We start from the raw sequence: 230686 nt of genomic DNA on the forward strand, positions 1-230686 counted from the left end.
AAGCCCGGAAGCCCGGAAGCCCGGAAGCCCGGAAGCCCGGAAGCCCGGAAGCCCGGAAGCCCGGAAGCCCGGAAGCCCGGAAGCCCGGAAGCCGGTGGCGTCGTGGCTGAGCGGGCGGATCGCTGGTCCACGGTCCCGGTCCGCCGCCGGGTGCTGGGCGTCGTCCGCACCCTGACCGCGCTGGACCGCTTGCAGGACGTCTTCGCCGTGCTCGCCGACGACTTCCGGGTGGAGGCGCGGTTCGCGGTCGCCGAGGGCTCGGAGTTCGGTGGCGACCTGCGCGGTTTCCTGGACGCCGCGGGGATGCGCTCGCTGCCCTGGGCGTCGGCGACGAAGGAGCACGTCGACCTGGCGGTGTCCCCGAGCAGCAACGGCGCCCTGCACGAGCTGGACGTCCCGGTGGTGACGTTGCCGCACGGCGCGGGCTACCACAAGCTGCGCCCGACGGATTCCGGTGCGGCGGCGGACATCTCCGGCCTGTCCGCGGACCAGATCATCCACAGTGGACGTGTCGTGCCGTCGGTGCTGGCGCTGTCGCACCGGAACCAGCTGGAGCTGCTGCGCGAGTCGTGCCCGCGGGCGGCGGAGCGCGCCGAGGTGGTGGGCGATCCGTGCTTCGCCCGGTTGCGCGCGAGCCTGCCGATGCGGGAGGGGTACCGCGCCGAGCTGGGCGTGGGCGATCGCCGGTTGGTGCTGGTGAGTTCGACGTGGGGCCCGAACTCGCTGTTCGCGCGCCACCCGGAGCTGGCGGCCGAGCTGACGGCCGCGCACCCGGACGCGCAGGTGGCGCTGGTGCTGCACCCGAACATCTGGGCGCGGCACAGCGCGTGGCAGCTGACCCGGTGGACGCGTGCGGCGCGGCGCGCGGGCCTGCTGCTGGTGCCGCCGCACCGGGGCTGGCGGGCGGTGCTGGTGGCGGCGGACGTGGTGGTGGCGGACCACGGATCGCTGGCGCTGTACGCGGCGGCGCTGGGAAAACCCCTGCTGCTGGCGGGTTTCGGCGCCGACGAGCTGGCCCCGGGCACGCCGATCGCGGAGCTGGGCGCGCGGGCGCGGCACGTGACCTCGGTGTCGGAGGTGGCGGCCGCGGAGCCGGTGCCGGAGCACGAACTCCTGGCCGCGCAGGCGTTCCTGCCGCCGGTGGCGGCGGTGTCGCGGCTGCGCGCGGTGCTCTACGACCAGCTGGGCCTGCCGGAACCCGCGTTCCCGGCGAACCCGGAGCCGGTGGACCCGTTCGTCCCGCAGCCCTGGTCGGACTAGCCGAGCAGGGCGCGCAGCCGCGGGGCGTCCGGATGACCGGCGGTGTCGAGCAGGGCCACGGCTTCGGCGAGCGCTTCGCGCGCGGCGGCCTCGTTCCCGTCGTGCCGCAGGGATTCCGCCCGCAGTTCGAGCGCTTCGGCGAGGTCGTGCCCGCCGCCGCGGGCGCGGATGCCGTCCTCGGCCGCGCCGAGCGCGTCGAGCGCTTCCGCGTGCCGCCCGAGCGCTTGGTGCGCGCGGGCTTCGACGACGCGGATGCGGTCGGGGGTGCGCCGGTCGTTCGGGAAGTCCCGGAGCCGCTGCCGCGCGGAGTCCAGCACGTCCAGCGCCGCGACCGGTTCGCCGCCGCCGACCAGCGCGCGCCCCATCAGGTATTCCTGCAGCGCCGCGGCTCGGGGCTTGCCGAGTTCGAGGTTGATCTCCCTGGACCGCGCGAGGAGGTCCAGCGCCCCGGCCCAGTCGCCGCGCGCGGTCCGCACCTTGCCGAGGAATTCCAGCGCGGAGGCCAGCGCCCGCCGGTGCCCGGCCTGCTCGGCGAGCTCCCGGGCCCGCCGCCCGGATTCCTCGGCGGCGTCGAGGTCCCGCAGTTCCAGCAGCAGCTGGGTGCGCAGCGTCCGCAACCGCGATTCGGCGACCGGATCCGCGCAGCGCTGCGCCGCCTCGACCCCCAGGGCCAGCGCGGGCACCACGTCCGCGTAGTGCTTATGCTGCTGGTGCAACGTCCACAGCGGACCGTCGCAGAGCGAGATGACCTCGCGGTCCAGGCCGTGCTCATGCGCGGCGGCCAGCACGTGCACGAGGTTCACCCGCTCCCGGTCCAGCCAGTCCCGCGCGGTGGCATCGGTGAACGGGTTCGGCGCGGTGAGCAGCGCGTCGTCCTGCCCGATCCGCAGCCGCTGCGGCTCCAGCACCGCCCGGTCCGCGTAGGCGCCGTGCACCCGGTACCAGCCGACGAGCCGCCCGAGCGCGCCGTCGTCCGCGTCCCGCAGCCGTTCGGCGTGCAGCCGGACCAGGTCGTGGAACCGGTATTCGCCGTCGTGGTCGGTGCGTTCCAGCAGGTTCGCCGCGTGCAGCTCGTCGAGCAGCCGCTCCGCTTCGTCCTCGGGCAGGTCGGCGAGCGCCGCGACCGCGCCCGCGGAGAACGTCGGCCCGGGGACGTGCCCCAGCTGCCCGTGCAGCGCGCGCTCGTCGGCGGGCAGCGCGGCGAGCACCTCGTCGTAGTGCCGCAGCACCACCGGTACGCCGTCCTCGACGAACTTCTCCAGCCGCCCGTCCGCCGCCAGGTCGTCGGCCATCCGCGCCAGCGACCGGCCGGGCCGCTTCGCCAGCAACCCGGCGATGATCCGGATCGCCACCGGGAGCCCGCCGCACAGCTCCACGATGCGCCGCGCCTGCTCCGGTTCGGCCACCACCCGGTCACCGGCGCCGGCGCGCAGCAGCGCCACCCCGGAATCCGCGTCGAGCCGCCGCAACCCGAGCGGCACCACGTCCTCGACGGCGAGCTCGGGCCGCTGCCGCCACCCGATGAGCACCAGCAACCCGTCCGGCGACGACGGCAGCAACGGCAGGAACTCGCGCGGGTTCGCCACGTTGTCCAGCACCAGCGCCACGTCGTGCTCCCGGGTGAAGCTGCGGTACAGCCCCTCGGCGGCGTCCGCGGAGGCGGGCACGTCGAGCTCGAACGCGTGCAGGCAGTGCGAGACCACGTCCAGCTTCGTCGCGTCCCGGTCGCGGAGGTCGAGATAGATCCGGTGCCGGAACCCGTGCGCCGACTCGTGCATCCACTGCCGCACCAGAGCCGTCTTCCCCGCCCCGCGCGGGCCGCTGACCAGCACGCACGCCGGGTAGTCACCACTGCGCGCCACCGCGGCGTCCAGCTCCGCCCGCTCGGCCTCCCGGTCCACGAACCCGGCCTGCCCCGGCTGCAACTGCTCGGCGCGCAACGCCACCGGCACCCGCTGGTGGAAGTGCACCTGCCCGATCGACCCGGCCTGGACGAGCTGCTCGACGTCGCCGCGGTTCTCGTTGCCCATCCCACTCCCCCGGACCGCACCGGCCCAGACCGCACCGGCCGTGCCGGTGTCGCTTCCCAGTGACGATCACCTCACCATACGCGATCACCCCAGCGCGCAGATCCCGTTCGGGCCCGGCCCTGCTGTCCCCCGCCGCACCCCGGCCGGTACCCTTCGACCAGTCGACACGTCGACCACGCCCCCGTAGCTCAGGGGATAGAGCACGGCTCTCCTAAAGCCGGTGTCGCAGGTTCGAATCCTGCCGGGGGCGCTCTGATCAACTACCCGTTGACCTGCGCCGGAAATCCACAGCGATGATCTTTCCGTCCGATGAGGACGGTTCTGCGCAGGGCAGATATGGGGCGACTTCTTCCGGTGCTCGGCCGTTGAGCGCTTCGGCGACCGCCGTCCGCCGCCCGGTTGCGCCTCGGCGAGCAGCCGCTCGGCGACCCGGATCGCCTTCTCGAACAGCTCCGCGGACGCCTCGGCGGTCCCAGAACCTCCCGGACTGCGATGCTCAGCAGTGCCGCCACACCCCCCGTGACCGCACGACGGTGTCACCGCGCAGTCATACGGTTATTCACGTGCGGAACTGGGTCGTCAATCGATGGCGATGAGTCATCAACAAACGGAAGCATCATGTTGACGGCTGATCATCGTTCTCCGGTGGGCTTCGAGTGCGTTCGCATCCGCGCTGCGGAGACCTGATTCGGACCTGTGGATAGGGTTCGGTTCACGTGGATATCGGGGAATTCTCGGAGGGCATCGGAGGCACTTCGGGTGCCGTGGAGGTTTCCCCTTTGATCCCCTTCCCGGCTCGTCGGCGCTGCGCCGGGCGGCTCGGGGCGCACGTAGCTTGCGGTCGGGTGGTGTTCGCCGCTTTTGCGGTCGCCGACCGAGGGGGAATGGTTTCACGTGCTCGCGAGGACATGAGGACGTCGACGGTTCACGTCGGCAGCCGGTTCCGCATCGCGACGCGCTCATCGGCGCGCGTATTCCCGCGCCCGGATTCTTGCCCTCCGTCCGCCGATGAAGGCCCGTGAACTGCGGGAATTCAAGGCCGGGCACGAGCAGGACCGCGATCGGATCTTCGCCATCCGCTGCGCGATCGTGCGGACGCATCGGGTGAACACCGCTGTTCGTCCACTGCTACCGAGGCGCCATCGCGACCGGTGGATTCGGCATCGCCGAGGCCTCGGACGAGAAAGGAGCGGGTGTGCACAACGCCCCAACGGAGCGCATTCCGGTCGTCTCATCGGCGGCGGACCGCATCGTGTCCATCGATGTGATCCGCGGTGTTGCGATCGCCGGCATCCTCTTGATCAACATCACCTACTTCCTGAGGCTGGCGGGCTGGTCCGAGGTCCCCGGCGGCTCCGATGCGGCGCTCTGGAAGTTCGTCGACCTCGTCGCCTTGGGCAAGTTCCACTTCGTCTTCGCATTCCTCTTCGGCACGAGTGCGTTCCTCTTCCTGTCCCGGCTCCGGGCCAAGGAGAGATCGCTGTGGGCGTACTCCCGGCGGATGATCATCTTGGTTCTGGCCGGGGTGCTCAATTCGGCTCTCGGCGGCATCGACGTGCTCATGTCCTACGGCGTGCTCGCCTTCGTGCTCCTGCTCCTGACGTTCCTGCCGCGGACGGTCCTCGTGACCGTGGGGGTCGTGGCGTCGCTGGTTCCGGATTTCCTGCGGCTGACCGCCACGCTCGGTGCGGGCGATGCCGGGCTGCCACCCCAGTTGACGGTGCTGTTCGAATTCGCCCGGACGTTGGGCCACATGGCACTCGGCTTCTGGGCGGCCGAACGGGGACTGTTCGAGGTCGGCGCGCGGCTTCCGGTCAAGATCGCCTTCTGGGTCACCGCGGCCTGCTCCGTACCGATCTGGGTGTGGACGCTGCTGGCCGGGAGCGACCAGGCCCACGACATCGCCTTCCGCACGGCCGCGATCCCGGGGCTGATGTACGTCACCGGACTGGTCCTGGCGCTGCGCCACCCGGGAGCGGAGCGGGTGCTGTCGTTCCTGCGGTTCTACGGGCGGATGGCGTTCAGCAACTACCTGGGGCAGACGGTCGTCTGCACGACCGTCCTCCCGCTGCTCGTGACGTCCGGTCACCTGTCGGCCTTGGCGGCGCTGGGGTTCTGCCTGGCGGTGATCGTGCTCCAGAGCGCCTTCTCCGCGTGGTGGCTCCGGCGGTTCCGCCAGGGGCCGCTGGAGTGGGCGTGGCGGTGCGGCACCTACTGGGAGTTCACCCCGCTGCGGGCCGGAGCCTCCCGTCGCGCGTGAAGCCGGGCGCCCGGAGTTCGGGCGGCGGCCGATCGGCGGGAGGCGCCGACCGGCCGTCCCGGCCGTGCACTGCGGCCGGTCGTTTGCGGCCGGTCACCCAGCCGTGCACCGCAGCCCGTCGCCCCAGCCGTGCACCGCGGCCGGTCACCCGGCAGGGGATCACGGCGGTGACGGCTAGACTTCGCCGCGCCCACCGCACGGCTCCGGCTGAACCGCCCGTGCCGCAGGGGGCGCAGAACATCGCTGGTGAACGGCGTGCGCGGCATGGCGGCCGGGCTCGGCTCGCCGGCACGCCCAGGCCCGGGCCCGCCGGGCGCGGACCTCGAGGACGGCGCGCGTGAACTCCCAGGGAAGACGTCGGATCGACGAGATCGGCGACGAGAGCCGCCGCCGCATCCTCGACGCGGCGGAGGGGCTGTTCACCGAGCGCGGATTCGAGCGCACCTCGTTCGCCGAGATCGCGCAGCGCTCCGGCATCAGCCGTGGCTCGATCCCGTGGCACTTCAAGAACAAGCACGGCCTGTTCCTCGCCGTGATCGAACGCGCGATGGACCGCGTGATGACGCCGGAGCCCCGCACGGCTCCCCCGACGCTCACCGAGCTGGCCGAGGAGTTCGCGGCCTGGGTGCGGAACGGTGAATCGGCGCTGGTGTTCGTGGCGCTGACCGAGGCGATGGGCAGTTCGGGGGCGGTTCGCGGCCAGTACCAGGAGTACTTCGCCCGGCACCGGCGCGGTCTGGAGCGCCGGTTGCAGGCACGTCGGCCTGCGACCGCCGATCCGGAGACCGCACCGGAGCGGGAGCGGGCGTTCGCGGTGGCGTTCATCGGAGCGCTCTTCGGCATCCACCTGCAGGCCCTGATCGACCAGGACGACGTCGACTTCGACGCGGCGATGCGGCTGGTCGCGACCCAGTTCGAGGGGAACCTCCGGGACGTGTGGGGCGATCCGGCTCAGTGAGCCGGGAGCGAGTCGAGGAGGTCCGCCATCCGGCGTTCCAACATCGGGCGCACGAAGTCGTCGGTGTGGATCCACGTGGCGCGCGCCGCCATGCCCGCGAGCACGAGCTCGCCGACGGCGTCGATGTTCGCCCCGTACTTGAGGTAGTTCTCGGTGCGCCCGTGCCTCACCGCCACGTCCGCGTCGATCGCGCCGGTGTTGCCGAGGATGCCGGTGTCGACCGGTCCGGGGCACAGCACGCTCACGTCGATGCCGTACCCGCTCAATTCCCGTTGCAGTGACTCGGAAAGCCCCACCACCGCGAACTTCGCGGTCGTGTAGAGCACGCTCGAGTTGGCGATCAGGCCGGCACCGGACGCGGTGTTCACGACGTGCCCGCCCGCGCCACGCGCGATCATGCGGGGCAGGAACGCCTGCAGCCCGTTGATGACGCCGTGCAGGTTGATGCCCAGCGCGACGTCCCACTTCTCCCAGGTCCACTCGGTGACCGGTGCGTGCGGGGCGATCCCGGCGTTGTTGAACAGCAGGTCGACCGGGCCCAGCGACGCTTCGACGGTGTCGGCGACGGCGGTGAACGCCGCGCGGTCCCGGACGTCCAGCGGCGTGGTCACGACCTCGGTGACCTGCGCGAGCTCGTCGGCGCTGCGTGCCAGCGCTTCCTCGTCGATGTCGGCCAGCGCCAGCCGCACGCCGCGGGTGGCGAGCGCCCGGGCGATGCCGAGACCGATTCCGCGGCCGCCACCGGTGATGAAGGCGACCGATCCGTTCCACTCCCGCACTGCTCTGCCCTCCTCGTCGATCATCGGGTGCGCAGCCGCGCGGACACCTGCGCGGCACGGCGGCGGATCCGTCCCGGTGCTGCCCCGATCAGGTGCAGCACCGCGGACGCCGCGGCCGCTTCGAACAGGTACGACGGGAGCGCCAGCGCCTCGACGTCGGTTCCCGGCAGCAGCGCGTGCATGCCGATGACGACGCTCGTGGCGATCAGCCCGGCGACGATCCCGCGCAACGCCGCCGACCACCCGTACTTGTGCTCGCGCCCGGCGAAGACCGCACCGACCACTCCGAGGCCCTGCATCGTCCACCAGGCCACCACCGACCACTTGAGCGCGACCCCGGCGAGCACGCCGAACAGGATCGGCGCCACGACCAGCGCGATCACCTGCCGTCGCCGCGAGTGCCCGGCCGACGAGTCCCGCACGGCCTCGTGCGCCTCTGCTCCCACCACGTCCTGGACCTCCTCCACCTCGTTTCTATGTCATCAGCATAGAGATGGCCATCGGCATAACGCCATCCGTTTCGCGAGGTTCACGCCCGGGAATCGGAGCGCGACGGGTCACATCGGCCGGGGAACGTGGACCGGGACGGCTTCGCGCGGTTCACTGCGACTCCCGGGACCGCTCGCCCGCCATCCGGGCAGCGGTCCGCCGACGACCAGGCCCGCGAGGTGCGGCATGACCTCGGAACGCCCGTTCCGCCCCGGTTTCGCGCGTGCCGTCGGTTCGTGCTTCGTCCTGGTGGACCAGGTGCAGCCGGTCGCGATCTCGCTGTCGAGGTCGGGGGAAGTGCTCGACGTGGTCGGATGGGCGGACTCGGCGGAGCCCCTCGGCACGGGGACGCGCGTGGTGGCGAGCGGTGGCGAGCGGGCCTTCGTCTCCGACCGGCCACCGCACGCCGGCGCGTCCGACCGCCCCACCGCGCGCTCGACGATCGCCGTCGCCGCCGACCCGGGTGGCCGGCTGTCCACTTCGGCGGTGGAGCGTTCCGAGATCCCGCCGCAGCCGCGCCGGAATCGGCGGCTGAGCCACCGGCCGGACGGTCAGAGCATCGAGGAACGGTGGCAGGAGTGGACGTTCCGCAGCCACCTCGGGATCTGGGACTGGCACGCCGAAGTGCTGCACGGCGACGAACGGATCCACTTCCCCGCCCCGGCCCGCCTGCTCGCGCAGGCCTTCCTCGACGACACGGCGGTGGTCTGCGTGCAGCGGGAGAACAAGCGGCCGTGGCCGTTCCGCCCGCGCTGCGCAGCACTGGTGCTCACCGCGACCGGGCAGGGGGTGACGAGCACACCGGTGCCGGACCTCGACGTCGCCGACCGGTGCCTGCCGCGTCGCCGGGACGAGCGGGAGGTGCGCCGCGAACTCGATGAATACCTGGACTTCTCCCGGAGTCAGCTGCGGGCCGCCGTCGACGTGGGCGCGCGGGACGCGGAACTCGTCGTCCGGGGCAGCGGCCTGGACACCGAGCTCGAGCTGCGGTTCCGGCTCGACGGGTTCCCCGGCACGGTGTTCTGCCGGCGCGACGTCCCGTTCGACGAGAGCGGCACGATCGCCGGGCTGCGCGCGTGGAACATCGCGCTCGACGAGGACGTCGAGTGCGGGATTCGCCGGGGCGCGGTGGAACCCCGGGGTCCCGTCACCTGGATCTGAGGACTGCTAGTCGCGGCGGTGCGTCGCGGAAGCGGGACGGACGATGACCAGGTGGAGGAGGACGACTAGCGGGGTCAGCCACAGCTTGCCCAGGCCGTGGGACAGGCCGTCCGGGTGGAAGAGCCCGCTGATGAGCAGGGTGATCGCGGCGACGGCCAGCCCCAGGACGATCGAGGAGCGGACGGGATGCGCCGAGACCCAGCGGTCGACCTGCCGCATCCGCACCACCTCCGCCCCGCACCAGGTTCGCACGGTGCCGGTTCCGCGGGAACCGGTTCGGCGCACGCGGTCGGGCCGGTTGGTCGCGGAACGCACGGGCGGCCCCGCCCGGTGACCGCGGACCGGCGCGAGCCCGATCCGCGGCACCTGCGGATCGGGCTCGCCCACCACGCGCGCGAGCGTGGGGTTCGGCCGGGGAGGGGTGTTCGGCGGCGCTCCCACGTCGATGCCGAACGCCCCTCCCGCATTCGCCGGGCCGCGCTGCTCGGTGGCGCCGGCGGTGCCGGGCGGAACCTGCCGCGGCGGCACCGGGCAGCCGGGCACCGGCGCGGGCGGCCCGCCTCGGCGGAGGTGGCTCACGCAGCGGGCGGCGCCGTCGCACGGCCGCGGTCGGGTTCGGGTTCGGGTTCGGGCTCGGGCTCGGGCTCGGGCTCGGGCTCGGGCTCGGGCTCGGGCTCGGGCTCGGGGCCAACCAACCAGGATCGCGCCCGGTTCGGTGCGGCCGCGCGAGGGCGATCGGGGAAACCCTCGGCGAGCGGGCGGGACGCCGAGGGGCCGCCGCGGGTGGGCCCCGTGAGCAGGCCGCAGTGGGTGAGCCTCCCGCGGGCAGGCCGCGGCCACCGCCAGCGGGCCGGACGGCTCCGGCCAGCGGGAGCCACCGCTGCGATGCGGGTCACTTTTCTGCTTTTCTGGCCGCCCGGGCTTGACCATGCCGCAGCGGCACGGTTTGGACTACCGGTATCCGGCGCGGACGCGTCGGGACGATGCGGACGATGAGGTGTCGGAAGTGGCGTGGAGCACTCGGGAGATCGCCGAGCTGGCCGGGACGAGCCTGCGGGCGGTGCGGCACTACCACGACGTCGGCCTGCTGGCCGAGCCCGAACGGCGGTCGAACGGCTACAAGCAGTACGGCGTGGCACACCTGGTGCGGTTGCTGCGGATCAAGCGGCTCACCGATCTGGGGTTCTCGCTGTCGCAGATCGCGGAGATGGGCGAGGCCGACGACCACCCGGAGGAGGCGCTGCGCACCCTCGACGCGGAGCTCGCCACCACCATCGAACGCCTGCAGCGCGCCCGGGTGGAACTCGGCCTGATCCTGCGCCAGTCCATGCCGACCGATCTGCCCGCGGAGTTCGCGCCCGCCGCGAAGACGAAGCTGTCCGATGCGGACCGCTCGCTGGTGGTGGTGATGTCCCGGGTGCTCGGGCCGCAGGGCGTGCAGGCCTACTCGGACATGCTGCAGGACATGCCGCCGGATCCGATGAGCGCCGAGTTCGACGCGCTGCCCGCGGACGCCGACGACGCGGCCTGCCAGGACCTGGCGGAACGCACCGCGCCGTTCGTCCGCGAGCTGTACCGCGACTTCCCCGGGCTGCACGCGGCGAACGTCGATGCGCCGAGCGGCAAGCGCTTCGCGCAAGAGACCATGGGCAAGGCGATCATCGACCTCTACAACCCGGCGCAGATCAAGGTCCTGGTGCGGCTGGAGCAGCTGCTCGCCGAGAACCCGCTGCCGCTGCCCGAAGACGGGGAGACGCCGTGAACGAGTCGTTGGCACACCGGATGTTCCTGCTCTCCTACGACGTCGACAAGGGCAAGCTCGACGCGGCGAGCGTGCTGGTCCGCGGATCGCTGCTGCGCGCGGCCGCGGTCGTGGAACTGGTGCAGCGCGGCCTGCTGCGGGAATCCGGCGGCAAGGTCGAACGCGCCCCCGCCGCGGCGTTCCCGCCGGACGACGCGTTCCTCGCGGACGTGCTCGGCGCCGTCCGCGAGGACCGGCCGCGCCGCTGGACCACCCTCATCGACACCGGCTTCCAGCACGCGGAGGCCGCGGTGCGCGACCAGCTCGCCGCCGCCGGGGCGATCACCGCGGAGCGCCGGCGCGCGCTGGGCCTGTTCCCGGTGCACGACATCACCGCCGCCGACCCCGGGCGGGTCCGGGAACTGCAGGGCCGGGTGCGGGACGTGGTGCTGGGCGGTCGGCCGCCCGCCGCGCACGAACCGGACGACGTGGTGCTGGCCGCGTTCGCCCTCGAAGGCGACGTCCGCACCGCGTTCACCGGCAAGGAGCGGCGCGCGCACAAGGACGCGGCGAAAGCGGCCGCCGCGCACGTCGACGAGCGGCTCCCGCACGTGCGCAAAGCGTTGACCTTGTCCATCGCGGCCCGCCGGAGCGCGGCGACCGCGTGAGGCCGGGAACGGGGCTCTCGGTCTGCGGCAGGCGTTCGCCTGAGGGGTGCGAGCGCGGGCCGCCGCCGCGCCGGGCACCGCGGGGTGGGGGGGCCCGGCGCGGCGAACCCGCTCAGTTCCCGACGCCGAGCTCGGCCATGAACGCGGCCGGGTAGCGGTCGCCGCGGGCGGAACCGGCGGGCACCGCCGCCTCGATCCGCGCCAGGTCGTCGGCGGTGAGGTCCAGGTCCGCGGCGGGCAGCGCCTCCGCCAGCCGGTCGCGGGTACGGGCGCCGACCAGCGGCACCACGTCCTCGCCCTGCGCGGCGACCCACGCGATGGCCAGCTGGGCGACGGTGCAGCCCTTCTCGTCCGCGACCCGGCGCAGCTCCTCCACCAGCGCCAGGTTGTGCTCCACGTTGCCGCTGGAGAACCGCGGCGACGCCCCGCGCGCGTCCCCGGCGGCACCGCTGCGCTCCGCGCTCCAGTGCCCGGAGATGAGGCCGCGACCCAGCACGCCGTACGCGGTCAGGCCGATGCCGAGCTCGCGCAACGTCGGCAGCACCTCGGCCTCCACCGCGCGGGACAGCAGCGAGTACTCGATCTGCAGGTCCGCGATCGGGTGCACCGCGTGGGCCCGGCGGATCGTGTCCGCGTCCACCTCGGAGAGACCGATGTGGCGCACGTGCCCGGCCTCGACCATCTCGGCGATCGCCCCGATGGTGTCCTCGATGGGCACCGCCGGGTCGAGCCGCGCGGGCCGGTACACGTCGATGTGGTCGGTGCCCAGCCGCTGCAGCGAGTAGGCCAGGAAGTTCCGCACCGCCGCCGGCCGGTTGTCCTGCCCGCCGAAGCGCATGCCGGGGCCGCGGAGCGCGCCGAACTTGACGCTCAGCAGGTAGTCCTCCCGGTTCCGGTCGCGCAGCGCCTCGGCGAGCAGCAGTTCGTTGTGGCCCATCGCGTAGAAGTCGCCGGTGTCGATGAGCGTGACCCCCGCGTCCAGCGCGCGGTGCACGGTGGCGATGCTCTCCGCCCGGTCGGACGCGCCGTACGCCTCCCCGGACATGCCCATCGCGCCGAGCCCCAGCGCGGAGCTCACCGGTCCGGTCGTCCCCAGCTTTCGTTGCCGCATGGCGTGTTCTCCTTCGTAGGTCTCGCCGTCCACCTTGCGCCGGAACCGGGCGGTGCGGGAGCGAGCGTGCATCGTGGGAGAGCCGCTCCCTGGATGCGGTCGGCGGCCGGGAGCAAGATGGAACCGTGCAGCGTGATGCCCTGGCCGATTTCCTGCGCCGCCGCCGCGAAGCGGTCCGCCCCGCCCAGGTGGGGCTGCCCGCCGGGCCGCGGCGCCGCACCGCCGGACTCCGCCGGGAGGAGGTGGCGATGCTGGCGGGCATGTCGGTGGACTACGTGGTGCGCTTGGAGCAGGGCCGCAGCAGCCAGCCGTCGACGCAGCTGCTCGGTGCGCTCGCGCGGGCGCTGCGGCTGTCCGACGACGAGTGCGCGCACCTGTTCCACCTCGCCGGGCACCACCCGCCGCACGCGGCCGGGACGGCCCGCACGGCCCGCGCCGGGCTGGTGCGGATGCTCGACCTGCTCGGTGACACGCCCGCGCTGGTGCTGTCCGACCTGGGCGAGGTGCTGGCGCAGAACCCGGCGAGCCTGGCGCTGATGGGCGACCAGACCCGGTTCACCGGCGACGACCGCTACCTGGTGCACCGCTGGTTCACCGACCCCGACGTGCAGCTGCGGCACCTGCCGGAGGAGCACGACCGGCACTCCCACCAGCTGGTCGCGGACCTGCGGGCGACCGCGGGCCGCCGCGCGGACGACCCGGAGGTGGCCGCGCTGGTGGAACGGCTGCGGGCGGCGAGCGACGAGTTCCGGCGGCGCTGGGACGAGCACGAGGTGGCCGTCCGCCGCGCCGACCGCAAGACCCTGGTGCACCCGCGGGTGGGCCCGCTGCTGATGGACTGCGAAACGCTCGTCACCCCGGACCAGCGGCAAGAACTCCTCGTCCTCACCCCCGCCGACACCGACACCCGCGAACGCCTGGACCTGCTCCTGGTCCTCGGCACCGAGGAGTTCCCGGCAGACGCCCCACCCCGCTGACCGCCCGCGCGCCGGTTGCGGCGCCGAGCCGCGCGACGGACGTGCGGGCGGCCGTCGCCGACCGATGGTGGGCGGGTCGGGGGTGGCCCCGGCACCCGTCGGGGAAGGGTTCCGGGTACCGGGGCCGGGTTCCCCGCCGGAGCTCGCGGTCGGGGTAGCGAGCGGTTTCCGGCGAGGCGCGACCGACCGACGGGGGCGCGTCGGCGGCCGCGGTCCAGTTCAGGCCGCTGCGCTGAGGCTGCGGCCGAATCCCGGGACGGGCGGGAGCCACTGCGGTTCCGCGATCCGCCCCGGCGCGTCCGGGTCCTGCTCCGGCCAGGTGATCGGTGGCTCCGGTTCCGGTGGCACGGCGTGGAACGAGCGGCGTTCGGACATCACGACCAGCGCGACCTCGAACGGAGACCACAAGCCGGGGACGTCGTCCTGCCCTGCCGCGGCGACGCAGGACTGGCAGACCTCGCGCGCGTCCGGCGGTGGCGGTCCGCCGAGCACTCGGGACATGCGGCCGGTCAGCGGGTGCCCGCAGGTCGCGACGATCACCGCACCGGCCGCGTCGCGTCCCACCACGTGCCAGGTCGAGCACCACTCGGACGTCAGCCAAGCCCACCCGCTCACCGCGACGCCTCCGCATCGAGCTCGGCCGTTGCCCCACCCGACCCGAGCACCAGCGCGCGGACGCACACCAGGCACGGCATCCCGGCGGGCCCGTCGAGCAGTTCCGCTTCCGTCGCTTCGATCACCAGCTCGCACAGCGCGGCGCACGCTCCGTCCGGGCGGCGGATCGCTACGTGCACGACCCGCCGGGTCTCACCCACCACGCCCGGCGCGTAGCGGACCCGCACGACGTCATCGGCGTTCACGATCGCCTCCCGAGGTTCGAGGGACAGGTTCTCGATCCCTGTCCCGAAGTCCTCCGAGCTGTTCAGCCGTGGACTCACTGTTCTCGCTGTATCAAGAACAGCTTCCATGTACTCGAGCACATGATCAATGCCTCTTTCGAGTGCACGGGCTTCGCTTAGCCTGTGGTCATGCCAGAGACCACGCCGTCACCACGCGCGTACATCCTGGGCTCCGAGATCAGGGAGGCGCGGAAGCGCTGCGGACACTCGCTCCGCGCCATGGGCGAGAAACTGGACGTCGCGCACTCCGTGATCGCCCGTTGGGAACGTGGCGAACGCGTACCGGGACAAGATTCGATCGTCGCGTTGTGCGCCGTGCTCGACATCAACGGCGAGGCGCGTGAACGTGTGATCACGCTCGCCCGCGAGGCTGCCGCGGAATTGGCCAACTCCGTCTCCGTCGGGGCAGACGGTGAAGCGGATGTGTTGGCCGCGCTGATGGACTTCGAGCGAAACGCCCAGCGGATCACCAACGTGGCACCCGTCGTCATCCCGGGATTGCTGCAGACGTCGGACTACGCGCGAGCCATCGTCGACGGCAGCGCGTCGAACGCCGAGCGGGACCGAATGGTGTCGATGCGGATCGGCCGTCGCGACGTGCTGACTCGCCGCAGGAACCCGGTGCAGTACACGGCTTTCCTCCTCGAATGGTCATTGCTCCAACCGATCGGCGACGACGCGGCGATGCGCGATCAGCTGGAGTTCCTCATCGAGATGTCCGAGCGGGAGAACGTCACGATCCGAGTCGTGCCGCAGTCAGCGGGATGGACGCCGATCCACGCCGGTCAGTACGTGCTCCTGGAGTTCGCGAAGGCTTCGCCAGTGGTGCTCATGGAACACCTCCGTTCGTCGACGTTCCTCCGCGACGAAGGTGATGTCCGCGCGTTCGTGGAAGCGCGAGACGATATCGAGACAATGGCGATGAGTCCGGCGGACACGGTCGGGCTCATCGGCGAGGTTCTCGAACGGAGGGGATGAACGACGTGACTGTTTCGAACTCGTCGACACCGACCGGGTGGCGCAAGTCCACCCGCAGCCACCAGCACAGCGACTGCGTCGAGGTCGGCCGGGTCGGGGGAGGTGCCGCGGTGCGGGACAGCAAGGACCGGGGCGCGGGCCACTTCACCGCCACCGTCGCGCAGTGGGCCGCGTTCGTGCGGGCGGTCGGGAACGGCCGCTTCGAGGCGTGAGCAGGACCGGCCCCGGCGAACGTCCTCGCCGGGGCCGTCGCGCGCTACGGTGCCGCGACCGGATCGTCGCTGCGCTGCGGTTCGGGGGCCGGGCGGGGTGCGTTGTGGTGCGGGCGGGCCCGGTTGTGCACTCCGGACGCCAGCTCGTGCAGGCTGCGGTCCTTCGGGTGCAGCCGCACCACCAGGGCGTACAGCGCGACGAACACCATCGACAGCAGCCCGGCCGCCACCCCGGCCAAGGCCACCAGCAGCACGTTCTCGTGGAGCTCGCCGGAGCGGAACACCTCCAGCACCGCGCCCGGCGTGCCCCGGCCCCACAGCACCCCGGTCGCCACCACCAGGAGCAGCAGCGGCGGCAGGAACGGCACCGCCAGCACCACGGCGCGCAGCAGCAGCCGCCACGCCGCCGGACGAGCTCCCGACTCGTCGACGAGCTCCAGCAGCAGCAGGCGCTTGCCCGGGGTCGCCCCGATCCACGCGGGCAGTGCCACGAACCAGCCGCCGAGCACCACGGCCGGCCCCCACCACGCGGGCAGGCCGAGCACGAGCGCCACCAGCAGCGAGATCGCGCTCAGCACCGCGGCACCGGACAGGTCCAGCAGCAGCGCCACCGCCCGTCGTCCGAACGGGACCGGATGCCGCGCCAGCACCCGCTCGTCCAACGCGTTCAACGCGGGCACCGCACGCCCCACCTGCCCGCCGAGCCACCAGCCGAGCATCGCGCCGAGCGTGTTCACCAGCAGGTCGTCCACGTCGAACAGCCGGTACGGGCACGGGTAGAGGCCGAACACGCCGGTCCCCTGCGTCACCTCGAACGACAGCGCCACGCCCGCCGCCACCGCCAGCGACGTCCACGGCCCGCGCCGGAAGTGGTAGCGCAGGAACACGCCCAGCGGCAGCAGCAGGAGCAGGTTGAACCCGGTCTCGATCACCGCGGAGTTGTGCAGCACCAGGTCGCCGAAGGTCACCCGGTGCCCGGATTCCTTCCACACGTCCAGGAACGTGTTGCCCGGCGTCAGCTGCCACTGCCCCATCAGCGGGTACTCGCGGCACACGTCCACCGAGGCGCCGGGCAGCGGCATCAGCACCAGGCAGTACGCGGTGATCAGGTAGTACAGGAAGGCGTAGAACGACAGCGCCCACCAGCGCACCACGCCGTGCCTGCGGTAGAGCACCACGGCCACCGGGACGAGCAGGGCGAAGGCGAGCAGCGGGAACAGCACCGCGGCGGTGCGGATCGGCAAGAGGTACGCGTCGGCCACGCGGAGCAGCATCCCCGCAGGGCGGTCCCGGGCACCTCGGCCGATCGGCGCGTTCCCGTCGGCCATCAGGTCAGCGGTGCGCGGCCTCCCCGCCGGTGTGCGCGCGGAGTTCCACGGTGAGACCGGATTCCGCCGAGGTGGCGCGGACACCGGTGAAGTCGGAGATGCGGGGCAGGCCGTCCGCCGCGGGTCCGGTGCGGCAGCCGACGACGACCACCCGGCCGCCTGCGGCGCGGGCGGCCTCGATCCCGGCCTCGGCGTCCTCGAAGATCAGGGCCTCGGTGGCGGGAACGCCGAGCGCGGCCGCCGCCTGCAGGTAGCCCTCCGGGTCGGGTTTGCCGCGCCGCACGTCCTCGCCGGTGACGACCACGTCCGGCATCGGCAGCCCGACGGCCGCCATGCGGCGCGCGGCCAGCGCCGGTCCCGCGGAGGTCACCAGCGCCCAGCTCCCGCCGGGCAGCCCGGCCAGCAGTTCGGCGGCGCCGGGGATCGCCACGACCCCGTCCAGGTCGCACAGTTCTTGCTCGTCGATGCGGGCGGTCTCGGCGGCCACGTCGGCGCCCGCGGGCAGGTGGCGGGCGACGGTCTCGCCGCCGCGGCGGCCGTGCGAGTCGACGAGGATGTCGGCCACGTCCAGCCCGTGCCGCTCCGCGAAGTCGTGCCAGACCCGCTCCACCACCGCGGTGGAGTCGACGAGCGTGCCGTCCATGTCGAACAGCAGGGCGCGCGGGCGGAACCGTGCGGTCATGGTGGTCCTTCCTGGTGCTGCGGTCCGGTGCGCTCCCACCTTCGCGGTGGACGCCGTTCCGCGCCAGGTTCCCTGCTGAATCGTGACACCAGAACTTGAAAATGATTCAGGAAAGGCCTGGAATTCTTCGCGCCGAAGAATTCCGGACCCACCCGAGAACTACATCACCACTGGACCATCGAGGGGTTTCCCTCGCTGCCCTGGGCGCCGAGACCGATTCCGGAGCCCGCGTTGTAGGTGGACGCGCCCACGTGGAAAGTGGAACCGTCGGCGCGGATGCCCCAGACGTCGACCGGCGCGTTCGGGCCCGCCGAGGAGAAGTCGTGGTTCCAGCACTGGCCCGGGTTCTGGATGGTGCTGGCCATGCCCGGCGAGCTCATGCCGCCGCCCAGGTCGACGGAGTGGACCTCCACGTACGCCGCGTAGTCGCCCTGCGCGCAGAACTCGATCTTGCCCGGCACGGCGGCCGAGGCCGCGGTCGCGCCGACCGTCCCCGCCAGCAGCGCGCCACCCAGCAGCGCGACCGCGCCCGCGGAGATGCGCCGGACAGAATTGTTCATTCCCATGTGGGGATTCCCTTCGCGAAAGCAGAAACCGGCACCGCTCGGATGCCGCACTCACATTCAATCCCCGGTGTACGACGAGACCGCCGCCGACATCACTCCGGAACTCGGCCCTGCGGGGATTCCCCCCACGAAGGAGGAATCGTCGGCACATCGCGGCGGAACCCGATTCCGCCGTTCGAGGAAGTGCGATCCCGGTGGCCCACCGCCCGGGAACCCGCGGCCGAGCGAGCCGGACCTGCACGACCTGCTCAGACCACCGCCTGCACCGCCGTGTGCCCGAGCAGCGCCGCGCCCACCGACGCCAGCACGCTGATCGCGATGTTCAACCCCGCGTAGAAGTACGCGCGGTCCTCCGCGAGCCGCACGGTCTCGTAACCGAACGTGCTGTACGTCGTCAGCGCGCCGCAGAACCCGACACCGACCAGCTCCGAGACCAGCGGCGGTAACGCCCCGCCCGCCCCGGCGAGACCACCGAGCACCATCGAACCCAGCACGTTCACCGTCAGCGTCCCCCACGGGAAAAGCGTGTCGTGCCGGGACTGCACCGCGCGGTCCGTGAGGTAGCGCAGCGGGGCACCGATCATCGCCCCGAGGAACACCAGTGCCACCGTCACGCCCGCTCGCTCCCCCGGTAGACGATGGTCTCGACCTCGTCGAGCACCACCGCGCCATCGCCGATCAGCCCGTCCAGCTGCGGCAGGAAATCGCGCACCTTCTGCTCCGAGTCCACGATCACCACCAGCACCGGCAGGTCCTCCGCCAAGTCCAGCAACCGCGTCGTGTGCACCCGGGACGACAACCCGTAGCCCTCCACGCCGCGCAGCACGGTCGCCCCGGCCAGGCCCGCGTCCCGGGCCCGCTTGACGATCTCGTGGTAGAGCGGTTTGTGATGCCACCGGTCGTCGGCACCGAGGAATATGGACATCCGCAAGGCCATCTCAGCCCACCTCCCTGACCACGGCCCACCGGGTCAACGCCACGCCGAGCAGCACCGCGAACAGCGCGCACAGCAACGTTCCCGCCAGGTAGGCCCCCGCGACCAGCGCGCTCCCCGGAGCCAGCAGCGCGCCGAACTCCACCGCATAGGTGGAAAAAGTGGTGAACCCGCCGAGCACGCCGACGCCGAAGAACGGCCGCACCAGCGGATGCGCCGTCCACACCTCGGTGATCAGCACCATCAGCACGCCGATGAGCAGGCAACCCAGCACGTTGATCGAGAACGTCCCCCACGGGAACCGCCCCGGCTCGGTCGGCAGCAGCAGCCCCACGCCGTAGCGGGAGATCGCGCCCAGCCCGCCACCGAGGGCGATGACCAGCAGGACCGCACCTCTGGTGCGGGAGAGTTCGCGCCGTTGCGCGGGAATCCGGGTGTCCACGTCCGGATCGATGACGTCGTCGGGGTTCGCCATGCACGCCTCCTACCGGCATCGGACGCACGCGTCCGGTCCGATAGGGACCGTTGGCGGCGTCGTGCCGCGGTTCTCCGACCTTCGGAGCGGCGAGCCCCACCACCGCTGCGCACGATGGTACCTGCCCGCAGGCCCGGTCAGCTCCCGGTCGACGGCGGGACGAACCCCGATTCGAACGCTCGGATCACGGCCTGCGTGCGGTCCCGCGCGCCGAGCTTGGCCAGCACGTTCCCCACGTGCGTCTTCACCGTCTGCACCCCGACGAACAACCGCTGCGCGATCTCGCCGTTGGACAGGCCCGCCGCCATCAGCCGCAGCACCTCCGCCTCCCGCGCGCTCAGCCCGGCCCCGTCGAGCCCGCCCGAGCCGGTCGCACCGCGGTGCGCGGCGAGACGCCGGATCGCGGCCGGGAACAGCAGCGAATCGCCCGCGGCGACCGTGCGCACGGCGGCGACGATCTGCTCCGGCCCGGCCCGCTTGAGCAGGAAACCGCTGGCTCCGGCGCGCAGTGCGTCGTACACGTGGTCGTCGTTCTCGAACGTCGTCAGCACGACCACCTTCGGCGGCCCGTCCGCGGCGACCAGGTGTTCGGTGGCCCTGATGCCGTCCACCGCGGGCATCCGCACGTCCATCAGCACCACGTCGGGCTTCGCCCGGCGCACCTGGTCCGGCACGTCGGCGCCGTCGGCGGCCTCACCGACCACGGCGATGTCCGGTTCGGAGTCCAGGATCGCGCGCAGCCCCGAGCGGATCAGCGGCTCGTCGTCCACCAGCAGGACGCCGATGAGGCCTCCGGTCATGCGCCCTCCAGCGGAATCCGCACCGCTACCTCCCACTCGTCCCCGCTCGGCCCCGCCGCGAACTCCCCGCGCAGCAGTTCCACGCGCTCGGCGATGCCGACCAGGCCGCGCCCGCCGCGCGCGACGGCGCGCGAGCGGGATTCGCCGCGCGGGTTGCGCACCCGCACGCGCAGCGACCCGTCCGCCACCTCGACGCGCAGGACGACCGGCACCTTGCCCGCGTGGCGCAGCACGTTCGTCAAGCTCTCCTGCACGATCCGGAACGCGGCGGCGGACGGCTCCGCCCCGACGGCCCCCAGGTCACCGCGCAGTTCGGCGTCCACCTCGATCCCGGCGTGCTCGGTCGCGGCCAGCAGCGCGGGCAACCGGGCGAGGCCCGCCTCCTCGTGCGGCGCCTCGTCCCGCAGCAAGCCGAGCACGTGGTCGAGGTCCTCCAGCGCGGCGCGGGCCGAATCCTCGATCGCCAGCAACGCCGCCTCCGCACCGTCGCGATCGCGGTCCAGCACGCGGCGCGCGGCCCCCGCCTGCACCGAGACGACGCTGAGCGCGTGCCCGACCGAATCGTGCAGCTCGCGGGCCAGCAGGTCGCGCTCCACGAGCCGCTCGGCCCGCCGCTGCAACCGCGCGATCCGCTCCCCCGCGGGGACGCCGAGCAGCACCGCCGCGGCCCGCCCGAACAGCGCACCGGTGCCCGCGACCACGCACACCAGCGCCAGCAGCGCCGCCGACGCCGCGGCGGGCAGCCACGCGCCGGCCCACCCGGCGGGCACCGGCACCATCCCCCCGGGGCCCAGCCCGAACTCGCCGGTGAACGGGGCGGTCCACGCCAGCACGAACACCACCGGCAGCACCAGGCTCGCCGCGCTCACCAGCCCGCCGACGAGGGCGTGCGCCACGAACAGCGCGCTCATCCGCAGCCGCACCGCCGGTTCCGCCGCGTCCGCCTCCGGCGCCGGGTCGTCGAGCAGCACCCGCACCGCCGTCCCCTCCAGCACCCGCACCGCGGGCACGGCGGAGACGGCCACCGTCGCCGCGAGGGTCAGCGCGGTCCCGATGGCGAACGCCGTGCCGAGACCTGTCACGACCGGCACCGCGGCCGGGACGGCCACCGCCGCGAACACCAGCGGCGGCACCAGCATCGCCCCGCCGAACACCAGGTACGCCCAGCGCCGGTAGGTCGAACCGCGCAGCACCGGCCCGAGCGTCCACTGCCTCATCCGCTGATCCTCACCCGTGCGTCACCGGCCGCGCAGGCAGCCGAGGCCGGTGAGTCCGAACAGCAACCCACCGGTCAGGAACACCGGCTCGTAGACCACCGTGGCGAACCTGGCCATCGGGTCCAGGTCCGCCACGGCGAGCCGCCCGGACGCCAGTGCCAGCCAGTCGACGACCGAGGGCGCCGCGTGCACCACCAGCAGCGCCGCGGACCCCCAGACCGCGGCGTGCAGCAGCCACCTCGGCACCCGGCGCCCCCAGGGCCGCACCGGCGCCAGCGCCACCGCCACCGCGACCGCGCACAGCGGGATCGCCACGATGTCGATGACCAGCAGCGGGAGGTTCGAGGTCACGGACGTTCCCGGTGGCAGGCCGATCGTGCCGCCCGCCAGCCAGTGCACGTGCACGAGACCGAACAGCGCCGCCCAGGCCGCCGCTCCGTGCGCGGCGGCGGTGCCCCACCGCCGCTGCTCACCACGTTCCTCCGCCATGCCAAGAGAATCGTCCCGCGCGCCCGTCCTCCGACTCCCCCGCCAGAGGGAATCGGCTCCCGCCCGGGAGTGATCGCTACGCCGCGCTCCCGGCTGCCCGGTGACCGGCGGGCCGGGCCCGGGGGAGCCGCGCGCGAGGCCGCCGTGCCAGGCTTCGGGGACCGGACCGGACGACCCGACAGGAGCAGCGGCCGTGAGCAGCCAGCGCAAGACCCGTGCGTTCGAGAAGCGGATGTCGGAGGTGCTCGGCATCCGCCCGAACCAGGTCGAGTCCGTGTTCCGCGGCGCCCGGCCCACCTCGATCCGGGTGAACCGGCTGCTGGACGAGGAGCGCTACCGGGAGACGCTGGAGTTCGTGCGGGCCGAGGCGCCCGGGCTGATCCCGGTGGACTGGTGCGAGCACTCGTTCTTCTGGCCGGACAACGACGGTTTCGACGAGGTGCTGCCGCTCGCCCACGAAGGCCGGGTGTACCTGCAGAACGCGGCGAGCCTGATCCCGCCGGTGGCGCTGGACGCGCAGCCCGGGGACTCGGTGCTCGACGTCGCCGCCGCCCCCGGTGGGAAGGCGTTCCACATCGCGGCGCGCACCGGCAACGAGGGCGAGCTGTGGCTGAACGACTCGGCCCCGCCGCGGGCCGCGAAGCTCGCGGAGCTGGCCGAGCTCTACGGGGTGCGGTACGCGGAGCTGACCACGCACAACGCGCAGTACATCGACAAGTCGGTGCCCGCGGAGCGGTTCGACCGGATCCTGCTGGACGTGCAGTGCTCCGGGGAGGGCCGGGTGAACCTGCGCAAGTCCGACGCGCTGCGCTTCTGGTCGGAGGAGCGGATCGAGAAGTACAAGCACCTGCAGACGAAGATGTGCGACGCGGCGTACAAGCTGCTGAAGCCGGGCGGGACGCTGGTGTACTCGACGTGCACGTTGAGCCCGGAGGAGGACGAGTTCCCGGTGCACAAGGTGCTGCGCAGGCACTCCGACCTGTCGGTGGCGCCGCTCGGGTTCAGCGAGGAGGAGTTCCTGCCGGGCCTGGGTTCCTGGCGGGGCGAGAAGTTCGACCAGGGCCTGCGGCACGCGGTGCGGGTGCGGCCCTCGGACGTCTTCGAGGGGTTCTTCGTGGCGAAGCTGGTCAAGGACCCGTCCTGACGACGACCGATCGTGTAATGGCGAACGCCTGTTCGACCCCGTAATCATGGAAGAGGCCCGGAGTTCCGCAGCTCACAACGAGCCGCGGGAACCCCGCACCGGGCCGGACCGACTGTGTGCACGGGTGGCCTGATCGCGGCCACCGGAGTTCCGCGAGAGGGTGCCCGATGTCCCCGACGACGACCCAGCCGACCGGACCGCCCGCCGGATCGGCGCCGACCGCCCCGTCCCGGCAGGTCGAGCTGTCCGTGCGCGGCATGACCTGCGCCGCCTGCGCGACCCGGGTGGAGCGCAAGCTCAACAAGCTCGACGGCGTGCGGGCCGCCGTGAACTACGCGACGGCCGTCGCCACCGTCGAGCTCTCCGCCGGACGCGGGGCCGAGGACGAGGTCGAGCGGCTGATCGGCACCGTGCGCGGAGCCGGCTACGACGCGGAACCGGTGCCCCCACCGGACGCAGAGCCCGAACCCGCCGCGAACGGGTCCGCGCCGGACCGGGTGCGGGACCTGTGGCGGCGGATGCTGGTCGCGGTGGTGCTGTTCGTTCCGCTGTGCGACCTGTCGATCCTGTTCACGGTGGTGCCGCAGTCCCGCTTCCCCGGCTGGCAGTGGCTGCTGGTGGCGTTGACGCTGCCGGTCGCGGGCTGGGCCGCGTGGCCGTTCCACCGGGCCGCGCTGCGCGGCGCCCGGCGCGGCGCGTCCTCGATGGACACCCTGGTGTCGCTGGGCGTCACCGCCGCCGTCGGCTGGTCGCTGTACGCGATGTTCGCCCGGCCCGACCCGGTCGGCGAACCCGGCTGGTGGCTGCTGCTGAACCCGCAGGGCGCGCTGTACCTGGAGGTCGCGGCGGGCGTGACCGCGTTCGTGCTGGCCGGCCGCTACTTCGAGGCGCGGGCGCAGCGGCGGGCCGGGGACGCGCTGCATGCGCTGGCCGCGCTGCGGGCCAAGGACGTGACCGTGCTGCTCGACGACGGTTCCCAGCAGGAGGTCCCGGCGGCGGAACTCCGCACCGGGCAGCGGTTCCTGGTGCGGCCCGGCGGGACCGTCGCCACCGACGGGATCGTCGAGGACGGTCGCGGTGCGCTGGATCGCAGCGCCATGACCGGCGAATCCGCGCCGGTCGAGGTCGGTGCCGGGGACGACGTGCTCGGCGGCACGACGGTGCTCGACGGGCGGCTCGTGGTGCGGGCCACCCAGGTCGGGGCGGACACCCGGCTCGGGGCCATGCTGCGGCTGGTGTCCGAGGCCCAGTCCGGCAAGGCCGCCGTGCAGCGGCTGGCGGACCGGATCTCCGCGTACTTCGTGCCCGCCGTGCTGGCCGGATCGGCGCTGACCCTGCTGGCCTGGCTGCTGTGGACCGGCGACCCGGACCGCGCGTTCACGGCGGCGCTGGCGGTGCTGGTGATCGCCTGCCCGTGCGCGCTGGGCCTGGCCACGCCCACGGCGCTGATGGTCGCGTCCGGGCGCGGCGCCACGCTGGGCATCTTCATCAAGGGCTACCAGGCGCTGGAGTCGACCCGCGACGTGGACACCGTGGTGCTGGACAAGACCGGCACCGTCACCGAGGGCCGGATGTCGGTGGTGGAGCTGCACGTCCTGCCGGAGCACGACCGGGCCGGGGTGCTGCGCCGGGCGGGCGCGGTCGAGGACGCCTCGGAGCACGCGGTGGCCGCCGCGATCACCGCGTTCGCCCGCACCGAAGCGGATTCCCGCGCGGTGGGCGCCGACGGCGGAGGTGCCGGAGCGACCGATACCGGCGGGACCGATACCGGAGCACCGTCCGAAAAGGACAGTACGGCGGTCCGGTTCCCCGCGGTCCACTCGTTCGCGGCCCGGCCAGGACTCGGCGCGCACGGCGTCGTCGAGGACCGCGACGTCCTCATCGGCCGCCGCGCGCTGTTCGACGAACGGGATTGGGACGTGCCCGCCGGGCTCGACCGGCTCCGCGAGAGCTGGGAGGCGCAGGGCCGCACCGCGGTGCTCTGTGGCGAGGACGGCGCGGCCGTCGCCGTGTTCGCGCTGGCCGACGCGGTGAAACCCACCGCCGCGCGGGCTGTCGCCGAACTGCACCGGCTCGGGCTGCGCACCATCCTGCTCACCGGCGACAACGCCACGACCGGCCGGGCGGTGGCCGACGAGGTCGGCATCGAACGCGTCATCTCCGAAGTGCTGCCCGACGAGAAGGCCGGAGTGGTGCGCGGTCTCCGCACCGAAGGCCACGTCGTCGCGGTGATCGGCGACGGCGTGAACGACGCCCCCGCACTGGCCACCGCCGACCTCGGGCTGGCCGTCGCGACCGGCACCGACATCGCCATCGACGCCGCCGACCTGATCCTGGTCCGGGACGACCTGACGGTCGCACCGGACGCGATCCGGCTGGCGCGGGCCACGTTGCGCACGATCCGCGGGAACCTGCTGTGGGCCTTCGGCTACAACCTCGCCGCGCTGCCGCTGGCCGCGCTGGGGCTGCTCAACCCGCTCATCGCGGGCGCCACGATGGCGCTGTCCTCGTTCTTCGTGGTGTCCAACAGCCTGCGGCTGCGGCGCTTCACCGGGCTGCGCACCGACTAGCGGCGACGCGCGCGACCGGGCCGCACCAGCACCGGCCGACGGCCCGGTCGCGCGCCCACGCCCGAATCTCCGCGTCGAGCGTGGGACGCGCATCCGGTTCGTCCTCGTACCGGACCCGCCACTCCCGCATCGCCGCGAGCTCCAGGTCCGGGTGGAAGTGGCCGACACCCACGACGAACCCGACGGCCCGGGTACGGCGAGATCATCCCGTCCAGCAGGGCACCGGCCGCGTTCCGGCACGCCGTCGGGAACGACCGCTCGGCGCCGCCCGGACCGATCAGGACCTGCGGCGGGATCTCCACCAGCGGGGCCAGTGCGAGCCGCTCGTCGCGGGAGGCGTGCCGGTGCGGATCGGCCGCCACCTCCGCCAGCGGTTCCCGCAGCTGGTCGACGCAGCACAGCACGGCCCGCTCCCAGTGGCTGCCGGTGCGGTGCTGCGCCGGATCGTCCAGCAGGGCGAGCACTTCCCGGTAGAGCTCCACCACGCCGCTCGTCGCCACGTCCAGGTCGAGCAGCGCGCAGCCGTGCACGAACCAGGCCAATGCCCGGCCACGGGCCCGCTCCGGCTCCGCGCGGTCCCGCCGCGCGTCGAGACCGCGCAGCTCCTCGACGCGCAGCCGCACTCCACGTGGTCGCACGCCCGCCGAGGATAGGGGCTCGTCCAGGTCCGGTCCCCCGAATCCCGTTGCCGGTCGGGGCAGGTTCGCGGACCCTCCGTCAGCGGCGTTCCGCCAGCTTCGCCAACATCGCGTTGTAGGCCGCGAGCTCGTCGTCCCCGGACCGGTCGGCGCGGCGCGCCACCCGCGTGTCGTGCCGGTTCCACTGGGTCAGCAGCGCGATCAGCACCACCACCAGCGGCGCCTCCCCCGCCGCCCACGCGATGCCGCCGCCGAGCTTCTGGTCCGCGAGCAGGTCGTGCGCCCACGGCAGGTCGAGGGTCCGGTAGAAGTTCTGCGCGATCACGTCGTTCATGCCCATCACGATCACGCCGAAGAACGCGTGGAACGGCATCACCGCGAACACCATGCCCAGCCGCCCCAGGTGCGGCAGCGGCTTCGGCGCCGGATCGACCCCGATCACCGTCCAGTAGTACAGGTAGCCGATGAGGACGAAGTGGACGTTCATCAACTCGTGCGCCCAGTGCTCGGACATCGCGTTCTCGAACAACGGCGTGAAGTACAAGGCGTAGAACGAACCCACGAACAGCACCGTCGCGATCCCCGGATGCGCCACCGCTCGCGCCACCGGCGAGTGCACCACCGCCAGCAGCACCTCCCTGGCACCGTGCGGATTCCCCCGGCCCGCGGTCGGCAACGCCCGCAGCGCCAACGTGATCGGACCACCCAGCACGAGCAGCACCGGCGCCAGCATGTTCAGCACCATGTGCACCAGCATGTGCACGCTGAACACCCCGGACGAGTAGACGCCCAGCCCGGAGGACGTCGCGACCAGCACCGTCGCGCAGCCGAGCAGCCACGCCGCCGTGCGCCCGGCAGGCCACCGGTCCCCGCGCCGGCGCAACCGGCGCACCCCCGCCACGTACAGCGCCGCCAGCACCACCACGGCGAGGCCCAGGACCAGGTCGAAGCGCCAGGTGCCCAGGAATCCCCAGGCGCTCGGCGGGCCCGGCAGGTCGTAGCCGAGGATCACCTCCGAGGAGCTCGCCTCGCGGTCCAGCATGTTCGGCGGCGGCGTCTGCGCCATGCCCATCGACACCCCGACCGACACCAGCATGATCACCAGCTCGGCGGACAGCAGCGCCACCGGCGCCGCGAACCGGCGCCGCACCCAGCTCCCGCAAGCGCCGAGCAGCGCCAGCAGCACGATCTTCGCGAGCACCAGCGCACCGAACCCGGTCCGCCCCAGGTCGGACAGCGGCATCAGCACCAGCACGTCCACCAGGCCGGACGCCGCCAGCACCAGCCAGCTCACCCCGGCGAACCGGCGGTACCTGCGCAGCACCAGCTCGCGGTGCGCGCCACCGCGCCGCAGGTGCGCGATCACCGCCGCGAGCAGCCCCAGCCACAGCGCCGCCGCCAGCACGTGCAGCACGATCGCGTTGGTCCCGAAGTCGTGCCCCGCGTTCGACGCCGAATGGCCCACCACCGCGGGCGGCAGCAGCCCGAACGCGGCGAGCGCCACCAGACCCAGCGCGGGCCGCCAGCGCAAGGTCATCCGCGCGCTGATCGCCACCACCAGCGCGACGCCCGCGGTGATCGCCCACGCGGTCGGCTCGTACAGGGCGCTGAACAACCCGGTGAACGCATCCGGGGGCAGCACGCGGCGCAGCGGATGGCCGGTCCCGTCCGCCATCTCGAACGGCATCATCAGCACCGCCGCGACCGCCCACACCCACGCCGCCGCACCCGCCGCGCGCACCGCGGCGAACCCGTCCGGCGCGATGCCGCCGGACTCCCGCGGCGAGGTGAAGAACGCGGCGAACGCCAACGCCCCCAGCGTGATCGCGGCGGCCGAGTCCGCCACCAGCCGCACCAGCCCGATCCCGATCCGCACCACCACGCCCGGATCGGACAACCCGAGCAGCGCGTAGCCGGATTCGCCGAGGAACACGGCGACGAACGCGGACACCAGCGCCGCGACGCTCGCGCCCGCGATCCACGGCAGGCGGTGCGGGGGCTGCGAACCGGGTGGTGCCACTGCGTTCGTCCTCGTGCTCGGCGTCCGGCGGCGGACGGCGGCCCGCCCCGGGAACGGGCCGCTGCCCGTTCCCCGACTGGTCGCGCACCCCGCTGCCCGAGTTCCGCGCACCCGCTGTGACCTCACTCGCACCCGGCTCCGGCGGAGTGAACGGACCGTTCGTCCGATCCCGCTGGACGAACGGTCCGTTCACCCACCCCGGTTCCCGAGTGAACGGACCCTTCGCCCAATCCCGCTGGACCAACGGTCCGCTCACCCACCCCGGACCCGAGTGAACGGACCCTTCGCCCAATCCCGCTGGACCAACGGTCCGCTCACCCACCCCGAACCCGAGTGAACGGACCCCTCGCCCAATCCCACTGGACCAACGGTCCGCTCACCCGCGCCCGTCGGGTTCGGCGAACGGGGCAGCGGGCACCTCCGTCCGCTCCCACATCGTGGAGGGGGATGTCACAGCGGGAACCGAGCACGATGATCAGGCGACTAGTGGATCGACCGAAGCGGCTGAGGACAGGAGCGGCGATGGCCACGGATCCAGGTCTCGCGGAGCAGCAGGCGCCGGAATCACCCGGTGCGGAGGCGGCGCGGCCGGCGGACCCGCCCGCGTGGGCGGTGCTGCGGCCGCTGGTGCTGCGCCTGCACTTCTACGCGGGTGTGTTCATCGCACCGTTCCTGGTGGTGGCCGCGCTGACCGGCCTGGTGTACGTGTTCACACCGCAGCTGGAGGAGGCCGTCTACGCCCGGGAGCTGCACGTGCCCGCCGCGTCGGCGGTGCACCCGCTGTCGGAGCAGGTCGCGACGGCCCGCGGCGTGCGCCCGAGCGAGCGGGTGCAGGCGGTGCGCCCGGGCGCGACCGGCACCGACACCACCCAAGTGATCTTCGCGGCGCCGGACCTCCCGGAGAGCTACGTGCGCACCGTCTTCGTCGACCCGCACACGCTGGAGGTGCGCGGCGACCTGGTCACCTACGGTTCGGGCCAGGCGCTGCCGCTGCGCGCATGGATCGACAACCTGCACCGGGGCCTGCACCTGGGCGATGCGGGCCGGCTCTACAGCGAGCTGGCGGCGAGCTGGTTGTGGCTGGTGGTGCTGGGCGGGGTGGCGCTGTGGATCGGCCGCACCCGCCGCGAACGGCGCGCCCGGCTGCTGCTGGCGCCGGAGTTCCGCCCGGCCGGGCGCAGGCGAGTGCTGTCCTGGCACGGGGCGGTCGGGTTGTGGGCGGCGCTCGGGCTGCTGTTCCTGTCCGCGACCGGCCTGACCTGGTCGGTGCACGCGGGCGAAAACGTGACCGCGGTGCGCGAGCAGCTGTCCTGGGAGACCCCGGCGGTGTCGACCGCGCTGCCGTCGCACGCCGCGCGGGACGTGGGCATCGATCGGGTGCACGTCGCGGCTCTGGAGGCAGGCCTGGACGGGCCGGTGGAGATCACGGCGCCCGCCGACCCGGGTTCCGCCTACACCGTGCAGCAGGTGCAGCGCAGCTGGCCGACGAAGCAGGACCAGGTGGCGGTGGACCCGTCGACCGGATCGATCACCGAGACGATCCGGTTCGCCGACTACCCGCTGATGGCGAAGCTGTCCCGCTGGGGCATCGACGCGCACATGGGGCTGCTGTTCGGGCTGGCGAACCAGCTGGTGCTGGCGGCGCTGATGCTCGGCCTGCTCTCGATGATCTTCTGGGGCTACCGGATGTGGTGGCTGCGCAGGCCCACCCGCGGCGGCGGCCGGGTCGGCCGGGTGCCGGAGCGCGGGGCGTGGCGGCGCGTCCCCGGGCGGATCATGGCGCCGATCATCGTGGTGGCCGCGTTCGTCGCGTACGCGCTGCCGCTGCTGGGCGCTTCGCTGCTGCTGTTCCTCGTCGTCGACATGGTGCTGGGCGCGCGCGCCCGGCGGAGCCCGGGAGTCTGATCGTGGTCGAATCGCTGCTGCTGAGCTGGGTCCTGACGGTGGTGTTCGCGGTGACGGCGGTGTGGTGCGCGATCAGCGCCACCCGGCCGGGCCTGCGGCCGAGCGATCGGCTGAGTTCGGCGAGCCACTTGGCGATGAGCCTGCTGATGATCGCGATGGTGTGGCCGTGGGGCATGGGGGTGCCGGCCACCCCGCAGCTGGTGCTGTTCGCGGCGACCGCGGTGTGGTTCGCGGCGCTCGCGGTGCTGCGGGTCCCGTGCGCGCACGGGTACGGCTCGCCGCGGCTGGCGCACGGGCACCACGCGGTGATGTCGGCGGCGATGGTGTGGATGGTGGCGGCGATGCCGCTGCTCATGCTGGGCGCGCACGATTCCGGGGGCGGCGGGCACCATCACGCGGCGGGGGCTCCCGCGTCCGGGGTGCTGGCCGCGCCCGCGGCCGCCGCGGCGCCCCCGGCACCGGTGGTGCTGGTGTCGGCGGTGCTGGGCGCGTTCCTGGTGCTGTCCTCGGTGGCGTGGATCTCGACGGCGGTGGACGCGGCGCGGCACAACCTGAACACCGCCGACTCCACCGGAACCCCGCCCGACCCGCACGCGACCCGGCTGGCCTGGGACGCGGCCTGCCACGGCGCGATGAGCATCGGCATGGGAGCCATGCTCCTGGCGATGCTCTGAAACCGTCGGCTCGGATCGCCGAGGGGGTGGGGTGGCGGAACCGCACTGCCTGTTCTCGCTGCTGCTGCCGCGTAGTGCTCGGGTGGCGGAACCTCAGCGGCGGTGCCGGTGTCTCGGGTGGTCGTCGGCTCAGCGGCGTCGCCGCTGGCAGGAAACCGACAAGAGCCGTCGGGCAGGTTCAGCGACAGGCAGTCAGCGGTCTTCTCGGTGCGGGATCGATTTCACCGCTCCGCCACAGGAGAAATCGCTGTCCTCGCGAGGGGACCGCTGAGAACGCTGCGAACCCGCTGCGGTGCCGGTGGCGTGGGTGGCGTCAGCTCAGCGACTCCGCCGCTGACGGGGAAGGCACCGGCGGCGCGGTTCCCGTCGTCCGTCGCGGAGTGGGTAGCAGTCGCGCGGCCTCCCTCGGGGAGTCCTCGGTGCTTAGCGTGGGTTCATCGGCCCGGCACCGGGCCGTCCACTGTGGATCACCAACTGCGAGGGGGACCCCGTGTCCGTCTGGTTCATCACCGGAATCTCCCGCGGCCTCGGCCGGGAACTGGCCGAAGCCGCGCTGCGCCACGGCCACACCGTCGTCGGCACCACCCGCACCGGCGACTCCGATCTCGACGCGGCGGACGGCCGGCTGCACACCGTGCCGCTCGACGTCACCGACCCGGAGCAGGCCGCGACCGCCGTCGCCGCCGCGCACCGCATCACCGGGCACCTGGACGTCGTCGTGAACAACGCGGGCTACGGGCTGCTCGGCGCCGTCGAGGAGGCCTCGGCGGACGAGGCGCGGCACGTGTTCGAGGTGAACTTCTTCGGCGCGCTCCGCGTGATGCAGGCTGCGCTGCCGGTGCTGCGCGCGCAGCGGTCCGGGCACCTCGTCAACGTCTCGTCCATCGCCGGTCTCGCCCCGGGCGCCGGTTCGGGGCTGTACGCGGGCGCGAAGGCCGCGCTCGGCGCGACGTCCGAGGCGCTCGCGAAGGAGGTGGCGCCGCTCGGCGTCCGCGTGACCGTCGTCGAGCCCGGCCAGTTCCGCACCGACTTCCTCACCGAGCGCTCCCGGCGCGGCACCGCCACCGCGCTCGACGACTACGCCGACACCCGCGCCGCGGTCACCGCGATGCAGGGCACGGACGGAGCGCAGGCGGGGGACCCGGCGCGCGCGGCCGAGGTGATCCTCGATGCCGTCGCCGCCCCGGAGCCGCCGATGCACCTGGTGCTCGGTGCCGACGCCGTCGGCCGGACCCGCACCAACGTGGAACGCCTCCTCGGCGACGTGCGGCGGTGGGAGGAGGCCTCCGCCGCCACCGCATTCCCCTCCTGATCCGGCGTAGCGTCGGCCGGTGCCCCGCCGACCGGTGGGACACCGGCCGGACTCGGAGGATTCGCGTGGTCGTTCCGCTGCCCGACTCGTTCCGCCGCACCGCGGTGCAGGCGGGAGACGTCCGCATCAACACCGTCGTCGCGGGGGACGGCCCGCCGGTGCTGCTGCTGCACGGCTACCCGCAGACCCACCTCATCTGGCACCGGGTCGCGCCGCTGCTGGCCGCGCGGCACACGGTCGTGCTCACCGACCTGCGCGGCTACGGGGACAGCGGCAAACCCGCGGGCGGCCCGGGGCACGAGGCGTACGCGAAGCGGGCGATGGCCGCCGACCAGGTGCGGGTGATGCGGGAGCTCGGTTTCGACCGGTTCGCCGTCGCCGGGCACGACCGCGGCGGGCGGGTCGCGCACCGGCTGGCGCTGGACCACCCGGCGGCGGTGCGGGCGCTCGCCGTGCTCGACATCGTGCCGACGCGGCACGCCTTCCGGCACGTGGACAAGGCGTTCGCGGAGGGCTACTTCCACTGGTTCTTCCTCACCGCGGGCGGCGGCGTCCCCGAGCACCTCATCGGCGGCGATCCGGACTTCTGGGTCCGTACCAGGATGAACTCGCGGCACAGCGGCGGGGCGGCGTTCGACCCGGCCGCGGTCGACGAGTACGTGCGCTGCTTCGCGGATCCGGCGGCGATCCACGCGTCCTGCGAGGACTACCGGGCGGCGGCCACCGTGGACCTGGAGCACGACGAGGAGGACGCGCGGCGCGGCAACCGGATCGAGGTGCCGCTGCTGGCGATGTGGGGCGAGCACGGTTTCGTGGGACGCCACTACGACGTGCCCGCGGTGTGGCGGGAGTACGCCTCCGACGTGCGCGCGCTGCCGCTGCCCACCGACCACTACGTCCCGGAGGAGGCTCCGGAGCGGACGGCCGCGGCCCTGGACGAGTTCATCAGCGGCTGAGCCTCAGGGCGTCCGCCACGCCGCTTCGTCGAGGAGGCGGTCGGCGACCCGCTCTTCCGGCACGGCGACCCGGTTCTCCCGCAGCGCGGGGGCGAGCGCCGCGTCCCAGGGCGCCGCGGTGATCCGCCCGGCGTCGGGCCCGGCCGGATGTCGGTCCAGCGCGGCGAGGTAGTCGGCGGTGCTCATCCGCCACGGCACGGCCCCGGCCTTGGCCTGCACGTACGCGGCGATGCGGAGTCCGTCGCCGTCGAAGTCGCCGTGGTGGTGCAGCCGCGCCCCGGTCGCGCCGAGGGTGCGCAGCAGCAGCATCGCGGCACCGTTGGGCCAGCCGGAGGTGCACACCAGTGGCGGGCAGGTGCGGCCGAACCGGCGCAGCGCGCGGTCCAGCACCGCGGGTTTCTGCACGACCCACACGTCGGGCACGCCGAGCGAGATCCGTCCGGCGTCGCGCAGCTGGCCGAGGGTGATCGCGGCGGCGTGCCCGGAATCGGTGCAGGAGCGCATGATCTCGCCGCAGAGCCGTCCGCCGACGGGCTGCACCCCGGCGCTGAGAACCACAGTGGACAGTTCCTGTTCCCCGATTCCCGCGCAGCGCCACAGTTCGCGGCGCTGCCCGTCGCTCGCGGGCAGCGGGACGCCGTAGACCTCGGCGAGCGCGCGCAGCACGAGCCCGGACAGCGAGCCGCCCGGGTCGAGGGCCCGCGGATCGCCGAGCACCGCCTCGGCGAACGCGGGCAGCGGCGTGCCCGGGGCGGGCAGCGCGTGCAGCACGTGCAGCGCCGCGTCGAGGAGTTCGCCCGTGGCGGCGGGAGATCCGCCGAGCAGGCCGCCGCGGCGCACCTGCTCGGCCCACCCGGCCAGCGCGGGCTGGGCGCGCACCACCGGGTGCCCGGCGAGCCAGTCCCACAGGGCGGCGCGCTGCCGCTGCGCGCGTTCCCGCTGCGACGCCCGGTCCTGCACGGGTCCGATCAGCTCTTCGACGATGTCCCGGCAGCGCATCCCGCAGTGCGGTTCGAGCACCGCGTCCAGCCGCGCCACGGACACGGTGACGTGGTCGGCGGGCAGCCGGTCCGCGCCGAGCAGTCCCGCGAGCGCTTCCCGCTGCCGCGGGCCCAGCGGGCCCACGCGGACCCGGTCGACCGCCCGACCCGAGGAAAGCCGGTCGTGCACCGCCTGCCAGAGGGGTGCGAACTCGGCTCGCCGCAGACCGTCAGGGAGCACCGCGCTCCTCCACCAGCGCCCGCCCGTCCCACACGAACCGGGCGGTGGTGACCGCGTCGTCGCCGTCGCCGGTGATGAGCTGGTGGATCGCGATGCCGTCGAGCTCCCGGTAGGTGCACCACTCGTGGTCGCTGGTCAGCACCAGGTCCAGGTCCAGCGCGGTGAGCAGGTCGAACACCTGCCCGCGGTTGGTGGCGTCGACGCCGACGAACACCTCGTCGAGCAGGATGAACCGGGGCGCGGCGGGCACGGCCTGGTAGTGCGCGGCGACGGCGGCGAACAGGGGCAGGTGCAGCGCGATGGCCTTCTCCCCGCCGGAGAGCGCGCCGTGCAGCCGCTTGGTGAGCAGCTGCCAGCCCTCCCCGTCCGCCCGGTCGATCTGCACGCCGAAGCGGTGCCAGGACGTGTAGTCGAAGACCTGCGCGAGCTGGCCTTCCCACCCGGCGGCGGTGCCGTGGCGCTTGGCTTCGTCGACGCGGTTCCGGAAGAAGGCGTGCAGCACGTCCTTGTCGGCATCGCCGAGCCGGTCCGGATCGGTGAGCAGCAGTTCCCGCGCGGCTCCGGTGCCCGGCGGCAGGTTCGGGTCCACTTCCCACACCAGCCGCACGGCGACCTTCGACGCGGTGCGGACCCGTTTGAGCCGGGAGTTCATGGTGTCGACGAGTTCGCCGGCCTGGCGGATGCGGGCGGCGAGGTGCCTGCGGGTGTCGCCGGTGAGGGTCTGGTCGAACAGGTCCCGCTCGGCGGTGGTGATGCCGCTGCGCAGCTCGTCGCGTTCGGCGCGGAGCGCGTCGCGCAGGCCGGTGGCGCCGACGCGGACACCGTCGAGGGTGGCGGCGAACAGCTGCGCGTCCGCGCCGGGTTCGAGCCGCAGGTCGGCGCGTTCGGCGAGCACGTGGCGGCCGCCGTGCACGGCTTCGGCGAGCCTGCCGAGCGCGTCGGCGCGGTCCTTCGGGCCGTGCGGGAGCTCGTCCCACGCGGTGCTGATCTCGCGGGCCGTGGCGAGCACCGCGCCGATGTCGTCCGAAGTGGACGGTCCGGTCCCGGCGTCAGGAGCGATCCCGGCGGGCTGCGCGAATCCGGCGGCCGGTCCGATTCCGGTGTCCTGCCCGATCCCCGTGTCCTGCCCGATCCCCGTGTCCTGCCCGACCCCGGCGGCCTGCCCGATCCCCGTGTCCCGCGACATCCCGGCGTCCAGCGCGAATCCGGCGTGGGCGTGCGTCCGCAGCCGGTGCGCGGCGGCGTCCCGGGCGGTGCGGGCGGCCTCGTGCCGGGCGCCGTCCGCGGTGCGCCGGTGCTCCAGCGCGCCGAGGCGTCCGGCGAGATCCACGAGCCGGTCGGTCAGCCGCTCCCGCCGCTGTTCCACGTCGTGCAGCGCGGTGCGCAGCTCGGCGAGTTCGTCCAGCACCTGCCCGTGCCCGGTGCCGAGGGTGGCGCGCACGGCCTCGGCGCGCTCGGCGCACCGCAGCGCGGTCAGCCCGGCCTCGTCCGCTTCGGCGCGGCGTTCGGCGGCGACGTCCCGGGAGCGCCGCGCGGTGTCGGCGGCGGCGTCGGCGGCGCGGCGTTCGGCGTCCGCTTCGAACCGGGCGTCGAACCAGTCGGCGGCGGCATCGGTGCAGCCCGCCATCCGGCGGTCCAACTCGTCCAGCGCGGCCCGGTCGGCGGGCCGCCCGAGTTGGGCGGCGAGCTCGGCGCACCGGTCCCCCGCTCGCCGCGCCGCATCCGCGGCCGCGGCGACCTGCTGGGCGCGGTGGTGCACGATCCCGTCGCGGGCGGCGGCCTCGGCTTCGGCGACCTCGGCGGCCCGCCGGGCTTCCCGCACCGCGAGGTCGTCGGGCGCGGTGTCCCATTCGGCGCGCAGCGCGTCCCGGCGGGCGCGCAGCGCATCGGCGGCGGTGTCGAGTTCGGCGAGCTCCGCGGTGACCTTCTCGATCCGCTCGCCGAGTTCGGCGTCGCGGCGCCTGCGGTCCCGGTCGCGGGCGGTGCTGCCGATCCGCGCGACCTCGGGTTCCACGCCGTCTCCGGTGAGCCCGGCGAGGCGCCACCGGCCGTCCGGGGCGATCGCCGCTGCGGGGACGCCGTCCGCGCTGCGGTGCCTGCCCGCGCTCGCCGGGTCGTCGGCCGGGTCCACGTGCGCCGGGTCCACGTGCGCCGCGCCGTAGCCGATCCCGTGCAGCACGGCCCAGATCCGGTCCCGGTGCACCGGCGCGCCCGATTCGGGCCGCAGCACCTCCACCAAGGAGGTGCCGTCCACCGGGCGCAACCGGTCCGGGTCGAGCCGGGTGCCTGCGCCGTCCAGCGCGCCGTCCGGGCTCACCCACGCGTCGAGCAGACCGGCGGCGTGCAGCGCGGCCTCCACCTTCGCCTGCACGCCGGGGGTGCTGCCGCTGCGGAACGCCACCAACCGCCACAGCGGCGCACCGGGGTGTTCGGCCGCCTCGGTCGTTTCGGCCGCCTCGGTCGCCTCGGTCAACAGCTCCGCGGCGTCGCGCTGCCGGGTGAGCTCGGCGAGCCGGTCCCGCCGCTCGTCCCGGCGCGCGGTGGCGGCGGTGTGCGCGCGCACCAGCTCGGCCGCGGCGGCCAGGTAGTCGGGGTGCAGCCGTTCCAGCAGGTCGGCGCGGGTGTCGGCGTGCGCGGCGGCGTCGAGGTCGGCGACCGGCAGTTCCGCCAGGCCCGCCGCCCAGTCCCGCACCCGCCGCGCCTGCACGTCCAGCAGTTCGGCGTGCGCCCGGGTCGCGGCGGCGCTGCGCTCGGCGGCGGCGGACTGCTCGGCCCGCGCCTCCTCCAGGTCCTGCTCGGCGGCGGTGCGGGCCGCCACGGCCCGGTCGTGCCGATCGACGGCGGCGCGGACCTCCGCGATGCGGTCGTGCTCGCTGCGCGCGGCGGCGCGCAGCAGAAGCCGGGCCCGCCGCCGGTCCGCGGTGCCCGCGGCCTCGTGGAACGCCCCGGCGAGGCCGACCGGTTCGGCGTGCCTGCGCGCGTCCCGCTCGGCGCGCACGGCCCGCTCGGCGGCCGCGGCGGCGCGGGATTCGGCGGCGGCGCCGCGTTCCTCGTCCGCGTCGGCTTCGGCGGTGCGCCGGTCGGCCCGGTCGCGCACCGCGGCGGCGGTGCGCTCGGCGGCGGCGGTCTCGGCGCGCAGCCGGTCGAGCTCGGCGGCTTCGTGGTGGCCTTCGGCGAGCCCGGCGATGCGGGCCCGGGCGCGGGCGGCCTCCCGGTCCAGTTCACCGCGCTGTGCCAGGATCTCGTCCCGTTCGGCGGCGGCCTGCTCGTGGCGGCGCGCGCCGTCGGCCGCGGTGTCGGCGGCCCGGTCCAGTTCGGCGTTCGCCGCGAGCAGGTCGGTGGCGGCGGCCCGCAGCACCCGCTGCGCGTAGCCGCGCTGCCGGTCGGCGACGGTCTCCGCGGCCCGCACCTGCTCGTCGAGCCGCGCCAGCTGTTCGCGGCGCCGGTCGAGGCGTTCGAAACCCTCGGCCAGCTCGGAGATCTCGGCGGCGCCCAGCGGCGGCAGCGCCCGGGACAGCAGGGTGGACAGCAGGTTCGGGTCCAGCCGTTCGGACAGCTTCGGCGTGCGCAGCTGCAGCAGCGCGGTGATGAGGGCTTCGTAGCGCGGTTCGCTGAGCTCCGGGAACAGCGCCGCGCGCACCGCGTCCCGGTGCGCGGCGGGGGTGTCGTGCACGGTGCCGCGCTCGCCGAGCGCCTCCTCCAGCGCGGTCCTCGTCAGGGGCTGCCCGTTGCCGTTGACCAGCCGCAGGTCCGTACCGACGCGCCGGGAGGTGGTGAAGAAGTCCGCGCGCACCTCGGCGGTGTGCCTGCTGGCCTGCAACCGGGCGCCGCAGGTGAACCACCCGTCGCCGCAGCGGAATTCCAGCCACGCGTAGCCGACGCGGGTGACCCCGGACGCGCCCGCTCCCATCAGGTTCCAGTGCATGGTGCGTTCCGCGCTGCCGAACGTGGACAGCCGGTTCGCCCGCAGGTCGGCGTCGAACAGGAACGGCAGCAGCAGCTCCAGCGCCTTCGACTTCCCGGTCCCGTTCGGGCCGCGCAGCAGCAACCGTCCGTTGTGGAATTCGAAGACCTCGTCGTAGTAGCGCCACACGTTGAGGATTCCGGCGCGCGACGGGCGCCAGCGGGCCGCGGCGGGTTCGAGGGCCGTCACGACGGGTTTCCTCCAGCGGAGTCGGGGGAACCGGACACGATGGTGTAGCGGGCGGCGGCGGGCAGCGCGACGATCCGCTCCCCGCTGCGGCGGGCCAGGCCGAAGTCCACGAGCACCGACACCGCATCCGCGACCAGCCGCGCCGGGCCGTCGGAGTACCGGTAGGTGCGGGCCGATCCGGGCGAGCGGTCCAGCACCGATTCCGCGTCCTCCCGCAGCTGTTCGGCGGTGAGCCCCGCGCGGGAGGCGCCCAGCGAGTCCAGCAGGTGCAGCGCGGCGACCTTCGCGTTGTCCCCGTCGTCGGGGAACCTGCCGTCGGTGGCGAGGGATTCCGGGTCGACCAGCAGCATTCCCTCGGCGCGCTCCTCCAGCGCGAATCCGCCCTGTTCGGCGGCTTTCCGGATGATTCCGCGGCCGGTGCGGGAGGTCGCGTACCCGCGCTGCTCCGCGGTCAGGTCCGCCCAGTACACGACCGGGTCGTCGAACAGCTTGCGCAGCACCGAATGCCGCAGCCACAGCGCGCGCTGCACGTCGGTCCCGCCCGCACCGCCGTAGCGCGGTTCGGCGAGCAACCCGGCGAGCCGGTCCCCGTCCGGCGACCGCGAGGGCCCGTTCGGCGCGGCCAGCAGCCGCATCAGCAGCGCCGCGTCCACCCGGTACAGCACCTTCGCCCCGGCGGAGTCCGCGAAGTCCTCGGTGCTGCCGTCGACCGGTTCCAGCGCACCGAAGCCCTCCAACGCGCGCAGCACGTCCACGAACGCCATCCGCTCGGCGCGCAGCGCCGGATCGAACCCGGGCAGCACCGGATCGGCCGCGGTGGCCTGCGCGACCCGGTCCGCGAGCAGCCCGACGGTGGTGGCGGGACCGGCGAGCAGTTCCGCCGCGGCCACGCAGAACAGCGCGTAGCGCCGCCGGTCGAACGGTGCCCTGCTGCCGCGGTCCCGCCGCGCCGGGCGGGAGGAGTCCGGGTCGGAGCGCACCTTCGCGAGCCGCGCGTAGCCGCGCCGCGGCTCCACCACCAGCGACCAGCCGCAGTGGTAGTCGAACCAGCCGGCGAGGGTGTCGGCGCGCCGCCGCACCAGGTCGAACGCGTCCGGGTCGGTGGCAGCGCGGATCAGCGGGCTGCCCAGCAGCAGCCTGATGCCGCGGGCGAGGTCGGCGCGTTCCGCGATGACCAGCTGGTTGGCCAGGTTGCTCATCCGCCCGCCTCCACCGCGCGGTCGGCGACGAGCCGCACGTGCACCGCGAAGTCGGGGCCGCGCAGCGCTCCGCGCGAGGTGCGCAGTTCTGCGGTGCGCCCGTCGGCCGGGTCGGACAGCTCGATCTCCACCCGCCCGTCGCCGGTGCAGGCGCGGCGCACGCCCGCGTCGTCGGCGCGGCTCGCCAGCGCACGTCCCAGCAGGTCCAGCAGCCGGTCGAACACGCCGGGTTCGAGCTCGGCGAACGAGGAGAGCCGGACCGCACCGCCGGTGGCGACGCGCTGCCAGGCGGCGTCCAGCTCGGTGCGCTCCTGCCCGGCCCGGGCGGCGCGCAGCGCGGCGAGCTGCGCGACGTCCCGCACCTTCCCGGTGCTGCCGAACTTCTCGACGCGCCCGCCGCTGCGCAGCAGCGCCGAGACCCGCACCCGCGGGGCCTGCGCCCACGGCGTCGCGGGCGCCACCAGTTCGGGGTCCTCGTGCGCGAGGTGCGCGTGCCGCGCGGGGCCGAGGCCGAACGCGGCGGACCAGAGGCGGTGCAGGTCCTCGTCCCGGTCGGCGGTGGTGAACCAGCGGGCCAGTTCGCGGAAATCGGCTGCGGCGCTGGACGATCCGCTGCGGTGCTCGGTGATCCGCTCCAGGTCGCGCAGCAGCGCGACGACGGATTCGCGGGTGGTGGCGCGGAGGAGTTCGATGCGCGGTTCCGGCGGCCGGAACCACTCGTGCAGCGTCCGCCAGTGCGCCGCCCGCTGCTCCAGCCAGTGCCGATCGTCCGCGGTGGGCGGCAGGTCGGCGCCGCGCAGCGCACGCCGGCGCAGGTCGGCGGTGCCGTGCGCGTCGACCTCGGCGAGCGCGGCGGAGATCGCGGGCGCGCACCGGTCGAGGTCGGTGCTGAACTCCTGCAGGTGCGCGACGGTCGCGGCCCGCACCTCGTCGAAACCGCCGGTGCCGTCGGCGCACACCGTCTTCCGGAGTTCGGCGTGGAAGCGCGCGGTGCCGGTGCGCAACGATTCCAGGTGCCCTTCCAGTTCGCGGACCGCGGCGAACAGCCGCCGGTCCGCCGAGCCCGGATCGGCGAGCAGCGCGGCGATCTCGGCGAGCCGGTCGGCGATCCCGTCGAGCACCGCGGTCTGCAGCGCGCCGGTCTCGTCGAAGGCGGCCTGCGCGTGCCGCAGCCCCGCCCAGGCTGCCGCACCCGCCGTGGTCAACGCGTAGTGCAGGTTCCGCCGCTCGTACTCGGCGGCGGTGCGGTAGTCCTCCGCGTGCTGCTGGACGGCTTCGAGCAGCCCCCACTCGGCGAGCTTCTTGAGCCGTTCCGCCAGGTCTCCGTCACCGAGGGCGTCGAGCCCGCCGCTCGCGCGCACCCGCTCCCGCACGTCGTCGATGCCGAGCGAGCCCTCCCACCGCTCGGCCGCGTCGGCGAACGCGCGCAAGATCGCCGAGTACGACTCGGCCTGAGCGCCGACCGCGAAGCGGAACACGTCCGACGGGACCCGCTGCGTCGCCACTCGCGGCCTCCTCCCGGCGGGGAACCAACCACTCCACGGTAGTGGACCGCGGCCTCCGGGCGAACGGGTAGCCGGGTGCGGATTCGCCCCGGTCTCCCGGCTGCGGCCGGGAATTCCCGTCCGAGCACGGAAAATCCGGCCGGTGCCGCGCGGGCACCGGCCGGGTCGGTTCCATCACAGGACGTGCCGCGCCCCGGCGCCGAGACCGCGGCAGGACCAGCACTCCTCCGCGGAGTCGAGCGCCGGGCCGGCCGGGTCGGGTTCGGGCAGGCCCGTTCCCGAGCAGTCCGGGCACCAGGACCACTCGGCGGGCAGTTCCGCGGCGGGCGCGGGCGGCAGGACGTTCACCGCGCACCTCCTGTTCTGCCGGGTTCCGCGGGGGTTTCCGGCTCCGTGGGGGGGGCCGCCGGGTGGGGAGGCCCCGCCCACAGGTCTACCCCGCGCGCTCCGACCGGCGGGGTCGCGCGGGTAACGGCTCGCGAAATTCGGGAGCCGGCACCGCGCGGACCGCGTCCCTGGTGGCTCGCGCGCCCCGCGGGAACCACGGCCGGGCCGTCGGCGCGGGGATCGCGCTCGCGCGGGCGTCCGGCGCGTCCGCGCGGTCGGGACGTCGCGGCGGGATCGTGCGCCGCGGGAACTCCACCGCTCCCGGCCGGTCGAATGCGCGGCGCGCGTTCCGGGCGGGAATCGGCGGTTCGGAATTAATCGAATGGCACCCCGGCCGGGAATGCGCATTGCGACGAGCGGCGCATTCATCGCACTCCACGTCCCGCGTTGACCCTGATCCATTTGCGGGCCTGCACCCGCACGTCCTGGTCGTCTATCCAGTCGATGCCGACCTGCACGCAATCGACGAGGTTGTCGTCGCTGTGCGAACCGCGCGCGTCCCCCCGGTGCACGGTGATCATCCCGGAGCCGCGGCCCCAGCGGAACGTGTAGGACTCGCGCGCGGATATTCGTTCGAAGTGCCAGGTCATCGGCAGGCTCTTCTTCCCGTTCATCGGCCACCTCCGAGGTGGCGGGATCCGTGCGGGGCGCCCGGTCGCGGCCCGCAGCCACCGCAGCGGGGCTGCGGGATGCGGGAGAGCACGTCGACCGGCGCACCGCCCGGCATCCCCGGATCGGGCGGGCCGCCGCGCGGGCGCCGCCTGCGCGGAATGCCGAAGTGCACCGGGAATCCGCCGGACATGGGGGAACCGCGGGCCCCGTGCGCGGGGAGCGCGAGCAACGCCTGCACCACCTCGTCCACCGGTCCGTCCCGCCGCCACAACGCGGGAGGATCGGGAAGTTCCAGGTCGGAGACTCGATACCGGGCCGCGACGGCGTCGTCGGCCGCATAGGCGAGGAACGTGTCCATCACGCCGTTCTGCACCCGGAAGCCCTGCAGCACGAACTCGTCCTCGCGCCCGGTCGGCAGGTGCCGGAATCGGAACCCCTCGTGGACGCTGGCTCGAATCGCCGCCAAGTGCGAATGGAAGAGCGCGTCGAAGTCCACAGTGGCCACCTTTCATCAGATCGCCTTGCATGACTGGGAAAACCACCTGGCACGACGAATCCCGCCAACCAAGAAGATCTTGGTCGGACAGCCGAGCCCGTGCGTTTCAGGTGATCTTGAGAAGTGGAAGTAGTCGACCACTGGCCGCTATAAAAGAATGCTAGCCGCACGATAACGATCCGCGCACTCTTTCAATTGGGTGAATATCCGAAGCCCCGAACCGAACCGACTTCCGCTCTTTCGTCCACAGCGGACGGTATTCGACAAGTGCGCTAACCAGCCCGAATCGGCGTCGGACCACTTGAAAAGTCGCGCTATGGCAGCGAAAACGCGATCACACCGTTCGGCGGCACCCGCCGCCGGGTCGTGCCGAGGGCGGTGGCGCGCCGCCACCTCCGGCCGGACCGCGTCGAAGATCCACTAGTCAAGGTGGACAGTCCTGCCGCACCAGCGCACCGGACACCGGAAAACCCCGCCGCAGCGCGGGAATCCGCCCGACCCCGCGGCGCCACGACAGCGGATCGCAGGCCCGGACACCGCTCGTGCGCACCGGATGAGCTCCCAGCGGTCCGCGTGCCGGTCCGCACCTCCGCGCGGCCTGGACCGACCCGCGCTCCGGCGAACCCCGAGCGGGCCGCCCGCCGCCCCGTCCGTCGCCCCCTCCGGAACTCCCGCCCGACGCCCCGCCGGACCGAACCACGCCCAGATCCGGTCCCCGGGCTCCGCGCCACGTTCCCCGCCACCCCGAAAACCGGCTGAGATCCCCGCAGCCGCCCCAGCACGCCGCTTCCGCCGCGACTCCCCCGGCGCCGGAACTCGGCCCCGCCCCGCGGAACTCGGGCCCGAGAACGGAACCCGGGCCATCCCGCGGAACCCCGGCCCTCCGGCCGAACCCGGGCCATCCCGCGGAACCCGGGCCCTCCGGCGGAACTCGGCTCCCACCGACGGAGTCCGGACCCCTCCGGCGGAACTCAGACCCCGCTCGCAGGACCTGGCCTCGGCTCCCGGAACTCGGCCCCTCCCGCGAACTGGCCCCCTCCTCGCACAACTCGGCCCCAGCTCGCGGAACTCAGGCACCTCCCGCGGAACCAGACCACACCCCCAGACCCCGGTCTCAGCTCGCGGAACCAAGGCCCCGCGGAACCGGGCCTCCGCCCCCAGGACTTGGCCGCAGCTCGCCGAACTCGACCTCTCCCGCGGAACCCGAGCCCCGCGGAACTCGGGCCGCTCCCCGGAAAACCGCCGTCGACCGCACCCGCGCAGCAGTGAGCGCGCCGTGGAACGGACGTCCGTTCCGCCGGCGCGCTCGGCTGCACTGCTCCAGTTGTCGGACCACCACCCGCGATCGCCGAGGACAACCCGGTCCTCGACCTGCGGGCCGATCCGCCGCGGGGCTCACCGCGCGATCTGCTGACCGCCCTGCTGCCCCGGCTGGCCCTGCTGCTGCCAGTGCCGCATCGCGTGCTGCACCAAGGCGATCAGCGCCTGCTTGGTGGACTGCTGGTCCCGGGCGTCGCACGGTCCGATCGGCACGTGCGGTCCGATCGCCATCGCTTCCCGGATCTCCTCCATGCGGTGCTGCAGTTCGCCGTTGAAGCAGTTCACCGCGATCAGGTAGGGCAGCCCGCGGTCCTCGAAGAAGTCCACTGCGGAGAACGAATCCGCCAGCCTCCGGGTGTCGACCAGCACCACCGCGCCGATCGCGCCCTTGACCAGGTCATCCCACATGAACCAGAAGCGCTGCTGCCCGGGCGTGCCGAACAGGTACAGGATCAGGTCCGAATCCAGCGAGATGCGGCCGAAGTCCATCGCGACCGTGGTGCTTCTCTTGTCCGGTGTGGCCGCGAGGTCGTCCACGCCCGCGCTGGCCTCCGTCATCACCGCCTCGGTGGTCAGCGGGACGATCTCGGAGACGGAACCGACGAACGTCGTCTTCCCGACCCCGAAGCCGCCCGCGACGACGATCTTCGCCGAGGTGGTGGCACCGCGCTGGGGAGCAACCGGCCCCCGAGCGCCTCCTTGGGGAGCTCTATAGCCGACGGAGTCCACTCAATACCCTTTCCATCAACAACAGGTGTGGTGCGCTACCGCTTTCGGTCACCGTCTGGTGCACGGTGACCATCCCCAGTTCCGCCATGTCGGCCAGCAACACCCTAGCCACCCCGATCGGAACGGAGAGCAGCGCTCCGACTTCGGCCACCGACCTGGGATGCCGGCACATTTCAGCGATCGACTCGTGTTCCATCCGCCCCGCCGAGCCAGGCCGGTAGGCCTCGCTCGTGGACACGAGCGTCTCCAGTTGCAGCTCGTAGTTCGACCTGGTCCGGCCACCGGTCCAGGTGTACGAGCGAATGGCGGCGGGAACCTCGGCCTGCGGCTCCGGTTCACGCCCCGGTGCGCCGAACGCCCCCCTGGACTGCTCGGGCACCGGTTCACCACCCCCCGGTCGGCCCGCGGGCTGTCTCCCGACCGTCCACGGAGCCGATTCCGCCGTCCCCGAACCGGATTCCGAGGTCCCTCCCCAGGTCTCGTCCGGTTCGCGGTACGTCGGGCCTTGCGTTTCCCACTCCAGCGGAGTTTCGAACGGATCGCGCCGGTCGAACGGATCCGCTGGAGGCCGAGCGGTGGGTCGCCGGGAGTGCGGCTGCCCCGACTGGGGTTGCGGCGCACCCGCGTCTCCCGCGCCCTGATCGGCGGCCGAGCCCTCCGCCTGGTCCGCCTTCTTCCGGCGGCCGCGCCTGCCGCGGCCGCTGTCGAAGGTGAACCCGTTCATCACGTCGGCGAAGGTGTTCTCGTCCGGCTCGTCCCGTCTTCGGTCCTGCTCGCCGAACTCCGGCTCGCTCATCGCGTCACCTCACCGCGGCCGGGCGGGAGAACGGATTTCTCGCGCCCTGCAGCTGGTGCCGCAGCTCCGGGGTGAGCATCTGGCCGACGCGCTCCACCAGCATCGCCATCTCGTAGGCGATCAGGCCCATGTCGCACTGCGGTGCGGCCAGCGCGGTCAGGCAGGATCCGTCGCTGATGCCCATCTGGATCAGCGTGCCGTACTGCATCTCCACGATGGTCTCGGTGACCTCGCCCGCCTCGAAGCACTTCGCGGCGCCGTTGGTCAGGCTCAGCAGACCGGACGAGACCGCGGCGAGCTGTTCCGCGCGGTCCCTCGGCAGGTTCGCCGAACTGGTCAGCAGCAGTCCGTCCGCGGACACCACGATCGTGTGTGCCACACCGGCGACGCGCTGGGTGAAGTCCGTCACCAGCCACCCGAACCGCCGGGACATCGTCTCCTGGGGAGTCATGCAACCTCCTGGCTTGTGGTCGTGGAATCGCCGAGGGATGTCCGAACGACTCCATGTTGCCGAATCGGTGGAACCGGACGCGGGTGTTCCGCGCCCTCAGTGGCCTGGCTAGCGCTCCTTCTTCCGGTGGGGGCCATGAACAGCGTTCGAGTTCCGCACGCGCCCTCCCTACGACTCGTCCGGCGCCCGGTGCCTGCCGCGCTCGACACCGGATTGGAAGCTGGACAGCCTGCCGCGCAGCGCGTTCGCGTCGCGTTCGAACCGCTGGCCTTCCGGCCGGCTCGACGTGACCTGCGCGCTGCCCGGGGCCAGCTGCGCCTTCGGGGTGCGCCGGGGCAGACCGGAGTCGGTGAAGGACGTCGGGTTCATGCTCGTGACGGCTTCGGCCTGGCGCCACGACTCGTCGGTCGCGAAGCTCCAGCCGCCGTCGCCGTTCCCGTTCGACGCCGGGGCGGCCTCGCCGCCGGCCCAGCCGGAGTTCCCGCCCGCGGCGTCCTGCGCGGGCTCCTCGGCGGGACCGTCCTGCGACGACGAGGTCATGGCGCCGTTCCTCCCGAAGCGCAGGCCGCCTTGCAGGTCGGCCAGTCTGCGGCTCAGCTCCTGCGGGCTGCGCTCCGCCGAGGTGCTCGGAGCGGCGGCCGCGGTCGCGCCGGCCCCGTCCTGCTCGAGCTCGCCGATGCCGAGCGGGTCGTCCTCGTCGACGTGCACCGCCGATGCCCCGGCGGGACCGCTGCCGTTGCGCCGCGGCAGGCCGGACCCGGTCGAGCCGGACTCGCCGGAACCGGACTCGCGGAAACCGGTCTCCCCGAACCCGGAGTCGCCGACGCCGCCGTCGCCGTACCCGGAGTCGCTGCGGCCGTTGTCGCCGAACCCGGAGTCGCTGGGGCCGGACCGGCTGAAACCCGAGTCGTCGGGACCGGAGCCCGGGAATCCGGACGTGGCGAACTCCGACTCGGCGGCGGTGACCCCGCCAGTGGTGTCCGCCGCTTCGGCGCCGGCTTCGGCCTCCGCCGCGGAATCCGCGCTGAACGACCAGGAACCGGTGTCCATGATGGACGTCGCCTGCTCGTCATCGGGCCATTGCCCGCCCTGCTCCTGCGCGCGTTCCTGCTCCTGCTGGCGGGCGTACTCGTCGAGGTCCTCGTCCGTGATGGGCTGGAACCACTGGGTGGAGACCTCTTCGAAGATCGGCGACTGCGCGTCGGACGCGGCCGAGGTCTCCTCGGGTGCGGGCGGCCACGCCAGGTCCGAGGACGTCCAGTCCGCGGAGAAGTCGTGGGAATCGGCCTGCTCCGGGATGTCCACCGGGGTGAACAGGCTGCCGAGCTCGCCCGCCGGTTCCTGCTGCGAGGGGCCGACGAGACCGGCCGCCGGTTCCCGCTTGGGCAGCGGGGAGTTCGACTCGGCGGGCGTGAGGAAGCCGGTGTTGAACGTGTTCCGATCGGCGTCCGGTTCCGCGGTGCTGAACCCGGTCTCGGCCGGGTCCGCGCCGCCGAAGCCGAAGCTCGTCCCGGCGGGCTCGGATGCGGTGCCGAACCCGGTTTCGGCGGCGAAGCCGGTGCCGGTGCTGAACCCGGTCTCGCTCTCCGCCGTGCCGAAGCCGCCGTCCGCGGTGCTGAACCCGGTGTCGCCGCCCGCGCTCCACACGAACCCGGTGTCGTCGTGCTGCGACCCGGATTCGGTGCCGGAGGCGGTCGGCTGCGGCCCGGTCCCGAAGGTGCCGGAGGTCGGCAGGTCGTGGTGCGCCACGCCGTTGCGCTGCCCGCCGGTCGCGGGGCTGGTCTGCTGCGGGACGGCCGAACCCGCGACCACGTGCTCCGCGGGGATGTTCACTGTGGCCCGCACACCGTCCACATCGGGGCCGCCGTGCAGCCGCACGGTGACGCCGTGGCGCAGCGCGAGCCGGGAGACCACGAACAGGCCCATCCGGCGCGAGGTCGCCAGGTCGTTCTCGTCGACCCGGGACATCCGCTCGTTCGCGGCGGCCAGTTCCTGGTCGCCCATGCCGATGCCCTCGTCGAGCACGTCCACGGTGATCGACCCGTCGCCCGCCTGGTAGCTGGAGACGGTGACCGAGGTGTCCGGCGCGGAGAAGTTCGCCGCGTTGTCCATCAGCTCGGCCATCAGCCGCACCAGGTCGCTGGCCGCGTGGCCCAGCAGCCGCACCTGGGGCGGCGGCTGCACGACGACGCGCGGGTACTGCTCGATCTCGGAGACCGCGGCGCGCAGCATGTCGCCGAGTTCGGTGGGCCGGACGAACCGCCGCGCCAGGTCGCTGCCGGAGAGCACCATCAGGTTCTCGTTGTTGCGGCGCATCCGAGTCGCGAGGTGGTCCAGCTGGAACAACCGGGACAGCTGGTCCGGGTCCTCTTCGTCCTGCTCGAGCTGCTCGAACAGCCGCAGCTGGCGTTCCAGCAGGCCCTGGCTCCGCCGGGAGACGCCGACGAACGATTCGCTGTAGCCGTGCCGCAGCGAGGCCTGTTCGGCGGCGAGCCGCAGCGCCTGCTCCTGCACCTGGTCGAAGGCGCGGGCCACCTGGCCGACCTCTTCGGTGGTCTGCACCGGCAGCGGCCGCAGCTCTTGCGCCTCTTCACCGGACCGGATGCCGGCGACCGCGTCGGGGAGCCCGTGCTGGGCGGCGTCGAGCGCGCCCTGCCGGAGCAGGCGCAGCGAACCGATCAGCTGGCGGCTGATCATGGTGATGACGGCGGCGGCGATGATGAGCGCCGCCAGCAGCAGCGCCGAGTCCCACCCGGCCGCGTTGCCCGCGTCCTCGCGGAGCGTGTTCGCCCCGGCGCGGACCTCGTCGGCGAGGTCGTTGTGGCCGTCGTCGATGAGTTCGACCACCTGGTCGGAGACGCCGTTCCACTGCTCGGTGCTCACCGGGAGCTCGCCGCCGCTCATCCCGGCCATCAGGACCTGGGTGAGCATCGCGTTCCGCTGGATGATCTCCGGGCCCTGGGTGGTGGCGTCCAGCCGCTCCTGCCAGTGGCGGGCGACGGTGGCGCGCGCGTCGGCGATCTTGGAGACGAGGCGGGCGCGGGAGCCCTGCAGCGCGTCACCGGACTGCGGGGCCAGCTGGCCCTGGGACAGCCCGCTGAGCACCCAGGCCTGCTGCAGCCGGACCTCTTCCATCATGGCGAGCATGTCCTGCAGCGCCGAGGCGGTCGCGGCCAGCGACGGCTCGGACACGGTGCTGGTGAGCGCGCGGTCCAGCGACAGCACCGAGGTGATGGCGGCGCTGTAGGCGTTGATGGTGTCGGGGGTGGACAGCGATTCGCGGCGGACCGCTTCGCGCGCGGACCGGAGCTGATCGAGCGCGGCGTGCACCTCGTGGTGGCGGTCGTCGACGATCTGGCCGTAGTCGATCTCGCCGGGACCGGCCGATTGCTCGAACTCCTCGTCGACGGCTGCGAACGCGGCGTCCACTTCGGCGACCCGCAGGTCGAGCTCTTCGGCGTTGTTGGACAGGACCGCGGCGTTGCGCTCGTCCTGCAGGGCGGCGACGAGGGGCTCGACCTTCTGCGCGCCGTCCAGCACGTGCGCGACGCGCTCGTACTCGGTGGCCTGGGCGACCTGCCAGCGGATCTGGGAGATGCCCAGACCGACGGCGAAGACGACCGGGACCAGCACGACGGCGGCGAACTTGACCGGGAGGCTCCAGTTGCGCCACTGGCCTAACAGGGCCCGCTTGCGCGGGGTGGGCGCCGTCACGAGCACCACCCCGGCATCGGCCGGGCGGCCCGGCTCGGCAGGCGATCTCGTTCGAGTGAACTTGGCGTCGGGGAACGGCGCATGCGTGTGATCCCGCAATCGTCGTCTGGGTTGTCGGGGGGAAAGCGGTCCGGCGGCGGGCAGGCTCGCAGTCGGCGGGGCGAACTTCCAGCACAGAACCGTATCGGTGCGGCGGCGCCAGCGAGACCGAGCGTTACCGAACCGATCGCTACGGGCTGTGCCAGGACTGACGGCATTCCGGACACGGACACCTAACCGGGGCGAAGGAAGAGGAGGCGGTCTGCTTTCGGGTGCCTGCACTATAAACCCTGCCCCCAGGAAACAGCGGAGGGCGTTTTCGACTCAATCGACTCCGCGGAAGACCGCACGTCACGTGTTCCCGCGGCAGCTCCGCACGTACCGGAACGAGGAATTTTTCACTGCGCGGAAGCACGATCGGGCGCGTCCGATCGCTGCCGGGCCGCCTGGAAAACCTTCGCCGCGGCGTGCAGCCGCGTGGTCGAAGTTCAACCGGACGTGTCACGAGGCGCCTGAGACACCCCCGTTCGTCACGCTAAGTGATTGACTCGTCATCCTGTGTGGCGACATCTCTTCCCAATTGCGTCGGAGAGGTGGTTAACTTCGCCGCCGCTGAGCTTCGACATCGCATCCACCGGGTCCCCCGAGTTCCGACCGACCCGAACCAGAGAACTTCCGGGAAGGAAGCATGAGCGACGCCTCTCAAACCCTAATCCGCGTGTACCCCCAACACCGCGCCCGGCGACAAACCCCGAAACCCTTCGCCGGAATCGAGCGCACCACCGCCATCGCGCAGCGAACCGGCCCCGATTATCGGACTATCGCGGCGAGCGCCGAATTCCACGCCCTGCGCCGCAGGGTGGTCCGGTTCGTATTTCCGATGACCGCGTTATTCCTCCTCTGGTATCTCGGATACGTCCTGCTCGCGGCCTACCAGACCGAGCTGATGGCCACCCCCGTGCTCGGCTTGATCAACATCGGACTGCTGCTCGGAATCGGGCAATTCGTGTCCACAGTGCTCATCACCACCGCTTACGTCCGGTTCGCCGAGCGGTCCATCGACCCCCTCGTCGAGGAACTCCGCGCCGAAGTGGACGCCTCCCCCGCCGCCGCAACGGACGGTGACCGGCGATGAACCACGCCCTCGTCCTCGCCGCCCGCGACTCCTCCGACGACTCGCTGCTGCCCGCCGACGGCCCCGCCGTGAACACCGCGATCTTCGCCGGGTTCGTGCTGATCACGCTGTTCCTCGTCTACCGCGTCAGCAGCAGGCGCAGCACCACCGCCGACTACTTCGCCGCAGGTGGCTCGTTCACCGGCGCGCAGAACGGCATGGCGCTGTCCGGCGACTTCCTCTCCGCCGCCTCGTTCCTCGGCATCGCCGGCGCCATCGCGGTGCACGGCTACGACGGCTTCCTGTACTCGATCGGCTTCCTGGTCGCCTGGCTGATCAACCTGCTGCTCATCGCCGAGCGGATGCGCAACACCGGCCGGTTCACCATGGGCGACGTGCTCAGCTTCCGGATGCGCAAGCGCCCGGTGCGGGCCGCGGCCGCGGTCTCCACGCTGGCCATCACCTTCGTCTACATGATCGCGCAGATGGCCGGGGCCGGCGGCCTCGTCGCCCTGCTGCTCGACGTGCACAGCACCGGCGGCCAGGCGATCGTGATCGCCGTCGTCGGCGTCATCATGGTGCTGTACGTGCTGGTCGGCGGCATGAAGGGCACCACCTGGGTGCAGATCGTGAAGGCCGGGCTGCTGTTCCTCTGCGTCGGGATGATGACGATCTTCCTGATCGGGAAGTTCGGCTACAACCCGTCGAAGCTGCTGGTCTACGCCGCCGAGAACAACCCGAACGGGCGGGACATCTTCGCCCCGGGCGTGCAGTACGGGCTGTCCGCCATGACCAGGCTGGACTTCGTCTCGCTGTCGCTGGCCCTGGTGCTGGGCGTGGGCGGGCTGCCGCACGTGCTGATGCGCTTCTACACGGTCCCGAACGCGAAGGAGGCCCGCCGCTCGGTGGTGTGGGCGGTGTGGACGATGTCCGCGTTCTACCTGTGCACCCTGATCATCGGGTTCGGCGCCGCCGCGCTGGTCGGCACCCCGACCATCCTGGACGCCCCCGGCGGCGAGAACTCCGCGGCGCCGCTGCTGGCGTACGAGGTGGGCGGCACCTTCCTGCTCGGCATCGTGGCCGCCGTCGCGTTCGCGACCATCCTCGCCGTGGTCGCCGGGCTCACCCTGACCGCGTCGGCCTCGTTCGCGCACGACATCTACGCGAACCTGATCAAGGACGGCAACGCCGATTCCGACCGGGTCGTGCGGGTCGCGCGCTACACGGCGCTGGGCATCGGCGGGGTGTCCATCCTGGGCGGCATCGCCGTCAACGGGCAGAACATCGCGTTCCTGGTAGGGCTGGCCTTCGCGTTCGCGGCCTCGGCGAACCTGTCCACGCTGCTGTACTCGCTGTTCTGGCGGCGGTTCAACACCGCGGGAACGCTGTGGGGGATCTACAGCGGACTGGCGTCCTGCCTGGTGCTGGTCGTGCTGTCCCCGGTGGTCTCGGGAGCCCCGGACTCGATCTTCCCGGGGATGGACTTCGCGCTGTTCCCGCTGCGCAACCCCGGCATCGTGTCCATCCCGATCTCGTTCCTGTTCGCCGCGATCGGCACGCTGCTCAGCACCGAGAAACCGGACGCGGACAAGCAGGACGAGATGGAGGTCCGCGCGCTCACCGGGATCGGCGCGGACAAGGGCTGATGCGCTCGCGCGGACGCGTCCGGAGGTGCGGCTCCGGGAGCGTCCGCGCCGCTCGGAGCCCCGGGCTTTCCCCCGGAGCGGTCGTCAGGCGCCCGCGCGGGGTTCGAATCCGACGCATTCCGCGACCGGCAGCCCCGGATAGCGGGGAATCCGCTCATCCCATCCGGCGCGGGTGCACCGCATGTACGTGACACCGCGTCGCGTCCGGTTCAGCGACGGGTGCTCGCAGTACCGGCACAACCCCGCGGGAACGGCCAAACCGTCCCAGGGATCCGCATCCGCCATCGATTCCTCCGGTCCACTCCGATCCGGCGGCACCGGTTCCGCGCTGGCCCGCCGGAATGCCGCCGCTTTCGCGGGCAGCTTAACCGCCGGCCCGAGTTGGTGACTCAGCGGTGAACCGCGCGCTTCACTTCACCGGATCGTGGACACTGATGCAGCAATCGCGATCGCGCACCGATGTCCGGGCGCGAATTCTTTTCGGAATTCGGCGCACGGCCGGACCATTCCCCGAAGCACACGATCGGACACTCCCGGCACCCCCGCCGCGGCCGATAAGATGAACGGCGCGTTGATTGTTCGACCAAGGGGAAACGTCGGAACGATCTGTTCGCGAAACTCCCGCCCGGAGTTCGACCCGGCCGCGGGAGCCAGGGGGAAAATCATGCACACGATCCGGAACGCCGTGCTGGCGGGAATCGCCGCAATGGTGCTGCAAGTGCACGGACTGGGCGCGGGGGTCGCGCACTTCGTGTTCGAATTCGGCCACCGGCTGGCCGAGCTCAGCAGGGACGCCGGGACCGACCGCGCCGAGGACTTCCGAGTCCCCGGGGTGAACCTGCGGGCCGGTCCCGGCACTTCCTCGGTGGTGCTCGGCGTCGGCAACCCGGGCGACCGGCTGGTGCAGCGCCGCGAAGTCGACGGCGAGCGGGTGACCTGCCCGGACGGCGGCGCGCAGCACACGTGGTGGCAGGTGCTGGACCGGCGCACCCGGGTCACCGGGTACGTCAGCTCCTGCTTCCTGTGACGGCCGACCGGCTTCGGTCGCGCCGGCTGCCGCCCGATCCGGCGACCACCCGCGCAGAGCCCGGTCGGGCCGCCACCTGCGCGGAAGGTCCCGGGCTGGCTATCACCTGCACGAACGGTCCTGGCTGGGCTATCACCTGCGCGAACGGTCCTGGTCGGGCGACCACTCGTCCGGATGGCCCTGGGCGGGCTGTCACCTGCGCGAAAAGTCCTGGTCAGGCGACCACCGGCACGAACGGTCCGGTATCGGGCGGCCTACCCGCGGGACGGTCGTGGTCGGGCGGCCACCAGCACGGACGGTCCCGGTGCCGGGCGGCCCCATGCGGGGACGCTCCGGGTGTCGGGCGGCCTACCTGCGCGAACGGTCCTCGTCAGGCTGCCACCTGCGCGGCGAGCTCCAGCCGGGAGGGCACCCGCGGTGACCGGCTCGATCGGATCGCTCGCGCGGACCGGCCTGGTCGGGCGGCCCCACGTCGGCGCCCTGTCCAGGCCGATCGCGGGCGCGGACGGGCCACGTCGGACGTCCGCTCGCGCGGGCGCGGACGGGCCACCACTCGCAGGAGCGGCACCGGTCAGGCGGTCCACCGGTCGCCCGGTCAGGCGGCCCACCGGTCAAGCGGTCGCCCGGTCAGGCGGTCGCCCGGTCAGGCGGTACCCGGTCAAGCGGTCGCCCGCGCGGCCGCCCGTCCGGCGGCGCGCCCCGAGAACAGGCAGCCCCCGAGGAAGGTCCCCTCCAGCGAGCGGTACCCGTGCATGCCACCGCCGCCGAACCCGGCCACCTCACCGGCCGCGTACAGCCCCGGCAGCGGCGCACCGCCCGCGCCGAGCACCCGCGCGTCCAAGTCCGTCTCGACCCCGCCGAGGGTCTTGCGAGTCAGCAGCGACAGCCGCACCGCCACCAGCGGCCCGGCCGCCGGGTCCAGCAGCCGGTGCGGCGGGGCGACCCGGACCAGCCGGTCCACGCTGTAGTGCCGGGCGGCGCGGATCAGCGACACCTGCGCGTCCTTGCCCAGCCCGGAGGTGACCTGCCGGTCCCGGGCCACGATGTCGCGTTCCAGCTGCTCGGCGTCGATCAGGTCGGTACCGGTCAGCTCGTTCATGCCGCGCACCAGCTCGGGCAGCGTGCGGCGGGTGACGAAGTCGGCGCCGCGCTTGACGAACTCGGCGACCGGGCCCGGCGTCACCTCGCCGCCGCGGGCGAGCACCTCGCCGATGCTGCGCCCGGTGAGGTCGGGGTTCTGCTCCGAACCGGACAGCGCGAACTCGCGGCTGATGATGCGCCGGTTGAGCACGAACCAGGTGTGGTCGTGGCCGGTGGAACCGATGTGCGCCAAGGTCGCCAGCGTGTCCGCGCCGGGGAACAGCGGCGGCGGCAACCTGCGGCCGAGCGCGTCGATCCAGAACGACGACGGTCCCGGCAGGATGCGGATGCCGTGGTCGGTCCACACCGGACCGTAGTTGCGGATTCCTTCGGTGTAGTGCCACATCCGGTCGGAGTTGATGATGCGGCCACCGCTGTCCCCGACGACCTCCAGCATCCGCCCGTCCACGTGGTCGGGCACTCCGGCGATCATCTTCGCGGGGGCGGGGCCGAGCCGCGCGGGCCAGTTGCGCCGCACCAGGTCCAGGTTCGCGCCGATGCCGCCGGAGGTGACCACGACGGCCTGCGCGCGCAGGTCGAACTCGCCGATCGCGGTCCGGGAGCTGCGCTGGCCGCGGGAGACCCCGCTGGGTTCCAGCACCTCGCCGCGCACCCCGTCCACCGCACCTCCGGTGGTGGTCAGCCCGGTGACGCGGTGCCGGAAGCGCACTTCCACCCGGCCGCGCTCCTCGGCGGCGCGCACCCGGCGCAGGAACGGCTCCAGCACGCCGGGCCCGGTCCCCCAGGTGACGTGGAAACGCGGCACCGAGTTGCCGTGCCCGGTGGCCAGCGATCCGCCGCGCTCGGCCCACTGCACCAGCGGGAACAGCGACAACCCCTGCTCGCGCAGCCAGGACCGCTTCTCCCCGGCGGCGAAGTCCACGTACGCCTCGGCCCAGCGGCGCGGCCAGTGGTCGTCGTCGCGGTCGAACCCGGCGGTGCCCTGCCAGTCCTGCCAGGCCAGTTCGTGCGAGTCCCGCACGCCGAGCCTGCGCTGCTCCGGGGAGTCCACCAGGAACAGGCCGCCGAACGACCAGTGCGCCTGCCCGCCCAGCGAGGCCGCCGGCTCCTGGTCGAGCAGCAGCACGCGGCGACCTGCGTCGGCCAGCTCCGCGGTCGCGACCAGGCCGGCGAGCCCGGCCCCCACCACGATGACATCGGCGTCGAACGCCACCAGCGACTCCTTTGCTCACTCGGTCGGAAGCTCTGCGAACTATAGGCCGCCGGGCCGCCCCCGACGCCAGTCCGCGGAGGCCCGCTCTCGCATCCGGCGGCCGCGATTGCGCTGAACCGCTCAAGGACCTTCCCCCGCCGGGTCGGACGCATGCGGTTATCAGCATCTGACAACGGCTCTTCCACGCGGCGGGACGCTCCGGCAAGCCTGTGAACCAGGACACAGCTCAACGGAGAGGAGTCCGCGTTGCGAGCGGTCAGAGTGCACGCCTACGGCGAGAGACCCGTGGTCGAATCGGTTCCCGATCCGGCCGTGCGGGAACCGCTGGACGTGCTGGTCGAAGTCGGGGCGGCGGGTGTGTGCCGCACCGACCTGCACATCATCGAAGGGCAGTGGGCCGACAAGAGCGGCGTCGCGCTGCCCTACGTCATCGGGCACGAGAACGCGGGCACCGTCCGCGAGGTCGGCAGCGCGGTGAGCAACGTACGCCCCGGCGACAAGGTCATCCTGCACCCGCTGGTGACCTGCGGGCTGTGCCGCCCGTGCCGCGGCGGGGACGACGTGCACTGCGAGAACTCGCTGTTCCCCGGCATCGACACCGACGGGGGCATGGCGGAGCTGCTGCGCACGAACGCCCGCTCGGTGGTGAAGCTCGACGACGGGCTGGAACCCGCCGAGGTGGCGGCGCTCGCCGACGCCGGGCTCACCGCGTACCACGCGGTGCGCAAGGCGGTGCCGCTGCTGCACCCCGGTGCCCACGTGGTGGTGATCGGCGCGGGCGGGCTCGGCCACATCGGGCTGCAGTCCCTGGTGGCGCTGACCCCCGCCGAGATCACCGTGGTGGACCGCTCCCCGGAGGCGCTGCGGCTGGCCGAGCAGCTCGGCGCGCACCACGCGGTCCGGGCCGACGGCGGCCAGGTCGACGCGGTCCGCGACATCACCGGCGGGAAGGGCGCCGAGGTGGTGCTCGACTTCGTCGGCGAGAACGGCACCGAGGCGGACGGCATCGCGATGACCCGGGACGCCGGGTCGTACTTCGTCATCGGCTACGGCGGCAGGCTCGACGTGCCGACCATCGACGTCATCTCCCGCGAGATCAACGTGGTCGGCAACCTCGTCGGCTCGTACCTGGACCTCGACGAGCTGATGACGCTCACCGCGCAGGGCAAGGTCTCGCTGCGCACCCGCACCTACCCGCTGGACGCCGCGCTGGACGCGCTCGACGACCTCGATTCGGGCCGCATCCCCGGCGGCCGCGCCATCCTCGTCCCCTGACCCGCCCCACCACGGAGGTTCGCCATGTATGAGAAGGACGGAACGAAGTACTTCATCGTCGACAGCCACATCCACGCGTGGGACGGGACGCCGGCCAACCAGGCCAACCGCTACGGCGAGGGCTTCCTGAACTGCTTCTTCGACTACCACCGGAACCTGAGCCCGGAGTCGGAGATCTGGACGCACGAGCAGTTCCAGAAGCAGAGCGAGGAGAAGATCCTCCACGACCTGTTCGAGGTCGGGTACGTCGACAAGGCCATCTTCCAGCCGACCTACCTCACCGACTTCTTCGTCAACGGCTTCAACACCACCGAGCAGGACGGCGCGCTCGCGGAGAAGCACCCGGACAAGTTCATCGTGAACGGCGGCTGGGACCCGCGGGACGGCGAGGCCGGTCTGGGCGCGCTGGAACGGCTCGCGGAGCGCTGGCAGCTCAAGGGCACCAAGCTCTACACCGCGGAGTGGAAGGGCGAGTCCAAGGGCTGGAAGCTGACCGACCCGTGGGCCTACCGCTACCTGGAGAAGTGCCAGGAGCTGGGCATCCGCAACATCCACATCCACAAGGGACCGACGATCTACCCGCTGAACCGGGACGCGTTCGACGTGGCCGACGTCGACGACGTGGCCTCGGCGTTCCCGGAGCTGAACTTCATCGTGGAGCACGTGGGGCTGCCGCGGCTGGAGGACTTCTGCTGGATCGCCACCCAGGAGCCCAACGTCTACGGCGGACTCGCGGTGGCGATGGCGTTCATGCACCACCGGCCGCGCTACTTCGCGCAGATCATCGGTGAACTGCTGTTCTGGCTGGACGAGAACCGGATCACCTTCTCCAGCGACTACGCGATCTGGACGCCGAAGTGGCTGGTGGAGCAGTTCGTGGACTTCCAGATCCCGGAGGACATGCAGGACGAGTACGGGGTGCTGACCACCGACGCGAAGCGCAAGATCCTCGGCCTGAACGCGGCGCGGCTGTACGACATCGAGGTGCCCGCGGAGATGCGCGCCGCCGAGCCCCAGGTCCCGGCCGGCCGCGAACCGGTGGCCTCCGAGCTGAACCAGGAGGTGATGTCGTGATGACCGCGGCCGTGGACCTGGAGACCGAGGTGTGGCGGGCGCTGGACGCGGTGCTCGACCCGGAGCTGGACCAGCCGGTCACCGAGCTGGAGTTCGTGTCGCGGGTGGCGGTGGACCGCGCGGACGTGCAGGTCGACCTGCGGTTGCCGACCTACTTCTGCGCGCCGAACTTCGCCTATTTGATGGTCGCCGACGCGCACGACGCGGTGGCCGAGCTGCCCTGGGTGCGGCGGGTGCGGGTGCGGCTGCTGGACCACTTCGCGTCCGAAGAGATCAACGCGGGAGTGGCTGCCGGGGACGGTTTCGACGCCGCGTTCCCCGGGCTGGCCGCCGGTGAGCTGGAAGAGCTGCGCAGCACGTTCCTGCGCAAAGCGCACCTGGCCTACCAGGAGCAGGTTGCCCAGCAGCTGCTGCGTTCGGGCACCGAGCTGGAGCAGCTGGTGCGGGTCCGGATCGGCGAGCTGCCGCCGAGCCCCGCGCTGGACCGGTTGCGCAGGCGGCGGGGCCAGCTGGGCCTGCCGTCCGGACCGGAGGCTCCGCTGCTCGTCGACGACGAGGGTGCTCCGGTGCCCGTCGAGGGGTTGTCGGCGCGGCTGCGGTTCGCCCGCACCACGCGGGTCAGCATCGAGGGCAACGCCGGCTGGTGTCGTGGCCTGCTCGACACCCGGTACGGGCCAGGCGGGGAAACCGCCCGGCCTCGCCTACATTGAGGAGCATGGACGCGCTGCCCACCGGCGGGCGGAACCCGCGGCACAACGGCGCCAAGGCGCCGACGGGGACGTTGCAGTCGGTGGGCCGTGCGCTGCGGGTGCTGGAGGCGATCGCGGATTCCCCGTGCGGGGTGAGCGCGAAGTCCCTCGCCGCTCAGCTGGACCTGACCCTGCCGACGACGTACCACCTGCTGACGACGCTGGTGGAGGCCGGTCACGTGGTGCACCTGACCGAGCAGAAGGTGTTCGCGCTGGGCTACAAGGCGCGCTTCCTCGGGCAGGCGCTGTCCCGGCAGCTCGCGGTGCCGCCGGAGATCGCCGCGGCGATCCGCCGGTTGCACCAGCACGCGGACGCCGCCGCGTACTACGCGATCTACCGGGACACCGAGGTGGTCATCGCGCACGTGGAGGACTCGGACCGGCGTCCGCGGGTGCAGCCGCTGGACGTGGGGTTCCACCAGGCCTCGCACGCCACCGCCTTCGGCAAGATCATGCTGGCGGCGATGGAGCAGCAGCAGCGCGGGCGCTACCTGGACCAGGCCGGGATGACGCCGTGCACGCCGTCCACGATCCGCACCAGGGAGGCGCTGGAAGAGCACCTCGCGCACGTGCGGCAGTCGCAGATCGCCTTGGAGATCGCGGAGTTCCAGCCGGGCCTGGCGTGCATGGCCTCGCCGGTGTTCGACCCGGCGGGCTGCGTGACCGCGTCGGTGGCGATCTCGTTGCCGATCGCGGAGTTCCGCGCTCGGCGCTGGGCCGTCGAGCGCGCGGTGCGGCAGGGCGCGGTGCGGGTGACGCGTGCGCTGGTGAGCCGGCCGCGCGGGTGAGCGGGATCTTCCGGCCTGCCGTCCTTTCCGGGCGGCAGGCCGGAAATCCACTCGGTCGGGGTGTATCCAGCTGAAGTGCTGGCGCTCTGATCGCGGTTTCGGGAATCTGGGTTCAGTCCGGGCCACGTCTTGGGCCGACAGGACACCTCTTCCGATTTTCCCTTGCCGTGAAAGGAGATCCAGCATGTCCGCTGCCGCCACCACGATCTCGGAGCCGCGTCGCCGAAACCGTCCACTGTGGACCAGGGCACGTTCCGCGCTGACCCCGCTCCTCGCGCTCGGCATCGCGCTCGGCGGGCTCGGCGGAGCCGCGAACGCGGGGCCCGCGACACCGATCCCCTGCCAGGACGGCGCGTTCTGCGCCTACCCGCACGTCGAACTCCAGGGCGAACCACACCGCGCCGAGCTGCGTGCGACCGCCGTGGAGGAGTGCGTCGCGCTCCCGGCGGAACCGGAGGTGAAGTCCTTCGCCAACCAGACCGGGAAACCCGTCACGGTGTACCAGGACCCGGACTGCGACACGCACGCCGACTTCGCGACCTACCCGTCCGGTTCGCACGCGCCGCGGTCCGACTACGTGCCGCGGGCGATCAAGATCTGGTCACGCTGACCCGGTGTCGGCGGGCGCACCGCCCGCCGACCCGGCCGCCCCCGCCGCACCCGGCACCAGCACGCGCAGCAACCGCCGCGCCGACCGGTCCCAGGTGAACAGGTCGGCCTGCTCGCAGCCGCCGCGCACCAGCTCGGCGCGCTGCTCCGGATCGTCCACCTCGCGCACCGCCGCGGCGAAGGCCGCGACGTCCCCCACCGGGAAGAACCGCGCGTGACCACCGGTCACCTCGCGGAAGATCTCCAGATCGCTGCACACGACAGGAGTTCCGGCATGCATCGCCTCGATGATCGGCAACCCGAAGCCCTCGTCCCGCGAGGCCGTCACCAGCGCCGCCGCCCCGCGCAGCAGCGTCCGGTACGCGTCCTCGTCGATGCCGTTCCAGAACACCACGTCCGAACCGGCGGGTACCAGCGCGCGCAGCTCCGCCTCCCTGGCGGGCGCGATCCGGCTCAGCAGGTGCAGGCGGTACCCGGGCAGCGAACCCATCCCCGCGATCAGCGTCTCGACGTCCTTGTAGGGCATGAACGAGCCCATGTAGACGAGTTCGCGGACCTGGCCGGCCGGGACGTGCTCGGCATCGACGGGCTCCGGCAGGCCGGACGGCGCGTTCGGCACCACCGTCACCGGCCGCCGGGTGAGGCGGTGGCGGCGGATGAGCCGCGCGGTCGTCTCGCTGACCGTGACGACCGAGTCCGCCCGGTTCAGCAGCAGCCGCTGCGGCCAGTAGGCGCGGTGGTACAGCCGCCAGATCGCCCGCACCGGCAGCGGCAGGAAACCGGGCGGTTCCGGGTGCCGGTAGTAGATGAGGTCGTGCAGCGTGAGCACCAGCCGGTACCGGCGGCCGAACCCGCCGATCACCTGCATGGGGCTGAACACCACGTCCGCGCCCAGCGCGTGCAGCCTGCTCGCCAGGGACAGCTCGCGCACCGAGAACGGACTGTTGATCTTGACGTGCGGCACCTCCGCGGGCAGCAGCGCGAGCTGGCGCCGGTCGTGGATCAGCATCGTCACCGGGTGCAGGGCGTGCAGCGCGCGGATCAGCTCGGCGCCGAACCGGCTGATCCCGTCGTGCGCGTCGACGCGGGTCCACCGGGCGTCCACGAACACCCGCGCGGGCCGCCCGCCTGCGGGCTCCGCCGGTTCGCGGGACTCGTCGGAGCCGACGTGACCTAACGAACCGGTCGTCCCGGTGCCGGTGTCGGTCGTGCCGGATTCGGCAGTGCTGGGTTCGGCGGTGCTGGGTTCGGCGGTGCCGGGTTCGGCGGTCCCGGCCGGTTCGGCGGTCTCCGCCGGGCCGGTCGGCTCCGCCGGATCAGTAGGACGGGCGGTCATTGCTCTCCCAGGAAGCGATCGATCGCGGCCGCGGCGGCGGCAGGCGTCTCGTAGTGCACGAGGTGCCCGACCTCCGGGATCACCACCAGCTCCGCGTCCGGCAGGCCCGCGACGAGTTCGCGCTGCCCGGCCAGCGGGGCGATGTCGTCGGTCTCCCCCGCGATCAGCAGCGTCGGCATCGCCAGCGCTGCGCGGTAGTCGGCCACCGTGCCGGTCACCGAGGCCTCGTAGGTCTCGGCGAGCAGCGCCGGGCTGTGGAAGCGGGAGAAGTGGCGCCGGTGGCTGTCGTGCACGAACCGCCGCACCTCCGGGTCGCGGCTGCGCAGCATCACCAGCCCGGTGCCCCACACCACCAGCCGGTTCGCCAGCAGCGCTCGCCCCAGCCGCGACGGCAGCGCCGTGCCCAGGGCGTAGTACAGCGAGGTCAGCTTGGACAGCACCACCCGCGGCCCCCGCAGCGCGGGAGTCGAGATCGGGTTGACCAGCACCAACCGTTCCACCAGTTCCGGATCACGGGAGGCGACGTGCGCGGCCACCACCGAACCGAAGGAGTGCCCGAGCAGCACCACCGGCCGCTCGCGGCCACCGAGGTGCTCGATGAGCTCGATGATCGCGTCGGCGTAGCCGGGCACGTCGTGCGCGCGCCCGGTCATCGGCCCGGAGTCGCCGAACCCCGGCAGATCGGGGACGACGGCGGTGCCGCGGTGCAGCCGGGCCACGATCGGCTCCAGCCCGTGGTGGGTGCCGCGCAGGCCGTGCACCAGCACGACCAGCGGATCCGCTCCCGCATCCACCGAGCCCGCGGGCTGCTCGGAGCCCTCCTGCTGCTCAGAACCCTGCTGCTCCGGGCCTTCCGGCCGCCCCGGCACGTCGCCGGGAGTGCGCGATCGGTAGGTCCAGAAGTGCAGGTCGGAACCCTGGATCCGCGCCACCTGCGACTCGGACCGCGGTTCCGGTTCGGACGGCCCCGTTCTCGCCGGCGATGGTCTGCTGCTCACGGCGGCGCCTCAGCTGGCCAGCTCGGCGGGCAGCTCCACCGGAGTCGCCCCGTCGTCGTGCGCGAGCGCGTGCCGGTAGATCGATTCGAAGCGGGCCAGCACCGCGTCGATGTCGTGCTTGCCGCTGACCAGCCGCTCTCCCGCGGCGCCCATCCGGTCGATGGTGGCACGATCCGCGAGCACGTCGTCGATGGCGTGCGCCAAAGCGTGCACGTCCCGCGGCGGGTACAGCCAGCCGTTCTCGCCCGCCTCGACCAGGTGCGGCAGCGCCATCGCGTCGGCCAGCACCACCGGGGTGACCGCGGACATCGCCTCCATCGTGGCGAGGCTCTGCAGTTCGGCGATGCTCGGCATGCAGAACAGGTCCGCCCTGGCGTAGGCGTCGAGCAGCTCCTCCTCGTCGACCAGGCCGGCGAAGTGGACCCGGTCGGCGATGCCGAGCTCGGCCGCGAGTTCGGCCAGCGGCTCGCGGCAGCTGCCGTCCCCGACGATCTCCAGCCGGGTGGCGTGCTCGGTCTTGAGCAGCGCCATCGCCCGCAGCAGGTCGTCGATGTGCTTCTCCTCGTCGAGCCTGCCGACGAACAGCACGGTGCGGGTAGCGGGGTCCGGGTCCTGCTTGCGCAGCTCCTGCGCCCGGCGGCGGTACCGGCCCACGTCGATCCCGCAGGACACCGGCACCGCGGGGCGGGAGAACCCGTTGTCCTGCAGCAGCTGCACCGCGCGCGGCGTGGGCGCGGTGACCAGCTGCGCCTTGCCGTAGTGCTTGATCAGGTTGTGCCAGAGCAGCCACGCACCGGCCTTCTGCAGGGCCCGCGGGATGCGCACGTAGCCGAAGATGTTCTCCGGCATGAAGTGGTTGGTGGCGATCAGCCCGATGCCCTGGCGGCGCGCCGCGTTGATCAGGCCGCGCCCGATGAAGAAGTGCGACTGGACGTGCACGATGTCCGGCTGGATCTCGCGCAGCAACCGGTCGGCGACCGACGAGGCCTGCCACGGCGGGCAGGCCCGGAACGTCGGGTGCGCCGGCGTGCGGTAGGACGCGACCCGGTGCACCGTCACGCCGTCCTCGACGCAGGTGCTCTCGTTGCGGTCCACCGAGTGGCAGATCACGTGCACGTCGTGGCCGCGGCGGGCCAGCCCGGTCGCGAGCCGGTGGCCGAAGTTCGCCGCACCGTTCACCTCGGGCGGGTACATCACCGCGCCGATCACGATGCGCAGCCGATCTCCGCCGAACGGTTGCGAAGTCAAGTTGAACTCCCGTCAGAACGTATCCGCCGAACGTCGGCCTCGCCGTCGCCGGCCGCGGTTGCTTGCACTCGCCGATCTTGGGTGTCCGGGTGGTGCCGCGCGAGCGCGAACACGCCTGCGCAGGCGATCACGGCGCACAGCAGCTCACCGATCGCGGTCGCACCGTCCACGGCGTCGGCCTCACCCAGCAGCCCGATGCCCAGGCCCACCGCCACCAACGGGTCGATCACGGTCAGGCAGGCCACCACCAGATCGGGCGGGCCGCTCGCGTACCCGTGCTGCAGCAGCCAGCCGCCCACCACCATCGCCACCACGATCACGACCAGCGGCAGCGGGTTGATGTTCAGCAGCGGTTCGCTGCCGAACTGCTGGACCAGCGCCCGCACCAGCAGCGAGACCAACCCGTACGCGACGGCGCAGCCCGCGGCGTACGCCATGCAGCGAACCTTCGACCTGGTGAGCAGGCCGACCACTCCCAGCGCCAGCACCGCGCCCGCCACCAGCTGGGTGGCGAGCAGCTGGTCGTCCGGGAGTACCGGCGTGGAGGTCGCGCTGCCCGCAGCGAGGAACACGAACGCCGCGACGCCACCGGTCGCGGCCAGCACCGAGAGCACCACGTGCACGTTGAGGTCGCGCGTGCGGATGCCCTGCTGGCGCGCGTTGAGCAGCACGGTGATCGGCAGCGCCAGCACCCCGACCGGCTGCACCACGCTCAGCGGCGCCAGTCCCAGCGCGCAGGCGTGCAGCAGCGCTCCGCTGCCCAGCGCCAGCAGCCCCAGCAGCCATCGGTGGTTGCGCAGCAACCGCACCTGGCTGCGCACCTTCAGCCCGTCGTCGCCGATCGCGTCCTGCACCGCGCCGTGCTGCAGCCGGGCGCCGACGGCGTATCCGCACGCGCCCAGCGCGGCCAGCGCCACCGCGAGTGTGTTCACCGCGCACCCCGCTCCACGAAGCTCACCTGCCGGTCATCTCCCGCGCAGGCCCCCGGCGCGAACTCGGCGGGTCCATCGCGGTGCGCGACGAGGCGCGCACCACCGGTGACGCCGCCCGCGAGCGGACGGCCACCGGTTCCACCCCTGGTCGCTGCCGCCGCAGGCAGCCCGTGCTGTTCGTCCACGCCGCTCAATCTCGCGCATCGCGGGCTCGCCCCGCATCGGGGCACACCCTCAATTTCCCTGATCCGGTTCGCCCGGCGGACCGGGCCCGCTCGGCCCCGCCATTCCGGACCCGACCACCCCATGATGGCCCCGGCCCGCTCGTACCCGGGCGCACTTCCGCCGATTCGGCCGGTTCGTCCTGGACAGCGGGCCCCGATTCGTCCGAACGCCGCAACAACGGGCGCTCCACCCCGGCGCCACCCGTTCCGAGCAAGGGATCACCCGGAGCACCCCGGCCCACGACGCCCGGCCACTCGATAAGACTTCCAGCTCCCCGAGAACCCGCGGGGAAACAATCGGCGAATAGCCGCGAACGGCCCGCGCGCGGGAAACGCGCGGGCGCCCCGCGGAAGCCTCGAACCGGATATTGAGAATGCGTGCCGTGAACGGATGAACGCAGGCAGTGCACGTTCCGGCGCGCCGCCCCGTGCGCCTCCGGTGAATCCGCGGGCACGAGCAGCGGCGGGGTACGCGCCACATACCCCGCCCACTCATTACCGCCCGCTAGATCCACGTGCACGACTGTAGAACAAGACCCCTGAGACGCTTGTCAGCAACACAACGAACAGCGGTTTCCCCCGCGGCCGCCAGGGCGCGTCCGAACCGCGCAAATCGTTACGCCGTAGGAATAAACGCACGCCAGCGGGCGACGATCACGCATTCAAGATCAACTATTCCGGCGGGGAATCGTGATCGGACCAACACGCTGAACCGTTCCCGGCGAGCCTCGGACCGCACCGCGGACGCCACCGGGGGTGGGACGATGCTGCGATGCCCGCCGACACCGGAACCGACCCCGAACGCGATTCCACGGGTCGCGCGTCCGCACCGGCCCGCCGCGCGGGCACCGGCCTCCGCCGCTGGGCGAGCAGCACGCCGACGCTGCTCGTGGCCCCCGCGCTGGTGGCCGCGGCCGCCGCGTGGGCGGCGACGGTGCACATCGGCTCCGGCGAGGTCCCCGGACTGGTGGATCCCGCAGTGCGCTACGGCGCCCCGGTCGTCCGGGCGCTGCTGGACGTCGCCGCCGTCGCCACCGTCGGGCTGGTCCTGCTGCCCCGGCTGGTGCCGGATCGCGGCGCCCACGCGCGCAGGCTGTTCGCGCTGACCCGGCGGATCTCCGTGATCACCGCACTGAGCTGGCTGGCGTGCTCGCTGCTGCTGCTAGGGCTGTACACCGCCGAGCTCTCCGGGGGCACCCCGACCGCGGAGGACGTGGCCGGGTACGTCACCGGAGTTCCGGCCGGGGCCGCGCTGGCGTTGAGCGCCGCCTGCGCCGCGGGCTGCGCGGCGCTCGGCCTCACCGGAGTCGTCCGCGATGCCCGCGGGAGCGGTGCCGACCGGCTCACCGACGACCTGGGCGCGGTGCTCGCGCTGCTCGGCCTGCTGCCGATGCCGCTGACCGGGCACGCCGTCGACTGGGAGTACCACAACCTGAGCATGGTCTCGGTGCAGCTGCACGTGCTCGCCGCCGCCGTGTGGGCGGGCGGGCTGGCCGCGATCACCGCGTTCGTCGCCCCGCGCCGCGGTCTGCTGGCGAGCACGCTGCCGCGCTATTCGAAGCTGGCCACCGGCGCGATCGCGCTGGTCGCGGTGTCCGGGGTGTTCAACGGGATCACCGAGCTGACCGCGGCGGGCGCCGGGCTGGACGGCCTGACCGGCACCGGGTACGGCCGGATCGTGCTGCTCAAGGCGGTGCTGCTGGGGCTGCTGGCCGCGCTGGGCGGGCACGCCCGGTTCCGGCTGCTGCCGCTCGTCGAACGCCACCGGCGCACCGCGCTGATCACCTGGGCCGCGGTGGAGCTGGGCGTGATGGGCGTGGCCTACGGGCTGGGCGCGGTGCTGGCCCGCGCCCCCGTCCTCACCTGACCGTGCGCAGGAGAACGGCCCGCCCGACCAGCCACGCAGGTCGAACGGGCCGTGCACCCGAGGTGGATCAGCGCGGGATGCGCAGCACCTGGCCGACGTAGATCAGGTTCGGGTCGGTGATCCCGTTGGCCTGGGCGATCGACTGCCAGCCCACGCCGACCTTCGCGCCGATCCCGGACAGCGTGTCCCCCGGCTGCACCACGTAGGTCTCGGGCGCGGGCGGGGCGGGCGGAGCGGGCGGCGCCTCTGCGCCACCGGTCAGCACCGGCAGGTCCACCAGCGACACGTTCAGGTCGGTGTCCCCGGCGATGCCCGGCACCTTGCCGTCCGAGGCGTGCTGGTGGATCGCGACCCGGTCGGTGAGGAAGCCCGGCTGCCCGGCGGGACGGCCGTAGTGCGCGACCCACAGGAACACGCCGGGGTCGACCCACGAGTCGGTGGCCAGCTTGTCGCTGAACCACGTGGACGAGGCGTAGACGACGACCTCGTTGCGGCCGGTGTGCCCGCGCAGCGCGTCGACGAAGCCCTTGATCCACGCGCCGAGGTCGGCGGCCTCGGTCTCCATGTCCAGGCACGGCGGCAGGTTCCCCGGGCCCGCCGCGCCGGTGCGGGCCAGCTGACCCGCGAAGTCCGCGGCCTCGGCCTGCGGCGAGTTCGTGTCCGGCCGGGCGAAGTGGTACAGCCCGGTCACCAGGCCTGCCCCGCGGGCTCCGCCGAGTTGCGAATCCAGCGTCGGGCTCACATAGCCGACGCCTTCGGTCGCCTTGATGTAGGTGAAGGCGAATCCGGCGCCGCGCACCGCGGCCCAGTCCGGTTCTCCTTGATATCGCGCGACATCGATTCCTGGAATGCTCGCCATCCCCGAACCCCCTCACTTCACCGGATGCGGCCCGGTGCGCGAGTCGCGGCGCACGAACCGGATCGGCGGTCTCGTCTCGGTCTTCGGTCTGTTCCGCCGACCCCGGCGCCGGCATTTCTTCCGAAAGCGAGGAACGATCTTCGCTGCCGGCCGGGGACAGTTCTCACAGCCAACGTATCGAAGGTCAACGATCATCGAGTTCCGCCGTTCAGGTCAAGAGCTCCACCCGATCGGTCCTGTTTTCGCCAAAGCGATCATGTCGCCTGCGCACGGCCCCAGAATTCGATCATGCTCGGGCGCGCGGGTCGCGGACCCGACCGGGTGGCGGCAGAGTGGGAGCGGCTCGCACGGCGGCACCCTCCATCCGGGGGAACTCCGCCCGGACCGGGCAAGACGTGCAACCACCCGTGGCGCCGAACGTCTTCAGAACAGCGGACCGGATACGACGACGGGCCGTACGAGGCGGCCGATGGAGGTGGGCGACCATGTTCTCGCAACGACTGGACACCAGGAAGCCGGGCGTGGTGACCCGGGCGGGCCTGAAGATCGGGCCGCTGGCGGCCGTGGCCCTGGGCGCGGCGCTGCTCAGCGGTTGCGGTGCACCGGGCGGGCAGGTGGCGTCGACCGCGGACGCCCCGGCTTCGACCATCCCGCAGCCGACCCCGTCGGAGGCGCAGCCCGCCCCCGCGGAGACCACCGACGCCGACCCGTCGACCGCCGCCAACAGCCGGCCCGACTCCTCCGGCCAGGCCGCGGCGGAACCGCGCAGCCAGGTGGAGCGCTGCCACACCTCGCAGCTGTCCGGCGCGGTCGGCGACGGCGACGCCGGCGCGGGCCAGCGGTACGCGGAGCTGAAGCTGACCAACACCAGCGGCGAGACCTGCACGCTCTACGGCTACGGCGGCATGCAGCTGCTCGGCGCGGGCGGCGAGGAACTGCCGACGAAGCTGGAGCGCACCCCGAACCCCGGCCCGCAGGTGGTGCGGCTGGCTCCCGGCGAGTCGGCGAGCTCCACGCTGCACTGGACCGCGGTCCCGCACGAGGGCGAGTCCGAGCAGGGCCCGTGCCAGCCGGAACCGGCGCGCGCCCTGGTCACCCCGCCCGACGAGGAGGACCCGCTGACGATCAGCTGGGGCATGGGTTCCGTGTGCGGGTTCGGCTCGATCGGCAACAGCGCGTACCACGCCTGATCTCCCGTCCCCGAACTCGGGACGGACGGAGTGCCCGGTGCCGCAGGCGCCGGGCACTGTCGCGGAACGAGCAGGTGACAGGCTCATCGCGGGTGCTGGTCTTGCCGGAGCGGTTGTGCTGGGGTGGGAACCATGATCGAGGCTATTCAGCGGTCCGTCGGGGGTTCGCAGGGCGAGCTGTTCGTGCGCGAGTGGTCGGGGCGCGCCCCCGGCTGGATCGCGCTGCTGGTGCACGGCTACGGCGAGCATTCCGGCCGGTACCAGTGGCTCGCCGAGCAGCTGGTGGCGGCGCGGGCGCTGGTGGTGGCACCGGACCTGGTGGGGCACGGCGAATCCCCCGGTGAGCGGGTGCTGATCGGCGATGCCGACCAGGTGGTCGCCGACGTGGAGGCGGTGCGCCGCGAGGTCTCGGACCGGTACCCGGAGCTGCCGGTGGTGCTGGTCGGGCACTCGCTGGGCGGGTTGTTCGCGGTGCGGTTCGCGCAGGAGCACCAGGACGAGCTGGCCGCGGTGGTGCTGTCCAGCCCGGTGCTCGGCACGTGGCACGTGCTGGACCTGTTGGAGTGCGACGAGATCCCGCAGGCGCCGATCGACCCGTCGACGCTGTCCCGCGACCCGGAGGTGGGCCGGGCCTACGAGGCGGATCCGCTGGTGTGGCACGGCTCGTTCAAGCGCGGCACGTTGAACATGATCGACCGCTGCCTGGAGGCGGTGAACGACGGTCCGGTGCTGCGGGTGCCGACGCTGTGGGTGCACGGCGAGGAGGACGAGCTGGTGCCGGAGGCCGACACGCGCACCGGCATCGACCGGGTGCGCGGGCAGGACTTCCACGAGCACATCTACCCGGGCGCGCGGCACGAGCTGTTCAACGAGACCAATCGCGCCGAGGTCGTGGACGAGGTGCTGACCTTCGTGGGTCGCGAGCTCAACACCTGAACCGGCGATCACTCGTCAGCCTGACTGCTACTACTCCCTCGCACGCACCGCTACGACGAACCGCGCCATCACCCGGCCGAGCCTCACCCGATGCTCACCCACATGAGCGAAGTGGGCAGCGGCGCCGATTGCGGACGAATCGAGCAGGGCACCACGGGTGTACGCGGCACCGCACGAAGGCCGGGCTGCGCGACGTCCCGGCCGAAGCGACGAGCCCGGGCTGCGATCCCAGCAGACGAGTGAGGCGGTAGTCATGAAGGACGTCAAGCGTGCACAGGACCTCATCGGCAGCGAGGTGTACGACCGGGAAGGTGACCGGATCGGCCGGGTCGGCAACGTTTACGTCGACGACGCCGACCACCAGCCGGAGTGGGTGACGGTCCGCACCGGGCTGTTCGGCACGAAGGAGAGCTTCGTCCCGCTGTCCGGCGCCGAACGCGGCGAGAAGGGCATCAACGTCGGGGTGACCAAGGAGAAGGTGCGCGACGCTCCGCGCGTCGACGCCGAGCAGGGCCACCTGTCCGACAAGGAGGGGCACGACCTCTACGACTACTACGGGCTCGCCCGCGGGTCGGCCTCGCCGCAGCAGCGGGACGTGCCGCACCAGCAGAGCGGCACCACCGAGTCCGGCACGACCGAGACCGGCTCCGGCGGGTCCGGCTCGGCGGCGGGTGGCATGGCGGCCGGCGGCGCTGCCGCGGGCGGCGCGGCGATGGCCGGGGGCCGCACCGCGACCGGCGCCACCGAGCAGGACACCGCCAAGACCGGCACGACGACCTCCGGTTCCGGCAAGGGCGGCACGGCCACGACGGGTTCGAGCGGCCGGACCGCGTCCGGCTCGGCCACGGCGGGCGCGGCGGGGGATGCCGCGGGCATGACGTCGATGACCCGCTCCGAGGAGCGGCTGCGCGTCGACACCGAGCAGATCGAGACCGGCCGGGTCCGGGTCCGCAAGTACGTGGTGACCGAGCAGCAGACCGTCACGGTGCCGATCAGCCACGAGGAGGTGCGCATCGAGCGGGAGCCGATCGCCGAGTCGGATCGCGGCTCGATGGGCAAGTCCGGTTCGCTCGGTGAGGACGAGCAGGAGGTCGTGCTGCACGAGGACCGCCCGATGGTCAGCAAGGAGACGGTGCCGGTGGAGCGGCTGCGGCTGCGCACCGAGCTGGTCACCGAGGAGCGCACGGTGCAGGACGAGGTGCGCCGGGAGCGGTTCGACGTGCAGGACCGCACCGGCGGCGGCAAGCACGAGCGCTCCGACGAGAAGGGCGGTTCGGGCGACCGCTGACGCCCCACCGCACGCACCGGCCCCGCCGTCCTCCTCGGGCGGCGGGGCCGTCGTCCGTCCGGGCGGGTGCGAACGGACGCCCCGGCCACCCGTCCGGACGGTTCGGCGGCCGCCGTCCGGGTCGGCCGGGCCGCCACCGGTGAGCCGGACGGCGACGTGGTTCACCTGATCAACCCTTCGTCCCGGGGTGCCGGATGCGGGAGAATGCCCCGGCGATGGTTGAGAACTCCGGGCTAGAACTGCTCATCACCGTTGTCGTGGGCGCCGACGACGACCGTTCCGCACGCGACGCGTGCCGCGGGCTGCTGCGCCGGGTCGGTGGCCGGATCGTGGAATCCGGGGACTGCTCCGACGAGGAGCCGGGCTGCTGGTCGGTGACGATCGGGCGCTCCGCAGGGGAGCCGGGCGAGTCGCCCGGTCCGGCGGCGCTGGCGCGCGCGGTGCGGAACTTCCTGCGCGAGCTGGGGCCCGGCTACACCGGGCTGCGGGTGGCGTGCGAGCCGCCGACGGCGTGGACGGTGCTGGACGAGCCCGAGCTGCTCGCCGACCTGGTGGCCGGTGGCGAGCGGGTGCTGGTGGAGGCGTGGGCCGGTTCGGTGCTGCCCGGAGCCGGTTTCGGCCCGGCGGCGGACGATCCGGACGAACCCGCGCCGGAACCGGAACCGGTCCTGGACGCGCTGGACGAGCACGGCAGGCCGCGGCCGCGGCTGGAGCTGCTGGTGGACGTGGTCACCGAGCGGAAGTCGGGCGCGGAGTGGCCGGCCCGCGCGCTGGCGAGCCGGTTGTCCCGGACGTCGACGATCGTGGACTGGACGGAACGACCACCGATGGTGCGGATCGTGCTCGACCTCGGCCCGGCGCTGGGCGAGCCGGCCGACATCGTGCGGGACGCGGTGCGCGTGCTGGGCGGTGGCGGCTGGTCCAGGTTGCAGGTGCGTGAACGGTCGGCGAACTCCCGGTGGTCGGCGGCTCCGACCCCGCCGTCGGGGATCGCCGCGGTGGAGCTGAGCGCGGTCGTACCGGTTCCCGGTGCGGCGGAGCGGCAGCCCGCGGGATGACCGGGTGGAGATCGTCCGGGGAGGTCCGCCGCCGTCGCCGCGGCGCCGCGCGGAGGGTCTTCGGTGCGGTCGCCGCCTCTGATCAACATCGTCCGCCCTGCCCGCGAACGGGCTAGTGGCGGGCGCTAACTTGTGGATCGACGTACCCCGATCAGCTCCCTCCGGAGGTTGGCTGCAGATGGCGAGCGTGGACGATGTTCGCAGTGGAGTTGCTCATGCCAAGCAGAAGGCCGACGAGGCGATAGGCGCGCTCCAGCAGGCCCATTCCGCGTTGGACGAGGCGCAGAACATGCTGACCCAGGCCATCCAGGGCAGCGGGCAGGACGAGATCCTGATGGCCCGCAACATGCTGGTGGAGGCGACGGAGAACCTGCGGATGGTGGGCGGCACGATTCGCAGCAGCATCGACTCGGCCGAGAGCTGGGCTGGGCGGTTGTGACGTGTCGTCGCTGACCGAACTGCTCGCCGCGGTGCGCGCCACCGAGGCGAAGCTGGACGAGGCGCGGCGGCAGCTGTCCACGGGCAGGCGTTCGCTGTCGGAGACGCAGGCGGCGCTGGCCCGGCTGGATCCGGACAACCCGGAGACGGTGGTGCCCGCGGATCTGCGCCGCGCCGACGACGGGCTGGAACGCACGCTGGAGTCGATCACGCACGTGGTCGAGGCGTTGCGCGCGTTCGCGATGCGGCTGTGAGCCGGCTGCCGAGCGGGCCGCCCCCGGCCGGTCGCCGCGGGGGCGGGATGCGGTGTCCCGCGCCACCGCGCGCCGTTGACCACACATTCCGAGTGGTAGTTTCCTCACGGTCTGTAACACCAGGTGCCGAGGTGGGGTGTGCGCAAACGCAACGAGCGGCGTAGCAGCATCGAGACGGCTTTCGGGCACCTGCGCAGTACCGTCGCGACCGCTCTCGGCGCCGCCGAGAACGAACTCGAACGGGTCCGGGCCTCCTACGCCCAGCGGGAGTTCGCCCAGCGCATCGCCGCGGTCGGCCTGTCCCGGGTGGAGCGCGAGCCGTCCTTGGTCTGCGAGGCCCGCGACCTCGCGTTCGACGGCGCGATGCAGGAGGCCCGCTCCGAGCGCGAGCAGATCTTCACCGAGTGGAGCGGGTACGGCCCGGACCGGCTGGCGGCGCTGGTCGCCGAGGCCGCCCCGGGCACCGCCGGACGCCCCTGGCAGGACTGGCTCGGCGAGCCGGGCACCGCCGAGGCGAGCTCGCTGCCGCCGCAGCTGTGGCACATCGGCTCCGGCCACGTGCCCGGCTCCCCCGATCCGCGCCCGTTCCCGGTGGCGGTGCCGATGATCGACGAGGCGCACCTGCGGATCACCTCGAACCGGCAGAGCCTGGAAGCCCGCGAAGCGCTGGTGCAGAACCTGGTGCTGCGGATGCTCAGCCACTACAAGCCCGGCCTGGTCCGGGTGCACGTGTGGGACGTGGCGCAGCTGACCGGGACGCTGCCGGGCCTGTACCCGCTGACGAACGCGGGGCTGCTCACCGCGCACGATCCGACGCGGCTCGGCGAGATGCTGGAGGAGCTGTCCGACCACATCCGCCGGATCCACACCAGCGCGCTCAACGGCGGGCACATCTCGCTGCGCGCGCTGGCCGAGGACACCGGGCAGCGGGACGAGCCGTGGCGGATCGCGGTGCTGTTCGGCGACGGCGAACCGCTGCGCGAGGAACAGCAGCAGCAGTTGCAGCGGGTCGCGCGCAACGGCCTGGCCTGCGGCATCCAGCTGATCGTGGCGGACCTGCCGATGACGGTGAACAGCTCCGTCGAGTCGGTGACGCTGCACGCCGAGGACGCGCGCACCAGCATGACCGGCCCGGAAGCGGTGGTGCGGCTGGACGCCCCGCCGTCGCGGGAGCTGGTGACGAAGGCCTGCTCGGCGATCGCCACCGAGTTCGTGACGCGCCGCTCGCGGGTGCGCACCTTCGCGGACCTGGTGCCGGAGACGCTGTGGGTGCAGCGCTCCGCATCCGGGTTGCAGGCCCCGGCGGGGTTCCACGAGGGCGAGCCGGTGAAGGTGACGCTCGGTGACGCGAGCCCGCACACGCTGATCGGCGGCCCGAGCGGGTCCGGCAAGACGAACTTCCTGTACTCGATGCTCGGCGGCATGGTGGCCCGGTACTCGCCGGACGAGCTGGAGCTGTACCTCCTGGACTTCAAGGAGGGCGTGTCGTTCGCGCAGTTCACCCCGGGCCGCCGCGACCCGACCTGGCTGCCGCACGCGCAGCTGGTCGGCGTGAACGTGAACGAGGACCGCGAGTTCGGCTTGGCGCTGCTGCGGTTCCTGGCGACCGAGATGCGCCGCCGCGCGGACGCGGCGAAGCAGCACGAGGTCACCAAGCTGGAGGAGCTGCGGGCGGAGAACCCGTCCGGGCGCTGGCCGCGGATCGTGGCGGTGATCGACGAGTTCCAGTACCTGTTCGCCGAGCGGGACACGGTGTCCGCGCAGGCCACCTCGCTGCTGGAGGACGTGGCGCGGCGCGGCCGCTCGCAGGGCATCCACCTGGTGCTGGCCAGCCAGGACGTGTCGGGCATCGAGGCGTTCTGGGGCAAGCCGGCGATCTTCGAGCAGTTCATCCTGCGGATCGCGCTGCCGAAGGCGCGCCGGGTGCTGGCGGACCAGAACGAGGCGGCGCTCGCGCTGCCCCGCTGGCACGCGGTGATCAACCACGAGTCGGGCGTCAAGCACGGCAACGAGGTCGCGCGCATCCCGGACGCCACCGCGAAGGGCACCTTCGACGAGCTGCAGCGCCGGTTGTGGGAGCGGCGGCAGGAAGGTGCGGCGCCGCCGCGGTTGTTCGACGGGTCGCTGCTGCCCGCGCTGTCCGAGCTGCCGGACTTCACCGGGCTGACGACGGTCGAGGAGTCGCCGGTCGCGCTGCTCGGGCAGGTCATCGACGTGAACGGCACGGCGGCGGCGATGCGGATGGAACGCTCGCCGGGCCGGAACCTGGCGGTGATCGGATCGGTGCGGGTGGACGCGGTGAGCGTGCTGGGGGCGGCGGCGTTGTCGCTGGCGCGGCAGCACGAGCCCGGCAAGGTCCGGTTCACCCTGCTGGGGTTGGTCGAGGAGGTCGCTCCCGACGTCGCGGAGTTGGCCGAGGCGTTGAAGCAGCAGAACCACCACGTCGAGATCGAATACCGGGTGGAACAGGCGTCGAAGAACGTCGTGCCCGATCTCGCGGCGAAAGTGGAGGCCCGCGCGGCCGAGGCCGCGGACAGCGACTCGATTCCGGAGTACGTCCTCTTCTTCGGCGTCGACGCCGCGCACTCCGCGATGGAGAAGAAGAACACCGACTTCACCAGCGGCCTCGACCACCTGCGCAAGCTGCTCAAGCAGGGTCCGGAGCAGCGGGTGCACGTGCTGGGCTGGTGGCGCAGCGCGCAGCGGGTGAAGACGACGCTGATGGGTCCGGTGGACGAGATCGGCGCCTGGGTGGCGTTCGACGTGCACGGCCAGGAGTTGTCGAGCTTCGCCGCCGGGCAGCTGGTGCACTGGTCGCCGCGGGCGCGGCGCGGCCTGTTCTTCGACCGCTCGGTGCACTCCCAGCCTGAGGTGGTGCTGCCGTTCGACCTGGCGGGCGCGCTGGCCGCGGATGCCCCGGAGGAGGACGCGGAATGAGCGAGGTCCCGGCTTCGGCCCGCTACAAGGAGATCATCGCGACGGCGACCGGCGCGGCGGAGCGGATGCGCGAGCACGAGCGGGAGAAGTCGGCCCGGCTGGCGCAGGAGGTGGCGGTCGCCGGGCAGCGGATCGCGGCGGCGGAGGAGGCCCGCGAGGAGGTCGTGGCGGGCGTGGAGCTGCGCTGGAAGCACGCGATGGAGGCGCTGTGGGACGAGCGCTGGATGCGGGTGACGCCGATGCCGCACCCGGACCACCGGGTGGCGCCGGGCCGCGCGGCGGACTTGATCGCCTCGGTGCAGTCGGCGTACCTGGTGCTCCGGCGCTCGTTGGAGAAGTCCCGCTGGTCGCCGTCGCGGCGCCGCGGGACGCCGCCGGAATGATGTTGCCAAGATTCTTCGAACCTGGTTCGATTTCGTTAGCGATACCACTGCCGCGGCAGGAATAGGTCCACCTCGGAGCGGGGTTCCTCCCAGCGGGGCGTCGTCGGCGCGCACGCGCGGCACCGCCGTCCCACCATGAGTGCACCCTCAGTGCGCACTATTTCCGACACGAACCAGTTTCGTATATATGGAGGCCAGCGTGACGAACCAGGGACTTCCGGACACCGGCGTCGAGATCCGGCTCGCGAGCCGCCCGCAGGGCTTCCCCACCCACGAGAACTTCGAGACCGTCGAAGCCCCGGTCGCCGCGCCCGAAGAAGGCCGGATCCTGGTCCGCAACGTCGTGATGAGCGTCGACCCCTCGATGCGCGGCCGGATGAACGACACCAAGTCGTACGTGCCTCCGTTCCAGCTCGGCAAGGCCCTGGAAGGCGGCGCGGTCGGCGAGGTCATCGCCTCCGCATCGCCGCTGTTCCAGGTCGGCCAGCACGTGCTGCACTACGGCGGCTGGCGCGAGTACGCGTCGGTGAAGGCCGAGCGCGCCGTCCCGGTCGACCCCGACGCCGCGCCGCTGAACGCCTACCTCGGCGTGCTGGGCATGCCGGGCTGGACCGCCTACGTGGGCCTGTTCGAGATCGCGAAGTTCAAGGCGGGCGACACCGTGTTCGTCTCCGGCGCGGCGGGCGCGGTCGGCTCGCTGGCCGGTCAGCTGGCGAAGCTCAACGGCGCGGCGAAGGTGATCGGCAGCGCCGGTTCCGCGGAGAAGGTCCGGCACATCACCGAGGACCTCGGCTTCGACGCGGCGTTCAACTACAAGGACGGGTCGATCCGCGAGCAGCTCGCGCAGGCCGCGCCGGACGGCATCGACGTGTACTTCGACAACGTCGGCGGCGATCACCTGGAAGCGGCGATCGACCAGCTCAACGACTTCGGCCGGGTCGCCGCCTGCGGCGCCATCTCGGTCTACAACGACACCGAGCCCGCGCCGGGTCCGCGGAACCTGTTCAAGATCGTGAAGAAGCGGCTGAGCATCCGCGGGTTCATCGTGATCGACCACGAGGACCTGCGGGAGAAGTTCCAGGCCGACGTGGCGCCGCTGGTCCGCGACGGGAAGATCCACTACACCGAGACGGTGCTGGAGGGCCTGCGCAACGCGCCGGACGCGCTCATCGGCCAGCTGCGCGGCGAGAACACCGGGAAGATGCTCGTGACGATCTGATCGGCTCCGCCCGCGGACGGGTCGTGCCGCGGGACCTCGGCGGCCCCCTCGCCGCGGGATCGATGCCACCGGCGGCCCGCCGCCGGAGACGTCGCCGCCCTCGCGAGGGGACCGCCGAGAACCCGCCGGTGCTCCCGCCGGCGCTCCCGCCGCACGCATCGCCGCCGCGCAGCATCGCCGCCGCGCAGCGGCTTCGCCGCCGACGGGAAGAACGACCCGCCCGCCGTGCACGTCCAGGACAGGAGCAGGCGGTGCGCCGCTAGCCGTCGGGACGGACACCTCTTCTGCCACTGATAGCCTGATGCCACCCAGTGGCACATCAGTCGGTGGCACACCAGGAGGCGTCATGCTCGCGATCACCGTGCCGACGTTCGGCGGACCAGACGTGCTCCGGGCCGCGGAGCTCCCCGTCCCCGCACCAGGGCCGGGCCAGGTGCTCATCGCGGTCGAATCCGCCGGCGTCGGCTACGTCGACGTGATGGCCCGCGCGGGCGACTACGCGCCGCTCGCCGAACCCGGATTCGTCCCCGGCCTCGAAGCCGCGGGCACCGTCACCGCCACCGGCGACGACGTGGACCCGGCCTGGACCGGACGGCGCGTCTACGCCCTCACCTGGCGCGGTGCCTACGCCGAGCAGGTCGTCGCCGACCTGGCCGGTGTGGTCCCGCTGCCGACGGGCGTCGACGCGGAGACCGCCGTCGCGCTCGGGGTGAACGCGCTCGTCGCCCGCACCGGGCTGCGGCGAGCGGGCGTGCAGGCCGGGGAACGGGTGCTGGTCCGGGGCGCGGGCGGCGGTATCGGCGTGCACGCCGTGCAGCTCGCCGCCGCCGCGGGCGCCGAGGTCACCGCCGTCACGTCCTCCGCCGAACGCGGCGCGCGGCTCCGCGAACTCGGCGCCGCGCACGTCCAGGACCGCGCCACCGCTCGGGAGTCGGCGGACGCCTACGACGTCGTCGTCGACACCGTCGCCGGGCCCGAACTCGGCCACCACCTCGGCAGGCTGCGGGCCAACGGCCGGTACGTGCTGTGCGGTGGCGCCGGTGGCGCGCCGTCGGCGGACGCCTTCGACGCGATCATGACCGGGTTCCACCGCTCGCCGACGCTGATCGCGCTCAGCCTCAACTCGCTCGGCGCCGCGGAGCTGGCGGCCGCGGCGGCCGAGCTGTTCGCACCGGCCACCACCGGCGAGCTGCGCGGCATCGTCGACGAGCGGTTCCCCCTCGCCGATGCCCACCGCGCCCACGAACGCCTCGAAGCCACCCCGGTCTTCGGCAGGCTCACCCTGCACCCGTGACCCGGCGGCGGGCGGTCACCGGCCGACGAGCTTGCCGGGGTTCAGGATTCCGGTGGGGTCCACGGCCTGCTTGACCGCGGCGAGCACCGAGGTGCCGATGCCGCCGATCTCGTCCTCCAGCCACGGCAGGTGATCGGTGCCCACCGCGTGGTGGTGGGTGAGCGTGCCGCGCCCCAGCGCGTGGCCCGGCACCCGCTCGGTGATGGCACCGGTGGCGGCCTCCTTCGCGCGCCGCCACTGGTCGATCGGGTCCGCGCCGCGCGCCGCCAGCACCGTGAAGTACAGCGAGGCGCCCGTCTCGTAGGCGTGCGACAGGTGGCACATCACGATCGGCGGCTGCCCGTCCCGGTCCAGCTCGCGCACCAGTGCCGCCCGCACCGCGGACCGCAGCTCGCTCAGCCTCGACCAGCAGGTCGCCGTCTCCAGCGTCTCCACGCACACGCCCACGTCGAGCAGCGCGTCCCGCTGCCGCGGGCCCGCGAACCTGGCCGCGTGCCAGGCTTCCCCGCCGCGCGGCCCCAGCCGCAGCGAGCGGAACCCGTGCAGCGCCCGCAGCGTCGCCCCGCGGCGCTGCTTGAGCTCCGCCGCCGACGCCGCCTCCCAGCCCAGCACCAGCAGGCAAGGCTCGTCGATCCGGCTGCCCAGCAACAAGGTGCGCAGCGCCCGGGACTTCACGCCGCCGGAGAGCTCCAGCTGCACCGCCGTCTCGTCCACATCGGACAGCCGGGTGACGTCGGCGAGGACCCGCTGCTGCGCCAGCGAGCGCACCGCGTCCGCGGCCGCCTGCCAGCCGTCCAGCACCAGCGCCTCGTAGCGCATCTCGGTGGGCTTCGGACGCACCCGCACCGCCACCTCGGTGATCACGCCCAGCGCGCCCTCCCCGCCGATGGCGAGCTGGCGCAGATCCGGGCCCGCGGCCGAAGCGGGCGCGGCGCCGAGCCGCCACTCCCCCACCGGCGTCGCCACCCGCACGCCCTCGACCATGTCCGCGAACCGCCCGTACCCGGCGGAGGCCTGACCGGCGGAGCGGGTCGCCGCGAACCCGCCGATCGTGGCGCGCTCGAAGGACTGCGGGAAGTGGCCCAGGGTGAACCCGTGCGCGGCCAGCAGCGACTCCGCCTCCGGCGCCCGCACCCCGGCCTGCAGCACCGCGATCCGCGACACCGGGTCGACCGACACCAGCCGGTCCAGCCGGGCCAGGTCCAGCGCCACCACGGCCCGCTTCGCCCCGCGCAGCGCGGTCACCCCGCCGACCACCGAGGTCCCGCCGCCGAAGGGCACCACCGCCACGTCGTGGCGCACGCACAGCTCCAGCACCCGCTGCACCTGCTCCGGATCGGCGGGCAGCAGCACCGCGTCCGGCACGGCCAGGTCGACACCGTCGCGGCGGCGCAGCAGATCGCTGTAGGACAGGCCGCCCGCTCGTCCCAGCCGCGCGGTCGCGCCGGTCTGCACCTGGTGCTCGCCGAGCAGCTCCACGAGCTCCGCCCGGGCCTCCGCGGGCAGCGCGCCGTCCGGCACCTCCAGAAGCGAAGGGGGCGCGGCGGGCGTGCTGGCGCCGTCGAGGCCGAGGCGCCCGGACAGCCAGCGCAGCGCATGGGTGGGCAGCGGTGCGGCACCGGCCCCGGAGGGCGTCCAGCCACCGCGCAGGGTGTGGTCGATCAACTCGCTCACCAGTACAGTGTTACACATGGCGTCGCAACGTCACAGCGCCGCGGGCTGGCCGGGCCTTCCCACCCGGACCGCGGCGAACCGGGTCGAGGACACCGCGATCCTGCGCGCCGCGCGGGACAGCGTCCTCGCGCACGGGGTGCGGCGCACCACCCTCACCGACGTCGCCCGCCGCGCCCGGATCAGCCGGATGACGTTGTACCGGCGGTTCCCCGACGCCTCCGCACTGGTCGGGGCCCTGGTGGCCTGCGAGTTCTCCGCCGTGCTGCGTTGCGCCCGGGCGCAGGAGGGCGGCGGGAACGCCCGCGAGCGGCTCGTCGCCGTCGTGCTCGACGTCGTCGCGCGGCTGCAGGGCTCGGCGCTGCTGCGCCGCATCCTCGACACCGATCCCGACCTGCTGCTGCCGTACCTCGTGGACCGGCTCGGCAGCACCCAGCTCACCGCGGAGGCCTTTCTGCTCGGCTACCTCGACGAAGGACGCGCGGACGGTTCGGTGCGCCGCGCCGAACCCGCCGTGCAGGCCAGGGCGCTGCTGCTGCTCCTGCAATCCTTCGTGATCTCCGCCCGGCCGGGCACCACCGGCACCGACCCCGACGCGCTGCACCGCGAACTGGGCGCACTGCTCGACGCGGCGCTGCGGCCCGCACCCCGACCGACCGCACCGGAGGCCCCATGAGCACCACGCCGCTGCCCGCGGGCTCGCTGCGCGCCACCTCGCTGAACGCGGCGCGGCGCGCCACCGAGCTCACCGCGGCCGCCGAGGACGTGCTGGACCTGCTGGTGGTCGGCGGCGGCGTCACCGGCAGCGGCATCGCGCTGGACGCGGCCTCCCGCGGGTTGCGGGTCGCCCTGGTCGAAGCCGACGACCTCGGCCGCGGCGCCACCCGCTGGTGCGGCGAGGCCGTGCACGGCGGACCGCGCGGCCTCGCCCCCGGCGACCTGGCGCTGGCCCGGGAGAACGCGGTGGGGCGCGACGTGCTCATGACGCGCACGGCACCGCACCTGGTGCGCACCCTGCCGCAGCTCATCCCGCTGCACGACGGCACCACCCGCCGCGCCGAGGCCGTGCTGACCGCCGGGATGCACGCGGCCGACGCGCTGCGCCGCACCGCCCGCACCCCGTCCGCGCTGCTGCCCCCACCGCGCCGGGTGCCCGCGGCCGAAGCGGGTGCGCTGGTGCCGGGACTGCGCGGCGACGGGCTCCGCGGTGGGCTGCTGGGCTACGACGGGCAGCTCCTCGACGACGCGCGGCTCGTCGTCGCGCTCGCCCGCACCGCCGCCGGATTCGGCGCCCGCGTGCTCACCCGGGTGCGCGCCACCGCGCTGGACCGGCACGGCGCGGACGCCGTCGACGAGCGCACCGGGCAGCGGCTGCGGCTCTCCGCGCGGGCCGTGGTGAACGCGACCGGGGCGCGCGCCGCGGAACTCGACCCGGAGGTGCGGCTGCGCACCGTCCGCGCCGCGCACCTGGTGGTGGACGCCGACGCCGCCGGGATCACCGCCACCGGGCTCGTGCTGCCCACCGAATCCGGACGCTGCACCGCGCTGCTGCCGCAGGCCGACGGCACCGCGCTGCTCGGGCTGGCCGCCGAACCCGCCACCGGGCCGGTCGCCGCCGAGGTTCCCGAGTCCGATGTGGACGCACTGCTGGACGCGGTCCGCGACGCGCTGGACGTGCCGCTGCGCCGGGAGCACGTGCTCGGTTCGTTCGCCGCGCTGCGCCCGCGGTACGACGACTCGGCGGGCAACCGCCAGGACTCCGCCGACCTGTTCCGCAAGCACGCCATCCGCACCTCGCCGGACGGCGTCGTCACCGTCGTCGGCGGCCGCACCACCGGCTACCGGCGGCAGGCCGCCGAAGCCGTCGACACCGCCGTCCGCGCCGCCGGACTGCCCGCGGGCCCGTCCCGCACCGCCGCGGTGCCGCTGGTCGGCGCCGCCGAACGGGCGCGGCTGAACCAGATCGACGGGCCGCAACGGCTCGTCGCGCGCCACGGCACCGAAGCCGCGCGGGTCGCCGCGCTCGCCGAACTCGACCCCGAGCTCGCCGACCCCGTCGCATCCGGCACCGAGCTCACCGCCGCCGAAGTGCTGTGGGCGGTGCGGCACGAAGGCGCCCTCGACGCCGACGACGTGCTCGACCGCCGCAGCCGCCTCGGCATGCACCCCGCCCTGCGCGCTCGGGCCGCGCCCGCGGTGACCGCGCTGGTCGACAAGGCCCTGCACGGGCTGCTCGGCTGATCCGGCCGGAAAAATCCCACAGCCCGCCCGCTCCCCCACCCCCATCAGGCACGATGATCCGAGTCGGCACCCGACCGGAGGAGGCGTTTGCACGTGGCGGACAGCGGTCTGGAGATCGACCGCATCTCCAAGCGCTACGGCGAGACCACCGCCCTGCGCGACATGGCGTTCACCGTGGGAGCGGGCGAGCTGTTCGGCTTCGTCGGCAGCAACGGCGCGGGCAAGACGACCACCATGCGCATCGCGCTCGGTGTGCTCGCCGCCGACTCCGGTGAGGTCCGCTTCCGCGGCCGACCGCTCGACCTCGACGTGCGCAGGCGCTTCGGCTACATGCCGGAGGAACGCGGGCTCTACCCGAAGATGAAGGTCGCCGAACAGCTCGCCTACCTCGGCGAACTGCACGGGATGAGCCGCCCCGGCGCCCGCGCCGCCGCCGAGCGCTGGACCGACCGGCTCGGCCTGCGGGACCGCCGCGACCAGCAGGTGCAGCGGCTCAGCCTCGGCAACCAGCAGCGCGTGCAGCTGGCCGCGGCCCTGGTGCACGACCCCGAGGTGCTGGTGCTCGACGAACCGTTCTCCGGCCTCGACCCCGTCGCCGTCGAGGTGATGGGCGAAGTGCTGCGCGAAACCCGCGACCGCGGCGTGCCGGTGCTGTTCTCCAGCCACCAGCTCGACCTGGTGCAACGGCTCTGCGACCGGGTCGGCATCGTCCGCGGCGGCAGCATGATCGCCTGCGGCGGGGTGGACGAGCTGCGCGAGCAGGGCCCCGCCCGCCTCGTGGTGCACGCCCCGCGAGCCGCGCCCGGCTGGACCGACGGTCTCCCCGGAGTCCGCGTCCTCCGGCAGCAGGAGGGCCGCAGCACCCTCGAACTCGCCGACGGCACCGACGACCAGGTGGTGCTGCGCGCCGCGCTCGCCACCGGACCGGTGCACGAGTTCCACCGGGTCCGCCCCGACCTCACCGACCTGTTCCGCGCCGTCGTCACCGAGGAAGGTGCCGCGTGAGCCCCGCCCGCACCGTGTGGACCGTCGCCCGCCGCGAGGTCAACACGCGCATCCGCACCAGGTCGTTCCTGCTCAGCACGGTCGCGATCCTGGTGATCCTGGTCGGCTACGCGGGCCTGATGTTCTTCATCGGGCAGCAGAGCGGCAACGCGAAGATCGGGTTCACCGGGCAGGCCACCGCCGTCGCCGCCCCGCTGCGGAGCACCGCGGCCCGGCTCGGCACCACCGTGGACACCACCCGCATCCCCGACCAGGCCACCGGGGAACGGCTCGTCGCCGACGGCGAGCTGGACGGCCTGGTCACCGGTGCTCCGGACGCGTTGAACCTGGTGGTCCGCACCGAGCCGGACGCGGCGGTGCGCACCGCGCTCGACGAGGTGGTGCGCCAGCAGGCCCTCGACGCCCAGCTCGCGATGGCCGGGCTGGAACCCGCCGAGGTGCACGAGGTGCTGGCCGGCGCGCACGTGGACGTGCGGAGCCTGGAACCGGCCGATCCGCAGCGCGGCCAGCGGCTCGGCGTGGCCGTCGGCGCCGGGATGCTGCTGTACTTCTTCCTGATCATGTTCGGGCAGGCCGTGGCGCAAGGCGTCGTGGAGGAGAAGACCAGCCGGGTCGTGGAGATCCTGCTGTCCACCATCCGCCCCACCCAGCTGCTCGCCGGGAAGGTGCTGGGCATCGGCCTCGCCGGGCTGGCGCAGTTCGTGCTGATCGGCGGGATCGGGCTGGCCGCCGCCATCGGGTCCGGGGTGCTCGCGCTGCCGTCCGCGGCGCTGCTCGGGACGTTGCTGTGGACGCTGGTGTGGTTCCTGCTCGGCTTCTTCCTGTACGCCACGGTCCTCGCGGCCGCCGCCTCGCTGGTCTCGCGGCAGGAGGACCTGCAGAGCGTCGTCAGCCCGGTGATCATGGTGCTGGTGGTGCCGTTCCTGGTCGGCGTCACCGTGCTGCCGGACGATCCGAACAGCGGACTGGGCGCGGTGCTGTCCCTGGTGCCCGGGTTCTCGCCGGTGCTGATGCCGATGCGGACCGCGCTGGGCGTCGCCGAACCGTGGGAGTGCGTGGTGTCGGTGGTGCTGGGCGTCGCCGCGCTGCTCGTGCTGCTGCGGCTCGGCGGGCGGATCTACGCGAACGCGGTGCTGCGCACCGGGGCCCGGGTGAAGCTCACCGACGCGCTGCGCCGCACCTGACGCGGGAACGGCCCGCACGGAACCCCGATGGGCCGCGCAACAGCCCTGCTGCGCTGCGGTTCTCCCCTCAGCCGAGCGAGCGCAGCCCGCGCGTCCGCTCGGCCCGCACCGCCAGTTCCGCCGCCTCCGGGTAGTCCACGCCGAGCAGGGTGAGCCCGTGCGCGGGCGCCACCGCGCTGGTGCGCTCCCCGGCTCCGGCGAGCTCCGCGGGCCAGCCGCCGCCGCGCCGCCCGTCCCCGACGAGCAGCAACGCCCCCACCAGGCTGCGCACCATCGAGTGGCAGAACGCGTCCGCGCTCACCCGCGCCACGATCAGGTGCTCGGCGACCCGCTCCCACTCGAAGCGCTGCAGCTCCCGCACCGTCGTCGCGCCCTCCCGCGGCTTGCAGAACGCCGCGAAGTCCCGCAGCCCCAGCAGGTCCAGCGAGGCCGCGTTCAGCGCCGCCACGTCCACCGGGCGGTTCCAGGCCAGGGTGTCCCGCCGCCGCAGCGGGTCCACGCCCCACGACGCGTCCGAGACCTGGTAGCGGTAGTGCCGCCGCAACGCCGAGAACCGGGCGTCGAAACCGGCGGGCGCCACCTGCGCGTCCAGCACCCGCACGTCGCCCGGCAGGATCCGGTTCCACCGGTGCCGCATCCGCTCCAGGTCCGGGATCCCCGCGTCGTCCAACGGGATCCGCACGTTCGCGCCGCTCTCGAACGGCACCACGTCCACGTGCACCACCTGGCCGGTGGCGTGCACCCCGGCGTCGGTGCGCCCGGCCACCACCACCGAGCGCGGTACCTCGCGGCCCGGCGGCTGCTTGGCCAGCGCATCCTCCAGCAGGCCCTGCACGGTGCGCCTGCCGGGTTGCTTGGCCCAGCCGGAGAAGTCGGTGCCCTCGTAGGACACGTCCAGGCGGAGACGAACGAGCCCGCCGTCCCCGTGGGGAGCGGCGGGCTCGTTCGCGGCGTCGTCGACCCGAATCAGGACTCGTCCTTCTTCGCGGTCTCCTCGGCCCCTGCCTCTGCGGCGTCGTCGGCCTTGGCCTCGACGGCGTCGTCGGCCTTGGTCTCCTCGGCCTCGACCGCGGGAGTCTCCTCCGCAGCCGGAGTGGCCTCGGCGTCCTTGGCGAACTTGGTGCCGCGAGCGGCTTCCGCCTCGGAGGTGACGGTCTTCTCCGTCACCAGGGCGATCACGGCCATCTTGGCGCTGTCACCGCGGCGCGGCATCGCCTTGATGATCCGGGTGTAGCCGCCCGGACGCTCCGCGAAGTGCGGACCGATCTCGGCGAAGAGCTTGTGCACGACGTCCTTGTCGCGGATGGTCTTCATGACCTCGCGACGGTTGTGCAGGTCGCCCTTCTTGGCTTTGGTGATCAGGCGCTCGGCGAGCGGACGCAGCCGCTTCGCCTTCGCCTCGGTAGTCGTGATCTTGCCGTGCTCGAACAGCGACGTGGCCAGGTTGGCCAGCATCAGCCGCTCGTGCGCCGGCGACCCGCCGAGACGCGCTCCCTTGGTGGGGGTGGGCATCGCTTGCTCCTCTCAAGGCGCGGATCGGGTGGCCCTCCCGCGCAACACAGCTACAGCTGCTCTGTCTCCGCGTAGTCCTGACCGTCGTCGTAGCCGTTGTCCTCGGCCACCGACAAGGAGCCCAGCGGGGTGTCGTCGTCCGCCGACCAGCCCTCCGAGGCGTACTCGGCGGCAGCGGCCGACGGGTCGAACCCGGGCGGGCTGTCCTTGAGGGACAGGCCCAGGCCCACCAGCTTCAGCTTGACCTCGTCGATGGACTTCGCACCGAAGTTGCGAATGTCCAGCAGGTCGGCCTCGCTGCGCGACACCAGCTCACCGACGGTGTGAATCCCTTCCCGCTTGAGGCAGTTGTAGGAACGCACCGTCAGGTCCAGGTCCTCGATCGGCATCGCGTAGGCCGCGATGGTGTCGGCCTCCGCGGGCGACGGCCCGATCTCGATGCCCTCGGCGTCCACGTTGAGCTCGCGCGCCAACCCGAACAGCTCGACCAGGGTCCGACCGGCCGACGCGACCGCATCGCGCGGCGTGATCGACGGCTTGGTCTCGACGTCCAGGATCAGCTTGTCGAAGTCGGTGCGCTGCTCGACGCGGGTCGCCTCGACCTTGTACGTCACCTTCAGCACCGGCGAGTAGATCGAGTCGACCGGGATGCGGCCGATCTCGGCGCCGGTCTGCTTGTTCTGCACCGCCGGGACGTAGCCGCGACCGCGCTCGACGACGAGCTCGATCTCCAGCTTGCCCTTGCCGTTGAGCGTGGCGATGTGCAGATCCGGGTTGTGCACGGTGACCCCGGCCGGCGGCACGATGTCGGCCGCGGTGACCTCACCGGGGCCCTGCTTGCGCAGGTACATCGTGACCGGCTCGTCCTCCTCGGAGCTCGTGACGAGCTCCTTGAGGTTCAGGATGACGTCGGTGACGTCCTCCTTCACGCCCGGGATGGTGGTGAACTCGTGCAGCACACCGTCGATCCGCAGGCTGGTGACGGCCGCACCGGGAATCGAGGACAGCAGGGTGCGGCGCAGCGAGTTGCCGAGGGTGTAGCCGAAACCGGGCTCCAGCGGCTCGATGACGAACCGGGAGCGGGTCTCGGTCACGGCCTCTTCGGCCAGTGAGGGTCGCTGGGAGATGAGCATGTGAGTTTCCTTTGCCTACGACGCCCGCTATTTGACGTCGGTGGAATGGCTGCCCGCGGCGAACCGCGGGCGGACGGCGGAATCCGGCTCCGCCGCCCGGACGGCCACCGCCGGCGACCTGGTGGGGCCGCCGGCGGGAAGCATCACTTCGAGTAGTACTCGACGATGAGCTGCTCGGTGACCGGGGTGTCGATCTGCGCGCGCTCCGGGAGCTGGTGCACCAGGACGCGGAGGTTCGACGGGACGACCTGCAGCCATGCCGGCACCGGCCGCTCGCCCAAGGTCTCCTTGGCGATGATGAACGGCGTGGTGTTGATCGACTTCGGCTTCACGTCGATGATGTCGAACTTCGAGACCTGGAAGCTCGGAACGTTCACCTTGGTGCCGTTGACCACGAAGTGGCCGTGGCTGACCAGCTGCCGCGCCATCCGCCGGGTGCGGGCCAGGCCCGACCGGTAGATCACGTTGTCCAGGCGGGACTCCAGCAGCTGCAGGAGGTTCTCGCCGGTACGGCCGGTGCGGCGGTTGGCTTCCTCGTAGTACGAGCGGAACTGGCGCTCGAGGATGCCGTAGGTGAAACGAGCCTTCTGCTTCTCCTGGAGCTGCAGCAGGTACTCGGTTTCCTTGATGCGCGCGCGCCCGTGCTGCCCCGGCGGGTACGGACGACGCTCGAACGCCTGGTCCCCACCGATGAGGTCAACCTTCAGACGGCGGGACTTGCGGGTCGCGGGACCGGTGTAACGTGCCATCTTCTTCTACTCCTCTCCCGCGATCAGACCCGGCGCCGCTTGGGCGGCCGGCAGCCGTTGTGCGGCTGCGGGGTCACGTCCTGGATCGTGCCGACCTCGAGGCCGGCGGCCTGCAGCGAGCGGATCGCCGTCTCGCGGCCCGAACCCGGGCCCTTCACGAAGACGTCGACCTTCTTCATGCCGTGCTCGGCGGCCTTGCGGGCAGCGTTCTCAGCGGCCATCTGCGCGGCGTACGGGGTGGACTTGCGAGAGCCCTTGAACCCGACGTGGCCCGCGGAGGCCCAGCTGATCACAGCACCGGTCGGGTCCGTGATGGACACGATGGTGTTGTTGAAGGTGCTCTTGATGTGCGCCTGTCCGTGCGCGACATTCTTCTTTTCCTTGCGCCGCACCTTCTTGACGGCGCCGGTGCGAGACTTGGGTGGCATAGCTGTCGTGGTCTCCTAGCGACGCTTACTTCTTCCCGGCCTTCTTCTTGCCGGCGACCGTCTTCTTCGGCCCCTTGCGGGTACGGGCGTTGGTCTTCGTCCGCTGCCCGTTCAACGGGAGGTGGCGGCGGTGCCGCGTCCCCTCGTAGCAACCGATCTCGATCTTCCGGCGGATGTCGGCCGCGACCTCACGGCGCAGGTCACCCTCGACCCGAAAATTGTTCTCGATGTACTCGCGGAGCTTCGCGAGCTGCTCGTCGTCGAGATCCTTCGCGCGGGCGTCGAACGAGATGTCCGTCGCCTTCAGGATCTCCTGGGAACGGCTGCGGCCGATCCCGAAGATGTAGGTCAGCGCGACCTCCATGCGCTTGTCACGCGGGAGGTCGACACCGGTGATCCGTGCCATTGCGGCAGGTCTCCTTCGTGTCGTTCCAGGTCTGCAACCCCAGCCACCTCCGCACCTCGATCGGTGCGAAGCCCCGGCCTGGAACCGGGGGTGGACCGGCTCACCTCGCGAGCCGGCAGGTCAGGGGAGTTCCCTTGGATTGTCTGTACAGCTACCCGTCTGCGACGGAAGCGATCAGCCCTGGCGCTGCTTGTGGCGCTGGTTGTCGCAAATGACCAGGACCCGCCCGTGACGGCGGATGATCTGGCACTTGTCGCAGATCTTCTTCACACTCGGTTGGACCTTCACGGCCTGTGCTCTCCTGCTCGGACGCGTGCCCGGTCTCCCGGACACCGTGGAGGTCACTTGTAGCGGTAGACGATGCGCCCACGGGAAAGGTCGTAGGGCGAGAGCTCCACGACGACCCGGTCCTCGGGCAGGATGCGGATGTAGTGCTGACGCATCTTGCCACTGATGTGCGCGAGGACCTTGTGCCCGTTCTCCAACTCGACGCGGAACATCGCGTTGGGGAGCGGCTCGATCACGCGACCCTCGACCTCAATGGCCCCGTCTTTTTTGCCCATGTCCTCCGCGTTTCGTGACGGTGACGGTTGGTAAGGCTTGCGCCTTCGGCCACCTGACCAGGAGACTTCCCCCCTAGTGCCGGTGACAGGCGCGCTGCGGCCGGTCCGGACGCCCTGAGCCCTGCGGCGTGAACCGCGGGACACCCCTGGGGCGACTTGGCCAGCGGGTCGGAACCGACCCCCTGCACGTGCTCCCTGCGAGCAGGACGCACGACGAACCGGCGCGATGAGTGCGCCGTTGCTCCACTGTACGCGCACGCGGATCGCGCCTTCACCCGGGGCCCGGGCAACACCCCAGGTCGGCGGGCCCGAGCGGCTCGACGGCCCGACGTCCGGGCCTGCCGCGGCTCCGGACCGCCCACTCGGGCGGTTGCGGTGCCGCTCGCGGGCTGTCTACGTTCGATCTCACCTGGCAGTGCGACGACGACGTCGCCCGGCGCCACGGGCACTCCGGCCACCGGCTCGCCCGAGGCGCCCGGCCGGGACGTCGCGAGGCCGCCCGGTCCGCGCATCGGCGCCCACCGCAATCCCGCTCCGACCACCGAACTCGCTTCGAGGAGAGCAGTGACCGCCCAACAGGACCGCCCCGCAGGCACCCGCCCGTCCGGCCTGCCCGGCAAGCTCGGCGAATACCGCACCTTCCTCGCCGGGGCCGTGCGCCACCCGCACCGGGTCGGCGCGGCCACCCCCACCTCGACGGCGGTCGCCGCGGTCGTCGCCCAGGTGGTCCCCACCACCGGCAGCCCGGTGGTGCTGGAACTCGGCCCCGGCACCGGGTCGCTCAGCGGCGGCATCCGGGACCGGCTGCCCGCCGGGGCGCGGCACGTCGGCATCGAGCTGGTGGACGAGATGGTGCACCACCTCCAGGCGCACGCGCCGTGGATGGAGCTGGTGCACGGCGACGCGGGCGATCTGGTGCCGCTGCTGGCCGAGCGTGGCATCGACCAGGTCGACGCGGTGATCAGCAGCATCCCGTGGTCGCTGCTCCCCGCGTTCGATCAGGACCGGATACTCGGCGAGGTCACCAAGGTCCTCGCCCCGCACGGCGCGTTCACCGCGCTGACCTACCTGCCCGCCGAGCACAACTCCGGCGGCCGACGGTTCCGGCAGCTGCTCGGCGAGACCTTCGACGAGGTGCTCACGCACACCACGTGGCGCAACTTCCCGCCGATCCTGCACTACATCTGCCGCCGACCGCTGCACTGATCGGACGGACCGCCCAGCGATCGCAATTCCCCCGTGCGGCGGCGTCACCGCCCGGCGGCGGCTCCCCGGTCGCTACCGTTCGGCACGGACCGCCCGACCGATCCAGGAGCGCCGAGTGAGCAAGCAAGCCAAGCTGCACGAGTACCGCACCTTCGTCACCCGCGCCGTGCGGCAACCCGGAACGGTGGGCGCCGTGCTGCCCACCTCGGAGCACGTGGCCCGTGCCGTCGCCGAGGTCGTGCCGGTGCACGGCACGCCGACGGTCCTCGAACTGGGCCCCGGCACGGGGGCGCTGAGCGGCGCGCTGCACGAACGGCTGCCCGCGGGCGCCGACCACTTCGCGGTGGAGATCGACTCGGAGATGGTGCGCTACCTCGCCTCGACCAAGCCGTGGCTGGAGGTCATCGAAGGCAACGCCCGCCACCTCGGCGACCTGCTGCGCACCGCGAACCGCAGCCAGGTCGACGCGGTGATCAGCAGCATCCCGTGGACCCTGCTGCCCGCCGACGAGCAGCGCGCACTGCTCGCGGAGGTCTCGAAGGCACTGACCCCGGGCGGCGTGTTCACCACCGTCACCTACGTGACGACGCTGTGGCGGCGGAACACGATCGCCTTCACCGAACTGCTGCGGGAGACCTTCGAGGAGGTGCTGCCGCGCAGCACCGTGTGGCGCAACGTCCCACCCGCCCGCGTCTACGTCTGCCGCCGGCCGCGCTGACGGCTCGCGATGCCGGCCGCGACCCGGTGAGCGCAGCGGAACGCCCCGCCCACCAGGTCGGCGAGCGGGGCGTTCCGCGAACGTTCGTCCGGTCGGAGCCGGATCAGCTCTCCGGGGCGGTGAGCACCCAGGGGCCGTTCTCGGTGATCGCGACGGTGTGCTCCCAGTGGGCCGCGCGGGAACCGTCGACGGTCACCACGGTCCACTCGTCGTCGAGCTCCTCGGTCTCCGCGGATCCCAGCGTCAGCATCGGCTCCACCGCCAGCGCCATGCCGACCCGCAGCTTGGGGCCGCGTCCCGGCTTGCCGAGGTTCGGCAGGAACGGCTCCATGTGCATCTCGGTGCCGATGCCGTGGCCGCCGTACTCGGCGATGATCCCGTACTGGTTGCCGTCGGCCTTGGCCGCGGCCTGCGCGGCGCTCTGCACCGCGTGCGAGATGTCGGTGAGGTGCGCACCGGCCTGGGCGCGCTGCAGCCCGGCCCACATCGCCTTGCGGGTGGCGTCGGACAGCGCCCGGTCCCGGGCTCCGACGGTGCCGATGGACAGCGTGACCGCGGAGTCCCCGTGCCAGCCCTCCAGGATCGCGCCGCAGTCCACCGAGAGCAGGTCGCCGTCGGCGAGCACCTCGGACTTCGACGGGATGCCGTGCACGACCTTCTCGTTCAGCGACGCGCAGATCGACGCCGGGAAGCCGTGGTAGCCCTGGAAGGACGGGACGGCGCCCGCGTCCCGGATCACCTGCTCGGCGAGCTCGTCGAGCTCACCGGTGCTGACGCCCGGTTCCGCCTTCGCCGTCACCGCGGCGAGCGCGTCGGCGACGACCAGCCCAGCGGCCCGCATGGCCTCGATCTCGCCGGTCGATTTGAGCTCGATGCCCTTGCTTCGCCGAAACACCCGTACTCCCCGTCCGTTCCTCGGTGTCGTCCGTCAGGCCTTCTGGCCCAGCGCGTCCAGCGCGCGGTCGGTGATCTCCTCGACCGAGCCGAGCGCGTCGATCTTGACGACCTTGGGGCGGTAGTAGTCCAGCAGCGGCTCGGTCTCCGAGTGGTAGACGGCGAGCCTGCGCCGGATCACGTCTTCGGTGTCGTCCGAGCGGCCGCGGGCGAGCATGCGGCTCACCAGCTCCTCCTCCGGCACGTCGAACTGGAGGACCGCGGAGAGCTCCATGCCGTTCTCGGCCAGGATCTCGCCGAGCACGTCGGCCTGCGGCGTGGTGCGCGGGAACCCGTCGAGCAGGAAGCCGTTCTGCGCATCCGGCTCCGCGAGGCGCTGCCGCACCATCTCGTTGGTGACCTCGTCCGGCACCAGTTCACCGGCGTCCATGTAGGACTTGGCCTTCTGCCCGAGCGGCGTGGAGTTGCCGATGTTCGCCCGGAACAGGTCGCCGGTGGAGATGTGCGGAACGGCGAGCCGTTCGCCCAGCACGGCCGCTTGGGTGCCCTTGCCCGCACCCGGCGGGCCGACGAGAACCAATCGCACCAAGGGTCTGCCTCCGAATCAATCCGGTGGTCTGCCACCACCTTCGTCGAGCGCTCCGCACTCACCCCGTGGAGTGCGGATGCTGATCACCGCGCGCGTTGCCCGATGTTCCGGCGACCCCGCGGTGCGCCTGGAACCAGCCCAGGCGGGCACCGCGTCGGGCGTCGCCACGGACGGACACCCTAGTGCACGCGCTGCGCAGAACGCCGATGAGCTTCCGCGATGCGAAACGTCGTGTCCGGTATCCGTTAGCCGACGAGTTTACCGGAGGAAACCCTCGTAGTTCCGCTGCGTGAGCTGGCTCTCGATCTGCTTCACCGTGTCCAGGCCGACGTTGACCATGATCAACACGGCGGTGCCGCCGAACGGGAAGTTCTGGTTCCCGCCCTGGCCGGTCAGGCCCAGGAAGAAGTTCGGCAGGATCGCGATGATGCCCAGGTACAGCGAACCGGGCAGCGTGATCCGGGAGAGCACGAAGCTCAGGTATTCAGCGGTCGGCCTGCCGGGCCGGATGCCGGGGATGAACCCGCCGAACTTCTTCATCTCGTCCGCCCGCTCTTCCGGGTTGAACGTGATCGAGACGTAGAAGTAGGCGAAGAAGATGATCATCGCCATGTACAGCAGGATGTGCACCCAGCTGGACGGGTCGACGATGTAGGTCTGGATGAACCGCGCCCACCAGGAGTCCTGGTTGCCGGCGAGCTGCCCGAGCAGCTGCGGCAGGTACAGCAGCGAGGAACCGAAGATCACCGGGATGACACCGGCCTGGTTCACCTTCAGCGGCAGGTAGGTCGAGGTGCCGCCGTACATCCGGCGCCCGATCATGCGCTTCGCGTACTGCACCGGGATGCGGCGCTGCGCCTGCTCGATGAAGACCACCGTCGCGATGATCGCGACCGCGAACACCAGGATCACCGCGAACACCAGGCCGCCGTGCGTCTGCAGGATCTGGCCGCCCTCGGCGGGGATCCGAGCCGCGATCGAGGTGAAGATGAGCAGCGACATGCCGTTGCCGATACCGCGCTCGGTGATCAGCTCGCCCATCCACATCAGCAGCGAGGCGCCCGCCGTCATCACGACCACGATCGTGATGAGGTTCAGCACCGAGCTGTCCGGGATGACGTCCGCGCTGCAGTTCGGGAACAGCTGGCCGCGCTCGGCGAGCGCGACGATGCCCGTCGCCTGCAGGACCGCGAGCGCGATCGCCAGGTACCGGGTGTACTGCGTCAGCTTCGCCTGGCCGGACTGGCCTTCCTTCTTCAGCTGCTCGAAGCGTGGAATGACCACCTGGAGCAGCTGCACGATGATGCTCGCGGTGATGTAGGGCATGATGCCCAGCGACAACACCGACAACTGCAACAACGCGCCACCGCTGAACAGGTTCAACAGCGAGAAGACGCTCTGACTGCCCTGCAACTCCTGGTAGCACTGCTGGACGTTCGGGTACGAGACCCCCGGAGAGGGAATCGTGGCGCCGAGCCGGTACAGCACGACCATGCCCAGAGTGAACAGGATCTTGCGGCGCAGGTCCGGCGTCGCCAGAGCCGAGCGGAAGGCGCCGAGCACGCGAACCTCCTGGTGCGCAAGCCGGGGGTACCGGCCGAACGATGGCCGGCTTCCCAATTCCTCGTACACGGGGCCGGCACGGCTGGAAAATCCACAGCACCGTGCTCGGCACGGTGCTGCCTGGGCGACTCTAGCAGGTCGCCGAACGCGTCCCGCCGGTCGGCGGTGATCCGCCGCACCTCGAATCGTTCCCGTTCGGCGAACACGGCTGGGAACGACCCGATCCACGCGCGGTGACCACCCGCGCCGGAGCGCCCGCACAACACCGGAAATCCCCGCACAGCGCGAATTCGAACGCGCACAGCGAGTCGCGCCGGCTTCTCGTCGGCGGCGAAGCCGATGAGCAGCCGACCACCCGCGGGTTCTCAGCGGGATTCTCGCGAGGACGGCGTTTTCGCCTGTGCGGAGCCACCGGTGAAAACGGTCCCGCAGCGAGAATCCCGCTGCGGTTCCGCCACCTCATCCGCTCGCAATCCGAGCGGACACGATCACCCGCAATTCGCGGCGTGTTCTTCCTCCGTCATGGGGGTGGTGTCCTGGACGACGGTGCTCTGCTGGTCCTCGGCGGGACCGGTGACCTCCATCGGCACGTACCAGATGTAGTGGTCGTAGAACTTGTCCTCGAAGTGCAGCTCGTAAGTGCCGTGCACCTTCTGCATCTTCGGTCCGTAGTAGACGCGCCCGGCGTCGCCCGGGTTCACGTCGATGTTCGTCGTCTGGCTCTCGGTGTGGGATTCCTTCCACTCGTGGCCGTAGCTGGCCTTGAAGGTCACCTTGAACACCTCGCCGAACGAGGTCGACATGGACAGCCCGAGGCTGTTGCTCTCCGAGGTGGTGTCGGACCAGCTGACGCCCATCCGCTGCGGCAGCTCGGTGCAGTTGAACGTGGGGCTGCCGACCTGCTCGGAGGTGTTCTGGAAGTACTCGGGTTCGCCTTCGGGGTGGAACACGCAGCTGTCGGTGCCGTTGTCGCACTTCTCCAGCAGCTCGCGGGCGGTGGGCTCGTCCGCGGCGGAGGCGGGCGGGGCGATCAGGAGTCCGGCGGCGGCGGTCGCGGCCGCGGCGGTGGCGATGCGTCGGATCATCGGGAGGCCTCTTCTCGGTAGGGGCGCGAGCTCGGCGCGGGCCGGGATTTCGCTGCGGGCGCCGGGCGCGCCACGGGCGCTGACCGCGTCACCGGCACTGGGCGCATCACGGGCACCGGGCGCATCGCGGGCACTGCGCACGTCACGGGCACTGGGCACGTCACGGGCACTGGGCGCATCGCGGGCAGTGGGCACGTCACGGGCACTGCGCACGTCACGGGCACTGGGAGATCTCCTCCTCCGTCATGTCCCGCACGTGCTGGCTGACCGCGCTCGTCGGGTCCGGGGCCGGACCGGTGACCTCCATCGGCACGTACCAGATGTAGTGGTCGTGGAACTTGTCGCCGAAGTGCAGCTCGTAGGTGCCCCGCACCTTCTGCATCTGCGCGGCGCGCTCCACGGAACCCACCTGGTTCGGTTCGGTGTCCACGTAGGTCGTCTGGGATTCGGTGTGCGACTCCTCCCAGGTGTGCTCGTAGCTCTGCTCGTAGGCGACGGCGAAGACCTTCCCGAACCCGGCTTCGGTGGTCATGGACAGGCCGACGCTGTTGCTCTGCGAGGTGGTGTCCGACCACTCCACGGAGAACCGCTGCAGACCGTCGGTGCAGTTGTAGACCGGGTCGCCGACGACGTGCCGGTCCTCGGTGTAGTACTCCGGCTGCCCTTCCGGGTGGAACACGCAGCTGTCGGTGCCGTTGTCGCACTGCTCCATGAGCTCGCGGGTGGTCGGTTCGTCGGCGGCCGAGGCCGCGGGGGCGAAGGCCAGCGAGGCCAGCGAGAACGCGGAGACGAGCACCGCGCTGGTCCGGCGTGGGGACATGGCTTCTCCTCGTTGAGAGCGGGGCCCGCGGCGAAACTCGGTGCGGGGCGGCCGGATCGCGCCGCGGGGAGATCCGGCCGCCCGCTCGCTCAGCTCAGCCCGACCGACTGGGTGCGGTCGTTCATCAGGTCGCCGACGTAGGCGGTGTTCTCCTTGAACGGCCCGTCGCGGTCGCCGCCGAGGTCCGGCTCCGGGTACAGCCAGATCCAGCAGTTCCCCCACGGCTGCACCGAGGTGACCCGGTCCTTCCAGTCGTCAGGCAGGTCGATCTGGTAGTCGACCCAGCCGTCCTTCTCGCACAGCCCGGTGCCGTAGATGGTGAAGCTGTCGCCGCCGTAGTTCTCCTCGTCGAACAGCGTGCCCTGGACGACCTCGCCGTCCCGGGTGTCCGCGGCGGCCGCGCGGGCCCTGCCGGTGGCCTCGGCGAGGGTGCCGAAGCAGTGCTGCCGCCCGGTGTCGGCGTGGAAGGCGCAGTGCCGCGCGGGGGCGACGTCCGCGGTCCCGGCCGCGGTGGCGACTCCGGGGACGGTGGCCGCCAGCAGCGACATCGCCACCAGCGGGAGTCCGGCGCGCAGGGTTCGATGCCGCATGGTCCGCTCCTCAGGTCTTCGTTGATCGGAGGTGTGCTTCGGGGCACTTGTCCGATCAAGGTAGAGCGGCCCGCGATTGGTCTGCACCAGCAAATGGGAGGCACGCATTCGGCGGAACGGCGGCGCGCACTCACACTTTTCGCGGCGGCCGTTCGGCGCATCGCAATTGCTCCGGCAACGCTGCGTGCCCGCCCGATCACCGACCTCCGCGAGGCGTCACCGCAGCGCAGCAAGGCCCCCCGGCATCCGGACGGCGGTACGGGAGCCCGCGGCGCGGTCCGGCGGCGACCGCGGAGCGCGACGGCCGCGGACCGCTGCCGTTCACCGCGGCGGCACGGCTCGTTCACCGCGGGAGCGCGGTCCCCGCCGGGCACGATGCCTCTCGGCCGGACCGCGTGGCGTCACCGCAGGTCAGCGAATTGCGCCCGCTGGGCGGAGCAGCTGAGAACCAGGAAATCACCAGAACCTCGGTGTTCCGCCCCGGACATGCGAAAGGGCCGGCCGACCCGAAGGTCGACCGGCCCTCACGACCGGATCACCGCGTCGTTCAGCTGTCCAGCTTGGTCGCCGAACCGCCCGCGGCAGTGATCTTCTCCTGCGCGCTGCCGGTGAAGGCGTGCGCGGTGACGTCCAGCTTGACGCCCTCCAGCTCGCCGCCACCGAGGACCTTCACCAGTTCGCCCTTGTTGGCGAGACCGGCGGAGATCAGCTCGTCGAGACCGACGGTGCCGCCGTTCGGGAACGCAGCGGCCAGCCGGCCGAGGTTCACGCCCTGGTACTCCACGCGGTTGCGGTTCTTGAAGCCGCGAAGCTTCGGGAGCCGCATGTGGATCGGCATCTGCCCGCCCTCGAAGCGCGGGGAGACGGTCTTGCGAGCCTTGGTGCCCTTGGTACCGCGGCCCGCGGTCTTGCCCTTGGAACCCTCACCACGGCCGACCCGGATCTTGTCCCGGTTCGAACCCGGCGCGGGCCGCAGGTCATGGATCTTGATGACCATGATCAGTCGACCTCCTCAACCGTCACCAGGTGGTGCACGGCCTTGATCAGGCCACGCGTGTTCGCGTCGTCCGGGCGAACAACCGACTGGCGGATCTTGCGCAGCCCGAGGGTGCGCATGCTGTCCCGCTGGTTGCTCTTGGTGCCCACCAGACCACGCGTCTGAGTGATCTTCAGCTGTGCCACGTCACGCCCCCTGACCGGCACGGGCACGCAGCATGAACGCGGGAGCCACGTCTTCCAGCGGCAGACCGCGGCGGGCCGCGACCTCCTCCGGACGCTGCAGGCTCTTCAGCGCCGCCACGGTGGCGTGCACGATGTTGATCGGGTTGTCGCTGCCCAGCGACTTGCTCAGCACGTCGTGCACGCCGGCGCCTTCCAGCACCGCGCGCACCGGACCACCGGCGATGACACCGGTACCGGCGCTGGCCGGACGCAGCATGACGACGCCTGCGGCGTCCTCGCCCTGCACCGGGTGCGTGATCGTGCCGCCGAGGCGGGGGACGCGGAAGAAGTTCTTCTTCGCCTCCTCCACGCCCTTGGCGATCGCCGCGGGCACTTCCTTGGCCTTGCCGTAGCCGACACCGACCATGCCGTCGGTGTCACCGACGACCACGAGCGCGGTGAAGCTGAACCGCCGGCCGCCCTTGACGACCTTCGCGACGCGGTTGATCGTCACGACACGCTCGAACTGCATGCTCTTCTCTTGGGCCGCCCCGCCACGGCCACCGTCGCGGCGGTCCCGGCGGTCTTTGCCGCCGGACTCCGAACCGCCGTCACGCCGAGTGCGTCCAGGCATCAGGCGTCCCTCTCGATCGTTGTCATCTCAGTCGTACGCATGTCAGAACTCCAGGCCGCCCTCGCGAGCGGCATCGGCCAGCGCCGCGACGCGGCCGTGGTAGGCGTTGCCACCTCGGTCGAACACGACCTTCTCGACCCCGGCGTCCTTGGCGCGAGCCGCAACGAGCTCGCCCACCTTGGTCGCCTTGGCCTTCTTGTCGCCCTCGAGGGTGCGCAGGTCGGCTTCCATGCTGGAGGCCGACGCCAGCGTGTGACCCGCGACGTCGTCGATGACCTGCGCGACGATGTGCCGCGTGGACCGGGTCACGACCAGGCGCGGACGCGCAGGCGTGCCGCTGATCTTCTTGCGAAGCCGGAAGTGGCGGTTGGCGCGGGCGATCCGACGCACGGTCGAGATGTCCTTGCCCACGGGCTTGCGCTTCGTAGCAGTGGTTGTCTCGCTCATGGTCACTTACCCGTCTTCCCGACCTTGCGGCGGATGGTCTCGCCGGCGTACCGGACGCCCTTGCCCTTGTACGGGTCGGGGCGGCGCAGCTTGCGGATCCTGGCGGCGACCTCGCCGACCAGCTGCTTGTCGATGCCCTTGACCGACAGCTTGGTCGCGCCGTCAACGGCGAACTCGATGCCCTGCGGCGGCTCGATCACGATGGGGTGGCTGTAGCCCAGGGAGAACTCGAGGTTCGATCCCTTGAGCAGCACGCGGTAGCCCACGCCGTGGATCTCGAGGTTCTTCTGGTAGCCCTGGCTGACGCCGAGCACCATGTTGTTGACCAGGCTGCGCGACAGACCGTGCAGCGAGCGGCTCTCCCGCTCATCGTCCGGCCGCTTGACCAGGACCGACCCGTCGTCATCCTTCTCGACGATGATCGGCTCGGCGATGTTCTGCTCCAGGGTGCCCTTGGGCCCCTTGACCGTCACCGCCTGCCCGTCGATGGTGACCTCGACACCGGAGGGCACGGTGATCGGAAGCTTCCCGATGCGCGACATGCTCCTCCTCCCTTACCACACGTAGGCGAGGACTTCCCCGCCCACGCCTTGCTTGATGGCCTGCCGGTCGGTCACCAGACCACCCGACGTGGAAATGATCGCGATGCCCAGACCGCCGAGAACCTTCGGCAGGTTGGTGGACTTCGCGTAGACCCGCAGGCCGGGCTTCGAGACCCGTCGCAGGCCGGCGATGCTGCGCTCCCGGTTCGGGCCGTACTTGAGCTCGACGACCAGGTTCTGGCCCTTCTCGCCCTGCTCGGCGCGGGAACCCATCACGTAACCCTCGCGCTTGAGGATCTCGGCGATGTTCGCCTTGAGCTTCGAATGCGGCATCACGACCTCGTCGTGATAAGCCGAGCTTCCATTCCGCAGACGCGTCAGCATGTCTGCGATGGGATCGGTCATCGTCATGGTGACCTGGTCCACCTTTCTCACCCGGTTCCGACGGACCCGGACGCGCCCCGCGGTGCGGGAGGTCTGGATCCTGGCCTAGGCGAAGTCGGATCACACCTGCTCGATCGGCAGGTTCATGTCAGCGGCACGCACGCGCGCCAGCCCGCCGAAGCGGGCAAAAGACCTGGTGGTGCCCGCCGAGCGTACCCGTCACCGGGTGGCGCTCGACGGGCGGGCACTCACCAGGAAGACTTGCTCACGCCCGGCAGCTCGCCGGCGTGCGCCATCTCGCGGAAGCACACGCGGCACAGGCCGAACTTGCGGAAGACCGACCGCGGACGCCCGCAGCGCTGGCAGCGGGTGTAACCGCGCACCTTGAACTTGGGCTTGCGAGCGGCCTTGTTGATCAGCGCCTTCTTGGCCATCGGCTCAGTTCTCCTTGTTTCGACGCCCAGCGATACCCGACATCACTGCTCCTTGAACGGGAAGCCCAGGTGGCGCAGCAGCCGCCGGCCTTCCTCATTGGTGGTGGCCGTGGTCACCACGGTGATGTCCATACCGCGCGGACGGTCGATCGAGTCGGGGTCGATCTCGTGGAACATCGACTGCTCGTTGAGCCCGAAGGTGTAGTTGCCGTTGCCGTCGAACTGCTTCGGCGACAGGCCGCGGAAGTCACGGATGCGCGGCAGCGCGATGGTGACCAGGCGGTCGACGAACTCCCACATGCGGTCGCCGCGCAGCGTGACGCGCGCACCGATCGGCATGCCTTCGCGCAGCTTGAACTGAGCGATGGACTTGCGGGCCCGGCGGATCTCGGGGCGCTGACCGGTGATGATGGTCAGGTCGCGGACCGCGCCTTCGATGAGCTTGCTGTCCCGGGCGGCGTCGCCGACACCCATGTTGACGACGACCTTGACGACGCCGGGCACCAGCATGGGGTTCGCGTACTCGAACTCCTGCTGCAGGGCCGGGCGGATCTCGTCGCGGTACCGGGTCTTCAGCCGGGGGACGATCTTCTCTGCAGTAGTCATGCTCAGATGTCCTTCCCGTTGCGGCGAGAGACGCGGACCTTCTTGCCGTCCTCGCCGATCCGGTAGCCCACGCGAGTGGGGTTGCCGTCGGAGTCGACCACCATCACGTTGCTCACGTGGATGGCCGCTTCCTGGGTGACGATGCCGCCGGACTGCGCACCACGTTCGGTCCGGGAGACCTTGGTGTGCTTCTTGATCCGGTTGACGCCCTCGACGAGGACGCGCTCGCGCTGCGGGTAGGCCGCGATGACCTTGCCCCGGGCACCCTTGTCCTTGCCGGAGATCACGACGACCGTGTCGCCCTTCTTGATCTTCATCACAGCACCTCCGGCGCGAGCGAAATGATCTTCATGTACTTCTTGTCGCGCAGCTCGCGGCCGACGGGGCCGAAGATGCGGGTCCCACGGGGACCACCGTCCGGCTTGATCAGCACCGCGGCGTTCTCGTCGAACCGGATGTACGAGCCATCCGCGCGGCGCTTTTCCTTCTTCTGGCGGACGATGACGGCCTTGACCACATCGCCCTTCTTCACGCCGGCACCCGGAATGGCTTCCTTCACGGTGGCGACGATGACGTCACCGATACCCGCGTAGCGCCGACCGGAACCACCGAGGACGCGGATCGTGAGGATCTCCTTGGCCCCAGTGTTGTCGGCGACGCGAAGTCGCGACTCCTGCTGGATCACGTCTGACTCCTGACCCTAAGTGCCCGCACCCTGCGTGCGAACACACTCTGGCGCGCCAAATTTCCGACCTGACGCGCGCGGTCATCACCTGAAGAAGGCCGGACGCCGACATACCGGCGACCGGCCCGCTTCCGATGTCCTTACTTGGCCCGTTCCACGACCTCGACGAGGCGCCAGCGCTTCGTCGCGGACAGCGGCCGGGTCTCCATCAGGAGAACGCGGTCGCCGACACCGGCCGTGTTGGCCTCGTCGTGCGCCTTGACCTTGGTGGTCTGGCGCATGACCTTGCCGTAGAGGGCGTGCTTCTTGCGGTCCTCCAGCGACACCACGATCGTCTTGTCCATCTTGTCGGACACGACGTATCCCTCGCGGGTCTTGCGGTAGTTCCGCGCCACGCTCTGTTCTTCTGCCTGGCTGCTCATGCCGCGCCCTCCTCGGTCGCGTCAGGGGACACCGTCAGGCCGAGCTCGCGCTCGCGCATGATGGTGTAGATCCGGGCGATGTCCCTGCGGACCACGCGCAACCGGCGGTTGTTCTCCAACTGCCCGGTCGCCATCTGGAACCGAAGGTTGAACAGCTCTTCCTTCGACTCGCGGACGCGCGACAGCAGTTCCTCGTCGCCCAGCTCCCGGAGCTCACCAGCGGTGACACCAGCCGCCATCAGAAGTCACCACCCTCGCGGGACACGATCTTGCACTTCATCGGCAGCTTGTGCGCCGCACGGGTCAGCGCCTCCACAGCCGTCTTCTTGTTCGGGAAGTTCAGCTCGAACATGACGCGGCCGGGCTTGACGTTCGCGACCCAGGACTCGGGCGAACCCTTACCGGAACCCTGACGGGTTTCGGCCGGCTTCTTCGTCAGCGGGCGGTCCGGGAAGATGTTGATCCAGACCTTGCCGCCACGCTTGACGTGCCGGGTGATGGCGATACGGGCCGACTCGATCTGCCGGTTGGTCACGTAGCCGTGCTCGATCGCCTGGATGCCGTATTCGCCGAAGTTGATCCGGGTGCCGCCCTTGGCGAAGCCCTTGCGCTTCGGTGCGTGGCTCTTGCGCCACTTCACCCTGCGTGGGACCAGCACTGCTCAGCCCTCCGTCTTCTGATCGGCCTGCGGCTCGGCCACGGCCGGGGCGTTGGCGGTCGCCGCGTCGCCCGCGGTCTGCGCCTGCTCCGGGCTCTCCGCCGTACCGCCCTTGGCTGCGGCGCGGCCGGCCTCGGTGCCACCGGCACCAGTGGTGCCGGAAGCGCCGGAGCGACGGCGGCCACCGCGCTCGGAACGGCCACCGCGCTCATTGCGGCCGCCGCCCTCGCCACGAGGCGCGCGCACCTCGGACTGCTCCTGCTTCTGCTTCAGGCCGCCGACCAGCTCGCCCTTGTAGATCCACACCTTGACGCCGATGCGACCGAACGTGGTGCGGGCCTCGAAGAAGCCGTAGTCGATGTCCGCGCGCAGCGTGTGCAGCGGGACGCGACCCTCGCGGTAGAACTCGGAACGGGACATCTCGGCCCCGCCCAGCCGGCCACCGCACTGCACCCGGATGCCCTTGACCTGCGGCGAGCGCATGGCCGACTGGATGGCCTTGCGCATCGCGCGCCGGAAGGACACGCGGTTGGACAGCTGCTCGGCCACGCCCTGCGCGACGAGCTGCGCGTCGGCCTCGGAGTTCTTGACCTCGAGGATGTTGAGCTGGACCTGCTTGCCGGTCAGCTTCTCCAGCGAACCGCGGATGCGGTCCGCCTCGGCACCGCGACGGCCGATGACGATGCCCGGCCGGGCGGTGTGAATGTCCACCCGGACCCGCTCGCGGGTGCGCTCGATCTCCACCTTGGAGATCCCTGCGCGCTCCATACCGCGAGAGAGCCGACGGCGGATCTTGACGTCCTCCGCAACGTATTCCGCGTACTGCTTGTCGGCGTACCACCGGGACTTCCAGTCCGTGGTGATGCCGAGTCGGAAGCCGTGCGGGTTGATCTTCTGACCCACTACCGGGCACTCCCCTTCTGGCTCTTCGTCTTACCGGCCGCCTTCGGCCGCGACTCCACCTCGATGGTGATGTGCGCGGTCCGCTTGCGAATCCGGTACGCACGGCCCTGGGCACGGGGCTGGAACCGCTTCAGCGTCGGTCCCTCGTCCACGTACGCCCGGTGCACCCACAGGGTGTCGGGGTCGAGCGACTGGTTGTTCTCCGCGTTGGCGACGGCACTGGCGAGCACCTTCGACACCGGACCGCTGGCGGCCTGCGGCGCGAACTGGAGCACTGCCAGGGCTTCGCTGGCGCTACGGCCCTTGATGAGCTCGACCACGCGACGGGCCTTCATCGGCGTCACGCGGACGAAGCGGGCCCGCGCCACCGCGCGGGTGTCAGCCGCAGCGGTGTCGTCGGAACGGGCTGTCATCCTGCTACCCCTTGCTCTTGGTTCGCCCCCGCTCAGCGGCGGCGCGACTTCCGGTCATCCTTGACGTGGCCCTTGAAGGTCCTCGTCGGCGCGAACTCGCCCAGCTTGTGTCCGACCATCGACTCGGTGACGAACACCGGGATGTGCTTGCGACCGTCGTGCACCGCGAAGGTGTGGCCGAGCATGTCCGGGATGATCGTGGACCGGCGGGACCAGGTCTTGATCACGGTCTTCTTGCCCGACTCGTTCAGCGCGTCCACCTTTTTGAGCAGGTGGTCGTCCACGAACGGGCCCTTCTTAAGGCTGCGTGGCATGTGCTTCTACCTCCCTGCTCAGCGCTTCTTGCCGGTGCGACGGCGCCGGACGATGAGCTTGTCACTGGGCTTGTTGCGGCGGGTACGACCCTCGGGGCGGCCCTTGGGGTTGACCGGGTGGCGACCACCGGAGGTCTTGCCCTCACCACCACCGTGCGGGTGGTCCACCGGGTTCATGACGACACCGCGGACGGTCGGGCGCTTGCCCTTCCACCGCATGCGGCCCGCCTTGCCCCAGTTGATGTTCGAGTGCTCGGAGTTGCCGACCTCGCCGACGGTGGCCCGGCACCGCGCGTCCACGTTGCGGATCTCGCCCGAGGGCATCCGCAGCTGGGCGTACGGGCCGTCCTTGGCCACCAGCTGGACCCGGGCACCGGCGGAACGCGCGATCTTGGCGCCGCCACCGGGGCGGAGCTCGATCGCGTGGATCACGGTACCGGTCGGGATGTTGCGCAGCGGGAGGTTGTTGCCGGGCTTGATGTCAGCCCGCGGCCCGCTTTCGACCCGGTCGCCCTGCCCGATGCCGTTCGGCGCGATGATGTAGCGCTTCTCGCCATCCAGGTAGTGCAGCAGCGCGATGCGAGCGCTGCGGTTCGGGTCGTACTCGATGTGCGCGACCTTGGCCGGCACACCGTCCTTGTCGTTGCGGCGGAAGTCGATGATGCGGTAAGCCCGCTTGTGGCCACCGCCCTGGTGCCGCGTAGTGATCTTGCCGTGCGCGTTGCGGCCGCCGCGGCCGTGCAACGGACGCACCAGCGACTTCTCCGGCTCCGACCGGGTGATCTCGGCGAAGTCGGACACGCTGGAGCCGCGACGGCCCGGCGTCGTCGGCTTGTGCTTGCGAATGCCCATCTCTCTAGAAACCTCGTCCTAATCAGCGCCGGTCAGGCGGCCGGTCCGCCGAAGATCTCGATCGGCTTGCTCTCCGGGGACAGCGTCACGATCGCCCGCTTGGTGTCCTTGCGCTTGCCGTACCCGGTGCGGGTGCGCTTGCGCTTGCCGTTGCGGTTGATCGTGTTCACGTTGGTGACCTTGACATCGAAGATCTTCTCAACGGCGATCTTGATCTCGGTCTTGTTCGAGCCGGGGCGCACCACGAAGGTGTACTGGCCTTCCTCCAAGAGCCCGTAGCTCTTCTCGGAGACGACCGGCGCCAGGATGATGTCTCGCGGGTCGGGGATCACTGCTGTGCCTCCTCAGCGCTCGCGGCCGTGGCGACCTGCGCAGGCCCGGCGACGAACCGCTCGAACGCGGCCTTGGTGAACACCACGTCGTCGTTGACCAGCACGTCGTAGGTGTTGAGCTGACCCGGCGTGATCAGGTGCACGTTCGTCAGGTTCCGCAGGCTCAGCCAGGAGTTGGCCTCCTCCGCGTTGTTCAGCACGACCAGCACGCGCTTCGCCTGGGTCCAGGTGCGGACCGCGGCCTTGGCGGCCTTGGTCGACGGCGTCTCGCCACCGACCACGTGCGTCACGACGTGCAGCTGGCCGGCGCGAACGCGGTCGGACAGCGCACCGCGCAGCGCGGCGGCCTTCATCTTCTTGGGGGTGCGCTGGGTGTAGTCCCGCGGCTGCGGGCCGTGCACCGTGCCACCACCGGTGAACTGGGGAGCCCGGATCGAACCCTGGCGGGCGTTACCGGTGCCCTTCTGCCGGTACGGCTTCTTGCCGCCACCGGAGACCTGGCCGCGAGTCTTCGTCGCGTGCGTGCCCTGGCGAGCGGCGGCCAGCTGGGCCGTCACCACCTGGTGCATCAGGGCCAAGTTGGCCTGCACGTCGAAGATCTCGGCGGGCAGCGTCACGCTGCCGTCGGTCGCGCCGTCCGGGGTACGGACGTCCAGCGTCGCGCTCATCACGCACCACCCTTCGCGGGGCTCTTGACCAGAACCAGGCCGCCCTTGGGGCCGGGAACGGCACCCTTGATCAGCAACAGGCCGGAGTCACCTTCGACCCGGTGCACCTTGAGGTTCTGGGTGGTCACGCGGTTGGAGCCCATCCGGCCCGCCATCCGCATGCCCTTGAAGACACGACCCGGGGTGGCGCAGCCACCGATCGAGCCGGGCTTGCGGTGCACGGCCTGCGCACCGTGGCTCATCGGCTGCCGGTGGAACCCGTGCCGCTTGATCGTGCCGGCGAAGCCCTTGCCCTTGCTGGTGCCGACCACGTCGACGACCGCACCGGACTCGAACACCTCAGCGGTGATCTCCTGGCCGACTTCGTACTCACCGGCGTCGTTCGTGCGCAGCTCCACGAGGTGGCGGCGCGGCGTGACCCCGGCCTTGGTGAAGTGGCCGGTGCGCGGCCTGTTCACCTTGCGGGGGTCGATGGCGCCGAACGCCAGCTGCACGGCCGAATAGCCGTCCTTGTCGGGGGTACGGATCTGGGTGACCACGTTCGGCCCGGCCTGCACGACGGTCACCGGGACGATCCGGTTGTTCTCGTCGAAGACCTGGGTCATGCCGAGCTTGGTGCCCAGAATCCCCTTGATCTGCCTGTCAGACATCAGTCTCGTTCTCTCCGCACTACGGCCGGCCCGCGGACGGACCGTCTCAAGATGGGCCGACCCTTACTGGATGTTCACGTCGACGCTGGCCGGCAGATCGATGCGCATCAGCGCGTCCACCGTCTTCGGCGTCGGTTCGAGGATGTCGATGAGCCGCTTGTGCGTCCGCATCTCGAAGTGCTCCCGCGAGTCCTTGTACTTGTGCGGAGAGCGGATGACGCAGTAGACGTTCTTCTCCGTCGGCAGCGGCACCGGCCCGACGACCCGAGCGCCGGTGCGCGTCACGGTCTCGACGATCTTGCGCGCGGACGCGTCGATCGCCTCGTGGTCGTAGGCCTTGAGCCGGATGCGGATCTTCTGTCCCGCCATAGTGGCTTGCCGTTCCTCTAGTCTCGTGCCGCCAGTGGTCGGCGCTGTGGCGGTCCTCAGCTCGATGCTGACGACGGCGCCTGCGCCCATGGGCTTCGGGTGCCCGTCGCGGCCTGGGCCGTGAGCTCTCGGCGAGATGACTCCCGCTCGGAGGGCTCAACCCTCGGTCCGCCCCTGTTCAGGTTGCTGGTGCCCGGTACACGCGGTCGGGCGTGTCGCCCACTGCGCACAGACCGGTCCCACCGAACTTCGCCGTTGGGATGGATCCGAGAGCTTCTCGAAAGACACCCTCGAAGACCCGTACACCTAGTTCTTTGCACCCTGCCGGACGGCGACGCGGGAAGAATCCCGTCGCAGCGCCCAGGCCCGGCCGAAACCGGTCCTGCTCCGAAACTCCAGGGCGCGGGGCTTCTCGCGGCGGAGCGGCCGGGACTTCCACCGACAGGTGATGAACACCCGGGAAACCGGCCGCTCCGAACGAGCAACCCATACAGGATGACACACGCCGGATGCCAGCCCGAATCGGGGGGTGGTTTCCAGGCCCGAGCCGCGGCACGACCCCGGAAACCAGCGAGGGCCTGCTCCCTGGAAAGGAAGCAGGCCCTCGCGGTGGATCACTTGATGATCTTGGTGACGCGACCCGCGCCGACCGTACGACCACCCTCGCGGATCGCGAAGCGGAGGCCGTCCTCCATCGCGATCGGCTGGATCAGCTGCACCGACATCTCGACGTTGTCGCCCGGCATGACCATCTCGGTGCCCTCGGGGAGGGTCACGACGCCGGTCACGTCGGTGGTGCGGAAGTAGAACTGCGGCCGGTAGTTGTTGAAGAACGGGGTGTGACGGCCACCGTCCTCCTTCGACCGGATGTAGACCTGGCACTCGAACTCGGTGTGCGGGGTCGTGGTCTTCGGCTTGACGACCACCATGCCGCGCTCGACGTCCTCGCGCTTGATACCGCGCACGAGCAGACCGACGTTGTCACCGGCCTGGCCCTCGTCCAGCAGCTTGCGGAACATCTCGACGCCGGTGACCGTGGTCTTCAGCGCGGTGTCCTTGATGCCGACGAGCTCGACCTCTTCGTTGACCTTGACGATGCCGCGCTCGATGCGACCGGTCACCACGGTGCCGCGGCCGGTGATCGAGAAGACGTCCTCGACCGGCATCAGGAAGGGCTTGTCGGTCTCGCGCTCCGGGTCCGGAACGTTCTCGTCGACCGCGTCGAGCAGCTCGACGATCTTGTTCGCCCACTCCGGGTCGCCCTCGAGCGCCTTCAGCGCGGAGACGCGGATGACCGGGGCGTCGTCGCCGTCGTAGTCCTCGCCGGACAGCAGCTCGCGCACCTCCATCTCCACGAGCTCCATGATCTCCTCGTCGTCGACCATGTCGGCCTTGTTCAGCGCGACGAGGATGTAGGGCACGCCGACCTGGCGAGCCAGCAGCACGTGCTCACGCGTCTGCGGCATCGGACCGTCGGTGGCGGCGACGACCAGGATCGCCCCGTCCATCTGGGCGGCACCCGTGATCATGTTCTTCACGTAGTCGGCGTGACCGGGGGCGTCGACGTGCGCGTAGTGACGCTTCTCGGTCTGGTACTCGACGTGCGCGATCTGGATCGTGATGCCGCGCTGCTTTTCCTCGGGAGCCTTGTCGATCTCGTCGAACGGCGTGAAGGGGTTCAGCTCCGGGTACTTCTCGTGCAGCACCTTGGTGATGGCCGCGGTGAGCGTGGTCTTGCCGTGGTCAACGTGACCGATGGTCCCGATGTTGACGTGCGGCTTGTCCCTCTCGAACTTCGCCTTAGCCACTGGATTGTCCTCCTGGACTTGGTTCTCTTTCCGCCGTACGACTAGCCAGTCCCCGCGAAACCGCGAAGATTCAGTGCCAGGCGGAGTCCTGTCGGGTTTGGCAGCGGAGGGCTCCGGTCCTCCCGCGGAGGCCGGAGCCACCCGCCGCCGAACTACAGGGAATTACTCGCCCGTAGCCTTCGCGATGATCTCCTTCGCCACGTTCGCGGGAACCTCGGCGTAGGAGTCGAACACCATCGAGTAGTTCGCGCGGCCCTGCGTCTTGGAACGCAGGTCGCCGACATACCCGAACATCTCGGACAGCGGCACCTGCGCCTTGACGACGCGCGCACCGCTGCGCTCCTCCATGGCCTGGATCTGGCCACGGCGGGAGTTGAGGTCGCCGATGACATCGCCCATGTAGTCCTCGGGCGTGATCACCTCGACCGCCATCACCGGTTCGAGGATCGCCGGGGAAGCCTTCTGCGCGGCCTCCTTCAGAGCGATGGAACCGGCGACCTTGAACGCCATTTCCGACGAGTCGACCTCGTGGTACTGGCCGTCGAGCAGGGTCACCTTGACGCCCACCAGCGGGTAGCCGGCCAGCACGCCGTACTGCATGGCGTCCTGCGCGCCCTGGTCCACCGACGGGATGTACTCGCGCGGAACGCGCCCACCGGTGACCTTGTTCTCGAACTCGTACGTCGCACTGTCCGCAGTCTGCTCGATCGGCGCGAGCGCGATGATGACGCGGGCGAACTGCCCGGACCCACCGGTCTGCTTCTTGTGCGTGTACTCGTACTTCTCGACCGGCTTGCGAATGGTCTCCCGGTAGGCCACCTGCGGCTTACCGATGTTCGCCTCGACCTTGAAGTCCGACTTCATCCGGTTGACCAGGACTTCCAGGTGCAGCTCGCCCATGCCGGAGAGGACCGTCTGACCGGTCTCCTCGTCGTGGTGGACGCGGAAGGTCGGGTCCTCCTCGGCGAGCTTCTGGATCGCCGTGGACAGCTTCTCCTGGTCGGCCTTCGTCTTCGGCTCGACGGCCACGTCGATGACCGGCTCCGGGAACGTCATCGATTCCAGGACGATCGGGTTCTGCGGGTCGGACAGGGTGTCACCGGTGGTGGTGTCCTTCAGTCCGACGACCGCGTAGATGTGACCGGCCTGGGCCTCGTCGACCGGGTTCTCCTTGTTGGAGTGCATCTGGAAGAGCTTCCCGATGCGCTCCTTGCGCTCGCGGGTCGAGTTCATGACCTGCGAACCGGAGGCGAGCTTGCCGGAGTAGACGCGGATGTACGTCAGCTTCCCGTAGAACGGGTGCACCGCGATCTTGGAGACCAGCGCGGCGAACGGCTCCTGCGTGCTGGGCTTGCGCTCGGCGGCGGTCTCGCCGTCCAGCAGCAGGCCCTGCACCGGCGGCACGTCCAGCGGCGCGGGCAGGTAGTCGACGACCGCGTCGAGCATGGGCTGCACGCCCTTGTTCTTGAACGCGGTACCGCACAGGACCGGGAACGCGGTGCGCTCGACGGTCAGCTTGCGGATGCCGGCCTTGATCTGCTCGGTGGTCAGCTCCTCGCCGCCGAAGTAGGCCTCCATGAGGGCCTCATCGGTCTCGGCGACGGCCTCGATCAGCTGCTCGCGGTAGGACGCGGCGGCCTCGGCGAGGTCGGCCGGGATCTCCTCGATCTCGTACTGCTCGCCCTTCTTCACGTCACCGCGCCAGGTCAGCGCCTTCATGCTGACCAGGTCGACGATGCCCTCGAAGTCGGACTCGCTGCCGATCGGGAGCTGGATGACCAGCGGAGTGGCGTGCAGCCGCTCGCGGATGGTCTTCACGGTGAAGTAGAAGTCCGCGCCCAGCTTGTCCATCTTGTTGACGAAGCAGATGCGGGGGACGTCGTACTTGTCCGCCTGCCGCCAGACCTGCTCGGACTGCGGCTCGACACCTTCCTTGCCGTCGAAGACCGCGACGGCGCCGTCCAGGACGCGCAGCGAGCGCTCCACCTCGACCGTGAAGTCGACGTGCCCGGGGGTGTCGATGATGTTGATCTGGTAGTCGCCCCAGAAGGTCGTGGTGGCAGCCGAGGTGATCGTGATACCCCGCTTCTGCTCCTCTTCCATCCAGTCCATCGTCGAGGCGCCGTCGTGCGTCTCGCCGAGCTTGTGGTTGATCCCGGTGTAGTACAGGATCCGCTCGGTCGTGGTGGTCTTGCCCGCGTCGATGTGGGCCATGATGCCGATGTTGCGGACCTTCGTGAGGTCCGTCAGCACGTCGCGTGCCACGAGTTTCTTCCCCGTTCCTACAGCAGATGCAAGCCGTCGAATCGGTGTGCCGAGGCGGGCAGGAGCCGACCCGACGTCACCAGCGGTAGTGCGCGAAGGCCTTGTTGGACTCCGCCATCTTGTGCGTGTCTTCGCGCTTCTTGACGCTCGCGCCGAGGCCGTTGCTGGCGTCGAGCAGTTCGTTCATGAGGCGCTCGACCATGGTCTTCTCCCGGCGCTGCCGCGAGTAGGTGATCAGCCAGCGCATCGCCAGCGTGGTGGAGCGGCCGGCGCGGACCTCGATCGGCACCTGGTAGGTCGCGCCACCCACGCGGCGGCTGCGGACCTCCAGGGTCGGCTTCACGTTGTCCAGCGCACGCTTGAGCGTGACCACCGGGTCGGTGCCGTTCTTCTCCCGAGCGCCTTCGAGCGCCGCGTACACGATCTTCTCGGCCAGCGAGCGCTTGCCGTCGACGAGGACCTTGTTCACCAGCTGGGTGACCAGCGGGGACGCGTACACGGGATCGGCGTTGAGCGGCCGCTTCGGGGCCGGACCCTTGCGGGGCATCAGCTCTTCTCCTTCTTCGCGCCGTAGCGGCTGCGAGCCTGCTTGCGGTTCTTCACACCCTGCGTGTCGGCCGACCCGCGGATGATCTTGTACCGCACGCCGGGGAGGTCCTTCACACGGCCGCCGCGAACCAGCACGATCGAGTGCTCCTGGAGGTTGTGCCCCTCACCCGGGATGTAGGCCGTGACCTCGATGCCGCTGGTGAGCTTGACACGAGCGACCTTGCGCAGTGCCGAGTTGGGCTTCTTCGGGGTGGTGGTGTACACGCGGGTGCACACGCCACGCCGCTGCGGGCTCCCCTTGAGCGCCGCGGTCTTGGTCTTGGCGACCTTGTCCTGGCGGCCCTTACGGACCAGCTGCTGGATGGTGGGCATGGACCGGCTTTCTCTTGAGCGTTCGCGTCTTCGTGGTTGCTCTCGCCCGGCGGCGCTCGCACACGTCGGCGTCCGGGCACGTGCCCTGGCGCCGAGCACCTGGCAGGCACTGTTTACTTGGGACTCCCCCGCACCACGAGGTCGGGCGTGTCGCCCACTCCCCGGCCTTGCGGCGCTGGTGGTGCCCGCGGGAGCGCACCGACAGGAACGAACCCGATGGTTGTCAGGAGAGTTCCGCACGGCCCATGTCCGCGATCACGACCACCGGAGTGGTCACTGCTCACGCACGGGCATACGGACCGACCCGATAGCTTTCGGGTCCGATAAGCAAAGATACCCGCCCCGTTCTGAGGGGGTCAAAACGGGGTCCCCAAGACCTGCTCGATCTTCCCCGAAGCGCCGCGGATCGAGCTAGTGGTGTGGTGTTGCCCGCGACCTTACCGCCGCGGGCAAGAGCCGCCAGCGGGCGTGGCGCCCGTCCCACGACTCGGGCGCACCGGTGCCCGACCAGGCACGAGGCGTCGCTCACACCTCGGCCAGCCAGCCGCCCGCGACGAGCTCCCCCACCGGCTGCGGCAGCAGGTGGGCGGTGCCGCCGCCGACCTGCCCGTGGTCCGGAGCGGCCACCGCGGTGAGCACCTCGAAGCTCCGCACCACCCGGTACCGCCGGTACTCGCCCGGCTCCCGCCCCGGCGGCAGCGAGCGCTGCGGCAGCGTGGTGCCCGCGACGAAGACCGTGTTCCCGTCGGGCGTGCCGAACCGGTCCACTTCGGCCCCGTCCGGCAGCATCGCGTGCCGCCGCTCCCCGTACGCCGACAGCGGCAGGTCCGGGCCGAGCGGCACGATCCGGCACTCGTACTCGGCCAGCGGCTCGTCCGGTTCGCGCTGCATCGAGCTCCGGTTCAGCGCCACCGCGCCGATCAGGTGCGCGGCCGCGGCGTGCGCCTCCGGGAAGCGGGAGTGGTTGCGGACCTCCCCGCCGTCCACGCAGAACACCGACCACCAGCCGTCCGCCTCGCGCAGCATGCTCCAGCCGGCCTCGACCGGTTCGGCGAAGTTGTAGCGGCGGCGGCTCACGCCCAGCGCCGCGATGAAGCGGCGCGCCAAGTCGATCGCGCCCGCGGTCCGCTCCGCGTCGAACTCGTCCGCATCGGACCCCAGCACCAGCGCCTTGGCCTGCTCCACCGCGTGGTCCGCGACGAGCTCCGGCAGCCGGTGCGCCCGAGCCCGGACGTGGTCCAGGAAGTCGCGCGGCGGGGCGATGTCGTGCACGTCCAGGTAGTAGGCCATCGACAGCGGCCACACCCAGGAGCCGTCGGTGTGGAAGCGCTTCGGCACCTCCGCCGGACGGCTCGGGTCGACCTCGTCCGCCGACGTGCTGCGGGCGGCCAGCACCACCGCGCCACCCGACAGGTAGTCCACCAGCAGCCGCTTCTCCACCCACGGCAGCACCGGCCGGTACGCGAACGGGCGGCCCTCCGCGTCCGCGCCGTCGAAGAGCCGCGCCATCCGCACCGGGCCCGCCCCGCCCGCCGCGCGGTGCTGCTCGTAGTGCCGCCACGCCGGCCCCAGCAACCACTCCGGTGCCTGCGGGCGCGGGAAGTGGCGGAGCTCGTCGAACGCGTCCTGCGGAGCCACCTCCGCGGGCCGGTCGTGTCCGAACTCGACGACCGGTGCACCGCCGGGCGCCGCGGTGCAACGGGCCGTCGTCCACGCACCGGACTCCGGGCGGTACTCGACGACGCGGGCGCGGCGCAGCGCGTCCAGCACCTCCTGCGGCGGGATCCAGGCGTGCTCACCGCTATCGGTCGTGGCCGTCCCGGAGACCTCGACGCGGGTGCCGAGCGCCGTGCACTCGACGCCGACGCCCCGCGCCCCCGCTGGCACCGCAGCCCGCAGCGCCGCACCCAGCTCCGCGCGCGCGTCCGGGCGCAGCGCGGGCTCGGTCGGCGCGCCGTGCGCGGCCGGAGCCGGGAACGCCCGCCCCGGCTCGGGCGGCTCGCCCTGCACCACGACGACGGACCCGATCCGCTCCACCGGCACCGGCGCCTCGAATCCCGCCAGCACCGCGGACCCGTCCCGCGACTCCGACCACCCGTGCCACCGGCCGTCCACCAAGGCCAACGTCCCCGCCACCGGCGTCCCGACGATCACCTTGCACTCCCCCTCGTCACCGACCCGACTCCGATCATTCCGCCCCGACCAGCCCAACCCCTCACCAACCCGGGTAGCGCTGGAACCAGGTGGGGTCGGTGGGGGGTTCCGGGCCGAACTCCGCGAGGGCGTCCCGCGCCGAGGCTTCCACGACGTCCCGCAGTTCCAACGGCCCCAGCCACTCCGGCGGCAGTGCCCCGGACCCGTGCAGCGCGCCTGCGATGTTCCCGCACACCATCCCGGTCGAGGCCGAATCGCCGGAATGGTTCACCGACAGCAGCAGCGCCGAGCGGAGATCACCGGTCGCCAGCGCCGCGTACAAGCCGATCGACAACGCTTCCTCCGCCAACAGCCCGTGGCCGAGGACCGCGTTGAGCTCCTCCGGGCTCACCGGCCCCTTCGCCGCCAGCTGCACCGCGGTGTCCAGGCGCCACAACAGCTCCTCGTGCAGGGGCCAGCGCACCAGCAGCTCGCGCGCCGTGCGCACCGCGTCCAGCAGCGGCACCTCCCGGAGCAACTGGTGCACCACCACCGCCAACGCCCCGGCAGCGAGGAAACCGCTCGGATGGCCGTGGGTGAGCGCCGCGGTGCCCACTGCGACGCGGAACACCTCGGCGGGATCGTGCGACCACACCGCCACCGGCGCCGCCCGCACCACACCGCCGCAACCCTTCGAATCGTTGATCCGGTGCTGCGGAGTCGCGAAGCGGTGCGTCCGCGCGAAGTTCTCCACCGCCTGCAGGCAAGTGCCACCCGGCGACCGCTGCGCGAACAATCCGGGGTTCGTGATCAACCATCCGTCCGGCCGCTGCAGGTGGTGCGCGTAAGGCCCGCCCGCTTGCGCCCACGGGCGGCCCTGAGCGTGCAGCCAACGCTGATAAGCGTGCTGCACCTCGGGAATCGGATCGTCGTCCGCGGGCTGAGCCCGCCGTGCCACGTGCGCCCGGATCAGCCCCTCCACCGTGAACAGCATCAGCTGCGTGCCATCGGAGACCGGCGCGACACCGCCGTGCAGCACCGGGCCGGTGAGGCCGGCCGGACCGTGCTGCTGCCGGATGGCCGCGACGTCGTGGAACTCGAGCGCGTAACCGAGCGCATCACCGGCAGCGCCGCCGAGCAGAGATCCGGTGAAGCGCTCGTGCGGTTCCGGGGCCGTCCGCGCGGGACCCGCCCCAGCCTGCCCGACGGGTCGCGAGGTCAGCACCGCCGCGTCGAAGGGGAACAGCTCGTACCTGCCGCAGTAATCGCTGATCGCTCCGCCTTCGTCCAGCACGCTGGTCACGGTTCCCCAGCGCTTGTGGACGAAGTGCAGCTGCGCCGAGCCACCGGCCTCCCGCACGACGTAGGCCGGGCCGACGTCGGCGACATCGGCCGGGCCGGTCAACCCCGCGTCCGCGCGGACCCGCTCGATGGCGTCGTCGTCCGAAGTGACCGCCGGGGCAGGCCGCGGTGCCGGGCGGAACGAAGTCGGATCCGACGGGTCCGCCCCTGCCAGCTCGACGGCCTGGTTCCGCAGCGCTTCGGGCAGATCCCCCGCACAGGACAACAACGGGCCGGTCAGGTCCGCCCGCGAGACTGCACGCCGTTCGGGCGGCAGGAACGGCGACGTGAGGTCCGCGATCCGGTGCGCGAGCACGATCGCGCGCACCTGCCACGGCAGCTCGTGGAGGTGACCTGAGTAGTCCTGGAAAACCAGCTCCGGATCCACCCCCGCCGGTGCTTCCGGGCTCACCGCCGCCCGCAGCAGCATCGCCACCGGCAGCCCTTCGTCGGGCACCTTGGTCACCCGCTCGCGCAAGCCGTCGTACCGGGGCTCCACACCGCGGAACGCGGCTGCCGCCGACAGCACGTCCGGATCGGTGACACCGCCGGCCACCAACACCTCGACCGCAACGATCCCCAGCACAGCGGATCGAGCACCCTCGCGGTTGAGCGCACTTCCGAGCGTGCCCCAACGCGCCAAGGCCCGTTCCGCCGCGGCGAAGGTCTCCTCGCCCACCGCTTCGACCAACCGCGGGCCGTACTCCGCCCAGATCGGAGGTCCGACGCAGGTACCGCCCTCGGGGCCGTCCAACAGCATCTGCGCCGCGCGCATCGCCGCCACCAGGTCCGGGACCGGATACCTCGCCTGCACTCCGGCAGTTCCCGTCAGCACCACGGACGCCTCGGTGGGCAGCTTCGGCACGACCCGCGGGAGGTACATCCGCTCGATCCGCACGTCCTCGGGAACCGCCTTCGGCGTGCTGTACGCCATCAGGCAAGCACCGTCGTCGGCGTCGAGCAGGAGCGGGTTCCCCTGTTCCGACACGAGTACCGGCAGCACCGAGCCGGCCACGTAGCGCAGGAACTGCTCCTGGTCGAACCGGCCCGCCAGCGTCTCGCGCAAGCCGTGATCGACCAGACCCGCCGGCGGCTCCGCCTCCTCGACCCGCGACGGCCGGTAATTCGGGTTGGGGTGGAACTCCCCGATCTCCCCGTTCTCGTCGACGCCGAAGGCGCCCTTGATCCCGTGCGGGGGCACGTCGCCATCGGGGTCGTAAGCGGGATCCGTGACGTAGAGGTAGCCGCCCGCACGCATCCTCGCCGCCTCCCGCATCGACGCCGTGATCACCGCAGTCCCGGGAGTGTCGTTCGACGAGCTCATCAACCTGATTCCTTCCAAAAATGCGGGTTGTGGTGGTGGTTGATCACCTCACCTGTCCTCTTGTCCACCTAGATGCATTTTCGGAGGAACCTGAAAACAATGTTCTTCACGAACGCCACTTCCGAATCCCGACGATCACCCTGCACTCCCCCTCGTCACCGACCGGCCCCGATCATTCCGCCCCGCACCGACCCAGCCCTCACCAACCCGGGTAGCGCTGGAACCAGGTGGGGGTGGTGGGCGAGGCCGGGCTGAATTCCGCGAGGGCGTCGTTCGCCAGTTCTTCGAGCACCGGGTAGATGCTCGGCGCACGCCTGAGGTCCGGGGGAATGGTGTCCGCACCGCACTCCGCGCCGATGATGAGGCCGCTGATGGCAGCGACCGTCGACCGGTCCTGCGCGTAGTTCACGGCCAGCAGGAGCGCTTCGCGCACGTAATCGCTGACCACCGCGCAGTAGATCGCCATGCCGAGCGCCTCGGCTCCATCCCCTGTGCCGGCAGGGAACTTCGCCTCGAACTCGCTCGGAAGCGCAGGCGCCCAGACCTCCCTGCTCAACTCCAACGCCTGCCCGACCAGCCGAGCCGTCCGCTCATGACCCGGCCACCGCTCCAACTCCGCACCGGCGGACTCCAGACAGGCCGAGAACGGGGCATCGCGCACCTGCTGGTGGAGCAACGCCGCCAGGAAACCGGCGGGGAGGTGGTCATCGGGGTGCCCGTGCGTGATCTTCGCGATCGCGACGGCTGCGGCGAACGCGCCGGCCGCGTCGTTCGACCACACCGCAGCGAGCGCCGCGCGCGGCACCACCGAACCACCGCGCACGCCGGAAGTGCCGGCCACCTGACCCGTCCGGGCGAACTCCGCCAGAACCCCGACCGTGTCGGCGGACGGAGCCTCACCACCATCCGGCCAGGCATGCCCGACCAGCCATCCGTCCGGTTGCGCCGACCGGGTGGCGAACGGACCGCCGCACTGCGCCCACGGCAGGCGTCCGCCGCCAGGGCCGGTGCGGGTGTGCAGCCACCGCTGGTACGCGTGCCGCACCTCCTGCACGGGATCACCGTCCGCGGGATTCATCCGTCGGGCGACGTGGGCCCGGATCAAACCCTCCAACGTGAACGCGGACAGCTGGAACAACGCCGACGACGGGACCGGCGAAGCCCCGAACCGGTACTCGAAGAAGAACCTGTCCCTTCCCGTGCGCGGGCGTTCGCCCGGTGTCGTGACGAATTGCAGCGCGGGCTTCCAGGACACCTTGCGGACCGCATCGAGGTGGATGCCCTGCGCGAAAGCATCACCGGCACCGGCCGCCAAGACAGCACCTCGGAACCGAGCAGCCGGATCAGGTTCGGGGAGGACCCTGAGCGTCTCCGGGTTCCGCATCCCTTGGATCTCCACCGCCCGGTTTCCCTCTTCATCGAGCGCGCTGAACGAAGCCTCGATCTCGACCGAATGGAGGTTGTAGTCACTCCCCTCCTTGCGCCCCTCCGGGCGAAACGGGGTGGACTCCCGTTGCCGCTTCCTCCAATCTGAATGCCAGTCCCCCAGCTTGTTGCTGCGCCGGGACTGCTCATTCTTGGGCCACCCACGCGGTGCGACTTCTTCATCTCTCAAGATTTTTCACCCCATGCCAAGAAATTTCTTTACCAGGCTCCATGAATACTCTCTTCCCGGCCCACCACACGTCTTTGGACCCCTCCGGTCCGAACTCCTTAGGCCTGAAAAGATCAGCAATCTCCTGAGGCCTGGGGAAAGGACTAGCACCGTTGGAGCGAAAACGAGCTTGGAGCTGCTTCGCATAATCAAGCTCACCCTCGAAAGAGAAGTACTCGCGCTCAGCCTCCCGCCTCCGCGGACCAGGAGGCAGTTCCTCGTACTCGGCGAGTCGAGCGAGTTCGACCTCCGCCCGAACGATCTCTCTGTCCAGCCGAGGAGCGATCTCCTTCAAAGCTTGTTCATGGTTGGAGAATTCATAACCCTGCCTGGCCCAAGCGTAGCTACCCACATCGATATTCGCGCGCAGCTCGACAGACTGGACACCGGACGTGCGGTACCACTTCTCCATGGACTCATTGAAAGAATCAGCGAAGCCGGCCCCTTGAAGCCGCTCGTCAATGCGGAGCGAGAGATGGACGACTTTCAACTCTCCAGCGCCATCCATCCGGTAGACATCCCGAGTGACGGATCCGACTTCCGCTCCGGAAGAGTCCAGAATCTTGGCGTTGATGCAGATTCGATCCTCACTGAAGGACACGTCGTGAACATCCACGTGCAATCCGGCATAGGTGCCGTCGATGGACTTCTTCACCTTGTCGAAGAGTTCGGCTTCATCGAAGTCGACCTGGTGACGCGGGATGAGCTCATCCAAGGAGAGACGGTCTTTCGGGTCGACCGGAGGTGTGTCCGGCAGTCTGGGATCCGCTTCGGCGACCGCATCCCCATCCGGCTCGTCGTGCGGCCGCACCTGCGGATCCTCGTCCGCGACGTGCTCGGGCCGGTCCCCGTCCAGGCTGGGATCGTGCGCTGTCTCCTCGTCGGACAAGAAACGGCGCCGAGCCTCCTCGTAGCTCAGTTCCTCCAGCCCGGACGACTCGTCCCGCACGCGCGTCGTCGACGCGTCCGCGTTGTCGTGGTGCGGCGCGTCCTGTGCCCGCGGCTCGTCCGGCGAACGCTGCTCAGGGCCGTGCGGAGTCGAGCTCTGCTCCAGGTCGGGATCGATGGACCCGGGTCGCCGGACCGGCTCGAGTCGAGGAACCGTCGGTTCGTCGGCGGGGTCCGGTGCGGCGTCGCCGGACGGCGGAGCTCCCGCATCGTCCGGCCGTGCACGCACGTGCTCCGCCGTCGGATGCGGTCCGGACGGCGGCTGCACCTCTGAACTCCGGGCCGCCCCGGACTGGTGGCCGAGGCCGTGCTGCTGTTCCCCGTGGATCCGGTTCGGCACGGACGGCTGCTGCGGAGGTTGCCCGCTCGGGTCGCGCCGAGCAGACGGGTCCTGAACCCGGCCAGGTGGTGCCGATGCGCCCTGCGGCGACTCCGCCCGCGGCGCTCCATGCCCCTGCAGCGACCGTTGGCGGGGATTCCCCTGCAGGCCCTGGTCTTGCGGTGTGGCCTGCACCTGCTGTCGCTGGTTGACCGGCGCACCGTGGTGCTGCGGCGGCCCCTGCACTTCTGGCGGGGGCTGCTGGCGCTGAGCGCCCTGGTTCGGTCCGCCGGCGGGCCCGGGTTGCTGCACGCCGCTGTCCGCGCCCGGCTGTTGGGACGGACGCCCGCCCTGCGGCGGGGGTCCACCACCCTGCGGGTGGGGTGGCGGAGTGGGCCGGACGGGGGGCGGTGGGGGCTGTTGGCCGCGGGCCTGGCCGCCGGGCTGCTGTTCGATCGGGCCCTGCTGCACGCGGCCCTGCGCCGGGCCCGGTGCCGGCGGATTTCCCTGCTGCTGCGGTAATCCGGGCTGCTGCAGGTTGCCGGACTGCTGCGGGTTGCCGGGCCGCTGGACCGGGTCCTGCTGCACGGCCCGCTGCGGCTGCGCCGGACCCGGTGCGTGTGCGTTCCCCTGCTGCTGGGGCCCCGGTTGCTGGGGGTTATGGGGCTGCTGCGGGAACGCCTGCTGCACGCGTCCTGGCGGCTGCGCCGGTCCTGGTGCTTGCGGATTCCCGGGCTGCTGCGCGTCTCCGGTCGACTGCGGGCGACCGGGCTGCTGCGGATATCCGGGCTGCTGCGGGTGTCCCTGGGCTGGCGGGTAGCCCTGCGGGTATTCCTGTGGCAGCAGGTGCCCCTGGTGCTGCCACGGCGTCCTGGAGTCCGGCCACATCTGCTGATGCCCGGGTGGCGGGCTCGGATCTCGGGGCCGGAAGCCGAAGAACTCGGCCAGCTTGCGCAGCAGGGCCCGCTGCTCGGCGTCGTCGGCGAGTCTGCCGTTGCGGACCCACTCCGGTTCGTGGCCGGGCGGGTAGGGGCTGTCGTGGACGGCGGTGGTGCCGTCGGGGCGGAACGCGGTCCACCGGCCGGGCTCGTCGAAGCGGGGCTGCGGGGCTCCGGAGGCGTCGGGTTCGAAGGAGGCGCGGTCCCTGCTCGCGTAGACGTTGCCGTAGTTGTCGACCCAGGCGTCCGTGGACGGCGCCACGACCTCGGCGTCCAGTTCCTTCGCCAGCTGCTGCGCGAAGTTCAGGGTGCCGTCGCCGGTGTCGGCGCCGGTGCGGCAGGAGATCAGGCGGACCGGTTCGCCGGGGCGGTAGCCGGGCGCGGCCTTGATGACCTCGGCGAGCTCCTTCGCGTCGAGGTCGCGGTCGCCGAGCCGAACCCGGTCCGGTCCACCGTGGACTTCGACGGTGAAGCGCTTCGGGTCGACGGCCGCGCCGGGCGGCGGTTCGACGCCGGAACCGCTGCGCACCATCGAGATGCCGGAATCCGTCGGCCTGATGTCGTGGGCGTCGTCGCCGAGCTTCGCGCGCAGCTCCGGGGACAGGTCGAGCTCGGCAGGCCCGTCACCGGGGCGGTTCCAGGCGTGCTGGACCTGCTCGTGCCGCGGCACCGGCCGTTCGGCGGCCATCGATTCGGCGGTCGACCGCTCCGGGGCGCGCTGCGGCTGCGCGTCGGGGTGGCTCCGGTGGCCCGTGCCCCACGGCACGGCCGAGTTCGGGGCGAGGTGGGCGAAATCCGACCCGTCGAGCCGCGACCACGGCCGCTCGTCCGGGAACCTCGGCTGCGGCGCGGCGGGACGCGGGGCGGACGCGTGGTCGCGCTCTCCCGGCGAGTCCGGGCCGGGGGCGTGCGGCGTGCCGGGGCCGTCCGGCCGGGGCGAGGGTGCTGCGGGCGCGTCTCCTCGCGGCGGTACCGGCGGATCCGTCCGAGGCGGTACCGGCGCGTCGGGTCGAGGCGGCACCGGGGCGTCTACACGAGGCGGAGTCGGCGCATCCGCCCGCGAAGGCACGGGCACATCCGCCCGCGGCGACACCGGCGCGTCGGGCCGAGGCGGCACCAGGGCGTCCGCGCGAGGCGGAGTCGACACACCCGCCCGGGGCGGCACCGGGGTATCCGCCCGCGGCGGAGTCGACACATCCGCCCGCGGCGGCACCGGCCCATCCGTCCGAGGCGGAGTCGGCGCATCCGCCCGCGACCGCACCGGGGCATCCGCCCGCGAAGGCATCGGCGCATCCGTCCGAGGGAACACCGGCCCGTCCGACCGCGGCGGAGTCGGCGCATCGCTCCTCGGCGGAGCGCTCGGTGCTTGCGGCGCATCCGCTCGCGGTGCCGCGCCGCGCGGATTCCCGGGCTGCTGCGGCGAATTCCCCTGGCCGGGCGCATCCCGGTGCGCGTGCGCAGCTCGTTCCGGCGCCGTGCGGGGGCCGTCCGGCGCATGCGGTGCGCGAGGCCCGCTCGGCAGGTGGGCGGCACCGGGGCTCCCCGAGGTGCCGGTCCAGCCGGACGGCCGGGCGCCGCGAGGACCGGGCGCGCCCGGCGCACCCGCCTGCGGAGCTCCTCCGGCGGGGCCGCCGCCTACCGACGACCCGCTGGAGGGAGCGGCACCCGGCTGGTCCGGCTGGCGCGGTGGAGTCGGTGCGGCGGCGGGCGCGTCCGCGTTCGGCGGGCGCACCGGGGCATCGACCGCGGCGGACGTCGTCGCCGCAGGCCTGCTCGGCACGTCGGCGTGCCCGGCGGACGAGCCCGGCAGGTGCCCACCGGCACCACCACCGTCCGATGTGGACGGCGCTGGTCCGCCGGTGGGCACCTCGCCGCTCTGCGCGGCGAACCGGCCCTCAGCCGAACCGGTCCGCTCGCCCGGTGCGGTACCGCCCGAGATCCCAGCGTCCGGCCCGCCGCCTGCGCGCCCGCTCGCGTCGGCCGGGACGCTCCGCACCTCGGATGAGGTGCTCTCCGGCGCGTGCCCGGCCGAGCCGCCGCCCGCGTCCGAGCGGAACGAGGGACCACCGGACGAGTGCCCGCCGGATGTGGAACCGCCGGACGTGGAACCTCCGTCGGCCGAACCACCCGCGTCCGCGCGCCCGGGAGCCGCTTCCCCCGCGGACCGGGTCGAAGTTCCCGCGTCCGACCGCCCCTCGGGCCCGTCCGCAGTCGACCTGGTCGCGGCCAACTCCACCTCGGGCCCGTCCGCGCTCGACCTGCTCGCGGCCGCCCGCACCTCCGGCCCGTCCGCGCTCGACGTGCGCGCGTCCGCGGCGGATTCGGTCCCACCGCCACCGTCGGCGCCCGAACCCCCGGCCTCGACGCCACCGAACTTGGCGTGGTGCCTGCCCGCCACGTCGGTGCCGAAGACGTCGTCGAGCTTGCTCCAGGCCTTGTCCGCGGCCTTGTCCGCGATCTTCCCGGAGACGTCGAGCTTGTCGGCGACCTTCGAGGCGAACTTCCCGGTCTCAGCGACCTTCTCCGCGGAGAACTTCGCGCCCTTGCCGAGCATCTTCATCAGGTCGCCGAAGACCTCGACCATCCGCGCCATCTTCGGCCCGACGTTGCCGATGGTCTTGAGCAGCTTCCCGACGATGTCGGCGATCCTGGTGACGGTCCGGGCGATGAACGCCACCGCCTGCGGCACGACCCAGGCGAGGGAGACAACGGGCGGTGCGAGCGCTTCCAGCGCGTAGGTGATGAGCCGGGAGATGCAGTCGGCGACGATGTCCCGGACGGTGTCGCGGACGAAGGACACGACCATGCCCATCGTGCCCACGACCGTGGCGAGGGTGCCCGCCAGCTCACCGGCCCCGGTCAGCGCCGTCGCCCGCGCGGCGGCGTGCCGCCGGTAGGCGTCGCCCGCCGCACCCGTCCAGTACGCGGTGTCGGCCTGCACGGAGTCGCGGTACTGCGTCGCGGCCGCACCGACCGAGGTCGCGACCTGCTGCCACTGCTCGGAGTAGGCCTGCACCCCGTCGGGGTCACCGGCGAACCAGTCGAGGGCTTCCTGCAGCGGCTGGATGTGCTCGATCAGCCACGCCACTCCGTAGGACAGCAGGGTGCCGACCGGGTCGACGGCCATGCTGACCGCTTCCATCGCGAGCCCGCCGTAGGCGAACCCGCTCTCCAGCCAGGTCGACTCGTCGTTGAGGCTGGTGACGTCGTGCCAGGACTCGGCGATGCCGATGCCCGTGATGCCGTCCGGCGGTTCCGAGGGGTCGGCGGCGTTCTGCGCGTTGACGAGCGGGTTGCTCACGCCTGCAACCCGTCGAAGTTCCGGCTGTTCCCGTCGTCGGCGGCCTGGTACTCCTCAGCGGCGGCGCGCACGTCGGCGGCGGTCCCCCGGACGGCCTCGGCCGCGTGCTGGAGGGTGTCGATGCCGTGCTGCTCGGCCTGGTCGACCATCCACGCGAAGGGGCGGCACAGGATCCCGTAGGCGTCGTTGTCCATCGCCACGGCCCGCGAGGCGCCGACGGCGGCGTCCAGCGCCTCCGCCACTCCGTCCACTTTGGACGCATGGGCGCGGAGGTCCTCGATGACGACGTTCATGTCTTCGGACATCGGTTCTCCCCGTCGTCAGCGCAGGAACGAGCCGCGGCTGAAGTCCTCGTCGTCGAAGTCGTCCGGGCCGGATCGGTGCGGCGGCCGGTTCGGGCGGCGCGGCTCCCGCTGCTGCGGACCGGCGTCCTCGGGTCCGGAACGGCGCTCCTGCGCGCCGGAGGGCCGCGACGGATCCTCGGCCTCCTCCGGCGGTTCCGGGAAGAAGCGCTCGGCCTGCCCCAACATGTGGCGCACGGCTTCGTCGCCCTCGCCGACGGTGCTCGCCGCGGCCTCCCGCATCCGCTCCGGCAGCTTCGACTGGGCCAGCTGCACCGTGCGCATGATCTCGCCCGCGAGCTTCGCCATCGGGCGGTTCCCGGCGCTCTCCGCGAGCATCAGGTCCTCGATCATGCCGCTGGAGCCGACCGTCACCCGCACCGCGCCGTCGCGGGAGGATTCGGTGACCGAGATCTGCTCGATCTGAGCCTGCATGCGGCCGAACTTCTCGGCCTTCTCGGTCGCGCGTTCCTGCCACTCGCGGACCATCCGCTCAGTCGCGCTGATGTCGTCAGGCACTCCGCCCCCGAACGTGTGCGGCGGTCGTGTCCGCGCAGCGGCGCGGCGGACCGATCCGGTCTTCTCGTGCGGCGGGAACGCTACCAACACGCCTCGACGCCCCGGGGCGGATCACACCGCCTGCGATGTATCCCTGATCACTCAGCCTTCGCCGTCGTAGGCGGGCTGCGGACCTTGGATGCGGCGCGGCGACGGCTTCGGCGCCGGGAACGCCGCCAGCGGCTCCGGTTCCGGCTGGGCGGGCGGTTCCGGGGCCTGCTCCGGCGGGGCTGCCCCGACGGCGGGCAGCAGCGCGGTGGGCGGGTCCCCGGGATCGTCCGCGCGTGCCTCGGGCGAGTCCGGGTACGTCGAACGGTCCGGCTGCGCGGGCGGCTCCGGGTGCGCCGCCGAATCCGAGTGCGCCGCCGAGTTCGAGTGCACTGCCGAGTTCGGATGCGGCGCCGAGTCGGAGTGCGCCGGATCCGGGTACGCCGAATCCGGGTGCACGGGCGGCTGCGGCTGCGCCGGTGCATCCGGGTGCACAGCCGAATCCGGCTGCGCGAGCGGAGCCGCATCGGTGGTGACCGGCAGCCTGCGCACCGGGTAGCGCTCGTCCCACTCCTCGTCGGCGGGACGCTCGCTCGCGGGCGGCTCGGGCGCATCCGGGTCGCGGGACAGCGAGTCGCCGAACTCGGCCACGCAGTCCAGCGCGATCTGCTCCACGACGTCGCGCAGCTCCAGATCCGCCAGCCAGCTCACCGGCAACCCGCTCAGCCCGATCAGCGCGCCCACGATGTTGCCGCAGATCGCCCCGGTCGAGTCGCTGTCGCCGTCGTGGTGCACCGCGATGCGCAGCGCCTTCGCCACGTCGTCGCCACCGGCCAGCGCACCGCACACCGCGATCGCCAGCGCCTGCTCGCCGACCCAGCCGCCGCCGAGCGTCCCGGCGATGTCCTCCGGCGTCGGATCGCCGCGCTCCGCCAGTTCCACGGCCTGCTTGAGCAGCGCGCTCGTCTCCTCGTGGCCCTCCCAGGTCTCCAGCACCTGCAGCGCCAGCCACACCCCGTCGTCGAGGGTCTGGCCGAGCAGCGCCTGCTGCACGATCACCGCCAGCGCACCCGCCGACAGGTAACCGGACGGGTGGCTGTGGGTCAGCGCGGCGGCCCGCGCGGCCAGCTCGAACGCCACCGGCGGGTCCGGCGAGTACAGCGCCATCGGCGCCGACCGCATCACCCCGCCGCAGCCCTTCGAGTCGTTGATCGGCTCGGTGATCGACCCGGCCGCGTGGCCGTCGCCGAACCGGGCCAGCGCGCGGAAGATCGTCTTGCCGGGAGAGCGGGTGGAGAACAGCCCCGGTACCTCCACCAGCCAGCCGTCCGGCTCCGGGTACACGGCGCGGAACGCACCGGCCGCGAACTCCCACTCGATGCCCTGCGTGTGCAGCCAGCGCTGGTAGGCCAGCTGGATCTCCGGCAGCGGGTCGGTGCTGCCGAGGGTGCGGCGCGCGATGCCGCCGCGGATCAGGCCTTCCGCGCTGAACAACGTCATCTGGGTGTCGTCGGTGATCGCGCCCTGCACGCCGTAGGCCTCCCGGAGGCCCTGCGGACCGCCCCGGCCGAACCGCTCGGTGATCTGCTCGGCGGTGACGAACTCCAGGTCAGAGCCCAGCGCGTCCCCGAGCGCGCCGCCGAGGAAGCAGCCCAGCACCCGCTCGGTCAGCGCGGGCGCCACCTCGTCGGTGGTCTCCGACTTGGCGTGCCCGCCCGAGCCGGGGGACTTGGCCGGCCTGGTGTCGGCAGGCGAGTCCGCCTCCGCGGCGTGGTGCGCGGGTTCCTCGCGGTCGGCGGTGAAGCCCCGGTCCACCGGCTCGGCCTGCTCCTGGTGCGGTTCGGCGTCGTCGGGATCGGCCCACTGGTCGGGGGCCGCCTCGGCGGCGGCGAACTCCGCCGTCTCGGGCTCGGCCTGCGCGTACCGGTCGTCCTGCTCCGGGGCGGGGAGCGGTTCCTCGTGCGGGGCCTCGGCGTGGTGCCCGGGTTCGGCGTGCTCGTGATCGTGCGGTTCGTCGTGGCGGGCGGCGTCGTCGGAGCCGTCGTAGGACGAGGAGGCCTCGGCGTGGTGCGCGGACTCCTGCCGGCCCGGGGACTGGTGCCGGTCCGAAGTCTCGGCGTAGCGCGCGGATTCGGCGTGGTGCGGTTCGGGTTCCGCGGCGGGGTCCGGGCGCTGAGGCGGTTCCGGGCGCGGGGCCGGTTCTTGACGCGGGGCCGGTTCCTCGCGCGGGATCCGACCGGCCTCCTCCGGCCGGATCGACACCAGCTTCGCCAGCCGGGCCAGCTCTTCGCGATCGGTGCGATCCGTGGACAGCTGGAAGCCGCCCGCTCCGAAGTCCGGCATCGGCCGCGCCTCGTCGGCGTCCTCGGCCTGCGGCCGGTGCCCGGTGAGCATCGACAGGTCGGTGCGGTCGGTGGTCTGGGTGAACGCGTTGACCGGCGCGTGTTCCGGCTCGGGCCGCGGCTGCTCGAACGAGGACCGGGGTTCGGCCCAGGACTGCGATTCGGGGCGGGGCTGCGATTCGGGACGGGACTGCGATTCGGCCCGCAGCTGCGCCTCGGGACGGGACTGCGCCTCAGGACGGGACGGCGACTCGGGCCGGGATGCGGCCTCGGACCGCCGGATCTCCTCCCGCGGCTGGGATTCCGGCCGGGAGCGCGGCTCGAGCTCCGGCGCGGCCTCCGCGGCCGGATCGCCGAACTCGGGCGCGTCCGGGTGGGAGTTCAACCGGCCCAAGTCGATGATCATCGTCTCTTCGTTGCTGCCGTCCACCGGCCGCACCGGCTCCGGGCCTCGGCCGCTGTCGACCGTGGTCGTCAGCGGCGCGCTCAGCTCCCGCGGGCCGGACGAACCGCGCGGGTCGCCCACGTAGCGCTGCGCCCACTTCGGCAGCGGCGGCGGAGGCGGCGGCGGGGCGAACGCCTCGGCGGCGTCGGCGCACAACGTCTCGATGATGTCGCCGAGTTCCAGCTCATCGCGCCACCGCGGCGGAATCGCGTCCGGCCCGTGCAGGGCTCCGGCGAGCTGCCCGGCCATCGCGCCGGTGACGCTGCTGTCCGCCGACACGTTCACCGCCATCAGCACGGCCTCGGCGAAGCTCCCGGTGGCCGCGACCGCGGCCAGCGCGGTCCCCAGCTCCCCCGGCTTGTGCTCGGTGTCGAACTCGGCGTCCAGCTCGGCGGGCCGCGGGCGGCGGCCGTCGCGGGTCGCGAACATCGCCGCGTGCACCGCCCTGCGCACCGCGGCCGGCCCGTCCGCCCCGCTGTGCAGCGAGCTCAACCGGGCATCGGTGAGCCCCACGGCCTCCCACAGCCCGATGTCGCCCTGGATCAGCTGGGTCAGCACGTCCGCGTGGAACCCGGCAGCGCCCTGCACGTTCACGTCGTCGGTGAGCAGCCGGGCCACGTCGGCTCCCGCCGCGAACACCCGCTCCTCCGAGGTGCTCCACACCATCGTCGGCGCCGCCCACACCGCGCAGTCGGCGAAACCGGGGCGCACCACCGGGCCGGACCGCGGGTCCGGGGTCTGCTGCGCCGGCGGCTGCGCGGCGAGCCTGCCCAGCCCGGACAGCGCCCCGCCCGCCGGATTGCGGGTCGAGAACAGCTGCGGCGTCTCCAGCAGCCAGCCGCTCGGCTCCGGGTGGGTCTGCAGGTAGCCGGACATCGCGAACTCCCACGGCACCCCCTGCGTGTACAGCCAGCGCAGGTGGTTCGTGCGGATCACCGGAGTCGGCAGCCAGTCCACCGACTCGCCGTTGACCGCTCGCGCCCGCAGCAGCGCCTCCAGGGTGAACACGGCCAGCTGCGTCAGCTCCGTGACGCCACCGCGCCGCCCGAACACCGGCAGGTAGTCGGTCACGCCCTGCGCGCCGAACCAGTGCTGGATGTCCCACGCCGATCTGGTGCGCACCCCTGCACCCAGCGCGTCGCCCACGGCGCCGCCGAGCAGCGCGCCGCGGAACCGGTCCGACCAGCTCAGCACGCGCGGCTCTCGCCGCGACACGGCCGAACCGTGCGTGTTCGCGAACCACGAGGTGTCACCGGTCATCCCCAGTCTCCTGTCGGGTCACCGTGCGGGGCACCGCCCACGACCACCGGTCGCGGACGTCGGTCGCAGGGCCGCCGCTTCGCCGCGGCGGACGTCCGGGAGCTATCCCGGCTCCGGCGGAGCACCGCCGATCCCTTGGACCGCACCCCCTCAATGTTGCCCCACTTGGCCGACGCCACGGCCGACTCCCCCGGGTGATCCAACGACCGGGTGGCGTGCTGCGGGTCGATCAGCGGTGGCCACGGCGGGTGCCGCGGTGATCGAGAGAATGCTCACCACGCGGGATAGCGCCTGCTCCACGCGGCGTCCGCGGGCGGGGTCGGGCTGAACTCGGCGAGCGCGTCCCGGGACAGCTCGGTCACCACGTCGCGCAGCTCCAGCACGTCCAGCCACTCCGGTGGCAGCGCGCGGAGCCCGTGCAGCGCGCCGACGACGTTCCCGCACACCATCCCGGTCGAATCCGAATCGCCCGAGTGGTTCACCGACAGCAGCAGCGCCTGCCGCACGTCCGGCACCGCGAGCGCCGCGTACAGCCCGATGGCCAGGGCTTCCTCGCCCACCCAGCCGCCGCCGAGCCGTTCCGCGAGCTGCTCCGGCGACACCGCGCCCTGCTCCGCCAGTTCCACCGCCGCGTCCAGCAGCCGCAGCTGCTCCTCGTGGCCGCGCCACCGCAGCAGCAGGTCCCGGGCCAGCCGCACCGCCTCCGGCAGCGGCACCTCCCGGATCAGCTGGTGCACCACCACCGCCAGCACGCCCGCCGACAGGTAGCCGGACGGGTGACCGTGGGTCAGCGCCGCCGTGCCCACCGCTGCGTGGAACACCTCGGCCGGATCGTGCGACCACACCGCCACCGGCGCCGCCCGCATCACCCCGCCGCAGCCCTTCGAGTCGTTCGCCGCGTTCTCCGGGGTCGCCTGCCGGTGGGTGTGGCCGAACGCGAGCAGCGCCTGCATGCAGGTGTTGCCCGGGGCTCGGACCTCGAACAGCTCGCGCCGCGCGATCAGCCAGCCGTCCGGTTCGGCCAGGTGCACCGCGTACGGACCTGCCGCTTCCGCCCAGCTGCGGTTCTGGGTGTGCAGCCAGCGCTGGTAGGCGTGCTGGACCTCCGGGAGCGGGTCGTTGTCCACCGGCTGCATCCGGCGCGCCACGTGCGCGCGCACCAGGCCTTCCAAGGTGAACAGCATCATCTGCGTGTCGTCGGAGATCTGCGCCAGGCCGTCCGCGAGCACCGGGCCGGTCACGCCGTCCGGCCCGTACCGCTCGCGGATCTTGTCGATCTGGCGGAACTCGACGGCGAAGCCCAGCGCGTCGCCCAACGCTCCGCCGAGCATGCTGCCGAGGAAACGCTCGTGGGAATCCGGCCCCTGCTGCACTCGTCCGCCCCTCCTCGCGACCCGGCGAAGATTAGCAATGCCGCACCCCCGCCCGGGCCGGTTTCGCCCCGTTCGCCCACCCGCCGTCCTTCCTGTCAGCGGCGGAGCCGCTGAGCTAGCGACCACCTGAGCAACAGGACCACCCGCGGGTTCCCAGCGGGATGCCGGCGAGGACACCGTTTTCGCATGTGGCGGAACCGCCTGCGAAAACGATCCCGCAGTGAGAAACCCGCTGAGGTTCCGCCATCCGCCCGCTCGCGACGAGGGCCGACAGACCCGACCAGTAAGCTCGCGGCCGTGAACCGCGAACGTTCCGGTTCCCTCGAATCCGGCCTGGACCTGCACCTGGACTGGTCGGGACGACCGGACAGCAGCACCCTCGCGGAGGCGTTGCGCGCGGCGATCCGCGACGGCCGCCTCGCCGCGGGGAGCCGCGTGCCCTCCACCCGCGCCCTCGCCCACGACCTCGGCATCGCCCGCGGGACCGTGACCAGGGCCTACGCGCAGCTCGGCACCGAAGGCTTCCTGCTGTCCCGGCAAGGCGCGCCCACCACCGTCGCCGACCGGCTCCGCAGCGGCGAACGCCCCGCCTCCCCGGCACCCCGGCCTGCGGACCGCGCGCCGCGCTGGGACTTCCGGCCGGGCAGGCCGAACCTGAGCGCCTTCCCGCGCAAGGACTGGCTGGCCGCGAGCCGCCGGGTGCTGCGCACCATGCCCGCCGACGAGCTCGACTACGGCGACCCGCAGGGGCCGCTCGCGCTGCGCGAAGCGCTCACCGACTACCTGCGGCGGGCCCGCGCCGTGCACACCACCCCTGAGCGGCTGATCATCTGCAACGGCTACAGCGAGGCGCTCTCGCTGATCAGCAGGGTCTTGCGCGCCGAGGGCGGGTCTTCGATCGACTTCGAGGACCCGTCGCTGCCGCACTTCCGGGACATCGCCGCCGACGACGGGATGACCGTGCGCGGCATCCCGGTCGACGAGGGCGGCCTCGACGTGGCCGCGCTGCGCAGCCCGGCCGTCGTCGTCACGCCCGCGCACCAGTTCCCGCTCGGCGTCACCATGCGGGCGCAGCGCCGCGCCGAGCTGATCCGCAACGCGAAGGCCGACGGCAGGCTCGTCGTCGAGGACGACTACGACGGGGAGTTCCGCTTCGACCGCAACCCCGTCGGCTCGCTGCAGGGCATGGCCCCGGACGCGGTGATCTACGCGGGGACGGCGAGCAAGACGCTCGCTCCCGCGCTGCGCATCGCGTGGCTGGCACTGCCCGCCCGGCTCGTAGAACCGGTGCGGGCGATGCGCACCCACGGGCGGTTCGGGCCGGTGTTCGACCAGCTCGCGCTGGGGGAACTGCTGCGCTCCGGTGCCTACGACCAGCACGTGCGCCGATCCCGGTCGGTGTACCGGACGCGGCGGGAGCAGCTGCTGCACGGCCTGGACGGGTTGCGCGCCCGGCACCGGCGCTACCCGGCGGGCATCGCCGCCGGACTGCACCTGACCCTGCGGCTCGACCCCGACGGCCCCGGCGAGCAGGAGGTCCTCGCGCGGGCGCGCGCCCGCGGCGTCGAACTCGACGTGCTCGGCCCGTGGTGGGTGCGGCCCGGCGAGCACCCCGCGGGCGTGGTGATCGGCTACGCCGCACCCGCCGAGCACGCGTTCCGCCCCGCCCTGGCGGCATTGCTCGACACGCTCGACCCATGACCGCCACCGCCGCGCGGGCTCCCGCTACAGTGCCCACGCGCGCCGGTCCCCGCCCGCCGACACGGCGCAGGGGAACTGGTGTTCTATCCTGGGTCACCGACCGGCGCACAGCAAGGAGAATCCGTGGGCGAGCAGGAAGCAGACCAGGTGACCAGCGAAGAGACCCAAGCCGAGCAGGTTTCGGCGCAGCCGGAGAACAGCACCGCCCAGGTCGAGGCGGACACCGCGCAGGCCGAGGCGACGCCCTCCGAGCCCGCCGCGGCGGACGCGACCCCGGCCGACGCCGCTCCGGCGGACGCGACCGCGGAGCCCGCGCCGAAGAAGACCCGCGCCCGCAAGCAGAGCACCGCCAAGAAGACCCGCACCGTCGAGCTCACGCTGACCGTGACCGGCACCGCGGAAGGCGAGTGGCAGGCCGAGCTGATGCACGCCGGCAAGCGCGTCGTGCAGGGGCTGCCGGTCCCGGCGGCCGCGGTCTCCAAGGCGGCGGCGGAACTCCACCAGGACATCTCCGAAGCCATCGAAGAGGTCCTGAGCGCCGCGCGCGAGCAGCACGAGGCGAAGCTCGCCGAGCTCGAAGCCGAGGTCGAGCGGGTCCGCAAGGCCCTGCTGGAGCTCGAAGGCTGACGACCGCACCGGTCGGCCGAGCCCCCGGACGCCACCGCCCCGAACCGGGGCGGCCGCGTCCGGGGCGCCCGGTCCGCGCGGTCGCGCCGATCAGAACTCCAGCACCAACCGGCCCCGCACGCCGCCCGCCGCTAGGGCTCGGTGCGCCTCCGCCGCTTCCGCCGCCGGGTAGGTCCGAGCCAACCGCAGGTCCAGCACCCCTTCGTCCACTTGGGACCGCAGCCGGTCCAGTTTTTCCCACTCCTGCGCGTACTCCCGCACGCTCACCGGCCGGTAGCTGATGCCGCGCTCCGCGTCGGCGGTGAAGAACCGCGTGGTCGAGATCCGCCCGCCGTCCCGCACCGCGGGCAGCAGGCGGTCGTTGAGCAGCGCCCCGTCCGCGATCGCGGGCACCCCGTCCGGTTCGACCTCGCGGATGCGCGCCGCCACGTCGTCCCCGCGCGGCACGACGACGTCCGCACCCAGCGACCGGACGAGCTCCCGGTCCCGGTCGGCCGCGTCCGCGATGACCCGAAGCCCGTCGGCCTTCGCCAGCTGGATCGTGCAGCCGCCGAACGCTCCCGCCGCACCGGTGACCGCGATCGTCTCGCCCGGCGCGAGTTCCAGCAGGTCCAGCGCCTGGCGCGCCGTCATCGCGTTCATCGGCAACGTCGCCGCCGCCGGGTGGTCCGCCCCGGCCGGGGCGCGCACCACCGAGCGGGCCGGGAGAACCAGGCTCTCCGAGTAGCCGCCGTGGGATCCGTGCGGCACGACGATCGCGACCACCCGGTCGCCGACGGCGAGACCGGTGTCGACGCCCTCGCCGACCTCGTCCAGCTCCCCCGCCACGTCCATGCCCGGGACGTACGGCGGTGGCACGTCCCGCAGCCGCTCGGCCTGCGCGCCGCTGCGGAGCAGGGTGTCGGTCGGGTTGACCGCGGCCGCGCGCACCCGCACGCGGACCTCACCCGGGCCCGCGTGCCGTGGTGGGACGTGGAATTCGCGCAGCACGTCGGGGCCACCGAACTCGGAAACGCCGATCACTCGCATACCCGGTGCAACCCCGCCCCGGACGCCGGATATTCCGGTTCAGGACCACCCGCTCGTGTAGTGGCGAACGCGTGTTCGATTCCGGATGATCGGATTCATGGACCCCAGAACCCGCACCCACCGCAGGCTGCACCTCGTGCCCGGGACGCCCGGCCGCTCCCCCGGGAACGCCGGTCGACCGCCGGGCGAGCCGGTGCCCGCCGAACCCCCGTACGCCCAGTCCCCGTTCGCCGAGCCCCCGTTGGCCCAGCTCCCGTTGGCCCAGCCCCCGTTGACCGAGTCCCCGTCGGCCCAGCAGCCCCCGTCCGCCGGGACCGGGGCCGCCGATCTCCCGGCCGCCGACCCCGCGGCCGCCGCCTCCGCACCGAGCCGTCCCCAACCCGCATCGCCCGCCGAACCGTCCTGGTCCGCGGCCGATCCACTCACCGACCACCACGCCGCGGGGTGCACGGACGCCGGGCTGGTCGCCGAGATCCGCGCGTGCGAGGCGTCGCGGCACCGCCTGCTGCACGACCAGCTGATCCTGCTCACCGAAGCCCGCCGCCGGGGCATCCGGCTGCCCGCGGGCCCGTCCGCCGCGCTGATCGGAGGAACCCCGACATGATCGTCGAACTGCTGCGCAGCGCCGTTCGCGGCTGCGCCGCCCCGGTCCGCGCGCTCGTCCGCGGCACCGCGCCGCAGACCCCCGAACAGCGGAAGGTCCCCGCTCGAACCCGAGCGGGGACCTCCCGTGCACTGCTCCGCGACCTGCGGCCGCCTACCGGATCACCGGTAGTCGCGACCGAAGTCGTAGTCGTCCAGCGGCACCGCGGCACCGGTGCCCGCGCCGAACACGTCCGGCGTGTAGTAGCCGTCGTCGTAGGACGGGATCGCGTACGCCGCGGCCCGCGCCTCCTCGGTCGGCTGCACCTGGATGTTGCGGTAGCGGTTGATGCCGGTACCGGCCGGGATCAACTTACCGATGATCACGTTCTCCTTCAGGCCGACCAGCTTGTCACTCGCGCCCTCGATCGCGGCGTTCGTGAGGATGCGGGTCGTCTCCTGGAAGGAGGCCGCCGACAGCCAGGACTCCGTGGCCAGCGAGGCCTTGGTGATGCCCATCAGCACCGGGCGGCCCGAAGCCGGGTCCCCGCCCTCGGCCACCACGCGGCGGTTCTCGCCCTCGAACTGCGAGCGCTCCACCGGCGAACCGGGCAGGAACTCGGTCGCACCCGAGTCGATGATGATGACGCGCCGCAGCATCTGCCGGACGATGACTTCCACGTGCTTGTCGTGGATGCCCACGCCCTGGGAGCGGTAGACCTCCTGGACCTCGCGGACCAGGTGCAGCTGGGCCTCGCGGGGCCCCATCACGCGCAGGACCTCGTGCGGGTCGACGGCGCCTTCCAGCAGCTGCTGGCCGACGTCGACGTGGTCGCCGTCCGCGATCTGCCGCTCGCTGCCGTCCACCGAGATCGTCGCGAGCCGCTGCCGCTTGGACAGCTTGTCGTAGACGATCTCCTCGCTGCCGTCGTCCGGGATGACCGTGATCTTCCAGTACCGGTCGTTGTCCTCCATCCGGATCCGCCCGGGGGCGTCGGCGATCGGCGCCTTGCCCTTCGGGACCCGGGCTTCGAACAGCTCCGTGACACGCGGCAGACCGGTGGTGATGTCGTCACCGGCGACACCGCCCTGGTGGAAGGTACGCATCGTCAGCTGCGTGCCGGGCTCACCGATGGACTGGGCGGCGACGATGCCGACGGCCTCGCCGACGTCCACCAGCTTGCCGGTGGCCATCGAGCGGCCGTAGCAGACCGCGCAGACGCCGACGCCGGACTCGCAGGTCAGCACGCTGCGGACCTTGACCTTGGAGATCTTGGCCGCGAGCAGCTTCTCGATCGCCGGGTCACCCAGGTCGGAACCGCGGGTGAGCACGATGTTGCCGTCCGAGTCCGTGACGTCCTCGGCGGTCGTGCGGGCGTAGATGCTGGTCTCGACGTGCGCGTCGCGCAGCACCGTGCCGTCCGGCAGCACCTCGGCGATCGGCATCTTGATGCCGCGCTCGGTACCGCAGTCGGTCTCCCGCACGATGACGTCCTGCGAGACGTCCACCAGACGACGGGTCAGGTAACCCGAGTCGGCGGTACGCAGCGCCGTGTCGGCCAGACCCTTGCGGGCACCGTGGTTGGAGATGAAGTACTCCAGCACGGACAGGCCTTCGCGGTAGTTCGCCTTGATCGGGCGCGGGATGTACTCGCCCTTCGGGTTCGACACCAGACCACGCATGCCGGCCAGCTGCACGACCTGGGTCATGTTGCCCGCCGCCCCGGACTTCACGATCATGCTGATCGAGTTGTCCTCGGGGAAGTTCTTCTCCATGGCCTCGGCGACCTCGTCCTTGGCCGCCGTCCAGACCTTGACGAGCTCCGCGTTCCGCTCCTGGTAGGAGAGCGCACCGCGGCGGTAGCGCTTCTCCACCTGCTCGGCGCGCTGCTCGTAGGAGTCGAGGATCTCGCTCTTCTGCGGCGGGACGACCACGTCGGAGATCGACACGGTCACACCGGAGCGGGTGGCCCAGTGGAAGCCGGCGTCCTTCAGCTTGTCCAGCGTCTGGGCGACGGTGACCATCGGGTACCGCTCGGCGAGGTCGTTGACGATCGCCGCCTGCCGCTTCTTCGGCAGCAGGTCGTTGACGAAGGGGTAGTCCTCGGGCAGCAGCTCGTTGAAGAACACCCGGCCCAGCGTGGTGTCGGCGAGCCACGGCTTGCCCGGCTCCCAGTCCTCCGGAGTGGCGTCCTTGGCGGGCACCACGTCGCGGAGCCGGATCCGGATCTTCGCCTGCAGCGAGAGCCCGCCGCGGTCGAAGGCCATGATGGCCTCGCCCACGGAGGAGTACGCCTGGCCCTCGCCCGGCGCGCCCTCGACCAGCCTGGTCAGGTGGTACAGGCCGGTGACCATGTCCAGACGCGGCATCGCCAGCGGGCGACCCGACGCGGGCGAGAGGATGTTGTTGCTGGACAGCATCAAGATCCGGGCCTCGGCCTGCGCCTCGGCCGACAGCGGCAGGTGCACCGCCATCTGGTCGCCGTCGAAGTCGGCGTTGAACGCCTCGCACACCAGCGGGTGCAGCTGGATGGCCTTGCCCTCGACCAGCTGCGGCTCGAAGGCCTGGATGCCCAGGCGGTGCAGCGTGGGAGCACGGTTCAGCAGCACCGGGTGCTCGGCGATGACCTCTTCCAGCACGTCCCACACCTGCGGGCGCTGGCGCTCCACCATCCGCTTCGCGGACTTGATGTTCTGCGCGTGGTTGAGGTCGACCAGCCGCTTCATGACGAACGGCTTGAACAGCTCGACCGCCATCTCCTTCGGCAGGCCGCACTGGTGCAGCTTCAGCTGCGGGCCGACGACGATGACCGAACGGCCGGAGTAGTCGACGCGCTTGCCGAGCAGGTTCTGGCGGAACCGGCCCTGCTTGCCCTTGAGCAGGTCGGACAGCGACTTCAGCGGCCGGTTGCCGGGGCCGGTGACCGGGCGCCCGCGACGGCCGTTGTCGAACAGCGCGTCCACGGACTCCTGCAGCATCCGCTTCTCGTTGTTGACGATGATCTCGGGCGCGCCGAGGTCGATCAGTCGCTTGAGGCGGTTGTTGCGGTTGATGACCCGGCGGTACAGGTCGTTCAGGTCCGAGGTGGCGAAGCGGCCACCGTCGAGCTGGACCATCGGACGCAGGTCCGGTGGGATCACCGGCACGCAGTTGAGCACCATGCCGCCGGGGTTGTTCCCGGTGGCCTGGAACGCGGCGACGACCTTGAGCCGCTTGAGCGCGCGCAGCTTCTTCTGCCCCTTGCCGGAGCGGATCGTCTCGCGCAGCAGCTCGGCCTCGGCACCGATGTCGAAGTCCTGCAGCAGCGCCTGGATGGACTCGGCGCCCATGCCGCCGGTGAAGTACTCGCCGTACCGGTCGTAGAGCTCGCGGTAGAGCATCTCGTCCGAGATCAGCTGGCGGGTGTCCAGCTTGGTGAAGGTCTCCCAGATCTCGTCGAGCCTGTCGATGTCGCGCTGCGTGCGGTCGCGCAGCTGCCGCATCTCGCGCTCGCCGCCCTCCTTGACCTTGCGGCGCACATCGCTCTTCGCACCCTCGGCCTCGAGCTCGGCCAGGTCGGCCTCGAGCTTCTGGGCACGGGCTTCGAGGTCCGCGTCGCGCTGGTCGGAGACCCGCTTGCGCTCGACCGCCATCTCGTTCTCGAGCGTGGACAGGTCGTTGTGCCGCATCTCGGTGTTCACCGAGGTGATCACGTAGGCGGCGAAGTAGATGATCTTCTCGAGGTCCTTGGGAGCCAGGTCGAGCAGGTAGCCCAGCCGGCTCGGAACGCCCTTGAAGTACCAGATGTGCGTCACCGAAGCGGCGAGCTCGATGTGCCCCATCCGCTCGCGGCGCACCTTGGCCCGGGTCACCTCGACGCCGCAGCGCTCACAGATGATGCCCTTGAAGCGGACCCGCTTGTACTTGCCGCAGTAGCATTCCCAGTCGCGGGTCGGACCGAAGATCTTCTCGCAGAAGAGCCCGTCCTTCTCCGGCTTCAGGGTTCGGTAGTTGATCGTCTCGGGCTTCTTGACCTCGCCGAACGACCACTGGCGGATGTCGTCGGCCGTGGCGAGGCCGATGCGGAGTTCATCGAAGAAGTTGACGTCCAGCACGTCGGGTCTTCTCCCTTAGTCGAAAGGTCCGGCCGGCTACCGGCCGGGAATGCCAGGTTGGGTCGAAGGCCGGTCCGCGGGCAGGCACATGCCCGCGGACCGGCGGCGAGGTCACTGAACGACGTCGTCCACCGAGGGGGACTCGTTCCGGGACAGGTTGATGCCGAGGTTCGCCGCGGCACGCTCCAGGTCCTCGTCGTCTCCGTCGCGCATCTCGATGGCAGCACCGTCCGTGGAGAGCACCTCCACGTTCAAGCACAGCGACTGCAGCTCCTTGAGGAGCACCTTGAACGACTCCGGGATACCCGGGTCAGGGATGTTCTCGCCCTTGACGATGGCCTCGTAGACCTTCACGCGGCCGATGACGTCGTCGGACTTGATCGTCAGCAGTTCCTGCAGGGTGTACGCGGCGCCGTAGGCCTGCATGGCCCAGCACTCCATCTCACCGAAGCGCTGGCCACCGAACTGCGCCTTACCACCCAGCGGCTGCTGGGTGATCATCGAGTACGGGCCGGTCGACCGGGCGTGGATCTTGTCGTCCACCAGGTGCGACAGCTTCAGGATGTACATGTAGCCGAGGGCCACCGGGTACGGGTACGGCTCCCCGCTGCGGCCGTCGAACAGCTGCGCCTTGCCGTTGGCCTTGACCATCCGCTCGCCGTCGCGGTTCGGCAGGGTGGAGCCGAGCAGGCCGGTGATCTCTTCCTCGCGGGCACCGTCGAAGACCGGGCTGGCCGTGTTGGTGCCGGCCTCGACCTCGTAGAGGTCCGCGGGCAGGCGCCTGGCCCAGTCCGGGTCGCCGTCGATGGACCAGCCCTGCGAGGCGATCCACCCGAGGTGGGTCTCCAGCACCTGGCCGATGTTCATCCGTCGCGGCACACCGTGGGTGTTCAGGATGATGTCGACCGGGGCGCCGTCCTCGGTGAACGGCATGTCCTCGATCGGCAGGATCTTGCCGATGACGCCCTTGTTGCCGTGCCGGCCGGCGAGCTTGTCGCCGTCCTGGATCTTGCGCTTCTGCGCCACGTAGACGCGGACCAGCTCGTTGACGCCCGGGGGCAGCTCGTCGTCCTCGTCGCGGTTGAACACGCGGACGCCGATGACCTTGCCGGTCTCGCCGTGCGGCACCTTCAGCGAGGTGTCGCGGACTTCGCGGGCCTTCTCGCCGAAGATCGCGCGCAGCAGCCGCTCCTCCGGGGTCAGCTCGGTCTCGCCCTTCGGCGTGACCTTGCCGACCAGGATGTCGCCACCCTGGACCTCGGCGCCGATGCGGATGATGCCGCGCTCGTCGAGGTCCGCCAGAACGTCCTCGGAGACGTTCGGGATGTCCCGGGTGATCTCCTCGGCACCGAGCTTGGTGTCGCGGGCGTCGACCTCGTGCTCCTCGATGTGGATCGAGGTGAGCACGTCGTCCTGCACCAGGCGCTGGGACAGGATGATCGCGTCTTCGTAGTTGTGCCCCTCCCACGGCATGATGGCCACGCGCAGGTTCTTGCCCAGCGCCATCTCGCCGTTCTGGGTGCACGGCCCGTCCGCGATGACCTGCCCGACCTCGACGCGATCGCCTTCGTTCACGATCGGCTTCTGGTTGGTGCAGGTGCCGTGGTTCGAGCGGTTGAACTTCTGCAGCCGGTAGGTGTGCCGGGTGCCGTCGTCGGCCATCACCGTCACGTAGTCGGCGCAGATCTCCTCGATGACACCGGCCTTGTCGGCGGTCACCACGTCACCGGCGTCGACGGCGGCGCGGAGCTCCATGCCGGTGCCGACCAGCGGGGACTCGCTGCGCAGCAGCGGCACCGCCTGGCGCTGCATGTTCGCGCCCATCAGCGCGCGGTTCGCGTCGTCGTGCTCGAGGAACGGGATCATCGCGGTCGCGGCGGAGACCATCTGCCGCGGCGAGACGTCCATGTAGTCGATCTCGGTCGGGGCGAGGAGCTCGACCTCGCCGCCCTTCCGGCGACCCAGCACGCGGTCGTCGAGGAAGACACCGTCATCGTCGATCGGCGCGTTGGCCTGCGCCTTGACGTAGCGGTCCTCTTCGTCGGCGGTCAGGTAGTCGATCTGGTCGGTGACCCGGCCGTCGACGACCTTGCGGTACGGCGTCTCGATGAAGCCGAACGGGTTGACCCGCGCGAACGTGGCCAGCGAGCCGATCAGGCCGATGTTCGGGCCTTCCGGCGTCTCGATCGGACACATGCGGCCGTAGTGCGATGGGTGGACGTCGCGGACCTCCATGCCCGCGCGCTCCCGGGACAGACCGCCCGGGCCGAGCGCGGAGAGCCGGCGCTTGTGCGTCAGGCCCGCGATCGGGTTCGTCTGGTCCATGAACTGCGACAGCTGCGAGGTGCCGAAGAACTCGCGGATCGCCGCCACCACGGGACGGATGTTGATCAGCGTCTGCGGCGTGATCGCCTCGACGTCCTGGGTGGTCATCCGCTCGCGGACGACGCGCTCCATGCGGGACAGGCCGACGCGGACCTGGTTCTGGATCAGCTCGCCGACGGTGCGCAGGCGGCGGTTGCCGAAGTGGTCGATGTCGTCGACCTCGACCGGCACCTCCAGGTCGCCCTCGCCCATCGAGGTCTCGCCCGCGTGCAGGCGGACCAGGTACTCGATGGTGGTGACGATGTCGTCCTCGGTGAGGACGCCGGAGTCGAACGGCAGCTCCAGGCCGAGCTTCTTGTTGACCTTGTAGCGGCCGACGCGGGCCAGGTCGTAGCGCTTCTCCTTGAAGAACAGGTTCTCCAGGAGGGTCTGCGCGCTCTCCTTGGTCGGCGGCTCGCCCGGGCGCAGCTTGCGGTAGATGTCGAGCAGCGCCTCGTCCTGGCCGGCGGTGTGGTCCTTCTCCAGGGTCGCCATCAGCGTCTCGGAGAAGCCGAACCGCTCGCGGATCGCCTCCGCGCTCCAGCCCAGGGCCTTCAGCAGCACCGTCACCGGCTGGCGGCGCTTGCGGTCGATGCGGACACCGACGGTGTCGCGCTTGTCGACGTCGAACTCCAGCCACGCACCGCGGCTGGGAATGATCTTGACGCTGTAGACGTCCTTGTCCGTCGTCTTGTCGACCGAGCTGTCGAAGTAGACGCCGGGCGAGCGCACGAGCTGGGAGACCACGACGCGCTCGGTGCCGTTGATGATGAAGGTGCCCTTGTCGGTCATGACCGGGAAGTCACCCATGAACACCGTCTGGCTCTTGATCTCGCCAGTGGTGTGGTTGGTGAACTCGGCCGTGACGAACAGCGGGGCCGCGTAGGTCATGTCCTTGTCCTTGCACTCGTCAACCGAGGCCTTGACCTCGTCGAAGCGCGGATCCGTAAAGGACAGGGACATCGATCCGGAGAAGTCCTCGATCGGGGAGATCTCACTCAGGACTTCTTCCAGGCCACCGACTGGGCTGTCATCGCCGGCGTCGACCCGGCGCTGGAACCAGGCCTCCTCGCCGACGAGCCATTCGAAGGACTGGACCTGCAGATCGAGCAGATCAGGTACTTCCAACGGTTCGCGGATGTTCGCGAACGAGACCCGCCTGGGTGCCCCAGCGATCCCCGACGTGTAGTTGGAAGCTGCAGAGACCTTGGTCGCGCGGGAGACTGCCAAGATGCGTCCTTCCGGGACTCTGAACTGGCTACAGCCGCGTCAGGAGGCGTTGGCAACCGACTAACACGACTGTCAAGGGTGCAATGGCGCCCACGATCCTAGATCCCGTCATGGGGAGGGCGGAAAGAGGGCAGCGCAAAGTAGCAGTCTAGACGCTACGACGCCACCTGTCGAGGGGCCCGCCGACGAACCGTCCCGGAAGTCGTCTGCGGAGCCGCACCTCGCGAGGCCCTGCCCGTGTTGGGAACCAGAGTGAACCCGCCGCCGCCGACAGTCAAGAGATCACGCTCCGATCACCCTCGTGGCGCAAGACACGATCACTACACGTGATCGCCAAGGGGCCCGTTCTCCCTGGTCATGACTTTACCGCGCGGTAGTTCAGGCGAGTTTCCGCCAGGTCTCGCGACCGCTGGAACCGACCGCCCCGATCGCACACCGCACCCGGATTCCGCGGTTTCCGCCACCGGGGAGCACCCCGGTTCGCCTATGATCCAGTAAGCCGCCGGCGTTGTCGGCCATCTCACGCCGCAGGCCCCCGCCCGGGTGATCCAGCGGGGGTGCGGCCGGGGAACGCCGCCCGGCTGACCTCGCAGGGAGTCGCGGCTCGTGCACGGAGCGCGTGCCCCGGTCCTCGGCTCCCCGCAGCGAACGCACGGGCTATTCGGTACCGGTGAACATCGGTACGGTGAAACGCCCCGCGACGCCGCGACGCTGATAGTCGTGTGAGCATGCCACAGGAGAATCGGGATGAATGACGATGCGGGTCGGCCGGACGAACTCGCCGACGGGCGAGCGCGTTCGACCGGTGAGCAGCAGGGCGCCGGTGCCGGAGCGTCGTGGTTCAGCGCCCCGGCGGGCGAGGCCGCAGCCGCGGACGGCGGGTCCACCGCCCAATCCCGCGCCGGCCTCCAAGCCCAAGCCGGTGGTCAGGGCCAGTCCAGCAGCCAGAGCCAGCCCGGCGGCCAGGCGGACGCCCCGCGCGCGACCGGTCCGGACCGCCCCAGCCCGCAGCAGCGGTACGCCGACGCCATCACGGCGATGAACGGCATCATCTCCACCCTCGACTTCGAACAGCTGCCCTGGGTGACGGAGGTGTTCCGCGCGACCGCGGGCGTGCTCGACGACCGCGACCCGGCGCGGGCGGGCGTGCTGAACAACCTGGGCAGCGCGGCCCAGCTGCGGTACCTGCACAGCAAGCAGGTCGAGGACCTCGAGGACGCGGTCGGCTACTACCGGGACGCCGCGACCAGCGCGCACCAGGACGACCCCGACCTGGTGCTGTACCAGTGCAACCTGGCGCTGGCGCTGACCGAGCTCGCCGTCACCGGGGAGGACGCCGCGCACGCCGCGGAGTCCGTCCGGGCGGCCCGGCTCGCCACCGAGCAGACCCCGCGGCGCGATCCGCGGCGGATCATGACCCTGGTGCGGCTGGCGAACGCGCTGAAGACGCACGCGCGGCTCGCGGGCGACCCGGGCTCGGACGACGAATCGATCGACGTGTTCCGCGAGGCCGCGCGGGCCGCGTCCCGCGGTGGGGGCACCGAGGCCGCCGAGCTGCGGATCAACCTGGGAGCCGCGCTGCTGCGGCGCTACCAGCGCAACGGTTCGGCGCAGGACCTGGACGAGGGCATCACGCACCTGCGTCGCGGGGCGGACGGGCTCGCCGACGGGGAGGCGCGGCGCGGGGCGCTGTGCCACCTGGCGGGTGCGCTCCGGCTGCGCTTCGAGCAGGCCGGCGACCTCGCCGACCTGGAGTCGGGCATCGGTGAGCTGGTCGGCGTGCTGGGCGTCCTGAGCCCGGGGCACCCGCTGCTCGGGCGCGCCCTGGTGCTGCTGGCCGAGTCGACGGTCGAGCACGTGGACAGCACCGGTGAGCCGGGCCCGCTGCGCCGCACGCTGCGCGCCTACGCCTCCAGCGCCCGGGGCATGGCGGCCGAGGACCCGGAGCGGCCGTTCGCGCTCGCCGGCTACGGGGCCTTGCTGCGCAGGCACTTCCTGCACGGAGCGGAGGCCGACGCGCTGGACACGGCGGTCGCCGCCGGGGAGGCCGCGGCGGAGGGCTCGCTGAACGGCAAGGTGCTGCACTCGCTGGCGCTGAGCCTGCTGACCCGGTACGAGAACACCGCGGACGAGGACGACCTGGACCGCGCCAAGCAGGTGTGCGACCAGGCCGCGACCGCGCCCGAAACCCCGCAGCACCTGGCCTGGGCGCAGCTCGGCGTGATCGCCGCGCACCGGTTCCGCCGCACGACCCGCACCGGCGAGCTGGAAGCGGCCGTGGAGTGGTTCGACCGCGCGCTGGAGGCGATGTCGGCCGACGCACCGGAGCGGGCCGCGGTCGCCACCCACCTGGGCCGGGCCCTGCAGTCGCTGCACCAGCGCACCGGCAGGCGCCGGTTCTACCGCTGGGCGCGGCGGGTGCTCGCCGAGGCCGCCGCGCAGCCGTCGGCGCCCGCCGATCAGCGGCTGCGGGCCGCGAGCTTGAACGGCAGGCTCGCCGCGGGTGCGCAGCGCTGGTCGGAGGCGGTGGAGTCTTTCACCTCCGCGGTGGAGCTGCTGCCGCTGGTCACCCGGGCGAAGCGGGCGGTGGCCGCTCCCGCGATGCAGCAGCGGTGGGCGCGGATCGCCGCCGACGCGGCCGCGTGCGCCGTGGAGAACGGCGAGCCGGAGCGCGCCGTGGAGCTGCTGGAGCACGGCCACGCCGCGCTGCTGTCGGACTTCCTGCCCGCGGGTGGCGAGCTCGGCGCGCTGCACCGCGACCACCCGGAGCTCGCGGACGAGGCCGTCCGGTTGCGCAGGCTGCTGGACCGGCCGCCGGGCGAGCCCGCGCTGACCGACCCGGCCGAGGGCGGCGCGCTGCGCGCCCGGCTGGTCGACGCGTGGGAGGACCTGCTGCGCGAGGTGCGCTCCGACCCGACGCACGCCGACCACCTGCGGTTACGCCCGTTCGCCGAGCTCGCCGGGGAAGGCGAGGAAGGCTCGGTGGTGCTGGTCAACCTGAGCCGGTACCGCGCGGACGCGCTGGTCCTGGTCGCCGGCCGGGTGCTGACCGTCCCGCTGCCGGGCGCGGGCCCCGATGCCGCCGCGGAGCAGTCCAGGGCCGCGCTGGGCGTGACCGACCAGCGCGATCAGCGCGCGCTGCTGGAAGCGCTGGACTGGGCATGGCACAACGTCACCCGCCCGGTGCTGGACCGGATGGGATACGTGCAGCCGCCCGCGGAGGGCCAGCGCTGGCCGCGCCTGTGGTGGTGCGTGCTGGGCCCGCTGGGATTCCTGCCGCTGCACGCCGCCGCCGCGCGGGACGGGGCGAGCGCGCTGGACCGGGTGGTGTCCTCGTACGTCCCGACGCTGGGCGCGTTGAACGAGACCCGGCACCGGCCGGTCCCGGACCAGGGCCGGGCGCTGGTGGCGGCGGACGCGCTGGAACCGGGGGCGCGGGAGCTGCCGCGGGAGAACCAGATCCTCGCCCGCTACTGGCCGGACGCGGAGGTGCTGTCCCCGGCGACGACCTCGGCCGCGGAGATGCAGCAGCTGCTGCCCGGCGCGGCGTGGGTGCACGTGTGCGAACCGAGCGCCCAGTACCCCGCGCAGCCCGCGGCCGGGCTGGTGCTGGACCGGGAACCCCCGCAGCGCGGGCTGGGGCTGGTGGAGCTGGGCCAGCTCGGCCTGCACCAGACGGAGTTCGGCTACCTGGGCCGGTGCTCGACGTTCGTGGACGCGCCGTCCGCGGCGGCGGTCCCGCTGGCGACCGCGCTGGGCTTCGCGGGTTTCGCGCACGTCATCGGCTCGCTGTGGGAAGTCGACGAGGAGTGCGCGCTGGAGGTGCACTCGGAGGTGTACGAGGCGGTGTTTGGCACCGCGGAGTTCGACACCGGCCACGCCTCGCACGCCCTGCACGACGTGTCCCGGCGGCTGCGCGCGGAGTTCCCCGACATGCCGTCGCGCTGGTCCGCGCACCTGCACGTCGGCCCCTGACCTGCGGGCACCGCCCGGATTTCCGGGTTCCCGGGCGGTGCGGCGTCCGCAGGTCGGTGCTCAGTGCTGGCTGATGTTGGCGATCTTCCACTGGTCGCCGTGCCGCTCCGCGCTGATGACGACCTGCGCGGGCCCGACGGACGGCTCGCCGCCGATGTCGGTGCGGGTGGCGTTCTGGTCGACGAACAGCAGCACCTCGGCGCGGTCGCCTTCGAGGCGGTTGACGCTGCTGGCCTTGACCGTGGTGGTGACGACGAGCTTCTGGATCGGCGCCTGCTGCTTGACGGTGGTGAACAGCTGCTCGTACTCGCCGATGGCGCGGCCGACGAGCAGGTCCTTCGCGGCGCGCTCGGTCTTGCCGGTGTCGGCGAAGTCGTAGGAGAAGATCTTCTCGACGCCGTCGGTGATCTGGCCGTTGACCTCGCTGGTGGTGGCCTGGTCGGCGAGCGCCCGGTTGCCGTGGAACGCGCCGTAGGCCTCGACGCCGAACCAGGAGGCGAGTCCGGCGAGCACGACGGTCGCGGCGAGCAGCACCGCGATGAGCCCGGTGCCGCCGCGCCGCTCGGCGGTCTGCTCGGCGCTCGACTCCGCGGTCTCGCCGCCGTCCTCGCCGGTGGGCTCGGCCGTGCCGCTCGGTGCGGCGGCGGTCGTCCCGGGAGCTGCGGTCTCCTCGGCGGTGGCGTTCTCGTCCTGGGGCAGGTCGGCGACGGCGTGGAAGCGCTGTTCCGCCGCGTCCGGTTCCTGGCGGTCGGCGGCGGTGGCCGCGTCGTCCTCCGCGGTCGTGGACTGCGCGGTCACCGCGTCGGAGCCCTGGTCGGTGGAACCCTGATCCGCGGAGCCCTGGTCGGTCGAGCCCTGACCAGTGGAGTTCTGATCGGCAGCGTCCTGCTCGCTTCCGCCGGCCTGCCCGACCCCGCTGCCCTGCTCGGAACCCTGCTCGGCACCGGAGTCCCGGTCCGCGGCATCGTCCGGTCCGCCCGCGGCCCCCTGGTCAGCAGCGGCATCGTGCTGAGCAGCGACACCCGATCCGGCAGCGGCGCCCGATCCGGCTGCGACGTCCGATCCGGCTGCGACGTCCGATCCGGCTGCGGCGCCCTCGCGATCGGGACCAGCCGCCGAACCGTCCACATCGGACGACTCGGTTCCGGCGGCCGAAGCCGCGGCCTCCTCGTCCGGCCGGTTCAGCCCGAACCGGGAACCGCTGTTCTGCGCACCGGAACCGGTGCGGTTGCGCTGACCTGCGACGCGCCGCCGCGACGTCGATCCGGGACGACGGGGATGGGGCACGGGGACCACTCCTAGTGCTTGCGGGTTCGGCGGCTTGCTCGGGCGCTCAGCCGACCGCGACGGGGCCGAGGACGCTGAGCTTCCAGTCCTGGCCGTCGCGGGTCAGCTCGGCCTGGTACCGGCTGCGCTTCTCGGTGGGCGGCTGGCCGTCGGGGGTGACGGTCACCTTGACCACCGCGATCATGCGGGCCTTCCCCGCGTGGTCGTTGAGCTCGGTGAGCCCGGCGGAGAGCACCTCCGCCTTGGTGACCGTCCTGGCCTGCGTGATGCTGTCGGCGTACTGCTGCCGCCCGCGCACCACGTCCTCGTGCAGCGGTCCAGTGGACGACCGCTCCCACAGGTCGAGCCCGGGCTGCACGTCGTGGAAGTCCAGCGTGTTGAAGTTGATGATCGCCTGGGTGCCGGCTTGCAGGGCGTCGTCGCGCTGGGCCGTGAAGGCGGCGTTGCCGCTGCTGGCGGCGACCGCCCAGGTGATGCCGGTGACCAGGGCCGCCACCAGGGCCACGGCCAGCGCGATCCCGGAGATCAGCACGGGCCGCGATCGTCTCGTGGTCGGGCGGTTCTCGGGTTCCGGGCCGGGTTCGGCCGCGTTCTCGGTCATCGGCTCACCTCGTTTCGCGGTGCCGTCGGGCTGGCTCACTGTCCGGGGGCGTTCTGGGCGCCGCGTACGTTGATCGGGCTACCCGGCGGCTCCGCACAGTGTGCATCAGAGTTCAGCGGTGTCGGCGCGAGGTCGTTGCCTGCACGCTTCTGGGTTCCTTCGTAACCGGCCGTGCACGGCAGCGGGTCGAAGATGTTGAGCGCGAGTCCGAAGTGGGCGGTGCCGTCCCCGGGCACCACGCTGTAACCGCCCGCGGAGACCATCGGGTAGGTCACCAGCAGCTGCTCGATGCCGTCGTTGTTGGCGGCGAGCAGGTCGGTGGTGCTGGTGAGGTTCCGCACCAGCGTGCCCAGCTGGGGCCCGGTCTCGTTGAGCAGTCCGCTGACCTGGCGCGCCGCGGGCGGCGCCTGCTTGATGAGGTTGCGGATGTCCGGGTCGGAGCTGCGCAGCTGCTCGGCCAGCAGCCGCAGGTCGGAGCTGTAGGAGCGGATCGCGGAGCCCTGCTCGTTCTGGGTGGCCAGCACGGTGGTGCCGTCCTCCAGCAGCTTCCGGGTCTGCGGCAGGTGCTGCTGCGCTTCGGTGGTGAACTCGCGGGTGGTGTCGAGCACCCGCTGCAGGTTGCCGCCGTTGTTGCGGAACGCGGTGCCGAGCTCGTCGACGACGGTGCGCAGCGAGTCCTCCGGCACCGACTTGGAGAAGTCGTCCAGGTTGGTCATGAGCTCTTCGACCGGCAGCGGCGTGCTGGTGGCCTGCTTCCGGATGACCGACCCGTCCTCGAGGTACGGCCCGGAGTCGGTCTTGGGCCGCAGGTCGACGTACTGCTCGCCGACGGCGGACCGGTTGGTGACCACGGCGTCGACGTCCCGCGGGATGCGGTCGTTGCCCGCCTCGATGTCCAGCGGCACCTGGATGCCGTCGGAGGTCAGCTTCATCTCCCCGACGCGGCCCACGGGCACGCCCCGGTAGGTGACCTCGGCGTTGTCGAAGATGCCGCCGGAGTCGGCGAGGTTCATGGTCACGACGTAGCCACGGGGGCCGAGCAGCCGGTCCAGCCCGGCGTACCGGGCGCCCGCGTAACCGATGCCGACGAACGCGATCACCACGAACGCGATGACCTGCAGGCGGGTTTTGCGCGTGAGCATCAGTCATCGCCTCCGAACAGGAAGCCGAGCAGCCCGCCGTCGTCCTTCTCCGGTTCGGTGCTCGGCTCGGTGGACGGCGCCGGGGACGGTTGCGGGGCCGTGGTGCCGGGTTGCTGCTGGGGCTGCGGTTGCAGCGGCAGCGGCGGAGCGCCCGGCAGCTGGATCAGCGGCTGCCGGGATCGGCCGAGGTTGCCGAGGATGTTGGTGAGGTTGAGGTCCGCGTCGATGTACAGGTTGGTGTAGTCGCCCTTGATGCCCTGCACGGCGCCGTCGGTGAACGGGTAGGTCAGCAGGATCTCGAAGGACTTCGGCAGGTCGTCGCCGGCGGCTTCGAGCTGGGCGAGCGTCGGCTGCAGCGCCTGCAGGTTGTGCACCAGGTCGTCCTGGCTGCGGTTGACCACGTCGGTGGCGACCCCGGAGAGCTTGTCCAGCGACTGCAACATGGTGACCAGCTGGGTGCGCTGGTCGTTGAGCACCTTCAGCCCGGGTTCGAGGTCGCGCAGCGCGGTGTCGATGTTGCCGCGCTGCGCGTCGAGGCTGGCGGAGAGCCGGTTGACGCTGTCCAGCGCGCGGGTGATGTCGTCGCGCTGCGCGTCGAGCCCGGCGACGAGCTCGTCGAGGTTGCCGAGCAGGTTGCGGGCGTCGCCCTCGCGCCCGTCGAGGGCGGTGTTGAGCTCGCGGGTGATGTTCTGCAGCTGGGCGACGCCACCACCGTTGAGCAGCAGGGACAGCGCGCCGAGGACTTCTTCGACCTCGGGGTTGCGGCCGCTGCGGTCCAGGCTGATCACGTCGCCGTTGATGAGCTCGCCCTGCGGCGCCTCGGGCGCGGGCGGGGCGGCGAGTTCGACGTACTTCTCGCCGAGCAGGCTGGATTGGCGGAGCCGGGCGATGGCGTTGCCGGGCAGCTTCACGTCCCGGTTGACCTCGAGGACGGCTTCGGCGTCCCAGGAGCGGTCGGCGAGCCCGATGGTGCTGACCCGTCCGACGGGCACGTCGTTGACCCGCACCCCGGCGTTGGGCACCAGGTCGAGCACGTCGTCGAAGCGCACCTTCACCTGGTAGGGCTTGTCGCCGAGGTCGGCGCCGCCGGGCAGTGGTAACCCGGAGACGCCGGTGAACCCGCAGCCGCTGACCAGCACGAGCGCGCTGGTGGCGAGGGCGAGGACCTTCCCGGCGCCGCGCGCCGGGGTTCCGCGGCTGATCACTGGCCACCTCCGGTGACGAGCGGGGCACCGACGCCGCCGAGCGGCAGCGCCGGGTCGCCGGTGGCGGCGCCGTTCTGCTGCGCGGGCGGGTTGCCCTGCGCCTGCGAGAGCAGGTCGGCGATGCTGGAGAACGGCAGGATCCCGTCGAGCACCGGCTGGATCGCGTTGCACGCGTCGAGCACGTTGTCCGGCAGTTGCAGCGGGGTCCCGGCGGTGGGCTGGCGGACGAGCTTGCACACCCCCACCAGCGGCGGCTCGTTCAGCTCGTTGATCACGGCGCGGGTGTCGAGGGTGCCGGAGGCCGCGTTGTAGGAGTTCTGCAGGTTGCCCAGCGCGAGCGGCGCGTCCCGCAGCGATTCGGACAGCGCCGCCTTCTGGTTCACCAGCACCTGGGCGACGCCGTTGAGCTGGTCCACGTTGGACTTGAGCTGTCCGCGGTTGTCCCGCACGAACTGCTCGACCTTGCCGAGCGCGACGGCGAGTTCGGCGAAGGAGGCGCCGAGGTCCTCGCGCTCCCCCGCCAGCAGCGCGCTGACGTCCTGCATCTGGGTGTTGAACCGGCGCACCTGGTCGTCGTTGTCGTTGAGCATGGTGGTGAACCGCTGCAGGTTGTCGACGGTGGCGAACAGGTCCTTGCTGCTGCCCGACAGCGTGCTGCCCGCCTGGCCGAGGTGCTGCAGGGTGTCGGCGAGCGCCTGGCCGTTGCCATCGAGGTTGGCGGCACCGGTGTCGAGCAACCGGGTCAGCGCCCCGTCCTTGTTCGCGCCCTCCGGCCCGAGGGCCGCGGTGATGTCGTTGAGGCTGCGGTACACCTCGTCGAGCTCGACGGGGGTGGCGGTGCGCTCCTTGGGGATGACGGCGCCGTCGGCGAGCTTCGGCCCTCCCTTGTAGACGGGCGCGAGCTGCACGTACCGGTCGCTGACGACGCTCGGCGAGACGAGCACCGCGTTCGCGTCGGCGGGCACGTCCACGTCCCGGTCCAGCGACATGGTGACCTTCACGGTCTGCCCGTGCGGCTCGACCTGGTCGACGGTGCCCATCGGGACGCCGAGCATCCGCACGTCCCCGCCGGGGTAGACGCCGACGGCGGCGGTGAAGTACGCGGTGACGCGCTTCTCGTTCGCGCCGTAGAACACCCACCACACGGCACCGGTGGCCAGCAGCGCCACCGCGCAGGCGATGGCGATCATGCTGGTGAGGGGCGGTTTCCGGGTGCTCATGGCTTGCAGCCCTCCGGGTTGAGCGGGCCGACGCTGGGCGGCAGCAGACCGCAGATGTAGGTGTCGAACCAGCGGCCGGTGCCGAGCACGTTCGAGAACACCCGGGTGAACGGACCGAACGCCTCGATGCTGCGGTCGAGGTTGTCCTGGTTGCGCTGCAGCATCTTGGTGACCTTGTCCAGCTGGGCGAGGGTCGGTCCGAGCTGCGCCTGGTTGTCGTCGACGAGTCCGCTCAGCTGCGCGGACAGGGCGCGGGTGCCGGTGAGCAGCGAGCTGATCTGGTCGCGGCGGTCCCGGACCTCCTGCAGCAGCAGGTTCCCGTCGGCGAGCAGCTTCTCGAACTCGGCGTTGCGGTCGGCGACGGTGCGGGACACGTTCGCCGTGTTCGCCAGGAGTTCCTTGAGCTGCTGGTCGCGGGACGAGATGGTCTGGGACAGCGCGGACAGCCCGTTGAGCGCGCCGCGCACGTCGTCGGGGGTGTCCGAGAACGTGTCGGACAGCGTCTGGAAGCTGTCGGCGAGCTGCTGGGTGTCGATGCTGCCGACGGTCCGCTGCAGGCCGCTGAACGCCTCGATCACGTCGTAGGGCGCCATGGTGCGGTTCAGCGGGATCGGGTCCGAACTGGACTGCTCCGCGTCACCGCGCGGGTCCAGCGCCAGGTACTTCTGCCCCAGCAAAGTCTTGATCTTGATGGCGGCGGTGGTGTTGTTCCCGATCCAGGCGTCCTTGACCCGGAACGAGACGGCCACGTGGTCGCCTTCGAGCTCGACGGAGCTGACGGTGCCGACCTTCACCCCGGCGACCCGGACCTCGTTGTCCGGCATCAGCCCGGCGGACTCGCTGAAGTTCGCCTGGTAGCTGGTGCCGCCGACCAGCGGCAGCCGTTCGAAGTTCATCGCGAGGATGAACCCGAGCACCAGCACCAGCAGACCGGCGATGCCGATCTTGAGCGGATCGCGTTTCTGGAAAGACGTCATCCTTGGCACCTCGGCTGGGTCGCGGGCATCAGCGGCAGCGGGATGTTGACGTCGCCGATGCCGACCTTCCCGGACAGCCCGCACAGGAAGAAGTTGAACCAGGCGCCGTGCGTGCCGGTGCGCGTGATCGTCTCCAGCTTGTCGGGCATGTTCTGGAGGGTCCGCTCGGTGATGTCCTCGTTGTCGTTGAGGTTCTTGGACAGTTCGCCGAGCCCGGCGATGTCCTGCTGCAGCGGCGGTCGCGCCTCCGTCAGCAGCCCGGCGGTGGTGTTGGTGAGCCCGTCCAGCGCGCCCACGGCGTCACCGATGGACTCCCGGTCCTCGGACAGCCCGGACACGACCTGCTGGAGCTGCACGATCAGGCCGGAGAGCTGGTCGTCGCGGGCGTTGACGGTGCCGAGCACGTTGTTCAGGTTGGTGACGACCTCGCCGATCACCTGGTCCTTGGCGGCGAGCGTGGAGGTCAGCGATGCCGTGTGCGACAGCAGGCTCTGCACCGTGCCGCCTTCGCCCTGCAGCACCTGGATGATCTCGTAGGACAGCTTGTTCACGTCGTTCGGCGACAGGGCCTGGAACAGCGGTTTGAACCCGCCGAGCAGCACGGTGAGGTCCAGCGCCGGCTTGGTCTGCGCGAGCGGGATGGTGCCGCCGGCGGGCAGGTAGTCGTTCGGCGCGCCCACGCCCTGCTCCAGCGCGAGGTAGCGCTGGCCGACGAGGTTCCGGTACTTGATCGTCGCCTGCACCGACTTGGGCAGCTTGCGCTCGGAGACGCTGAACTCGACCTCGGCGGTCCGGCGGTCCACCACCTGGATGTCCTCGATCTGGCCGACCTTGACGCCCGAGATGCGGACCTCGTCGCCCACGTTGAGGGCGGTCGCGTCGGTGAACCTGGCCTTGTAGTCCTCCGCGGATCGCAGGTCGTTGTTCGCGATGGTGATCACCAGGACCCCGGTCGCCAGCACCGTGACGAGCACGAAGATGCCGAACTTGACCAGGGGTCCGAAGACGCCGCGCACGTTCACCGGTAGCTCACCTCCGCTCCGCGCAGGACCGGGCCGACCAGCAGCGAGCCCCAGCCGGGCACGTTCTGGGCGGGCTCGCCGATCGTGGGTGCCAGCACCGTCGAGACCATGTCCCGTTCGGCGGGCGAGTTCTGCACTCCGAGGCCGTCGGAGGCGGGGGCCGACTGCGGCGTGGTGCTCGCGGGAGCACCGCCGCTGGGCAGCAGGCCGTCGGTGCCGGTGCGGGACGCGGGCGGCGGCACCGAGCCGTCGTTGAGCGGCCCGTCCGGCGGGTACTGCGGGAACGGCTTGGGGCCGTTGACGAAGTCGTAGCAGCGCGGGCCGCGCTTGTCGCCGTACACCGGCTCGTCCTGGTTCGGGATGTACTTCCCGCGGTGCGGCACGATCTCCAGCGTGATGTGCAGGCCCGGTTCCTTCGTCCCGACACCGAAGGCCTGGTCGATCAGCGGCACGTAGTCGGCCATGCCCTTGAGGAAGCAGGGGAACGCCGGGGAGTACTTCGCGAGCACGTCGGCGGTGGGCCGGGCGGACTCGCCGAGCCGGATCAGGTCGTCGCCGTTCGCTTCGAGGAACCCGGTCGCGTCGTTCGACGTGGTCGTCAGCTGCGAGGTGAGCCCGCGCAGGTTCTCCTGCTGGTCCACCAGCGTCCGCGAGGTCTGCGACAGATCACCCAACGCCGCCAGCACATCCGGCGCCGCCTGCTCGTAGGTCTCCGCCACCCCCACCAACTGCCGCAGGTTCTCCTGCAACTGCGGCAACGACGGGTTCAACCCCGCCACGTACTCGTTCAACCGCGAGATCGTGTCCCCGATCGACTCACCACGACCGTCCAACGCCTGGCTCAACGAATTCAACGTCACCGCCAGATCATCCGGATGGATCGCCTCCAACACCGGCATCGTGTCCGCCAGCACCGTCTCCAACTCCACCGACGCCGCCGTCCGGTCCTGCGAGATCACATCACCCGAAGCCAACCGCACCGACGACGCCTGCTCCGGCACGTCCAACGACACGTACCGCTCCCCGAACAACGTCCGCGGCAACAACCGCGCCGACACGTTCGCGGGCAACAACCGCGCCTTGTCCGGCTCGAGCGCCAGGTGCAGCTCGGCACCGTCGTCGACGGGGCGCACCTCGGAGACCCGGCCGATGATCATGCCGCGGGCTTTGACGTCCGAGTCCGGCATCAGCTGGTTCCCGGTGGACGCCGCCTTCAGCACCACGTCCACAGTGGACTGGAAGGCCCGCTGGTAGGTGGCGATCGAGAACGCCAGGAACAGCACGATGACCATCAGCAGCGCCAGGCCGAGCAGCCTGCGCCGCACCGTGAACAGTGCCGTGCGAGTACTCATCCCGTGATCCGAACCGTCGTCGTGGTGCCCCAGATCGCGAGGCTGAGGAAGAAGTCGAGCAGCGCCGTCGTCACGATCGCCGTGCGCACCGCGCGCCCCACCGCGACACCGACGCCCGCCGGGCCGCCGCTGGCCCGGTAGCCGTAGTAGCAGTGCGTCATGATCACCACGACGCTGAAGATCAGCACCTTCCCGAAGGACCACAACACGTCCTCCGGTGGGAGGAACAGGTTGAAGTAGTGGTCGTAGGTGCCCGCCGACTGCCCGTACAGCTGCACCGTCACCGTCCGCGCCGCCAGGTACGAGGTCAGCAGGCCCAGCACGTACAGCGGCACCACCGCCACGAACCCGGCGATCACCCGCGTGGTCACCAGGTACGGCAGGCTCGGCACGCCCATGACCTCCAGCGCGTCGATCTCGTCGGAGATCCGCATCGCGCCGAGCTGCGCGGTGAACCCGGACCCGACCGTCGCCGACAGCGCCAGCCCGGCCACCAGCGGCGCGATCTCGCGGGTGTTGAAGTAGGCCGAGACGAACCCGGCGAACGCCGAGGTGCCCAGCTGGTTCAGCGCCGCGTAGCCCTGCAAGCCCACCACGGTCCCGGTGAACAGCGTCATGCCGATCATCACGCCGACCGTGCCGCCGATCACCGCGAGCGCCCCGCTGCCGAAGCTGACCTCGGTCAGCAGCCGCAGCGTCTCCTTCGCGTACCGGGTGATCGACTTCGGGATCCAGCCCAGCGTCCGCAGGTAGAACGACATCTGGTCGCCCAGATCGTCGAGCACCTCCAGCGGTCGCCGGGCCAGGCGCTTGGCGCGTTGCGTCATCGTCGTCATGACCGCTCACATCCCCTTGGGCGGCACGACCTGGAGGTAGATCGTGGTCAGGATGAAGTTCACCGCGAACAGCAGCAGGAAGGTGATCACCACGGCCTGGTTGACCGCATCGCCCACGCCCTTCGGCCCGGGCGGCGGGTTCAGCCCGCGGTAGGCGGCCACCACACCGGCCAGGAAGCCGAAGATCAGCGCCTTCAGCTCGCTGATCCACACGTCCGGCAGCTGCGCCAGCGCGTTGAAGCTCGCCATGTAGGCGCCGGGCGTCCCGCCCTGCATGATCACGTTGAAGAAGTAGCCGCCGAGCACGCCGACGACGCTCACCATGCCGTTGAGCAGCACCGCGACCAGGATCGCCGCCAGCACCCGCGGCACCACCAGGCGCTGCACCACGGAGACGCCGAGCACCTCCATGGCGTCGATCTCGTCGCGGATCTTCCGCGAACCGAGGTCGGCGCAGATCGCCGAACCACCGGCACCGGCGATCAGCAGCGCCGTCACGATCGGGCTCGCCTGCTGGATGATCGCCAGCACGCTCGCGCCGCCGGTGAACGACTGGGCACCGATCTGGCGGGTCAGCGAACCCAGCTGTAGCGCGATGACCGCGCCGAACGGGATCGCCACCAGCGCGGTGGGCAGGATGGTCACGCTGGCGATGAACCAGCACTGCTGGATGAACTCACGGAACTGGAACGGCCGGCTCGGGATGGACCGGACCACGTCCAGTCCCAGTGCGAACAATCGGCCTGTCTCGCGCAATGCTCCCGATCCCGGGAAGGATCGTGCGCTGCTCGCCCGCGATCGCGTGGGCGGTGCGCTCACTGCTCACCACCTTTGCGGCGTCCGAACCAGCGGCGGCGCGCGCTCACCGGTTCGTCATCGGGCTGGAATCCGGACTGCAGCGGCGGTTCTCCGCGCGGCCGGGGCCGCGGCGAGGGCCGGGACGCCCCGGGTCCGGGTTGGGCGGGCTTGCCCTGCGGGGCGGGCGCCGGGTTCTGCGGCGCGGCGTGCCTCGCCTGGTTCTGGGCGGCCTGGTTCTGCGCGGCCTGGTTCTGCGCGGCCTGGTTCTGCGCGGCCTGGTTCTGCGCGGCCTGGTTCTGCGCGGCCTGGTTCTGCGCGGCCTGGCTCTGGGCGGCCTGGTTCTGCCGGTCCGGGGTCGCCGGACGCTGCGGTGCCTGCTGCGCGGCCGCCGCGGGCTGCTGCGGGACCTGCGCCACGTCGCCCTGCGGCAGGGTGCCGCTGCGCGAGACCGCCGGCGCCGGGGAGCCTTCGCGGATCCCGTAGCGCTCCCGCTCCTGCGGGGTGAGGCTCTTGAAGATCTCCTGCTGCGCCGACGGGGTCAGCGAGCCCAGGTTCGCCATCACCCGGTCCTGCCTGCGCCGCACCGCGGTGCGCTCCGGCAGGCCGGGCGTCGCCTCCAGCTGCGGCATGATGTGCGGGACGCCCTGCTCCCCGCGCAGCTCGGCGAGCTCGGCGGCCGCCTGCCCGGCGTCCTTCTCCTCGCTCATCCCGATCGGGCCCTGCCTGCGGCCGTTGAGGAACTGCTCCACCACCGGTTCCGTCGAGGTCAGCAGGACTTCCCGCGGCCCGTACATCACCAGGTTGCGGCGGAACAGCATCCCGATGTTGTCCGGCACCGTGCGGGCCGTGTTGATGTCGTGCGTGACGATCAGGCAGGTCGCGTCGATCTGCGCGTTCAGGTCCACGATCAGCTGGTTCAGGTAGGCCGTCCGCACCGGGTCCAGACCCGAGTCCGGCTCGTCGAACAGCAGGATCTCCGGGTCCAGCACCAGTGCTCTGGCCAGTCCGGCGCGCTTGCGCATACCGCCGGAGATCTCGCCCGGGAGCTTGGTCTCGGCACCGAGCAGGCCGACCATCTCCATCTTCTCCATCACGACCTGGCGCACCTCGGACTCGTTCTTCCGGGTGTGCTCGCGCAGCGGGAAGGCGATGTTGTCGTAGAGGTTCATCGAGCCGAACAGCGCGCCGTCCTGGAACAGCACCCCGAACAGCTTCCGGATCTCGTAGAGATCCTTCTCCGCGCAGTCGCAGACGTCGACGCCGTCGATGAGCACCTTGCCCTGCTCCGGTTTGAGCAGGCCCACCAAGGACTTCAGGAAGACCGACTTGCCGGTGCCCGACGGCCCCAGCAGGACGCTGATCTCACCGGTCGGGAGGGTCAGCGTCACATCCCGCCAGATGGTCTGCGCGCCGAAGGACTTGGACAAGCCCTCGACCCTGACCTCGACACCCATCCGGCACCTCCGCGTTCCTTCGTTGGCCGCGTTACTCGCTGGCATCACTCCGCCAGGTGCAGTAGCGCACCCGAACGGGGAGCCTCGCATATGTGACTCGACTAACCGACGTCAGGAGCGTCACACCTATGCAACGAGCGAGACGCGCACAGGTTACTCACGAGTTCAGTTGGATTCCCAGAGCGCGACGCGAACTGTTCCGAACTGTCCGGATTCATCGTTTCGCAGACCGAAAAGATCAATGAAATGTGCACGGAACGCAAAAAGGCGGGCACCCGGGGTGGGTGCCCGCCTTCTCGTACCACTCGCGGAATGATCTTTTCCCGGTCGGCCGGGCGGATCTGGAGATCCAGTGCACGGATCTCCCGCGACGATCGTTATCCGATCGATTCGCGGACCGCCTCGGAGTCCTTCGTGGACCACTCCGCTTCGCGGCGGAAGTGCGTGCCGCCCGTGACACCGCGTGAGCGGTGCCCGGGCGGCGCGAGATCACTTCAGGGAGATCTTGGCGCCGGACTCCTCCAGCTTGGCCTTGGCCTCGTTGGCCTTCTCCTTGTCGACCTTCTCCAGGAGGGCCTTCGGGGCGCCCTCGACGAGCTCCTTGGCCTCCTTCAGGCCCAGACCGGAGACGACCTCGCGGACGACCTTGATGACCTGGATCTTCTTGTCGCCGGCGTCCTCGAGGACGACGTCGAACTCGTCCTGCTCCTCGGCCTCGGCGGCAGCGCCACCGGCGGCGGGGGCGGCCACGGCCGCGACCGGGGCGGCGGCGGTGACGTCGAAGGTCTCCTCGAACTGCTTGACGAACTCGGAGAGCTCCAGCAGCGTCATTTCCTTGAAGACGTCCAGCAGCTCGTCGTTGCTCAGCTTGGCCATGACGGCGTTCCTTTCAGATCTGCGTCCGCCTCGGCGAACGGGTGCGATGTGCGGGCGGAATCCCGGCGCGCGCGCAGCGTTCCGGGCCGGGACGGATCAGGAGTCCGACTCGGCGCCCTTCTTCTCCTGCAGCGCGGCGGCCAGGCGCGCGACCTGGGACGCCGGAGCGGCGAACAGGCCTGCGGTCTGGTTCAGCTTGCCCTTCAGCGCGCCGGCCAGCTTGGACAGCGTGACCTCGCGCGAGTCCAGGTCGGCGATCCGCTCGACCTCGGAAACCGAGATCGCGCGGCCGTCCATGTAGCCGCCCTTGATGACCAGGGCCTGGTTGTCCTTCGCGAAATCGCGGAGCGCCTTCGCCGCGTCCACCGGCTCGCCCTCGATGAAGGCGATCGCGGTGGGGCCCACGAACAGGTCGTCGAGGCCTTCGACCCCGGACTGCTCGGCGGCCCGCTTGACGAGCGTGTTCTTCGCGACCCGGTAGGTCGTGCCCTCGCCCAGGGCGGTGCGCAGCTGCCCCAGCTGCGCCATGGACAGCCCGCGGTACTCGGTCACCACGGTGGTGGTCGCGGTGTTGAACCGCGAAGCGATCTCTTCGACCGCGTCGACCTTCTCCGGCTTTGCCATGTCGCCTCCTCTCTTCGATCGACTCGGAATCCTGCGAAAGCGGATTCGTAGCCGGTTGACGATCCCGAGGAGACGAAAAACGCCCCGGCGCAGCAGGCACGGGGCGGAAACTCAGCACCGGCGCGCATGCGCGCTCGGGTGCGGCCACGTCCTCCTGCGCGGGCCGCCCGCATCGCAACGGGACCTTCGTTTCCGCACATCGCGAACGACACGCGGAAAGACCAGCGGTCTTGGGTGGAACTGCCATCAGAGTACTGCACCCCCGAGCCCGCCCGACCGGCACCCCCGCAGGTCGCGGGCGGGCGCGCCGAGCGCGGCGCGGGACGATCAGCACCCTTGCCCGGCACGGCAAGATGTCAGGCGTGGCCGACCCGAACGAGTCGCACCGCGACGACCGATCCCCCCGCCCCGACGCGACCCCCGACGTGGTGGACGCCGAACTCGTGCCGGAGCCGCCGCGCACCCCGCCGGTGAACGCGCCCGCCCCGGACGACGAGCAGACCCGGCAGTACGAGGAGTACCAGCGCTTCCGGGAGTTCCAGAAGTTCCAGGAATGGCAGCGGCAGCAGGACGGCACCGGCGCCCAGGGCGCGCCGCCACCGCAGCCCGCCGCGACCCAGCCCACCTCCCCGCAGCCGCCGCAGGGCAGGCCGTGGTGGAAGAAGGCGCTGGGACTGCTGTGGTCGCTACTCCGGCCGTTGCTCGGGCGGCTGCTGTTCCTGCTCATCACGGTGGTGCTCGTGGTGGCGCTGCTGTTCTGGCTGCTGTCCAAGCTGCTCGGCGGCGTCACCGGTGGTGGCGGAGGCGGCGGTGGCACCGGCGGCACTCCCCCGGGCGCCGCGCCCGTCACCCCGCCGTCGCCGCAACGGGTCGTCCGCGCCTTCTACGGCTACATCGCGCACCAGCCCGAGCAGGCCTGCGCGCTGTTCACCCCGGAGGGCGGGAGCGCCTTCGCCTACTACTCCCAGACCCCCGACTGCGCGGCCGCGGCGGCCAAGGCGCACGAGCAGGTCACCGAGCCGAGCTCGTTCAGCAGCCCGCGCTTCACCAACGACGTCATCGAGGAGAGCGATGCCAGCGCCGTCGTCGACTCGTGCGCGCTGAGCGTCTCCGGCGGCCCGCCGCTGGGGAAGTTCAGCATGTCCCGCCAGCCCAACGGCGGCTGGCAGATCGACAACTACCAGCCCGCGGCCTGCTCCTGAGAACGCGAAAGCGGGCCGCCCCCGGAAGGGGACGGCCCGCTCGCAGCGGAAGTCCGCGTCAGGCGGGAGCCTCGGTGAGGTTCCGGGTCACGCTCGGGTCCACCGGGATGCCGGGGCCCATCGTCGTCGTGAAGGTGATCTTCTTGACGTAGCGGCCCTTCGAGGTGGACGGCTTCGCACGCAGGATCTCGTCCAGCGCGGCCGCGTAGTTCTCCACCAGCTGCGTGGTGTCGAACGAGGCCTTGCCGATCACCAGGTGCAGGTTGGCCTGCTTGTCCACCCGGAAGCTGATCTTGCCGCCCTTGATCTCCGAGACGGCCTTCGTCACGTTCGGGGTGACGGTGCCGGTCTTCGGGTTCGGCATGAGGCCGCGCGGCCCGAGGACTCGCGCGATCTTGCCGACCTTCGCCATCTGGTCCGGGGTGGCGATCGCCGCGTCGAAGTCGAGCCAGCCGCCCTGGATGCGCTCGATGAGGTCTTCGGAGCCGACCGCGTCCGCGCCGGCGGCTTCGGCCTCAGCGGCCTTGTCCCCGGTGGCGAACACGATGACCCGGACGGTCTTGCCAGTGCCGTGCGGCAGGTTCACGGTCCCGCGGACCATCTGGTCGGCCTTGCGCGGGTCGACGCCCAGACGCAGGGCCACCTCGACGGTGGGGTCCATCTTGACCTTGGCGGTCTTCTTGGCCAGCTCGACGGCCTCCAGCGGCGCGTACAGCCGCGCGCGGTCGACCAGCTCGGCGGCCTGCTGATATGCCTTGCTGCGCTTAGTCATTCTCTGTCCTTAGAAGGTGGATCAGTCGTGGTCGCGTAGGGCTGCGCGAGCCCTCCCACACGTGCCGGTTCGTCAGCCTTCGACGGTCAGACCCATCGACCGGGCGGTGCCGGCGATGATCTTCGAGGCCTGGTCGAGGTCCTTGGCGTTGAGGTCGACCATCTTGGTCTGCGCGATCTCGCGGACCTGGTCCGCGGTGACCTTGCCGACCTTGGACTTGTGCGGCTCGCCGCTGCCCTTCTGCACACCCGCGGCCTTCAGCAGCAGCTTCGCCGCCGGCGGGGTCTTCAGGTTGAAGGTGAAGGAGCGGTCTTCGAACACGGAGATCTCGACCGGCACCACGTCGCCGCGCTGGCTCTCCGTGGCGGCGTTGTAGGCCTTGCAGAACTCCATGATGTTCACGCCGTGCTGGCCCAGCGCGGGGCCGACGGGCGGAGCCGGGTTCGCCTGGCCTGCCGAGATTTGCAGCTTGATGATCGCTGCGAGCTTCTTCTTCTTGGGCGGCATCTCTAGCTTCCTAGTGTCTTCGGTGTCCGTTCGCCCGACCCGAGGACGGGCCGGGCACGGGCGGGGACCACGACGGTGGCGTCGCCCGTTCCCGCGGCAGGTCCTGCCAGAGCCTGCCGCGGCCGCCGGAATCCCCTCGTCGGCCCGTCGCCGGGCTTCCGGGGAACCGGTCAGATCTTGGAAACCTGGTTGAACGACAGCTCGACCGGAGTCTCCCGGCCGAAGATCGACACCAGCACCTTGAGCTTCTGGTTGTCGGCGTTGACCTCGCTGATCGTCGCGGGCAGCGTGGCGAACGGACCGTCCATGACGGTGATCGACTCGCCGACCTCGAAGTCGACCTCGACCGAGGGCTTCGCGGACGCGGCGGGCTGGGCGGACTTCTTGCCCTGCTCCGGCTTCGCTTCCTTCTCCGCCTGCGGCGCGAGGAACTTCAGCACGTCGTTGATGCTCAGCGGCGAGGGCTGCGAGGTCGCACCGATGAACCCGGTGACGCCCGGGGTGTTGCGGACCGCGCTCCACGAGGCGTCGTTGAGCTCCATGCGAACCAGGATGTAGCCGGGCAGCACCTTGCGCTGCACCAGCTTGCGCTGGCCGTTCTTGATCTCGGTGACCTCTTCGGTGGGCACCTCGACCTGGAAGATGAAGTCCTCGACGTCCAGCGTCTGGGCGCGGGTCTCCAGGTTGGTCTTGACCTTGTTCTCGTAGCCGGCGTACGAGTGCACGACGTACCACTCGCCCGGAGCGCGGCGCAGCGCGGCGCGCAGCTCCTCGACCGGGTCGACCTCGGCCTCTTCTTCGGCTTCTTCAGCGTCGTCGGCTGCGGCGTCGGCTTCGTCGGCTGCGGCTTCGGCGTCGTCCTCGGTGGACGCCGCGGACTCGGCCGCTTCGTCGGTCACCGCGTCGTCCGCCGAGTTCTCCTCGTCGGCGCCGGTGGTCGAACCGGTGTCCTCGCCGGAGTCGGCGCCGCGAGCGGAGTCGACGTCGTCGGCCACCGCCGACACCTCGGCCTCGGCCGGCGCACCGGTCCGGCCGGTCAACTCCTGGTCCTCGTGGGAGGTCCCGTCTCCTGAGGTCACAGTGGCTCTCGCTTCCTCTCGTGCGTTATGCGCCGGGTCGATGGCGCGACAGCGGCCCGCTGTTCGCCGCGGGCCGTGGCGCTCAGCCGAACAACCAGAGCACGCCCTTGGCGAACAGCACGTCCAGGCCGGCGACGAACGCCACCAGAATGCTGACGAACACGAGCACCACCAGCGTGTAGGTGATCAGCGCCCGGCGTGTCGGCCAGATGACCTTGCGCAGCTCGGCGACCACCTCGCGCACGAAGCGCCACGCCTTGCGGAACGGCGAGACCCGGCCCTTCTTGCCGTCTCGCGACGGAGTCGGCCGGCCCTTCGACTCAGTTGTGCGGGTAGCACCGGATTCCGGCCCATCCGCACCGCCCTGCCGGGCGGAAGCGCGGGAGGCGCGACGCTCGCGTCGTGCGGCGGCGCTGGAGGGCTGAGCGGCATCATGCTGCTCGTCCGGCCCCTGCTCGCGGTCGTCGCTCACGCCTGCTTCCTCCGCTCACCGTGTGCATCGACGCAGGGGTGACAGGACTCGAACCTGCAACCTGCGGTTTTGGAGACCGCTGCTCTGCCAATTGAGCTACACCCCTTCGCGACCGTCGGCCGCGTCGGAACACACCATACGCCAGCCCCGAATCCGGCCGACGCCGAGTTCGGGTGCGGGTGTACCGGCATCCCAAGACGGGAAGTGTACGGGATCGCCCCGCAGCTCCCGCACAGGCGGTCCCATAACGGCGAACGCCGAGGCGGGGAGCGTGCCGGTCCGGTTCGCGCTCTGCGAAGATGTTCCCATGTCAGCACCAGTGGACCAGTCCGAGACAGGCACTTCGAAGCGGCGCGTGTCCGCCCGCGTCGGCGGCATCAGCGAGTCCGCGACGCTCGCGGTCGACTCGAAGGCGAAAGCGCTCAAGGCGGCCGGCCGGCCCGTCATCGGCTTCGGCGCAGGCGAGCCCGACTTCCCCACCCCGCAGCCCATCGTGGACGCCGCCGTCGCGGCCTGCGCCGACCCGCGCAACCACCGGTACAGCCCCGCCGCGGGCCTGCCGGAGCTGCGGGAGGCGATCGCGGCGAAGACCCTGCGCGACTCCGGGCTGACCGTCGACCCGAGCCAGGTCCTGGTCACCAACGGCGGCAAGCAAGCCGTCTACCAGGCGTTCGCCACGCTGCTCGACCCGGGCGACGAGGTGCTGCTGCCCGCGCCGTACTGGACGACCTACCCGGAGGCGATCGAGCTCGCCGGGGGCGTGCCGGTCGTGGTGCCCACCGACGACACCACCGGGTTCCTGGCGAGCGTCGAGCAGCTGGAGGCCGCGCGCACCTCGCGCACCAAGGTCCTGCTGTTCAACTCCCCGTCCAACCCGACCGGCGCGGTGTACCCGCCGGAGCAGGTCCGCGCCATCGGCGAGTGGGCCGTGCGCAACGGGGTCTGGGTCATCACCGACGAGATCTACGAGCACCTGGTCTACGGCGACGCCGAGCACGTCTCGATCGCCGCGCAGGTCCCGGAGCTCGCCGACACCTGCGTGATCCTCAACGGCGTCGCCAAGACCTACGCGATGACCGGCTGGCGGGTCGGCTGGATGATCGGGCCGAAGGATGTGATCAAGGCCGCCGCGAACCTGCAGTCGCACCTGTCGTCGAACGTGGCGAACGTGTCGCAGCGGGCCGCGCTGGCGGCGGTGACCGGGTCGCTGGACGCGGTCGCCGACATGCGCGCCGCGTTCGACCGGCGCCGCCGCACCATCGTCGAGATGCTCTCGGCGATCCCGGGCGTGACCTGCCCGGAGCCGGAGGGCGCGTTCTACGCGTACCCGTCGGTGCAGGAACTGCTGGGCAAGGAGATCCGCGGCGTGCGGCCGAAGACCAGCGCGGAGCTCGCCGAGCTCGTGCTGGAGCAGGCCGAGGTCGCCGTGGTGCCCGGTGAGGCCTTCGGCACCCCCGGCTACTTCCGGCTCTCCTACGCGCTCGGCGACGAGGACCTCGTGGCCGGTGTGCAGCGCGTCGCCGATCTGCTCGGCGAGGCGAAGTGAACTAGGCCGTTCCCGGGGCGGTCACCCGACCGCCCCGGTGGGCCGAGCTCCGCGCGGGGCCCGCCACGAGGGCTGAGCCGCCCCCAGGGCCCCGCGTGGGCCAAGATCCTCCCAAGACCACCGGGCCGCGCTCGCAGCACCGCCCGGAGCCGATCAGCCGCTATTCCGGCAACCGCACGACGGCGTTGGCGCCGCCGAGGACCGACTGGTCGTCGCTGCGGGCCGTGATGAGCACCTTCGCGGTGCCGTCCTCGTTCACCGCGGACACCTTGCCGCTCAGCTCCACCCGCGCCCCGACCCCGTCGTCCGGGACCACCACGGGCCGGGTGAACCGCACCGAGCAGTCCACGATGGCCGCCGGATCGCCGGTCCACTCGGACACCAGCCGACCGGCCAGCGCCATCGTGAACATGCCGTGCGCGATCACGTCGGGCAGCCCGACCTCGGTGGCGAACCGCTCGTTCCAGTGGATCCGGTTGAAGTCCCCGGACGCCCCCGCGTACCGCACCAGGTCCTCGCGGGTCACCGCGACGCTCAGCGCGGGCAGCTCGTCGCCCTTGGACAGCTCGGACAGCCGCACCGTCATGCCTGCTCCCCCTGTTCTGCCGTGCCGCGCGCCACTAGCGTGGAGATCGCGGTGCACACCGGCTCGCCGTCCGCGGTGGCGATCTCGGCGCGCACCGTGAGGAAGTCGTTGCCCGCGCGGGCCTTGATGTCGTCCACGACCACCGAGGTGCGCAGCACGTCCCCGGCCCGGATCGGGCGGTGGTGGGTGAAGCGCTGGTTGCCGTGCACGACCTTGCTGTAGTCCAGCCCGAGCGCCGAGTCGGCCACCACCGCGTCGTGCGCGCGCATCGAGAGGATCACCGCGAACGTCGGCGGGGCGATCACGTCCGGATGCCCGGCGGCCTGCGCGGCCGCCGCGTCGCGGTGCAGCGGGGAGGAGTCCTTGATCGCGTCGGCGAACTCGCGGATCTTCTCCCGGCCGACCTCGTAGGGCTCCGTGGGCGGGTATTCACGTCCGATGAATGACTGGTCTAGCGGCACCAGCGCAGGCTACCGACCGCGCCGGCGGACATCGGCACCAGACGCGAAGAACCCGCCGCGGCCAGCAGGCCGGGCGGGTTCTCCGAGTCCGTCGGGAGCGCTGTGGTCAGCGAGTCTCCTTGTGGGTGCGGTGCGTACCGCAGTGGGAGCAGAACTTCTTCATCGCCAAGCGGTCCGGGTCGTTGCGCCGGTTCTTGTTGGTGATGTAGTTGCGGTTCTTGCACTCCTCGCAGGCCAAGGTGATCTTGGGGCGAACGTCGGTGGCTGCCACGGAGGTGCCCTTCCTCTCTCGTACTGCGTCCTAGGAGGCTCGCTCGACAGGCGTGGGCGAACCGAAGTGGTAGCGGTGGCCGGACTTGAACCGACGACACAGCGATTATGAGCCGCTTGCTCTACCGACTGAGCTACACCGCCGAGGACAACCTGACAGGTTCTTCACCGAGGTTACCTCATGCAAAACAGCCGCAGCACCCAGATACCCGAGCACCGCGACTGTTTTCCGAGCCCCAATACGGAATCGAACCGTAGACCTTCTCCTTACCATGGAGACGCTCTGCCGACTGAGCTATTGGGGCATGTCCTTGCGGAGCGATTAGAACTTTACACACCCGCCGAACCGGCCTTGCGACGGGGGTCCCCTTTCGAGGTATTCCCAGCTCAGCGACCACTTCTTCGCCGCAGGAGCCGGAATCCGCGCGCTGCGGACGATCAGTGCACGAGTGTGAGCACCGTCTCGGACTTGGCGCCGCGGGCCTTCACGGTCCGCGCCTGCAGCCAGGCCTCCAGCCGGTCCTCCGGCAGCGGCCGCGAGATCAGGTAGCCCTGCGCGATGTCGCAGCGCATCCCGACGAGCTGGTCCCGGGCCGCGTCGTCTTCCACGCCCTCGGCGACCACGACCAGGTCCAGCGAGTGCCCGAGCTCCACGATGGTGCGCACCACGGCCATGTCGCTGAGGTCGGTGCCCATGCCGAGCACGAAGCTCTTGTCGATCTTCACCTCGTCGACGGGCAGCGTCCGCAGGTACGCCAGCGAGGAGTACCCGGTACCGAAGTCGTCCACGGCCAGCACCACGCCGAGCGCGTGCAGCCGCCGCAGCACCGGCATGGAGCGCTCCGGTTCCTCCATCACCGAGGACTCGGTGAGCTCGAAGGTGAGCAGCTCCGGCGGCACGTCGTGGCGGCGCAGCGCCTCCGCGACCCGGTCCGGGAAGGACTCGTCGTTGAGGTTGCGCACCGACAGGTTCACCGCGACCGACATCCGCAGATCCCGGTCCATCCACTCCCGCACCTTGATCAGCGCGCGCTCCATCACGAAGGACGTCAGCGCGTCGACCAGGCCGGTGGCTTCGACGACGGGCACGAACTCGTCCGGGTCGAGCCGGCCGTACTCGGGGTGCCACCAGCGCACCAGCGCTTCGGCGCCGACGACCTGCCTGCCGGGCAGCGCGACCTTCGGCTGGTAGTGCACTTCGACCTGGCCGGTGTCCAGCGCCTGCCGGAACTGGGTGACCAGCTGGAAGCGGCGCAGGAACACCTGGCCCATCGCCGGGGCGTAGCCCCGGACCACGTCCTTGGCGTTGCGCGCGGCGCGCACCGCCACGTCGGCGTGCTGCAGCAGCGTGTCGATGTCGTTCTCGGCGTCCGCGTCGGCCGGGGCGGACGAGGAGTACCCGGCGACACCGCCCGCCTCCACGACGAGCCGGTCCAGCGGGTAGGACTCGCCGATCACCTCGCAGAGCCGGGTGCCGACCTCGTGGGCCTGCTCCTCGGTGTGGTCGATGAGCAGTACCGAGAACGAGTTGGCCTCCAGCCGGGCCAGCGGTACTTCCGGGCCGAGCTCGCCGAGCATCCGCTGCCCGGCGGCGACGACGATCCGGTCGCCCCACGTGTAGCCGAGGGCTTCGCTGACCGTGGTCAGCAGGTCCAGGTCCACCCGCACCACCACCGCGGTCCGCCCGGCGCGCAGCTCCTCCGCCGCCATCTCGCGGAAGCCCGCGCGGTTCAGCAGGCCGGTGAGCAGGTCGTGGTAGGCGTCGTGCCGCAGCCGCGCCAGCAGCCGCCGGTTGTCCATGGCGGTGGCCAGGTGGCTGGCGAGGGTGTGCAGCAGCCGCACGTCGGCGCGACCGAAGCCACGCCACCGGCTGACCCGGTCGTGCGCCTCCACCGCGCCGAGCAGCTGGTTCGCCCCGCGCAGCGGCACTACCAGCGATTCGTAGGCGCCGCGCATCCGCAGCGCGCGGCGCACCTCGTCGGGTGCTTCGAGGGTGCGGAAGGACCGGACGTGACTGCCCGGGAGCTGCAGCAGCGGGTCGTCGCGCAACGCCTGCGGCCCGGCGATCCGGGCGGCTTCGGGGAGCGGTTCACCTGCGACGAGGGTGCTCACCTCGCCGCGCGGGTCCAGCCGCAGGCGCAGCACCACGCGGGTGGCGTTGAGCTGTTCCCGGATGCGTTCGGCGACCGGTTCCCACTCGGTGACCGAGGTGGTGTTGTCCTCCGGCTCGGAGGGGTTGCGCACCGCGGCCTGGCCGGACCGGGCGACGCTGAGGCTCACGTCGCTGAGCGCCTCCAGGTCGCGCTGCTCCCGCAGCAGGCCGGAGTACGCGCGGTAGAGACCGATGACGGCGACCGCGACGAGCGCCACCAGCAGCCAGCCCCAGCGGGTGCTCTTCGCCACCTCGTAGCCGATCAGCCCGACGGAGGTGTTGAGCAGCCCGACGGCGAGGGTGCGCACGGACAACCTCCCGGCGGCGCTGACCCGCATCGCACCGCCGAGCACGTGCAGCGCGGCGAGCGCGAAGGCGCAGCTGATCAGCGGGGAGGTCAGGGTGCCGACGACCGGGCCGAACCAGTCCGGGGCGGTCTGCGGCAGGGCGCGCTGCACGGCGGTGGCGATCGCGAACGGCACCGCGATCTCCAAGCAGAGCACGCCCGCGTTGTAGACGACGTGCGTGGCGGCGCGCCGCCCGACCTGGGCGCCGAGCCCGGCGAGCAGGTTGGCCGCGAGCACCACTTCGAACGGCGCGGTCAGCAGGCCGAGGATCAGCGGGATCTCGGTGAAGGAGATGGTCCAGCCGACGCGCTTCACGTCCACGTCGATGGTGAGCTGTTCCGCGACGAGGAAGCCGATGGCCAGCAGCGGCCCGATGTAGAGCAGGCTGGCGTCGTAGCGGAACTCCAGCGCGGAGGACGTCAGACCGGACACGAGCAGCCCGACCAGGAGCGTGACCGCGGAGAACGCGGTGAACACCCGCCGACGCGCCGGATCGACCTCGGCCCGCACCGGCGGACGCGGGGTGTCCAGCGTCGCCTCCGGATCGAGGGTGTGGTGACTCTCGATCATCCACCCTCCTCCTGCCCGGCGACACGAATGTCGCACCGGATTGCCGAGCCGATCGTGACTCACGACGGGCACGGTTGGCCAGGGGCCAGCGGCCCGCCGAACGCCGTCAAGATCCATTTTCGAGCCGTCCGGCGCGCGGTGCGCGCACGGACCACCTGCGCAGACATCGAACTGACCAGCGACTTCGGCCGGTACCATCCTGGCGGTTCCAGCGCCCCCGTGTCCCGGTGACCCGGCCAGGAGCAATGTGAAAAAGGCCGCAGCAACCGATCAGTGACCATGCGGAGAGTATCCGCGAAACACGGATAGTGACCGCAGTTCCGTCAATCGGAGCAACGGTCAGGCCAAGCCCAGTTCGTCTACGTAATCACGGACCGCTCGATCGAGATCAGCCAGCCCCGATTCTTCGGTCGGCAGGTGCCCGGCGCCGTTGAGTTCGGCGAACCTCCCCCGCGAGCCGAGGCGGTCGTAGAACTCCCGGGACAGCCGCGGCGGGGTCCAGCGGTCCTCGGCGGGGTGCGCCAGCAGCAGCGGCGGCCCCGCGTAGTCCTCCGGCTCCACCGCGGGCGCGGCGGCGAGGTAGCTGCGCAGGAAGCCCAGCGACATCCAGTTCCCGCCGGCGAGCGGGTCGGCCCAGATCGCGTGCGCGAACTGGGCGTGGTTGGACATCGCGGCGATGTTCACCAGCCACCGCACCGGAGCCCAAGCCGGCGGCAGCGGCACCGGCACCGAGCCGGGCAGCAGCCCGAGCAACCCGGACCACCGGCCCATTTCGGGCGTGGTCGCGAGCATGCGGCGCACCTCCTCCCGCCGCGGGTCCGCGAGCCCGGTCACCAGGACTCCGGCGACCGAGCCATCGGCTCCCGCACGTGCGGCCACGTCGTAGGCCAGCCGCCCAGCGGAGCCGACCCCCATCAGGACGATGGGCCGCTGGTCCGTTCGCCGCTCCGCCGCGATCAGGTCGGTGACGCACCGCAGCCAGCCGGCGTAGGTGGCGTTGCGCAACCCGCTGGAGGTCAGGCCGAAGCCCGGCAGGTCGGGCGCGAGGAATTCCAGCTCGGCGAGCGCGGGCAGCCTGCCGTAGGGCGTGAGCATCCGCCCGTAGCCGCCGATCCCGTGCAGCGCGATGACCTTCGCCGGTGCGTGCGGCCGCGGAATCCGGTCCAGGTGCACGCGTCTGCCGCGCCAGGCCCACCACTCCTCGACCGGCATGCCCGGGGCCGGCGCCTCGGGCCGCACCGCCGCGTTCGGCAGCGCCTCGGTCGGCAGGCCCCGGCCGGTCAGGAGTCGGCTCGCCGAGCCGCGCGGTCCCCCGTCGGGCTGGTCCAGGCTGAGCCCGCTGGGGAAGTACTCCTGGTAGCGGAGCCAGTGCCGGTGCTCCGCGTAGCTGGGACCGACGACGGTGTCGGATCCTGGTTCGGAAACTGCTCGCACACCACGAAAATACGGAGTGGGCATCGCGATGCGCATCGGCCACGAGCAGGCTCGCTACTGGTTCCAGGAGGCCCGGGTGGCTCGGCTGGCGACCGCCGACCCGGCGGGCCGGCCGCACCTGGTCCCGATCACGTTCGCGGTCGACGGCGACTCGCTGGTGACCGCCGTCGACCACAAGCCGAAGTCGACGACCGCCCTGCGACGCCTGCGCAACATCGAGCGGAATCCGCAGGTCACCCTGCTCGTGGACCACTACGCCGAGGACTGGGAGCAGTTGTGGTGGGCGCGTGCCGACGGGCTCGCCGAGCTCGCCGCGGCCGAGCAGCACCCGCAGCTGGTGGCGGCGCTCACGGTGAAGTACGAGCAGTACCGGCAGCGGCCACCGCAGCTGACGTTGATCGTCGTGCGGGTGTCGCGGTGGAGCGGCTGGCGCGCCGCTGGTGATCACTCTCACGGCTGAACCCTCCTTCCGTCGGCTCCTCGTACCGCCGGATCGGGCGGCGGGGTCCCGGTGGACTTCGCGTGCGGGGGTCGGCGACCGGTTACCGGCTCGTGCGCCGGGCGCGGGCGGTGGACCACCGAGCGGTCCGGCGCAGGGCCGGTCGAGAACCGGGTGGTCTGGAACTGGGTGGTCCGGGACCAGGCTGGGCAGGGATTGGTGGTCGGAAACCGGGGTGGGCAGGGTCGGGTGATCAGGGGCTGGACGGCCAGGCACCGGGCGATCAGGTACCGGCCGATCGCCGTTTCGGGCCTGGCCGGTCAGGCCCGGACGCCCGGCGCCGGGTGGTCGCCGCCGGGCGCTCGACCACCGCGGATCACCCGGCGGCCCCCAGCAGGTAGAACGTCCGCCCCTGGTTGTCGGTGCAGGTCGCGAGCCGCCCGTAGGGCATGTCCGCCGGCTCGCCCGCGTTCCCGCCCTGCTCCCGGACCTTGGCGAGCGTGGCGTCCAGGTCGTCCGCCCGGAAGCAGAGGGTCACTTCGCCGGTGTCGCTGCCGTGCATCCCCGCCATCGGCCGCACGTCCTCGATCTGCCAGCCGTCCTCGACGTTGCCGGGGCCGAACCGCCAGCCGAGGACGGCGCCGTAGAACTCCTTCGCGAGCGCGGTGTCCGGCGTGGCGATGGTGATGTAGTCGATGTCCCCATGCCGCGGTGGCCGCGACGCCGCGGGGTCGGCGCTCGCCCCGGCCCGGCCGGGCGGGGTCATGATCATCCACCGGTGGCCGAACGGGTCGTCGAACCGGCCGGAGCGGCCGTAGGGGTGCTCCTCGACGTCGCCCACCGCGGTCGCGCCGTGCTCCCGCGCGCGCTGCACGACGGCGTCCACGTCCGGGACCTCGACGTGCAGGGTCGTGCTGGCGCCGCCGCGGTGCACCGGCGCGAGCATGTCGATCTCGGGGAACTCGTCGGCCAGGAACAGCGGGCTGCCGCCGACGTCGAGCTCCACGTGCCCGAGCCTGCCGTCGGTCATCGCGTACGGCTCGGCGCGCAGTCGGGCGCCGAGCACCGCGCCGTACCAGTCGATCGCCCGCTGCGCGTCCGACACGGCGAGGTACGGCGTCAGCGTCATGGCCACCCGGTCGGACAGGTCCGCCCGCTGCTCGCGCGCGGCACCGGGACGGGTGGATTCGGTGTCGGTCATGGTCACTCCTCGGTCATCGAGCAGCGCGCGCTCCAGCCGCTCCCGCAGTCGCCTGGCGAACTGCGGGGACGGCTCGGCGGGCACGATCGGCTCGCGAAGAACGTCGAACGGATCGGTCATCGCCGTCGCCCTCCTCCGGTGCCCGGTGCGTCGCTGGTTGCTTCGTACTCGCGGCGGAACGCCGCTCTGGCCCGGACCAGCAGCGCCTCGGTGGCGTGCACGGTCCGGTCCAGGTGCTCGGCGACCTCGGGCACGGGCAGCCCGTCGAGGTAGCGCAGCGTCAACGCCGCGCGGTGGTGCTCGCCCAACCTCGCCAGCACCTCCCGTGCCCACAACGCGTCCAACCGGACGTCCCACAGGTCCGCTTCGTCCCGTGGTTCCTGCTGTTCCAGCCGTTCCAGCCCGCGCCGTTCCCGGCCGATCGCGCGCCAGTGGTCGGCGAGCTTGTGCCGGGCGATGCCGACCAGCCACGCCACCGTCGGCGGGCTGCCCGACCGTTCCCGGGCGGCCTGCACCGCCGCGAGGAACGTGTCCGCGGTCAAGTCCTCGCTCAACGCGTGATCCCCGGAACGACCGAGCAGATAGCCGTACACCTGCGGCAGCGCCTCGTCGTACATCTCGAGCAACGCCGCCGCCGGGTCCGGTTGCACCTGCGGTCGCTTCACATCCCCATAGTCGTTCGGGAGCGCGGAGCTCCGACGCCCTCGACCACCCTCCGTTCGGGTGATGCGAGGTCGGCACCGCGCACGAGGGGCTCGACGGCGGCCTCTAACCTGCGGTGCGTGTCCGAAGAGCTGGTCCCCTCCCCCGAGCTGTCCCGCCTCGCGGCGGCGCTGGACGTCCTCGACGAGCACGCCGAGCTCAACCACCGCTACCGGCGGCTGATCACCGATTCCCGGAGCGCGCTGAGCGCCCCGCTGCTCCGCACCACCCAGGCGCGGGGCATCGGCAAGAAGCTCCTGGTGCTGGTGAAGGCGGCCGGACCCGACTTCCCCGACACCCTCGCCGCGGCGGACCACGCCGCCCTGCAGGAGGGCTTGGCGCAGGCGGACGAACTCGTCTTCCGCACGTGATCGCGCCCCGGGCGCTCGTGCGAGTTCGACGTCCTCGATGCCGGCGAGCGGCCTGAGCAGACCGATCGCGTCCGGATCGATCGCCCCCTCCCGGGCGGCGTGAGCCCGGTCCCGGTCGGCGAGCGCCGCCCTGCCCGGGGTCACCACGTCCAGAGCACCGAAGTCATGCGGAAAGCCTCGACCGCGGGTGCGATCAGGACAGCTTCGGTGAACTGGGCCGCGCGCTACCCGGCAGCACGCCGCGGATGCTCACCGGGCAGCTGCGCGAGCTGGAGACCGACGGCCTGGTGGTGCGCACCTCCACCACCAGGTGCCACCCAAGGTGGAGTACTCCGCCAGCGAGGTCGGCGAAAGCCTGCGCACCCTCACCGACCAGCTCGAACGGTGGGGCCGCGACTACCGGGAGTGGGACCGCGTCCGGCGCGGGGGCCCGCGCATGACCAGTCCGGCTCAGACCCCCGGCGCGCCGGGGGAAGTGCCGCAAGACGAACTCGACCACCACGCGTGATCGAGTCCCGAGCTGGGCACCCTCCGGCGGAGACCGACGGGAGGAGCCCCATGAACGCACCGGAACCGACCACCGAGCAGCTCACCGCGTGGCGCAACCTGCTGGACGCGTTCGCCCAGGTCAGCGCGTCGTGGGACGCCGCGGTCGCGATCGACCGGGAGGCAGGTCCGGGCGAGGGCCCGGCGAGTTCCGTGCCGGAGCCGCTGCACGCGTCGTTCGCCCGCGCGGCGGCGGAGACCTCCGACGTCCTCACCGGGATCGCCGACGCGCTGGCCGACGGGGAGCGTGCCGGAACGTTCGCCGAGGTGGACCGGGCGCAGCGCGCAGCCAGCGACGCCTGGGCCGCGGCCCACTCGTCGAGCACCGGCTGACCGGTCAGCGCCCGGCGAAGCGGTCCGTCACCTCGACCAGCACCGCCGCCACGGCCCCGCGCCCGCCGTGCCCCGCGTCGTCGACGAGCCGCAGTTCCGCGTCCGTCCACACCTGCGCCAGGTGCCACGCGGTGTCCGGCGGGGTGCTCACGTCGTTCCGGCCGTGCACGAGCGCACCCGGAATCCCGTTGAGCCGCACCGCGTTCCGCAGCAGTTCGCCGTCGGCGAACCACGCGCCGTGCCGCCAGTAGTGCGTGACCAGCCGCGCGAACGTCAGCCGGAACGCGGGATCCGCGTAGCGCGGATCGGGGCGGGCGTGCCCCACCGCCACGTGCGCTTCCTCCCAGCGGCACCAGTCCAGCGCCGCCCGCGCCCGCACCGCGGGATCCGGGTCGTGCAGCAACCGGCTGTAGGCGTCGACGAGCCTGCCGTCCCGTTCGGCCGCGGGGACGCCGGCGCGGAACCGCTCCCACTGCTCGGGGAACACGCGCCGCATGTCCTGCGTGATCCAGTCGACCTCGCGGTGCGTGGTGGTGCCGACGCTGAACAGCACGAGCTCGGTGACCCGCTCCGGGTGCAGTTCCGCGTACGCCAGCCCCAGCGTGGAACCCCACGACCCGCCGAACACCATCCACCGCTCGACGCCCAAGTGGCGGCGCAGCAGTTCGACGTCCGCCACCAGGTGGTGCGTGGTGTTCGTGGCCAGGTCGGCGTCCGGTTCGCCGGCATTCGGCGTGCTGCGCCCGCAGCCGCGCTGGTCGAACAGCACGATCCGGTACGCGTCCGGGTCGAAGTAGCGCCGCCAGCCGGGCCCGCAGCCGCCGCCGGGCCCGCCGTGCAACACCACCACCGGTTTCCCGTCCGGTGCGCCGCACACCTCCCAGTACATCCGGTGGCCGTCGCCGACGTCGAGCTGCCCGCTGCGGCGAGGTTCGATCTCCGGGTACATCTCCGCAGGCTAGCGGGGCTCGCGGTCCGCTCAGAAGATTCGCTCTGTCGTTCGCCCCGGCCGACCACGCATACTTCCGGGTGTCCAGCGCCTGAGCAGAGGAGGTTCCGGTGCCCCCGGAACGGCAGTCCGCGCCCGACCTGTCCGGCATCACCGGTAGTCCGGACACGAGCGGTCCGAACGCGGCCCGGATGTACGACTACTACCTGGGCGGCTCGGCGAACTTCGCGGTGGACCGCGCGACGGCCGACGAACAGCTCGCGGTGCTGCCGAGCGTCGCCTCCACCGCGCGCGCGAACCGCGCCTTCCTCGGCCGCGCCGTGCGGATGATCCTGGACTCCGGGGTGAACCAGTTCCTCGACCTGGGATCCGGCGTGCCCACCGTCGGCAACGTGCACGAGATCGCGCACCAGATCGACCCGGAAGCCCGCATCGCCTACGTGGACCGGGAACCGATCGCGGTGGCGCACAGCCGCAGGCTGCTGCGCGGCGACGAGCGGGTGTCGGTCACCCAAGCCGACCTGACCGAACCGGAGAAGGTGCTCTCCGCGCCCGGCGTGGCGAAGCTACTGGACTTCAGCAGGCCGGTCGCGGTCCTCGCGATCAGCGTGCTGCACTTCGTCCGCGACGACCAGGATCCGGCGGGCGTCCTCGCCACCTACCGCGACGCCTGCGTCCCCGGCAGCTTCCTCGCCCTGTCACACACCACCGCCGAGAACCTCGCACCATCCACTGTGGACGAAGGATTGGCGATCTACCAGCGCACCTCGACCCCGGTGTTCCCCCGCCCCATCTCCGAAGCGGACGGGCTGCTGGCCGGCTACGAGATCGTGGAACCCGGCGCCACCCTCGTCACCACCTGGCGCCCGGATTCCGAACCCGACCCCGACAGCCCCGTCGCGAACACCTGGGCGGTGGTGGGGGTGCTGCGGTAGCGGCCGGCTCCGGGGCAGCTCGCGGAGATCGCTCACGCGCTTTCGAGGTTGCTCCCACATGTTCAGCGCATCCGCGGGCTCCGGTCATCGTCGTCCGGCGAACCGCGCAGCACGGCCGCACATGCACCCGAATGAGCCCCAAGCCGAGCAGGGCGCCATCTACTCGACGAGCTGCGCCGGCTCCGAACTGCGGGCGTGGCCGTGCTGCATCACGTCCGTCCACGTCGCTTCCGCCTGCCGAGCTCGGTCAAGCTTGCGCCGAGCAGGAGCACGACGAGGACTACGAGACTCCACAAGACCGGCCCCGGAAGCAAGGACGACGAAGCGGTCGTCGACAGCAAGGCGACCAGTGTCAGCGCCAGGATGACCGTCGCGGCCACCAGCAATCGTGACGGTATGCGTTCCATCAGCACCTCGAACCACGGGATGTCCGTGCTCGTCGTAGCACGAATCCGGCACGCCGGCCCCGGACAGGCCGTATGTGGCCACGAAAACGGCCCGGTGACCATCAGGTCACCGGGCCGTTTCGGCTGGTGTGCCAGGTGGAGGATTCGAACCTCCGAAGCTTGCGCGGCTGATTCACAGAACACGCGATGCGGGGCGCTGACCAGCGAGGATATTCGTATAGTAACGAATCTGGGCGCAGATGTGGCACAGCACTTGCTGAACCTGGCTGTTGGCTCTCGCTACAACCACGCCCGAGAGGTTCTTCACGAAGGCTCGCGAACCCCGGCCACCCCTGGCTGTCGCCACCGAACTCCGCTTTTGATGCCTACGATCAGCGGTTCAGCGCGTGCCACATGGGTCTGAACGCCTGGCCGGCAGCCTGGAATAAGCCCATCGAGAGCTTCCGAACACACTGCGACCTCGCCTCCACGCGCCAGCAACCTCCCGACTTCCGCCCCGCGCCCGCAACACTGCATAACCTCCCAAGGGCCGTCGTCGACCGCCTCAATAGCAACTTATGGAATTTGGCCTCACGGCAAGCCCTGAGCCATTCCCCACTGGACGACTCGACCTAGACCCTTCCAGACCCCAATCGAGCGATTTCGCTACGCCAAACCAAGAATGATGGCATCATTACTTGCATGACTGGCGGACATACTGGTACGCGCACGAGCCGTACTGGCCTTCGAGCGACCCTCGGTTTGTCTCTGGCCTTCGTAGTCGCACTGTTCGGCTTCGCCGTGGGCGCAGCGACCAATATCGCTACTGGACTTATTCCAGATGACTGGGCGTGGGCACATGACCCCGTACTCATGTGGTCACTTACCGCAACACTAATCGTAGCGGCATCACTCCTTGCTGCACTCCTACATTCCGTGGGATCGAAACACGAAGATACAGACGAACCTAAGACTGGTCAGCAAGTCCCGCAGGCTGGCGACTACACCGTTGTCACCCAAGGCGACAACGGTGTAGTCGCCAACAGAACCTCCGGACTCGTTATTGGCCAAGTCGGAACGATCAACTTTCCGCACAGCGACCCCAACGCCGATCCGTCAAAGTATCCAATAGAAACACGATCGGTCAGCAATCTTCCCCGCCATAACACTTCACTCGTGGGTCGCCGTCAAGAACTAGATGAAATTGCCCATCTCCTTGTCGATGGAGCGGTTACCCTACGAGGTCTAGGCGGGGTTGGTAAATCCACGATAGCGCTGCATTACGCTCGCACGAACCAGTTTAACGGCACGTACCGTATCACGTGGTGGATCCCCGCCGAAGATGACATGCGAATCAGCGAGAATCTCACAGATCTTGCCCTCGAGCTTGGAATTCCTTCAGGACAAGACCAATCAAAGATAGTCGCGGCAGTCCTCTCCGAGCTAAACAGGACGAGCGATTGGTTACTTGTATACGATAATGCGGCCAATCCCGATACGCTACGTCGTTGGCTCCCTAGCGGCGACGGAAAGATTTTGATTACTAGCCGCAATAGAGGTTGGGGGCGACTATCGAAACAATTCGAACTGAAGACATTCAGTCACAGCGACGCCGTAGACTTCATGAACACCAATACAACGAATGACGAACCTGAGTCCACTTCTATACTCGTCGACGAACTAGGATGCCTACCCTTAGCGCTAGCACAGGCTGCCGCCTATTTTGACACTCACAGTAGCATGTCGATCAAATCTTATCTCAACGCAATACGGGACCGCGAACGAGCAGCAGAGGTCCTGGCAGAAGGCCTCCCCGAAAGCGAATATCCAAAGAGTGTAGCCACAACCTGGTTGTTGCATTTTGATGATCTTCGAGATCACTACCCAGCAGCTCTAGATCTACTACGAATCTGCTCTTTCCTTGCATCCGAGGAAATTCCCGTAAGCGATCTACTATCAAAACCAGATCAGCTTCCCGAGAAACTCTCCCAAGCTGCTCACACCGCAAAAGGGCGGTCAGAAACGATAGATGCACTGACTCGTACGCACCTAGCTACGACCGTCGACAGCAATACGATCTAGATGCACAGGCTTGTCCAGTCTGTCACTCGCAACCAGCTAAATAAAAGCGAACACTGCATCTGGGCCATTCAGACCGCAATGCATCTCCTGACATTGATACCCGACTCGCCAAACCTGCCAAGTTCATGGCCCCAGGCAACCCGATTTGCTATTCACGTAAATGCCGCAACGCGCCACACGACAGACGAATCCATTCGGGAACACTTTTTCAGCTGGCTTGGCAGGTATAGCAACTCTAGAGGGGACTACAATACTGCCCTCCATCTTTTCCGGCTCGCACTGAGCCTCAAAGAGGCCAAGCACGGACATGACCACCCGAGAACAGCTATCGGCCTGAGCAGCCTAGCAATCGTTAATTCTGAGCTTGGCAACCTTCACACTGCCCTCGATCTTTTCCAGCGGGCACTCAGCATCAACGAGTCCAGCCACGGATCCAACCACCCACAAACCGCCGCAACGCTGCTCAACTTAGGCATTACTTATAGACATCTTGGCGAACAAACTACCGCACACGACCATCTCCAACGCTCGGTCTCCATTCTCGAATCGAACCGTGGCAACAACGATTCAGATTTTGTCAACGCACTAATCGTGCTTGGCGAAGTTCAAATGATTGTCGGCGAACTCACCACTTCTGCTGCCAACCTCCAGCGCGCCCTGGCCATCCTCGAAGAAAGCCCCGACTCCAATAATTCCTACCAAGCAAGGGCATTATCTGGTCTGGGTGGGGTTTACATGGCGCTCGGCTCAATCCCTGAGGCACGCGATTTACTCGCCCAAGCTTTCGCTCTTAGTGAATCGCTACTTGGCCCCAGCCACCCCGAAACTGCCGCCATCTTATCCAACCTTGGTGCGGCCCTTATGAAACTTGGCGATTTCCCTGAAGCACGTGACGTCCTCGAACGCGCCGTTACCGCTCTCGAAGCGACTCACGGTGACACGCACCCCAACACCATCTCTGCCTTAGCCACCATCGGCGCGGTTTATCGCGCCCTCGGCGACCCGCCTAAAGCGCTCGATCATCTCCAGCGCAGCCTCGCTGGCAAAGAAGCCATTTACGGTCCGAACCGGCCCGAAGTCGCCTCTGCACTGTCCGATCTCAGCAGCTTGCACATCGACCTAGGCGATTTTGCAACCGCACGAGAATTACTCCAACGAATCCTTGCTATCGACGAAGAAACCAAAGGCCCAAGTCACCCTACGACCGCTGATACCCTGACCAATCTCGGCGCCATGCATACGGAGCTCTGTGATCTACCGGCGGCCACCTACTGCCTTCAACGCGCTCTTCCCATCCTCGAAGCAGCTCACGGCGACAACCACCCCAAAACGTTCGTCGCCCTGGTGAACCTCGGCCGCCTGAATGTAAAGCTCGCCGCACTCACCGCTGCACGTTGCTACCTGCACCGTGCGCTCGACGTGGGGACGACGTTGTTCGGTGGCGACGCCCCAGTCACAGAATACGTGACGCAGCTATTGGATAACTTGGACAACACTGATTAGCCAGCCAGCAAACGGCACCACACCACTGGCTTCTTTGACTTACCGCCAAAGAAGACTAGAAATAGTAATACACAAAGCTCACATGAACAACGGTTACTGCTCACCGCAGTAGGAGGCTGTGGCACGTTACAACGCGATCGATTACCGTCACGCCAGTAGGCACATCAGCACCGCCCCAGTTCGCCTGGTCGGTCTAGCCCATACGTCGGCTGATTGGGACTCGCCGTAAGACGGCGCTGCGGAGCCAGTGTGACCGAGGCCGATACCCCCAAATGGGGGACAATACTGTCACTCTGCGGGGATTCTCTGACAAGATCGGCCTACTATGGGGATAATCGGTGACATTTTCCGTACCATTAACGAAAAGAAGCGGTGGATGGAGCGCGCGGCTGGGGTTAGCACCATGCGCCTGGTTTGCCATAGAGACATGTGGGCGGCGTTGCAGGACCTCCCATCCGACGAAATTTACCGGCCTCCCTCTGAGCAGCATCGGATTAAGGCACAAGAGGAGGTCGTTGTGCGCGATAAGGGGATGTTGGAGATCAGCCTGTCAGGTCCCGAAGTCGTCCGACTAATCCAGGTGACACACCACAACGTGCATCGCGCGGCCTCAGAAGATCGGGCGATCGCCGAACGAATTTACCGTGGGTTCGGCGCAGTTCTCGACACGGTGGGACCGCACCCGAATTCCGCTACCGCGATCCCCCCGATCGTGCTCGACGATCGGCCGCAAGAGGAAGCCTAGAACCGGCTGCGGCTGGCCCGTCCCATGACCGCAAGGTCTGGCTACACTCTCGGCTCCGGACAGGTCAAGGCACCGCACGCCATCCTTTCCATGGGCGCGTGCCCTTGCGCCCCTGCAAACAGGCGAGGCGGTGATCAAGCTGTCCGCAAACCAGGGAATCCTTTCCAACGATTTGGATAGCCATAGTCGCCATGCGTAGTTCACGGATGTCGCGGAGGATTTCGAAGCCTTCCCAGGTGGTGACGTCGTAGCCGTAGGTGTGGCAGTAGCCCGGCGCGGAGCGGACGACCGCGAGCAAGGCGTTGCGGCTCGCCTTCAACACGACCACTCGCGAAAGCGCTCACCCGGAGGAGATCGGACTCTGGCTGCGCTGGTTCGAGCGAAACAGCCACCACGTGGCCGACCTGGCCGATCCGGACACTCTCCGGAAGCTGCTCAGCGCGCTCGACTACAACCACAATGGCCACAGGGCAGCCGCCAACACCGTTCGCCTTCGTCGCACGACGCTGCGGGAAGTCCTCGACTTCGCGCGGGAGCGGAAGCTTCTCCGAGCGAATCCCATGGACGAAGTGAAGGCGCGGAAGACCACGACCACGCTTCGCCAGTGGATCGTCGGAGCGTCGTGAACCCGGTGCAGGGCCGAACACTGCTCAAAGCCGTCGAGAACATCAACGACCGCCTGAGCGCGTTCTTCGCCCTCCTCTACTTCGCCGCACTGCGGCCGGAAGAGGCGGCCAACCTCAGCAAGCGGAACCTGGCCCTACCGGAATCCGGCTGGGGAGAACTCCATCTCGAACAGGCAACACCCGAGGTTGGTAGCCAGTGGAGCGACAGCCGAACCAGGAGCGAGGCCCGCGCGCTGAAGCACCGGGAAGACGGAGTCGGCAGAACCGTCCCGTGCTCCCCCGGACTGACCAGCTACCTGAATCGGCACCTGCTCGCCTACGGCACCGCTCGTGACGGTCGGCTGTTCCCCGGCGAGCGGAGCGGCGGACGGCTCGGCAGCAGCGTCTACGGCCGCGTGTGGGCGCGTGCCCGCGCTGCGGTGTCTACCGAGGAGGTCCAGGCGTCGCCGTTGGCGAAGCGTCCCTACGACCTCCGCCACGCCGCGGTCTCCACCTGGCTCAACGCCGGCGTGGAACCCACGCGCGTAGCCGAGTGGGCGGGACACAGCGTGCACGTCCTGCTCCGGGTCTACGCGAAGTGCCTCGACGGGGGCGAGACGGCGGCCCGGCAGCGAGTCCAAGATCTTCTCGGCGACGCCTAACTGTGGCACGTATATGGCACAGACGGCCGTGAAGACCCGTAGCTAGCCGGACACGACCGGACAACACAAAACGGCCCGGTGACCCTGTTCTTGCAGTTCACCGGGCCGTTTCGGCTGGTGTGCCAGGTGGAGGATTCGAACCTCCGAAGCTTGCGCGGCTGATTTACAGTCAGCTCCCTTTGGCCGCTCGGGCAACCTGGCTTCGCTAGCCGACTCTCGTTGGCTTGCGGGAACAAGGATACAGACTCGCGGCGACCGCTTCCCGAGGGGGTGGGGCCGGTAGCGTGTCCGGGCGACAAGGCCCGTTCCCAACAGGAGGTGCGCGAGGTGGCAGACCCGTCGTTCGACGTGGTGAGCAAGGTGGACCGGCAGGAAGTGGACAACGCGCTGAACCAGGCGGCGAAGGAGCTCGCCAACCGGTTCGACTTCCGCGGCACCGGAACGAAGATCCAGTGGTCCGGGCAGGAGGGGATCGCACTGGAGTCGGAGACCGAGGAGCGGTGCCGTGCCGCGATCGAGGTCTTCAAGGAGAAGTTGATCAAGCGGGGCATCTCGCTGAAGGCCTTCGACGTCGGTGAGCCCGCCAGCTCGGGGCAGATCTACCGGGTCAGCGGCAAGGTGGTGCAGGGCATCGAGCAGGACGTCGCGAAGAAGATCTCGAAGAAGATCCGCGACGAGGGCCCGAAGGGCGTGCAGGCGCAGATCCAGGGCGACCAGCTGCGGATCTCCGGCAAGAAGAAGGACGACCTGCAGAACGTCATCCAGCTGCTGAAGGCCACCGACTTCGACGTGGCGCTGCAGTTCGAGAACTTCCGCTGATCGTCGGACGCCCCGACGTGGACCGGCGCGGCCGGGCCGGGTGCCATCACGGGGAGGCAGCACCCGGTCCGGGATGTCGGCACGCACCCGCAACACCGCCTACGATCGCCGCTGTCGCCCGATCGGGCGGCCGTGCGACTGCCGGAGCGTCCGGGCGCCGAGAAGACGATCTAGGCGGACTCAGCGCCCGGCGACCCGCAACGACGTCCGCGACGACCGGGGCGCCGCGCTCCGATGTCCCGCACCCGGCATCGCGACCCGGCCGAGCAGTACCCGCGAAGCACCCCCGTTCGGGGACCCAGTGCGCCGGGCTTCGCGACCCGGCCGAGCAACGCCCCGTGCGGTTGCCCAAGGCCCTCGCGCCGAGCCCCGGCCGAGCAACCCCAGGGGGCCCACCGCGCCCGGCGAGCCCCGGCCGGGCAGCCCGGCGGAGCATCCCCGTGCGGTGGCCCACTGCGCCTGGGAAACCCGGCGGAACCCCGAATCCGGTCGACTACCGTGGGGGCCGACCCACGGGCTCTGGAGGGATGCCGGGTGAGAGGAATCGTGCTCGCGGGGGGCAGCGGCACCCGGCTGCACCCGCTGACGCAGGCCGTGTCCAAGCAGCTGCTCCCGGTCTACGACAAGCCGATGGTGTACTACCCGCTGTCGGTGCTGATGCTCGCCGGCATGCGGGACGTGCTGCTCATCTCGACCCCGGTGGACCTGCCGCTGTTCCGGCGCCTGCTCGGCGACGGCTCCCAGTTCGGCATCAACATCGAGTACGCGGAGCAGCCGCAGCCGAACGGGCTCGCCGAGGCGTTCGTGATCGGCGCCGACTTCATCGGCGGTGACCCGGTGGCGCTGGTGCTCGGCGACAACATCTTCTACGGGCAGGGCTTCTCCCGGGTGCTGCAGCAGTCCACCCGGGACCTGGACGGCTGCACGCTGTTCGGCTATCCGGTCCGGGACCCGCACCGCTACGGCGTGGGCGAGGTCGACGGGAACGGCAAGCTCGTCTCCATCGTGGAGAAACCGGAGCACCCGCGGTCCAACAAGGCCATCACCGGCCTGTACTTCTACGACAACGACGTGGTGGAGATCGCGCGCGGCCTGGCCCCCTCGCCGCGCGGCGAGCTGGAGATCACCGACGTCAACACGACCTACCTGGAGCAGGGGCGCGCCCACCTCACCGAGCTGGGGCGCGGCTACGCGTGGCTGGACACCGGCACGCACGACTCGCTGCTGGAGGCCGGGCAGTTCGTGCAGGTGCTGGAGCACCGGCAGGGCGTGCGCATCGCCTGCCTGGAGGAGATCGCGCTGCGGATGGGGTTCATCTCCGCCGACCAGTGCCACGCGCTCGGTGCCAAGCTCGCGAAGTCCGCCTACGGCGAGTACGTCATGGACGTCGCGCGCTCGGCGGGCGCGGGCACCTGACGCGGGCCCGGCCGCTTCAGGACATCAGCCTGCGTCAGGGCATCAGCCTGCGGCCGGCCATCCCTTCGAGCCGCTGCACCCGCTCGCTGATCGGCGGGTGGGTGGAGAACAGGCGCGCCATCCGCTCCCCCGGCCGGAACGGGTTCGCGATCATCAGGTGCGACTGCGACACCAGCTGCGGTTCGGGGGCGAGCGGCGCCTGCTGGGTGCCGCGCTCCAGCTTGCGCAGCGCGGAGGCGAGCGCCAGCGGATCGCCGGTGAGCTCCGCGCCGGACGCGTCGGCCTGGTACTCGCGGGACCGGCTCACCGCCATCTGCACCACCGCGGCGGCCACCGGGCCCAGCAGGGCGATCAGCAGCATCGCGACCGGGCTGGGCCGGTCCTCGTCGTTGCCGCCGAACATGCCGAACAGCATCCCGAAGTTCGCCAGGAAGGTGACCACGCTGGCCAGCGCCCCGGCCACGCTGGAGATCAGGATGTCCCGGTTGTACACGTGGGACAGCTCGTGCCCGAGCACGGCGCGCAGCTCGCGCTCGTCGAGCAGTTCGAGGATGCCGCTGGTGCAGCACACCGCCGCGTTGCGCGGGTTGCGGCCGGTGGCGAACGCGTTCGGCGCCCGGGTGGGGCTGATGTAGAGCGCGGGCATCGGCTGCCGCGCGGAGGTCGCCAGCTCCCGCACGATGCGGTACATCGCGGGCTGCTCCGCCTCCGACACGGGCCGGGCGTGCATGGAACGCAACGCCAGCTTTGCCGAATTGAAATAGGCGTAGCCGTTCATGCCGAGCGCCACGACCAGCGCCACGACCAGGCCCACTCGGCCGAACAAGGAGCCCACCAGAAGGACCAGGGCGCTCATCCCGCCCAGCAGCAGTGCGGTCTTGAGTCCGTTGACGTGCCCACCCACCGCGCTGTGCCCTCCGTACCTGTCGCCGCTCACCGCTCGTTCGCCTCCGGAACTTCCTGGGATCGCCTCGGACCTGCGGAATCGTTGCGCCGTTCCGATCGGGACCCACTGGGAGAACGCGTGGCGCGCGGGTGGAGTTCCGCCGCGGCGGAGTGCCCCGCACCACCCGAGAGGTCCAGACCGGTTCGACCGTTATGCAACGATGACCTGCATAGTTTGGATCATCCTGCACGGGATCGGGACGCCGAGATCGTTTCGGCCTAGCATGACCGCGCCACCGAATGAACGACTCTTCCGCACAGGGGGTGGGCGGGAGAGCGGAAAGGATCCAAGATGTTCGCCAAACTGCGCAGGCGCCGCGGGAACACGGGCGCCGCCCCACGTCCCGGCGCCGGGAACGCCGGCTACCTGCCGGAAACCCCCCTCGACGGCGGCGTGATCAGCTGCCAGGTGCACGACGAGATGGGCAAGCTGCTGCCGGGCGCCACGGTCACCATCACCGACCGGCTCAACCAGCAGATCGCCCAGGCCGACACGGACAGCTACGGCTCGTTCCTTGCAACGGTGCAGCCCGGTATGCACAAGATCTCGATCAACGCCGGCGGCTTCAAGCGAAAGAGCGCCCGCATCGAGGTCCGGGTCAACCAGCACACCTCGCTCGGCGGCGTGCGGCTCGAATCGGACAACTCGCTGGCGCTGCCGCAGCCCGGCACGTGGACCTTCGACCCCACGCACACCGAGATCCACTTCGTCGCGCAGCACGTCGGCATGTCGAAGATCCGCGGCCGGTTCAACTCCTTCGAGGGGCAGATCCAGGTCGGGCGCCGCTTCGAGGACTCCCGGATCGACGTCGTCATCGACGCCGACAGCATCGACACCGGGGTGAACATGCGGGACACCCACCTGCGGTCCGCGGACTTCCTCGACGTGGAGAACTACCCGAAGCTGTACTTCAGCAGCACCAAGTTCCACCAGGTCCGCGGCGACCGCTGGCTCATCGACGGCGCCTTCACGCTCCGCGGCACCAGCAGCAACGTGCAGCTCGACACCGCGTACCTCGGGCAGCGGACCTGGCAGGGGCCCGGGTTCGAGAGCGACCGGCGGGCCGCCTGCCGCGCCAGCACCACGCTGCGCCGCGAGGACTACGCGGTGAACTGGCAGGCCACCCTCGCCAAGGGCATCGCCGTCGTCGGTCCGACCATCGAGATCGAACTCGGCGTGCAGGCAGTGCTGGAACAGTGATCGATCCGCGCCGGCGGTTGCGGGGAACCGTCGGCGCCCCCGAACGCGCGGCCGGTCAGCCGTGCAGCTCCATCGTGCAGCACTTCGGCCCGCCACCCGATTTGCGCAGTTCCGAGATGTCCACGTGGATCGGCTCGTAACCGCGGGCCCGCAGCTTCGCGGCCAGCCCGGTCGCCTCCAGCGGCAGCACCACGTGCCGCCCGTCGGAGACCCCGTTCAACCCCAGGCACTCGGCGTCCGCGGCATCCGCGACGACCGCGTCCGGGAACAACCGCTCCAGCACCCGCCGCGAACCCGCCGAGAACGCCTCCGGGTAGTAGGCGATCTGCGGGTGCTCGCCCTGCTCCAGCACGAACAGCGCCGTGTCCAGGTGGTAGAAGCGGGCGTCGACCAGCCGCAACGACACCACCGGCACGCCCAGCGCCTCCTGCGCCTCCGCGTGCGCCTCCGGGTCGGTGCGGAAGCCGGTGCCCGCCAGCAGCAGGCCACCGGTCCACGCGAAGTCGCCCTCCGCCTCGTTGATCCGCGACGGCATCACGATCTCGCGGTAGCCGTTCGCGGCGAACCAGCGGCGGAAGTGCTCCGCCTCCGCGGCCCGCTGCTCGGCGCGGAACCGGGAACCCAGCACCCGGCCGCCGATGACGGTGCCGGAGTTCGCGGCGAACACCATGTCCGGCAGCCCCGGCTGCGCGGGCACCACCGACACCGCGTGCCCCAGCCGCTCGTAGGTCCGCTTCAGTTCCTCCCACTGGCGCAGCGCGAGCTCGACGTCCACCGGCCGGTCCGGATCCATCCACGGGTTGATCACGTACTCCACCGCGAAGTGCTCCGGCGGGCACATCACGTAGTCGCGCGGCGTCGGCGTGCGGGATCCGGTCCGGGTCTCGGCGCGCGGATCCACCAGGGCGGTCGTCATGATACGAAATCTAATCCCGCCCCCGACCACCTTCAACAACGCTCCATTGCGCGAAATACGGCAGTATGTTGCGCATGGATGCCTTGGATCAGCGAATCGTTTCGCAACTGGTGACGGACGCGCGCGCCAGCTACGCCGAGATCGGCGCCGTGGTGGGTCTGTCCGCGCCCGCGGTGAAGCGACGGGTCGACAAGCTGCTGGACCAGGGCGTGCTGCGCGGCTTCACCGCCGTCGTCGACCCCGAGGCGCTGGGCTGGGGAACCGAGGCGTTCGTCGAAGTGCACTGCCACGGGAACGTGCCCACGCACCGCATCCGCAGCGGCCTCGAACCGCTGCCCGAAGTCGTCGCCGCCTACACGGTGTCCGGGCCCGCGGACGCGATCGTGCACCTGCGTGCCGCCGACATCCACCACCTGGAGACCGCGCTGGAACGGTTGCGCGGCGTCGAGTTCATCAGCCGGACCGTGTCCACCGTGGTGCTGTCCCGGCTGCTGGAGCGCCCGCCGCAACCGTGAAGCCGCCCCCGCGCGGTGGCGGGGGCGGCTGCGCGGCAGGTCAGCTGCCGGAGTTCCAGTGCTGGAAGCCCGCTTCCTCCGCGTCCGCCTCCGTCCGGAACCACACCTCGGCGACGACGCGGTCGTAGTGCGGCGAGTCCGGGGCGTGGTAGCGGCGGGAACCGAAGTCACCCTTGATCATGTGGCCGTCCTGCTGCGACGGCTCCTGCGGCGCGGCCAGCGACTCGCGCCTGCGGTTCGCCTGCGCCTGCGGGTCGGCGTGCCAGGCGGCCTGCGGCTTGGCGGACCGCTGCATGCCGGGCCGCGGGCCCGCGCCCGGGGTACGGCGCGGCAGCGGGGTCTGCTCGGACTCGGCGAGCACCGGGATGTCCGAGGCCGGCTCGGGCGCGGCCTGGTCGGTGAACTCGTGCGCCCGGCTCTCCACCAGCGCGCGCAGGTTCCCGGCGAAGCCGTGGTCGTCGCCGTGCTCCGGACGGCCGGTCTCGGACCGGTCGCTCGCGGGCTGGTCGTGCGCGGAGCGGTCGTGCCCGAGCTGGTCGTGCCCGGACTGGTCGTGTCCGGGCTGGTCGTGCGCGGAGCGGTCGTGCCCGGAGCGGTCGTGCGCGGGCTGGGACTGCTCGGAGCGGGCGGGCTCGACCCACGCGGGTTCCGGCGCCGGTTCGGGCTCGCGCGGCGCGTCCGCCGCGGGCCGCGGCGACTCCGCCAGGTCCGACAGGCCCAGCGCCGCGGACAACTCGGCGGCGCCGGACAGCCCGGGCGGACCGGAGCGGCGCGGCGTCTCGGGCCGGGTGAAGATCTCGTTGCCGCCGGTCGACCGCGCCGGGCGGGCGATCTCCGACTCGTCGGGTGCGGCGTTCTTCTGGAACCAGGTGCTGGCCGATTCGACGGGCCGGTCCGCCACCGGGTCGGTGTTCGCGCCGCGCCCGAGGGCCTGGCCGATGTCCGCGGAGGTGGGCCGCTCGGCGTCCTCGACGTCGTCCTGGCCGGTCGGGATGGTCCACGGCGCGGACCGGCGGCTCGACTGGACGTCGTCGGGGCGCTGGGTTCCGTCGTGCTGGGTTCCGTCGGCGTGCCGGCTCGCGTCGAGGCGCTGGGTCGCGTCCGGGCGCCCGGGCTCGGAGTGCTGAGCGGCCTCCTCGTCCTCGCGGACGCGGCTGGGCCACCAACCCCCGCTGGACCGGCCCGCGTACGGGCTGTCGTCCTTCCAGGCGCCGGGGTTCCGGACCGGGAGGGACGGGTCGCCGACGGCGCGGGCGGGCTCCTCGACGGGTTCGTGCGCGGTGGTCGCGGCGTCGTCCACCACCAGGTCGGCGACCTGGGAACCGCCGCGCACCGAGACCTCGGCGCGCGAGTCGGTGGGCTGTTCGGTGGCCGGTTCGGCCTCGGGCTGGGACGGCGCGGAGTGGGACGGCGCTGCGTGGGCCGACCCGGAGTGTGCGGCCGCGGAGCGGGTGACCGGCGTCGTGGGCCGCTCCGGCTCCGGCAGCCGCGCGGTGCGCGGCTCGTCGTCCTCGTCCGGCTCGGCGAGCTGCCCGGCGTCCTGCTCCCAGCGCGGCTGCACCGCGGTGCGCTCCACGCTCAGCGGCGGCGAGGGCTGGTGGCTGCGCCAGACCTGCCGGTCGTGCCGCGCGTCCTGGTGCTCCACGTACTCGGTGAACTCGGAGGTCACCTTCCGCAGCCTGCGCCGCAACGGCAGCACGAACAGCAACCAGGTGATCACAGATCCGAGCAGGAACGCGGCGACACTCCACAACCACACCTGCGTAAACAGCCACACCACCGGCGACGCCCTCCCTCAAAGGCCACGTGGGGCACCGTGAGCGTGGACAGGCTACTCCGCGCACGCTCGACCCCGTACCTCGGCGCAGGACTCCACCCGACCGAGACCAGAATCGGCCCCGACAGAGTGACTCACCTGCACCGAGCGTTCACTGTCCGACACCGCCGGGTGGTCCGAGCGGCCCGCGCGGACCGGCCCGGCGACCGCGTCCAGCGATGTCAGCGGGTCCGGGCCACCACGTAGTGGACCAGCGCTTCCAGGGCGGTTCGCGCGGAGCAGTCCGGGAGCTCCGCCAGCACCGCGCGCGCTTCCTCCGCGTACTCGTCGAGCGTGGCGCGCGCCCGCCGCAGCCCGCTGGACTCGCGCAGCAGCTTCAACGCCTCCGCCACGTCCTCGTCCTCGTGCAGCGGTTCGCCCAGCAGTTCCAGCAGCCGCGGGTCGGTGTCCGCCGCATCCCGCGCGTAGATCATCGGCAGCGTCAGCACGCCCTCGCGCAGGTCGGTCCCGGGCGTCTTCCCGGAGTCCGCCGCGGGCGAGGCGATGTCGATCACGTCGTCGGAGATCTGGAAGGCGATCCCGATGCTCTTGCCGAACGATTCCAGCGCCGCGACCTGCTCCGGAGTCGCTCCCGCCGCGGTGGCGCCGAACCGGCCGGAGGTCGCGATCAGCGAACCGGTCTTCTCGTAGATCACCTGGAGGTAGTGCTCCTCCAGGTCCTGCCCCTCGCCCGCGCCGATCGTCTCGCGCAGCTGCCCGGTGACCAGCGCCTCGAAGGTGGTGGCCATCCGCCGCACCGCGTCCGCGCCGAGGTCCGCGACCATCCGGGAGGCGTGCGCCATCAGGAAGTCGCCGGTGAGGATCGCGACCGAGTTGTCCCAGCGCACGTTCGCGCTGGCCGCGCCGCGGCGCATCGTGGCCTCGTCCATCACGTCGTCGTGGTACAGCGTCGCGAGGTGCACCATCTCCACCACCGCCGCCGAGGTGATCACCTCGTCCGGCGACGGGTCGGCGAAGTGCGCCGCCAGCAGCGCGAACAGCGGGCGGAACCGCTTGCCGCCCGCGTCCACCAGGTGCAGCGAAGTACGGGTCGCGAAGTCGAACTCGCTGCGCACCGACTCGTGCAGCAGCGCTTCGACCCGGGCCATGCCCGCGGAGATCGACTCGGCCAGGGCCGGATCGTCGATGTCGAACCCGCTCGCAGCAGTACTGCCAGCCACGTTCCTGACCGGTTCACCAGATGGGCTGCTCACGTCACCGTCGCCTTCGCTCCCCCACCGAGTCGCCCTACGGGCGGGCACTCTACGACACGAAACCACCCACACCGGCCCAGTCCAGGGCCACCGTGGGCAGCACGCCCAGCAACAGCGTCACGACCACGCCCAACGTGATCGCCGCGGTTGTGAACGCACCCGGCACGCTGACGGTGGGCCCGTCGGCGGCCGGCTCGCTGAAGTACATCAGCACGATGACACGAAGGTAGAAGAACGCCGCAACCGCACTGGCCACCAGGGCCACCACCACCAGCGGGGCCATCCCGTCCGACAGCGCGGCCTCGAATACCACGAACTTTCCGATGAAACCGCTCGTCAGCGGGATACCGGCGAGGGCGAACAGCAGGAACGTGAACACCGCCGCGAGCACCGGTGAACGCTTCGCCAACCCGGCCCAGTCGGAAAGGTGAGTAGCCTCACCCTCCGCGGTGCGCACGAGGCTGATCACACCGAACACGGCGATCGTGGTGAACCCGTAGGCCAGCAGGTAGAACATCGTGCCCGACAGGCCACGTTCGGTGAGCGAGATCGACCCGATGAGCAGGAACCCGGCGTGCGCGATGGACGAGTAGGCGATCATCCGCTTGATGTCGTTCTGGGTGAGCCCGAGGACCACGCCGATCACCATGGACACGATCGCGACGGCCCACATGACGCCGCGCCACTCCCAGCTGGAGGCCTGCAGCGCGACCTGCAGCACCCGGAGGATCGCGCCGAACGCGGCGACCTTGGTGCAGGCGGCCATGAATCCGGTGACCGCGGTCGGGGCGCCCTGGTAGACGTCCGGCGTCCAGGTGTGGAACGGGCCGACGGAGGCCTTGAACAGCAGGCCGATGACGAGCAGCCCGATCCCGGCGAACAGCAGCGTCTCGGAGCGGTCGCTGGTCGAGGTGGCCGCGGCGATGTCGGCGAGCCGCACCGAACCGGCGTAGCCGTAGAGCAGCGCCAGCCCGTACAGGAAGAACGCGGAGGCGAACGCACCGAGCAGGAAGTACTTCACCGCCGCTTCCTGCGAGAGCAGCCTGCGGCGCTTCGCGAGCCCGCACATCAGGTACAGCGGCAGGCTCAGCACTTCCAGCGCGATGAACATCGTGAGCAGGTCGTTGGCCGCGCAGAACACCATCATCCCGCCGAGCGAGAACAGGGCGAGCGGGAAGACCTCGGTGCGCATCCCGGCGCCCCCGCCGCGGTTCCCGTGGTCCTGCTCGGCTTCGGCGGCGGACTCGGCGACGAACGCGCCGCCGGGTTCCACCGAGCGGTCCGCGATGAGCAGGATCGCCGCGATGCCGAGGCCGAGCAGCGTTCCCCACAGGAACAGCGTGGGCGCGTCCACGGCCAGCGCGTCGGACAGGGTGGTGACGCCGGTGCCGCCGGAGCGGGCGTGCAGCCCGAGGGCGATCCCGGCGACGACGAGCGCCAGCAGGCTCAGCGCGACCTGGGCGGTCCAGCGGGACCGGCGGGGCACGAAGGCCTCGACGAGCACGCTGATGCAGGCGGCGCCGAGCACGACGAGCACCGGTGTGATGGCGGCGTAGTCGATCGGCGGGATCGGAATCTGCTGCGCGTGGACCGCGACCTGAGTGGCACCCACTGTTCAGTTCCCTCCTTGCGAGGTCACGGGGTCGGTGACGCCGACCTCGCTCATGGTCGCCCCGACCGACGGGGTGATCACGTCCAGCACCGGTTTCGGGTACACGCCGAGCGCGAGCACCAGCACGATCAGCGGGGTCAGCACGGCGATCTCCCGCGGCCGCAGGTCGAGCACCCGGGCTCGGTGCGCGCCGGGCCGGTTCGGGTCCGTGACGGCGCCGGGGCCGCCCGCGGTGCCGACGAGCGCGTCGCCGCGCACCGGGCCCTGCATGATCCGCTGGTAGAGCCGCAGCACGTAGACGGCGGCGAGCACCATCCCGATGGTGGCGAGCACCGTGTAGACGGGCTGCGTCGGGAAGGCGCCCAGCAGCACCAGGAACTCGCTGATGAACGAGTTGGTGCCGGGCAGCGACAGGGTGCTGAGCCCGGCGATGAGCAGGGTGCCCGCCAGCAGCGGCGTGATCTTGGCCATCCCGCCGTAGTCGGCGATCCGGGTGGACCCGCCGCGCGCGATGATCATGCCGATGACCAGGATGAGCAGCCCGGTCGCCAGGCTGTGGTTGAGCATGTAGGACACGGCCCCGACCTGCGCCTGCGAGGTGTAGGCGAAGATCCCGAGCGCGATGAACCCGAAGTGCGCGATGGACACGTAGGCGATGAACCGCTTCAGGTCGGTCTGCCCGAACGCCTGCAACGAGCCGTAGAGCACGCCGAGCACCGCCAGCACGAGCACCAGCGGCGCCAGCAGCTGGGAGGCGTCCGGGGTGAGCGGCAGGCTGTAGCGCAGGAAGCCGAAGGTGCCGACCTTGTCCAGCACGCCGACGACGATCACGGCGACGCCGATCGGCGCCTGCTCGGCGGCGTCCGGCAGCCAGGTGTGCAGCGGCACCAGCGGCGCCTTGATCGCGAAGGCGGTGAAGAAGCCCAGGAAGATCCACACCTGCACGGCGATCGGCGCGTCGGCGAGGATCGGCACCAGCCGCGCCCAGTCGAAGGTGCCTTCGCCGGTGGTCCGCAGCGCGTAGGCGTAGGCCCCGATCGCGGCGGCCAGCATGATCAGGCCGCCGAGGAACGAGTACAGGAAGAACTTCACCGCCGCGTACTTGCCGCGCTCACCGCCGTAGCCGCCGATGAGGAAGTACATCGGGATCAGCATGATCTCGAACAGCACGTAGAACAGGAACACGTCGGTCGCCGCGAACACGGCCACCGTCAGCGCCTGCTCCACCAGCAGCAGCGAGAAGAACCCGCCGTGGCTGCGCCCTTCGGGCAGCAGTTCGCCCCAGCTGAAGCCGAGCACCAGCGGCATCAGCAGCGCGATCACGGCGATCATGACGAGCGCGATGCCGTCGACGGCGAAGGACACCCGGATGTCGAACGCCGGGATCCACTCGACGGAGCCGGCCAGTTGCAGCCGCGGCCCGGCCGGGTCGTAGGCGGCCCAGGCGGCGATCGCGACGGCGAACTCGGCGAGCGACACGGCGAGCGCGGTCCACTTCGCCACCGGCGCGTTGCGGCGCAGCAGCCCGACGGCGACGGCGCCCGCCAGCGGCAGCAGGACGAGCACGAGGAGCAGGGTCATCGGATCTCCTCTTCCCCCGGGAGGTTCGGCTGGATTCGGGTGCGGTCGGTCATGGCGTGCCCACCACCAGCAGCGCCCCGATCAGCAGCACGCCGCCGCAGAGCATGGACAGCGCGTAGGAGCGCACGAACCCGTTCTGCCTGCGCCGCGCCCAGCCGGAGCCGAGCTGCAGCGCGCCGGCGAGCCCGGTGACGGCGCCGTCGACGGCGGCGCGGTCGAAGGCGACCAGGCCGCGGGTGAGCCCGGCGGTCGGCCGGACGACGACGGCGTCGTTGAGCGCGTTGCCGCCGAGGTCGGCGCGGGCGGCCCGCACCACCGGCGAGACCCGCTCGGGCCGGATGACCGGCACGGGTTTGCGGCCGACGAGCAGCCAGGCGGTGAGGGCGCCGAGCGCGGAGAGCACCACGGTCAGCACCGGGATCACCGAGTGCGGCAGCGCCCCGCCGTGCGATTCCTCCAGCGCCCCGAGCGAGGGCGCGAGGAAGGTGACCAGCCGGTCGCCGGAGGCGAGGAACATGCCCGCCCCGACCGAGCCGACGGCCAGCACGATCATCGGTCCGGTCATGATCGCCGGGGATTCGTGCGGGTGGTAGTCCTGCCCGTCCGCGGTCTTCAGGTCCTGCCAGCGCTTCTCGCCGAAGAAGGTCATCAGCACCAGCCGGGTCATGTAGAACGCGGTGAGCGCGGCGCCGAGCAGCGCGGCCCCGCCGAACACCCAGCCGCGCCAGCCGTCCTGGCCGAACGCGGCCTCGATGATCGCGTCCTTCGAGTAGTAGCCGGACAGGAACGGGAACCCGATCAGCGCCAGGTAGCCGAGCGCGAAGGTGGCGAAGGTGATCGGCAGGTGCTTGGCGAGCCCGCCGAACCGGCGCATGTTCACCTCGTCGCGCATCGCGTGCATCACCGACCCGGCGCCGAGGAACAGCCCGGCCTTGAAGAACCCGTGCGTGAGCAGGTGCATGATGCCGAGCGCGTACCCGGCGGGCCCGAGCCCGACGGCGAGGATCATGTAGCCGATCTGGCTCACCGTGGAGTAGGCCAGCACCTTCTTGATGTCGTCGTAGGCGCAGCCGATGACGCAGCCGACCAGCAGCGTCACCGCACCGATGATGGTGACGACGAGCCTGCCGTCCGGGGACAGCGTGTACAGCGGGTTGGAGCGGGCGATCAGGTAGACGCCGGCGGTGACCATGGTCGCCGCGTGGATCAGCGCGGACACCGGGGTGGGGCCTTCCATCGCGTCCGGCAGCCACGCCTGCAGCGGGACCTGGCCGGACTTGCCGCAGGCGCCGAGGAGCAGCAGCAGCGTGATCGCCAGCAGCACGCCGGGGCTCAGCTCGCCCGCGCGGGCGAAGACCTCGGTGTACTGGGTGGTGCCGAGCTTCGCGAACAGCAGGAAGATCGCGAGGGCGAGCCCGACGTCGCCGACCCGGTTCATCACGAACGCCTTGGTCGCGGCCGCGGCCGCCGAGGGCCGCTGCTGCCAGAACCCGATCAGCAGGTAGGACGCCAGGCCGACGCCCTCCCAGCCGAGGTACAGCGTCACGAAGCTGTTGCCCAGCACCAGCACCAGCATCGCGGCGACGAACAGGTTCAGGTAGGCGAAGAAGCGCCGCCGCTCGGTGTTGTCCCGCCCGGTGCGGCCTTCCTGGTCGTGCGCCATGTAGCCGATCGAGTAGAGGTGGATCAGCGCGCCCACCCCGGTGATCAGCAGCACGAACACCATCGACAGCGGGTCCAGCCGGAGCCCGAAGTCGACCTGCAGCGCCTCGACCGGGATCCAGGAGAACACGTGCAGCTCGCGCACCGGTTGCGCGTCGCCCGCGATGCTCGTGAACAGCGCCACCCCGTAGGCGAACGCCGCGATCACGGTGGCGCTGCCCAGCAGGTGTCCCCACCCGTCGGCGCGGCGGCCCGCGATCAGCAGCACGGCGGCGCCGAGCAGCGGCAGCGCGATGAGGAGCCAGGCGCCGCCCTGCACGGGGCCTTGCGCGGCCTGCACGGCGAGGAGATCGGGACCGCTGGCCGGGAACGTCGTCGTCACGCCAGGCTCTCCCTACTGTGAGTGCGAACGGGGGTTCGGGTGCGCGGCGCACCGGCCGCGGGGGCGGGCATGGCGCTAGTACTTGAGGAGGTTGGCGTCGTCGACCGAGGCCGAGCGGCGGGTCCGGAAGATCGACATGATGATCGCGAGGCCGACCACGACCTCGGCGGCGGCGACGACCATCACGAAGAACGCCATCACCTGCCCGTGCACCGAGCCTTCGATGCGGGCGAAGGTGACCAGCGTCAGGTTCACCGCGTTGAGCATCAGCTCGACGCACATGAACACGACGATGGCGTTGCGCCGCACCAGCACGCCGACGGCGCCGATGCTGAACAGCAGCGCGGACAGCAGCAGGTAGTAGGTCGGGGTCATCTCCGCACCTCCTCGGGGGACGCGTGCCCGGTGCCGGAGCGGCCGTTCTCGCCGTGGTCGTCCCGGGCTTCCGGCACCGGGGCGTCGAGATCGGGTGCCGGGTCCTCGGGGTCGCGGGGGTGGTCGGTGAGCGCGTGCGGATCGGGGTCGGCGCCCTTGCCCGCGATGGCCTCGCGGTCGGCGGTGAGCCGTTCCACCGGCAGGTTGTCGAGGATCTCGGACAGCGATTCGGGCGCCACCGTGCCGTCCGGCAGCAGCGCGGGGGTCGCCACCGAGTTCGCGGTGGCGAACACGCCGGGCCCGGGCAGCGGGGAGGAGCGGTCGCCGCGCAGCCGTGCTTCGACGCGTTCCCGCTGGCTGATCCGCGCGGCCCGGCCCTTGCCGCCGTAGGCGAGGACCATCGCGCCCAGCGCGGCGGTGATCAGCAGCGCCGAGGTCAGCTCGAACGGGAACAGGTAGTCGGTGAAGATCAGCGCGCCGAGCCCGCCCGCACCGCCGCCGCGCGCGGACCACGGGTCCAGCGGAGCGGCGACCGGCACGTCGGTGAGCGCCCTGGCCAGCCCGGTCACCAGCAGCAGCGCGAACGCGACCCCGGCGACGGCGGCCCACAGCCGCTGCCCGCGCAGCACCTCCACCACCGAGTCGGAGGAGTCGCGGCCCACCATCATCAGCACGAACAGGAACAGCATCATGATCGCGCCGGTGTAGACGATGATCTGGGTGAAGCCGAGGAAGGGCGCGCTCTGCGCCATGTACAGCACGCCGAGGCTCAGCATGGTCAGCACCAGGAACAGCGCGGAGTGCACCGCGTTGCGCGCGAACACCATGCCCAGCGCGCCGACCAGGGCCAGCGGCCCGAGGATCCAGAACGCCGCGGTCTCCCCGGCACCGACCACGTCCGCGGCCTGCTGCTGGGCGAGCACCGCCGTTGCCGTGAGCATCACCGCCGCGCCTCCTCGTGCCCGGTCTCCACGGTTTCGCCTTCGGGCACGCCGCTGCGCCGCGCGAGCTCGGGGCCGCGCACGTAGTAGTCCTGCTCGTCCTCGCCGAGCCGCATCGGGTGCGGCGGCTGCTCCATGCCGGGCAGCAGCGGGGCCAGCAGGTCCTCCTTGGTGTAGATGAGGTGCTGCCGGTCGTCGTCGGCGGTCTCGTACTCGTTCGTCATGGTCAGCGACCGGGTCGGGCACGCTTCGATGCACAGCCCGCAGCCGATGCAGCGCAGGTAGTTGATCTGGTAGTCGGCGCCGTAGCGCTCGCCCGGCGAGTAGCGCTCGTCCTCGGTGTTGTCCCCGCCCTCGACGAAGATCGCGTCGGCGGGGCAGGCCCAGGCGCACAGCTCGCAGCCCACGCACTTCTCCAGCCCGTCCGGGTGCCGGTTGAGCTGGTGGCGGCCGTGGAACCGGGGTGCGGTGACCTTCTTGACCTCGGGGTACTCCTCGGTGACGACCTTCTTGAACATGGTCGAGAAGGTGACGCCGAAACCTTTCAGCGGATCAAACACGGCCCGCTCCCTCCTTCGAGGCGTCGTCGGCCCCGGACGGCGGCACCGGGGTGCGCCGCGGTGGGGTCGGGGGCACTTGCAGGTCCAGCGGCGGGACGGGGAACCCGCTGCCCGCCATGGGTGCTTCCGGTTCTTCCGGTTCGGGCCGCTTGCGGTCCGGGACGAGGAAAGCCGCGGCGATGAGCACCGCCAGCACCACGCCGCCGATGACCAGGAAGGTCGTCGAGCCGACGGCCTGCTCGTTGCGGACGGCGCGGATCACGGTGACCACGACGATCCACACCAGGCTCAGCGGGACGAGGACCTTCCAGCCGAGGTTCATGAACTGGTCGTAGCGCAGCCGCGGCAGCGTGGCGCGCAGCCACACGAAGACGAACAGGAACGCCACGGTCTTGCCGAGGAACCACAGCACCGGCCACCAGCCCGTGTTGAGCACCCCGCCGCCGATCAGGCTCAGCGGCCACGGCGCGTGCCAGCCGCCGAGGAACAGCGTGGTGGCGAGGGCGGAGACGGTGACCATGTTGATGTACTCGGCGAGGAAGAACAGCGCGAACTTCAGCGAGGAGTACTCGGTGTGGAAGCCGCCGACGAGCTCGGATTCGGCTTCCGGCAGGTCGAACGGGGCGCGGTTGGTCTCGCCGACCATCGCGACCACGTACACCAGGAAGCTGAACGGCAGCACCAGCGCGAACCAGCCGCTGGTCTGCGCTTCGACGATGCCCGCGGTGGACAGCGTGCCCGCGTACATGATCACGGCGACGAACGAGAGGCCCATCGCGATCTCGTAGGAGATGACCTGCGCGGCGGACCGCAGCGAACCCAGCAGCGGGTACGGCGATCCGGAGGACCAGCCGGCGAGCACGATGCCGTAGACGCCGATGGACGCGCTGGCCAGCACCACCAGCAGCCCCACCGGCAGTTCGACCAGCTGCAGCGCGGTGGGCTCGCCGAAGACCGTGACCTCCGGCCCGATCGGGATCACCGAGAACGACACCAGCGCGGGCGTCGCGGAGATCACCGGGGCGAGGAAGTACACCCACTTGTCGGCGAGGACCGGCCGGATGTCCTCCTTGAACGCGAGCTTCAGCCCGTCGGCGAGGGATTGCAGGATGCCGAACGGTCCGGCGCGGTTCGGACCGGGGCGGTGCTGCATGCGGCCGATGACGCGGCGCTCGGCCCAGATCGTCAACAGCGTCATCAGCACCAGGAACGCGAAGATGACCACGACCTTGATCAGGATCAGCCAGATCGGGTCGTCGGCGAGCAGTTCCGCGGTGCGCGTCATGACCGGCTCCTCTCGGTGCCGCCGAAGCCGAGCCCGGTGCCGCCGTGGCCGTTCGCGCCGTGCCCGTTGCTGCTGCGCGTCCCGTTCCCGTTGGTGCCGTGGCCGTTCGCGATCGGGCCCGCCGGGGCGAGCGCGACCGGTGCGCCGTGGCCGACGCCGAGGAGCCGGTTCACCTTCGACGGCCCGGAGTCCATCGGCAGCCACACCACGTCGTCCGGCATGTCGGTGAACCGCGCTTCGAGGGTGATCGACCCGCGGTCGCCGCGGACCTCGACCTGCTGGTGCTCCAGCAGCCCGAGGCGCCGGGCGGTGCCGGGCGACAGCATCGCCACGGTGTCCCGCCGGGTGCCCGCGAGGTTCGGTTCGTCGTCCTGCAGCGAGCCGTCGTCCAGCAGCCGCCGCCAAGTGGCCAGCAGCGCGCGGCCCGGTCCGGGTGGCGCGGCGGGCCGCACCTGCTCGTCCGGCGCCGGGGGCCGGGCGTGGCCGCCGGTGCCGATCCGGTCCAGTTCGGCGCGGACCGCGGCGGGGCTCTGGGTGAACAGGTCGGCGTCCATCTCCACCGCGAGGGTGTCCAGCACCCGGCAGTCCGGCAGCGCGCCGGTTCCTTCGATGGTGGTGCGGAATTCGCGGCGGCGGCCTTCCCAGTTCAGGTAGGTGCCGGACTTCTCCGCGCTCGGCGCGATGGGCAGCACCACGTCGGCGCGTTCGGTGACGGCGCTGGGCCGCAGTTCGAGGCTCACCACGAAGTCCGCGCGGTCCAGGGCCTGCCGGGCCAGTTCCGGGTCGGGCAGGTCGTCCGGGTCGACGCCGCCGACGAGCAGGCCGGCGAGGTCGCCGCGGGCGGCGGCGCGCAGGATGCCGTCGGCGTCCCGCCCGGGAGTGCCGGGCAGGCTGTCGGCGTCCACGCCCCAGGTCTGGGCGACTTCGGCGCAGGCGGTGAGGTCGCCGACGGCGCGGCCGCCGGGCAGCAGCGTGGGCAGCGCGCCCGCTTCGACGGCACCGCGTTCGCCCGCGCGGCGCGGGATCCACGCGATCCGGGCGCCGGTGCGGGCCGCGGTCCGGGTGACCTCGGAGAGCAGGCCCGGCAGCTGTGCGGCCCGCTCGCCGACGACGAGCACCGCTCCCCCCGCCCGCAGCGCTTCGTCCACTTCGGACGGGAGTTCGGCCAGCGCGGCGGCCTCCCCGCCGGGCGGGCAGGGCAGCAGCGCGCCGGTGCGCACCGGGCCGCCGCTGCTCATGATCCGGGTCGTCTTCTCCACGCCCGGCGAGTTCCACTGCCCGAGGTGGAAGACCTTCGTGCTCCCCTTGCGGGCCGCCTTGCGCAGCCGCAGGAACACGCTCGGCGACTCCTCCTCCGGTTCGAAGGCGACGCACAGCACGGCCGGCGCGGCCTCCAGATCGGCGAAGGTCACCGCGCCCGCACCCGGTCCGGTGCCGACGACGGTGGACTCCAGGAACGCGAGCTCCTCGTCCGAGTGCGCCCTGGCGCGGGCGTCGACGTCGTTGGTGCGCAACGCGATCCGCGCGAACTTCGCGTACGCGTAGGCGTCCTCCTCGGTCAACCGGCCGCCGGGCAGCACCCCGACGCCGCGGTCGTCGCGCGCCCGCAGCAGGCCGTCGGCGGCGACGCGCAGCGCCTCGGTCCAGGACGCGGTCCGCAGCTCACCGCCCTCCCGCACCATCGGCCGCAGGAAGCGGTCCGCGGCGGTGGCGTAGCGGAACGCGAACCGGCCCTTGTCGCAGAGCCACTCCTCGTTGACCTCCGGGTCGTCCCCGGCGAGCCGCCGCATCACCTTGCCGCGCCGCCAGTCGGTGCGCGTCGCGCAGCCCGACGAGCAGTGCTCGCACACGCCCGGCGTGGACACCAGGTCGAACGGCCGGGAGCGGAACCGGTAGGCGGCGCTGGTCAGCGCGCCCACCGGGCAGATCTGGATGGTGTTGCCGGAGAAGTACGACTGGAACGGCTGCTGCTCGGCGATGCCGATCTGCTGCACCGCCCCGCGCTCCAGCAGTTCGATGAACGGGTCGCCCGCGATCTGCTTGGAGAACCGGGTGCAGCGCTGGCACAGCACGCAGCGCTCCCGGTCCAGCAGCACCTGGGTGGAGATCGGCACCGGCTTCGCGAAGGTCCGCTTGGTGTCGTGGAACCGGGATTCGGCGCGGCCGTGCTTGAGCGCCTGGTTCTGCAGCGGGCACTCGCCGCCCTTGTCGCAGATCGGGCAGTCCAGCGGGTGGTTGATCAGCAGCAGCTCCATCACGCCCTGCTGCGCCTTGTCGGCGACCGGCGAGGTCTGCTGCGTCTTCACCACCATGCCGTCGGCGACGGTCATCGTGCAGGAGGCCTGCGGCTTGGGCATCGCCCGGCCGTTCATCTCCACTTCCACCAGGCACTGCCTGCACGCGCCCGCCGGGTCGAGCAGCGGGTGGTCGCAGAACCGGGGGATGACGATGCCCATCCGCTCCGCGGTGCGGATCAGCAGCTCGCCCTTGGGGGCGTCGACTTCGACGCCGTCGATCGTCAGCCGGACGTGCCCCTCGGGGACCGGCTTGGTCTCACGCTCGGATGCCACCGTCATCGGGCCGCTCCTGCCAGTGCGGGCTCGCCCGGCTCCGCGCCGGGCCGGTTCTGCTGACACAGCGCGAGGAATTCCTCGCGGAAGTACTTGATGCCGCTGGTGATGGGGCTGACCGCGCCGTCACCGAGGGCGCAGAAGGAGCGGCCGAAGATGTTGTCGCAGACGTCGAGCAGGGTGTCGATGTCCTCTTCGGTGCCGTGCCCCTCGACCATCCGCTCCAGGACCTGGGCGAGCCAGAAGGTGCCCTCCCGGCAGGGGGTGCACTTGCCGCAGGACTCGTGCTCGTAGAACTGCGTCCACTTCATCACCGCCCACGGCACGGACACGGTCTCGTTGAACACCATCAGCGCCGTGGTGCCCAGCATCGAGCCCGCTTCGGCGGCGCCCTCGAAGTCCAGCGGCACGTCCAGGTGCTCGGCGGTGAACAGCGGCGTCGACGAGCCGCCGGGGGTCCAGAACTTGAGCGGGATCCCGTCCTTCATGCCGCCCGCGAGCTCCAGCAGCTGCCGCAGCGTGGTGCCCAGCGGCGCCTCGTACTGGCCGGGGTTCGTGACGTGCCCGGACAGCGAGTAGATCTTCGGGCCGGGCGACTTCTCCCGCCCCATGCTGCGGAACCAGTCGGAGCCGCCGTTGACGATGAACGGCACCGAGGCGATGGTCTCCACGTTGTTCACCGTGGTCGGGCACGCGTAGAGCCCGGCGGCGGCGGGGAACGGCGGCTTCAGCCGCGGCTGCCCGCGCTTGCCCTCCAGCGAGTCGAGCAACGCCGTCTCCTCGCCGCAGATGTAAGCGCCCGCCCCGGCGTGCACCACGACGTCGCAGTCGAAACCGGACCCGAGGATGTCCTCGCCGAGGTATCCGGCCGCGTAGGCCTCCTGCACCGCGTTGTTCAGCCGCCGGATGCAGTGCAGCGCCTCACCGCGCACGTAGATCGCCGAGAAGTGCGAGCGCATCGCGTAGCAGGCGATGATCACGCCCTCCACCAGCGAGTGCGGGTCGGCCATCATCAGCGGGATGTCCTTGCAGGTGCCCGGTTCGCCCTCGTCGGCGTTGACCACGAGGTAGTGCGGCTTCACCGGTTCCTTCGGCATGAAGCTCCACTTCACGCCGGCCGGAAACCCCGCGCCGCCGCGACCGCGCAGGCCCGCGGACTTCACCAGCTCGACCAGTTCGTCGGGCGTGGCGCGCAACGCCTTGCGCAGCGCGGTGTAGCCCTCCAGCTGCTCGTAGGTGCGGATGCTCCAGGAGTTCGGCGACAGCCACCGCTTGGTGAGCACCGGGGTGAGTTCGTCGGGCTTCGGGGAGTTCGCGTCGGTCATGTCCACTCACTCCTTCTCCGGCAGCGGCGGGATCTGCGCGTCGTCCGGCATCGGGGGCGCGGTCCAGCCGCGCTGCTGCGCCAGGTGCGCGCCCCGGACCGTCTCGGCGGCGGCCGAGGGGCCGTCCACGGTGTCCTCCAGCCGGGCGCCGGGCCGGTCGAAGAACCCGGCGAGCTGGCGTTCGGTGCGGCGGAAGTCGGTGAGCGGGGCGCCGCGCGTCGGATCGGGCTTCTCCCCGCGCTGCAGGGACTTCACCAGTTCCAGCGCCGCTTCGGGGCTCTGCTTGTCGTAGTACTCGTAGTCGACCTGCAACACCGGGGCGTGGTCGCAGGCGGCGAGGCACTCGGCGTGCTCCAGCGTCAGCGAGCCCGGTTCGCCCGGCGTCCCGGAGGTCTCGTCGTGCCCGACGCCCAGGTGCTCGGACACCTTCCGGTAGATCTCGTCCCCGCCCAGCGCCGCGCACAGCGTGTTGGTGCACACGCTGACCAGGTGCTCGCCGCACGGCTTGCGCTTGTACATCGTGTAGAAGGTGGCGACCGCGCTGACCTCGGCGGCGGACAGCGCGAGCTGCTCGGCGCAGAACTCGATGCCCTCGGTCCCGACGTGGCCCTGCTCGGACTGCACGAGGTGCAGCATCGGCAGCAGCGCCGACCGCGCCTCCGGGTAGCGCTCGATGATGCGCTTCGCGTCGGCGCGCACGTCCTCGCCGAACACCGGCGCGCCCGGTGGGCTCAGCACGTGCTCGGTGGTGGTGAAATCGAACTGCTCGGTCATCGGTCCACCCCGCCCATCACCGGGTCGATCGAGGCCACTGCCGCGATCACGTCCGCGACCAGGCCGCCCTCGGCCATCGCCGGGAACGCCTGGAGGTTCACGAAGCTCGGTTCCCGCACGTGCACCCGCATCGGCCGGGTGCCGCCGTCGGAGACCAAGTGGTAGCCCAGCTCGCCGCGCGGCGACTCCACCGGCGAGTACACCTGGCCCGGGGGCACGTCGAAGCCCTCGGTGACCAGCTTGAAGTGGTGGATCAGCGATTCCATCGACTGGCCCATGATCTTGCGGACGTGCTCCAGCGAGTTGCCCATGCCGTCCGGCCCGATGCTCAGCTTCGCCGGCCAGGCGATCTTCGGGTCGTCCACCATCACCGGGCCGGGCTCGAACGCGTCCAGGCACTGCCGGATGATCTTCAGCGACTGGTGGATCTCCTCCAGCCGCAGCAGGAACCGCGCGTAGCAGTCCGCGTCGGTGCTCGTCGGCACCTCGAACTCGAAGTTCTCGTAACCGCAGTACGGCTCGATCTTCCGCAGGTCCCACGCGATGCCCGCCGAGCGCAGCAGCGGACCCGTCACGCCCAGCTGCAGGCAGCCGTCCAGCGGCAGGTAGCCGACGTCCTTGAGCCGCTGCTTCCAGATCGGCTGGCCGGAGAACAGCTTCGCGTAGTCCGGCAGCCGCTTGTCCATGACCTTGATGAACTCCAGCACCTTCTCCCGGTAGTTCTCCGGGAGGTCCTGGGCCACCCCGCCCGGCCGGACGAACGCGTGGTTCATCCGCAGCCCGGTGAGGAACTCCAGCAGGTGCAGCACTTCCTCGCGGTCGCGGAACCCGAAGGTCATGCCGGTGGTGGAGCCCAGCTCCATCGCGCCGGTCGCCATGAACACCAGGTGCGAGGAGATCCGGTTCAGCTCCATCAGCATGATCCGGAAGGTCTGCGCCCGCGTCGGCGCCTCGACCCCGAGCAGCTTCTCCACGCCCAGGCAGTACGCCGTCTCGTTGTACAGCGGCGCCAGGTAGTCCATCCGCGTCACGAAGGTGACGCCCTGGGTCCAGGTGCGGTACTCGGTGTTCTTCTCGATCCCGGTGTGCAGGTAGCCGATCACCGAGCGGGCCTGGGTGACGGTCTCGCCCTCGAGTTCCAGCACCAGCCGCAGCACCCCGTGCGTGGACGGGTGCTGCGGGCCGAGGTTGATGACGACGCGCTCGGAATCGGCCGCCTCGTCGATGAACTCGTCCCAGTCGCCGCCGGTGACGGTGTAGACGCGGCCTTCCGTCGTCTCGCGCGATGCCGCGTGCCTGCCGGGGTCCGTGGTGGGATCGGTCAGTGGTTCGGTGGTCATGTTCAGCACCTCTCCGCGTGCTGCCTGCCGGGGCCGTGCGCTGCGCGGGACCTCATGAGTAGGCCCGCCGCTGGTTGGGTGGCGGTATTTCGGCGCCCTTGTACTCGACCGGGATGCCGCCGAGCGGGTAGTCCTTGCGCTGCGGGTGCCCGTCCCAGTCGTCCGGCATCAAGATCCGGGTGAGCGCGGGGTGCCCGTCGTAGACGAGGCCGAACATGTCCCATGCCTCGCGCTCCTGGAAGTCCGCCGTCGGGTACACGGACACGACCGACGGCAGGTGCGGGTCGTCGACGTCGACGGCCACCTCCAGCCGGACGCGACGCCGGTAGGTCATCGACGTCAGGTGGTAGACCGAGTGCAGCCGCTGCGGCACCTCCGGCCCGTAGTCCACACCGGACACCGAGCTGCACAGCTCGAAGCGCAGCGCCGGATCGTCGCGCAGCGCCGAGCAGGTGGCCACCAGGTGCTCGCGGTCCACGTAGAAGGTGATCTCCCCGCGGTCCACGGTCACCTGCTGCACCGCCGCGTCGACGCCCTTGTCGCGCAACGACTCCAGCAGCGCGTCCGCCACCTCGTCGAACCACCCGCCGAACGGGCGCTCGGCCGGGGCGGGCAGGTGCGCGGGCAGCCGCAGCCCGCCGTAGCCGGAGGTGTCGCCGCTGCCGCGCACGCCGAACATGCCCTGCCGCTCGCGCCCCGCGACGATCGGTTCCCGCGGTTCGGCGATCGCGCCCGCACCGGACCGGGCCGGTTCGAGGCCCTCGCCGGGCCGGTCCGCGCTCGAACCGCCTTCGCCGGGGTCCGGGGTGGTCTGCTTCGAGTCGGTCATGCCGCTCACCTGCCCGCGCCGAGTTGCCGCTGCGTCTGCTCCCGCTGCGCGTCGGTCTCGACGGCGAGCGGGCCTTCCGCGCCCATCTCCTGGCGCTGCGCCAGCTGCTGCCGCTCGGCGCGCTTGCGCTGCGAGCGGTTCTTCGGCGCGTAGCGCTCGGAGGAGGCGATGAGTTCGGTGCGAGCCCCGCTCTCGGCGCGCACCGCGGCGCGCGTGGCGTTGATCGGCTCGTCCATGATCTTGGCGTGCAGCTTGAGGATCGCGTCGAGCAGCATCTCCGGCCGCGGCGGGCAGCCCGGCAGGTACATGTCCACCGGCACCACGTGGTCCACGCCCTGCACCACGGCGTAGTTGTTGAACATGCCGCCGGTGGAGGCGCACACGCCCATCGCCAGCACCCAGCGCGGCTCCGGCATCTGGTCGTAGATCTGCCGCAGCACCGGGGCCATCTTGTTGGTCACCCGACCGGCGACGATCATCAGATCGGCCTGCCGCGGGGTGGCGGAGAAGCGCTCCATGCCGAACCGGGCGATGTCGTAGCGGGAACCGCCGACCGTCATCATCTCGATCGCGCAGCAGGCCAACCCGAAGGTCGCCGGCCACATCGAGGTCTTCCGGGTCCAGTTGACGAGCTTCTCCACGTTGGCCAACAGGATGCCGTTGGGCAGCTGCTCTTCGAGGCCCATCTCGGCACTCCTTCCGCTGTCGCCATTGAGAACGGTCAGTGCTCGCTCAGGCCCACCCGGGCCCGGGCGCTAGTTCCAGTCGAGGCCCCCGCGCCGCCACACGTAGATGTAGGCGAAGCCGACGGTCGCGATGAACAGCACGACCTCGGCGACCCCGAACAGGCCGAGGGAGTCCGCGGAGACCGCGAACGGGTAGAGGAAGACCATTTCGATGTCGAAGAGGATGAACAGCATCGCCGTGAGGTAGTAGGCGACCGGCATCCGGCCGCCGCCCAGCACCGGCTGCGGGGAAGGCTCGATCCCGCACTCGTAGGCATCGAGCTTCGCCTTGTTGTACCGGCGGGGGCCGACCAGTGGCGCGATGCTCACGGAGAACACCGCGAATCCCAGCGCCAGCGCGAACATCAGCACCAACGGGATGTACGGGTCCAGCACGCCCGAAGCGCCTGCCTCGCCCATGGCACCGCCCTCCTTCGCTGCCCCCGCCGAGACGAACGTCACGTCTGCGGCCGTCGGGTGCGCACTCTATGCGGTCGGACGTAACCGCTCCGCAGTGAGGCGAACCTAACTTTATGACTTCTCACACAATCACGTGACCATCTGACCAGACTCCGGCAGTCAGGCGCTAGGGGTGAGCCGAGTAGTGGCGCTGATCACACGGTCCATCGTGTCCCCATCGCGCACGTCGTACAGATTTGCCAGCAGCTTCAACACGAAACGCATCAGCAACGGCCGCGGCAGGCCGTGCTTGGTGGCCATCCGCATCACCGTCGGATTGCCAATCAACTTGCTGAAGATGTTCCCGAGCCGGAAGTAGCCGCCCATCGCGTCGGACACCGCACCCGGGTACCGGAGCAACGCGTGCTCCCGCGACGGGCCCGCCGGTCGTGCGTACGCGTGGACCACGCACTCCGCCGCCAATCGGGCGGATTCCATGGCGTAGGCGATGCCCTCGCCGTTGAACGGGTTCACCATGCCGCCGGCATCGCCGACGAGCAGCAGCCCGTCCCGGTAGTGCGGCGTGCGGTTGAAGCCCATCGGCAGCGCGGCGCCGCCGATCTTGCCGGTGGCGTTCTCCTCCCGGAAGCCCCACTCCTCCGGGGTCCCGTCCAGCCAGGAGCGCAGCAGCTGGCGGTAGTCGGTCTTGCCGTAGGACTTCGACGTGGACAGCACGCCGAGCCCCACGTTCACCGTCCCGTCGCCCATGCCGAAGATCCAGCCGTAGCCCGGCATCAGCTTCGGCTCGGACGGGGTGGAGCGGTCCCACAGCTCCAGGTGCGACTCCAGGAAGTCGTCCTTGCTGCGCGGGCTGTCGTAGTAGCGGCGCACCGCCACGCCCATCGGGCGGTCCTCGCGCTTCTCGATGCCCATCGACAGCGCCAGCCGGGCCGACACGCCGTCGCAGCCGATCACCAGCGGGGCCCGGTAGGTCACCTGCTGCCGCTCCGGTCCGGTCTTCGCGACGACCCCGTCGATGCGGCCGGTCCGCTCATCGCGGACTGCGCCGGTCACCGTCGTCTGCTGCACCATCCGGGCGCCCGCGCGTTCCGCCCCGCGGGCGAGCATGTCGTCGAAGTCGTTGCGCGGGCGGACCACGCCGTAGGGCGGGAAATCGGCGAGTTCCGGCCAGTCCAGTTCGATGTTCACGCCGCCGCCGACCACGCGCAGACCGCGGTTGTGCAGCCAGCCGGCCTCCTCGCGGGTGTCGATGCCGAGGTCGATCAACTGCTTGACGCCGCGCGGCGTGATGCCGTCGCCGCACACCTTCTCCCGGGGGAAGACGCTCTTCTCCAGCAGCAGCACGTCGAGGCCCGCGCGGGCCAGGTACGTCGCCGCCGTCGAGCCGGCCGGCCCGGCACCGACGACGATCACATCGGCGTCGTCGTTCGGTCGGCGTCGGGGGGTCGCGCTGGTCATGACACTCCTTGATAGCCGTGCAGTTGCGGTGTCCGGCCACGGCGCCAGGCACGCGGAACGCACCTGCCACCCGCTCGGGTGCGCACCCGAGCGGTTCCGCCATGACCCGGTGAACCCGCCCGCTTGTGAACGAGTTCACTATCTCCGCCGAGTCTAGGCCTGCGGAGGCACTCGATCGACCCCGCGAGATAGGCCGCTCGGGTGACCGTCCTCGCAGGTGAGGCGTATCTCCGGGGTGTCCGGCGGCATCGGGGCGCGCGCACGGCCGGAGGCGCCGGTGCGGAACGGCCCCGAGCCGCGGCGGTGCCCCGGGTGGAGGCGCCGGTGCGATCGGTAGCGGCGCGACGCGCGGCGGGTCGGAGTCCGCCGCACAGCACCGGACCGGACGCCGAAATGCGGAGGTGCCGAGGAGTCGAGCCGCGGTCCCTGGCGGTCCACCACGGGAAAGCTCGCCCGCCGTTGCGGGCGTTGGCCGTTTCCCGTCAGCGGCGAAGCCGCTGAGCCGACGACCACCTGATCAACCGGACCACCCGCGGGTTCTCAGCGCTCGCCTCGCGAGGACAGCGATTTCTCCGGTGGCGGAGCCACCTGTGACAACGATCCCGCAGCGAGGAGGGCGCGGGAGGTTCCGCCACCCGAGCGCAGCTCGACGGAGGGGGCTCAGGGTTTGACGGCCCGGTGCACGGCGACGGCGCCGCCCATCAGGTCGCGCCACGCGACCTTCGACCAGCCCGCCTCGCCGATCTTCGCCGCCAGCGCCCGCTGGTCCGGCCAGGAGCGGATCGACTCCGCCAGGTACACATACGCGTCCGGGTTCGAGGACACCGCGCGGGCGATCGGCGGCAGCGCGCGCATCACGTAGTTCATGTAGACGGTGCGGAACGGCTCCCAGGTCGGGGTGGAGAACTCGCACACCACGAGCCGCCCGCCGGGCCGCACCACCCGCGCCATCTCGCGCAGCCCCGCCACCGTGTCCACCACGTTGCGCAGCCCGAACGAGATCGTCGCCGCGTCGAAGGAGTCGTCCGCGAACGGCAGCCGCAGCGCGTCGGCCGCCACCATCGGCAACCCGCGGTCCCGGCCCACCGACAGCATGCCCAGCGAGAAGTCCGCGGCCACGCACCACGCGCCGGACTTCGCCAGTTCCGCGGTGGACACCCCGCTGCCCGCCGCCAGGTCCAGGACGCGCTCGTGCGGCCGCGGGTCCAGGGCCTGCCGGGTGATCTGCCGCCAGCGCCGGTCCTGCCCGAACGACATCACGGTGTTCGTCAGGTCGTAGCGCTTCGCGACGCCGTCGAACATCGCGGCGACCGCGTGCGGATCCTTGTCCAAACCGGCGCGAGACACGCCCGCAGCTTACGGGTGGCGGGCGCTCACGCGGCCAGCCGGTCGACCTGCGGGCCGCCGATGACCTCCGCGTAGTGGCCGATCAACTGCTCGCACAGCGCGGGCCACGTCCGCTGGGCCACCGACTCGCGGGCGGCCGCGCCGAACCGGGCCCGCAGCGCCGGGTCCCGCAGCTCCGCCACCGCCGCGCGCAGCCGCCGGGCGTGCGCGTCCGCGTCGTGCGGCGGCAGCAGGTAGCCGGTGCGGCCCGGCAGCACCAGGTCCCGCGGGCCGCCCGCGTCCGGGGCGAGCGCCGGGACTCCGCTGGCCATCGCCTCCTGCACCGACTGGCAGAACGTCTCGTACGGGCCGGTGTGCACGAACACGTCGAGGCTCGCGTAGATCCGGGCGAGCTCCTCGCCGGTGCGCAGGCCCAGGAACGCGGCGCCCGGCAGCTGTGCGGCGAGCTGCTCCCGCTGCGGGCCGTCGCCGACCACCACCACCCGCACTCCGGGCACGCCCTCCAGCGCGGCCAGCCGCTCCACGTGCTTCTCCGGGGCGAGCCTGCCGACGTAGCCGACCAGCAGCTCCCCGCCCGGGGCGAGCTCGGTGCGCAGCGACGCGTCCCGCTTGCCCGGGTGGAACCGGGCGGTGTCCACCCCGCGACCCCACCGGTGCACCCGCGGCACGCCGTGCTCGCGCAGCGCGTCCGCCGCCCACGTCGACGGGGCCAGCGTGCGGTCGGCGCCGCAGTGCAGCCGCCGCGTCCAGCGCCAGGCGGCGCGCGCGGTCAGCCCCAGCCCGTACGACTCCGCGAACCCGGCCACGTCCGTCTGGTAGACGGCGACCGTCGGCACCCCCAGCTTCCGGGCCGCCGCGAGCCCCCGCGCCCCCACCACGAACGGCGAGGCCAGGTGCACCACGTCCGGTTCGAAGTCCGCCAGGGCCTGCAGCAACCGGCGGGTGGGGAACCCGATCGGCAACGAGGACACCACCGGGATGTCCACCGCGGGCAGCCGCACCACCGGCGTGCCCTCGTACTCCTCCGGACCGGCGCCCGGGGCGACCACGAGCGCTCGGTCACCGCGGCGGCGCAGGTGCTCCAGCACCCGCAGCACCGAGTTCGTGACCCCGTTGACCTGCGGCAGGAAACTCTCCGACACGATGGCGATCCGCACGAGCGACACCGTCCCGCCCGGCTCCGGCGATCAGACGTCCGCCACGTGACGCGACCCGGAACAGCCGCCGAAGAGCACCCCAACTGCCCCGGTGCACCCGGCACGGCCCCGCCCGGACGGCCGTCCCTCGCCTGCCGTCCACCTGGGCGCAGTACCGCGTACACCGCGGGTGTCGACCCTGGAGCGGCATGACGGTCCTTCCTTCAGAGCCCTCGCACCACATCGAACCCGGCTTGGTGTCCCGGGCGCTGGAAGTGGCCGGACGGCTCGCGAACGACGCCGCCGACGTCATCACCGCCACCGCGGGCCGCGGCGCCCGGCCTGCGGCCTCCGAGTCACCGTTCGACTGGGTGACCGACACCGGGCGGACCCTGGAACGGCACACGCGGCGGGTGCTCGGCGACGAGTTCCCCGGCGTGCCCGTGTTCGGGGAGGAGTTCGACTCCGCGCCCGGCTGGTCCACCTCGGTCGCGGACCAGGTCACCGCGCACGCCGGTGCCACCCGGTTCCGCTGGTCGGTGGACCCGGTGGACGGCACCGCGAACTACGTGGCGGGGCTGCCGTGGTGCGCCTACAGCCTCGCGATGCTCGACGAGCACGGGCCGCTGGTCGGGGTCGTCGCCGACCCGTACCGCTCGCAGATCTACGCGGCGGCGCGGGACCGCGGGATGCGGGCGAACGGGGTGCCGGTGCGGCTCGCCGACCAGTCCGAGACGCGCGCCGGGATCGTGTGCACCGAGCTGACCCGCAGCGGGCCGTGGCCCGGCATGGACCGGTTCATCAGCAACGCGGCGCGCGCGCAGGTCGGCGTGCGGCTGCTGGGCTCACCGGCGCTGGCGATCGCGCAGGTCGCGCTGGGGCACGCCATCGCCGCGGTGCTGGACTCGTACGAGGAGTGGGACGTGGCGGGCGCGCTCGCGCTGGCCGTCGAATCGGGGGCCGCGGTGCTCGACCGCGGTGGACGTCCCGCGACGCTGCCCACCGGCGGTCTGCTGGTGGCCGGGCCCGCCGTGGCCGGGGACGTCCTCGACTGGTGGCGCCAGGCCACGCCCTGACCCGCGGGCGTGGAGCTCACCGGGAGTGCGGCGGGCGCTTTCAGGGGGCGGCGAGCGCGGGCAGCGGGGCATCGTCGCGGGCGAACACCTCGGACAGCGGATGCAGCAGCGGGAAGCGGTCGCGCAGCACCGCCACCTCGCGGTGCATCCGCGTCAGGTCCGGCGCCGCGACCAGGTCGACCACCACGTCCAGCACGTCCTCGGTGATCGCGGCGAAGCACGCGGCGGCCTCGGCGACCTGATCGCGCACCCGGCGCAGCACCTCCCGGTCCCGCCGGTCCGCGGACTCCGGCGCCGCGTCCAGACCGCGGCCCACCTCGACGAGCGCCTGCACGTTCGGCAGCTCGGCGTCCATCCGGCGGACCACCACCAGCAGCGCCTCCCGCGCCCGCACCGAGGACACCGCCTCCACCGCGCGCCGGGCGCGCGCCACCGCCTGCTCGCAGCGGTGCAGGTCGCGCAACCAGCCGTCCACGGTCCCCGGTTCGCCGAGCAGCCGCGGCGCGGCCGCATCCTGCGCCGCCCGGCTCGCCTCGGTCCCCGCCACCTCGGTCCCCGCCGCCTCGGTCGCCCGGGCCGCCATCGCCTCGGGGCGAAGCCGCCGCGCCCACGGCCCGGCCCACGCGAAGTGGGTGATCGCGGCGCCCAGCGATCCCGCGACCGTTCCCGCCAGCACTGCCAACCAGAAACCGTTCATCTCCAGCCCGCGCCTTCCGCTCGGTTCCCCGCCGGACCAGCGCTCGCCCCCAAGGCGATCCGGCGGACCCACCGGGTTCGTCCCGGCATCACACCCACCTTGCCCGCCGGATCGCCGCGGAGCGTGCGGGAAAGTACTCAAACGCGGAAACGGAATGATCACGGCTCGATCGGGTCGGCGCGCACCAAGTACTGCATCTCGGCGACGACGAACGGCATCGACTCGGTGTGCGCGCCCCACCGGCCACCGGTGCCCTCCGGCGGTGCCGCGCCGAGGTCCGGCAGGTCCAAGCGCGCGACCGACACCGCCGCATCCAGCGCCGCGGCCACCTCACCGCGCACCGCGTCCGGGCGCACCGCGCACCCCGCCTCGGCGAGCCTGCGCTCCACCGGGTGCACCGCGAACAGCTCCCCGGACAGCGGCCACACCCGCTGCAGCGCCTCCTGCATCCGCAGCCGCGCCTCGGGAGCGCCGTCGCCGAACCGGATCGTCCACTGCTCGGCGTGCTGCCGGTGCCGCAGCAGCACCCGCCACGTCCGGGCCGCGATCGCCGAGAGCACCGGATCGCGGCTCGCCGCCAGCCGGGCGAACACCGCGTGCCGCCAGGTCGACAGCAGCAGCAACCGGGCCGTGCTGGTGGCGAAATCACCGCCCGCGCCGGGCCCGCAGTCGATCTCGGCGAGCCGCACGTTGCGGAACTCGCCGGCATCCCGGTGGTGGGCGAGCAGATCCGCGTCCCGGCCCGCGCCCTCCAGCTCCGCCGCCCGTTCCAGCAGCGCCCGCGCCTGGCCCAGCAGGTCCGCGGTGATCGCGGCCAGCGCGGCGCCCTCCTCCAGGTCGGGTCCGCGCACCCCCCACCCGGACAGGCGGTGCGCCAGCAGCAGCGCGTCATCGCCCAGCATCAGGCAGTACGCCGCGAGATCCGCCGGATCGGCACCGTCCGGCACGCTCCGGGCCACCGCAGCGGTGACCGGGGCCGCCAGCACCCAATCCGGCCGGTGCGACTCCGGCGCCGACCTCTCCGGCCCGCCCGGACCGGCCGCCGCCGCACCGTCGTCGGGGCCGTCCACAGCGAAGTTCACCGTGCTCATACGCGCTCACCCACCTCGCGGGGCCGCACCGGACGGTGCGGACTGGAACCGCTGGTCGCGAGACCACTCGTGGGGCCGTCCGCCCCACCGGCGCATCCGCCGCAGCGGAGTCACCTGCGACCACTGTGGTCGCAGTGCCGGGCGGCGCGGAAGGGACCGAATTCCCGGTTCAGACCGCCGCGGGGCGCTCCCGGCGCAGCTGCCAGTACGCGCCGCCGAGCACCAGCCACGTCCCGGCGAGGCACGCGGCGACCGGCAGCAGCGACAGCACCATGCCGCGCCCCGCCACCCGGACCAGGTCGGGGTTGCGCGTGTCGTACTCGACCCGGACGAACTGGCCCTGCTGCAGGCCACCCGGGTAGAGCACGCCGTCCTGCGGGATGTGCACCCGTCCTTCCGGCGTGGTGAAGCGGATGACGGTGCGGGTCAGCGAGGTGCTGACGACTTCGGCGACGCCGTCGCCGCGGGACTCGGCGATGGTCCGGTCGTCGATCGCGCACGCGCCGATCACGGACAGGCCCAGCACGGTCAGCAGCACGGCGAGGACCAGGACACCGCGGGCGGCGGTGCGGCGGACGCGCCGCCGGGGCCACCGGGTGCCCGATCCGGTCACCTCGGGCCGCCCGGCCTCGTCCGGGAACTCCTGTTCGCTCGCCACGATCGCCGATTGTAGGAGCCGCGCGGTGACCGCCACTGGCCGCCGCACCTAGGCTCGTCGCGTGGCGCCCTCCCCTGCTCCGTTGACCGTTCGCACCTCCGTGCTCCCCGACGACGATCCCCGGCGCACCGCGCCGCTGCTGGAACTGCTGCCGGACGGTGCTCCGCTGAGCTGGGTGCGCGACGGCGGCGGCCTGGTCGGCTGGGGGTGCGCGGCGCGGTTGGCGACCTCCGGTCCGGAGCGCTTCGCGACCGCCGACGAGTGGTGGCACGAACTCTGCGCGGGCGCGGACGTGCACGACGAGGTGCGGCTGCCGGGCAGCGGCCCGGTCGCGTTCAGCAGCTTCGCGTTCGCCGACCGGCCGGGGGATTCGGTCGTGGTCGTGCCGGAGGTCGTGCTGGGCAGCCGGGACGGCGTCCGCTGGATCACCACCATCGGCGATCCGGCGGAGCGGCCGGTCCAGCCGGTGCGCGAACCCGGCGCGGTGGAGTACTCGCCGGGCGCGGTGTCCACCGCGGACTACCGGCGGTCGGTGGCGGAGGCGGTGCGCCTGCTCGAACCGGCCGGGTCGGGTGGTCCGGACGCGGTGCGCAAGGTGGTGCTGGCGCACGACCTGCTCGCCACCGCGGCGGAGCCGCTGGACGCCCGCTACCTGCTGCGCAACCTCGCCGCGCGCTACCCGGGGTGCTGGACGTTCGCGGTGGACGGGCTGGTCGGGGCCACCCCGGAGCTGCTGCTGGAGCGCACCGGGCGGCACGTCCGGTCCCGGGTGCTGGCCGGGACGAGCTGGCCGCGGCCCGGGGTCGGCGCCGACGAGCTGGCGTCCGGCCTGCTGTCCTCGGCGAAGGACCTCTCCGAGCACGCGTTCGCCACCGAGTCGCTGGCCGCGGAGCTGCGCCCGTTCTGCTCGGCCCTGTCGGTCCCGGAGCGCCCCGAGGTCCTTCGGCTGCGCAACGTGTTGCACCTGGCCTCGCACATCACGGGTGAGTTGCACGAACCCGCCGCGGAGAACGGCGTCGCCGCACTGCTGCGGCTCGCCGCAGCAGTGCACCCGAGCGCGGCCGTCGGCGGCACGCCGACCCCGGAGGCGGTGGAACTGATCCAGCGGTTGGAAGGCATGGACCGGGAGCGCTACAGCGGCCCGGTCGGCTGGGTCGACGGCGCGGGCAACGGGGAGCTCGGCATCGCGCTGCGCTGCGCGCAGCTGGAGGACGCGGACGGCGACACCGGGGGCCGCCGCGCACGGCTGTTCGCCGGGTGCGGCATCGTCGCCGAGTCCGACCCGGACACCGAGGTGTTGGAGGCGGCGGCGAAGCTGCGCCCGATCACCGAAGCGCTGACCGGCGACTGAACCTTCCGCGGGGGCGCTCGGCTCGTGGTGCGAGGCGGGTCGCGGGTGGCGGCTCCCTGCGCCCTCCTCGCTGCGCCCATGTCCCTCCTCCCTGCGCCCCCTCGCTGCGGGATCGTTCGCGCCGGTGGCTCCGCATGCGGCAGCGCCGTCCTCGCGAGGGCGGCGCTGGGAATCCGCGGTGGTGCCGGTCGCTCCGGCGGTCGCTGCGACGGTCGCTGCGCAGCTGCTTCGCTGACCGGGGAACGGTGCCGACCGAGGAACAGCGCCGACCGGGGAACGGGGCCGACCCGGGAACGGGACCGACCGGAGAACGGGACCGACCCGGGAACGGGGCCGACCGGGGAACCGCGGACCCGCCGCGCGGGTTCACCGGTGGGCGGTGCGGTACCGCCCACCGGCCTCCACGCGGCGGGTTCGTCCGGTGCTCAGTGGTCGTGCACCGACTCGTGGGTGGCGTCGATCTCGGCGACCGACTTCGGCGGCACCACGTCGGCTCGGGTCGCCGAGGCCGGGATGCCGTTCTCCGGGGTGGCCGCGGGCTTGCCCGGCGTGAACAGCCAGTTCTGGAAGAACTCGTCGAGCTGCGTGCCGGAGCGCTGCTCGGCGAGCTCGATGAACTGCTCCACGGTGCCGGTGGCGTACCGCTTGTCCTGCACCCAGGTGCGCACCACGTCGAGCAGCACGTCGGGTCCGATGACGTTGCTCAGCGCGTGCACGGTGAGCGCCCCGCGGTCGTAGACGGCGTCGCTGAAGATGTTCTCCGGCCCGGGTTCGCCGGGCGCGATCTGCCAGAACGGGTCGTCGGCGGGCAGCGACGAGTAGTAGTGGTCGAACAGCTCCTGCGCGGTCCCGGTGCCCTGCTGCTCCGACCACAGCCATTCCGCGTAGCTGGCGAAGCCCTCGTTCAGCCAGATGTTGCGCCAGGTGTCGACCGACACGGAGTCGCCGAACCACTGGTGCGCGTTCTCGTGCACGACGACGGAGGTGTTGGCGCCCTTCGCGAAGAACTTGTCGCTGTAGGTCGGCCGGGTCTGGTTCTCCAGCGCGAAGTTGAGCCCTTCCGCCGGGACCACGCCGCCCTGGGCTTCGAACGGGTACTCGCCGAGCAGCCCGGAGAGGAACTCCAGCACTTCGGGAGTGCGCTCGACGCTGGCCTTGGCCGCGCCCGCGACGTCGCCGAGCCCGTCGGCGTACGCGGTGACGAAGGGCTGACCGAAGGCACCGGGCTTCGTGTTGATCTCGTACTGCCCGATGGCGAGGAACGCCAGGTAGGTGGCCGTCGGCTTGGTGGTGCGCCACTTCCAGGTGGTGCGGCCGGCCAGGGTGGCGGTGTCGGTGTTCACGCCGTTGGACAGCACCTCGGTGCCTTCCGGCACGTCGACGGCGATGTCGAAGGTGGCCTTGTCCCGCGGGTGGTCGTTGCCGGGGAACCACCACGCGGAGATCTCCGGTTCGCCGACCGCGAGCGCGCCGTCCGCGGTGCGGATCCACGGTTGCAGGCCGTCGACCTCGACGCTGGAGGGCACGCCCTCGTACTCGACGACGAAGGTGGACTGGCGCCCGGCGGGCAGTTCCGCGGGCGGGGTGACGGTGAGCTCGCTGCCCCGCTGCTGGAACTCGGACGGCGCGCCATTGACCCGGATCGACTTCACCGGCAGCGCGAAGTCCAGGTTGAACGCGGTGAGGTCCTGGGTCGGGTTCGCCACGATCGTCGTGGTCCCGGTGAGGTGGTCGTCCTTCGGTTCGTAGCGCAGCCGCACGTCGTAGTGCGACACGTCGTAGCCGCCGTTGCCGTACTCGGGGAAGTACGGGTCGCCCGCGCCCGGCGCACCAGGTCCGGCCGCTCCGGCGAAGGCGGGGGTCGCCACGAAGGCCGCGGCGCAGCAGGCGGCCACCGTCGCTCGCAGACCGGTTCTCTTGAACACCGCGCACCTCCGGCATGATCAGTGGTTTTCCAGCAGCGTACGAACGTGATCAGGGTGGCGCGAGCACCCGAACGCGGGGGTTTTCACCAGTTCTGGGTGAACGGTGCCCGTCCGGCCGCGAGCTCCGGCGCGCACGGGCGAACCGCGCACCGCGGCCGGAGCACCGCTCGGCCGGTTCCGGTGCAGCTCACCGGTGGTGCCGCCGCGCGGCGGGGCGACCCGACCCGGGGCTCGCCGACGGCGGTCGGGCCGCGCGGGGCGACTCGGGGCGGTCGCCGGGGCACGCGCCCGCGCGTCTCGCATCGTGGGAGGAAGTGGTCCGGCGGGGCTAGGTCACCGCTCCGGGTCACCGCTTCGGGTCACCGCTCCGGGTCACCGCTCCGGGTCACCGCTCCGGGACACCGCTCCGGGCCACCGCTCCGGCCGACGCGCGGGGCCCTCGACCGCAGCGGGCGATCAGCCGCTCAGCGCCGAGTGCACCGCGGCTTGCAGTCGCGAGTGCAGGCTCCTGGTCCGCGTGCGGTCCGCCTGGACCTCGACCACCCGCAGTCCTGGTGGACCGTGCAGCGCCGCCGGGAAGTCCGAGCGCTGCCGCACCCGCACGTGCTCCACCCCGTGCGCCGCGCACAGCTGGGCGAGGTCGGTGCCGTGCGGGGTGCCGAAGACCCGCTCGAACGAGTCGCGGTGCTCCGGACCGCCCTGTTCCAGCAGCGAGAAGATGCCACCGCCGTCGTCGTTGAGCACCACGATGGTGAGGTCCGGGCGCTGCTCCTGCGGCCCCAGCAGCAGGCCGTTCCCGTCGTGCAGGAACGTGAGGTCGCCCAGCAGCGCGTAGGTCGGTCCGTCGTGCGCCAGCGCAGCGCCGATGGCGGTGGAGACCGTGCCGTCGATCCCGGCCACCCCGCGGTTGCGGTGCACCGCCACGTCGGGGCGGTGCCGCGCGGCCAGCGCCACGTCCCGGCTCGGGTTCGACGACCCGAGCACCAGCAGCGACCGCTCCGGCAGTTCGTCGACCAGGTCGCGGGCGAGCACCGGCCCGTTCGGCCAGCGCTCCAGGTCCAGTGCCGCGTGCAGCGCGGCGGCGACCTTGTGGTCCGCCTGCTGCCAGGCGGTGAGCCAGTGCGGGTCGGCCTCGCGGACGGGGGCGGCACCGAAGGTGTGCGCGATCTCGCGCACCGCGTGCCCCGGCGACGGCCAGTCCACGTCCCCGCCGTGCGCCAGCAGCACCTCCACCCCGGCATCGGTGAGCAGCGACTGCACCTGGCGGAACACGGTCGGCCTGCCGACGCACAGCACCTGCTCGGGGCGGTGCTCGCGGACGAACTCGGGCTGGTTCAGCAGCCACATCCCGGTGCTGATCGCGGCGCCACCGGCGAGCCCGACACCGCCGGTCTCGGAGACCACCGGCCAGCCGTACCGCTCGCCCCAGGCCCCGGCGGCGTCGGCGCCGCCGTCCGCGGCGAGCACCAGGCCGCGGCGGGCGGCGGGCGCGTGCAGGCTGCTGGGCGAGGCGCCGTCCCCGCAGATCTCGATCCACGGCGCCCCGTCGGCGCGCCCGTCCAGCGGTTCGCACCACGCGGGGTCGCCGGTGGGCACCAGCGGTTCGCGGAAAGGCAGGTTCAGGTGCACCGGTCCGGAGCGGGCCGAGCCGAGCGCGGCGTGCCGGGCGCGGCACACCTGGCTGCGCCAGTACGCCTGCTGCCCCGGCCGGTCCTCGGCCACGCCGAGCTCGTCGAACATCCGCACCTGCGGGCCGAACATCCGGTGCTGGTCGATGGTCTGATTGGCCCCGGCGGCGCGCAGTTCGGGCGGGCGGTCCGCGGTGAGCACGATCAGCGGGATGCCCGCCTGCGCCGCTTCGCTGACCGCCGGGTGCAGGTTCGCCGCTGCGGTGCCCGAGGTCCCGGCCACCACCACCGGCAGGCCGCTGCGCGCCGCGATCCCCAAGGCGAGGAACCCGGCGCTGCGCTCGTCGATGCGGACGTGCAGCCGGATCCGCTGCTCCACCGCGGCGCGGTGCAGCGCGAACGAGAGCGGCGCGTTGCGCGATCCCGGGGAGAGCACCACGTGCCGGATCTGGTTGCGGATCAGCTCATCGACGATGACCTCGGCCTGTGCCGTGGACGGATTCAACCCATCACCCCGGACTCCCTCGCACGCTGCCTGCCGACCGCTTCCAGTGTCGCCGGAACCGCCGAGCCGCTTCGACCCGGTGGTACCCCGGTCGCGCGGAGTGCAGCCGCTCACACCGGTCGGCGCCCTCCTGGTGTTCATCACGCCGAGGCGGCACCTATTGTCCCAGGCGTGCTGAACTCGCCTGTCTCCGAGCTGTTCGACCCGGCCGCGTGGGAACCCGTCAGCGGGTTCGACTTCACCGACATCACGTACCACCGGTGTGTGGAGGACGGTCCCGGACGCGGCACCGTGCGCGTCGCCTTCGACCGCCCCGAGGTCCGCAACGCCTTCCGCCCGCACACCGTCGACGAGCTGTACCGCGCGCTCGACCACGCCCGGATGAGCAGCGACGTCGGCTGCGTGCTGCTGACCGGGAACGGGCCGTCGCCCAAGGACGGCGGCTGGGCGTTCTGCTCCGGCGGGGACCAGCGCATCCGCGGCCGCTCCGGCTACCAGTACGCCGCCGGGGAGACCGCCGAGAGCGTGGACCCCGCGCGGGCCGGTCGGCTGCACATCCTCGAGGTGCAGCGGCTGATCCGGTTCATGCCGAAGCTGGTGATCGCGGTCGTGCCCGGCTGGGCCGCCGGCGGCGGGCACAGCCTGCACGTGGTGTGCGACCTCACCCTCGCCAGCGCCGAGCACGCCCGCTTCAAGCAGACCGACGCCGACGTCGGCAGCTTCGACGGCGGCTTCGGCAGCGCCTACCTCGCCCGGCAGGTCGGGCAGAAGTTCGCCCGCGAGATCTTCGCCCTCGGCCGCGCCTACGACGCCGAGCAGGCGAACCGGATGGGGATGGTCAACGAGGTCGTGCCGCACGCGGAACTGGAGGCGACCGCCCTGCAGTGGGCACGGGAGATCAACGGCAAGTCGCCCACCGCGCAGCGCATGTTGAAGTACGCGTTCAACGCGATCGACGACGGCCTGGTCGGACAGCAGCTGTTCGCCGGCGAGACCACCCGGCTGGCCTACATGACCGACGAGGCCGTCGAGGGCAGGGACTCGTTCCTGGAGCGCCGGGACCCGGACTGGACGCCGTTCCCCTGGTACTACTGACCGGCCACCGGTCGCCGCGGTCCGCCCGCCGATCGGGTCGTCGCAGGGGTTCATCGTCCACACCGCCTTCGCTCGCAGGTCGCTACCTCCACACCATCGACGCGGCCGATCGAACACTTGAGCGATTCAACTCGATCCGGTGAGCGATCGCACTCCGCCGCCCACCGCCGGGCCGCCCTGGCGGGCGGTGGGCGCAAGATGGCCGTCATGCCGACCGCCCGCGAACTCCGGCCGCTGCCCGTCCCGCCCGGGGAGCGGGCGCCGACCGCGCTGCCCGCGCTGCGCCGCGCGCTGGACGGCGACGGCCCCGCGCTGCTCCCGGTCGACCCAGCGGCCGCGGGCTCGGACGGCGCGGCGCTGGCGGCGCTCGGCGCGGGCACCCCGCTGGAACCCGGCGAGGACGACCCCGCCGATCCGACGGCCCTGGTCATCGCCACCTCCGGCTCCACCGGCACCCCGAAGGGCGTACTGCTGACCGCCGCCGCGCTGCGCGCCTCGGCGACGGCCACGCACCGGCACCTGGGCGGGCCGGGCCGCTGGCTGCTGGCGATGCCCGCGCACCACGTCGCGGGCATCCAGGTGCTGGTCCGATCGCTGGTCGCGGGCACCGACCCGGTGGCGGTGGACACCGCGGGCGGCTTCCGCGCGGAGCGGTTCGCCGCGGCCGCCGAACACTGCCTAGCGGACTCCGGCAGGCACTACACCGCGCTGGTGCCCACCCAGCTGCGCCGACTGCTGGACGACGGCGGCGCCGGGCTGGACGCGCTGCGCGAATTCGACGCCGTGCTGCTCGGCGGTGCCGCGACCCCGCCCGCGCTGCGCGAGCAGGCCCTGGCCGCCGGGGTCCGGGTCGTCACCACCTACGGGATGAGCGAGACCGCGGGCGGCTGCGTGTACGACGGCGCGCCGCTGGACGGCGTGCGGGTGCACGTGGACGCCGCGGCGGACGGCTCCGGCCCGGTCGCGCTGGCCGGGCCCACGCTGGCCCGCGGCTACCGGCGGGGCTCCGGCGCGAGCCCGTTCCGGGACGGCTGGTTCCACACCGGCGACCTCGGCCGGTTGGCGGACGGACGGCTGGAGGTGCTCGGCCGGGCCGACGACGTGATCATCACCGGCGGGGTGAACGTCGCCCCGCTGCTGGTGGAGCGCGTCCTCACCGAGCACCCCGCGGTCCGGGAGGCCTGCGTGCTCGGCATCGACGACCCCGAGTGGGGCCAGGCCGTGGCCGCCGCCGTCGTCCCCGCCGACCCGGCCGCGCCGCCACCGGTCGCGGACCTGCGCGCCGCGGTGCGCGAGCGCGCGGGCGCGGCCGCCGCCCCCAAGCACGTCGCCTTCCTCGCCGAGCTACCGCTGCGCGGCCCCGGCAAGCCCGACCGGCGGGCGTTGCGCGCGACTCTCGGCCGGTGACGACGCGTGATGCGCGAAGATGATTCACATGGCAACGGTGAAGCAGTGGATTGAGGGCGCGCGCCTGCGCACGTGGCCCAACGCGATCGCACCGGTCCTGGTCGGCACCGGGGCCGCGACCGGAGTGGACCTGTGGAGCGTGCCGATCGCGGTGCTGGCGCTCGCCGTGTCGTTGCTGCTGATCACCGGGGTGAACTTCGCCAACGACTACTCCGACGGCATCCGCGGCACCGACGACGACCGGGTCGGCCCGTTCCGGCTGGTCGGCTCGGGCGCGGCGAACGCGACGGCGGTGCGGAACGCGGCGTACGGCTGCTTCGGGCTGGCCGCGCTCGCCGGGATCGGCGTCGTGGTGCTCAGCGGCCAGTGGTGGATGCTGGCCGTCGGCGCGCTGTGCATCGCGGGCGCCTGGTTCTACACCGGCGGCAAGCGGCCCTACGGCTACGCCGGGCTGGGCGAGGTCGCCGTGTTCGTGTTCTTCGGCCTGGTCGCCGTGCTGGGCACCATGTACGTGCAGGCGGGCACGATCAGCGGGTTCGGCATCGGCGGGGCGGTCGGCATCGGCGCGTTCTCCAGCGCGGTGCTGGTGGCGAACAACCTGCGCGACATCCCCACCGACCGGGTCACCGGCAAGCGGACGCTGGCGGTGCTGCTGGGCGATCGGGACACCCGGACGCTGTACGTGGCGCTGGTGCTGATCCCGTTCCTGATCACCGTGCTGATCGGGTTGCGCAACACCTGGGCGCTGCTGGGATTCCTGGCGCTGCCGCTGCTGATCGGCTCGGTGCTCGCGGTGACGCGCGGCGGCACGGGCCGCAAGCTGATCCCCGCGCTCCGGGACACCGGCCTGGCGATGCTGGTCTGGGGAGCCACCACGGCGCTGGCGCTCGCCTTCGGCTGAGCGTTCTCGCTGATTCTGCCGCGTAGGGGTCGGGTGGCGGAACCTCAGCTGGTTCCTCGCTGCGGGATCGATTTCACAGGTGGCTCCGCCGCATGAGAAATCGCTGTCCTCGCGAGGAACCAGCTGAGAACCCGCGGCGGTGCCGGTGTCTTGGGTGGTCGGCGGCTCAGCGGCTTCGCCGCTGACAGGAAACGGATACCGCCGGGCAGGTTCGAAACAGGCAGTTAGCGGACCCGCTCAGCGGACGCCGGCCAGGACGTACTGAGCGACGCCCTGGGCGGTCTCGCACTCGTCGCTGTCGGCTTCGGCGGCCCGGGCGGTGACCTGCAGCGTCGCCCCGGGCACGCCGGCGAACACGGTGCAGTCGTTGGCGCGCAGCGTCTCGGTGCCGGGCAGTTCGCCGAGCCGCACCTCGTCCTGGCCGAGCCCGGCGTAGCCCTCCGGCTGGGTGCCGATCAAGATCGACCGCACTCCGGTGTCGGCGGCGAACTGGCAGCCGCGCACCGGCGGTTCCAGGCCGATCTCGCGCGGGACCCCGCGGCGGACCGGGTAGGCGAGCTGGCCGAGCTCGTCGACGCCGACCAGCCCGCACAGCCGCTCGGCGGAGGCGTCGGCGAGCCGGACCCGTAGCTCCGGCGGCACCTCGCGGGTGATCGACGGGGTGACGGATTCCGGTTCGGACTCGTCGCTGCCGCTGGTCTGCGGTGCGCTGCTCGGCAGCGGCAGCGAGCCGCCGGAGGTGCACGCGGCGAGCACCACGACGAGCGCCGCGGGCACCAGCGCGATGGCTGTGCTCATCGACCTGCGCATGCCCCTCCTCGGAACCTCGTGGCGTGATCGCAGACTACGTGCGGCCCGCGCGCACCCGCTCAGGCGGTCCAGGCCCCGGTGCGGTGGAACTCGTCGAGCGCGCCCAGCGGGCCCGCGAGGTCGAAACCGTGACCCGCGACCCACGCGTCGTCGTAGTAGGTGTGCGCGTAGCGCTCCCCGCCGTCGCAGAGCAGCGTGACGATGCTGCCGGTCCGCCCGTCCCGCACCATCTCGGCGACGAGCCCGCACACGCCCCACAGGTTGGTGCCGGTGGAGCCGCCGACGCGCCGCCCGAGCACTCCTTCGGCCCACCGGATGGTGGCGATGGACGCCGCGTCCGGGACCTTGATCATCCGGTCGATGGCCTCGCCGACGAAGGACGGTTCGACCCGGGGCCGCCCGATGCCCTCGATGAGCGAGCCGCGCTCCCCGGTGCGGTCCCGGTCCTCGTGGCACCAGGCGTCGTAGAACACCGAGTGCTCCGGGTCGACGACCGCGAGCCGGGTGTCGTGCCTGCGGTAGCGGATGTAGCGGCCGAGGGTGGCGCTGGTGCCGCCGGTGCCCGCGCCGGTGACGATCCACTCCGGGATCGGGTGCCGTTCGAGCTCCAGCTGCTGGAAGATCGACTCGGCGATGTTGTTGTTGCCCCGCCAGTCGGTGGCGCGTTCGGCGTGGGTGAACTGGTCCATGAAGTGCCCGCCGAGTTCGGCGGCGAGCCTGCGGGACTCGTCGTAGATCGCGCCCGGCTGGTCCACGTAGTGGCAGGTGCCGCCGTGGCGTTCGATCAGCGCCACCTTCTCCGGGCTGGTCGACCGGGGCATCACGGCGATGAACGGGAGCCCCAGCAGCTGCGCGAAGTGCGCTTCGGAGACGGCGGTGGAGCCGGAGGACGCCTCGATCACCGGCGTGTTCTCCGTCACCCACCCGTTGCAGATGGCGTACAGGAACAGGGATCGGGCCAACCGGTGCTTGAGCGAACCGGTCGGATGGGTTGACTCGTCCTTGAGGTAGAGGTCGATTCCCCATTCCGCCGGGAGCGGGAAGCGCAGCAGGTGCGTGTCGGCGCTGCGGTTCGCGTCCGCCTCGATGATCCGGACGGCTTCGCTGGTCCAGGCCCTGGTGCGCGCGCAAGAGCGGTCCCGGACCGCGTCGTCGCGCCGGGCGTCAGTGCTCGTCATCGGTGTTCTCGCGGTCCCCGCGGAGCTGGGCGCGCAGCTGCTCGCGGCGCTGGGCGCGGTGCACCATGCCGGTGGCGACGCGACGGCGCAGCCCGCTGAAGACCAGCATGGACAGCGGCATCACCACCACGACGGACACCGCGGCGGCCACCAGCAGCGGGACGCCGCAGAGCGCGATCACCGCGGTGACCGCGACCAGCATGGCCAGCCTGACCACGGTGTACAGCGCGATGTCCCGCGCCAGGTTGGTCGGCGGGGACGTCTCCGCGACCGCTTCCGTCTGCTGTTCCTGCACGTCAACCAGGGTAGAACACGAGGGGTGCGGCGATACCGCCCCGTCTCGCCCGAAGCGCCGCTTTCGTCCCTTACCTTCCCTTTACCTGGAGTCGAATGTTCGAGTACCTGACCATCCGAGTGCCAGGATGCGACCGGAATGCCCGAAAACCGTCCGCATTGTGGAGGTCCCCTGTGACCGCGACGACTCCCCAGTCTCGCCAGAACGGTCAGGAACAGCTGCTCACCCCCGGTGAGGTCGCCTCGTTGTTCCGGGTCGACCCGAAGACGGTGACCAGATGGGCGACGGCAGGCCGGATCGGTTCGATTCGCACTCCCGGCGGGCACCGCCGGTTCCGCGAGTCCGAAGTGCGCACGCTGTTGGCCGAACTCACCAACGACGTCCGCTCCGCCTGAGTCGCCCCGACGATCGGCTCGCGCTCGGCCCGCCTCCGCGTGCGCTCGCACGCCCGAGGTGGGCCGGGCCCGGCCCGTCGCCGGACCCCCGGCGCGCCCTGCGCCGGCCCTCGGTCACCGGGAGATCCGGACACCGTCCGGATGTTCCCTGATCGGCGCACCCCACCTCTCGCCGTTCTCCGGCTAACCTCGGGGCAGAGGAGTGGAGGTGCCCTGATGATCTACGCCCTGGCAGCGATCGGTGCGCTCACCGTGACCGTGCTGATGTGGCGCGCGTTCGGCCCGGTGCGGGATGCCGCGGGCGACGGCCCGGCCACCGCGCCGCGCAGAGCGCCGCTGGCCCCGGACGACGACCCGGATTTCCTGCGCCGCCTCGCCGAGCAGCAGCGCGACAAGAAGAACGACGAACAGGGCTGAGCTCCGCCTCCCCTGACCGGCGAACGCCGAACGGCCCGCCCACCGGAGAACCGGTGCGGCGGGCCGTTCGCACGGTGCGCCTGCGCCCGGCCGAGGCCGGGATGGGCGGTCAGGCCTGGCGCTGCCTGCCGAACGCCTGCGGGAAGTCGTCGGCGACGATCGCGGCCAGTTCCAGCAGGGCCAGCCGGGTCGGTGCGGCGAGCTGGTCCAGCTCGACCTCGGCGCCCTCTTCGAGGTGCGGGTCGAACGGGATCCGGGACACCGCGCGGCAGCGCGAACCGAAGTGCGCGCTGAGCTTGTCCACGTCGACCTTGCCGGAACCCGGCCGCACCGAGTTGATCACGGCGACGGAGCGGCCCACCAGCTGCCCGTAGCCGTGCGCGTCCAGCCAGTCCAACGTGGCCGAAGCGCTGCGCGCCCCGTCGATCGAGCTGGAGGAGACGATCACCAGCGAGTCGGCGACGTCCAGCACGCCCTTCATCGCCGAGTGCATCAGTCCGGTGCCGCAATCGGTGAGCACGATGTTGTAGAAGTGCTCCAGCAGCGTCACGGTCCGCTGGTAGTCGTCCTCGCTGAACGCCTCGGAGACGGCGGGATCCTGCTCGCTGGCCAGGATCTCCAACCGGCTGGGCCCCTGCGAGGTGTAGGAGCGCACGTCGCTGTACTTGCGGATGCGCTGCGCGTCGCGCAGCAGGTGCCGCACGGTGGCGGTGGTCTCCAGCGGGATCTTCTGGCTGAGCGTGCCGCGGTCCGGGTTGGCGTCGACGGCGATCACCCGGTCCCCGCGCAGCGAGGAGAACGTGGAGCCGAGGGTGGCGGTGGTCGTGGTCTTGCCGACGCCGCCCTTGAGGCTCAGCATCGCGATCTTGTAGCAGCCCTGCAGCGGCTGGTTGATCCGCCCGATCAGCTCGCGGCGGCGCAGGTCCGCGGCGCTCTCCCCGAGGTTGATGGAGCGGCCGCTGGCCACGTACAGCGCCTTGCGCCAGCCGGATTGCGGGGCGCGCTTGGTCTGCCGCAGCAGCTGCGAGGAAGCGAGGTCCTTGCCGAACGGGACGCCGGGCTGCTGCTTCGCGCCGGGCTGCTGCTGGCCCTGCTGGGGCTGCCCGCCCTGCGGGGGCTGCTGCGGGTAGCCCTGCTGCGGCGGGAACGGCCCGGCGACGGGCGCGTACGGGTTCTGCTGCTGGCCCACCTGGTACGGCCCCGACTGCCCGCCGGAGACCTGGTACGGGCCGGAATGACCGCCCGGGACCTGGTAGGGGCCGGAGTGCCCGCCCGGCACCTGGTACGGGCCGGAGTGGCCGCCGGGCACCTGGTACGGGCCGGACTGGCTCGCCTGCTGCTGCGGCCCCGACGGGGTGGCCTCGGTGTACGGCGTCCCGCCGAAGGACTGTCCACTGGGGACGTTCGGCGGCTGCTGCTGGGGCTGCTGCGCGCCCTGCACCGGGGTGTTCGGCCTGGTCCCGGGTTCCGCGTACGGCTGCGGGCCGTCACCGTAGTCCGGGGTCGCGTGATCCGCCTTGCCGCTGGCCTGCTGCGCCGAGTCCGCACCGGGCGAGGCCGAGCCCGCATCGCGTTGCGTTTCGGGCTCTTCGTACCGTCCGGTCACCGTTCCCGTACCTCCCACACATCGGTTCGACCTTTACCGGGATGAGCGAGGGCCACCCGGTTCCGCAGTGGAACGGGTGGCCCGGGGTCGCACTCCGGATCGGATCATGAACTCACAGTCCAGCGTACGAGTGCAGTCCGGAGACGACGATGTTGATGAAGAAGAGATTGAAGATCATGACCGCCAGACCGGCGATGTTGATCCACGCCGCCTTGACCCCACGCCACCCCGCAGTCGCACGCGCATGCAGGTACGCAGCGTAGACGACCCACGCGATGAACGAACAGGTCTCCTTCGGGTCCCAGCCCCAGAACCGGCCCCACGCGGCCTCGGCCCAGATCGCACCGGCGACGATCGCGAACGTCCACACCGGGAAGATGATCACCGTGGCGCGGTAGGCCATCCGGTCCAGCGTCTCGGTGGACGGCAGCCGGGAACCGAAGCGGGCCAGCTTCAGCGGGTTGTTCTCGTGCCGCGACCGCAGCATGAACAGCACGCTGGCGACGCCGGCGAACAGCAGCGCACCGCTGGAGATGATCGCGGCGGTCACGTGGATCACGATCCAGTAGGACTGCAAGGCGGGCTGCAGCGGCGCGGCCTTCGCGTAGAGCACGGTGCCGGACAGGAACAGCAGCACCACCACGGGCAGCAGCAGGAATCCGCCGAGCCCGCGCAGCTGCGCGGGCGAGGCCTCGCGGCGTTCGGCGCGCAGCTGCCGGAACAGCACGATCGTCCACGCGATCACCGCGGCCAGGCAGATCGCCGAGCCGAACTCGTACATGTTGCCCCACGGCGCGCGTCCCGTGGCGACACCGCGGAACACCAGCGAGGCCGCGTGCACCAGGATGCCGAGCACCGTCATCGACACGGCCATGCCGCCGAACCGCTCGGGGAGCGGGCGCTTGCCGGGGGTGTCGATGCGGCCGATGCGCTCGGCGGTGGCGGTCCCGCCGCTCTCGCCGCCCGCGGTGACCAGCTGCGCTTCCCGCGCGCGGGCCTGCTGCTTCCGGCCGCCGTAGGCGAATTCCGCGAAGTACAGCAGCATGGCGGCGATGTAGATGACCACCGAGGTCGCGAACGCCATGTCGCTGTAGTTGGACAACGTCTGGTTGACCGGCATCAGCTCTTCCTTCCGCCTGCGGAGGCAGCACTCGGCGGCTCCGCGTCGGCGCCGTCCGTCCCGAGCAGGTCCTTGGCCAGCCGGGTGAACTCCTCGCCGTAACCCGCTTGGTCGGTCCGGGCCAGCCCGCCGACCTCGACAACCGTACGCGCGGGATCGTCCGCGCCGGTCCCGGGGGCGGGCGCCACCCGCACCCAGATCCGGCGGCGCTTGATGCTCAGCGAGGCGCTGATCCCGAAGATCACCGCGATGGCGAAGCCGAGCACGTACGGCTGGAACGGGTCGTGCGAGATCTGGAGGTTCGCCCAGCGCTGCACGCCGTCGAAGTGGACGGTGGTGCCGTCGTCGAGCCGGATCTGCTCGCCGACGCGCAGGTTCTGCCGCGCGACCTTCTTCAACCGCCCGGATTCCACCATCTTCTGGTCCACGCCGAAGATCGACTGGCCGCGGCCGGAGTCGAGGCCGAGGTCGCCGCGCAGCACGTCCACCGCGACCGCCGGGTCGAGCAGGT

At 71.6% G+C, this 230686-nt stretch carries 208 protein-coding genes, 5 tRNA genes and 2 pseudogenes (1 of these 215 cut by a window edge); 67 read left to right on the plus strand and 148 right to left on the minus strand.

Going from position 1 to position 230686, the window contains the following annotated elements:
* Positions 1-102 precede the first annotated feature (102 nt).
* Positions 103-1260 (plus strand): hypothetical protein, encoded by a 1158-nt coding sequence (locus AC29IT_RS04150; protein WP_488217918.1) that lies wholly within the window; start codon positions 103-105, stop codon positions 1258-1260.
* On the opposite strand, the gene AC29IT_RS04155 is transcribed toward AC29IT_RS04150, so the two are convergent.
* A complete protein-coding gene (locus AC29IT_RS04155) occupies positions 1257-3290 on the minus strand; it encodes an AAA family ATPase (RefSeq protein ID WP_488217919.1) in 2034 nt (677 codons plus the stop codon). The two genes, AC29IT_RS04150 and AC29IT_RS04155, sit on opposite strands and share 4 nt — an antisense overlap.
* A gap of 177 nt (positions 3291-3467) precedes the next feature.
* On the opposite strand from AC29IT_RS04155, the gene AC29IT_RS04160 reads away from it, so the two are divergent.
* The 3 genes from AC29IT_RS04160 (at position 3468) to AC29IT_RS04170 (ending at position 6508) form a co-directional block, all read left to right on the plus strand.
* A tRNA-Arg gene (locus tag AC29IT_RS04160) sits at positions 3468-3540 on the plus strand.
* A 945-nt stretch (positions 3541-4485) separates the two neighbouring features.
* The gene (locus AC29IT_RS04165) at positions 4486-5550 is read left to right on the plus strand and encodes a DUF418 domain-containing protein (RefSeq protein WP_488217920.1); all 1065 of its coding nucleotides are present in this window, start codon (positions 4486-4488) and stop codon (positions 5548-5550) included.
* 337 nt (positions 5551-5887) lie between these two features.
* Complete coding sequence (locus AC29IT_RS04170; protein ID WP_488217921.1) at positions 5888-6508, plus strand: TetR/AcrR family transcriptional regulator; 621 nt, start codon at positions 5888-5890, stop codon at positions 6506-6508.
* Here the strand turns inward: AC29IT_RS04170 and AC29IT_RS04175 are convergent.
* Both AC29IT_RS04175 and AC29IT_RS04180 read right to left on the minus strand, forming a co-directional pair.
* Complete coding sequence (locus tag AC29IT_RS04175; RefSeq protein WP_488217922.1) at positions 6502-7287, minus strand: SDR family oxidoreductase; 786 nt, start codon at positions 7285-7287, stop codon at positions 6502-6504. The two genes, AC29IT_RS04170 and AC29IT_RS04175, sit on opposite strands and share 7 nt — an antisense overlap.
* 20 nt (positions 7288-7307) lie before the next feature.
* The gene (locus AC29IT_RS04180) at positions 7308-7736 is read right to left on the minus strand and encodes a hypothetical protein (RefSeq protein WP_488217923.1); all 429 of its coding nucleotides are present in this window, start codon (positions 7734-7736) and stop codon (positions 7308-7310) included.
* Positions 7737-7962: 226 nt separating this feature from the next.
* Here AC29IT_RS04180 and AC29IT_RS04185 point away from each other — a divergent pair, with 226 nt between their 5' ends.
* Positions 7963-8937: a hypothetical protein gene (locus AC29IT_RS04185; protein ID WP_488217924.1), complete on the plus strand. Its 975-nt coding sequence runs from the start codon at positions 7963-7965 to the stop codon at positions 8935-8937.
* A gap of 6 nt (positions 8938-8943) precedes the next feature.
* On the opposite strand, the gene AC29IT_RS04190 is transcribed toward AC29IT_RS04185, so the two are convergent.
* On the minus strand, positions 8944-9156 hold the full coding sequence (locus AC29IT_RS04190; RefSeq protein ID WP_488217925.1) for a hypothetical protein: 213 nt from the start codon (positions 9154-9156) through the stop codon (positions 8944-8946).
* A 787-nt stretch (positions 9157-9943) separates the two neighbouring features.
* On the opposite strand from AC29IT_RS04190, the gene AC29IT_RS04195 reads away from it, so the two are divergent.
* Positions 9944-10699 (plus strand): helix-turn-helix domain-containing protein, encoded by a 756-nt coding sequence (locus tag AC29IT_RS04195; RefSeq protein WP_488217926.1) that lies wholly within the window; start codon positions 9944-9946, stop codon positions 10697-10699.
* Entirely contained in the window at positions 10696-11346 is a 651-nt protein-coding gene (locus AC29IT_RS04200; RefSeq protein WP_488217927.1) for a GOLPH3/VPS74 family protein, read from the plus strand. Before AC29IT_RS04195 ends, AC29IT_RS04200 begins: the two co-directional genes overlap by 4 nt.
* 112 nt (positions 11347-11458) lie before the next feature.
* Here AC29IT_RS04200 and AC29IT_RS04205 read toward each other — a convergent pair whose 3' ends face one another.
* The gene (locus AC29IT_RS04205) at positions 11459-12457 is read right to left on the minus strand and encodes an aldo/keto reductase (protein ID WP_488218242.1); all 999 of its coding nucleotides are present in this window, start codon (positions 12455-12457) and stop codon (positions 11459-11461) included.
* 125 nt (positions 12458-12582) lie between these two features.
* Here AC29IT_RS04205 and AC29IT_RS04210 point away from each other — a divergent pair, with 125 nt between their 5' ends.
* Positions 12583-13434, plus strand: coding sequence for a helix-turn-helix domain-containing protein (locus AC29IT_RS04210; RefSeq protein WP_358442295.1), 852 nt, complete (start codon positions 12583-12585; stop codon positions 13432-13434).
* Positions 13435-13653: 219 nt separating this feature from the next.
* Here the strand turns inward: AC29IT_RS04210 and AC29IT_RS04215 are convergent, their stop codons facing one another.
* Both AC29IT_RS04215 and AC29IT_RS04220 read right to left on the minus strand, forming a co-directional pair.
* The gene (locus AC29IT_RS04215; RefSeq protein WP_488217928.1) at positions 13654-14049 is read right to left on the minus strand and encodes a hypothetical protein; all 396 of its coding nucleotides are present in this window, start codon (positions 14047-14049) and stop codon (positions 13654-13656) included.
* Positions 14046-14294 (minus strand): hypothetical protein, encoded by a 249-nt coding sequence (locus AC29IT_RS04220; protein ID WP_488217929.1) that lies wholly within the window; start codon positions 14292-14294, stop codon positions 14046-14048. Before AC29IT_RS04220 ends, AC29IT_RS04215 begins: the two co-directional genes overlap by 4 nt.
* Before the next feature lie 168 nt (positions 14295-14462).
* Between AC29IT_RS04220 and AC29IT_RS04225 the strand changes: the two genes are divergently transcribed.
* Together AC29IT_RS04225 and AC29IT_RS04230 are read left to right on the plus strand one after the other, a co-directional pair.
* Positions 14463-15311, plus strand: a complete 849-nt coding sequence (locus AC29IT_RS04225; protein ID WP_358442288.1) for a helix-turn-helix domain-containing protein — start codon at positions 14463-14465, stop codon at positions 15309-15311.
* Positions 15308-15523 (plus strand): DUF397 domain-containing protein, encoded by a 216-nt coding sequence (locus AC29IT_RS04230; RefSeq protein WP_488217930.1) that lies wholly within the window; start codon positions 15308-15310, stop codon positions 15521-15523. The genes AC29IT_RS04225 and AC29IT_RS04230 overlap by 4 nt, the downstream gene beginning before the upstream one ends.
* A gap of 44 nt (positions 15524-15567) precedes the next feature.
* Here AC29IT_RS04230 and AC29IT_RS04235 read toward each other — a convergent pair whose 3' ends face one another.
* The 9 genes from AC29IT_RS04235 to AC29IT_RS04275 form a co-directional block, all read right to left on the minus strand.
* On the minus strand, positions 15568-16785 hold the full coding sequence (locus AC29IT_RS04235) for a VanZ family protein (RefSeq protein ID WP_488217931.1): 1218 nt from the start codon (positions 16783-16785) through the stop codon (positions 15568-15570).
* A 70-nt stretch (positions 16786-16855) separates the two neighbouring features.
* On the minus strand, positions 16856-17533 hold the full coding sequence (locus AC29IT_RS04240) for an HAD-IA family hydrolase (RefSeq protein WP_488217932.1): 678 nt from the start codon (positions 17531-17533) through the stop codon (positions 16856-16858).
* A 164-nt stretch (positions 17534-17697) separates the two neighbouring features.
* A complete protein-coding gene (locus AC29IT_RS04245) occupies positions 17698-18093 on the minus strand; it encodes a hypothetical protein (protein WP_258343461.1) in 396 nt (131 codons plus the stop codon).
* 254 nt (positions 18094-18347) lie between these two features.
* On the minus strand, positions 18348-18713 hold the full coding sequence (locus AC29IT_RS04250) for a fluoride efflux transporter FluC (RefSeq protein ID WP_358442276.1): 366 nt from the start codon (positions 18711-18713) through the stop codon (positions 18348-18350).
* On the minus strand, positions 18710-19036 hold the full coding sequence (locus tag AC29IT_RS04255) for a DUF190 domain-containing protein (RefSeq protein WP_258343465.1): 327 nt from the start codon (positions 19034-19036) through the stop codon (positions 18710-18712). The genes AC29IT_RS04250 and AC29IT_RS04255 overlap by 4 nt, the downstream gene beginning before the upstream one ends.
* A gap of 1 nt (position 19037) precedes the next feature.
* Positions 19038-19508 carry a fluoride efflux transporter CrcB gene (gene crcB / locus AC29IT_RS04260; RefSeq protein ID WP_358442272.1) on the minus strand — a complete coding sequence of 157 codons (471 nt, stop codon included), beginning with the start codon at positions 19506-19508 and terminating at the stop codon, positions 19038-19040.
* Between the two features lie 137 nt (positions 19509-19645).
* Positions 19646-20308 carry a response regulator gene (locus AC29IT_RS04265; RefSeq protein WP_488217933.1) on the minus strand — a complete coding sequence of 221 codons (663 nt, stop codon included), beginning with the start codon at positions 20306-20308 and terminating at the stop codon, positions 19646-19648.
* Positions 20305-21525, minus strand: a complete 1221-nt coding sequence (locus AC29IT_RS04270) for a sensor histidine kinase (RefSeq protein WP_358442267.1) — start codon at positions 21523-21525, stop codon at positions 20305-20307. The genes AC29IT_RS04265 and AC29IT_RS04270 overlap by 4 nt, the downstream gene beginning before the upstream one ends.
* 21 nt (positions 21526-21546) lie before the next feature.
* A complete protein-coding gene (locus tag AC29IT_RS04275; RefSeq protein ID WP_488217934.1) occupies positions 21547-22014 on the minus strand; it encodes a DUF3995 domain-containing protein in 468 nt (155 codons plus the stop codon).
* 193 nt (positions 22015-22207) lie between these two features.
* On the opposite strand from AC29IT_RS04275, the gene AC29IT_RS04280 reads away from it, so the two are divergent.
* Positions 22208-23158, plus strand: a complete 951-nt coding sequence (locus tag AC29IT_RS04280; RefSeq protein ID WP_358442261.1) for an RsmB/NOP family class I SAM-dependent RNA methyltransferase — start codon at positions 22208-22210, stop codon at positions 23156-23158.
* Positions 23159-23325: 167 nt separating this feature from the next.
* A complete protein-coding gene (locus AC29IT_RS04285; protein ID WP_488217935.1) occupies positions 23326-25728 on the plus strand; it encodes a heavy metal translocating P-type ATPase in 2403 nt (800 codons plus the stop codon).
* Here AC29IT_RS04285 and AC29IT_RS04290 read toward each other — a convergent pair.
* Both AC29IT_RS04290 and AC29IT_RS04295 read right to left on the minus strand, forming a co-directional pair.
* Positions 25725-26366 carry a hypothetical protein gene (locus AC29IT_RS04290; protein WP_488217936.1) on the minus strand — a complete coding sequence of 214 codons (642 nt, stop codon included), beginning with the start codon at positions 26364-26366 and terminating at the stop codon, positions 25725-25727. The two genes, AC29IT_RS04285 and AC29IT_RS04290, sit on opposite strands and share 4 nt — an antisense overlap.
* A gap of 79 nt (positions 26367-26445) precedes the next feature.
* Entirely contained in the window at positions 26446-28386 is a 1941-nt protein-coding gene (locus AC29IT_RS04295) for a bifunctional copper resistance protein CopD/cytochrome c oxidase assembly protein (RefSeq protein ID WP_488217937.1), read from the minus strand.
* A 522-nt stretch (positions 28387-28908) separates the two neighbouring features.
* Between AC29IT_RS04295 and AC29IT_RS04300 the strand changes: the two genes are divergently transcribed.
* The 4 genes from AC29IT_RS04300 (at position 28909) to AC29IT_RS04315 (ending at position 33233) form a co-directional block, all read left to right on the plus strand.
* Positions 28909-30291, plus strand: coding sequence for a PepSY-associated TM helix domain-containing protein (locus tag AC29IT_RS04300; RefSeq protein ID WP_488217938.1), 1383 nt, complete (start codon positions 28909-28911; stop codon positions 30289-30291).
* 2 nt (positions 30292-30293) lie between these two features.
* A complete protein-coding gene (locus AC29IT_RS04305) occupies positions 30294-30965 on the plus strand; it encodes a DUF5134 domain-containing protein (RefSeq protein WP_488217939.1) in 672 nt (223 codons plus the stop codon).
* 490 nt (positions 30966-31455) lie between these two features.
* Positions 31456-32277: an oxidoreductase gene (locus tag AC29IT_RS04310; RefSeq protein ID WP_358446904.1), complete on the plus strand. Its 822-nt coding sequence runs from the start codon at positions 31456-31458 to the stop codon at positions 32275-32277.
* Between the two features lie 65 nt (positions 32278-32342).
* On the plus strand, positions 32343-33233 hold the full coding sequence (locus AC29IT_RS04315; protein WP_488217940.1) for an alpha/beta fold hydrolase: 891 nt from the start codon (positions 32343-32345) through the stop codon (positions 33231-33233).
* 3 nt (positions 33234-33236) lie between these two features.
* On the opposite strand, the gene AC29IT_RS04320 is transcribed toward AC29IT_RS04315, so the two are convergent.
* The 11 genes from AC29IT_RS04320 to AC29IT_RS04370 form a co-directional block, all read right to left on the minus strand.
* Complete coding sequence (locus tag AC29IT_RS04320) at positions 33237-34454, minus strand: TIGR02679 family protein (protein WP_488217941.1); 1218 nt, start codon at positions 34452-34454, stop codon at positions 33237-33239.
* Positions 34444-38607 (minus strand): TIGR02680 family protein, encoded by a 4164-nt coding sequence (locus tag AC29IT_RS04325; protein WP_488217942.1) that lies wholly within the window; start codon positions 38605-38607, stop codon positions 34444-34446. Before AC29IT_RS04325 ends, AC29IT_RS04320 begins: the two co-directional genes overlap by 11 nt.
* Positions 38604-39806 carry a TIGR02678 family protein gene (locus AC29IT_RS04330; protein ID WP_358432701.1) on the minus strand — a complete coding sequence of 401 codons (1203 nt, stop codon included), beginning with the start codon at positions 39804-39806 and terminating at the stop codon, positions 38604-38606. The genes AC29IT_RS04325 and AC29IT_RS04330 overlap by 4 nt, the downstream gene beginning before the upstream one ends.
* Positions 39803-41311 (minus strand): TIGR02677 family protein, encoded by a 1509-nt coding sequence (locus AC29IT_RS04335; RefSeq protein WP_488217943.1) that lies wholly within the window; start codon positions 41309-41311, stop codon positions 39803-39805. The genes AC29IT_RS04330 and AC29IT_RS04335 overlap by 4 nt, the downstream gene beginning before the upstream one ends.
* Before the next feature lie 174 nt (positions 41312-41485).
* Positions 41486-41659 carry a hypothetical protein gene (locus AC29IT_RS04340; RefSeq protein WP_358432697.1) on the minus strand — a complete coding sequence of 58 codons (174 nt, stop codon included), beginning with the start codon at positions 41657-41659 and terminating at the stop codon, positions 41486-41488.
* A gap of 404 nt (positions 41660-42063) precedes the next feature.
* Positions 42064-42312 carry a hypothetical protein gene (locus tag AC29IT_RS04345; RefSeq protein ID WP_358432695.1) on the minus strand — a complete coding sequence of 83 codons (249 nt, stop codon included), beginning with the start codon at positions 42310-42312 and terminating at the stop codon, positions 42064-42066.
* Complete coding sequence (locus AC29IT_RS04350; RefSeq protein WP_488217944.1) at positions 42309-42806, minus strand: hypothetical protein; 498 nt, start codon at positions 42804-42806, stop codon at positions 42309-42311. Before AC29IT_RS04350 ends, AC29IT_RS04345 begins: the two co-directional genes overlap by 4 nt.
* A gap of 1395 nt (positions 42807-44201) precedes the next feature.
* Positions 44202-44855, minus strand: coding sequence for a GTP-binding protein (locus AC29IT_RS04355; protein WP_358432691.1), 654 nt, complete (start codon positions 44853-44855; stop codon positions 44202-44204).
* Positions 44836-45651: a DUF742 domain-containing protein gene (locus AC29IT_RS04360; protein WP_358432689.1), complete on the minus strand. Its 816-nt coding sequence runs from the start codon at positions 45649-45651 to the stop codon at positions 44836-44838. Before AC29IT_RS04360 ends, AC29IT_RS04355 begins: the two co-directional genes overlap by 20 nt.
* Positions 45652-45655: 4 nt before the next feature.
* Complete coding sequence (locus AC29IT_RS04365; RefSeq protein ID WP_358432686.1) at positions 45656-46102, minus strand: roadblock/LC7 domain-containing protein; 447 nt, start codon at positions 46100-46102, stop codon at positions 45656-45658.
* A 168-nt stretch (positions 46103-46270) separates the two neighbouring features.
* Complete coding sequence (locus AC29IT_RS04370) at positions 46271-49816, minus strand: sensor histidine kinase (protein WP_488217945.1); 3546 nt, start codon at positions 49814-49816, stop codon at positions 46271-46273.
* Positions 49817-50543: 727 nt separating this feature from the next.
* Here AC29IT_RS04370 and AC29IT_RS04375 point away from each other — a divergent pair.
* The 3 genes from AC29IT_RS04375 (at position 50544) to AC29IT_RS04385 (ending at position 53642) form a co-directional block, all read left to right on the plus strand.
* Positions 50544-50990, plus strand: a complete 447-nt coding sequence (locus AC29IT_RS04375) for a DUF485 domain-containing protein (RefSeq protein WP_488217946.1) — start codon at positions 50544-50546, stop codon at positions 50988-50990.
* Entirely contained in the window at positions 50987-52615 is a 1629-nt protein-coding gene (locus AC29IT_RS04380) for a solute symporter family protein (RefSeq protein ID WP_488217947.1), read from the plus strand. Before AC29IT_RS04375 ends, AC29IT_RS04380 begins: the two co-directional genes overlap by 4 nt.
* A 664-nt stretch (positions 52616-53279) precedes the next feature.
* Entirely contained in the window at positions 53280-53642 is a 363-nt protein-coding gene (locus AC29IT_RS04385; RefSeq protein WP_358432678.1) for an SH3 domain-containing protein, read from the plus strand.
* A gap of 658 nt (positions 53643-54300) precedes the next feature.
* Here the strand turns inward: AC29IT_RS04385 and AC29IT_RS04390 are convergent.
* On the minus strand, positions 54301-55956 hold the full coding sequence (locus AC29IT_RS04390; protein WP_488217948.1) for an FAD-binding dehydrogenase: 1656 nt from the start codon (positions 55954-55956) through the stop codon (positions 54301-54303).
* A gap of 246 nt (positions 55957-56202) precedes the next feature.
* On the opposite strand from AC29IT_RS04390, the gene AC29IT_RS04395 reads away from it, so the two are divergent.
* The 5 genes from AC29IT_RS04395 to AC29IT_RS04415 all read left to right on the plus strand — a co-directional run bounded on the left by AC29IT_RS04395 (position 56203) and on the right by AC29IT_RS04415 (position 60452).
* Positions 56203-57231: an NAD(P)-dependent alcohol dehydrogenase gene (locus AC29IT_RS04395; RefSeq protein WP_258343508.1), complete on the plus strand. Its 1029-nt coding sequence runs from the start codon at positions 56203-56205 to the stop codon at positions 57229-57231.
* 24 nt (positions 57232-57255) lie between these two features.
* Entirely contained in the window at positions 57256-58305 is a 1050-nt protein-coding gene (locus AC29IT_RS04400) for an amidohydrolase family protein (RefSeq protein ID WP_488217949.1), read from the plus strand.
* Entirely contained in the window at positions 58305-59015 is a 711-nt protein-coding gene (locus AC29IT_RS04405; RefSeq protein ID WP_358432672.1) for an iron-sulfur cluster assembly protein, read from the plus strand. The genes AC29IT_RS04400 and AC29IT_RS04405 overlap by 1 nt, the downstream gene beginning before the upstream one ends.
* Positions 59016-59020: 5 nt before the next feature.
* Positions 59021-59842, plus strand: a complete 822-nt coding sequence (locus tag AC29IT_RS04410; RefSeq protein ID WP_488217950.1) for an IclR family transcriptional regulator — start codon at positions 59021-59023, stop codon at positions 59840-59842.
* Positions 59843-60026: 184 nt separating this feature from the next.
* Positions 60027-60452, plus strand: a complete 426-nt coding sequence (locus AC29IT_RS04415; protein WP_358432668.1) for a peptidase inhibitor family I36 protein — start codon at positions 60027-60029, stop codon at positions 60450-60452.
* Here AC29IT_RS04415 and AC29IT_RS04420 read toward each other — a convergent pair.
* The 4 genes from AC29IT_RS04420 to AC29IT_RS04435 all read right to left on the minus strand — a co-directional run bounded on the left by AC29IT_RS04420 (position 60444) and on the right by AC29IT_RS04435 (position 64965).
* Complete coding sequence (locus AC29IT_RS04420; RefSeq protein ID WP_488217951.1) at positions 60444-61787, minus strand: glycosyltransferase family 4 protein; 1344 nt, start codon at positions 61785-61787, stop codon at positions 60444-60446. The genes AC29IT_RS04415 and AC29IT_RS04420 overlap by 9 nt on opposite strands.
* Positions 61784-62719, minus strand: a complete 936-nt coding sequence (locus AC29IT_RS04425) for an alpha/beta fold hydrolase (RefSeq protein WP_488217952.1) — start codon at positions 62717-62719, stop codon at positions 61784-61786. The genes AC29IT_RS04420 and AC29IT_RS04425 overlap by 4 nt, the downstream gene beginning before the upstream one ends.
* Positions 62720-62794: 75 nt before the next feature.
* Positions 62795-64033, minus strand: a complete 1239-nt coding sequence (locus tag AC29IT_RS04430) for a glycosyltransferase (protein WP_488217953.1) — start codon at positions 64031-64033, stop codon at positions 62795-62797.
* Complete coding sequence (locus AC29IT_RS04435; protein ID WP_488217954.1) at positions 64030-64965, minus strand: DMT family protein; 936 nt, start codon at positions 64963-64965, stop codon at positions 64030-64032. Before AC29IT_RS04435 ends, AC29IT_RS04430 begins: the two co-directional genes overlap by 4 nt.
* 996 nt (positions 64966-65961) lie before the next feature.
* Here AC29IT_RS04435 and AC29IT_RS04440 point away from each other — a divergent pair.
* The gene (locus AC29IT_RS04440) at positions 65962-67056 is read left to right on the plus strand and encodes a copper resistance D family protein (protein ID WP_488217955.1); all 1095 of its coding nucleotides are present in this window, start codon (positions 65962-65964) and stop codon (positions 67054-67056) included.
* A gap of 67 nt (positions 67057-67123) precedes the next feature.
* Here AC29IT_RS04440 and AC29IT_RS04445 read toward each other — a convergent pair whose 3' ends face one another.
* The gene (locus tag AC29IT_RS04445) at positions 67124-67915 is read right to left on the minus strand and encodes a GH25 family lysozyme (RefSeq protein WP_358432654.1); all 792 of its coding nucleotides are present in this window, start codon (positions 67913-67915) and stop codon (positions 67124-67126) included.
* A 485-nt stretch (positions 67916-68400) separates the two neighbouring features.
* Here AC29IT_RS04445 and AC29IT_RS04450 point away from each other — a divergent pair, with 485 nt between their 5' ends.
* The 10 genes from AC29IT_RS04450 to AC29IT_RS04495 all read left to right on the plus strand — a co-directional run bounded on the left by AC29IT_RS04450 (position 68401) and on the right by AC29IT_RS04495 (position 78912).
* Positions 68401-69105 carry a DUF4232 domain-containing protein gene (locus tag AC29IT_RS04450; RefSeq protein ID WP_488217956.1) on the plus strand — a complete coding sequence of 235 codons (705 nt, stop codon included), beginning with the start codon at positions 68401-68403 and terminating at the stop codon, positions 69103-69105.
* Positions 69106-69237: 132 nt separating this feature from the next.
* Positions 69238-70041 carry a lysophospholipase gene (locus tag AC29IT_RS04455; protein ID WP_488217957.1) on the plus strand — a complete coding sequence of 268 codons (804 nt, stop codon included), beginning with the start codon at positions 69238-69240 and terminating at the stop codon, positions 70039-70041.
* Between the two features lie 253 nt (positions 70042-70294).
* On the plus strand, positions 70295-71329 hold the full coding sequence (locus AC29IT_RS04460; RefSeq protein WP_488217958.1) for a DUF2382 domain-containing protein: 1035 nt from the start codon (positions 70295-70297) through the stop codon (positions 71327-71329).
* Positions 71330-71544: 215 nt separating this feature from the next.
* Positions 71545-72387: a hypothetical protein gene (locus tag AC29IT_RS04465; RefSeq protein WP_358432646.1), complete on the plus strand. Its 843-nt coding sequence runs from the start codon at positions 71545-71547 to the stop codon at positions 72385-72387.
* A 178-nt stretch (positions 72388-72565) separates the two neighbouring features.
* Positions 72566-72826, plus strand: a complete 261-nt coding sequence (locus AC29IT_RS04470; RefSeq protein ID WP_224956612.1) for a hypothetical protein — start codon at positions 72566-72568, stop codon at positions 72824-72826.
* 1 nt (position 72827) lies between these two features.
* On the plus strand, positions 72828-73079 hold the full coding sequence (locus tag AC29IT_RS04475) for a hypothetical protein (protein WP_488217959.1): 252 nt from the start codon (positions 72828-72830) through the stop codon (positions 73077-73079).
* Between the two features lie 138 nt (positions 73080-73217).
* Complete coding sequence (locus tag AC29IT_RS04480; protein WP_488217960.1) at positions 73218-76016, plus strand: FtsK/SpoIIIE domain-containing protein; 2799 nt, start codon at positions 73218-73220, stop codon at positions 76014-76016.
* Complete coding sequence (locus AC29IT_RS04485) at positions 76013-76399, plus strand: hypothetical protein (RefSeq protein WP_358432641.1); 387 nt, start codon at positions 76013-76015, stop codon at positions 76397-76399. The genes AC29IT_RS04480 and AC29IT_RS04485 overlap by 4 nt, the downstream gene beginning before the upstream one ends.
* 187 nt (positions 76400-76586) lie before the next feature.
* On the plus strand, positions 76587-77618 hold the full coding sequence (locus AC29IT_RS04490) for an NADP-dependent oxidoreductase (protein WP_488217961.1): 1032 nt from the start codon (positions 76587-76589) through the stop codon (positions 77616-77618).
* A 346-nt stretch (positions 77619-77964) separates the two neighbouring features.
* Positions 77965-78912: a quinone oxidoreductase family protein gene (locus tag AC29IT_RS04495; RefSeq protein ID WP_488217962.1), complete on the plus strand. Its 948-nt coding sequence runs from the start codon at positions 77965-77967 to the stop codon at positions 78910-78912.
* Positions 78913-78927: 15 nt separating this feature from the next.
* Here AC29IT_RS04495 and AC29IT_RS04500 read toward each other — a convergent pair whose 3' ends face one another.
* A complete protein-coding gene (locus AC29IT_RS04500; protein WP_488217963.1) occupies positions 78928-80586 on the minus strand; it encodes an FAD-binding oxidoreductase in 1659 nt (552 codons plus the stop codon).
* Positions 80587-80602: 16 nt separating this feature from the next.
* Between AC29IT_RS04500 and AC29IT_RS04505 the strand changes: the two genes are divergently transcribed.
* The 4 genes from AC29IT_RS04505 to AC29IT_RS04520 all read left to right on the plus strand — a co-directional run bounded on the left by AC29IT_RS04505 (position 80603) and on the right by AC29IT_RS04520 (position 85013).
* Positions 80603-81259: a TetR/AcrR family transcriptional regulator gene (locus AC29IT_RS04505; RefSeq protein WP_488217964.1), complete on the plus strand. Its 657-nt coding sequence runs from the start codon at positions 80603-80605 to the stop codon at positions 81257-81259.
* Positions 81256-82824, plus strand: coding sequence for a glycerol-3-phosphate dehydrogenase/oxidase (locus AC29IT_RS04510; RefSeq protein ID WP_488217965.1), 1569 nt, complete (start codon positions 81256-81258; stop codon positions 82822-82824). The genes AC29IT_RS04505 and AC29IT_RS04510 overlap by 4 nt, the downstream gene beginning before the upstream one ends.
* A gap of 93 nt (positions 82825-82917) precedes the next feature.
* The gene (locus AC29IT_RS04515) at positions 82918-83829 is read left to right on the plus strand and encodes an ABC transporter ATP-binding protein (RefSeq protein WP_488217966.1); all 912 of its coding nucleotides are present in this window, start codon (positions 82918-82920) and stop codon (positions 83827-83829) included.
* The gene (locus AC29IT_RS04520; RefSeq protein WP_488217967.1) at positions 83826-85013 is read left to right on the plus strand and encodes an ABC transporter permease; all 1188 of its coding nucleotides are present in this window, start codon (positions 83826-83828) and stop codon (positions 85011-85013) included. The genes AC29IT_RS04515 and AC29IT_RS04520 overlap by 4 nt, the downstream gene beginning before the upstream one ends.
* Positions 85014-85080: 67 nt before the next feature.
* Here AC29IT_RS04520 and AC29IT_RS04525 read toward each other — a convergent pair whose 3' ends face one another.
* The 8 genes from AC29IT_RS04525 to infA form a co-directional block, all read right to left on the minus strand.
* Complete coding sequence (locus AC29IT_RS04525) at positions 85081-85911, minus strand: tRNA pseudouridine synthase A (RefSeq protein ID WP_488218243.1); 831 nt, start codon at positions 85909-85911, stop codon at positions 85081-85083.
* 68 nt (positions 85912-85979) lie between these two features.
* Positions 85980-86525 carry a 50S ribosomal protein L17 gene (gene rplQ, locus AC29IT_RS04530; protein ID WP_358432625.1) on the minus strand — a complete coding sequence of 182 codons (546 nt, stop codon included), beginning with the start codon at positions 86523-86525 and terminating at the stop codon, positions 85980-85982.
* 50 nt (positions 86526-86575) lie between these two features.
* Complete coding sequence (locus AC29IT_RS04535) at positions 86576-87658, minus strand: DNA-directed RNA polymerase subunit alpha (protein ID WP_224956624.1); 1083 nt, start codon at positions 87656-87658, stop codon at positions 86576-86578.
* Between the two features lie 143 nt (positions 87659-87801).
* Positions 87802-88407, minus strand: coding sequence for a 30S ribosomal protein S4 (gene rpsD, locus AC29IT_RS04540; RefSeq protein WP_224956626.1), 606 nt, complete (start codon positions 88405-88407; stop codon positions 87802-87804).
* Positions 88408-88430: 23 nt separating this feature from the next.
* Positions 88431-88835, minus strand: coding sequence for a 30S ribosomal protein S11 (gene rpsK, locus AC29IT_RS04545; protein ID WP_224956627.1), 405 nt, complete (start codon positions 88833-88835; stop codon positions 88431-88433).
* Positions 88836-88860: 25 nt separating this feature from the next.
* Positions 88861-89241 (minus strand): 30S ribosomal protein S13, encoded by a 381-nt coding sequence (rpsM, locus tag AC29IT_RS04550; RefSeq protein WP_358432622.1) that lies wholly within the window; start codon positions 89239-89241, stop codon positions 88861-88863.
* 174 nt (positions 89242-89415) lie between these two features.
* A complete protein-coding gene (gene rpmJ, locus AC29IT_RS04555) occupies positions 89416-89529 on the minus strand; it encodes a 50S ribosomal protein L36 (RefSeq protein WP_184476415.1) in 114 nt (37 codons plus the stop codon).
* A 53-nt stretch (positions 89530-89582) separates the two neighbouring features.
* Positions 89583-89804, minus strand: a complete 222-nt coding sequence (gene infA, locus AC29IT_RS04560) for a translation initiation factor IF-1 (protein WP_009948665.1) — start codon at positions 89802-89804, stop codon at positions 89583-89585.
* Positions 89805-90368: 564 nt separating this feature from the next.
* Between infA and AC29IT_RS04565 the strand changes: the two genes are divergently transcribed.
* Positions 90369-91010 (plus strand): class I SAM-dependent methyltransferase, encoded by a 642-nt coding sequence (locus tag AC29IT_RS04565; RefSeq protein WP_488217968.1) that lies wholly within the window; start codon positions 90369-90371, stop codon positions 91008-91010.
* Between the two features lie 115 nt (positions 91011-91125).
* Entirely contained in the window at positions 91126-91728 is a 603-nt protein-coding gene (locus tag AC29IT_RS04570; protein WP_358432617.1) for a class I SAM-dependent methyltransferase, read from the plus strand.
* 103 nt (positions 91729-91831) lie between these two features.
* Here the strand turns inward: AC29IT_RS04570 and map are convergent, their stop codons facing one another.
* From map to AC29IT_RS04765, 39 genes are all read right to left on the minus strand, one after another.
* Positions 91832-92623, minus strand: a complete 792-nt coding sequence (gene map, locus AC29IT_RS04575) for a type I methionyl aminopeptidase (RefSeq protein WP_488217969.1) — start codon at positions 92621-92623, stop codon at positions 91832-91834.
* A 33-nt stretch (positions 92624-92656) separates the two neighbouring features.
* Complete coding sequence (locus tag AC29IT_RS04580) at positions 92657-93211, minus strand: adenylate kinase (RefSeq protein WP_358432613.1); 555 nt, start codon at positions 93209-93211, stop codon at positions 92657-92659.
* 258 nt (positions 93212-93469) lie between these two features.
* Positions 93470-94774, minus strand: coding sequence for a preprotein translocase subunit SecY (secY, locus tag AC29IT_RS04585; RefSeq protein WP_358432611.1), 1305 nt, complete (start codon positions 94772-94774; stop codon positions 93470-93472).
* Positions 94775-95262: 488 nt separating this feature from the next.
* Positions 95263-95859 carry a hypothetical protein gene (locus AC29IT_RS04590; protein WP_488217970.1) on the minus strand — a complete coding sequence of 199 codons (597 nt, stop codon included), beginning with the start codon at positions 95857-95859 and terminating at the stop codon, positions 95263-95265.
* Between the two features lie 214 nt (positions 95860-96073).
* The gene (locus tag AC29IT_RS04595) at positions 96074-96679 is read right to left on the minus strand and encodes a hypothetical protein (protein ID WP_488217971.1); all 606 of its coding nucleotides are present in this window, start codon (positions 96677-96679) and stop codon (positions 96074-96076) included.
* An 89-nt stretch (positions 96680-96768) separates the two neighbouring features.
* Complete coding sequence (locus AC29IT_RS04600) at positions 96769-97269, minus strand: hypothetical protein (protein WP_488217972.1); 501 nt, start codon at positions 97267-97269, stop codon at positions 96769-96771.
* A 547-nt stretch (positions 97270-97816) separates the two neighbouring features.
* A complete protein-coding gene (rplO, locus tag AC29IT_RS04605; protein WP_358432603.1) occupies positions 97817-98266 on the minus strand; it encodes a 50S ribosomal protein L15 in 450 nt (149 codons plus the stop codon).
* Positions 98267-98268: 2 nt separating this feature from the next.
* Complete coding sequence (gene rpmD, locus AC29IT_RS04610; RefSeq protein WP_224956643.1) at positions 98269-98451, minus strand: 50S ribosomal protein L30; 183 nt, start codon at positions 98449-98451, stop codon at positions 98269-98271.
* 1 nt (position 98452) lies between these two features.
* Positions 98453-99064, minus strand: a complete 612-nt coding sequence (gene rpsE / locus AC29IT_RS04615; protein ID WP_184476393.1) for a 30S ribosomal protein S5 — start codon at positions 99062-99064, stop codon at positions 98453-98455.
* Between the two features lie 42 nt (positions 99065-99106).
* On the minus strand, positions 99107-99511 hold the full coding sequence (rplR, locus tag AC29IT_RS04620; protein WP_255614166.1) for a 50S ribosomal protein L18: 405 nt from the start codon (positions 99509-99511) through the stop codon (positions 99107-99109).
* 2 nt (positions 99512-99513) lie between these two features.
* Positions 99514-100053: a 50S ribosomal protein L6 gene (gene rplF, locus AC29IT_RS04625; RefSeq protein ID WP_224956647.1), complete on the minus strand. Its 540-nt coding sequence runs from the start codon at positions 100051-100053 to the stop codon at positions 99514-99516.
* A 12-nt stretch (positions 100054-100065) separates the two neighbouring features.
* The gene (rpsH, locus tag AC29IT_RS04630) at positions 100066-100464 is read right to left on the minus strand and encodes a 30S ribosomal protein S8 (RefSeq protein WP_358432727.1); all 399 of its coding nucleotides are present in this window, start codon (positions 100462-100464) and stop codon (positions 100066-100068) included.
* 221 nt (positions 100465-100685) lie between these two features.
* Positions 100686-100871, minus strand: coding sequence for a type Z 30S ribosomal protein S14 (locus AC29IT_RS04635; protein WP_184476381.1), 186 nt, complete (start codon positions 100869-100871; stop codon positions 100686-100688).
* A 42-nt stretch (positions 100872-100913) separates the two neighbouring features.
* On the minus strand, positions 100914-101477 hold the full coding sequence (gene rplE, locus AC29IT_RS04640) for a 50S ribosomal protein L5 (RefSeq protein ID WP_224956649.1): 564 nt from the start codon (positions 101475-101477) through the stop codon (positions 100914-100916).
* A 2-nt stretch (positions 101478-101479) separates the two neighbouring features.
* A complete protein-coding gene (gene rplX / locus AC29IT_RS04645; RefSeq protein ID WP_224956651.1) occupies positions 101480-101794 on the minus strand; it encodes a 50S ribosomal protein L24 in 315 nt (104 codons plus the stop codon).
* Entirely contained in the window at positions 101794-102162 is a 369-nt protein-coding gene (gene rplN, locus AC29IT_RS04650) for a 50S ribosomal protein L14 (RefSeq protein WP_224956653.1), read from the minus strand. The genes rplX and rplN overlap by 1 nt, the downstream gene beginning before the upstream one ends.
* A 140-nt stretch (positions 102163-102302) precedes the next feature.
* Complete coding sequence (gene rpsQ / locus AC29IT_RS04655; protein ID WP_358432598.1) at positions 102303-102584, minus strand: 30S ribosomal protein S17; 282 nt, start codon at positions 102582-102584, stop codon at positions 102303-102305.
* The gene (gene rpmC, locus AC29IT_RS04660; RefSeq protein WP_358432596.1) at positions 102581-102823 is read right to left on the minus strand and encodes a 50S ribosomal protein L29; all 243 of its coding nucleotides are present in this window, start codon (positions 102821-102823) and stop codon (positions 102581-102583) included. Before rpmC ends, rpsQ begins: the two co-directional genes overlap by 4 nt.
* On the minus strand, positions 102823-103242 hold the full coding sequence (rplP, locus tag AC29IT_RS04665) for a 50S ribosomal protein L16 (protein ID WP_224956659.1): 420 nt from the start codon (positions 103240-103242) through the stop codon (positions 102823-102825). The genes rpmC and rplP overlap by 1 nt, the downstream gene beginning before the upstream one ends.
* Positions 103243-103245: 3 nt before the next feature.
* Positions 103246-104145 (minus strand): 30S ribosomal protein S3, encoded by a 900-nt coding sequence (rpsC, locus tag AC29IT_RS04670; RefSeq protein ID WP_358432594.1) that lies wholly within the window; start codon positions 104143-104145, stop codon positions 103246-103248.
* A complete protein-coding gene (gene rplV / locus AC29IT_RS04675) occupies positions 104145-104558 on the minus strand; it encodes a 50S ribosomal protein L22 (protein WP_224956661.1) in 414 nt (137 codons plus the stop codon). The genes rpsC and rplV overlap by 1 nt, the downstream gene beginning before the upstream one ends.
* Positions 104559-104590: 32 nt before the next feature.
* Positions 104591-104872 (minus strand): 30S ribosomal protein S19, encoded by a 282-nt coding sequence (gene rpsS / locus AC29IT_RS04680; RefSeq protein ID WP_184476345.1) that lies wholly within the window; start codon positions 104870-104872, stop codon positions 104591-104593.
* Between the two features lie 18 nt (positions 104873-104890).
* On the minus strand, positions 104891-105724 hold the full coding sequence (gene rplB, locus AC29IT_RS04685; protein ID WP_224956663.1) for a 50S ribosomal protein L2: 834 nt from the start codon (positions 105722-105724) through the stop codon (positions 104891-104893).
* Between the two features lie 32 nt (positions 105725-105756).
* Positions 105757-106056, minus strand: coding sequence for a 50S ribosomal protein L23 (gene rplW, locus AC29IT_RS04690; protein WP_358432591.1), 300 nt, complete (start codon positions 106054-106056; stop codon positions 105757-105759).
* Complete coding sequence (rplD, locus tag AC29IT_RS04695; RefSeq protein WP_358432589.1) at positions 106053-106724, minus strand: 50S ribosomal protein L4; 672 nt, start codon at positions 106722-106724, stop codon at positions 106053-106055. The genes rplW and rplD overlap by 4 nt, the downstream gene beginning before the upstream one ends.
* A complete protein-coding gene (rplC, locus tag AC29IT_RS04700; RefSeq protein WP_358432587.1) occupies positions 106724-107374 on the minus strand; it encodes a 50S ribosomal protein L3 in 651 nt (216 codons plus the stop codon). The genes rplD and rplC overlap by 1 nt, the downstream gene beginning before the upstream one ends.
* Before the next feature lie 63 nt (positions 107375-107437).
* Entirely contained in the window at positions 107438-107743 is a 306-nt protein-coding gene (rpsJ, locus tag AC29IT_RS04705) for a 30S ribosomal protein S10 (protein ID WP_009948626.1), read from the minus strand.
* Between the two features lie 614 nt (positions 107744-108357).
* Positions 108358-109551 (minus strand): elongation factor Tu, encoded by a 1194-nt coding sequence (tuf, locus tag AC29IT_RS04710; RefSeq protein ID WP_488217973.1) that lies wholly within the window; start codon positions 109549-109551, stop codon positions 108358-108360.
* A 162-nt stretch (positions 109552-109713) separates the two neighbouring features.
* Positions 109714-111816: an elongation factor G gene (gene fusA, locus AC29IT_RS04715; RefSeq protein WP_358432583.1), complete on the minus strand. Its 2103-nt coding sequence runs from the start codon at positions 111814-111816 to the stop codon at positions 109714-109716.
* Positions 111817-111892: 76 nt separating this feature from the next.
* Complete coding sequence (gene rpsG / locus AC29IT_RS04720; protein WP_358432581.1) at positions 111893-112363, minus strand: 30S ribosomal protein S7; 471 nt, start codon at positions 112361-112363, stop codon at positions 111893-111895.
* A complete protein-coding gene (gene rpsL / locus AC29IT_RS04725) occupies positions 112363-112737 on the minus strand; it encodes a 30S ribosomal protein S12 (protein WP_009948619.1) in 375 nt (124 codons plus the stop codon). Before rpsL ends, rpsG begins: the two co-directional genes overlap by 1 nt.
* Before the next feature lie 525 nt (positions 112738-113262).
* Positions 113263-114891, minus strand: coding sequence for a glycohydrolase toxin TNT-related protein (locus tag AC29IT_RS04730; RefSeq protein WP_358432579.1), 1629 nt, complete (start codon positions 114889-114891; stop codon positions 113263-113265).
* Between the two features lie 61 nt (positions 114892-114952).
* A complete protein-coding gene (locus tag AC29IT_RS04735) occupies positions 114953-117535 on the minus strand; it encodes a type VII secretion system-associated protein (RefSeq protein ID WP_488217974.1) in 2583 nt (860 codons plus the stop codon).
* A 199-nt stretch (positions 117536-117734) separates the two neighbouring features.
* Positions 117735-119150: an ADP-ribosylglycohydrolase family protein gene (locus tag AC29IT_RS04740; protein ID WP_488217975.1), complete on the minus strand. Its 1416-nt coding sequence runs from the start codon at positions 119148-119150 to the stop codon at positions 117735-117737.
* Positions 119140-124695: a hypothetical protein gene (locus AC29IT_RS04745; RefSeq protein ID WP_488217976.1), complete on the minus strand. Its 5556-nt coding sequence runs from the start codon at positions 124693-124695 to the stop codon at positions 119140-119142. Before AC29IT_RS04745 ends, AC29IT_RS04740 begins: the two co-directional genes overlap by 11 nt.
* On the minus strand, positions 124692-125000 hold the full coding sequence (locus AC29IT_RS04750) for a type VII secretion target (RefSeq protein WP_358432573.1): 309 nt from the start codon (positions 124998-125000) through the stop codon (positions 124692-124694). Before AC29IT_RS04750 ends, AC29IT_RS04745 begins: the two co-directional genes overlap by 4 nt.
* A 15-nt stretch (positions 125001-125015) precedes the next feature.
* Entirely contained in the window at positions 125016-125555 is a 540-nt protein-coding gene (locus AC29IT_RS04755) for a YbaB/EbfC family nucleoid-associated protein (RefSeq protein WP_488217977.1), read from the minus strand.
* Positions 125556-125696: 141 nt separating this feature from the next.
* Complete coding sequence (locus AC29IT_RS04760; RefSeq protein WP_488217978.1) at positions 125697-129629, minus strand: ADP-ribosylglycohydrolase family protein; 3933 nt, start codon at positions 129627-129629, stop codon at positions 125697-125699.
* A gap of 272 nt (positions 129630-129901) precedes the next feature.
* Positions 129902-131002: an ADP-ribosylglycohydrolase family protein gene (locus AC29IT_RS04765; protein WP_488217979.1), complete on the minus strand. Its 1101-nt coding sequence runs from the start codon at positions 131000-131002 to the stop codon at positions 129902-129904.
* Between the two features lie 297 nt (positions 131003-131299).
* On the opposite strand from AC29IT_RS04765, the gene pdxR reads away from it, so the two are divergent.
* On the plus strand, positions 131300-132703 hold the full coding sequence (gene pdxR / locus AC29IT_RS04770; RefSeq protein ID WP_488217980.1) for a MocR-like pyridoxine biosynthesis transcription factor PdxR: 1404 nt from the start codon (positions 131300-131302) through the stop codon (positions 132701-132703).
* Positions 132704-132826: 123 nt separating this feature from the next.
* The gene (locus AC29IT_RS04775) at positions 132827-133330 is read left to right on the plus strand and encodes a DUF6319 family protein (protein ID WP_488217981.1); all 504 of its coding nucleotides are present in this window, start codon (positions 132827-132829) and stop codon (positions 133328-133330) included.
* A 90-nt stretch (positions 133331-133420) separates the two neighbouring features.
* Here the strand turns inward: AC29IT_RS04775 and AC29IT_RS04780 are convergent, their stop codons facing one another.
* Positions 133421-134359 carry an NADP-dependent oxidoreductase gene (locus AC29IT_RS04780; protein ID WP_488217982.1) on the minus strand — a complete coding sequence of 313 codons (939 nt, stop codon included), beginning with the start codon at positions 134357-134359 and terminating at the stop codon, positions 133421-133423.
* 97 nt (positions 134360-134456) lie between these two features.
* Between AC29IT_RS04780 and AC29IT_RS04785 the strand changes: the two genes are divergently transcribed.
* Complete coding sequence (locus AC29IT_RS04785; RefSeq protein WP_488217983.1) at positions 134457-134963, plus strand: hypothetical protein; 507 nt, start codon at positions 134457-134459, stop codon at positions 134961-134963.
* Between the two features lie 161 nt (positions 134964-135124).
* Here AC29IT_RS04785 and AC29IT_RS04790 read toward each other — a convergent pair whose 3' ends face one another.
* The gene (locus AC29IT_RS04790) at positions 135125-139036 is read right to left on the minus strand and encodes a DNA-directed RNA polymerase subunit beta' (RefSeq protein WP_358432557.1); all 3912 of its coding nucleotides are present in this window, start codon (positions 139034-139036) and stop codon (positions 135125-135127) included.
* A gap of 111 nt (positions 139037-139147) precedes the next feature.
* Positions 139148-142630: a DNA-directed RNA polymerase subunit beta gene (rpoB, locus tag AC29IT_RS04795; protein WP_358432555.1), complete on the minus strand. Its 3483-nt coding sequence runs from the start codon at positions 142628-142630 to the stop codon at positions 139148-139150.
* A 747-nt stretch (positions 142631-143377) separates the two neighbouring features.
* On the opposite strand from rpoB, the gene AC29IT_RS04800 reads away from it, so the two are divergent.
* Positions 143378-146605 carry a CHAT domain-containing protein gene (locus AC29IT_RS04800; RefSeq protein WP_488217984.1) on the plus strand — a complete coding sequence of 1076 codons (3228 nt, stop codon included), beginning with the start codon at positions 143378-143380 and terminating at the stop codon, positions 146603-146605.
* Positions 146606-146665: 60 nt separating this feature from the next.
* Here the strand turns inward: AC29IT_RS04800 and AC29IT_RS04805 are convergent, their stop codons facing one another.
* From AC29IT_RS04805 to rplJ, 13 genes and pseudogenes are all read right to left on the minus strand, one after another.
* The gene (locus AC29IT_RS04805) at positions 146666-147892 is read right to left on the minus strand and encodes a hypothetical protein (protein ID WP_488217985.1); all 1227 of its coding nucleotides are present in this window, start codon (positions 147890-147892) and stop codon (positions 146666-146668) included.
* Between the two features lie 46 nt (positions 147893-147938).
* A complete protein-coding gene (locus AC29IT_RS04810) occupies positions 147939-148493 on the minus strand; it encodes a hypothetical protein (protein ID WP_488217986.1) in 555 nt (184 codons plus the stop codon).
* 35 nt (positions 148494-148528) lie between these two features.
* The gene (locus tag AC29IT_RS04815) at positions 148529-149635 is read right to left on the minus strand and encodes an MlaD family protein (protein WP_488217987.1); all 1107 of its coding nucleotides are present in this window, start codon (positions 149633-149635) and stop codon (positions 148529-148531) included.
* Positions 149635-150840 (minus strand): MCE family protein, encoded by a 1206-nt coding sequence (locus AC29IT_RS04820; protein WP_488217988.1) that lies wholly within the window; start codon positions 150838-150840, stop codon positions 149635-149637. The genes AC29IT_RS04815 and AC29IT_RS04820 overlap by 1 nt, the downstream gene beginning before the upstream one ends.
* Positions 150837-152060, minus strand: a complete 1224-nt coding sequence (locus AC29IT_RS04825; RefSeq protein WP_488217989.1) for an MCE family protein — start codon at positions 152058-152060, stop codon at positions 150837-150839. Before AC29IT_RS04825 ends, AC29IT_RS04820 begins: the two co-directional genes overlap by 4 nt.
* A complete protein-coding gene (locus AC29IT_RS04830; RefSeq protein ID WP_358432539.1) occupies positions 152057-153037 on the minus strand; it encodes an MCE family protein in 981 nt (326 codons plus the stop codon). The genes AC29IT_RS04825 and AC29IT_RS04830 overlap by 4 nt, the downstream gene beginning before the upstream one ends.
* A complete protein-coding gene (locus AC29IT_RS04835; protein ID WP_358432725.1) occupies positions 153034-154053 on the minus strand; it encodes an MCE family protein in 1020 nt (339 codons plus the stop codon). Before AC29IT_RS04835 ends, AC29IT_RS04830 begins: the two co-directional genes overlap by 4 nt.
* 2 nt (positions 154054-154055) lie before the next feature.
* A complete protein-coding gene (locus AC29IT_RS04840) occupies positions 154056-155411 on the minus strand; it encodes an MCE family protein (RefSeq protein ID WP_358432537.1) in 1356 nt (451 codons plus the stop codon).
* Positions 155408-156247, minus strand: a complete 840-nt coding sequence (locus tag AC29IT_RS04845; protein WP_358432535.1) for an MlaE family ABC transporter permease — start codon at positions 156245-156247, stop codon at positions 155408-155410. The genes AC29IT_RS04840 and AC29IT_RS04845 overlap by 4 nt, the downstream gene beginning before the upstream one ends.
* Before the next feature lie 6 nt (positions 156248-156253).
* A complete protein-coding gene (locus tag AC29IT_RS04850) occupies positions 156254-157066 on the minus strand; it encodes an MlaE family ABC transporter permease (RefSeq protein ID WP_225043659.1) in 813 nt (270 codons plus the stop codon).
* A 311-nt stretch (positions 157067-157377) separates the two neighbouring features.
* A pseudogene (locus tag AC29IT_RS04855) lies at positions 157378-158499 on the minus strand (ABC transporter ATP-binding protein); the annotation flags it as partial.
* A 489-nt stretch (positions 158500-158988) separates the two neighbouring features.
* Positions 158989-159375 carry a 50S ribosomal protein L7/L12 gene (rplL, locus tag AC29IT_RS04860; protein WP_266087469.1) on the minus strand — a complete coding sequence of 129 codons (387 nt, stop codon included), beginning with the start codon at positions 159373-159375 and terminating at the stop codon, positions 158989-158991.
* Positions 159376-159471: 96 nt separating this feature from the next.
* The gene (gene rplJ, locus AC29IT_RS04865) at positions 159472-159999 is read right to left on the minus strand and encodes a 50S ribosomal protein L10 (RefSeq protein WP_224956899.1); all 528 of its coding nucleotides are present in this window, start codon (positions 159997-159999) and stop codon (positions 159472-159474) included.
* 362 nt (positions 160000-160361) lie between these two features.
* Between rplJ and AC29IT_RS04870 the strand changes: the two genes are divergently transcribed.
* A complete protein-coding gene (locus AC29IT_RS04870; RefSeq protein ID WP_488217990.1) occupies positions 160362-161201 on the plus strand; it encodes a hypothetical protein in 840 nt (279 codons plus the stop codon).
* Between the two features lie 58 nt (positions 161202-161259).
* On the opposite strand, the gene rplA is transcribed toward AC29IT_RS04870, so the two are convergent.
* From rplA to AC29IT_RS04895, 5 genes are all read right to left on the minus strand, one after another.
* Positions 161260-161973, minus strand: coding sequence for a 50S ribosomal protein L1 (gene rplA / locus AC29IT_RS04875; protein ID WP_358432528.1), 714 nt, complete (start codon positions 161971-161973; stop codon positions 161260-161262).
* A gap of 72 nt (positions 161974-162045) precedes the next feature.
* A complete protein-coding gene (rplK, locus tag AC29IT_RS04880) occupies positions 162046-162480 on the minus strand; it encodes a 50S ribosomal protein L11 (protein ID WP_358432526.1) in 435 nt (144 codons plus the stop codon).
* Between the two features lie 170 nt (positions 162481-162650).
* A complete protein-coding gene (nusG, locus tag AC29IT_RS04885) occupies positions 162651-163520 on the minus strand; it encodes a transcription termination/antitermination protein NusG (protein WP_488218244.1) in 870 nt (289 codons plus the stop codon).
* A gap of 121 nt (positions 163521-163641) precedes the next feature.
* On the minus strand, positions 163642-164031 hold the full coding sequence (secE, locus tag AC29IT_RS04890; protein ID WP_358432522.1) for a preprotein translocase subunit SecE: 390 nt from the start codon (positions 164029-164031) through the stop codon (positions 163642-163644).
* A 33-nt stretch (positions 164032-164064) separates the two neighbouring features.
* A tRNA-Trp gene (locus AC29IT_RS04895) sits at positions 164065-164137 on the minus strand.
* 201 nt (positions 164138-164338) lie between these two features.
* Here AC29IT_RS04895 and AC29IT_RS04900 point away from each other — a divergent pair.
* On the plus strand, positions 164339-165577 hold the full coding sequence (locus tag AC29IT_RS04900) for a pyridoxal phosphate-dependent aminotransferase (RefSeq protein WP_358432520.1): 1239 nt from the start codon (positions 164339-164341) through the stop codon (positions 165575-165577).
* A gap of 160 nt (positions 165578-165737) precedes the next feature.
* Here AC29IT_RS04900 and AC29IT_RS04905 read toward each other — a convergent pair whose 3' ends face one another.
* The 7 genes from AC29IT_RS04905 to AC29IT_RS04935 form a co-directional block, all read right to left on the minus strand.
* Positions 165738-166163, minus strand: coding sequence for a MaoC/PaaZ C-terminal domain-containing protein (locus AC29IT_RS04905; protein ID WP_358432518.1), 426 nt, complete (start codon positions 166161-166163; stop codon positions 165738-165740).
* The gene (locus AC29IT_RS04910; RefSeq protein ID WP_224956908.1) at positions 166160-166624 is read right to left on the minus strand and encodes a MaoC family dehydratase N-terminal domain-containing protein; all 465 of its coding nucleotides are present in this window, start codon (positions 166622-166624) and stop codon (positions 166160-166162) included. Before AC29IT_RS04910 ends, AC29IT_RS04905 begins: the two co-directional genes overlap by 4 nt.
* 106 nt (positions 166625-166730) lie before the next feature.
* Positions 166731-166895 (minus strand): 50S ribosomal protein L33, encoded by a 165-nt coding sequence (rpmG, locus tag AC29IT_RS04915; RefSeq protein WP_358432516.1) that lies wholly within the window; start codon positions 166893-166895, stop codon positions 166731-166733.
* Between the two features lie 67 nt (positions 166896-166962).
* Positions 166963-167038, minus strand: a tRNA-Met gene (locus tag AC29IT_RS04920).
* A gap of 88 nt (positions 167039-167126) precedes the next feature.
* Positions 167127-167199: transfer RNA gene (locus AC29IT_RS04925), tRNA-Thr, on the minus strand.
* A gap of 133 nt (positions 167200-167332) precedes the next feature.
* A complete protein-coding gene (locus tag AC29IT_RS04930) occupies positions 167333-169963 on the minus strand; it encodes a putative bifunctional diguanylate cyclase/phosphodiesterase (RefSeq protein WP_358432514.1) in 2631 nt (876 codons plus the stop codon).
* Positions 169964-170302: 339 nt separating this feature from the next.
* Positions 170303-171397, minus strand: coding sequence for an alpha/beta hydrolase (locus AC29IT_RS04935; RefSeq protein WP_488217991.1), 1095 nt, complete (start codon positions 171395-171397; stop codon positions 170303-170305).
* 28 nt (positions 171398-171425) lie between these two features.
* Here AC29IT_RS04935 and AC29IT_RS04940 point away from each other — a divergent pair, with 28 nt between their 5' ends.
* Positions 171426-171857: a TIGR03668 family PPOX class F420-dependent oxidoreductase gene (locus AC29IT_RS04940; protein WP_488218245.1), complete on the plus strand. Its 432-nt coding sequence runs from the start codon at positions 171426-171428 to the stop codon at positions 171855-171857.
* Positions 171858-172212: 355 nt separating this feature from the next.
* Here the strand turns inward: AC29IT_RS04940 and AC29IT_RS04945 are convergent, their stop codons facing one another.
* A complete protein-coding gene (locus AC29IT_RS04945; RefSeq protein WP_488217992.1) occupies positions 172213-173157 on the minus strand; it encodes a VOC family protein in 945 nt (314 codons plus the stop codon).
* Positions 173154-173702 carry an RNA polymerase sigma factor gene (locus AC29IT_RS04950; protein ID WP_488217993.1) on the minus strand — a complete coding sequence of 183 codons (549 nt, stop codon included), beginning with the start codon at positions 173700-173702 and terminating at the stop codon, positions 173154-173156. The genes AC29IT_RS04945 and AC29IT_RS04950 overlap by 4 nt, the downstream gene beginning before the upstream one ends.
* A gap of 117 nt (positions 173703-173819) precedes the next feature.
* Between AC29IT_RS04950 and AC29IT_RS04955 the strand changes: the two genes are divergently transcribed.
* The 3 genes and pseudogenes from AC29IT_RS04955 to AC29IT_RS04965 all read left to right on the plus strand — a co-directional run bounded on the left by AC29IT_RS04955 (position 173820) and on the right by AC29IT_RS04965 (position 174989).
* Positions 173820-174110 carry a hypothetical protein gene (locus AC29IT_RS04955; RefSeq protein ID WP_488217994.1) on the plus strand — a complete coding sequence of 97 codons (291 nt, stop codon included), beginning with the start codon at positions 173820-173822 and terminating at the stop codon, positions 174108-174110.
* 245 nt (positions 174111-174355) lie between these two features.
* Positions 174356-174618 (plus strand): annotated as a pseudogene (locus AC29IT_RS04960) (winged helix-turn-helix transcriptional regulator).
* A gap of 50 nt (positions 174619-174668) precedes the next feature.
* Positions 174669-174989 (plus strand): hypothetical protein, encoded by a 321-nt coding sequence (locus tag AC29IT_RS04965; RefSeq protein ID WP_488217995.1) that lies wholly within the window; start codon positions 174669-174671, stop codon positions 174987-174989.
* 4 nt (positions 174990-174993) lie between these two features.
* On the opposite strand, the gene pip is transcribed toward AC29IT_RS04965, so the two are convergent.
* Entirely contained in the window at positions 174994-175938 is a 945-nt protein-coding gene (gene pip, locus AC29IT_RS04970; protein ID WP_488217996.1) for a prolyl aminopeptidase, read from the minus strand.
* A gap of 110 nt (positions 175939-176048) precedes the next feature.
* Between pip and AC29IT_RS04975 the strand changes: the two genes are divergently transcribed.
* The 3 genes from AC29IT_RS04975 to AC29IT_RS04985 all read left to right on the plus strand — a co-directional run bounded on the left by AC29IT_RS04975 (position 176049) and on the right by AC29IT_RS04985 (position 180844).
* Positions 176049-176873: an SAM-dependent methyltransferase gene (locus AC29IT_RS04975; protein WP_488217997.1), complete on the plus strand. Its 825-nt coding sequence runs from the start codon at positions 176049-176051 to the stop codon at positions 176871-176873.
* A 1088-nt stretch (positions 176874-177961) separates the two neighbouring features.
* Positions 177962-179341 (plus strand): NB-ARC domain-containing protein, encoded by a 1380-nt coding sequence (locus tag AC29IT_RS04980; protein WP_488217998.1) that lies wholly within the window; start codon positions 177962-177964, stop codon positions 179339-179341.
* Complete coding sequence (locus tag AC29IT_RS04985) at positions 179342-180844, plus strand: tetratricopeptide repeat protein (protein ID WP_488217999.1); 1503 nt, start codon at positions 179342-179344, stop codon at positions 180842-180844.
* Between the two features lie 809 nt (positions 180845-181653).
* On the opposite strand, the gene AC29IT_RS04990 is transcribed toward AC29IT_RS04985, so the two are convergent.
* Complete coding sequence (locus tag AC29IT_RS04990; protein ID WP_488218000.1) at positions 181654-181911, minus strand: hypothetical protein; 258 nt, start codon at positions 181909-181911, stop codon at positions 181654-181656.
* On the opposite strand from AC29IT_RS04990, the gene AC29IT_RS04995 reads away from it, so the two are divergent.
* Together AC29IT_RS04995 and AC29IT_RS05000 are read left to right on the plus strand one after the other, a co-directional pair.
* On the plus strand, positions 181892-182215 hold the full coding sequence (locus tag AC29IT_RS04995) for a hypothetical protein (RefSeq protein ID WP_488218001.1): 324 nt from the start codon (positions 181892-181894) through the stop codon (positions 182213-182215). The genes AC29IT_RS04990 and AC29IT_RS04995 overlap by 20 nt on opposite strands.
* Positions 182212-182856 (plus strand): tyrosine-type recombinase/integrase, encoded by a 645-nt coding sequence (locus AC29IT_RS05000; RefSeq protein WP_488218002.1) that lies wholly within the window; start codon positions 182212-182214, stop codon positions 182854-182856. Before AC29IT_RS04995 ends, AC29IT_RS05000 begins: the two co-directional genes overlap by 4 nt.
* Before the next feature lie 120 nt (positions 182857-182976).
* On the opposite strand, the gene AC29IT_RS05005 is transcribed toward AC29IT_RS05000, so the two are convergent.
* Positions 182977-183057: transfer RNA gene (locus AC29IT_RS05005), tRNA-Tyr, on the minus strand.
* Between the two features lie 126 nt (positions 183058-183183).
* Here AC29IT_RS05005 and AC29IT_RS05010 point away from each other — a divergent pair.
* Both AC29IT_RS05010 and rfbA read left to right on the plus strand, forming a co-directional pair.
* Complete coding sequence (locus AC29IT_RS05010; protein WP_358432492.1) at positions 183184-183675, plus strand: YajQ family cyclic di-GMP-binding protein; 492 nt, start codon at positions 183184-183186, stop codon at positions 183673-183675.
* Between the two features lie 534 nt (positions 183676-184209).
* Entirely contained in the window at positions 184210-185091 is an 882-nt protein-coding gene (gene rfbA, locus AC29IT_RS05015; protein ID WP_358432490.1) for a glucose-1-phosphate thymidylyltransferase RfbA, read from the plus strand.
* Between the two features lie 34 nt (positions 185092-185125).
* Here the strand turns inward: rfbA and htpX are convergent, their stop codons facing one another.
* A complete protein-coding gene (gene htpX, locus AC29IT_RS05020; RefSeq protein WP_358432721.1) occupies positions 185126-185995 on the minus strand; it encodes a zinc metalloprotease HtpX in 870 nt (289 codons plus the stop codon).
* 333 nt (positions 185996-186328) lie between these two features.
* On the opposite strand from htpX, the gene AC29IT_RS05025 reads away from it, so the two are divergent.
* Positions 186329-187237, plus strand: coding sequence for a YceI family protein (locus AC29IT_RS05025; RefSeq protein ID WP_358432488.1), 909 nt, complete (start codon positions 186329-186331; stop codon positions 187235-187237).
* A 55-nt stretch (positions 187238-187292) separates the two neighbouring features.
* Here the strand turns inward: AC29IT_RS05025 and ddaH are convergent, their stop codons facing one another.
* On the minus strand, positions 187293-188153 hold the full coding sequence (gene ddaH / locus AC29IT_RS05030; RefSeq protein WP_488218003.1) for a dimethylargininase: 861 nt from the start codon (positions 188151-188153) through the stop codon (positions 187293-187295).
* Positions 188154-188227: 74 nt separating this feature from the next.
* Between ddaH and AC29IT_RS05035 the strand changes: the two genes are divergently transcribed.
* On the plus strand, positions 188228-188668 hold the full coding sequence (locus AC29IT_RS05035) for an Lrp/AsnC family transcriptional regulator (protein WP_358432484.1): 441 nt from the start codon (positions 188228-188230) through the stop codon (positions 188666-188668).
* 40 nt (positions 188669-188708) lie between these two features.
* On the opposite strand, the gene AC29IT_RS05040 is transcribed toward AC29IT_RS05035, so the two are convergent.
* The 19 genes from AC29IT_RS05040 to AC29IT_RS05130 form a co-directional block, all read right to left on the minus strand.
* Positions 188709-190448 carry a sunset domain-containing protein gene (locus AC29IT_RS05040; RefSeq protein ID WP_488218004.1) on the minus strand — a complete coding sequence of 580 codons (1740 nt, stop codon included), beginning with the start codon at positions 190446-190448 and terminating at the stop codon, positions 188709-188711.
* A gap of 218 nt (positions 190449-190666) precedes the next feature.
* A complete protein-coding gene (locus AC29IT_RS05045) occupies positions 190667-191698 on the minus strand; it encodes a polyprenyl synthetase family protein (protein ID WP_488218005.1) in 1032 nt (343 codons plus the stop codon).
* A 49-nt stretch (positions 191699-191747) separates the two neighbouring features.
* Positions 191748-193310: an NADH-quinone oxidoreductase subunit NuoN gene (gene nuoN, locus AC29IT_RS05050; protein ID WP_358432480.1), complete on the minus strand. Its 1563-nt coding sequence runs from the start codon at positions 193308-193310 to the stop codon at positions 191748-191750.
* 3 nt (positions 193311-193313) lie between these two features.
* Entirely contained in the window at positions 193314-194891 is a 1578-nt protein-coding gene (locus AC29IT_RS05055) for a complex I subunit 4 family protein (RefSeq protein ID WP_488218006.1), read from the minus strand.
* Positions 194892-194940: 49 nt separating this feature from the next.
* A complete protein-coding gene (nuoL, locus tag AC29IT_RS05060) occupies positions 194941-196872 on the minus strand; it encodes an NADH-quinone oxidoreductase subunit L (protein WP_488218246.1) in 1932 nt (643 codons plus the stop codon).
* A gap of 138 nt (positions 196873-197010) precedes the next feature.
* The gene (nuoK, locus tag AC29IT_RS05065) at positions 197011-197310 is read right to left on the minus strand and encodes an NADH-quinone oxidoreductase subunit NuoK (protein ID WP_200068963.1); all 300 of its coding nucleotides are present in this window, start codon (positions 197308-197310) and stop codon (positions 197011-197013) included.
* Positions 197307-198251 carry an NADH-quinone oxidoreductase subunit J gene (locus tag AC29IT_RS05070; protein WP_488218007.1) on the minus strand — a complete coding sequence of 315 codons (945 nt, stop codon included), beginning with the start codon at positions 198249-198251 and terminating at the stop codon, positions 197307-197309. Before AC29IT_RS05070 ends, nuoK begins: the two co-directional genes overlap by 4 nt.
* Positions 198251-198811 (minus strand): NADH-quinone oxidoreductase subunit NuoI, encoded by a 561-nt coding sequence (nuoI, locus tag AC29IT_RS05075; RefSeq protein ID WP_224956932.1) that lies wholly within the window; start codon positions 198809-198811, stop codon positions 198251-198253. Before nuoI ends, AC29IT_RS05070 begins: the two co-directional genes overlap by 1 nt.
* The gene (nuoH, locus tag AC29IT_RS05080) at positions 198804-200096 is read right to left on the minus strand and encodes an NADH-quinone oxidoreductase subunit NuoH (protein WP_358432473.1); all 1293 of its coding nucleotides are present in this window, start codon (positions 200094-200096) and stop codon (positions 198804-198806) included. The genes nuoI and nuoH overlap by 8 nt, the downstream gene beginning before the upstream one ends.
* Positions 200093-202672, minus strand: a complete 2580-nt coding sequence (locus AC29IT_RS05085) for an NADH-quinone oxidoreductase subunit G (protein WP_488218008.1) — start codon at positions 202670-202672, stop codon at positions 200093-200095. Before AC29IT_RS05085 ends, nuoH begins: the two co-directional genes overlap by 4 nt.
* Entirely contained in the window at positions 202669-203991 is a 1323-nt protein-coding gene (nuoF, locus tag AC29IT_RS05090; RefSeq protein ID WP_358432470.1) for an NADH-quinone oxidoreductase subunit NuoF, read from the minus strand. Before nuoF ends, AC29IT_RS05085 begins: the two co-directional genes overlap by 4 nt.
* Positions 203992-203997: 6 nt before the next feature.
* A complete protein-coding gene (nuoE, locus tag AC29IT_RS05095) occupies positions 203998-204765 on the minus strand; it encodes an NADH-quinone oxidoreductase subunit NuoE (protein ID WP_358432468.1) in 768 nt (255 codons plus the stop codon).
* Positions 204762-206105 (minus strand): NADH-quinone oxidoreductase subunit D, encoded by a 1344-nt coding sequence (locus tag AC29IT_RS05100; RefSeq protein ID WP_358432466.1) that lies wholly within the window; start codon positions 206103-206105, stop codon positions 204762-204764. Before AC29IT_RS05100 ends, nuoE begins: the two co-directional genes overlap by 4 nt.
* A 52-nt stretch (positions 206106-206157) precedes the next feature.
* Positions 206158-206934, minus strand: a complete 777-nt coding sequence (locus AC29IT_RS05105; RefSeq protein ID WP_488218009.1) for an NADH-quinone oxidoreductase subunit C — start codon at positions 206932-206934, stop codon at positions 206158-206160.
* A 5-nt stretch (positions 206935-206939) separates the two neighbouring features.
* On the minus strand, positions 206940-207620 hold the full coding sequence (locus AC29IT_RS05110; RefSeq protein WP_358432462.1) for a NuoB/complex I 20 kDa subunit family protein: 681 nt from the start codon (positions 207618-207620) through the stop codon (positions 206940-206942).
* Between the two features lie 69 nt (positions 207621-207689).
* Complete coding sequence (locus tag AC29IT_RS05115) at positions 207690-208079, minus strand: NADH-quinone oxidoreductase subunit A (protein WP_488218010.1); 390 nt, start codon at positions 208077-208079, stop codon at positions 207690-207692.
* Positions 208080-208238: 159 nt separating this feature from the next.
* Complete coding sequence (locus AC29IT_RS05120; RefSeq protein WP_358432458.1) at positions 208239-209537, minus strand: geranylgeranyl reductase family protein; 1299 nt, start codon at positions 209535-209537, stop codon at positions 208239-208241.
* Between the two features lie 660 nt (positions 209538-210197).
* On the minus strand, positions 210198-210884 hold the full coding sequence (locus AC29IT_RS05125) for a demethylmenaquinone methyltransferase (RefSeq protein ID WP_488218011.1): 687 nt from the start codon (positions 210882-210884) through the stop codon (positions 210198-210200).
* Between the two features lie 26 nt (positions 210885-210910).
* Positions 210911-212026, minus strand: a complete 1116-nt coding sequence (locus AC29IT_RS05130; RefSeq protein ID WP_358432454.1) for a glycosyltransferase family 4 protein — start codon at positions 212024-212026, stop codon at positions 210911-210913.
* 203 nt (positions 212027-212229) lie between these two features.
* Between AC29IT_RS05130 and AC29IT_RS05135 the strand changes: the two genes are divergently transcribed.
* On the plus strand, positions 212230-213096 hold the full coding sequence (locus AC29IT_RS05135; protein ID WP_358432452.1) for an inositol monophosphatase family protein: 867 nt from the start codon (positions 212230-212232) through the stop codon (positions 213094-213096).
* Between the two features lie 40 nt (positions 213097-213136).
* Here AC29IT_RS05135 and AC29IT_RS05140 read toward each other — a convergent pair whose 3' ends face one another.
* The 3 genes from AC29IT_RS05140 to AC29IT_RS05150 form a co-directional block, all read right to left on the minus strand.
* On the minus strand, positions 213137-213778 hold the full coding sequence (locus AC29IT_RS05140) for a hypothetical protein (protein WP_488218012.1): 642 nt from the start codon (positions 213776-213778) through the stop codon (positions 213137-213139).
* Positions 213779-213951: 173 nt separating this feature from the next.
* Entirely contained in the window at positions 213952-214884 is a 933-nt protein-coding gene (gene paaC / locus AC29IT_RS05145) for a 1,2-phenylacetyl-CoA epoxidase subunit PaaC (RefSeq protein ID WP_488218013.1), read from the minus strand.
* A gap of 169 nt (positions 214885-215053) precedes the next feature.
* Positions 215054-215542: a DUF3592 domain-containing protein gene (locus AC29IT_RS05150; protein ID WP_358432446.1), complete on the minus strand. Its 489-nt coding sequence runs from the start codon at positions 215540-215542 to the stop codon at positions 215054-215056.
* A gap of 82 nt (positions 215543-215624) precedes the next feature.
* Between AC29IT_RS05150 and AC29IT_RS05155 the strand changes: the two genes are divergently transcribed.
* Positions 215625-216893 carry an isochorismate synthase gene (locus AC29IT_RS05155; RefSeq protein WP_488218014.1) on the plus strand — a complete coding sequence of 423 codons (1269 nt, stop codon included), beginning with the start codon at positions 215625-215627 and terminating at the stop codon, positions 216891-216893.
* 425 nt (positions 216894-217318) lie between these two features.
* Here the strand turns inward: AC29IT_RS05155 and AC29IT_RS05160 are convergent, their stop codons facing one another.
* Both AC29IT_RS05160 and menD read right to left on the minus strand, forming a co-directional pair.
* Positions 217319-218818, minus strand: coding sequence for a M1 family metallopeptidase (locus AC29IT_RS05160; protein ID WP_488218015.1), 1500 nt, complete (start codon positions 218816-218818; stop codon positions 217319-217321).
* 456 nt (positions 218819-219274) lie between these two features.
* Positions 219275-220951 carry a 2-succinyl-5-enolpyruvyl-6-hydroxy-3-cyclohexene-1-carboxylic-acid synthase gene (menD, locus tag AC29IT_RS05165; RefSeq protein ID WP_488218016.1) on the minus strand — a complete coding sequence of 559 codons (1677 nt, stop codon included), beginning with the start codon at positions 220949-220951 and terminating at the stop codon, positions 219275-219277.
* Positions 220952-221122: 171 nt separating this feature from the next.
* Between menD and AC29IT_RS05170 the strand changes: the two genes are divergently transcribed.
* From AC29IT_RS05170 to AC29IT_RS05180, 3 genes are all read left to right on the plus strand, one after another.
* A complete protein-coding gene (locus AC29IT_RS05170) occupies positions 221123-222046 on the plus strand; it encodes a 1,4-dihydroxy-2-naphthoyl-CoA synthase (protein WP_488218017.1) in 924 nt (307 codons plus the stop codon).
* A gap of 207 nt (positions 222047-222253) precedes the next feature.
* Complete coding sequence (gene menE / locus AC29IT_RS05175) at positions 222254-223453, plus strand: o-succinylbenzoate--CoA ligase (protein WP_358432436.1); 1200 nt, start codon at positions 222254-222256, stop codon at positions 223451-223453.
* A gap of 28 nt (positions 223454-223481) precedes the next feature.
* A complete protein-coding gene (locus AC29IT_RS05180) occupies positions 223482-224354 on the plus strand; it encodes a 1,4-dihydroxy-2-naphthoate polyprenyltransferase (protein ID WP_488218018.1) in 873 nt (290 codons plus the stop codon).
* A 237-nt stretch (positions 224355-224591) separates the two neighbouring features.
* Here the strand turns inward: AC29IT_RS05180 and AC29IT_RS05185 are convergent, their stop codons facing one another.
* The 3 genes from AC29IT_RS05185 to AC29IT_RS05195 all read right to left on the minus strand — a co-directional run bounded on the left by AC29IT_RS05185 (position 224592) and on the right by AC29IT_RS05195 (position 226637).
* Positions 224592-225152, minus strand: coding sequence for a DUF3558 domain-containing protein (locus AC29IT_RS05185; RefSeq protein WP_358432433.1), 561 nt, complete (start codon positions 225150-225152; stop codon positions 224592-224594).
* A gap of 71 nt (positions 225153-225223) precedes the next feature.
* Positions 225224-226342, minus strand: coding sequence for an L-cysteine desulfhydrase Cds1 (cds1, locus tag AC29IT_RS05190; protein WP_358432432.1), 1119 nt, complete (start codon positions 226340-226342; stop codon positions 225224-225226).
* Positions 226329-226637 carry a DUF4229 domain-containing protein gene (locus tag AC29IT_RS05195; protein ID WP_358432431.1) on the minus strand — a complete coding sequence of 103 codons (309 nt, stop codon included), beginning with the start codon at positions 226635-226637 and terminating at the stop codon, positions 226329-226331. The genes cds1 and AC29IT_RS05195 overlap by 14 nt, the downstream gene beginning before the upstream one ends.
* A gap of 173 nt (positions 226638-226810) precedes the next feature.
* Here AC29IT_RS05195 and AC29IT_RS05200 point away from each other — a divergent pair, with 173 nt between their 5' ends.
* Together AC29IT_RS05200 and AC29IT_RS05205 are read left to right on the plus strand one after the other, a co-directional pair.
* Positions 226811-227032, plus strand: a complete 222-nt coding sequence (locus AC29IT_RS05200) for a BldC family transcriptional regulator (protein ID WP_184476042.1) — start codon at positions 226811-226813, stop codon at positions 227030-227032.
* A gap of 216 nt (positions 227033-227248) precedes the next feature.
* A complete protein-coding gene (locus AC29IT_RS05205; RefSeq protein WP_358432430.1) occupies positions 227249-227449 on the plus strand; it encodes a hypothetical protein in 201 nt (66 codons plus the stop codon).
* A gap of 109 nt (positions 227450-227558) precedes the next feature.
* Here the strand turns inward: AC29IT_RS05205 and AC29IT_RS05210 are convergent, their stop codons facing one another.
* The 3 genes from AC29IT_RS05210 to resB form a co-directional block, all read right to left on the minus strand.
* Entirely contained in the window at positions 227559-229055 is a 1497-nt protein-coding gene (locus tag AC29IT_RS05210) for a MinD/ParA family ATP-binding protein (protein ID WP_358432428.1), read from the minus strand.
* A gap of 112 nt (positions 229056-229167) precedes the next feature.
* The gene (gene ccsB / locus AC29IT_RS05215) at positions 229168-230175 is read right to left on the minus strand and encodes a c-type cytochrome biogenesis protein CcsB (protein ID WP_358432426.1); all 1008 of its coding nucleotides are present in this window, start codon (positions 230173-230175) and stop codon (positions 229168-229170) included.
* Positions 230175-230686, minus strand: partial view of a cytochrome c biogenesis protein ResB gene (gene resB / locus AC29IT_RS05220; protein ID WP_358432424.1) — the final stretch only. 1102 nt of this gene lie beyond the right edge of the window; the window shows 512 of its 1614 coding nt (coding positions 1103-1614); its start codon lies beyond the right edge, outside the window; it ends in the stop codon at positions 230175-230177. Before resB ends, ccsB begins: the two co-directional genes overlap by 1 nt.

The organism is Saccharopolyspora sp. MMCC62, from assembly GCF_057736575.1.

Bases quoted from the DNA above. Each gene is read 5' to 3' on its own strand.
- AC29IT_RS04155 (WP_488217919.1), bottom strand. From the start codon at position 3,290: ATGGGCAACGAGAACCGCGGCGACGTCGAGCAGCTCGTCCAGGCCGGG.
- AC29IT_RS04185 (WP_488217924.1), top strand. From the start codon at position 7,963: ATGACCTCGGAACGCCCGTTCCGCCCCGGTTTCGCGCGTGCCGTCGGT.
- AC29IT_RS04190 (WP_488217925.1), bottom strand. From the start codon at position 9,156: ATGCGGCAGGTCGACCGCTGGGTCTCGGCGCATCCCGTCCGCTCCTCG.
- AC29IT_RS04205 (WP_488218242.1), bottom strand. From the start codon at position 12,457: ATGCGGCAACGAAAGCTGGGGACGACCGGACCGGTGAGCTCCGCGCTG.
- AC29IT_RS04225 (WP_358442288.1), top strand. From the start codon at position 14,463: ATGCCAGAGACCACGCCGTCACCACGCGCGTACATCCTGGGCTCCGAG.
- AC29IT_RS04230 (WP_488217930.1), top strand. From the start codon at position 15,308: ATGAACGACGTGACTGTTTCGAACTCGTCGACACCGACCGGGTGGCGC.
- AC29IT_RS04240 (WP_488217932.1), bottom strand. From the start codon at position 17,533: ATGACCGCACGGTTCCGCCCGCGCGCCCTGCTGTTCGACATGGACGGC.
- AC29IT_RS04245 (WP_258343461.1), bottom strand. From the start codon at position 18,093: ATGAACAATTCTGTCCGGCGCATCTCCGCGGGCGCGGTCGCGCTGCTG.
- AC29IT_RS04255 (WP_258343465.1), bottom strand. From the start codon at position 19,036: ATGGCCTTGCGGATGTCCATATTCCTCGGTGCCGACGACCGGTGGCAT.
- crcB (WP_358442272.1), bottom strand. From the start codon at position 19,508: ATGGCGAACCCCGACGACGTCATCGATCCGGACGTGGACACCCGGATT.
- AC29IT_RS04265 (WP_488217933.1), bottom strand. From the start codon at position 20,308: ATGACCGGAGGCCTCATCGGCGTCCTGCTGGTGGACGACGAGCCGCTG.
- AC29IT_RS04270 (WP_358442267.1), bottom strand. From the start codon at position 21,525: ATGAGGCAGTGGACGCTCGGGCCGGTGCTGCGCGGTTCGACCTACCGG.
- AC29IT_RS04275 (WP_488217934.1), bottom strand. From the start codon at position 22,014: ATGGCGGAGGAACGTGGTGAGCAGCGGCGGTGGGGCACCGCCGCCGCG.
- AC29IT_RS04285 (WP_488217935.1), top strand. From the start codon at position 23,326: ATGTCCCCGACGACGACCCAGCCGACCGGACCGCCCGCCGGATCGGCG.
- AC29IT_RS04300 (WP_488217938.1), top strand. From the start codon at position 28,909: ATGGCCACGGATCCAGGTCTCGCGGAGCAGCAGGCGCCGGAATCACCC.
- AC29IT_RS04330 (WP_358432701.1), bottom strand. From the start codon at position 39,806: ATGAGCAACCTGGCCAACCAGCTGGTCATCGCGGAACGCGCCGACCTC.
- AC29IT_RS04345 (WP_358432695.1), bottom strand. From the start codon at position 42,312: ATGAACGGGAAGAAGAGCCTGCCGATGACCTGGCACTTCGAACGAATA.
- AC29IT_RS04360 (WP_358432689.1), bottom strand. From the start codon at position 45,651: ATGAGCGAGCCGGAGTTCGGCGAGCAGGACCGAAGACGGGACGAGCCG.
- AC29IT_RS04365 (WP_358432686.1), bottom strand. From the start codon at position 46,102: ATGACTCCCCAGGAGACGATGTCCCGGCGGTTCGGGTGGCTGGTGACG.
- AC29IT_RS04375 (WP_488217946.1), top strand. From the start codon at position 50,544: ATGAGCGACGCCTCTCAAACCCTAATCCGCGTGTACCCCCAACACCGC.
- AC29IT_RS04380 (WP_488217947.1), top strand. From the start codon at position 50,987: ATGAACCACGCCCTCGTCCTCGCCGCCCGCGACTCCTCCGACGACTCG.
- AC29IT_RS04385 (WP_358432678.1), top strand. From the start codon at position 53,280: ATGCACACGATCCGGAACGCCGTGCTGGCGGGAATCGCCGCAATGGTG.
- AC29IT_RS04400 (WP_488217949.1), top strand. From the start codon at position 57,256: ATGTATGAGAAGGACGGAACGAAGTACTTCATCGTCGACAGCCACATC.
- AC29IT_RS04405 (WP_358432672.1), top strand. From the start codon at position 58,305: ATGACCGCGGCCGTGGACCTGGAGACCGAGGTGTGGCGGGCGCTGGAC.
- AC29IT_RS04410 (WP_488217950.1), top strand. From the start codon at position 59,021: ATGGACGCGCTGCCCACCGGCGGGCGGAACCCGCGGCACAACGGCGCC.
- AC29IT_RS04415 (WP_358432668.1), top strand. From the start codon at position 60,027: ATGTCCGCTGCCGCCACCACGATCTCGGAGCCGCGTCGCCGAAACCGT.
- AC29IT_RS04420 (WP_488217951.1), bottom strand. From the start codon at position 61,787: ATGACCGCCCGTCCTACTGATCCGGCGGAGCCGACCGGCCCGGCGGAG.
- AC29IT_RS04440 (WP_488217955.1), top strand. From the start codon at position 65,962: ATGCCCGCCGACACCGGAACCGACCCCGAACGCGATTCCACGGGTCGC.
- AC29IT_RS04445 (WP_358432654.1), bottom strand. From the start codon at position 67,915: ATGGCGAGCATTCCAGGAATCGATGTCGCGCGATATCAAGGAGAACCG.
- AC29IT_RS04450 (WP_488217956.1), top strand. From the start codon at position 68,401: ATGTTCTCGCAACGACTGGACACCAGGAAGCCGGGCGTGGTGACCCGG.
- AC29IT_RS04455 (WP_488217957.1), top strand. From the start codon at position 69,238: ATGATCGAGGCTATTCAGCGGTCCGTCGGGGGTTCGCAGGGCGAGCTG.
- AC29IT_RS04460 (WP_488217958.1), top strand. From the start codon at position 70,295: ATGAAGGACGTCAAGCGTGCACAGGACCTCATCGGCAGCGAGGTGTAC.
- AC29IT_RS04465 (WP_358432646.1), top strand. From the start codon at position 71,545: ATGGTTGAGAACTCCGGGCTAGAACTGCTCATCACCGTTGTCGTGGGC.
- AC29IT_RS04470 (WP_224956612.1), top strand. From the start codon at position 72,566: ATGGCGAGCGTGGACGATGTTCGCAGTGGAGTTGCTCATGCCAAGCAG.
- AC29IT_RS04485 (WP_358432641.1), top strand. From the start codon at position 76,013: ATGAGCGAGGTCCCGGCTTCGGCCCGCTACAAGGAGATCATCGCGACG.
- AC29IT_RS04490 (WP_488217961.1), top strand. From the start codon at position 76,587: ATGGAGGCCAGCGTGACGAACCAGGGACTTCCGGACACCGGCGTCGAG.
- AC29IT_RS04495 (WP_488217962.1), top strand. From the start codon at position 77,965: ATGCTCGCGATCACCGTGCCGACGTTCGGCGGACCAGACGTGCTCCGG.
- AC29IT_RS04505 (WP_488217964.1), top strand. From the start codon at position 80,603: ATGGCGTCGCAACGTCACAGCGCCGCGGGCTGGCCGGGCCTTCCCACC.
- AC29IT_RS04510 (WP_488217965.1), top strand. From the start codon at position 81,256: ATGAGCACCACGCCGCTGCCCGCGGGCTCGCTGCGCGCCACCTCGCTG.
- rplQ (WP_358432625.1), bottom strand. From the start codon at position 86,525: ATGCCCACCCCCACCAAGGGAGCGCGTCTCGGCGGGTCGCCGGCGCAC.
- AC29IT_RS04535 (WP_224956624.1), bottom strand. From the start codon at position 87,658: ATGCTCATCTCCCAGCGACCCTCACTGGCCGAAGAGGCCGTGACCGAG.
- rpsD (WP_224956626.1), bottom strand. From the start codon at position 88,407: ATGGCACGTTACACCGGTCCCGCGACCCGCAAGTCCCGCCGTCTGAAG.
- rpsK (WP_224956627.1), bottom strand. From the start codon at position 88,835: ATGCCACCCAAGTCTCGCACCGGCGCCGTCAAGAAGGTGCGGCGCAAG.
- rpsM (WP_358432622.1), bottom strand. From the start codon at position 89,241: ATGGCACGGATCACCGGTGTCGACCTCCCGCGTGACAAGCGCATGGAG.
- infA (WP_009948665.1), bottom strand. From the start codon at position 89,804: ATGGGCAAAAAAGACGGGGCCATTGAGGTCGAGGGTCGCGTGATCGAG.
- AC29IT_RS04590 (WP_488217970.1), bottom strand. From the start codon at position 95,859: ATGATCCGACGCATCGCCACCGCCGCGGCCGCGACCGCCGCCGCCGGA.
- AC29IT_RS04595 (WP_488217971.1), bottom strand. From the start codon at position 96,679: ATGTCCCCACGCCGGACCAGCGCGGTGCTCGTCTCCGCGTTCTCGCTG.
- AC29IT_RS04600 (WP_488217972.1), bottom strand. From the start codon at position 97,269: ATGCGGCATCGAACCCTGCGCGCCGGACTCCCGCTGGTGGCGATGTCG.
- rplO (WP_358432603.1), bottom strand. From the start codon at position 98,266: ATGGTCATCAAGATCCATGACCTGCGGCCCGCGCCGGGTTCGAACCGG.
- rpsE (WP_184476393.1), bottom strand. From the start codon at position 99,064: ATGCCTGGACGCACTCGGCGTGACGGCGGTTCGGAGTCCGGCGGCAAA.
- rplR (WP_255614166.1), bottom strand. From the start codon at position 99,511: ATGAGCGAGACAACCACTGCTACGAAGCGCAAGCCCGTGGGCAAGGAC.
- rplF (WP_224956647.1), bottom strand. From the start codon at position 100,053: ATGTCGCGCATCGGGAAGCTTCCGATCACCGTGCCCTCCGGTGTCGAG.
- rpsH (WP_358432727.1), bottom strand. From the start codon at position 100,464: ATGACGATGACCGATCCCATCGCAGACATGCTGACGCGTCTGCGGAAT.
- AC29IT_RS04635 (WP_184476381.1), bottom strand. From the start codon at position 100,871: ATGGCCAAGAAGGCGCTGATCAACAAGGCCGCTCGCAAGCCCAAGTTC.
- rplE (WP_224956649.1), bottom strand. From the start codon at position 101,477: ATGACTACTGCAGAGAAGATCGTCCCCCGGCTGAAGACCCGGTACCGC.
- rplX (WP_224956651.1), bottom strand. From the start codon at position 101,794: ATGAAGATCAAGAAGGGCGACACGGTCGTCGTGATCTCCGGCAAGGAC.
- rpsQ (WP_358432598.1), bottom strand. From the start codon at position 102,584: ATGAGCAGCCAGGCAGAAGAACAGAGCGTGGCGCGGAACTACCGCAAG.
- rpmC (WP_358432596.1), bottom strand. From the start codon at position 102,823: ATGGCGGCTGGTGTCACCGCTGGTGAGCTCCGGGAGCTGGGCGACGAG.
- rplV (WP_224956661.1), bottom strand. From the start codon at position 104,558: ATGACAGCCCGTTCCGACGACACCGCTGCGGCTGACACCCGCGCGGTG.
- rpsS (WP_184476345.1), bottom strand. From the start codon at position 104,872: ATGCCACGCAGCCTTAAGAAGGGCCCGTTCGTGGACGACCACCTGCTC.
- rplB (WP_224956663.1), bottom strand. From the start codon at position 105,724: ATGGGCATTCGCAAGCACAAGCCGACGACGCCGGGCCGTCGCGGCTCC.
- rplD (WP_358432589.1), bottom strand. From the start codon at position 106,724: ATGAGCGCGACGCTGGACGTCCGTACCCCGGACGGCGCGACCGACGGC.
- rplC (WP_358432587.1), bottom strand. From the start codon at position 107,374: ATGTCTGACAGGCAGATCAAGGGGATTCTGGGCACCAAGCTCGGCATG.
- rpsJ (WP_009948626.1), bottom strand. From the start codon at position 107,743: ATGGCGGGACAGAAGATCCGCATCCGGCTCAAGGCCTACGACCACGAG.
- rpsG (WP_358432581.1), bottom strand. From the start codon at position 112,363: ATGCCCCGCAAGGGTCCGGCCCCGAAGCGGCCGCTCAACGCCGATCCC.
- rpsL (WP_009948619.1), bottom strand. From the start codon at position 112,737: ATGCCCACCATCCAGCAGCTGGTCCGTAAGGGCCGCCAGGACAAGGTC.
- AC29IT_RS04735 (WP_488217974.1), bottom strand. From the start codon at position 117,535: ATGAGCTCGTCGAACGACACTCCCGGGACTGCGGTGATCACGGCGTCG.
- AC29IT_RS04750 (WP_358432573.1), bottom strand. From the start codon at position 125,000: ATGTCCGAAGACATGAACGTCGTCATCGAGGACCTCCGCGCCCATGCG.
- AC29IT_RS04760 (WP_488217978.1), bottom strand. From the start codon at position 129,629: ATGACCGGTGACACCTCGTGGTTCGCGAACACGCACGGTTCGGCCGTG.
- AC29IT_RS04780 (WP_488217982.1), bottom strand. From the start codon at position 134,359: ATGCGAGTGATCGGCGTTTCCGAGTTCGGTGGCCCCGACGTGCTGCGC.
- AC29IT_RS04785 (WP_488217983.1), top strand. From the start codon at position 134,457: ATGGACCCCAGAACCCGCACCCACCGCAGGCTGCACCTCGTGCCCGGG.
- AC29IT_RS04800 (WP_488217984.1), top strand. From the start codon at position 143,378: ATGAATGACGATGCGGGTCGGCCGGACGAACTCGCCGACGGGCGAGCG.
- AC29IT_RS04810 (WP_488217986.1), bottom strand. From the start codon at position 148,493: ATGACCGAGAACGCGGCCGAACCCGGCCCGGAACCCGAGAACCGCCCG.
- AC29IT_RS04815 (WP_488217987.1), bottom strand. From the start codon at position 149,635: ATGCTCACGCGCAAAACCCGCCTGCAGGTCATCGCGTTCGTGGTGATC.
- AC29IT_RS04825 (WP_488217989.1), bottom strand. From the start codon at position 152,060: ATGAGCACCCGGAAACCGCCCCTCACCAGCATGATCGCCATCGCCTGC.
- AC29IT_RS04830 (WP_358432539.1), bottom strand. From the start codon at position 153,037: ATGACGTCTTTCCAGAAACGCGATCCGCTCAAGATCGGCATCGCCGGT.
- AC29IT_RS04840 (WP_358432537.1), bottom strand. From the start codon at position 155,411: ATGAGTACTCGCACGGCACTGTTCACGGTGCGGCGCAGGCTGCTCGGC.
- AC29IT_RS04845 (WP_358432535.1), bottom strand. From the start codon at position 156,247: ATGACGACGATGACGCAACGCGCCAAGCGCCTGGCCCGGCGACCGCTG.
- rplL (WP_266087469.1), bottom strand. From the start codon at position 159,375: ATGGCCAAGCTGAGCAACGACGAGCTGCTGGACGTCTTCAAGGAAATG.
- rplJ (WP_224956899.1), bottom strand. From the start codon at position 159,999: ATGGCAAAGCCGGAGAAGGTCGACGCGGTCGAAGAGATCGCTTCGCGG.
- rplA (WP_358432528.1), bottom strand. From the start codon at position 161,973: ATGACTAAGCGCAGCAAGGCATATCAGCAGGCCGCCGAGCTGGTCGAC.
- rplK (WP_358432526.1), bottom strand. From the start codon at position 162,480: ATGCCGCCCAAGAAGAAGAAGCTCGCAGCGATCATCAAGCTGCAAATC.
- AC29IT_RS04900 (WP_358432520.1), top strand. From the start codon at position 164,339: ATGTCAGCACCAGTGGACCAGTCCGAGACAGGCACTTCGAAGCGGCGC.
- AC29IT_RS04905 (WP_358432518.1), bottom strand. From the start codon at position 166,163: ATGACGGTGCGGCTGTCCGAGCTGTCCAAGGGCGACGAGCTGCCCGCG.
- AC29IT_RS04930 (WP_358432514.1), bottom strand. From the start codon at position 169,963: ATGATCGAGAGTCACCACACCCTCGATCCGGAGGCGACGCTGGACACC.
- AC29IT_RS04940 (WP_488218245.1), top strand. From the start codon at position 171,426: ATGCGCATCGGCCACGAGCAGGCTCGCTACTGGTTCCAGGAGGCCCGG.
- AC29IT_RS04945 (WP_488217992.1), bottom strand. From the start codon at position 173,157: ATGACCGATCCGTTCGACGTTCTTCGCGAGCCGATCGTGCCCGCCGAG.
- AC29IT_RS04965 (WP_488217995.1), top strand. From the start codon at position 174,669: ATGAACGCACCGGAACCGACCACCGAGCAGCTCACCGCGTGGCGCAAC.
- pip (WP_488217996.1), bottom strand. From the start codon at position 175,938: ATGTACCCGGAGATCGAACCTCGCCGCAGCGGGCAGCTCGACGTCGGC.
- AC29IT_RS04980 (WP_488217998.1), top strand. From the start codon at position 177,962: ATGACTGGCGGACATACTGGTACGCGCACGAGCCGTACTGGCCTTCGA.
- AC29IT_RS04985 (WP_488217999.1), top strand. From the start codon at position 179,342: ATGCACAGGCTTGTCCAGTCTGTCACTCGCAACCAGCTAAATAAAAGC.
- AC29IT_RS05025 (WP_358432488.1), top strand. From the start codon at position 186,329: ATGTTCGCCAAACTGCGCAGGCGCCGCGGGAACACGGGCGCCGCCCCA.
- ddaH (WP_488218003.1), bottom strand. From the start codon at position 188,153: ATGACGACCGCCCTGGTGGATCCGCGCGCCGAGACCCGGACCGGATCC.
- AC29IT_RS05035 (WP_358432484.1), top strand. From the start codon at position 188,228: ATGGATGCCTTGGATCAGCGAATCGTTTCGCAACTGGTGACGGACGCG.
- AC29IT_RS05055 (WP_488218006.1), bottom strand. From the start codon at position 194,891: ATGACCCTGCTCCTCGTGCTCGTCCTGCTGCCGCTGGCGGGCGCCGTC.
- nuoK (WP_200068963.1), bottom strand. From the start codon at position 197,310: ATGACCCCGACCTACTACCTGCTGCTGTCCGCGCTGCTGTTCAGCATC.
- AC29IT_RS05070 (WP_488218007.1), bottom strand. From the start codon at position 198,251: ATGCTCACGGCAACGGCGGTGCTCGCCCAGCAGCAGGCCGCGGACGTG.
- nuoH (WP_358432473.1), bottom strand. From the start codon at position 200,096: ATGACGCGCACCGCGGAACTGCTCGCCGACGACCCGATCTGGCTGATC.
- AC29IT_RS05085 (WP_488218008.1), bottom strand. From the start codon at position 202,672: ATGACGGTGGCATCCGAGCGTGAGACCAAGCCGGTCCCCGAGGGGCAC.
- nuoF (WP_358432470.1), bottom strand. From the start codon at position 203,991: ATGACCGACGCGAACTCCCCGAAGCCCGACGAACTCACCCCGGTGCTC.
- nuoE (WP_358432468.1), bottom strand. From the start codon at position 204,765: ATGACCGAGCAGTTCGATTTCACCACCACCGAGCACGTGCTGAGCCCA.
- AC29IT_RS05100 (WP_358432466.1), bottom strand. From the start codon at position 206,105: ATGACCACCGAACCACTGACCGATCCCACCACGGACCCCGGCAGGCAC.
- AC29IT_RS05105 (WP_488218009.1), bottom strand. From the start codon at position 206,934: ATGACCGACTCGAAGCAGACCACCCCGGACCCCGGCGAAGGCGGTTCG.
- AC29IT_RS05110 (WP_358432462.1), bottom strand. From the start codon at position 207,620: ATGGGCCTCGAAGAGCAGCTGCCCAACGGCATCCTGTTGGCCAACGTG.
- AC29IT_RS05115 (WP_488218010.1), bottom strand. From the start codon at position 208,079: ATGGGCGAGGCAGGCGCTTCGGGCGTGCTGGACCCGTACATCCCGTTG.
- AC29IT_RS05120 (WP_358432458.1), bottom strand. From the start codon at position 209,537: ATGACCAGCGCGACCCCCCGACGCCGACCGAACGACGACGCCGATGTG.
- AC29IT_RS05135 (WP_358432452.1), top strand. From the start codon at position 212,230: ATGACGGTCCTTCCTTCAGAGCCCTCGCACCACATCGAACCCGGCTTG.
- paaC (WP_488218013.1), bottom strand. From the start codon at position 214,884: ATGAGCACGGTGAACTTCGCTGTGGACGGCCCCGACGACGGTGCGGCG.
- menE (WP_358432436.1), top strand. From the start codon at position 222,254: ATGCCGACCGCCCGCGAACTCCGGCCGCTGCCCGTCCCGCCCGGGGAG.
- AC29IT_RS05180 (WP_488218018.1), top strand. From the start codon at position 223,482: ATGGCAACGGTGAAGCAGTGGATTGAGGGCGCGCGCCTGCGCACGTGG.
- AC29IT_RS05185 (WP_358432433.1), bottom strand. From the start codon at position 225,152: ATGAGCACAGCCATCGCGCTGGTGCCCGCGGCGCTCGTCGTGGTGCTC.
- cds1 (WP_358432432.1), bottom strand. From the start codon at position 226,342: ATGACGAGCACTGACGCCCGGCGCGACGACGCGGTCCGGGACCGCTCT.
- AC29IT_RS05205 (WP_358432430.1), top strand. From the start codon at position 227,249: ATGATCTACGCCCTGGCAGCGATCGGTGCGCTCACCGTGACCGTGCTG.
- ccsB (WP_358432426.1), bottom strand. From the start codon at position 230,175: ATGCCGGTCAACCAGACGTTGTCCAACTACAGCGACATGGCGTTCGCG.